Genomic DNA, 224,166 nt, shown 5'->3' with positions numbered 1-224,166 from the left:
ACACGTTGTAGTCGTACATGTTCCCGTACGGCTGCTGGTAAGCGTACCCGTCGCCCTGGGGCGCCCCCACTCCCACCCCCACGGCCTCTGCCGCGGGTGCCGGTGCCGGGCCGCCCTGTTGTACGAACAGCGGCAGGCGCAGTTCGCCGGTGTCCATGATCGCGTTGTTCTGGGAGCGGTGCAGGCGGGAGTAGGCGCCGCCGCGGGCGAGGAGTTCGTCGTGGCGGCCGGTCTCGACGATACGGCCGCCGTCGACGACGAGGATGCGGTCGGCGTCGGGGGCGAGGTTGAGGTCGTGGGTGATCATGATGGTCGTCCGGCCGGTCATCAGGCGGCGCAGCGGTTTGACGACCCGGCGTGCGGCCATCGCGTCCAGGCCGGTGGTCGGTTCGTCGAGGACGAGGACGGGGGCGTCGCGCAGGATCGCGCGGGCGATGGCCAGGCGCTGGAGCTGGCCGCCGGACAGCCGGGCCGAGTTGGGGTCGATCCTGGTGTCGTAGCCGTCGGGGAGCCGGACGATGAAGTCGTGCGCGTCGGCGGCCTTCGCGGCGTCCTCGATGGCCTGGTCGCTGGCGCCGGGGCGGCCGCAGGCGATGTTGGCGCGGACGGTGTCATGCAGGACGAGCGTCTCCTGGGGCAGCAGGGTGACGTACTCGCGCAGGCGGGCCAGCGGGAAGTCGCGGAGGGGGACGCCGTCGAGGAGGACCTCGCCGCTGTCGGGGTCGTAGAAGCGCAGCAGCATCTTGGAGACGGTGGACTTGCCGGCGCCGCTGGGCCCGGTGATGATCACGAGTTCGCCGGGGCTGACGGCGAAGGAGAGGCCCTCCAGGGCGGTCTTGTCGGCGCCGGGGTAGCGGAAGCCGACCTCGCGGACCTCGATGGCGCCGTCGGGGCGGCCGGAGTCGGTGCCGCGGCGGGGGTCGGTGACCGAGGGCCGCACGTCGAGGATCTCGATCAGCCGTTCCGCGCCCGCCGTGGCGGCGGTGATGGTGAGGCCGAGCTGGGCGAGGCCGCGCACCGGCGGGTAGAGGTAGCCGAGGAAGGCGGAGAAGGCGAGGAGCTGGCCGAGGGTCATGCGGCCGGTGGAGATCTCCCAGGCGCCGATGCCGATCACCGCGAGGACGCAGACGGTCTCGATGACCGCGACGAGCTGTTCGTAGGCCTCGTTCAGGCGGGTGGAGCGGACGGAGGCGCGGAACCAGGCGCCGGCCTCCTCGTTCAGCCGGCGGCGTTCGGCGTCGCGGCGGTCGTACGCCTGGGTGAGCACGATGTTGCCGAGGGACTCCTCGACGACGGAGGTGATCGCGCCGTCGGCGACCCGGCCCTCCCGGGACACGTCCTTGATGGAGCTGGAGAAGCGGCGGGCGGCCAGCCAGAACAGGGGGGCGAGGACGAAGGTGGCGGCGGCCAGGTCCCAGCGCAGCCAGAAGGCGGCGGCCGCGTAGAAGACCGCGCTGAACAGGGCGGACGCGGCCCCGACGAGTCCGGAGACGACCATGGTCTCGATGGCGTCGACGTCGCTGGTCAGGCGGGAGAGCAGGTCGCCCTGGCGGTGGCGCTGGAAGAAGTGCGGGGGCAGCTGCTGGACGTGGTCGAAGACGTGTTCGCGCAGCCGCATGACGAAGCGTTCGGTGGTCCAGGCGGCGAGGGAGTTGCCGGCGTACGTGACGATCGCGCCGACGATCGCGATCGCCAGCCATTTCCCGGCCGGGCTCCAGAAGGCGCTCAGCGAGCCCTTCTGCAGGGCGTGGTCGGTGAGGTCGCTGAAGAGCAGGATGGCCTCGGTCTCGGCGAGCGCGGCGATCACCGTGCACACCCAGACGATCATCAGCCACTTGCGCAGGCCCGCGGTCAGCGGCCAGAAGCGGCGGAACGCGACACGGGCCGGGATGGTGGGCGTGTACTCGTCGTCGTCCTCGTCCCCGTCCTCGTATTCCGAGTCGTCGACTTCGTACTCGTATTCTGCGCCCTCGCTCTCCTTCGCACGCATTTCACACCACCTCCACCGTCCGACGCGGAATTACTTGAATTGCAGGAGCGAAAAAGGACCGACGGCGAACCGTCGGTCCTTTTTACGGCTGACTCAGCTGTCCTGGCCGGGGATCGGCTTCGGAGCCGGCTTCGGAGCCTTCTTCTTGGGCTTCGGCGGCGGCGGGGGCAGCTGCTTCTTGGGCTTGGGGGGCAGCGGGGCGAGCTTCTTGAGGCTCATTCCGACTCCTTGAGAGTTCGAAGTGCAAGTGGTGCGGGATGGTACGAGAATTCTCTTGGGCAACGTACGGGGATTTCGGATCGTCATCCTCGGCAATCCCCGCCGCCCGACACCGATGAACTTACACGGCCCAAATCCCAAGGGACGGCAAAGTCGGCTTGCGAACGGCAAACAGGTGCTGTGAGTACCTGGGTAACAGCTGTATAACGACCCTGAAGCTGAGAGTTCTCTTATGAACCTGAGAGCCAGCTTATGAAGCGGGGCGGCCGAACCCCCGGACAGGCGTCAGCGGCGGGCCATGTACACGTCGAACGCCTTGTGGAGCAGCCTGTTGAGCGGAAAGTCCCACTCGCCGAGGTACTCCACGGCCTCGCCGCCGGCCCCCACCTTGAAGCGGAGCAGCCCCAGCAGGTGGTTGGACTCCTCCAGGGTGTCGGTGATGCCCCGGAAGTCGTAGACGGCGGCGCCGAGTTCATGGGCGTCGCACATCATCCGCCACTGCATGGCGTTGTTGGGCTGGACCTCGCGTCTGCGGACGGTGGAGGCGCCGTAGGAGTACCAGACGTGCTCGCCGACGGTGAGCATGGTCGCGGCGGCGAGGACCTCGCCCTCGTGGTGGGCGAGGTAGAGGCGCATCCGGTCGGGGTGTTCGGCGGTCAGCGCGGTCCACATGCGCTGGAAGTAGGAGAGGGGGCGCGCGATGAAGCGGTCGCGCTCGGCGGTCTCGGTGTACAGCGCGTAGAAGGCGGGCAGGTCCTCGTACCCGCCCCGCACCACCTTCACCCCCGCCTTCTCCGCCTTCTTCACATTGCGCCGCCACTGCTGGTTGAGCCCGCGCTGGATCGCGTCCAGCGACCGCCCGGCGAACGGCACCTGGAACACGTACCGGGGCTGACCGGCCGCGAACCCCTCCTCCCCGCCCGGCTCCGCCTGCCGCCACCCCATCCGGCGCAGCCGGTCCGCGAGCTCCAGGGCACGGGGCTCCTGCGAGGTGGGCTCGGCGTCCCGCAGCCGCCGGGCGGCGGGATCGGCGATCGCCGCCTTCACCGCCTCCGCGCTCCATCGTCGTACGACGATGGGCGGCCCCATCTTCACGGTGAACGCCCCCCGCCCCTTCAGATACGCCAGCAGCGGATCCAGCCACCGCTCCAGTTCCGCGTCCCCCCAGTCGATGACGGGCCCCTCCGGCAGATACGCGAGATACCGCCGCACCCTCGGCAGCGCCCGCAGCAGCACCAGCCCGGCCCCCACCATCCGCCCCTCCCCGTCGAACCACCCCAGACTCTCCGCCGTCCAGTCGGGCTTCACCTCGCCCCAGGACGGCAGCTGCATATGGCTGGCGGAGGGCCGGGACCCGACGAAGGCGAGGTGCTCGGCGCGGGAGACGGGCTGGAGGCGGAGAGTTGCTGTCATCAGAGGAAGCTCCTGGACAGGTCGGCGATCGGTGTCGGCACTCGCATCAAGGACAACAGACGCGAACCCGGTCGGATTCGATCCCACGCAGGTGGGCCGGGGCGTGTCGGAACCGGTCCGGGAAGGGCTGAGCGGAGCCGCCGCCGGGCCAGGCCGGCACGGTCAGCTCGGGCCGGCGCGTACGCCAGTGGGCTGCGAGGGGGTACACCCGCCACCGGCCGCGTTTCTTGTTCAAGTTCCTGTGCGAGGGGCGATCTCCCCCTACTGGCTGGGCCTGCACGAGGTCGTCGTCACGGGACCGGTGCGCGGCACTCCTTCGTGGCCCATGCCCAGGAGGCGCGCTCGGGCGCTATCGCGCGCTGAAGAGGGCCAGGGCCTCGGAGTCCGAGGCGCGGGCCCGGAGGAAGTAGTCGGCCCATTCCTCGATGCCGGGGTAGGAGCACGCGGCCACGAGGCGGGCGGTGGCCGTAGGGATGTCGTACGGGGTGACGCGCAGGTCGGTGCCGGGGCCGAGGAGGCACCAGTGGGCGCCGGGGCGGCCGTAGGGCATGCCCACGCTGCCGGGGTTGACGACGAGGCGGCCGTGGGCGAGGCGGGTGTAGGGCATGTGGGTGTGGCCGCAGACGACCGTGCCGATCCCGGGGTCGACCTCGGCGAAGACCTCGGCCCAGCGCTCCGGTGGCGAGTCGACCAGGACGATCTCCTCGTCGTCGCGGGGAGTGGCGTGGCAGAACAGGACCCGGCCGAGGCCCCGGACGGTGAGCGTCGCGGTCTTCGGGAGCCCGGCCAGGAAGTCGACCTGGTCCACCCTGAGGGCGTGCGCCGCGAACGGGCCGATCGGGTCCGGGATGTCGGCGCGCTCACCCCTGCGGTACTCGACCAGCTCCCGGTCCGCGTTCCCCGACAGCCACAGCACCCGGTCGCCCAGCGCCCGCAACACGTCGACCACCTCGGCCGGTTGCGGGCCCGCGGTGATGTCGCCGGTGAGGACGACACGGTCGGCACGGGACACGTCCGGTTCCGCCAGCACCGCCTCCAACGCCGGCAGCACACCGTGGATGTCGGAGAGGACAGCCACCCGGCCGACCTCGGGTTCGGGTTCGACCTCGGGTACGGGTTCGACCTCGGGTACGGGTTCGACCTCGGCTTCGGTTTCGGGTTCGGCGCCGCTCATTCGGCCTCACCGTCCAGTGCCTCCGCCAGCACCTCCGCCAGGTGTCTCCCCCGCACGCCGGCCAGCTGTTCCAGCTGGGTCCGGCAGGAGAAGCCGTCGGCCAGGACCAGCGTGCCCGGGTCCGCGTCCCGGACCGCGGGGAGGAGCTGTTCCTCCGCGCACGCCCGCGACACCTCGAAGTGGCCTTTTTCGAAGCCGAAGTTGCCGGCCAGGCCGCAGCAGCCGCCGGTCAGGTCGCCGGTGAGGCCCGCGGCCTCGCGGAGGCGGCGGTCGGGGGCGTCGCCCAGGACCGCGTGCTGGTGGCAGTGGGTCTGGCCGGTCACCGGCCGGTCCAGGCGGGGCGGCCGCCAGTCCGGGGCCAGCCGTTCCAGGGCCTCCGCGAACGTGACCACCAGACCCGCCAGACGGGCGGCACGGGGATCGTCCGGGAGGAGCTCCGGCAGGTCGGTGCGGAGGGCGGCGGCACAGCTGGGCTCCAGGACCACGAGCAGAGAGACGACGGGGTCGTCCGTGTCATCCGGGTCGTCGTCCGGGTCGTCCACGTCCGGCAACTCGTCCGGCAAGTCGTCCGGCAAGTCGTCCGGCGCCGGCAGGAACGGCTCCAGCAGGAACGGTTCCAGCAGGTCGAGCGTGTCGCGCAGCACCGCGCGGGCGCGGTCCAGCTGGCCCGTGGAGAGGTACGTCAGTCCGCAGCAGGCGCGGGTCCGGCGGGAGCGCCAGGGGTTCATGCTGACGCCCCGCAGCTCGCCCTCCTCGGAGAGGTGCACCTGCCACCGTCGGTCGGGCAGCTCGGTGACGCTCACCCCGGCCGCCTCCAGCACCCGGACCGCCGCCCGGCCCACGGACGGCGACAGGTACTCGGTGAAGGTGTCCGGCCAGAGGAAGACCCGCCGCGTCGGGATGTCCGGCCGGCGTCCGGCCCGCAGGTCCGCCATCCACCCCCGCACCCGCTCGCGCTGCCGTCTCCGCTGCCACCGGCCGAACGTCTCCGTCGCCAGCCGGGGGATCGTCCGCTCCGGCGCGATCCCGCCCAGGCGTCGGGCGAGCGCCGCCAACGGCCTTACCGAGGCGAGGGCGTTGACCAGCCGCGCCGTGCGGGTGCGCTCGACCAGGCGCAGCCACTGCGGCAGCCGGCCCATGCTGTAGTGGGCGGCGGGGCGGCGGCGGTCCGCGTAGTGGTGGTGCAGGAACTCCGCCTTGTACGTCGCCATGTCCACCCCGACCGGGCAGTCCGAGCGGCAGCCCTTGCAGGACAGGCAGAGGTCGAGGGCGTCCCTGACCTCCGTCGAGCGCCAGCCGTCCGTCACCAGGTCGCCCGCCAGCATCTCGTGCAGCAGCCGGGCCCGGCCGCGGGTCGAGTGCTCCTCCTCGCCGGTCGCCCGGAACGACGGGCACATGACGGACGGCCCGGAGACCGACGTCGTACGGCATTTGGCGACGCCCACGCAGCGCCGTACGGCCGCGGCGAAGTCGCCGCCGTCGGACGGGTAGCCGAAGGCCACGTCGACCGGTTCGCGGGGGAGGACGGCGAAGCGGAGGTTCGTGTCGAGGGGGGCGGGTCTGACCAGCATCCCCGGGTTGAGGAGGTCGTCGGGGTCCCACACCCCCTTCGCCCGCTCGAACAGCGCGACCGTCTCCGCGCCGTACATCGCCGGGAGCAGTTCCGCCCGCGCCTGGCCGTCACCGTGCTCGCCGGAGAGCGAACCGCCGTGGGCGACGACCAGGGCGGCCAGCTCCTCCGAGAAGCGGCGGAAGCGGGCCACGCCCGCCCCGGTGAGCAGGTCGAAGTCGATCCGGACGTGGATGCAGCCGTCGCCGAAGTGGCCGTACGGGGTGCCGCGCAGGCCGTGCGCCGACAGCAGGCCTCTGAAGTCCCGCAGATACGCGCCGAGTCGGGCCGGCGGCACCGCGCAGTCCTCCCAGCCGGGCCAGGCCTCGCTGCCGTCCGGCATCCGGGTGGCCGTGCCGGAGGCGTCCTCGCGGATGCGCCAGAGCGCGCGCTGCCCGGCCGGGTCGGTCACGACCAGCGCGTCGACGGTGTCGGCCGCCGCGGTGATCGCCTCGGCACGCGCGCGTGCCTCCGCCGCCGTCTCCCCGCCCGTCTCGACGAACAGCCACGCGCCGCCGCGCGGCAGCCCGGCCGAGGACGGCACCAGGTCGGCGGCCATGCCCTCCACCGTCAGCGGGCCGAAGGGCAGCAGGCCGGCCGCGGCCTCCGCCGCCGCGCCCTCGTCGCCGTATCCCAGCACCGCCAGCGCACGCGCGCGCGGGGACTCTACGAGCCGGACCACCGCCTCCGTGAGGATCCCCAGGGTGCCCTCGCTGCCGCAGAAGGAGCGGGCCACGTCGGCGCCCTTCTCGGGCAGCAGGGCGTCCAGCGCGTAGCCGGAGATACGGCGGGGCAGGTCGGGGAAGCCCGTGCGCAGCCGCGCCAAGTCGCCTTCCACCAGGGCCCGCAGGCCGTCCGGCGCCCCCGCCCAGCCCTGCCCGAGCCGCAGCCGCTGCCCGCGCGCGGTGAGCACGGAGAGCTCGCGCACGCTGTCCGCCGTCGTACCCCAGGCCACGCTGTGCGAGCCGCAGGAGTTGTTGCCGATCATCCCGCCGAGCGTGCAGCGGCTGTGGGTGGCGGGGTCGGGGCCGAAGCGCAGTCTGTGCGGGGCGGCGGCCTCCTGGAGGCGGTCCAGGACCAGGCCCGGCTGGACGACGGCCGTACGGGTGGCCGGGTCGAGGTCGAGCACGCGGTTCATATGGCGGGTGAAGTCCAGCACCACGCCGGTGCCCGTCGCCTGACCGGCGATCGACGTGCCGCCGCCGCGCGCGACCACCGGCACACCGTGCGCCCGGCAGACCTGGAGTACGGCCGCCACGTCGTCCGCGTCCCGGGGGGCCACCACCCCCAGCGGGACCCGCCGGTAGTTGGACGCGTCCATCGTGACCAGCGCCCGCGACGTGACGTCGAACCCCACCTCGCCCCGGACCGCCCCGCGCAGCTCCGCCTCGACATCCACCATGCCTCCCAGTCTGCCCGCCACCACTGACAGTGACGAGGGGTCCCGCCCCGAACCGCCACCGACGCGGCCCTCCTCCGCATGGCGGGCCGTATGACGGGCCGCGCGATGGGTCGTATGACGGACCGCATGACGGGCCGCGTGACGGGCCGCATGACGGACCGCGCGACGGACCGCATGACGGGCCGCAGGACGGGCCGCAGGACAGCGCACGGCACCCGACGCGCGTCGGGGACGGCTCGGGGCGGCCTGGGACAGCCTGGGACGGCTCGGGACAGCTCCCTTCGGGGGATTCCCGCTGGTCGCCGTCTGCCGTCGACCGGCCCGGCACCGGCCGCGGGCGGCCCGCGCACGACCGGTGCCACCCCTCCTCCCACCCCGCCTCCCACCCCCTCTCCCGCCGCCTCTCCCACCGCCCCCGCGCCCGTCTCACCCGACGGACTACATTTCGACCACGTTTCCCCCACCGGTACGCTCCCCCCGTGGCTGACATCGAGATCCCCGCTGACATCAAGCCCGCCGACGGACGCTTCGGCGCTGGCCCCTCCAAGGTGCGGACGGAGGCGCTGGAGGCGCTCGCCGCGACCGGAACGTCTCTGATGGGCACCTCCCACCGCCAGGCCCCCGTCAAGAACCTGGTCGGCCAGGTCCGCGAGGGCATCAGCTCGCTGTTCTCCCTCCCGGACGGCTACGAGGTCATCCTCGGCAACGGCGGCTCCACCGCCTTCTGGGACGTCGCCACCCACGGTCTGATCGACGGCAAGTCGCAGCACCTGAACTTCGGTGAGTTCTCGTCCAAGTTCGCCAAGGCGGCCAAGCTCGCCCCCTGGCTGGCCGAGCCCACCGTCATCGCCTCCGACCCGGGCACCCACCCGGAGCCGCAGGCCGAGGCCGGCGTCGACGTCTACGCGTTCACCCACAACGAGACCTCGACCGGTGTCGCCATGCCGATCAAGCGGGTCGCGGGCGCCGACGAGGGCGCGCTCGTCCTCGTGGACGCCACCTCCGGCGCCGGCGGCCTCCCGGTGGACATCGCCGAGACCGACGTCTACTACTTCGCCCCGCAGAAGTCCTTCGCCTCCGACGGCGGCCTGTGGATCGGCGTCTTCTCCCCGGCCGCGATCGAGCGCGCGGAGCGCGTCCACGCGTCCGGCCGGCACATCCCGGAGTTCTTCTCGCTGCCCACGGCGATCGACAACTCCCGCAAGAACCAGACGTACAACACCCCGGCTCTCGCCACCCTCTTCCTGCTCAACCAGCAGCTGGAGTGGCTCAACGGCCAGGGCGGCCTCGCCTTCTCCACCGGCCGCACCAAGGACTCCTCGACCCGCCTGTACACCTGGGCGGAGGAGTCCAAGTACGCCACCCCGTTCGTCTCGGACCCGGCCAAGCGCTCCCAGGTCATCGGCACCGTCGACTTCGCCGACGAGATCGACGCGGCCGCCGTCGCCAAGGTGCTGCGCGCCAACGGCATCGTCGACACCGAGCCCTACCGCAAGCTCGGCCGCAACCAGCTCCGGGTCGCCATGTTCCCGGCGATCGACCCGGCGGACGTCGAGGCGCTGACGAAGTGCATCGACTACGTGATCGAGAAGCTCTGACGGCGCGCCGTCTCCCGCCAGAAGCAACTCCCGTAAAAAGCTGTTGGTTTACGCGCCGGGCATGAGCCGGGCAAAACCATCCGCGGATCATTGAGTCTCCTTCGTCGCACACCGGACACTGTGTGCCCCGTGCGACGAAGGAGATCCACGCCTCCATGAACAGACCCATACCGGGTACCCGCAGGATCACCTGGAAGGACGGCGTCTTCCGGGTACGCCGCCCGCAGTCCGGCAAGCAGACCGTGGGCGTCAGCCTCCTGGACGCCCCCGAGCCGCGCCGTCTGCACGGGATCAAGCCGGTGCGGGTGCGGGGCTGAGCACCGAGCGCGACGAGGGGCGCCCGGTGGTGGCCACCGGGCGCCCCTGTCTCAGGCAGCGGAACAGCTCACGCTCGGCACCGCCCCGCCGCCCGGCGCGCCCCCGAACCCGAAGCTCACCGAACCGCCCGCCGGGACCGTCCCGTTGTGCGCCGCGTTGACCGCGGTGACCGTCCCGCCGCTCTGGGTGTACGACGCGTTCCACATGTTCGTGACCTGCTGCGGCCCGCTCCACGTCCAGGTCACCGTCCACGAACCGATCGCCGTGGAACCGGTGTTGGTGACCGTGACGTCGGCGTTGAAGCCGCTCCCCCAGTCACTGCTGACGGCGTACGAGGCCGAGCAGGAGGCCGTCGAACCGCCACCGCCACCGCCCCCACCTCCGCCCCCGCCCGTGCCGGTGCTCGGGAACAGCGGCGCCTTCACGCTCGCCAGATACCCGTCCTTCACCGTGTCCACGGTCACCCAGTCGTCCTTCAGGATCCCGCCCGTGTCACCGGAGTTGGGGTTCCACGACCAGAAGGTCCACTGGAAGGAGTCGGCGCCGTACGTCGAGGTCGGCCGGAGGTAACTGACCAGTGCGGCCAGCCACTTCTGGTCCACGGTCGAGGCGAGCGTCGTACCGAACTCGCCCACCCACACCGGGGCGATGTTCTGCTTGAAGATGTAGCCCCAGTACGCGTCCCAGACCCCCGGCATGTTGGCCGGGAAGGTCGGATCGCTGAACCAGCTCTGCTGGGCCACGCTGGTCGCGTAGTCGTGGGCCGAGTACACCACCCGGTTCGCCACCGACAGCTGCACCGGGTACTGGGCCACGCCCATCAGGTTGCCGCCCCACCAGCCGGAGACGCCGTTGAACGTCTGCACGCCCTCGACGAAGACCAGCAGGTCCGGGTTGACGGACAGGACGGCGTTCCCGGCCCGCTGGGCGGCCAGCCGCCAGTCGACCGTCGTGTCGCCGCAGCCCCAACAGGCGGGATCGTGGGGCTCGTTGTGGAGGTCGATGCCGATGACGGTCGGATCGGCCGCGTACCGCGACGCCAGGGCCTTGAGGTCGGCGATCCAGGTCGACTCGGGGACGGACGAGGTGTACCAGAGCGCCGACTGGCCGCCGGCGTCCGGGCGGTGCCGGTCGAGGATGACCCGGAGGCCGTCCTGACCGGCGTAGGCCACGATCCTGTCCATCACCTGCAGCGAGTTCAGCCCCTGCAGGTCGGCGTTCTTGCCGTTGCTGAAGTCGATGCTGTTGGGGACGGTGGTGGACTTGAGGATGTCGTCGCTGTAGGGCAACCGGATGGTGTTGTAGCCCAGCGACCTCATCTGGTCGATCATGCTCTTGTAGTCGCGCGACCAGAGGCCGTGCACCACGTAGTTGGCGGTCTCGAAGCCGAACCAGTTGATCCCGGCGATCCGGACCGGCTGCCCGGCCGCGTCCAGGATCTGCCGTCCGCTGGTGTGCCAGTAGCCGGCGCCCGGGGCGGTCGCCGCGTGCGCGGAGCCCGTCGCACCGGCGAGGGGCAGCAGGAGCGCGGCGGCGGCAGCACACAGCGCTCTGCGCAGGGTGCGTAAGCGGAACATGTGCCTGTTCCTCTCGGGAGGTTGGCGCGGTCCCGGAACACATGGGAGCGCTCCCACGCACCGCGCACCTCCCAGGAAACTGACACACCATCATCACGTCAAGACGTACGACGGCCCGGTCCGCCCCGCGCCGGGGCGGACGGTCAGCCGAGCACGGCGGTGATGCCGCTGATCACGCCGGTGGAGGTGACGACGACGGTGACCGTGAGGGGCTGGACCCGACGGGGCGCCCCGGTGGGCGGGACCAGCAGGAAGGTCGGCTTGACGTTGAGTGTCGTGGTCGCCGCCGCCGAGAAGGGGGCGTTGTTCCGCTGGGCGCCGACGAGGTAGTAGGTCGCGTGGCTGGTGAGACCGGTGCTGGTGGTGTCGTCCAGGCTGCTGATGATCTGGGCGGTGCCGCCGCCGGCCGCGCCGGGCAGGGTGATGACGGAGATGTCGAGGGTGCCCTTGACGTGGACCGACTCGGTGGGGCCGGCGATGTCGCCTTCGAACGGCCGGCTGACCGAGCTGAACTGCGGGAGAGCGGCGGCGGCCGCGGTGCGGGCCGTCCGGGCGGGCTCGGCCGCGGCGGCGGTGCCGGCGGTCGCGGGGACGGTCAGGCCCAGGGCGGCCGTGAGCAGGCCGGCCTTCCTGGCCAGGCGGAGGGCGGTGCGGGACATGGGTGCTTCCATTCCGTGAGGCGGGACCCGGTTCCTGTTGCCGCCCCCGTCCCGCGGGACGCTTCCCAGCCTGCGGTCACCGCCGTGCCACCGCCCCGCCGGTGAGCCGGACGGGTGACGCCCGGCCCCGGCCCGGTGCCGCTCAGTGCCGGCGGGCGGACGGGCGCCGCAGCCGCCGCAGCCCGAGGAAGGCGAGCACGACGGCGCCGACGGCGACGGCGCCGCCGACCTTGACCTGACCGGTCGCCGTACCGCCGCCGTCGCCGGCCGCGGCCGAACTCCCGCCGCCGGACGACGACTTGGCGGAGCCGCCCCCCGGCACGTCCTCCGCCTGCACCGGGCTGTCGGAGCCCTCGCTGCCGTACATCAGCCTGGTCCCGTCGGCGGAGTAGCTGATCGACTCGCCCTGCTTCTGCAGCGGCACGTCGAGCCGGCCCTCGCGCTTGATGGCGCCGCCGTTCCAGTCGTAGTAGATCCCGCCGAAATAGCCGCGCACGGCGAGCTGCTCGCCGTCCGGCGAGAAGGCCGCGTCGGTGGCCCAGAGGTCGACGGTGGCGACCGGCTTGAAGATGTTCGTCCCCGAGGAGGAGAGCGTGGCCGGGCCCTCGTACAGGTGCCCGCCGTCCTCCTTCTTGTCGATGATGTACACGCGGCCGGTCTTGGGGTGGACGATCAGCGACTCGGCGTTGCGGGCGCCGTTGGAGTACTTGACGACGTACTGCGTGGCCCGGACGGTCTGGTCGACGAGCTTCTTCGGCTCGGGCAGCTTGTAGATCCACACGTACGGCCAGCTGCCGTCGAGGTTGTCGCCGATGTCGCCGACGTAGATCTGGTTGTCGGGGCCGATGGAGATGGCCTCGACGTCCCGGGGCTTTCCGATCCCGCTGAGGGTGACGGTGGCGACGGTCTTCCCGGTCGCGCTGTCGATGGCGTAGATGTACGGCCCGTCGTCGCTGTCGTTGTGCGTCCAGTAGATGCCGGGGTGCAGATGGGAGGCGGCGAGACCGCTGGACTCGGTGATGCGCGGGTCCTTGATCGTGAACCCCTGGTCACCGGTGCCGTCCGCCGCGGCGGCGGAGGCGGCGGGTGTCAGGGCGAGGGCACCCGTGAGCAGGAGCCCGGCGAGAAGGGCGGGCGGTCGTCGGCGCATGGGTCCAAGCCTGCCATCCCGCCCTGTGTTCCACGGCGGGGGCCGCGGCGGACGGCGTACGTGGTGGGCCTCACATCGCACCGCTCCCCTCTGATCGTCCATCATGAGCGGATGCTCAGGTTCATGCCCGTCGGGGACTCGATGACGATCGGCAGCACGGGCGAGCACACATGGCGGTACCGCATGTGGCAGCACCTGTGCGCGACGTACGGCGGCCCGTTCACCCTGGTCGGCCCGCGCGAGACGCTCTACGACAAGCTCGCCGAGGCGCCCGTCTCGTACGCCTACGCCGACCCCGACTTCCCGCGCGCCCACCTGGCCGGCTGGGGCGAGGGCTGGCTGCACATGGCGCCGCTGATCGGGGAGGCGGTGCGCGCCGGCCGGGCCGACGTGCTGCTGGTCTCGCTCGGCCTGATCGACCTGGGCTTCTACACGAACGCGGAGCAGACGGCGGAGAACGTACGGTCCTTCGTCGCGGCGGCCCGGGAGGCCAACGCGCGGATCGGCATCGTCGTGCTGCCGGTGATCCCGAACGTCCGGGCCCTGACGGACGCGCCGTTCGCGCGGCAGGTGGCCCTCTTCAACGAGTTGCTGGCGAAGGCGGTGGCCGACCTGGACGAGCCCCGCTCACCGCTCCTGCTGGCCTCGCCCCCGGAGTCGTACGACATCGACACGGACACCTACGACGGCACGCACCCCAACGCGAGCGGGGAGCACCGGATCGCGGAGGCGTTCGCGGAGGCGATGTGGCAGGGGTGGGACGTCGGGCAGCCGTACGAGGCGGGAACGGACTGACCGATTTCCGCCGTTGCCCGGTCACTGTGCGTATCGTTGAACCGCGCGGCCGTACTCGTGCGGAGGGCGGCCGGGGAGGAGCGCCAGGATGACCGTCCTCGAAGACAGGATCGCGATGGCCGAGAGCGACGACGAGATCACGCTGGACGAGATGTTCGAGCGGATCGAGAAGATGCCCGCCCCCGAGGGATACAAGGTCGAGATCGTCGAGGGGACCGTCTTCATGTCGCCGCAGCGGGACACCCACTGGGAGATCATCGCGGACATCTTCGAGCAGTTGCGGACCAAGTACCCACGGAAGCGGGTCAAGTCCGACGTCCGTATCGACTACCCGGGACACCTCAACGGGTTCGCGACGGACGTGACGTTGGTGGCCGAAGGCGCCGCCAAGACCGAGAAGGGGCTCTGGCTCCACCAGGACGTCGAGTTCGTCGCCGAGGTCATCTCCAAGGGCACCGCGGCCAACGACTACGGCGCGAAGAAGACCGCGTACGCCAAGGCCGAGGTCCCCGTCTACCTGATCGCCGACCCCTACCAGCGCCGCTGCCACGTCTTCACCCACCCCAAGGGAGACGACTACGCGACCGAGACCCGGGTGGACTTCGGCACCGACGTCGACCTGACCGGCACGGTCGTCGACCTCGTTCTCAAGACCGACGAGTTCCCGGCCGACTAGCTAGTCCTGGGCGTCGTAACGCTCGCGGGCCTCGTGGACCTCTTCGATGTGGGTCTCCGCCCAGTGCTTCACCGAGGCCATCAGCTCCGAGAGGCTGCGGCCGAGCGCGGTGAGTTCGTAGTCGACGCGGACCGGCACGGACGGGGTCACCGTGCGGCTGACCAGGCCGTCGCGCTCCAGTGAACGCAGCGTCTGCGTCAGCATCTTGGGGCTCACGCCCGCCATGGTGCGGGAGATGTCGCTGTAGCGGCGGGGGCCCGGCACGAGGGCGGCCAGGGTCAGGCAGGCCCACTTCTCGCTGATACGGCCGACCAGTTGGTGGGTGGGGCAGGCCTTGATGAACGCGTCGTACTCGACGCGGGCCTGTTCGCGCCGCTGGGCCGCGGTCGTGGTCGCCATGGCTCACCTCCTGGGTAGGTACGCACTTACGGGTAACTACTTCCCGATGGATAGTAGCTCTTCCTAGGGTTGTCGGCAGCTGAGGAGATACCTGAGCAGAAGCCGATATCCAGGAGTTTTCTGACATGCGTGCTGCAGTGGTGAGGTCGTTCGGCGGGCCCGAGGCCGTGGAGGTCGTGGAGACCGGGGTGCCCGAGCCGGGCGGGCGGCAGGTGCGGATCAAGGTGGCGGCGGCCGCGCTGAACCCGGTGGACGCCGGGGTGCGGTCCGGGGTGTTCGGAGCGGAGGGGCAGCAGGCCGGGCTGGGCTGGGACGTCGCCGGGACGGTGGACGCGGTGGGCGCCGGGAGCGACTGGGCGGTGGGCGACGAGGTGGTCGCCCTGGTGGCCGGCTTCGGCAGGCCGCTGGGCGCGCACGCCGAGTACGTCGTCGTGGACGCGGACGCGGTGGCAGCGGCCCCGAAGTCCGTCGACGCGGTGGCCGCCGCCACCCTCCCCCTGAACGCCCTGACCGCCGCCCAGGCCCTGGACCTGCTGGAACTGAAGCCCGGCCAGTCACTGCTGGTCACCGGCGCGGCCGGGGCGGTCGGCGGATACGCCGTGCAGCTCGCCGCCCGTCAGGGGATCACCGTGACCGGGCTGGCCCGCGCGGAGGACGAGGAGCTCGTACGGTCCCTGGGGGCCGCCTCCTTCAGCAGCGGTGCCGTCGCGGCCGGGAGCGTCGACGGGGTGCTGGACGCGGCGCTGCTCGGCGCGGCGGCCCTGGACTGGCTGCGGGACGGGGGCGTCTTCGTCAGCGCGATCCCGGGCGCGGCGCCGGAGCCGGTGCGCGGGGTGCGGACGGTGTCCGTGTCGGTGAGCGCGGACGGCGCACGGCTGGCGGAGCTGTCCGGCCTGGTGGACGAGGGTGTCCTGACCCTCCGGGTGGCCGGCACGTACCCCCTGGCGGAGGCCGCGAAGGCACACGCCCGGCTCGCCGAGGGCGGGGTGCGGGGACGGCTGGTGCTGGTGCCGTAGCGCCCGCCCCCGCCGGCCGACCGGCACAGGTCCTTGCCTAGAGCGCACTCCACGCCGTTGGCTGGGTGACCATGAAGTACACGCAGCTCGGACGTACCGGACTCAAGGTCAGCCGACTCGTCCTCGGCACCATGAACTTCGGCCCCCAGACCGACGAGGCCGACAGCCACGCGATCATGGACGCGGCGCTGGACGCCGGCATCAACTTCTTCGACACCGCCAACGTCTACGGCTGGGGCGAGAACAAGGGCCGTACCGAAAGCATCATCGGCACCTGGTTCGCCAAGTCCCCCGCCCACCGCGACAAGGTCGTGCTCGCCACCAAGGTGTACGGCAACATGGCGGGCGACGGCGACGCCTGGCCCAACCACGACAAGCTGTCGGCCCTCAACATCCGGCGGGCCGTGGACGCCAGCCTGAAGCGGCTGCAGACCGACTACATCGACGTCTACCAGTTCCACCACGTCGACCGGCGGACTCCCTTCGAGGAGATCTGGCAGGCGATCGACGTGCTGGTGCAGCAGGGGAAGATCCTCTACGTCGGATCCTCGAACTTCCCCGGCTACAAGATCGCCCAGGCCAACGAGATCGCCGCCCGCCGGGGCGGGACCATCGGCCTGGTCAGCGAGCAGTGCCTCTACAACCTCGCCGAGCGGCGCGCCGAGATGGAGGTCGTCCCGGCCGCCCAGGAGTACGGCCTCGGGGTCATCCCCTGGTCGCCGCTGCACGGCGGGCTGCTGGGCGGTGTGATCAAGAAGGAGGTGGAAGGCGGACGCCGGGCCGGTGGCCGGGCCGCCGACGCCCTCGCCAACACCACCATCCGGGCCCAGATCCAGGCCTACGAGGACCTGCTCGACAAGCACGGCGTGGAACCCGGCGAGGCCGCCCTGGCCTGGCTGCTCACCCGCCCCGGCGTCACCGGGCCGATCGTCGGCCCGCGCACCGCCGAGCAGCTGGACTCGGCCCTGCGAGCGGTCGACCTCGACCTCAACGAGGAACTCCTGGCCGGCCTCGACGAGATCTTCCCGGGCCCTGGCCCGTCCCCGGAGGCCTTCGCCTGGTAGCCGACGTCAGGGGCAGCGCCCCGTAGGGGGCGCGGGGCCGTATCGATGTGCGGCTCCGCCGCGTGGGCGCGACCAGCCACCCGCGGCGGAGCCGAAACCCGACCGCAGTTTCTCCCCGCCGCCCTCACCTCATCGCGGAGGCCACCGCGACCACCACGAACAACAACACCAGCACACCGGCCATGATCCGGTTCCGAGTCTTCGGGTCCACGCAACGAGCCTAACCGGCCGCCCCGAGCCCCCAGCGGCCGACCACCTCGTACCGCGGCTGCTCCCCCGGCACCCCCGACGTCGGCAGATTGCTCCGCACCAGCGCCAGCTCCCCCACCGTCCAGGTCCGGCTCGCGAACTCCGCGAGCAGCGCGGTGTACGGCCGTACGTCCACCGCGTCCCGGCTGCGGGCCACCGTCAGGTGGGCCTTGTAGCGGCGGTGCTCCCCCATCGGCAGGCCCGCCTTCCGGGCCGCCGCCTCCGCGCGGTCGGCCAGCAGCCGCAGGGTCTCCAGGTCGCCGCGGGCGCCCGCCCACAGGGCCCTGCCGTGCCCGAACTGTCCGCCGCCCGCGACGGCCAGCGGGAAGGGGGCGGTGCGGTGGGCGGCACGGGCCAGCCGCTCCGAGAGGTCCGGTACGGCCTCGTCCTCGACCTCGCCGTAGAACGCGAGGGTGTAGTGCCAGCCGGGGCGGCCGGTCCAGCGCAGCGCGTCCGCGCCCGGCAGCTTCCGCAACTCGGCCACGCGCCCGGCGAGTTCGGCGGCCACGTCCGCGGGGGGCAGCACGGCGGCGAAGATTCTCATGCCGACCACCCTGCCATCATGGGGAGATGCGGATCACCATCAGAGAAGGCGGGCCCGACGACATACCCGTGATGCTCGGCATGCTCGACAGCTGTGTCGAGTGGCTGGTGGGGCAAGGGCGGACCGAGCAGTGGGGGACGGCACCCCTGTCGGCGAACGCGAAGACCGTGGAGTCGGTCGTCCGGTACATGGACGAGGGCGTGGCCTACATCGCCGAGGCGGACGGGGTGCCGGCGGCCACGCTGACCCTCACGGACGCCCCCGGCGCCTATCTGGCCCAGCTGCCGCCGCCCGGCGAGCCCGAGCGGTACATCCACTGGCTGGCCTCCGACCGCCGGTTCCGGGGGCACGGCGTCGGCAGCGCCCTGCTGGCGCACGCGGCCGAGGAGACCCGGCGGGCCGGGGTCGCGCTGCTGCGGGTGGACTGCTACGCGGGCGCCGACGGAAAGCTCGTCCGCTACTACGAGAGCAACGGCTTCACCCGAACCGACACCTACACCGCCCCCGGCGACTGGCCGGGGCAGGTGCTGGCCCGGCGGCTCTAGGCCCCCGGGCCTGCGCGGGTCAGGCCGCCGGGGCGAGCTGTTCCTGGGTCTCTCTCGGTACGAACCGCACGCGTGGGTGGCCGCGGTGCCAGCCGACCGAGACCCGCAGGTTGCCGACGCGGGCCAGGACCAGGCCGATGCCGATCGCGGCCACCGCGGCGATCGCGCCGCCGACGGCGAGGCCCGCCCGGACGCCGTACGCGTCCGTGATCCAGCCGGCGATGGGCGCGCCGATCGGCGAGCCGCCCATGAACACCATCATGTAGAGGGACATCACCCGGCCGCGCATGGCCGGGTCGGTGCCCATCTGGACGGTGGTGTTGCCGGTGACGTTGACGGTCATGCCGAACATGCCGATCGGCACCATGAGCAGGGCGAACAGCCAGAGGGACGGCGCGGTGGCGGCCACCACCTCCAGGGCTCCGAAGGCGACGGCCGCCGCGATCATCACCCGCATCCTCGCCGTGCCGCGTCTGGCCGCGAGCAGGGCGCCGACCAGGGAGCCGACGGCCATCAGCGTGTTGAAGGCGCTGTAGGAGCCGGCGCCCGCGTGGAAGACGTCGTCGGCGAAGGCGGAGAGGTAGACCGGGAAGTTGAAGCCGAAGGTGCCGACGAACCCGATCAGGACGATGGTCCAGATGAGGTCGGGGCGGCCGGAGACGTAGCGCAGGCCCTCCCGCAGCTGGCCCTTGCCGCGCGGGGAGCGCTCGACGACGTGCAGGTCGCGCGGGCGCATCAGCAGCAGGCCGACGATGGGGGCGACGAAGGACAGGCCGTTGAAGAGGAACGCCCAGCCGGTGCCGACACCGGTGATCATCAGGCCGGCGACGGCGGGGCCGACCAGGCGGGCGGACTGGAAGTTCGCGGAGTTCAGGCTGACCGCGTTCTGCAGCTGGTCCGGGCCGACCATCTCGGAGACGAAGGACTGGCGGGCCGGGTTGTCGACGACCGTGGCGAGGCCGACGGCGAAGGCGGCGAGGTAGACGTGCCAGACCTGGACGTGTCCGGAGAGGGTCAGCAGGGCGAGCGCGATGCCGGTGAGGGCCATCGCGGTCTGGGTGACCAGGAGGGCGCGCCGCTTGTTCAGCCGGTCGACGAGGACACCGCCGTAGAGGCCGAAGAGCAGCATCGGCAGGAACTGCAGGGCGGTGGTGACGCCGACGGCGGTCGCGGAGCCGGTGAGGCTGAGGACGAGCCAGTCCTGGGCGATGCGCTGCATCCAGGTGCCGATGTTCGAGACGACCTGGCCCGCGAAGAACAGGCGGTAGTTCCTGACCTTCAGCGAGCTGAACATCGACGACTTGCGGGCGGGGGTAGTAGGGGCGGTCGGTGCGGGGGCGGAAGGTGCTCCGGGTCCCGTACTCAAAGTGGGTTCGCCTCCTCGGTAGAACGGCTTACAGATGTGCGAGCTTCTCCAGCACGGGGGCGGCGGCGCGGAGTTTCGCCCACTCGTCCTCGTCGAGACCGTCGACCAGGCCGGCCAGGAACGCGTTGCGCTTGCGGCGGCTCTCCTCGAGCATCGCCTCGGCCTGCTCGGTCTTGGTGACGACCTTCTGGCGCCGGTCCTCCGGGTGCGGCTCCAGCCGGACCAGGCCCTTGGCCTCCAGCAGCGCCACGATGCGGGTCATCGAGGGCGGCTGGACGTGCTCCTTGCGGGCCAGCTCACCGGGGGTGGCCTGGCCGCAGTTGGAGAGGGTGCCCAGCACCGACATCTCGGTGGGGCTCAGTGACTCGTCGACCCGCTGGTGCTTGAGCCGTCGCGAGAGTCGCATCACGGCGGAGCGGAGGGAGTTCACGGCGGCCGCGTCGTCGCCATGGGTAAGGTCCGGCATGTTCTTTAGAGTAACTCATTACCCTACCTAAAGACCACCCGGGGCACGCCATGTGCCCGTGACCTCGGCCACTGAACCCCATCCTCACTCGTACGAGTGAGTCAATTCCGGAAAGTGACGCACGGAGCGGGCGGATGTGGCGCCCTCGTATCCATGGGGACCAGTGTGCTCAGCCTGCGGATAGACAAAGAGCTGCTCGACCGGCTCCGGCACCATGCGGCGAAAAGGGGAATGAGCGTCCAGGACTACGTGGTCAGCACGCTCGTCCGCACCGACTTCGACGAGCGGTTCTCGGCCGCCGTCGAGGAGACGGAGAGGTTCTACGGAGTCACCTGACGGCCGCCGGAACTTCCCTGCCGGGGCGCGAGCCCCAGGGCACGGCGATCTGGCCCACCCCGGACGCGAGCGTCTTCCACAAGAGCGGCTTCGTCTCCTGAGCGGGGCCCGCCGGCCTCACCCGGCCGGCGCGCACCCCGCGCGGGTCACGTGAGGCCGAGGGCCGGCATCAGGTAGTAGAAGGCGAACACCGCCGAGACGACGTACATCGCGACCGGGATCTCCTTCGCCCGGCCCGCGGCCAGCCTCAGCACCACGAAGGTGAGGAAGCCCATGCCGATGCCGTTCGTGATCGAGTAGGTGAACGGCATCATCACCATGGTCACGAAGGCGGGGATCGCGAGGGTGTAGTCGGCCCAGTCGATCTCCTTGATCGAACCGGCCAGGATCAGGAAGCCGACCGCGAGCAGCGCGGGGGTGGCCGCCTGGGACGGGACCATCGTGGCGACCGGGGTGAGGAACAGCGCGACGGCGAAGAGCGCACCGGTGACGACGTTGGCGAAGCCGGTGCGCGCGCCCTCGCCGACACCGGCCGTGGACTCCACGAAGCAGGTGGTGGCCGAGGAGGAGCTGGCACCCCCGGCGGCGACCGCGACACCGTCGATGAACAGGACCTTGTTGATGCCCGGCATGTAGCCCTGGGCGTCGGTCAGCTTGGCCTCGTCGCTGACGCCCATGATCGTGCCCATGGCGTCGAAGAAGCAGGACAGCAGGACGGTGAAGACGAAGAGGATGCCGGTCAGCAGGCCGACCTTGTCGAAGCCGCCGAAGAGGCTGACCTTGCCGAGGAGGCCGAAGTCCGGCGTGGCGACCGGGTTGCCGGGCCACTTCGGGACGGTCAGGCCCCAGGACGTCACATGGGCGACGGCGTTGATGATCAGCGCGAGCACGGTCATCGCGACGATCGAGATCAGGATCGCGCCGGAGACCTTGCGGACGATCAGCGCCAGCGTCAGCAGCGAGCCGAGCACGAAGACCAGGACCGGCCAGCCGTTGAGGTGACCGTCGGCGCCCAGCTGGAGCGGGACGGTGGTCTGGGCGGCGTCCGGGATCCGGCTGACGAAGCCGGAGTCCACCAGGCCGATCAGCATGATGAACAGGCCGATACCGATCGAGATCGCCTTGCGCAGGCTGTAGGGCACCGCGTTCATCACGCGCTCGCGCAGCCCGCTGGCGACCAGCAGCATCACGATGAAGCCGGCCAGCACCACCATGCCCATGGCGTCCGGCCAGGACATCCGGGGCGCGAGCTGGAGCGCGACGACGGAGTTCACGCCGAGACCGGCGGCGAGCGCGATCGGGACGTTGCCGATGACACCCATGAGCAGGGTCGTGAAGGCGGCGGTGATGACGGTGGCCGTGACCAGCTGACCGTGGTCGAGCTGGTGACCGTACATGTCCTTCGCGCTGCCGAGGATGATCGGGTTCAGCACGATGATGTACGCCATCGCAAAGAAGGTGGCGAAGCCGCCGCGCACCTCGCGGGCGAGGGTGCTGCCCCGCTCGGAGATCTTGAAGTAACGGTCGAGCGCGCCGTACGCGGGGGTCGCACCCGGCTGTTCGGGAGCGGGCGCCTGAGTGGAAGCCGGGGTTGACATTGGAGGTTCCTACGAGCAGAAGTGGCCAGACACAAACGGTTTCAGTATGAACGTATGATGACTAGATCGCTATCTCCGCGCGTAGAACGACCGGGTGCGTAAGCTGAGCCCATGGCGAAGTGGACCCCCAAGCACGAGGCACCGGAACCCCTGGAGGGCCCCGTGGTGCCGACCATCATCGGCGGCACGATCGTCTGGTTCGCCCTCTTCCTGGTCCAGCTGCCCTTCTACGGCTGGTACGCCGACCACGGCCACACCTGGTGGGTATGGACCTGCCTGGCCGGCGGGGGTCTGGGCCTGATCGGCGTCTGGTACGTGCGGAAGCGGGACGCGGCGATCAAAAGGGCGGCCGCGGTCAGCACTCCGTAGGGGCTCGGCACCGCACTCGTACAACTACCGCACGACTTCGGTCCTCCCCAGGTCGGATCTTTGACGCACTCCGCATGTGAACGCTCAAATCCGCACGTACCGTCGAAGACATGCAGCACATCGACGCGGGCGCCGAGCTCGACCCTGTGCATCCCGTACCCCTGCCGGCACCGGTCAGGACGACCGGCCTGACCTCGGCCGAAGTCGCGCAGCGCATCTCGCGCGGCCAGGTCAACGACGTACCGGTGCGCAGCAGCCGCTCGTTCGGCGAGATCGTGCGCGCGAACGTCTTCACCCGGTTCAACGCGATCATCGGCGTGCTGTGGCTGATCATGCTGTTCGTGGCGCCGATCCAGGACAGCCTGTTCGGCTTCGTGATCCTCGCCAACACGGGCATCGGCATCGTGCAGGAGTGGCGGGCCAAGAAGACCCTGGACTCGCTCGCGGTGATCGGCGAGGCACGGCCGACCGTCCGCCGGGACGGGGCCGCCGTGGAAGTGAGCACGAACGAGATCGTGCTCGACGACCTGATCGAGATCGGCCCCGGCGACAAGATCGTCGTGGACGGGGTGTGCGCCGAGGCCGACGGTCTGGAGATCGACGAGTCGCTGCTCACCGGTGAGGCCGACCCGGTCGTCAAACGCCCCGGCGACCAGGTGATGTCCGGGAGCTTCGTGGTGGCCGGCGGCGGCGCGTTCGCCGCGACCAAGGTCGGCCGGGAGGCCTACGCGGCCCAGCTCGCCGAGGAGGCGTCCCGCTTCACGCTGGTCCACTCCGAGCTGCGCACCGGTATCTCGACCATCCTCAAGTACGTGACCTGGATGATGGTCCCGGCCGCGATCGGCCTGGTCGTCACCCAGCTCGTCGTCAAGAACAACGGCTTCAAGGACGCCGTGGCCCGCACGGTCGGCGGCATCGTCCCGATGGTCCCCGAGGGCCTGGTGCTCCTCACCTCCGTCGCCTTCGCGATCGGCGTGATCCGGCTGGGCCGCCAGCAGTGCCTGGTCCAGGAGCTGCCCGCGATCGAGGGCCTCGCCCGCGTCGACACCGTCTGCCTCGACAAGACCGGCACGCTCACCGAGGGCGGCATGGACGTCATGGAGCTGCGGGCGCTGAACGGGGTCGACGAGACGTACATACGCAAGGTGCTGGGCTCGCTCGGCGAGTCCGACCCGCGCCCCAACGCCTCCCTCCAGGCGATCATCGACGCGTATCCCGACAGCGAGGACTGGCGGTGCGTGGAGTCGCTGCCCTTCTCCTCCGCCCGCAAGTACAGCGGGGCGACCTTCAGCGAGGGCGACGGGGAGCTGAGCACCTGGCTGCTGGGCGCGCCGGACGTGCTCCTCGGCGCCGACGACCCCGCGTTGGCCGAAACCGTACGCCTCAACGAGGAGGGGCTGCGGGTGCTGCTGCTCGCCCGCGCCGCCCGCGACCTCGACCACGGGAAGGTGGCGGAGGGCGCCCGCCCGACCGCCCTGGTGGTCCTGGAGCAGCGGCTGCGCCCCGACGCGGCCGACACCCTCGGCTACTTCGCCGACCAGGACGTCCGGGCGAAGGTCATCTCCGGCGACAACGCGGTGTCGGTGGGTGCCGTGGCGGCCAAGCTGGGCCTGAGCGGTACGACGGTGGACGCGCGCCGGCTGCCCGCCGAACCGGACGAGCTGGCCGCGGCGCTCGACGAGGGCACCGTCTTCGGACGGGTCACCCCGCAGCAGAAGCGGGACATGGTGGGGGCTTTGCAGTCGCGCGGGCACACGGTCGCGATGACCGGGGACGGCGTGAACGACGTGCTCGCCCTCAAGGACGCCGACATCGGGGTCTCGATGGGCTCGGGCTCGGAGGCGACCCGGGCGGTGGCCCAGATCGTCCTGCTCAACAACAGCTTCGCGACGCTGCCCTCGGTGGTGGCCGAGGGGCGGCGGGTGATCGGGAACATCACCCGGGTGGCGACGCTGTTCCTGGTCAAGACCGTCTACTCGGTGCTGCTGGCGGTGCTGGTGGTCTGCTGGCAGGTGGAGTACCCGTTCCTGCCCCGGCACCTGACCCTGCTGTCCACCCTGACCATCGGCATCCCGGCCTTCTTCCTGGCCCTGGCCCCCAACAAGGAACGGGCCCGACCGCACTTCGTACGCCGGGTGATGCGGTACTCGATCCCGGGCGGGGTGGTGGCCGGGGTCGCGACCTTCGTGACGTACCTGATCGCGCGCCACTACTACACGGGCACCGGATCCCTGGACGCCGAGACGAGCGCGGCCACGCTGACCCTGTTCCTGATCTCGATGTGGGTACTGGCGATCATCGCCCGGCCCTACACCTGGTGGCGCGTGGCCCTGGTGGCCTCGATGGGCATCGCCTTCGTGTTCGTACTCGTCGTACCGGCCCTGCAGAACTTCTTCGCGCTGAAGCTGGTGGGGGTGGTGATGCCGTGGACGGCGGTGGGGGTGGCCGTGGTGGCGTCGGCGGTGCTGGAGGTGTCGTGGAAATGGGTGGAGCGGAGATTTCCGGATTGATGCGGTAGCGGGAACCGCGCGGGCCCGGTGGGGGCTGGTCGCGCAGTTCCCCGCGCCCCTGGCGGGGCGCTTGACTACTGCACGTCGACGTAGTCGCCCGTGGCGCTGACCGCCGGGGTGGTGGAGGTGCCGGCGAAGGAGTAGCGGTAGTAGCCGTCCACCGTCGCCTTGGTGGTCGTCTTCAGGGCGCCCGTGGAGGAGGACTTGATGGTCTTCAGCGTGGTGTAGGTGCTGGAGCCCTTCTTGCGGAACTGGAGCTTGACCGACTGGTTGGCGTAGCCGGAGTACTTCTTGGCGTCCCAGTTGGCGCGGGTCAGGGAACCGGTGACCGTGATGGTCTTGCCCTTCTTGACCGGCTCGGGGGTGGCGTTCACGGTCAGCTTGGAGAGGCGCTGGACCGAGACCTTGCCGAGGTTGTCGGTGAAGGTGGGCTCGTCGTCGCTCTCGGCGAAGGCGATGCCGCCCGACTGCCAGGTGCCGGCGATGCTGTTGACCATGTCGGCGCGGCTGGCGCTGAGGGTGGCCTTGCAGCTCTGGACGGTCGACGAGGTGTCCGTGCAGGTCGGCTCGGCGGAGGGGGCGACGCCGTACTCGGACGACTTGATCGTCGTACCGTGGTAGATGACCGGGACCGCGTAGTAGTCGCTGGTCTTCACGTCGGCGGCGTGCGTCACCTTGTAGGTGATCGTGAACTTCACGGAGCCCGTGGCGGGCACGACGATGGCCTTGCCACCGTTGACCTTCATGTTCGAGAAGGTGACGTCCAGCGAGGTGCTGCCGGCGGCGTGCGCGGCCGGCGCGACGAACGCGGAGAGGGCCAGGGCGCCGGACACGGCGGCCACAGTGGCACGAATGCGCATGGATTCCCCAGGTGGAGAAGGGTGGGCGTAAGGCCCAAGTGATCTAGGGAGTCTGTTGACTCAGATGATCAGATCCACGAGGGGCGGACAAGGTTGTACGACTGAGACGTAATCCGGCCGGAATCTTTTTCTTCACGACCGGACTACGTCTCCTTGGGACTGCGGCCGGGCTACTTCACGCCGACGTAGTCACCCGTCGCGTTGACCGCCGGGGTGGTGGAGGTGCCCACGAAGGAGAAGCGGTAGTAGCCGTCCGCCGTCGCCTTGGTGGTCGTCTTCAGGGTGCCGGTCGAGGACGACTTGATGCCCTTGACGTTGGTGTAGGTGGTGGTGCCCTTCTTGCGGAACTGCAGCCGCACCGACTGGCCGGCATAGCCGTGGTACTTGCCGTCGTCCCAGCTGGCCCGGGACAGCTTGCCGGTGACCGTGAGGGTCTTGCCCTTCTTCACCGGTTCGGGGGCGGCGTTCACCGTCAGCTTCGACATCCGCTGCAGCCTGGTGGTGGCCAGGTTGTCCTGCTCGGCGTAGCCGATCTTGCTCCAGTCGTCGCCGGTCGGGTCCTGGCCGTTCAGCGCGATCGCGAAGCCGAACGCCTTCCAGGTGGTGGCGTCGGAGTTGGAGAGCTCCTCGTCCGCGTAGACGTCGACGGTGCCCTTGCAGCTCGCGGTGGTGGCCGAGGTGTCCGTGCAGGTCGGCCAGTCGATGCCGAACAGCTCGTTCGCCGGCTCGTCGATCGAGCCGCGGTAGATCTCGACGTCCATCAGGAAGTCGTCCGCGTAGATGTCGACGTCGGCGCCGTGCGTCACCGTGTAGGTGACCGGGACCGTGCTGTGGGTGGTGGTGCCGGCGACGATCGGCTTGCCCTTGTTGACCTTCACGTCGGAGAAGGTCAGGTCCAGCGGGTAGGGGTCACCGGCGTCGTCCGCGGTCGTCGCGGTGTACGCCGACCCGCCGACGGTGCCCTGGTGCGCCTGGGCGAGCTTCGCCAGGGCGGAGGGGGTGTACGAGGAGCCGCCGGCGGCCTGTGCGGCCGGCACGGCGAGGGCGGAGAGAGCCAGGGCGCCGGAGACGGCGGCCACGGTGGCGCGAGTGCGCATGAGCTTCCTCGGGGAGAAAAGGGGTGGGTGAGGGCCGGAGGACTACTTGACGTCGATGAGGTCGCCGGTGGAACTGACCGTGCCCGTGGTGCCGTTGCCCGCGAAGGAGAAGCGGTAGTAGCCGTCCGCGGTCGCCTTGGTCGTCGTCTTCAGGGCGCCCGTCGACGTGCCCTTGATCGTCTTCAGGGTGGTGTAGGTGCTGGAGTTCTTCTTGCGGAACTGCAGCTTCACCGACTGGCTGCCGTAGCCGGAGTACTTCAGGGACTCCCAGTTGGCGCGGGTCAGGTTGCCGGTGACCGTGATGGTCTTGCCCTTCTTCACCGGCTCCGGGGTGGCGTTGGCGGTCAGCTTGGCGGCGCGCTGGAACTTGAAGGAGGCCGCCTTGTCCGCGGTGATGAAGTCGTCGTCGTTGGCGTCGATCCAGGTGCTGACGTACCAGGTGCCGGCGTTGGCGTTGCTCAGGAAGTCGACCTTCGGGTCGATCTTCACGGTGCCGGTGCACGTCGAGGTGGTGGAACTCACCGCCGTGCAGGTCGGCTTGGAGGCGCCGTAGTAGCCGTAGTCCGGCCCCTCCAGCGAAATGTACGCGGCGTCCGCGATGCCGGAGTCGTCCTTGGCCGTCACGCTGACCTTGACGGTCACCGCGCCGGAGGTGCCCACGACCACCTTGTTGTCGCCGTCGACGACGACCTTGGTGATCGTGGTGTCCCCGTACCCGCCGTCCGCCTGGGCGGCGGGAACGGCGAGGGCACAGAGGGCCAGGGCGCCCGTGACGGAGGCCCCGATGGCTCGTATACGCATGAATTCCCCACGTTGGCTGGTCCAGCTGATCCAGGAGCCTCGTGACCGGGGTCACGTGACTCGTGTGATCAGACTTCGGCCACGGAGGGACGGTTGTACGAATTCTGGAACTTGTGTTCTTCCTGTGAAACTCAGTCGAACCAGCGGTCCCGTGCCAGCTCCTCCGTCCGGGACGGGTCCTCCAGCAGCGCGGCCACCTCGAAACGGCGTGGCCACTGTCCGGCCGCCCAGGCGAGGCCGGCGGCGACGCCCTCCAGGGTGGCGGCGTGCAGGACGCCGTCGCCCGTGAGGCGCCAGTCGATCTCGACGCCGTCGACGACCAGTTCCTCGTGCTCGACGTAGGTCCCGGGGGTGCGCGGGCCGAGCAGCACCCGGACCGGCTCGGGGACGTCGTGCTCCGTGCCCTCCGAGTCGACCGAGCCGGTCACCGACTCGCTGAGCCGCCGCACCTGGAACAGCTCGGCCAGCTCGGCCGCGCGGGCCGGCCGTACCGGCAGCAGCGGCACACCGGAGGTGAAGGGCAGCAGGTCGGGCGAGTCGACGACGACCGCGTCGGCCGCGTCCACCACCTCGACCCGGCCGTCGATCACCGCCCGCACCTCGTCCGGCAGGGTCACCTGCTCGGGGTCCAGGTCCGCCAGCGCCCCGTAGAGGGCGTGCAGCTGGGCGCCGGTGACCGGGCGGTCCGGGTCGGCGAGGCGGTCGAGAAGCTCGGCGGCGCCGCCGGGCTCGTCGAGGAGGGCGGCCACCGAGGTCCGTACGCCGAGCGCCCGCAGCACCTGCTCGTCCTCGAAGCCGGTCGCGTCGGCCTCCTCGTAGAGACCGCGCAGCAGCGGGTCGCCGCCGGCGGCCAGCAGACCGGCCGGGCGGCGGCCGTCGAGCACCGGGTGGCCGCGCAGCCACCAGGCCGTGTACGGCCGTACGACCTCGTGGGTGCCGTCGGGCAGCAGGATCCGGACCGGCTGGGTGAGGGCGTCGCGGAGCGGGGGCTGGGCGAGCAGGGCGAGGGCCTCGGGCCAGTGGTCCTCGTCGACGAGGTCGAGGTCGCGGACGGCGATCAGCTCGGTGGCGACCGGCGGGACGGGGGTGTCCGGGAAGCGGTCGAGGATGTCCTCGCACCAGACGTCGACGGCGTCAAGCAGGCCGGCGTCGTCGGGTTCGGCGAAGTCGCCCTCGCGGGGCTCCAGTTCGTCCGGGTCGAGGACGACGTCCGTGGCGCGGACGAGGGCGAAGTTCGCCAGCACCCCGCAGGCGGCCAGCGGCTGTTCGCCCCACTTGCGCGCCAGCTCGGCGTCCACGGCGGCCAGTTCGTCCTCCCGGATCACCCGGGCGAACGCGCTGCCGGGGAAGACGAGTTCACCGGCCGGGGCGGTCTCGCCGTCCTCGTCGGGCAGGGCCAGCGCGCCCAGCCACGGCTCGTCACCGGGCTCCAGAGCGGCGTCCCGGACCAGCGCCAGCACGGTGTCCGCCAGTTCCTCGGCGTCCGGGGCGTCCTCCTCCCAGTTCAGGGAGCCCTCGTCGTCGAGCGACGCCGCCACGGCGGCCCGCACCTGCGGGGTGGTCAGGACCGCGCGGGGGCTCGCGGGCAGCGCGCCGAGCTTCTCCAGGAGGGGGTGGGCGGCGTCCTGGTGGGCCACCTTGAGGCCGAGCCGGGCGAGGACCTCGGGGTCGATGGCGGCCGAGTCGGCGGTGGGGAGCAGCACCTGACGGGGTCCGATGGTGGTCCGGCCGTCGGCGAGGGGCACCGGCAGACCCGACAGCCGCTCCGGGTCGACGCCCGCGAGGCTGTCGTAGAGCCGCCACCACCAGTCCGGGTCCTTCTCCAGGCCGGCGAGACGGTCGACGGCGTCGGCGAGCGGGAGCCGGGCGACGCCCAGCGTGCGCAGCTCGACCCGGCGCTCCAGACCGGCGGGCAGCAGGGTGGGCAGCACCTCGGCGAGGACCCGGACCGTGTCGGCGCCCGCCCCCTCCACGATCTCCGCGTCCCGCGGCCGCAGCGCCTCGGGAAGGTCGGAGTCGTCCGAGGTGTCCACGGCGGGCGGCAGGAAGGCGGTGCGGGGCAGCCGCTCCAGGATCGCCTGGCGCAGCGTCCCGTCCAGCTCGCCCTTGCCGAGCGGACCGGGCACCAGATGGATGATCCCCTCCCCCACCGGCCGCCAGTCGGCGAGGAGTTCGGCGTACGCGTCGGCCGCGCGCCGCACCAGGAAGTCGGTGAGCGGGCCGGGGGCGGTGTGCCGGCGGGTGGTGTCGAGGGGGAAGGAGGCGATGAGCAGGGCGGGCACGCCGAGGGGCTCGTCGCTGGGCGTGGGGGCGTGCACGACGGCGGCGGTGCGCGGGCGGTCCGGGGCGCCCTCGGCGTCGGTGGGCACGGCCCAGGTCAGCGACCAGTGCGGACGCAGCCGCTCCTCGACCGGACGGTCGGCGAGCAGGTCGGCGGTGAGCGGCCCGTGCGCGGAGACGGTACGCCAGCGGGTCGTGCCCCGCTGCGAGTCCTCTACGACGGTGAGGGCGCCGTCGGCGCGGCGGCGCAGGGTGCGGGTGGCGTCGGCCGTCTCGATCACGACCTCCGCCAGCCCCGGCAGGGCGAGCAGGAGCGCGTCGTCGACGGCGCCCAGGAGGCGCTCGGCGAGATCGGTGGCGGCGGTGTCCCGCAGCGGCAGGATCACGACCGTGTCGTACGGGTCCGGGGCGGTGCCCTCGGCGGCGAACGGGAGCCGGAGCAGCGGCACATGGCCGTCCCGGCGGCGGATCTCGTCGCCGAGCCCCGAGCTGCTCAGGGCGGTCTCCTCGGCCAGCTCCCGGGCCTCGGCGAGCGACCAGCGCACCCCGCCGTGCCGTCCCACGACGGCCGGCTCGTCGGTCACCGCGAGCACGGCGGCGAAGCCGACGCCGAACCGCCCGACGGAGCCGGTGTCGCCCTCCTCCCGCTTCGCGGAGGCGCGCAGGGTGGAGAGGGACTCGACGCCGATCGCGTCCAGCGGGGCACCGGTGTTGGCGGCGAACAGGACGCCGTCGCGGAGAGTGAGCCGGAACCGTCCGGGCACACCGGCCCGTGCCGCCGCGTCCGCCGCGTTCTGCGCGAGTTCCACGACGAGCCGGTCCCGGTATCCGCCGAGGACCAGGTCCTCCTCGGCGTTGGCGTCCTCACGGAAACGAGCGGGGCTGGTGGCCCAGGCGTCGAGGACACCGCGCCGCAGACGGGCGGTCCCGAACGGGTCGGCACCCTCGGCGGCGGGCCGCACGAACTTGCTCACGTTGTCTCTCCTCGTCGACGTGAGCACGAAGGTACCGCGCGCCGCGACACCCCTCGCCCACCCGCCCGTCCGACTCGGTCGGCGTGGAACCCGACGCCGTCCCGGGCCGAAGTCCCGAGCCGGTTGCCGGGCGGGGGCCCTGCAGTACCTTGGGGCGCGGAATCGGGCTCTGTCGGCGCGTTGGTGGCTGGGTGGCGCGTCTCCTCGACATGCCCGACGGAGACATCAGTGCCGTACCGCTCCCTGCTGCGGGTGGCAGGCGTGGGCTTCTTCCCCCTGGGGTTCCTGGCCCGCCTCCCGTACGCCTCCGCAGCCCTCGCCACCCTCGTCCTGCTCCAGTCCTCCACCCACGGCTATGCCTTCGCGGGCCTCGCGAGCGCCGCGCAGAGCGTCGCGACCGCCGTGGGCGGCCCGGCCGTCGGCGCGCTCGCCGACCGGCACAGCCATCGCCGCGTCGGCACCCTCGCCGTGCTCGCCAACATCGCTGCCTGGACAGCCCTGTTGGCCGCGAGCCACGGCGGCCGGGCGGCCATGCTCGGCGCCGCCGCCCTCGTCGGCCTGACCCAGCCCCAGGTGGGCCCGCTGGTCCGCGTGCGCTGGTCCCGGCTGGTCCGCGAACCCCGGCTGCTCAGCGCCGCCCTGTCCTACGAGGCCGCCGCCGACGAGCTGAGCTTCGTGGCGGGCCCGGCCCTGGTCGGCGCCCTCACGGCGGTCTCCGCCCAGGCCCCGGCGGTGACGGCCGTACTCCTGCTGGCGGCGGCCACCCTGCCCTTCGCCCTGCACCACGCCGACACCGGCCCGGCGGCCCGGCCCGAGGAACGGCGGTCGCCGCTGCCCCTGGGCCCGCTGACGGTCGTGTTCCTGGCGATGGCGGCGATGGGCACGGTCTTCGGCGCGGTGCAGACGGCGGTCACGGTGTACGCCCGCACGATCGGCGAACCGGGCGCCGCGGGGCTCGTCTACGCCGAGTTCGGCATCGGCAGCGCGCTGGCCGGCGCGGCCTGCGCCTGGCTGCCGCGCCGGTTCGGTCTCCGCGCGCGGTACGTCACCTTCGCCGCGGCGCTCTTCGCCGGGATGCTGGTGCTGTCCGCGGGCGCCCGCCTGGTCCCGCTGCCCGTCGCCGTACCGGTGGCGAGCCTCACCGTGGCGCCGTACATGATCACGCTCTATGCCCTGACCGAGCGCCTGGCCCCGCCGGACCGGGCCACGACGGCCATGACCGTCCTGTGCGCCGGCGGCCCCCTGGGCGCCGCCGTCGGCCAGGCCGTCTCCGGCGCCCTCGCCGCGCCCTACGGCACGGAGGGCGCCCTCCTGACCGCGCTCACCGCGGCGGCCGGAGCGCTTCTGCTGGCGCTGGCGGCCGGGGCCGGACCGCGCCAGGTGTGACGCCCCCGGGTGTTCCCCCGGCGGATCGCGTGCCGGTCTCACGGGCCGTCAATTCCGACGGCCCGTGGGCCGGACCGCGCACCACCCTGCGGGCTCCGCGCACCACCCTGCGGGCTGCGGGCTCCGCGCACCACCCTGCGGGCTGCGGGCTGCGGGCTGCGGGCTGCGGGCTCCGGGCTCCGGGCTCCGGGCTCCGGGCTAGGAGTGTCCCAGCTCCGCCGTCTCCTCGTCGGAGGCTGCCGGGACCGAGCCGGAGTCGGAGGCCGGGCGGAGGGGGAAGGGGTCGACTCGGGTCTCGTCGACGACCGGCGGGGCCGGCTGCGGGGGCTTCGGCATGACCGCGGCCTCCGAGTGGCCGCCGCAGCCGTAGGAGAGCGAGACGACCCGGCCGTCGGCCGGCGAGAACTCGTTGGCGCAGACGCCGAAGGCCTGGCCGAGGGAGCCGCCGATGGGGCTCAGGAAGCCGCAGCTGACGCAGGTCGCGGGGGCCGCCTGGGCCATCGGGGTCTTGGACCCGAAGGACTCCTCCCAGCGGTCGGCCGCGGTGTGCAGGCCGTAGCGGGACAGGACCCGGGCCCGGCGCATGCCGAGTTCCTCGGCGACCGAGGCGATCGTGCCCCGGGACGGGACGGTCGGCAGATGCGCGGGCGTGCCCGCGGTGACCTCGGCGTCCTCCGCCTCCGCCAGCTCCTCCATCTCCGCCGAGACCGGGGAGTTCGGCTCCGGCTCGTCCTCGCCGGAGTAGCCGGGCTCCAGCCGGAGGTCCTCGGCCTCGGTGGGGAGCAGGTCGCCCGGGCCCATGTCGCCGGGGCGCAGCCGCTCGCTCCACGGCACCCACTCGGGGGCGAGGAGGGCGTCGGGGCCGGGGAGGAGGACCACCTCGTCCAGGGTGACGACCTTGGCGCGGGAGGCGCGGGCCACGGTCACCCCCCAGCGCCAGCCCCGGTAGCCGAGTTCCTTGCACTCGAAGAAGTGCGTGACGACGCGATCGCCTTCCGCGACCGCTCCGGTGTGCTCCCCGACCACGCCGGGCGCGGCTGCCTCCTCGGCGGCGGCACGGGCGAGGTCGACCGCCTCGGCGCACAGACGGTCGGGGGTGCGGCTTCGCGTTGTCGCTGCGCTCACAGGTATCGCTTCTCTCCTACGCCGTCTCACGAGTGCGGCTGCCTCCGGCGGTGGGGCGGACGGAGCGGACCTGTGGGCCGCATCGACGTCCGCGTCCGATCGCACTCGGGCGCACCTCTGCCATCCATTGTGCGTTATGGCTGAGATACGCACGCTACCCCGTCGCCGGTGGTGGGGGACAGTCCGGCGCGGTGCCTGGGCGGCGGCCGGTGCCGACAAAGGGGGGTGCCAGGACGGGTTGCGGGGTCGGTGCGGGTGCGTGGGGGTTGCTCGCGCAGTTCCCCGCGCCCCTACGGGCGCTCCGGATCACGGGGTGCTTCGGACTCGCTTGGCCACAAAGTGCACTAGGGAGTGGACTCTCAGGGCACTATGAACGACGTGGCAACCGCGAGGTCCCCCCAACGCGCCGTCGGGGTCGGTAGCGGTGCGGGCCGGGTGCGCGGTGCCGTCCGCTCGGTCGGGCGTGCCCTGCACTTCCCGGTGACGGGTACCGCCCGGGGTATCAGGAAGGCGACGCACGCGCACGGCGCCGGTGAGTCCGGGCTCGGGAAGCTGATCGAGCTGCACGCGGTGAACGGCGCGGGTGATGTCATGATCACCGTCGCGCTCGCCTCCACCGTGTTCTTCTCCGTGCCCACCGACGAGGCCCGCGGCCGGGTCGCGCTCTACCTCGCCATCACCATGGCGCCCTTCACCGTCCTCGCGCCCGTCATCGGCCCCCTCCTCGACCGCCTCCCGCACGGCCGCCGGGCCGCGATGGCGGGTTCGATGCTCGCGCGGGCGCTGCTCGCGCTGGTGATCTCGGGGGCGGTGGCCAGCGGGAGTCTGGAGCTGTATCCGGCCGCCCTCGGGGTGCTGGTCGCGTCGAAGGCGTACGGGGTGGTGCGCAGTGCGGTCGTGCCCCGGCTGCTGCCGCCCCGGTTCTCGCTGGTGAAGGCCAATTCCCGGGTCACCCTCGCCGGACTCCTCGCCACCGGCGTGGCCGCCCCGGTGGGGGCCGGGCTGCACGCCATCGGGGATCCGTGGCCGCTCTACGGCGCCTTCGTGATCTTCGTGGCGGGAACCTTCCTCTCCTTCACGCTCCCCCCGAAGGTCGACTCGGCCAAGGGCGAGGACGTGGCGCTGCTCGCCGCCGACGAGGAGCATCTGCACGGCCCGCTGCGGAAGGACCGGGACGACCAGAGGGAGGCGAAGGACGCCAGGCGGCCGGGGCTGCGGACCGTGGGGCCCGCCGTCACGCACGCCCTCGGCGCCAACGCGGCCCTGCGCTGCCTCTCCGGCTTCCTGATCTTCTTCCTGGCGTTCCTGCTCCGCGAGCACCCGCTGACCGGCGAGAGCGCGGCGGTGTCGCTGGGGATCGTGGGGGTCGCGGCGGGCGTGGGCAACGCGCTCGGTACGGCGGTGGGGGCCTGGCTGCGCTCCCGGGCCCCGGAGATCATCATCGTGGCGGCGGTGGCCCTGGTGCTGGGCACCGCGGTGGTCGCGGCCCTGTTCTTCGGCGCCCTCCTGGTGGCCGTGCTGGCCGCGGTGGCCGGTTTCGGGCAGGCGCTGGCCAAGCTGTCCCTGGACGCGCTGATCCAGCGGGACGTGCCGGAGCTGGTGCGCACCTCGGCGTTCGCACGCTCGGAGACGCTGCTCCAGGTGGCCTGGGTGTTCGGCGGCGCGGTGGGCATCGTCATGCCGCTGAACGGCACCCTGGGCCTGGTGGTGGCCGCCGTGATCGTGGCGGCCGGCTGGCTGACCACCCTGCGCGGCCTGCTGAACTCGGCCCGGCACGGCACCCACCCCCGACCGCGAGTGGCGTAACGAACCGGGCACGCCGTACCCCACATGGGGAGACGGCCGGGACCTCCCGATAGCCTTCGGCCATGACCACGCTGCACTCCCGCTCGCGACGCCGCCGCGTCGTCGCCGCCGCCGGCGCCGTTTCCGCCGGACTGCTCGTCCTGTCGGCCTGTGACAAGCCCTCCCCGATCGCCACGATCACGGTCGGTACGAACTCGGTCAACTCCGAGGCCACCTGCTACAACGACGGCAAGGCCCTGGACACGGCCTCCCTCACCAAGTGCCTCAAGGACACCGGGATCAAGTCCATCAAGGTGGACCCGGACGACACCGTCCGGTTCGGCGTCGACCCGAAGATCGCGGACAACGGCTGGACGATCCTGATGAACGGTCAGGCGCTCACCGACTCCAGCACCAAGACCTACCGCACCATCCCGGGCAGCGTGTTCTTCAACGCCCAGTACGGCGCCTCCGGCAACTCGACGCTCGTCTCCATCAAGGAGGGCGACAAGTCGGTGCTGGGCCTGTGGTCCTTCAAGCTCAAGAAGGACGCCTGACCACGTCCGCCGTACGCGTCCTCGTAGCCACTGCGGTCCCGGCCGAACGGGACGCGGTGGCGCGGGCGTTCGGCAGCGCGGCGGAGGTGTCCCTGCCGGCGGCGACCCTGCTGCGCACCCCCGGGGGCCACGACCTCCTCGCCGCCGGGGTCGGCCCGGCCCGCGCCGCGGCCGGCACCGCGACCGCGCTCACGGCCGCCGCCCTCGGCGGCCGCCCCTACACGCTGGTCGTCTCCGCCGGGATCGCCGGCGGTTTCGCGCCGGGGGCGCCGGTGGGCTCGCTGGTCGTCGCCGACGAGATCACCGCGGCCGATCTGGGCGCCGAGACGGCCGACGGTTTCGTGCCGGTCACCGAACTCGGCTTCGGGACCGTCAGCCACCGTCCACCGAATTCGCTCGTACGAGCGATCGCCGAAGCCGTCGGTGCTCACCCCGGAGGGGTACTCACCGTCTCCACGGTGACCGGCACCGCCGCCCGCGCGGCCGAACTGCGCGCCCGGCACCCGCACGCCCTCGCCGAGGCCATGGAGGGCTTCGGGGTCGCCGAGGCGGCCGCCGCGCACGGCGTGCCCGCCGTGGAGATCCGCGCGGTCTCCAACCCCGTCGGCCCCCGCGACCGCGCCGCCTGGCGCATCGGCGACGCGCTGGCCGCCCTCACCGAGGCCTTCGGGAAGCTCGCGCCCGTCCTGGAGAGTTGGAACCCACATGACCAGTGACCCGTTGCGCATCGCGTACTCGCCCTGCCCCAACGACACCTTCGTCTTCGACGCCCTCGCCCACGGCCGCGTCCCGGGCGCGCCCGCGCTCGACGTGACCTTCGCCGACATCGACATCACCAACGGCATGGCCGAGCGCGGCGAGTCCGACGTGCTGAAGGTGTCGTACGCCGTGCTGCCCTACGTCCTCGACGAGTACGCCCTGCTGCCCTGCGGGGGCGCGCTGGGCCGGGGCTGCGGGCCGCTGGTGCTGACGCGGGAGGCGGGGGCCGACCTCACCGGCCGTACCGTCGCCGTACCGAGCGAGAAGTCGACCGCGTACCTGCTCTTCCGCCTGTGGGCGGCGGACACGCTGACGGACGGCGGCGTCGGCGAGATCGTGGTCATGCCCTTCCACGAGATCATGCCCGCCGTGCGGGACGGGAAGGTCGACGCGGGGCTGGTCATCCACGAGGCGCGCTTCACGTACCAGAACTACGGCCTGCACAAGCTCGCCGACATGGGCGAGCACTGGGAGAGCACGACCGGCCTGCCGATCCCGCTGGGCGCGATCATCGCGAAGCGCTCGCTGGGCGCCGGGACGCTGACCCGGCTCGCCGACGCGATCCGCACCTCCGTCCACGCGGCCTGGGACGATCCCGAGGCGTCCCGCCCCTACGTCATGGCGCACGCCCAGGAGATGGACCCGGCCGTCGCCGACCAGCACATCGGGCTCTACGTCAACGAGTTCACCTCGGAACTCGGCGAGGACGGATACGCGGCGGTCCGCGGACTGCTCACGCGCGCGGCGGCCGAGGGACTCGTCCCGCCCCTCGGCCCGCACGCACTCGATTTCCCGTAAAAGGAGTTACGGGACTTACCCGCTTACGAGACGCGTATGTCTCTTACGCGGCTCCCGCGCGGCTACACGTCCAGCTGGTCCGCGACCGCCCGCAGCAGCCCGGCGATCTTCGCGCCGGCCGCCTTGTCCGGGTAACGGCCGCGCTCCAGCATCGGCGTGATGTTTTCGAGCAGGGTCGTCAGGTCCTGCACGATGGAGGCCAGCTCGTCCGGCTTCTTGCGCTGGGCGGCGGCGACCGACGGAGTGGGGTCGAGAAGGACCACCGACAGGGCCTGGTCACCGCGTTGACCGGCGACGACGCCGAACTCCACGCGCTGGCCCGGCTTGAGTGCGTCGACCCCGTCGGGGAGAACCGAGGAATGGACGAAGACGTCACCGCCGTCGTCGCGGGAGAGAAAGCCGAAGCCCTTCTCACTGTTGAACCACTTGACCTTGCCGGTAGGCACGTCTGTCCTCGTCCTCGTATCTCGTCGGAAACTGCTCGGTAAACTTCTGAATGCAACAGCTCTGGAACGGCCCTTGATAGCACTCGGGCGGGTCGACCATGACCCGCCGGTACCAAGGCTAATGGTCTTCGGGCGCGTGACAAGACGTCGCCCGGTTGTTCCTTCGGGCAGGGAACTACCCTGGTCGAGTGCGTGACAAAACCCAAGCGAATTCCGCCGGGCCCGGTGACCGACTGATCCGCGCCGGTGCCGTGGTCTTCTTCATCGGTACGGTGGCCACACTCGTCACCGTGATACCGCTGTTCCTCGGTGCGAAGCCTTTTCCGACCTACATGTACCTGCTGAGCATGCTCATGGGCGTCGGCTTCCTGATCGCGGGCGCCGGAGTGCTCCAGTCCGTGGCAGCGGGGCGCCGTCAGGCGCGGGAGGTGTCCTCGCGGTAGCGGGTGAGCCAGGCGGGCAGCTCGGTGAGGTCACCGAGCACCACGTCGGCACCGGCGGCGCGCAGTTCCTCCGCGGCACACGGCCCGGTGGCCACGGCCACCGACAGGGCCCCCGCCTTGCGCGCCCCGCGCACGTCCCCGACGTGGTCGCCGACGTACACCCCCGCGCCGTGCTCGCGCAGCGCCTCGGCCTTCTGCTCGGCCCACAGGTTCCCGACCACCGCGTCCGGGACGATGCCGAGGTGGCTGAGGTGCAGCTTCGCGTTGGGCTCGTACTTCGCCGTGACGACCACGGTCTTCCCGCCCGCCTCCCGCACGGCGGCGATCGCCTCCCGCGCCCCCGCCATCGCGGGCGTCGCCGTGATCGCGATCTCCGGATACATGGCCCGATACAGATCACTCACCTCCGCGATCCGCTCCGCCGGGAACCAGTGCACCAACTCCTCGGCGAGCGGCGGCCCCAGCCGCGTCACCGCCAGATCCGCGTCGATAAACGTCCCGGTCCGCTCGGCGAGCGCCCGGTATGTGGCATGGATACCCGGCCGGGAGTCGATGAGCGTCATATCGAGATCAAAACCGACGGCGAAGGCACGAGGACTCATATGGCCCATTGTGCCGGTCCCTGCGGGGCAACAACCGGGGTGGGGGGCGCTTGCAGCAAGCGCTCACTGACAGCGCCCCGAAGGGGCGCGGGGCCCCGTCGACATGCGGCTCCGCCGCGTGGGCGCGACCAGCCACCGGACGGCCGCCCCCGCGCCACTCCGTCAGGGTGCGCGAAGCGCCCCGTAAGGGGCGCGGGGAACTGCGCGGCCAGCCCCCACCGGCCCGCAGCCGCCGGACAGCGGACCGCCGCTCCCCCTACCGCGTCCTCTGTGACCGCCACACCAGGAACAGGGCCGAGGCCACCGCGGCCCCCCGCACCACCCACGGCCACGTCTCCGCCACCGCGCCGCTCATGTGGCCCTCGGCGATCGGGGCGCCCCAGCGCCCGGCGCTGCGGCCCCAGAGCCAGACCAGTCCGGCCGTCACGGACAGCCCGGGTACCCACATCACCGCCAGCTTGGTCTCCGCCGGGGTCAGCCGCCGCGAGCCGTAGGCGATCAGCCAGCCGAGGAGCAGCGCGAACCAGTTGCCGAGCACCGCGCCCGCGACCAGCGCGGCCGCGGCGAGCAGCAGCAGCGGGTTGCTCCAGCCCACGGCGGCGCGGGGCAGGACGCGGAGCCGACGGCGCTGCCCCTCGGTGCCGGCCTCGGCCTCCGGCGCCTTCGCGGCCGCTTCCTCCGGCGCCCCGTCGGCGCCCGCCTCCGGCTCCTCCTTGCGCGGGCGCGGCTTCCTGAGCATCTCGGGGATCTCGACGCCCCCCACGAACCCCGGCACCCCGTCGGCGTCCCCGAACGGGCTGCTGTCCACCCGCCACCAGTCGGGCGGCCCGGATCCGTCGTCCGTCCCGGCGGGCCGGGGGCGCGGTACGACGCGGCGTGGGTCCTCCGCCGGATCGGCCGGCCCGGCCCGCCCGTCCGGTGCCGTGTCCCGCTGGACGGGGACCGCGGCCGCCGGCGGCGCGGCGGCGGCCTCAGCCGTGCCCCCGGCGGCCTCCACGACCTCGTCGGGCGTGCCCAGCCGGTCCAGGATGCGCCGTACCGCGGCGGGACTGTCGACGGTCGTCTTCGCCCGGTGCCGGTCGATCTCGTTGCGCAGCCCGGAGACAAGGCGCATCCGGTCGCCGGAGGACAACTGGCGCTGGTGCGCGATGTCCCCGACCCGGCTCAGATACTCGTAGACGACCTGATCGCTCTCGATACCCACGAAGTCCCCTCCGGGGCGGGTGCGTTGCGTTGGCGTTGGATACCCCGTCGTGACGACGGTAGCGCAGGCCACGGCTCACGTCGGCCGGCACACCAGCGGGTAACGCGTCTCCGAGCAGGGCCGGTTGCCGTACTCGCGCAGGATGTCCTTGCCGCCCTGGTCGGTGAGGTAGCGCAGGAAGGCCGCGGCGATGGACCCGGCGGGCGGTTCGCCGAACGTGTAGGCGTACTCGGTCTGCCAGTACGGGTACGTTCCGTGCTCGACGCCTTCGAGGCTGGGCGGCATGCCGTCGATGTCCAGTTTGACGAGGTCGGCGGAGGTGACCCCGGCCGCCTCGCTGTAGCCGAGGGCGCCGCTCTGGCGGGCCACGGTGTCCAGCATGGTGTCGGTGCTGTCGACCTCGCAGACGCCGGCCCGGGTGGGGACCAGGGACGCGCAGTCGCCGCTGCCGGACGCGGGCACCGGCCTGCCCGCGAGGACGCGCTTCTCCAGGGCGCCCCGGGTGCCGGAGTCGGAGTAGCGGTTGATCAGGTGGATGGGGAGCTTGGCGCCGCCGACCACCGACCAGTCGGTGATCTTCCGGGCGTAGATGTCGCGGATCTGCCCGAGGGTGAGGTTGCCGACGTGCGCGTCCTTGTTCACGACGAGGGTGAACAGGGAGTAGACCACCGGCCGCGGCAGGTCCTGGGCGTGGCCCTCGCCGGCCGGGCCGTCGGTGAAGGTGATGTGGTCGCCGAGTCCGTCGTTGCCGGAGATCCGGGCGTCGTCGCCCGCCTTCTCCAGGGTGGTCAGGCCCACCCCGCTGCCCCGGAAGGTGCCGTCGTCGACGGGGATGCTCGCCCCCTTGGCCGAGCACAGCTGGGTGTACTTCCGCGCGGCCTTCGTCACCGCGGGGGCGAAGGCCGTGGAGCCCGACAGGTGCAGGGTGCCGCCGACGCAGTCCAGCGGGGCGGGCTTGGCGGGCCAGAAGAGGGTGAGGCTCGCCTGGAGGAGGACGGCCACGGCGAGCAGGCTCATGAAGAGCTTCGCCGGCCGGGAGGCGAAGGTGTGGCTCTCGGTGTGAGCGGGCTTGAGCCGGGTGAACCAGCGGACCCAGGCGAAGGACCGGTTGTTGTCCCCGATCAGGTCGGCCCGGAACTCCGGTTCCAGGAAGCGGGAGTGCGGGATCCCGGACTGGCGTTCGAGCACTGCCAGCACCTTGTAGTGGGCACCGCGGTTCAGCGTGACCTTGGGCAGCTGGAGGACGCTGGAACCGTTCTCCTCGCTGATCCCGAAGCCGTTGCTCTCGGCGTCGCCGTCGGTGGCGGTGAAGAAGGTGAGCAGCGAGGACGGGTTGAGTTCGGTCACCGCCATGCCGACCACCCGGCGGTCCTTGAAGACGACCCGGATACCGGTCTGGCTGTTGCGGGGAGCCAGGTAGTTCTCGGGCTCGATCGGCCGCCAGCCGGCGTTCTCGATCCGGATCAGGACGAACGACGGCTCCGTCAGCGGCGTGCCGTCGTCGTGGGTGGCGGCCAGTACGTCGGCGCCCGGCGCGTGGGCGACGTCCGTGGCGAGCGTGTCCATCTGGAGGCGGTAGCCGAGCCGCTTGCGGCGGATGACCACGAACTCCCACACGAACGCCAGCACGGGGATCGCGACGCTGAGCATCGCGACGACATTGTTGAAGTCGAGCTCGGAACCGAACAGTCTCACGGCCGCATCCCCCGAATCCCCTTGGCTCCTCGCGCAGTCGACCTGGCACGGGTGGTCAGGGAGCCCAGGGTGACGAGTGGTTGCCGAGCGTTGCCACAGTTGCCGCGATCCTCCCGACGAAGTTCATGTGGTGGCCATCTACGAAACGTCCCGTTCTCCGGGTCGCTGTCCTCTCCACAGAACGGCCGGGGACCTTTGATCCCGGTCCCCGCCCCGCACCCGCTACCGTGGGTCGGATGAGCAACCCGGCCACCCCGCCGCGTTCCCTCGCGGAGGCGCTTCGCGCCAGGGACGACGCTTCCCTGGCCGTACTGCTGCGCGCCCGCCCCGACCTCATCACCCCCGTCCCCACCGACCTCACCCAGCTGGCCACCCGGGCCGGCACCCGGGCCTCGGTGCTGCGCGCCCTGGAGCGCCTGGACCGGTTCGCCCTGCAGACGGCGGAGGCGCTGGCGGTGGCCGGCGACCCGGCGTCGTACCGGGAGCTGCTGGGGCTGATGGCCGGCGACGACGGGGACCCGGCGGTCGTCGCGGCCCTGCCGCGCGCGCTGGGCGCGCTCCGGAACCAGGCGCTGGTGTGGGGGGACGACGACCGGCTGCGGCTGGTGCGGACCGCGCGGGAGGTGCTCGCGCCGTCCCCGCAGTACCCGTCGCCGACCGGTCTCGGCCCGACCGTGCGGGAGGCGACCTCGGGCATGTCGCCGGGCCGGATCCAGGAGATCGTCGCCGACGCCGGGCTGCCCTCGACGCATGACCCGGTGTCCGCCGTGGACGCGCTCACCAAGCTGTTCGGGCACCGGAAGAAGATGGCCGGACTGCTCGCCACCGCGCCCGCCGAGTCCCGGGAGGTCCTGGGCCGGCTGGTCTGGGGGCCGCCGTACGGCCAGGTCACCCCGGAACCGGCCGCCCATCTGCGCTGGCTCCTGGACCGCGGCCTGCTGCTGCCCACCGCGCCCGGCACGGTCGTGCTGCCCCGCGAGGTCGCCCTGCATCTGCGCGGGGGCCGCGCCCACCGCGAGCCGGAGCCGGTGCCGCCCGCCGTGGAGGCGGCGGCCACCCACCGTCCACAGGTTGTGGACGCGACGGCGGCCGGGCAGGCGTACACCGCGCTGGCGACCGTCGAGGAGCTGCTGAAGGACTGGGACGAGGGCGGCCCGGCCGTGCTCCGGGCCGGCGGGCTCAGCGTCCGGGACCTGAAGCGGACCGCCGTCGCCCTGGACGTGCCCGAGCCGATCGCCGCCTTCTGGGTGGAGCTGGCCTACGCGGCCGGGCTGCTCGCCTCCGACGGCGAGGCCGACGAACGCTACGCGGCCACCCCCGCCTACGACGAGTGGCTGGACCGCCCGCCGGGCGAACGCTGGGCCCAGCTGGCGTCGGCCTGGCTCACCGCGACCCGCACCTGCGGCCTGGTCGGCGGCCGGGACGCCAAGGACCGCGCCCTCTCGGCGCTCGGCCCGGGCCTGGACCGCTCGGCCGCGCCGGAGGTACGACACCGGGTGCTGACCCTCCTCGCCGCGCTCCCGGAGGGCACCGCCCCGGCCGCCGAGTCGGTACTGGCCCGGCTGCGCTGGGAACGCCCACTGCGCGGCCCGCAGCAGCGCGACGACGACCTGCGCAGCCGGCTGGCCCGCTGGACCCTGACCGAGGCCGAACTGCTCGGCGTGACGGGCCGCGGGGCGCTGTCGGCCCACGGCCACACCCTGCTCGGCGCACCCCCGGCGGAGAAGGGGCCCGCGAAGGGGCAGGAGAAGGCCCGGGAGAAGGCGCAGGGTCAGGAGCCCTCGGGTCCCGGTCCCGGTCTCGGTCCCGGGGACAAGCTGCCCGTGCATCACCACCATCCCGACCATCCCGCCGCCGTCCTCGAACCCCTCTCCCCGCCCGAGCAGGCCGTCGCCGCCGCGGCCGCCGGCCGGCTGCTCGCCCCGCTGCTCCCCGAACCCCTGGACCACGTGCTGCTCCAGGCGGACCTGACGGCGGTCGCCCCGGGCCCGCTGCGCCGCCCGCTCGCCGACGCGCTGGGCGTCCTGGCCGACGTCGAGTCGAAGGGCGGCGCGACGGTCTACCGCTTCACGCCCGCCTCGGTCCGCCGCGCCCTGGACGCCGGCCGTACCGCGACCGACCTGCACGCCTTCCTCACCACTCACTCCCGCACGCCGGTCCCGCAGCCGCTCGCCTACCTGATCGACGACGTGGCCCGCAGGCACGGCCATCTGCGGGTGGGCGCGGCCTCGGCGTACGTCCGCTGCGACGACGACACGGTCCTCAACGAGATCATGGCCGACAAGCGCGCCGCCGCCCTGCGCCTGCGCCGCCTCGCCCCGACGGTGCTGGCCACCCAGGCCGACCCGGCCACCCTCCTGGAGGGCCTGCGCGCGATGGGCTACGCGCCCGCCGCCGAGTCCGCCGAGGGCGATGTCCTGATCACCCGCGCGCACGCCCACCGCACCCCGCCGCGCACCGCCCCCGAGCCGGTCCCGGACGGCCCGCCGACCCCGGACACCACTCTCCTGGCGGCGGCGATCCGCGCGATCCGCGCCGGCGACCTGGCCGCCACCACCCCACGCAAGCCGGCCGGCACCGCCGCCCGGGGCGGCGAACTCCCCCGCACCACCGCTGCCGAGACCCTCGCCACCATGCAGGCCGCCGTCCTCACCGGCGACACCCTCTGGATCGGCTACGTCAACGCCGAGGGCACCGCCAGCCAGCGCGTCATCGCCCCCATCCGCGTCGAGGGCGGCTTCGTCACGGCCTACGACCACACCGCCGACGAGGTACGCACCTACCCCCTGCACCGGGTGACAGGAGTGGCGGAACTCGCGGAGGACTGACCGGTTCTGCGGTTCGGCAGCGCCCCGAAAGGGGCGCGGGAAACTGCGCGACCAGCCACGGCGGCGCCGCAGACGAAAGACGGCACATCGCGAAACATCTCGGCGCTTCCAGCGGAGCGCTTGGCGCCCGGGGCAACCAGTTGATCATGTTGCAGGGCTCGCACACGCGTGCGTCACTGGCCTAGAAACAGCCAATACATCCCTTTTTGGGAGGACTTGGAATGGTTGACCTTTCCACTTCACGGGGTTCCACGGTCGCCGTCTGGTCGGATTTCTGCGCCATCGCACCCAGCCCGGAACTGCGCGGCCGGATGCTCCAGGAACTGGAGCGGCTGCGCGGCGAATCGGACGTGGCGAGCCTGCTCCGGCCCGGCGGCAACCCCCGGAAGTTCGGCTACGGCGACGGCACCATCATCCCGGCCGGCGAATTCCCCCCGGGCACACCGCACGAGGCGATCCGCACCGCGGCCGCCCACCGCGCCCCGCTGACCGGCGCGATACGGGTCGTCGTCGTCCTCGCGGACTTCGCGGACAAGCCGATGACCGAGAGCAACGAGCACTTCGAGAAGCTGTTCTTCTCGGTCGGCGAACTCCCCAACGGCAGCGTCCGCGACTACTACCGGGAGGTGACGCACGGCCTGGTCGACATCGTCGGCGAGGTCATCGGCCCGGTCCGGATGCCGCAGAAGCTGTCCTGGTACGCCAACAACAACTACGGCATCGGCAAGCCGTCGGGTGAGGCCCGCGCGCAGATCCTGGCCCGGGACGCCGCCGTCGGCGCCGACCCGCTCGTCAACTACGCGCCGTACGACAACGACGGCAACGGCTTCGTGGACGCCTTCATCGTCGTGCACTCCGGCCAGGGCGGCGAGGCCACCGGCCACCGCGGGGACCTCTGGTCCCACAAGTGGGTCCTGCCGAGCGCGTACAACGCCGACGGCGCCCGGATCTACGGCTACCTCACCATCCCCGAGGACGCCAGGATCGGCGTCTGCGCCCACGAGTTGGGCCATCTGCTGTTCGGCTTCCCCGACCTGTACGACGTCGACGGGTCGTCCGAGGGGGTCGGCAACTGGTGCCTGATGGGCGCCGGTTCGTGGGGTGGCGGCGGTGACGTCCCGACGCATCCCTCCGCGTGGTGCAAGGTCCAGCAGGGCTGGGCCAGGGCGGTCAACGTCACCAGCGACGGGATGCTCTCCGTCCCCGACGTCAAGAACGGCTTCGAGGCGTTCCGGATGTGGACCGACGGCCTGCCCGGCAAGGAGTACTTCCTGGTCGAGAACCGCCAGCAGACCGGGTACGACCGTTCGCTGCCCGCCCCCGGCATGCTGATCTGGCACATCGACGAGGCCCGGCCGGACAACACGGACGAGGACCACTACATGGTGGGCCTGGTCCAGGCGGACGACCAGCGCGACCTGGAATCGGCCGTCAACCGCGGCGACGGCGGCGACACCTACCCCGGGAGTACGGGCAACAGCTCGTTCACCGCGGCGAGCAAGCCCGCCTCGCACTCGTACGCCGGCGCGCCGACCGGGATCTCCGTCACGGACATCTCGGCGCCCTCCGCCACGATGACCGCCATGGTGTCGGTCTCGACGGCCGGTGCCGTACGCGCGCCCGCCCCCGCCATGGCCCGCCGGGACACCGAGGACGTGCCCGGACTGGTCCAGACGATCCACGACCTCCAGGACCGGCTGGCCGCCCTGGAGCAGGCCGTGGTGCCCTGGGCCGGCGCCGAGGCCTACCTGGAGCAGGCCGCGCTGCGGCCCGAGCTCAGGGGCGCGACGGGCGGCCCGGACCCGCTCCTCAAGGCCGGCAACGGACACGGCGGGCACGGCGGCCACGGCGGGCACCGGCACGAGGGCCCGCACCACCGGTGACCGCCGGCCATGGCGCAGGTCGTCGAGAACCGCACCGACCTGACCGCACGGCTGGTCGGCACCGCACCCCATCCGCGGCTGGCGGGCTGGGACCGCGCGGAGGTGGACGTGCTCGCCGCTGAGCCGGTGGCCGGCTACGCCGACCTGCTGTCGGGCGAGGTCGGACAGCGCCTGCCGCTCGCCGTGCCCAGCGCGCTCCTGGCGGACGTGGCCCCCGGATCCACCCTCCACGTCCGGGCCCGGCTGGCCGCCCCCGGCGAGGCGATGACCGAGAAGAGCCCCACTCCGGGCACCTTCACCGTCGAACCGCCGGGGTGATCCACCGCACCTCCCGCCGCATCTCCCGGGGGACCGGCCGACCACGGCCGGTCCCCCTCCGGCCGTCTCCTGCCTCCCGCGACCTCGCCCCTCGCCCCTAGCAGTCGCGCACCGGTGCGTCCGCCGGCAGGCCGAAGTGGGCGCGGGCCGCGGTCCGCAGGCCGGCGGACTCCATCGGCCGGTCGATACGGGACTCGGCGTAGGGACTGAAGTGGTCCTCGTTCCATTCGGCGTAGCCCGCGCCGTCCGGCGCCTCCGCCTCGGAGACGACACGGAAGCCGCCGTCCGCCGTGTCCCGCCGCAGCCGCACCACCTGGGCGATCTGCGCGCCGCTGCACTCCACCAGGGCACCGTCCCGCACCCCGTACTCCAGGCACAGGGTGTCGACGCCGGCGTGCACCTGCCCCCCGCTCTCCAGCAGGTCCAGGGCCTCCGCCCGGCAGAACCAGCGCGATTTGAGCGCGGGCACGGTCTCCCCGTACCCGGTTCCGGCGGCCTGGGTCACGAGCCGGGCCTCGATCGCGGGACGCACCTCGGCCCAGAGACCGGCGTCCACGGCACTCGACCCGCGTGCCCAGGCCCCGGCCGTCACCAGCACCGCCACCGCCCCGGCGCCGGTCACCCAGATGCGTACGGACGTCACCGCACCCCTCCTCACCGGACCACGCGCACTGCGCGGCCTCCCCCGGACATGACACCCGAAACGGGCTCAGGGTTGCACCGGACGATCAGGAGCCTGTCGAAGCCGGTCACCGGCGGTGCACGTTCCATCGAGCGCCGCCGGTGATCGCTCGCACATGAGGCACACTGGAACTTTGGCCCGTGACGATGGCCGCCACGGCGATGGCCGCACGGGCCGAAGGGAAAGGGTGCCGCGCGTGAATGGTCCTCTGATCGTCCAGTCCGACAAGACGCTGCTCCTGGAAGTCGACCACGAGCGGGCCGACGAGTGCCGTCGGGCGATCGCGCCCTTCGCCGAGCTGGAGCGGGCGCCGGAGCACATCCACACCTACCGGGTGACCCCGCTGGGCCTGTGGAACGCGCGGGCGGCCGGACACGACGCCGAGCAGGTCGTGGACGCGCTGGTGGAGTACAGCCGCTATCCGGTGCCGCACGCGCTGCTGGTGGACATCGCCGAGACGATGGACCGCTACGGCCGGCTGACGCTCAGCAAGCACCCGGCGCACGGGCTGGTGCTGACCACCACCGACCGTCCGGTGCTGGAGGAGATCCTGCGCTCCAAGCGGGTCACCCCGCTGGTCGGCGCCCGGATCGACCCCGACACCGTCGCCGTGCACCCCTCCGAGCGCGGGCAGATCAAGCAGACCCTGCTGAAGCTGGGCTGGCCCGCCGAGGACCTCGCCGGGTACGTGGACGGCGAGGCGCACCCGATCGAGCTCGCCGAGGACGGCTGGGCGCTGCGGCCGTACCAGAAGCAGGCCGTGGAGAACTTCTGGCACGGCGGGAGCGGTGTCGTGGTCCTGCCCTGCGGGGCCGGCAAGACCCTGGTCGGGGCCGGGTCCATGGCGCAGGCCAAGTCGACCACCCTGATCCTCGTCACCAACACCGTCTCCGCGCGGCAGTGGAAGCACGAGCTGGTGAAGCGAACCAGCCTCACCGAGGACGAGATCGGCGAGTACAGCGGGACCCGGAAGGAGATCCGGCCCGTCACCATCGCCACCTACCAGGTGCTCACCACCCGGCGGAAGGGCGTCTACCCGCATCTCGAACTCTTCGACTCCCGGGACTGGGGTCTGATCGTCTACGACGAGGTGCATCTGCTGCCGGCTCCTGTCTTCAAGTTCACCGCCGATCTGCAGGCGCGCCGGCGGCTGGGGCTGACGGCCACCCTCGTGCGCGAGGACGGCCGGGAATCGGACGTGTTCTCCCTCATCGGGCCCAAGCGCTTCGACGCTCCCTGGAAGGAGATCGAGGCGCAGGGCTACATCGCGCCCGCCGACTGTGTCGAGGTGCGGGTGAACCTCACGGACTCCGAGCGGCTGGCGTACGCCACCGCCGAGACCGAGGAGAAGTACCGCTTCTGTGCGACCACCGCGACCAAGCGGAAGGTCACGGAGGCGCTCGTGAAGCGCTTCGCGGGCCAGCAGATCCTGGTCATCGGCCAGTACATCGACCAGCTCGACGAACTGGGCGAGCACCTGAACGCCCCCGTCATCAAGGGCGAGACCTCCAACGCCCAGCGCGAGAAGCTCTTCGACGCCTTCCGCGAGGGCGAGATCAGCGTGCTGGTCGTGTCGAAGGTCGCCAACTTCTCCATCGACCTGCCGGAGGCGACGGTCGCCATCCAGGTCTCCGGCACCTTCGGCTCCCGCCAGGAGGAGGCCCAGCGGCTGGGCCGCGTCCTGCGCCCGAAGGCCGACGGCCACCAGGCCCACTTCTACTCCGTCGTCGCCCGCGACACGATCGACCAGGACTTCGCCGCCCACCGTCAGCGCTTCCTGGCGGAGCAGGGCTACGCCTACCGGATCATGGACGCCGACGAGATCCTGGCGGACGGCTGAGCACCGCCGTCGCGCAAGGTGCGGCCGTGCCGTCGTAGGGCGAGGGCCGCACCCGCCAGCAGCGCCAGCCCGAGCAGCGGGTACGGCGACGCGAGCGGCTGCTGCCACCACGGGAAGTGGAGGTCCCGGTCGCCCGCGTGGGGCAGCAGCCACATGGTGCGGGCGGTGAAGAGGGCCGCGGTGGTGAGGGCGAGGTACGGCCGGCCGGCCGCCAGGAGCACCGCGAGCAGGGGCACGCACCACACCCAGTGGTGGGACCAGCTGATCGGGCAGACCAGCAGGGCCGTGAACGCGGTGAGCGGGATGCCCCAGCGGTCCCCGTCCCCATGGCGGGCGCGGGTCGCCAGCCACAGGCCCGCCGCCGCCAGCCCGGCCGCCGGGAGCACCCAGGCCGGTCCCGGGGTCTCCGTGCCCGACGCCCTGGCGATCAGCCCCTGGAGCGACTGGTTGTCGACGATCCACGCCTTGCCGACCCGGTCCGTCTCGAACAGGCGCCGGGTCCAGAAGTCCGCGGTGGCCGAGGGGAGCAGAAGGGCCCCGAGCAGGGCCGTGCCCAGGAAGGACGCCGTCGCGACGCCTGCCTCCTTTCTGCGTGCGGTGAGGAAGAGATAGGCGATGAAGATCGCCGGGGTGAGTTTGACGCCCGCCGCGATCCCCAGGGCCAGCCCCTTGGCGCGGGCGCCGGGCGGGCGGGTGAGGTCCCAGAGGACCAGGCAGGCGACCGCGAGGTTGATCTGGCCGAAGAGGAGCGTCTGGAAGACGGGCTCCAGCCAGAGGGCGAGGGCGGTGGCCGCGCACAGCGCCGGGAGGGGCAGCGGGCGCCCGGCCAGGCGGGCGGAGAGGGCGACGAGCCGGGCGAGCAGGAGCGCGTTGCCCGCGAGGAACGCCACCTTCAGGGCCGGGACGGGGATCCAGGTCATCGGGACGAACAGGACCGCCGCGAAGGGCGGATACGTCGCCGGCAGCCGCCACTCGGTGACCGTGAAGCCGTACAGATCACCACCGTGGACCACGGCCTCGCCCTCGGCCCGGTAGACCAGCAGGTCGGCCATCGGGGCGTGCAGGAGGAGGCAGAGGGCGGCGAAGGAGAGGAGAGAGACCGCCAGGAGGGAGAGGGACAGCAGGAGGGGGATGGAGGGTAAGAGGGGGGATGAGGATGACGTCACCGTCCGCTTCGGCACGGAGGCGACCCTATGCCGTTACTTGTGGCGTATGCCCGCTTCCTCGCCGTACTCGCCGAGAAGGACGACGCTGACCGCCGCGCCCACGAAGACCTTGACGGCACGCAGGGCGTCGCCCAGACGGTGGTGGGGGACTCCGTCCACGGCTGTGGCACCGGGGGGACGGCTGGGGGCTGGTGTGATGGTTGCTGCGCTCATGCCTCAATAGTGGAACTTCGGGCATACCGACGGCATCGGTCCACGGGTCCAATTTCCGGTATCCACCCGTCCACCCTCGGATGGACCCCCGCCCCTACCTCCGACCGGCCTCCAGGGTGACGCTCCCCCTAGGGGACTCCCCGTGGACCCCAGTGGCCCCCCGTGGACTCCCGTGGACTCCCCGGGCGCTCCGGCGGGACACGGCGCGCGGCGGACCCGGCGGCCGGCCGGGGGAAAATCCATTGGCCTCCCCCACCCCCGCCTCACTAGAATCTCCGCTCTTGCCCGCCTCCGTACCCGGAGTGCCGCCGGCCGGACGGAAACCGGTCGGCTGATCGCCACCCGTGCGCCATCCACACCACAGCGCCGTCCACCCGCAGGCCTTCGGAGGCACCCCCTTGTCCACGCCCGCCCACGACCAGCCGACGGACGTACCCGACGCACCCGACGTACCCGCACCCGCCGACCCCCTCTCCCGCGAGCGCACCCACCTGGCCTCCTCCCGGTCCGCCCTGCGCGCCATGCGCGAGGACGTCGAGTCGCTGGACATCCGCGACGTCACCGCGAACTGGGTCAACGCCGAGGTGCTGGCCCGCCAGATCGAGGAGCGCATCAAGGCGCTGGCCGACCTGAGCGACACGCCCCTCTTCTTCGGCCGCCTCGACTACCTGCACGCCCCCGGCGCCGACCAGGCCGAGGGCGCGTACGGGGAGCGTTTCTACATCGGGCGCCGGCACGTCCACGACCACGACGGCGATCCGATGGTCATCGACTGGCGGGCGCCGGTCTCGCAGCCGTTCTACCGGGCGTCCAAGAAGGACCCGATGGACATCGCGCTGCGCCGCCGCTTCGGATACACCCGCGGCGACATCACGGCGTACGAGGACGAGCACCTGTCCGACCCGGCGGAGGCGGCCCGCACCAGCAAGCTGCTCCAGCAGGAGATCGAGCGGCCGCGTGTCGGCCCGATGCGTGACATCGTCGCGACCATCCAGCCCGAGCAGGACGAGATCGTGCGCAGCGGGCTGGGCGGCACCGTCTGCGTCCAGGGCGGCCCGGGGACCGGGAAGACGGCCGTCGGCCTGCACCGGGTGGCCTACCTCCTGTACGCCCACCGGGAGCGGCTGGCCCGCACGGGCACCCTCGTCATCGGCCCGAACCGCTCCTTCCTGCACTACATCGAGCAGGTACTCCCGGCCCTGGGCGAGCTGACCGTGCAGCAGGCGACGGTGGACGACCTGGTGGCGCGCGGCGTGGACATCCGGGGCACCGACGACGCGCCCGCCGCGGTCATCAAGGGCGACGCGCGGATGGCGGAGGTCCTGCATCGGGCCGTCCAGGCGCATGTCACCCTGCCCACCGAGCCGGTCGTGGTGGTCCGCGGCTCCCGGCGCTGGCGGGTCCCGGCGTACGAACTGCAGGACATCGTCCGCGAGTTGCTGGACCGGGGCATCCGGTACGGCGCCGCGCGCGAGGCCCTGCCGCAGCGCATCGCGCACGCCGTGCTGGTCCAGATGGAACGGTCGGGAGAGGCCCCCGACGACCGGGTGCAGGACTCGGTGGCGCGCAACGCGGCGGTGAAGGCGGCCGTGAAGCAGGTCTGGCCGCCGGTCGACCCGGCGAAGCTCGTGCTGCGGCTGCTCACGGACGCGGACTTCCTCGCGGAGCACGCCGCCGGGATCCTCGACGAGGAGGAGCAGAAGACGATCGTCTGGGCGAAGCCGGTGCGGTCGGTGAAGGCGGCCAGGTGGTCGGCGGCGGACGCCGTGCTGATCGACGAGACGACGGACCTCGTCCAGCGCACCCACTCCCTCGGCCATGTGGTCCTGGACGAGGCGCAGGACCTGTCCCCCATGCAGTACCGCGCGGTCGGCCGCCGCTGCACCACCGGCTCGGCGACCGTCCTCGGCGACCTGGCGCAGGGCACCACGCCCTGGGCGACCAGGAGTTGGGACGAGGCCCTGTCCCACCTCGGCAAGTCGGACGGCGTGATCGAGGAACTGACGGCCGGTTTCCGCGTCCCGACCGACGTCATCACCTACGCCTCCCGCCTCCTCCCCCACATCGCGCCCGGCCTCACCCCGGTCGCCTCGGTCCGTGAGAACCCCGGTTTCTTCGCCCTCCGTCCCGTCACGGAGACCGCGGAAGTGGTCGCGGCGTGCGAGGAGTTGCTCCGCAACGAGGGCTCGACGGGCCTGATCGCGGCGGACGCCCGCGTCCCGGCGCTCGCCGAGGCACTCACCGCGGCCGGCATCGGCTTCCTGGCCCCCGGCGAGGAGACCACGGCCGACACCCGCCTCACCCTGGTCCCGGCGTCGCTGGCCAAGGGCCTGGAGTACGACTACGTGGTCCTCGACGAGCCCCAAGCCGTCGTCGACGGCGAACCGGACGAGCGCACGGGCCTGCGCCGCCTGTATGTGGCCCTGACCCGGGCCGTGTCCGGCCTGATCGTCACCCATACGGCCCCGCTGCCGCCGCAGCTGGCCTGACCCTCGGACAGCGGGCGTCCAGGCCGGTGTGGGTGAGCGGGGGCCGAGCACGCCCGCGCGGCGGAGCCGCACATCAATGCCGCCCCGTGCCCCCAGGCAGGTCCAGCGTGCGGCGCCACTCCCGTACCGCCGCCTCCGACACCGGCCCGGCCCAGCCCCCCGGCCGGGCCGCGCCGCCGATGTGGAAGGCGTCGATGCCGACCGCCCGCAGCTCGGGCACGTGGCCGAGTCGGAGCCCTCCGCCGACCAGGAGCGTCTGTCCGTATCCCGGCTCGCCGCAGCGCCTGGCCTCGGCCAGCAGGGTGGGCAGTCCCGCGTCCACGCCCTCGGCGGCACCGGCCGTGAGGTAGGTGTCCAGGCCCGGCAGGTCGGCGAGCTCCTTGCGCAGCGCGTCCCGGTCGGCGGCCCGGTCGATCGCGCGGTGGAAGGTCCAGCGGCAGCCGTCCACCGCGGCCACCACGCGCTCCACCGCGTCCAGGTCCACCCCGCCCCCCGCGTCGAGGAACCCGAGCACGAACTGGTCGGCACCCGCGCCCCGCAGCTCCCCGGCCACCCCCGCCAGCCGGTCGACGTCGCCCGCCGCGAACCCGTCGGCCAGTCGCAGCATCACGCGCAGGTCGATGTCGACGGCGGCCCGGATCGCGGTGAAGGTCCGGGGCGACGGGGTCAGCCCGTCGGCCGCCATGTCGGTGACCAGTTCGAGGCGGTCCGCGCCTCCGGCCTGGGCGGCGACCGCGTCCCCGGCGTCGAGGGCGATCACCTCCAGGACTGCACGCGTGCTCATAGGGCCCCTTCCATGGTGTTCCCCGTGTACCCCGGGCACGGCAGGCCGACGCCCACCCGACCTCAGGAGGTCTAGTCCAATCCAGGGTACGCGGGAACCACCGGCCCCCGCGAGACCGCCCCGGCCCCGCGACCGGCCCCACCCGCACAGTTCCAGCCGCCCCGCCCGCACCTTCGCCGGGATCGGCCGCCACCTCACCGCGCGCGGGACAATGACCCCATGGCCGACCTCGACGCCCTGCGCTCCCGCTGGCTCACCGCCTTCCTGATGTCCCGGGCGGACGACTCCTGCGCGGTCTCCCCGCACCGGTACGCCGACGAGCTGCTCCGCCGCTGGCAGGAGCCCCAGCGCCGCTACCACACGGTGGCCCACCTCACGGCGGTACTCGACCACATCGACGTACTGGAGGAGTACGCGGACGACCCGGCCCTGGTCCGGCTCGCCGCGTGGTTCCACGACGCGGTGTACCTGCCGGACCGGTCGACGAACGAGGAGCGCTCGGCCCGCCTCGCCGAACGCGCCCTCGCCGACACCGGGATCTCCGCGGCGGACGTCGCCGAGGTCGCGCGCCTCGTGCGGCTCACCGTCACCCACGACCCGGCCCCCGGCGACCGCAACGGCGAGGTGCTCTGCGACGCCGACCTCGCGATCCTCGCCGCCCCGCCCTCCGCGTACGCCGCCTACACCGCCGCCGTCCGCGAGGAGTACCACTTCGTCCCCAACGACGCCTTCCGCGAGGGCCGTTCCGCGATCCTGCGCCAACTGCTCGACCTGCCGCAGCTGTTCAGGACGCCCCACGGCCGGACCGAGTGGGAGCCGACCGCCCGCTACAACCTCGCGGCGGAGCTGGAAATGCTGTCGACCGCGGAGGATCCGGCGTCCTAGGGTGCCGCCCATGGCTGACATGGGCGGGGACCAGGTGGAAGAGGCCGTCGCGGGCTGCACGGCGGCCCTGCGGACGGCGGTGGACCGGAACTGGGCAGAGGTGCGGGCGGGGCGGCTGGACTGGAACTGCCACGAGACGGCGGTCCATGTCGCCGACGACCTCGTCGCCTACGCGGCGAATCTGGCCGGACGCGCCCAGGACGCGTACGTCCCCTTCGAGCTCAGGCTCGACGACGGCACCGACAACTCCGGTCTGCTGCACGTCATCGAGACCACCGGCGCCCTGCTCGCCGCGACCGTCCGCACCACCCCCCGCGAGGTCCGCGCCTTCCACCCGTACCCCTTCCGCAGCGCCGACCGGGTGGGCTTCGCCGCGATGGGCATCGCCGAAGTACTGCTCCACACCCACGACATGGCCACCGGCCTGGGCCTCCCCTACCGGCCCGCCGAGCAGCTCGCCGAGTCCGTCCTCGGCTGGCTGTTCCCGCACGTCCAGCCGGGCCCCGCCGCCTGGCCGACCCTGCTGTGGGCCACCGGCCGCGGCGAACTGCCCGGCCGCGCCCCGGTCACCGACTGGCGCTGGTACAACAACCTCGTCCTGCCCGCCGAACGCCTCGACCTCGTCGGCATCCGCCCCGCCGCCGCCCGCGACCTGCGGCTCGGCGGCGACGGCGGCTTCGACTGGATCGACGGCGGCCCCTACGAGGGCACCCGGGACGCCGCCGGCTTCCTGCTCAAGGCATACGAAGGGGGCGTGCACCGGCCGGAGTTCGGCGTCTTCGCCCTGGTCCGCCGGGAGGACGGCCGGGCGATCGGCGGCCTCGGCTTCCACTCCGCCCCGGACGGGGAGGGCCGCGTGGAGATCGGCTACGACCTGACCGAGGCCGCCCGCGGCCACGGCTACGCGACGGAGGCGCTGCGCACCCTCGCCGACTGGGCCCTGGCCCGCGACGACGTCCGCTCCCTCTTCGCCACCGTCGACACCGCCAACACGCCCTCCCAGGCGGTCGTCACCCGCGCCGGCTTCACCAAGGTGAGCGAGGACGAGGCGGGGCTGGCCTTCGAACTCCGGGCGGGCTAGCCAGGGTCACCGGGGACGCACCGTCACCGGGGCGCGTCGCTCTTGCGCCGGCGCAGCCCGGCACCGTGCAGCAGCCGCACCACCTCACGGCTGCTGACCTCCACCGCCCCGGCCGCGACCGCGTCCCCGTAACGGTGCGACGGGAGGTCGTAGTGGTCGCGTTCGAAGGCGCGGCGCGGGACGGCCAGCGCCTCGGCGAAGCCGTGCAGTTCGGCGTACGACACGTCGCTGACCAGGTGGGACCACATCCGGCCGTGGCCCGGCCAGTTCGGTGGGTCGATGTACACCGTCACGAGGAGGACATCCCGCCGGTGGCCCCGCTCAGGGCGCCGACCGAGGCGACCTTGACGCCCGCCTTGTGGCACACCCAATGCGGGTCGGGGCCGAGTTCCGGTTCGACGTCCAGCGCGTGCGGGTCGCCGGAGCCGCACACCGGGCACAGCGGCCAGCGGCCGTACCGCTCCAGCAGCGCGTCCTGCACGTCCTGCGCCACCAGCCCCGCCACGTACTCCGCGCCCTCCGGCCACTGCTCGACCCACCAGCGCCGCTGTACGACGGCGTCCTCGACCAGTGAGACCACGTCCGCCTCGGCGACCTCGCCCGCGACCAGATCGGCGAGCACGAGGGCGCGGGCTGCGTGCAACGCCTGTTCCAAGGGGCTTACGGGGTGCATGCTCCCATTGTGCGCGGTCTTGACCGGCCGACCGAAACGAAAATATCTTTCAAGGGTGACCGAGGACGTGAAGGAAATTTTCAGCACCCGCGGCAGCAGTGGTGGCAGCGGTGGTGCTCCGCCGGCTCCCGCCGCCCTCGCGGCCAAGGTGCGCACCCTCGCCCCCTCCATGACCCGCTCCATGCAGCGCGTCGCCGAGGCCGTCGCGGGCGACCCGGCCGGCTGCGCCGCCCTCACGGTCACCGGCCTCGCGGAACTCACCGGCACCAGCGAGGCGACCGTCGTCCGCACCGCCCGGCTGCTCGGCTACCCCGGCTACCGCGACCTGCGGCTCGCCCTCGCCGGGCTCGCCGCGCAGCAGCAGTCGGGGCGGGCGCCCGCGATCACCACCGACATCGCCGTCGACGACCCGATCGCCGACGTCGTCGCGAAACTCGCCTACGACGAACAGCAGACCCTCGCGGACACCGCCGCCGGTCTCGACACGGCGCAGCTGGGGGCCGCGGTGGGGGCGCTCGCCGGAGCGCGGCGGACGGACGTGTACGGCATCGGGGCGTCCGGGCTGGTCGCCCAGGACCTCACGCAGAAGCTGCTGCGGATAGGGCTGATCGCGCACGCGCACAGCGATCCGCATCTCGCGGTGACGAACGCGGTGCAGTTGCGGGCCGGGGACGTGGCGATAGCCATCACGCACTCCGGGTCGACCGGGGATGTCATAGAGCCGTTGCGGGTGGCCTTCGAGCGGGGGGCGACGACCGTCGCGATCACCGGGCGGCCGAATTCGTCGGTGACGCAGTACGCGGATCACGTGCTGACGACGTCCACATCGCGGGAGAGCGAGCTGCGGCCCGCGGCGATGTCCTCGCGGACCAGTCAGTTGCTGGTCGTGGACTGTCTGTTCGTGGGGGTGGCGCAGCGGACGTACGAGGCGGCGGCTCCCGCGTTGGCGGCGTCCTACGAGGCGTTGGCTCATCGGCACCGGAGTTCGCCCCGATAGACCGTAGGGGGGTGCACTCCACCGAGTCAGAAAGAGCCGTTTCCGAATGACTACCGAACGACACTCGCTCCGCACCGAGCTCGAAACGCTCACCACCGAAGCGTTCCGGCCCGAACTCGCCGAGATCGACACGCTCGCCACTCTCGACATCGCCCGTCTCATGAACGGCGAGGACGCCGGAGTGGCCGCCGCGGTCGCTCTCCGCCTTCCCGAGATCTCCGCCGCCATCGACGGCATCGCCGCCCGGATGGCCCAGGGCGGCCGGCTGGTGTACGCCGGGGCGGGCACCGCGGGGCGGCTCGGGGTGCTCGACGCCTCCGAGTGTCCGCCCACCTTCAACACCGGGCCGGGTCAGGTCGTCGGGGTGATCGCGGGCGGGCCGGAGGCGATGGTCACGTCGGTGGAAGGGGCCGAGGACTCCGCGGAACTGGCCCGGAAGGACCTGGACGCGCTCGGCGTCGGACCGGGCGACTCGGTGGTCGGCATCTCGGCGTCCGGCCGGACCCCCTACGCCATCGGCGCCGTGGCGCACGCCCGCGCCCTCGGTGCCCTGACCGTCGGTCTGTCCTGCAACGAGGGCAGCGCGCTCGCGGCCGCCGCCGAGCACGGTATCGAGGTGGTCGTCGGCCCCGAGCTGCTCACCGGCTCCACCCGGCTCAAGGCCGGTACCGCCCAGAAGCTCGTCCTCAACATGCTGTCGACGATCACGATGATCCGGCTCGGCAAGACGTACGGGAACCTGATGGTCGACGTCCGCGCCTCGAACGCCAAGCTGCGGGCCCGTTCCCGGCGGATCGTCGCCCTCGCCACGGGCGCCTCGGACGAGGAGATCGAGGAGGCCCTCGGCGCCACCGGCGGCGAGGTGAAGAACGCCATCCTGGTGATCCTCGCCGGTGTCGACGGGCCCTTGGCCGCCCGCCTTCTGGAGGAGTCCGGCGGCCGGCTGCGCGCGGCGCTCACCACGGCGGGCGGCTGACCCGCACGCTCGGGGGGTGCAGAGATCGCCGTACGACACCGCCACCGCGCTGCTGCCGCTCGTCGGCGGGCCCGCGAACGTCACCTCCGTCGCCCACTGCATGACCCGGCTGCGGCTGAGCGTCGCCGACCGGGAGCGGGTCGACACGGAGGCGGTGCGGGCGGTGCCCGGGGTGCTGGGGCTGGTGGCCGACGGAGACACCCTCCAGGTGGTGATCGGGCCGGGCGCGGTGGTGGCAGTGACCGCCGAGTTCGAAACACTCCTCGGCACGGCCGGGACTACCCACCGCGCACCGGGCCAGCCCGCTCCGGGCGGCCCCCGGTCTGCCGACAGCGCGGGGCTCGCCGTGCGTGGTGCCGAGCTGAAGGCGGCCCGTGCGCGGCGCAACGCGACCCCCCTCAAGACGGCGCTCCGCCGGATCGCCGACGTCTTCGTCCCGCTCATCCCGGCCCTGATCGGCTGCGGGGTGCTCGCCGGGTTCAACGGGCTCCTGGTGAACGCCGGCTGGCTGCCCTGGCTCACCCCCGCCCTCGCCGCCATCGCCTCCGGCTTCATGGCGCTGATCAGCGTCTTCGTCGGCTACAACACGGCGAAGGTGTTCGGCGGGACACCGGTGCTGGGCGGTGCGGTCGCGGCGATCGTCGTCTATCCGGGCGTGGCGAAGGTGACGGCCTTCGGGGTCGCCCTCTCCCCCGGCCAGGGCGGCGTGCTGGGCGCGCTGGCGGCGGCGCTGCTCGCCGTCGGCGTCGAACGGTGGTGCCGCGGCCGGGTCCCGGACGCCCTCGACGTCCTGCTCACCCCCACCGTCACCGTCCTGGTCGCCGGACTGGCCACCCTCTACGGCCTCATGTACGCCGCCGGCGTCGTCTCCACCGCCATCGGCACCGCCGCGAACTGGCTGCTCGCCACCACCGGCCCGCTCGCCGGCCTGGTCCTCGGCGGCCTCTTCCTCCCCCTCGTCATGCTGGGCCTGCACCAGGCCCTGATCCCCATCCACACCACCCTCATCCAGCAGCAGGGCTACACCGTGCTGCTCCCCCTCCTCGCCATGGCGGGCGCGGGCCAGGTCGGCGCCGCCCTCGCCGTCTACGCCCGCCTCCGCGACGACACGTCGATCCGTACGACGATCAGATCGGCGCTCCCCGCGGGCCTGCTGGGCGTCGGCGAGCCGCTCATCTACGGCGTCTCGCTCCCGCTCGGCCGCCCCTTCCTCACCGCCTGCGCGGGCGGGGCGGCCGGCGGGGCCTTCGTCGGGTTCTTCGCGGTGCTCGGCGACCGGGTGGGCGCGACGGCGATCGGGCCCTCGGGGTGGGCCCTGTTCCCGCTCCTCACGGGAAACAGGGGCCCGGCCCTCGCGGCGGCGGTCTACGCGGGCGGCCTGCTGACCGGCTACGCCGTCGGCTTCCTGGCCACCTACGTCAGCTTCGACGGCGGCGTGCCGAGCGACCCGTCACCTCGCCGATCCGGCTGACGGAACTCCGCGAGACCGTCATCTCCTGCTGACCCCATTGGCCCGCCGCACCTGCGCGCGCAGCACCTCGTCCGGGGGCGCCGGTTCCAGCGACTCCGGCGGACAGTCCCACTCCCGCCCACCGTCCACGGGCCGCACCTGCACACTGCCGCCGACATGCCCCCTCACCTCCCCGATCCGCCCGTCCCGCCGGTCCGTCACATACGTCCCGAGTGGCGGCCGTTCCCCCCGGACCACCGAGGCCAGCCGCTCCGCGACCCTGACATTGCACCGCCCCAGCTCCACCAGGGCGAAGGGCTCGTCACCCACCCCGGTCACCGGATCGACGCCGAGCGACGGCAGTACGACACCGGCACCCCTCAGAGCCGTCCGCAACGACTCCACGACTTCTTCGGTCGGCCGCACCCGCTCCCACCTCCACGCTGAGTTCCCGATTCACCACACAGCGTGTCCGTGACGCTTCTAACCTGGCTAGATACGACATCCCAACAACACCGTCTGTTGGACAGGGGCGTGCACATGGCAGGGCCGAAGGATCTGGACCCGTCGTCGTCCCCGCGCGCATTGCTGGGGGCGGAATTACGGCACGCGCGGGAGCGGAAGGGGCTGAGCCAAGCCGAATTGGGCCAGCTGGTGTTTGTAAGCGGGTCGTACATCGGGCAACTGGAGGCGGGGACGCGGCGGATGCAGCCGGATCACTCGCGGTTGCTGGATGAAGTCCTGGAGACGAACGGCTTCTTCATGCGGAACTGCAAGGCGGCGGCCAAGTCGAAGTACGAGGCGTACTTCGCCGACGTGGCGGAGACAGAGGCCCAAGCGACGGCGATCAGGCAATACGCACCGCTCCTGATCCCCGGGCTGCTGCAAACACCCGCATACGCCTGGGCCGTCAACCGCGCATACGACCCGACGGCTCCGGAGGAGACCATCGCGGAATGGACGGAAGGCCGCATCGAGCGGACCCGCCTGCTCGATCACCCGACAAAGCCGATGTTGTGGGCCGTGCTCGACGAAGCGGCGCTGCTCCGGGAGACCGGCGGCCGGGCAGTGATGGCGGAAGCCCTGCGCCACATCGCCGGCTTGTCTCGCCGCAACCGGGCCATCGTGCAGGTATTGCCGCTCAGCTCCGGCGCCCACGCCGCCATGGGCGGCGCCCTCAAGCTGATGGAGTTCGAGGACGCCCCGCAACTGGCCTACCTCGAATCAGTGCGCACAGGGCAGATGGAGGACAACCCGGCCACTGTCACCCAACTGAGGTTTCTGTTTGACCTCCTTGTCGCCTCCGCACTCTCGCAGGAGAAGTCCCTGGCTCTGATCCAGGGGTTGGCGGAGGATTACGCCCATGAGGAACATCCCTGACTACGACCTGAGCTGGCGCAAGTCGACGTACAGCGGTGGCGGCGACAACTGCCTGGAAGTCTCCGACAACCACCCCGCCGCCCTCATCCCCGTCCGCGACTCCAAGACGGCCCCCTCCGGCCCGAAGCTCACGTTCCGGCCGGAGGCCTGGTCGGCCTTCGTGCGGGGCATCAAGAACTGACGCCCGAGGCTCAAGCCCCCAGCCCTAGCGTGCCCGCATAACGAACAGAACAGCCCCCGTCAGGCGCTAGCAACACCTGCGGGGGCTTGACCAACGAGATCGGTTACGAGGCTCGATCCCATGGCTGACAGCCAGCCTAGTGCTGCCCTCCCGTCCACGCACGCCGCCCCGCACCCCATGGCCAGCCCCGCCACACCACGCACGACTTCGCTCATCTCCCGCCCCGCGAAGCCGCCGTCGCCGCGTACGTCGACCGCCTCCCCGACGGCGCCGACATCTCCGTGAAGACGCTGGCCAAACACCTCCCGTACGGGCAGTGCGCCCTCCGCACCGCCCTCAACAGGCTCCAGCAGGCGGGGCACTTGAGGCGGGGCCGGGAACATCTCGCCGGGACGGGCAGCCCGCGCTGGATCACCCGTTCGTGGTGGTCCAGCAGCGCACACGCCGATGACTGGTGGGCGACGTACCGGAACCGGAGCAGTCACCGCACCCCACCCGCTCACGGGCCCACATCCTGCTGGCCGCCCTCGGCCGTACCGCCCCGGCCCTCTCCCTCTCCCAGACCGACTGCGCGGCGCTGGCCCCGCTACTGGCGGAGTGGCCCCTCCTCCGTAAACGCCTCACCGACAAAATCCCGCCGGAGCCGGTACGACCGCCCGCCCGGCCTCCGCTGCGGATCCTGGAGTGCGCGAAGTGCGGCGTCCCGGGCCGCCCGGAGGCCCTGCCGGGCGGCCTCTGCGGCGCGTGCCGGGGCGAGCGCGCCCCCGGCAGCCCCAGCACGCCCCTGTCACCTTCCGAGGTCCGGTCCCGTGTCTCGGAGATCCGTGGCGCGATGAACGAACGACGAGAAAGGACACCCGCATGACGGCTCCTACGTTCCGACGACGCCACCCCAAGGCACGATGGAGGGGAGGAGGCGACGCCATGACCCCTGAGACCGGAGAACGCCCGCAGATGTCCGTCGAGGACTTCGAGGAACTCGTCCGCAGGGCTCCGAAGGAGCTGCGGAACCGGCTGGAGTTCCTCGGCGGCCGCCTGTGCGTGCGACACGGCCCGCTCGACGTCGAGGAGTTCGAGGAACTGGCCGCCGCCGCCCCCGAGACGGTCCGGCTTGAGTACGTCGATGGAAAGGTAGTCGTCAAAGCCATGCCGGACGGCAATCACCGGGAGATCTTCATCTGGTTGCAGGAGCAGTGCATGCAGCATCGTCCTGACCTCCGGGTCTATGGCGAGTCCGGCGTCAAGGCCGAGGCGTACCGGAAGGGTCGCGCCCGCACGGACGGAGCCGTCGCCCGCAAGGGCCACTTCAAGGGACACGGCGAGTGGTCGGCGTCGGAGGGCATCCTCATGGCCGTGGAGATCACCTCTCACGACCGCGACACCGACCGACGAGACCGCATCGACAAGCCCGTCGGCTACGCGGCCGTCGACATCCCCGTGTACCTGCTCATCGACCGCGACAACGACACCGTCGTCGTCTACAGCGAGCCCAAGGACGGCCGCTACCAGCAGATCGCCTCCCACCCCTGGGGAACTCCGGTCGAACTCCCCGACCCCCTCGCCTTCACCTTGGACACCGAAGAGCTCAAGGACTACGCCGACTGAGCTCGCCGCCGCGCTGTCAGCGCCGCGTGCGACCCTGGTCGGCATGAACCACTCCCAGCTGACCGCCCTGGGCCGTGCCCTTCGTCTGCTCGGCGAGCACGGGGAGGCCCTGTCGGCGACGACACCCGACGCCAAGCTGCACGAGGTGAAGGACGACCTGCGGCGCGCCCTGGACCTGCTGGAGGAGAGCGTCAGCGCGGCCGCGCCCACCACCCGCTGCGCCGAGCACCCGCAGGGGCCGGTGGACGAGAGCGCCCCTGACCTGTGCCTGCTCTGCGAGACGCGGCGGCGGGCGGCACGGCGGTCGGAGTTCGGGAGCGGGCCGCGGCCGGTGCGGGAGGAGGCCGCCGGGCCCGCCATGTCCCGGTACGGGGTGCGGGCCGACCGGCCGCAGCCCCAGCAGCGCTGGCTGCCCGAGGCGTGGAACGGGCGGGAGTGGGAGCTGTGCGGCACCCCCCGCCGCGACCGGCGCGAGGCCGAGCTGTACATCGCGGCCCAGCGGCGCGGATCCCGGCCGGCGATGGCCTACCGGCTGGTGCACGAGTTCACCGACTACGAGGTGCTCCGGGTCTGGGGCACCCCCGTGCAGGTGGACATCGAGCCCCTCGGCAACCTGTAGCGGCCGGCCTCTCCCTACCCGAGCGGCATTCCCTGACTAGAGTCAGAGAATGGATGCTACAGAGATCGAGCAGGTGCGGCGGTTCAACCGCACCGTCACTGAGCGCGTGGGCGTGCTCCACGACCGCTATCTGGGCCGCGACCGGCCGATCGGCGAGGCCCGGCTGCTCTGGGAGATCGGCGGGCAGGGCCAGGACGTACGGCAGCTGCGCGAGCGGCTCGGACTCGACTCCGGGTACGTCAGCCGGCTCCTGCGTTCCCTGGAGGGCGCGGGTCTGGTGACCGTGGAGCCGCAGCCCCAGGACCGCCGGGTCCGCACCGTGCGGCTCACGGAGAAGGGGCAGGCGGAGCGCGAGCTGCTCGACGAGAGCAGCGACGAGCTGGCCGCCTCCCTCCTCGAACCGCTCAACGCCGGCCAGCGCGCCCGGCTGGTCGCGGCCATGGCCGAGGTCGACCGGCTGCTGACCGCCGGGACGGTCGCCCTGGACGTCGTCGACCCCGACCACCCCGACGCCCGGCACTGCCTCCTCGCCTACTTCGCCGAGCTGCAGGAACTCTTCGACACCGGCTTCGATCCCGCGCGCAGCCTGCTGCCCGACGCGGGCGAACTCCGCCCGCCGCACGGCCTGTTCCTGGTCGCCCGGCTGCACGGCGAGCCCATCGGCTGTGCCGGTGTGAAGCTGCCGGCCGGGGCTCCCGCCGAGATCAAGCGCATGTGGGTGGCGCCCCGGGCCCGCCGCCTCGGCCTCGCCCGCCGCTTCCTGACCGAACTGGAGGCACAGGCCGCCCGGCACGGCTACGACACCCTGCGCCTGGACACCAACAAGACCCTCGACGGCGCGATCACCCTCTACCACTCCTTCGGCTTCCAGGAGGTCCCCGCCTTCAACGACGAGCCCTACGCCCACCACTGGTTCGAGAAGCGGATCAGCCGGGCGGCAGCGACGGCGTGACCCGCCCTCACCCGCCGGTCGGCCAGCGCTCCGGGTCCCTGCCCAGCAGCCGCAGCGCCTCCTCCAGCGGACCGGCCCCCGCGGGCACCTCCCGCACGGGAGCGAAGGCGAAGCCCGGCCCCCGCCGCGCCGGATCGGCCGGGACCAGGCGGGCGACGGCGAGCGCCGCGTCGAGGGTGTCGCCCGGCAGTTCCACCGGCACGCCGAGGGTGGCGGCGACGTCCCAGGCGTGCACCACGTAGTCGATGAAGTGGAAGCCGATCGCCATCCCGCCGGGAAAGCTCCCGCCCAGCTCCGGCAGCGCGAACCTCCGCCCGTCCGCGCCCGGTTCGGCGAACGCGCCGAGCACCTCCGCCGCGGCCTCCCGGTGCACCCGCGCCGGCTCGCCCATGTCCTCCGGCTCCCGCCAGCGGGTGACGTCCTCCCCCGCGCCCCGCGCCGCGGCCGCGAAGCCACGGTGCTGGGCCGCCATGTGCGCCACGAGCCGGCGCAGGGTCCACCCCGCGCACGGCGTGTCCCGCTCCCAGTCCGCGCCGCCCGCCAGATCCACCACCCGCACCGCCTCGCGCACGGCGATCCGGTCCAGCCCGACGATGTCCGCTCCTGTGACAGTCATGGACCGAGCCTAAGACTGTGCGAACGGTCGTGCTAGTTGTTTCGGGTGATCCGGCTCGGCCCAATGCGCGCTGCCCTCAGTGGACTTGAGGCACCCGGAGAGGATCGACCGCCGCCGTCCGCAGGCGGGCCGCGATCCCGATACGGGCCCGCCGGTACGCGGTCTCCTCGCCGTGCAGCACCGCGACCCCGTTGGCCGTCTCCATCAACGCCACGAGTTCGAAGGCGAGCTGGGGCACATCGGCGTCGGCGCGCAGCTCCCCCGCCTCCCGCGCCTCGGCGAGGGTCCGCTCCATGTACGCCGACCAGTCGCGCTGGGCCCGGACCACGGCGTCGTGCACCGGTCCCGAGCGGGCGTCGAACTCGGCGATGACCTCGTAGAAGAAACAGCCGCCGGGAAAGACCCGTCCCCGCGAGTATTCGAGCCATCCCTCGCACAGCCGCCACACCCGCGCGATGCCCGCGGGGTCCGCCACCACCGGGCGGATCACCCGCTCGGTGAAGATGCGTCCCGCCTCCCGCACGGTGGCGAGCTGCAGCTCCTCCTTGGACCCGAAGAGCGCGAACACCCCGCTCTTGCTGAGCCCCAGCTCCGTCGCCAGCCGTCCGACGGACAGCGCCTCCAGCCCTTCCACGGACGCGATCCCGACGGTCCGGTCCAGTACCGCCCGCCGTGTTCTGTTCCCCCGTTCGACGCGCCCGTCCGGCCGGGGCGTTGATATGTCCTTGTCCGTCACGCGGCGAACAGTACCAACGCCCTCCGGACCCGGCCGGTCAGCCGAGCAACGGCGACGGCGTGAACTCGTACCCCTCCCAGAGCTGCCGGGTCTTCTCCTCCGGGTACGCGGTCACGGCCGGGTGCGTGTCCAGGACCTGGGTGGAGCGGGCCTCGGGGTCGTACGCCGGCCAGCCCGGGTCGCCGGTGGTCGCGAAGGAGGTCCACACGGTACGGAAGCGGCTGGACAGGGCCTCGGCCTCGGGGGTGACACCGGCGCCCGCAAAGAGGAGGTTGGCGAGGTCCGCCTCGAACGTACCGAAGAGCAGCGGGATGTCCAGGCCGTGGCAGGCGCCCAGGATGCCGCCGTTGCCGGGGGCGCCCCAGGTCAGTTCGTAGAGGTGGGCCCGGCCGCCGCCCGCGGTCTGCGCCTCCGCCAGGCGCAGCGACGGCATGGCGAACAGCCAGTCGGTCTGCACCCGTTCGTACAGCTCGGTCGGCGACGCCTCGGGGAAGGCCGCGCGGTAGGCCCGCTCCCCCGCCTCGCCGCCCGGTGCGAACAGGCGCAGTGCGCCGGTCGCCTGCTCCTCCGTGATCTTGCCGTACATCTCGCCGAGGACCAGGAACAGGCGGTACTCGTCGCGGTTGTGGCCCACGAGGAGCTCCACGTCCCGGGCGGAGCCGGAGGCCAGCGCCTGCCAGGGGGCGGTGGGCAGGACGTCCCCGTCGACCACCGGGGAGAACGGGGTGACCGTGGGCGCGATCCGGCCCCAGCGGTCCAGGTGCTGGAGCATCTTGGCGCTGAGCGCCTGCCCGGCGTCCGGCAGCCGGCGCGGGTCCGTCGCCGCGAGGTCGGCCACCGTGGGGCGCAGGCCGGCCTCGGCCGCGAGGGCCCTGCCGATGTCCTCGGCCAGGTCCAGGGAGAAGAACGTGCCCGGGACGCTCTGGGCGATCGCCCGCCGGAACAGGCCCCGCGCCCTCGGCATCGCCAGCAGGGAGGCGACCGAGCCGCCGCCCGCGGATTCGCCGAACACCGTGACCCGGTCGGGGTCGCCGCCGAACGCCGTGACGTTCTCCCGCACCCACTCCAGCGCCGCCACCTGGTCCAGCAGGCCGCGGTTGGCGGGCGCCCCCTCGATCTGGGCGAAACCCTCCATGCCGACGCGGTAGTTGAGGGTGACCACGACCACGTCGCCGTCCCGCGCGATGCGCTGGGCGTCGTAGCCGGGGCTGCCGGAGTGGCCCAGCTTGTACGCGCCGCCGTAGATCCACACCATCACCGGGCGGCGGGCGGCCGGGTCCGGGTCGGGTGTCCACACGTTGACCGTCAGCCAGTCGTCGCCCTCGGGGGCGTCCAGTACACCCGTGCGTCCCTGGATGCCCAGGTCCTGCGGGGGCGGCGGTCCGAAGGCGTACGCGTCCCGCGTGCCGTCCCATGCCGTCGCCGGGCGGGGCGCCGCGAACCTCAGCTGTCCCACCGGGGGTTCGGCGAACGGTATGCCCCGGAAGACCGCGAGGCCGTTCTCCCGCAGGCCGCGTACGGGGCCGGTGGCCGTCCGTACGACGGGGCCTTCGGCCCGGGGAGCCGACGTCACGGGGTTGCTGGTCGTCATGGTCGCTCGCCTTCTGGTCAGCGGCTCCAGTCCGTCGGCCGCGGGTCGTATGTGGTTGCTCGCGCAGTTCCTCCCCCAGCCGAAGGCTGGGGGGTACCCCCCAGCGCCCCTGACGGGGCGCTTCAGCAGGGGCGTTCCGAAAAGTCGGGGCCGGTTACTCGTGGAACGGGTGGGGGTGGACGGAAGTGCCGGGCGGCCCTCACCCGATGGGGTGAAAGCCGCCCGGCGGTTCGCCAACTGCCCGGTTACGCCTCCGCGCCGACCGGCTCGACCTCGCGGTCGTCGTCCGTCGTGGCCGCCGCGGCCGTCTTCTGGCGCGGGATGAACGTGGCGACGAGGAAGGCGAGGAGCGCGGCTCCGGCGCCGATGGCCATGACGACCTTGAAGCCGTTCTCCGAGGCCAGGGCGTGGCCGCCGAAGTCCGTGGTCATCTGGGACAGGATGACGCCGGCGATGGCGCTGGCGAAGCTGGTGCCGAGGGAGCGCATCAGGGTGTTGAGGCTGTTGGCCGCGGCCGTCTCCGACGGGTCCACGGCACCCATGATCAGGGCGGGCAGGGCGCCGTAGGTGAAGCCGACGCCGGCGCCGATGATGCAGGAGACCAGGATGAGGTGCCAGACCTCGGACATCAGGACGATGTTCAGGGCGTAGCCGGCGGAGACGATCAGCGCGCCGATCATCAGGGTGACCTTGGGGCCCTTGGCCTGGGTGAGCTTGGCGGAGGCGGCGGACATGGCCATCATGACCAGGCCCTGGGGGGCGAGGACGAGGCCGACGGTGAGCATGGACTTGCCGAGGCCGTAGCCGGTCTGCTCGGGCAGCTGGAGCAGCTGCGGCAGGACCAGGGACATCGCGAACATCGAGAAGCCGAGGGCGATCGAGGCGAGGTTGGTGAAGAGGACCTGCGGCTTGGCGGTCGTGCGGAGGTCGACCAGCGGCTGCCTGGAGCGCATCTCCCAGAAGCCCCAGGCGAGCAGGATCACGACGGCGGCGGTGCCCAGGCCGAGGGTGGTGCCGGAGGTCCAGCCCCAGGTGGCGCCCTTGGAGACGGCGAGCAGCAGTGCGACAAGACCGGCGGACAGGCCGAGCGCTCCGGCGAGGTCGAAGCGGCCGCCGGTGCGGACCTTGGACTCGGGCACGATGAGGAGGACCAGCGCGAAGGCGACGGCGCCGAGGGCGGCCGAGGTCCAGAACAGGATGTGCCAGTCCCACTTGTCGGCGATGAAGGCCGCGGAGGGCAGTCCGAGGGCGCCGCCGACGCCGAGCGAGGCGCTCATCAGGGCGGTGGAGCCGGCCAGCCGGTCGGCGGGCAGGGCGTCCCGCATGATGCTGATGCCGAGCGGGACGACGGCGGCCGCGAGGCCCTGCAGCGTACGGCCGATGATCATCGGGACCAGGGAGTCGGCGAGGGCGCAGACGACCGAGCCGGCGACCAGGAGCACGATGCTGGTCAGGAGCATGCGCCGCTTGCCGATCATGTCGCCGAGGCGGCCGACGACCGGGGTGGCCACCGCGGCGGCCAGCAGGGTCGCGGTGACGGCCCAGGCGGTGTCCGAGGCCGAGGCGTGCAGCAGGGTGGGCAGCTCCGGGACGATCGGGATGACCAGGGTCTGCATCAGCGAGACGACGATCCCGGCCAGGGCCAGCACCGCCACCACGGCGTTCGGCCGCGGCGGGGCGGATGTTCCCGCCGCGGCGGGTCGGGTGAGGGCGTCGGACATGGGGGCGGGCCTCCATCGGACGGGCTCGATGAGCGGAGTCTTTGACTGCTTGACTTAAGCAACCTTAAGTCGATTGATTGAGTTAAGCAAGTTAATTCCAGAAGAACTGCGCTGACCTGCGACAACATGGCTGCTCGGCAGCGGATGAGCGGCTACGACCCCTCAGCCGTGCTCGGCGACGAACGCCCGCGCCCGCTCCTCGTCGATCTCGTAGACCGTCTCGTGCGCCCGCGGATCCCGCGCGTGGAAGGTGTGGAACATCGGGCTCGCCGGGCCGTCCAGCTCCACCAGCGAGGCCGACGCCCCGCGCACCGCCCGCTCGCCCCCGGCCGCCACGGTCAGGTCGATCCGGTTGACGACCCCCGGCGTCACCCACACCGGCACCGACTCCAGCAGGCCGAAGAGCTGGAGGTGGTAGTGGCCGGTGAGGATCACCCGTACGTCGCTCCCCCGGATCACCGCCGCGAGGTCGCCGGGGTCACGGAGCCCGAAGGCCTGCTGGGTCGCCGAGAGGTCGAGCGCGACGGGCGGATGATGGAGGGCGAGGACCGTGCCCCGCTCGGCCGGGGCGCGCAGCACCTCGCGCAGCCACTCCAACTGGGCCCGGCCCAGGCGGCCGTAGACCTTCCCCGGCACGAGCGAGTCCAGGGTGACGAAACGCCGGCCACCGACCGTGCTGACGGCGGCCCGCTCCGGCGCGTCGAAGGACGACTCCGCGCGGTCGGTGCCGTCGGCCGCCAGGTGCCCGCTGCCCAGCACCTTCGCGAACGCCTCGCGCTCGTCGTGGTTGCCGGTGGTGCAGAGGACGGGGACGTTCCTGGCCTGCGCGTACCCGCCGATCAGGGTGCGCAGGGTGGTGTACGCCTCCACCGCGCCGTCGTCGGCGAGGTCACCGGTGACGACGACCGCGTCGAGGCCCCGCAGATGCCGGAGTTCGTCGAGCATCAGGCGCAGGGACGCGGTGGCGTTGACGCCGCGCCTGTTGGGGGCGTCGGTGCGGTCCAGGTGGGTGTCGGAGAGATGCAGGATCCTCATCTCCCGCAGCCTAGAGGCCGGACGCGGTGGTGGTCAGCGGGCCGGGCGCCACATCGTGGTCACGGTCCGGCCGCCCGGCGTGACGATCTCGCCCCGCGGGACGAAGCCCACGCTCTCGTAACGGCGGTCGTTGGCGGGGTTGGTGGACTCCAGGTACGCGTTCGCGCCGATGGCGTCGAGCCGGGCCAGCGTGTCGGACAGGAGCGCCATGCCGAGCCCCTTGCCCCGGTGGTCGGCGTGGGTGCCGAGGATGGTCAGATGGAAGAAGGGCTCCTCCGGATGCGCGGCTCCGAAGCCCGCCTCCGTCTCCTCGACGGCCCGCGCCACCTCCGCCCCGGCGACCTTCTCCATCACCTCGCCCCGCCCCCGCTCCTCCTCCTCGGTCAACTCGACACCCCCCGGCGGAATCCACACGGCCACCGCCTCCACGCCCGGCGTCACGAACGTCCACGGATACCGCAGCGCGCCCCGGGCGTACACCCGCCACAACTCCCCCATCTGCCGGACCCGCCGCCCCTCGTCCGGAAAGACCGGCCCCCACACCGGGTCCTGAAGAAAAGCACTGGTCAACGTGGACACGACGGCATCGAGATCGGCGGGGGTGGCCGGGCGGGAGGAGTGGCTCATGCGGATGACCGTAGCGGCGGGAGCAGCCCTCCAGACCGTCACAAGCCAATAACGAAGTTCACGACAGCAAGCTCACAGCCTATACGTCCGACTTGGGGCACTTCACTCTCCCACCGCCCCGTTTGATCAACAGTCAGGACATTGCTTCAGCACAGCATTCACAGCATTTGGATCGACGACTTTCAGCCAGGTCAAGAGCGAGGAAAGCACCCAGCTGGCTCTTTGAACATTTCATGACCATTCCTGGCACAAGTCTCCACAGGTTCCTGACATTCGATCACGTCGCCCCGTCATGCAAGGGGCTTCATGGTGATCTCAGGGAGTTCTGGATGAGACTCAAGGGGAGACGACTCTTCCCAGCCTCAAAGGCGCGTGCGAGATCCTCGCACGCTTTGCTGAGGCGTACGGCGATAACCGTTGCCGTCGTACTGGCGACGGAAGCCGGGCTGGTGTCACTGGAATCGGGCCAGGCCTTCGCGACCGCGACCTCCGACGCGGCGGAGGCCACGACCGCCTCCGACACCAAGTCGGCTGCCTCGTCGGCCGATTCGGTCGCGGCGGCGCTGCTGATGGCCCGTCTTCAGGACCGGAAGATCGAGGTGACGTCCGAGCGGACGGCCGACTCGACGACGTACGCGCTGCCCAGCGGTGAACTGCAGACCTCCACCTATGCCGGGCCGATCCGGCAGAAGATCGACGGCGTCTGGCGGGACATCGACACCAGCCTGTCCGACACCGGTTCCTCTCTGGAGCCGGACGTGGCGGCCGCCGACATCGCCGTCTCCGACGGCGGCGACACCGATCTCGCGTCGGTGACCAAGGGTGGCACGTCCTTCGGGCTCGGCTGGGAGTCGAAGCTGCCGACCCCGACCGTGAAGGACGACACCGCCTCCTACGACCTCGGCGCCGACCAGACCCTCAAGGTCACCGCCCTCGCCCAGGGCTTCAGCGAGGACATCGAGCTGGACTCCGCGCCCGACGGTGCACCGGAGTACCGCATCCCGCTCCAGCTCGACGGCCTGAAGCTCTCGGTCGCCGACTCCGGGCACCTGCTCCTCAAGGACACCGACGGCAAGCTCGTCGCCGAGGCGCCCGCGCCGATGATGTGGGACTCCTCCAAGGACGACGCCTCCGGCGAGTCCAAGCACCGGGCGAGCGTGGCCACGAAGGTGGAGACGGCCGACGACGGCTCCCAGACCCTGGTCCTGAGCCCGGACGCGGACTACTTCACGCAGGACCTGACCTACCCGGTCACCGTCGACCCCACCTCCACGCTGGCCGTCACCACGGACACTTGGGTGCAGACCCCCGACTACACCGACTCCCAGGTCTCCTCGACCGAGCTGAAGTCGGGCACGTACGACGCGGGCACGGATGTGGCGCGCTCGTACCTGAAGTTCGACGTGTCGGCGTTCAAGGGCAAGCACATCACCGACACCAACCTGGCCCTGTACTCGTACTACTCCTCGACCTGCGCCACCTCCGGGTCGGGCACCGTCGTGCGCCGGGTGACGGCGGACTGGGACTCGTCCTCGGTCACCTGGTCCACCAAGCCGGCCGGCACCACCACCGGCCAGGTGATCAACACCGCCGCGCTCGGCTACAGCAGCTCCTGCCCGGCCGGCACGATGAACTTCGACATCGACGACATCGTGCAGGCCTGGGCCGACGGCACCGCCAACTACGGCCTGATGATCCGGGGTGTGACCGAGACCGACTCGACGACCTGGCGCAGGTTCCGGTCGGCGAACTACGCCTCCGGTGACAACTCCGTCGAGCCGCACCTGACGGTGACGTACAACTCCTACCCGTCCGTGCCGAGTTCGGCGGCGATCTCGCCCTCGCAGGTCAACGCGTACAACGGCAAGCGGTACGTGACCTCCCTGACGCCCACCCTGTCGGCCAAGGTCACCGACCCCGACGGATCGGGCACCAAGGGCCAGTTCGAGATCACCGCCGACCCGGCGTACGCGGACACCACGTACTCCTACACCGGCACCTCCTCCTCGGTGTCCTCCGGCTCGACCGCGAAGCTGACGATCCCGTCCGCCTCCGCCTTCCCGGCCGGCACCCACCTGCGCTACCGGGTACGCGCCTACGACGGCACCGACTACGGCTCCTGGTCCGGCTACACCACCTTCGTGATGAACACCGGCCTGCCCGCCGCCCCGACCGTCACCTGCGCCACGTACGAGCAGAACGGCTGGACGGCCAAGGCCGACTCCGCCGACACCTGCACCATCGACACCTCCTCCTCCGACGGCGCCGGCTACTACTGGGGCCTGGACGACAGCAGCCTGCCGAACAAGAAGCTCGACACCACCGACGGCAACGGCGGCGACGCGGCCACCGTCTCCGTCGACCCGGACAACGGCTGGCACACGCTGTACGCCCGTAGCGTCGACTCCGGCGGAAACCTTTCTTCAGCCACCACCGCCTACTCCTTCGGCGTCGGCGCGGACGGCGCCGCGATCCTCTCACCGCAGGATGGTGACACCACGGCCCGCCGCCTCACCCTGTCCGCGAAGGGACTCAGCTCCTACACCGGGGTGACCTGGCAGTACCGGCGCGGCGAGACCGACACCTGGCACACCGTGCCCGTCGGCGATGTCACCGCCTCCGGTGACGCCGTCTCGGCCTGGCCGGTCGCCGTCACCGGCGGCACCGCCACCAAGCTGGTCTGGAACACCGTCTCCACGCTCTCCGAGGACGGCGTGCTCCAACTGCGCGCCGCCTTCACCGACGGCACCACCACCGGCCACTCCCAGACCGTCGAGGTCACCCTCGACCGGGACGCGGGCACCGCACCGACCGCCGAGGTCGGACCCGGCACCCTGAACGAGCTCACCGGCAACTACACCCTGTCGGACACGGACGCCGCCGCCTTCGACGCGTCGGTGACCCGCACGTACTCCTCGCGTGCCAACGGCACCGACACGGAAGGCCAGGCCCAGATCTTCGGACCCGGCTGGACCTCCTCGGTCACCGGCGAGACAAGCGACTACACCCAGATCCGCAAGACCTCCGACACCTCGGTGGAGCTGCTGAACGCGGACGGCGCCGCCACCGCCTTCACCGCTGCCTCCGGCGGCGGCTGGCAGCCCGAGACCGGTGCCGAGAGCCTGACGCTGACCGGCACGCTGTCCGGCTCGACGTTCACGCTGACCGACACGGCCGCGAACACGACGGTGTTCACCAAGGCGGCGGCCGCGGCCACCACGTGGACCCTGTCCTCGTCGGCCACGGCGGTGGACGACTCCACCGTCACCACCGTCTCCGAGACCGTCACCTCCGGCGGCGAGACTCTCGCCCGCCCGAAGTACGTGATCTCCCCGACCGGCGCGGTCAAGGCCGCGACCTGCCAGGCGGACCCGTCCACCAAGGGCTGCCGGGTCCTGGAGTTCGTCTACGCCGACACCACGACCGCGACCGACTCCGTCCTCGGCGAGTACGCCGGACAGGTCAAGGCAGTCAAGCTGTGGGCCACCGCCCCCGGTGACTCCGCCGCCACCGCCGAGACCCTCGCCACCTACGCCTACGGCGCCTCCGGCCGGCTGCGCCAGGCGTGGGACCCGCGGATCAGCCCGGCGCTGAAGACCGAGTACACCTACGACTCCGACGGCCGCGTCACCACTCTCACCGAACCGGGTGAGCTGCCCTGGACCTTCGCCTACGACCAGGCCGGCTCGGCCCTGACCGCGGGTGCCGGAATGCTGCTCAGCGCCTCCCGTCCGGCCCTGGCCGAGGGCAGCACGAGCACCACGTCGGGCACGGCGACCACCACCGTGGTCTACGACGTCCCGCTGTCCGGCAGCACCGCCCCGTACCAGATGGACGCCGGCACCCTCGCCACCTGGGCCCAGGACGAGGCTCCCACCGACGCCACCGCGGTCTTCCCGGCCGACAGCGTTCCCGCCTCCCACACCGGCAGCGACCTGGCCGCCTCCGCGTACGACCGGGCGACCGTCACGTACATCGACGCCAACGGCGAGGAGACCGACGCCGCCAAGCCGGGCGGCTCGATCACCACGACCGGGTACGACGAGTTCGGCAACACCACCTTCGAACTCACCGCCGCCAACCGGGAGCTGGCGCTGGGCACGGCGGACGGCGCGGACACCGAACTGGCCGAGCTCGGCCTGACCGGCCTGTCCACGGCCGACCGCGCCCGGCAGCTCGCCACGGTCTCGGCATACTCGGCCGACGGGCAGCGGATCACCGACAAGTACGGCCCGCTGCACCTGGTCACCCTCACCGAGGAGACGACCGGCTCCACCGCGGACGCCACCCTGGCCGCCGGCACGGTGGTCCCGGCCCGCGCCCACACCGCGTCCACCTACGACGAGAACCGTCCCTCCGACGCCACGGTCTCCGGCCTGCTCACCGGCACGGTGACCGGTGCCGCGATTCCCGGTCGCGCCGCCGACGCCGACACCGAGGCGGTCACCACCACCTACGACTGGTCCACCGGCCAGGAGAAGTCCACCTCGGGCGGTGACACCACGAACCTGGTCACGACGTACGACGACAACGGCCGGATCGCCACCACCCGCACCGGCGGATCCTCCGGCTCGGACGCGGACACGCTGTCGTACACCTACTACAGCGCGGACGCTGTCGGCACCTGCTCCTCCGTGGCGTGGGCCGGGATGCTGTGCAGGACCGCACCCGCAGCCGCGATCACCGGCGGTGGTGACAACCCGGCCGAGGCCGTCACCACCACCTACACCTACGACCGCTGGGGCCAGATCGCCACCAAGGCGGAGACCGCGAACGGGGTGACCCGCACCACCACCAACACCGTGGACGCGGCGGGCCGGCCGACCAGGAGCGCCCTGACCGGAGGCACCGGCACGGACACCCCGGCGACGACGTTCACCTACGACGAGGACAACGGCCGGGTCTCGACCCAGTCCTCCAACGGCCAGACCATCGCCTACGGCTACGACGACCTGGCCCGCCAGATCTCGTACGCCGACGGCGCGGGCAACACCACCACCACGGCCTACGACATCCTCGACCGGACGGTGAAGACCACCGACTCGGCACCGTCGACGGTGACCTACGCCTACGGGACGGCCGGAAACCTCAAGACCCTGACCGACTCGGTCGCGGGCACCTTCACCGGCACGTACGACGCCGACGGGACCCTGGCCTCGGAATCGCTGCCCGGCGGCTACACCCTGACCGTCGCCACCGACCCGGCCGGCCAGGAGACCGACCGCGAGTACACCACCGCGGACGGCACCACAGTCGCCTCCGACACCGCCGGTCACGCGGTCACCGGCCTCGAAACCGGCCACACCCAGACCGACGGCACGACCACCCAGACCGACTACACCTATGACACCGTCGGCCGCCTCACCCGGGCCGCCGACACCACCGCCACCGGCTGCACCACCCGCGCCTACACCTTCGACGCCAGCAGCAACCGCACGGCGCTGACCACGAGCTCGGACGACTGCGACAGCAGCACCTCCGACACCACCACGACCGCCACCTCGTACACCTACGACTCGGCCGACCGGCTGGTGAACAGCGGCTACGCCTACGACGCCTTCGGCCGCACCACCACCAGCGGGGACACCACCCTGGCGTACTACACCAACGACCTGGTCGCCTCGGAGACCGTCGGTACGAGTCGCAACGTCTGGGATCTGGACGCCGCCGGACGGCTCGCCGTCCAGAAGACCCAGGTCCAGGCGACCGACGGCACCTGGAGCGACAGCGGCACGACGGTCGACCACTACGGCTGCGGCTGCGACAGCCCCAGCTGGGCTCGGACCGGTGACACCGTCACGCGCAACGTCGAGGACCTGTCGGGCACGCTGGCGGCCACCACCAGCGCCGACGGGGACACGGTCCTGCAGCTGTCCGACATCCATGGCGACATCACCGTCCAGCAGCCGTTGGACACCTCTGTCGCCAGCACGGTCCAGCACTACGACGAGTACGGCAACGTGCTCGACGGCACGGCCGTCACCGCCGGGTACGGCTCCCTCGGGGCCTACGTGCGCGCGACGGAGGCGCTGGGCGGCCTCACCCTGATGGGCAGCCGGCTGTACGACCCGGCGACGGGCCGTTTCCTCCAGGTGGATCCCGTCCTCGACGGGTCCCCCAACCACTATGGCTACCCGTCCGACCCGGTCGGCGGATACGACCTGGACGGTCAGTCCTGGTGGAGCACCACGGTGCACATCGCCAAGTGCGCCAAGGCCCTGATCGAGACGATCGTCCCATGGCTCTTCCCGTGGGCCCGGCTCGTGAAGCTCCGGAGGGACATCCGTGAACTCGGCGGCATCTACCAGTTCGCCAAGCTGCTCGTGAAGACGACCAGCTGGCGTCTCCTGCGCCGCTACCTGGCCGGTCACGGTGTCCGGCTGCTGTTCACGATCGTCGGAATCTCGGACATCCAGGACAACTGTCACTTCTAGTAGGCACTCGGCATCCGGCGCCCGCACCCACCAGGCCGCTCCCGACGGCGGCCGAGGGGTGCGGGCGCCCTGCCGGACAACCGCCGGGCGCTCATGCATAGAGTCGGTCCGGCACACGAACTGTGGAGGTACGGCATGCCGGTCACGTTCTTCGTGTCGCTGTCCCTGATCGTCGGCAGGAGCTGGTACCTGTCGCGGCAGATCAAAGTCGCGGCGCCCCTGCTCGACCCGCAAACCCCGGCGGGGCGCGCACTCGTGCACCGGCTGCGGCGGTTTCCGTATGCGTGGAACGCCGCCCTCACGGGCGGCGCCTTCGCCGCTCTGGGATGGCTCGTCCTGGACCGCACGCTAAATTCGGTGACGGACTGCGCCACCGCCCTGACGGAGATATGCGTGGGAGCCCTCGCCTACGACGCCGGGGTCTATCTCTTCTGGCGCAGACTGCGTACGGCGACGCTCGCGCGGGCGGGCCTGTACGCGGTGCTGGCCGCTCTCGCCTTCGCCGAAGGCGCCTGGCGTTGACGGCCGGACCGACCGCGACGAACGGCCTGCTCAAGCAGTTGCGGATCTCGTTCCTGATCACTCTCGGAGCGACCGTCTTCGGGCAGGCGAGCGACCTCCTGGTCGCCCTGTGGTCCGGCGACTTCCTGGGCACGCTGCTGGACGGGGCCGGCATGGCGGCCGTCCTGTGCGCCTTCGTGGCCCTGGTGCACACCGCGGTCTACACCGCCGCGCACCTCGGACGGCCCGAGGGGAAGCAGGTCCGCGGGGCCGCGACCGGGCTGCTGATCATGCTCGCGGTCGACGCGCTCTACACCCAGCCGCTGTGGCGCAGGGCGCTCGACGACCCCGGGACGCCGTTCCGGCTGGCGTGCGCCCTGATCGCCCTGATTCCTGCGCTCACCTGCCTGGTGTCCTGGGCGCGGGCGCGCCGGCGCCGGCGGGAGCCGGGCGTCGCGTGGAGCCGGGCCCTGTTCTTCGGGCTCGTGTCCCTGCCGCTCCAGGCAGTGGTGGCCCTGGTCTTCCTCGCGGTGGTCTGAGCAATTACCGGACGGCCGGGACGCAGGTCGTCCCGGCCGTCCCGGCCGTCCTGCGCAACCGTGCGGTCGCTCAGCTCAGGGTCTTCAGCGCCGCCGCGTCGTACGGCTTCAGCTCGGACGTGCGGCCGGCCAGGACCTTCGCCGCCCACTCGGGGTCCTGGAGGAGGGCGCGGCCGATGGCGACCATGTCGTACTCGTCGCGCTCCAGGCTGTCGAGGAGGTCGTCGATGCCCTTGACCGGGGAGCCCTCGCCCATGAAGCCCTTGATGAAGTCGCCGTCGAGGCCGACCGAGCCGACGGTGATGGTGGGCTTGCCGGTGAGCTTCTTGGTCCAGCCGGCCAGGTTGAGGTCGGAGCCCTCGAACTCGGGGAGCCAGTAGCGGCGGGTGGAGGCGTGGAAGGCGTCGACGCCGGCGGCGGCCAGCGGGGTCAGGATCGCCTCCAGCTCCTCGGGGGTCTCGGCGAGACGGGCGTCGTAGTTGTCGGACTTCCACTGCGAGTAGCGGAAGAGGACCGGGAACTCCGGGGACACCGAATCGCGTACGGCCGCCACGATCTCGGCCGCGAACTTCGTGCGGGCGACCGGGTCGCCGCCGTACGCGTCGGTACGGCGGTTGGTGCCCGCCCACAGGAACTGGTCGAGGAGGTAGCCGTGGGCGCCGTGCAGCTCGACGCCGTCGAAGCCGATGCGCTCGGCGTCGGCCGCGGCCTCGGCGAAGGCGCGGATGACGTCGTCCAGGTCCTGCGCGGTCATCGCCCTGCCCTCGCCCTCGGTGCCGTCCAGGCGGATGCCGGAGGGACCGACGGCGGGGGCGTCCGCGAACGGCGGCTGGCCCTGCTTGCGGACCATGCCGATGTGCCACAGCTGCGGGACGATCGTGCCGCCGGCCGCGTGCACGCCCTCGGCGACCTTCGCCCAGCCCGCCAGCTGCTCCTCGCCGTGGAACCGCGGGATGCGGCTGCTCTGCCCGGCCGAGTCGTGACCGACGTACGTCCCCTCGGTGACGATCAGACCGACACCGGCGGCGGCCCGGCGGGAGTAGTACGAGACCACGTCCTCACCGGGGACACCGCCGGGGCTGAACTGGCGGGTCATCGGCGCCATCACGATCCGGTTGGGGACCGTGAGCCCGTTGAGGGCGATGGGACGGGAGAGGATCTCGGCCGCGCGGGAGGCGGGGGGCGTGGTGACGGTCACGTGGGGGGCTCCTCGTGAGTAGGTCGTATACCTGAGTCGTATACCAGTCGGTATGTGCACACGCATTGAGTGCACCTCCGTCCACAACGACCTGCCCGGACGTAAGCATTCCCGGCACCCGCCCGGATGCCGTGTGACCCGGGACACGGACCCGCGGCCGGTACGGCTAGCCGACGAGCAGATCCCGCTTCAGCGCGCGGAGTTCCTTCGCGTCGATGCCGAGCCCCTTGTCCAGGTAGGCGCCGAAGGTGCCGTACTTGTCGTGGACCTCCTGGAAGCCGGAGTTCAGGTACTCGGCGCGGACGTCCAGGAGCGGCTTGTAGACCTTCGCCTGGGCCGGGGTCATCGCGGCGAGCGTGGCCGCGTTGGCCGCCGCGCGGTAGGTGTTGCTGGCGAGGTAGTCCGTCATCACCGTGGCGCGGGGCACGCCGAGCGCGGTGAGCAGGGCGGCGCTGGACCAGCCGGTGCGGTCCTTGCCGGCGGTGCAGTGGTAGACGAGCCCGTGCTGGTCCTCGTCGGCCACGCCCGCGAAGACCGAGGTGTACGCGGCCTGCGCGGTGGCGCCGCTGACCATGTACTTCTCGCCGTCCACCATCATCTGGACGGCGGCTTCCTCGGTGGTCGGCATGGTGGTGGTCATGGAGGACCCGGCCAGCACGTCGGCGACGTGGTATGTCACATACGACGGCACGACGTCCGGCGCCGAGGTCCGCTCCGACTCGGTCCGCAGGTCGTAGTCGGCGCGGATGCCCAGCCGCCCGAGCTTGGCGACGTCGGCGGCGGTGAGCTTGTTCAGGGCGTCGGAGCGGTAGATCTCGCCCATCTTCACCCAGTGACCGTCGGCGGTCCGGTAACCGCCCGCGTCACGGAAGTTGACCGTGCCGTCGAGCTTGACGAGCCGGTCGGCGAGGTGCAGCGAGCCGCCGCGCTCGGGCACGAGGTCGAACCACTGCCGGTCGGCGGCGGGCAGCCCCTTCACGGTGACGTCACCAGTGGCACCGCCGCGCGCGACCACGTGCCCGTCGGCCCGGACGGCGACCGAGCGCACCCCGGGCGCGGTCCAGACGACGTGGTACGAGCCGTCGTCGTTCGCGGTCACGGTCGCGGCCGTGAAGGGGATGCGGTGGGACGAGTGCGAGTGGCCGGCGGCGGGGGCGGCGACGGCGGCCGGCGCGGTCAGGGCGAGGACCACGGCGGCGAGCAGGGAGGGCTTCATGAGCGTCATGGGACGGATGCTGTGTGCACGTACCGTCCGGGAGGTGAACGACGGATGACTGACAGCATGTGCATGGATGGCAGTTTGTGCCACACCACTCCCCCGACCGGCGCGAACACCCTCCACCGCGGCCGGCAAAAACGCCCGAGGGCGGCACCCCCTGTCGTGAACAGGGGGTGCCGCCCTCGGAAAGGACGAGCCGATCCGTGCCGGATCAGAAGTCCATGTCACCGCCCGGCATGCCGCCCGGAGCGGCCGCGGCGGCCTTCTCCGGCTTGTCGGCGATGACGGCCTCGGTGGTGAGGAACAGCGCGGCGATGGAGGCGGCGTTCTGCAGGGCAGAGCGGGTCACCTTCGCCGGGTCGATGATGCCCTCGGCGATCATGTCGACGTACTCGCCGGTCGCGGCGTTCAGGCCGTGGCCGACGGGCAGGTTGCGCACCTTCTCGACGATGACGCCACCCTCGAGACCACCGTTGACGGCGATCTGCTTGAGCGGGGCCTCCAGCGCGAGCTTCACGGCGTTGGCGCCGGTCAGCTCGTCACCCTCCAGGTCCAGCTTCTCGAAGACCGAGGAGGCCTGGATGAGGGCCACGCCACCACCGGCGACGATGCCCTCCTCGACGGCCGCCTTCGCGTTGCGGACGGCGTCCTCGATGCGGTGCTTGCGCTCCTTGAGCTCGACCTCGGTCGCGGCACCGGCCTTGATGACGGCGACGCCACCGGCGAGCTTGGCCAGGCGCTCCTGGAGCTTCTCGCGGTCGTAGTCCGAGTCGGACTGCTCGATCTCGGCGCGGATCTGGTTGACCCGGCCCTGCACCTGCTCGGAGGAGCCGGCGCCGTCGACGATGGTGGTCTCGTCCTTGGTGATGACCACCTTGCGGGCCTTGCCCAGCAGGTCGAGGGTGGTGTTCTCCAGCTTGAGGCCGACCTCCTCGGAGATCACCTCGCCGCCGGTGAGGATGGCGATGTCGTTCAGCATCGCCTTGCGGCGGTCGCCGAAGCCCGGGGCCTTGACGGCGACGGACTTGAAGGTGCCGCGGATCTTGTTGACGACCAGGGTCGACAGGGCCTCGCCCTCGACGTCCTCGGCGATGATCAGCAGCGGCTTGCCCGACTGCATGACCTTCTCCAGGAGCGGGAGCAGGTCCTTGACGGAGCCGATCTTCGAGTTGGCGATCAGGATGTACGGGTCGTCCAGGGACGCCTCCATACGCTCCATGTCGGTGGCGAAGTACGCCGAGATGTAGCCCTTGTCGAAGCGCATACCCTCGGTGAGCTCCAGCTCCAGACCGAAGGTCTGGGACTCCTCGACGGTGATGACGCCTTCCTTGCCGACCTTGTCCATGGCCTCGGCGATGAGCTCGCCGATCTGGGTGTCGGCGGCGGAGATGGAGGCCGTCGAAGCGATCTGCTCCTTGGTCTCGACATCCTTCGCCTGCTCAAGGAGGGCACCGGAGACGGCCTCGACGGCCTTCTCGATACCGCGCTTGAGGGCCATCGGGTTGGCGCCGGCGGCTACGTTGCGCAGGCCTTCCTTGACCAGGGCCTGGGCGAGCACGGTCGCGGTGGTCGTACCGTCACCGGCGACGTCGTCCGTCTTCTTGGCGACTTCCTTGACCAGCTCGGCGCCGATCTTCTCGTACGGGTCCTCGAGCTCGATCTCCTTGGCGATGGAGACACCATCGTTGGTGATCGTGGGGGCGCCCCACTTCTTCTCGAGGACGACGTTGCGGCCCTTGGGGCCGAGCGTCACCTTGACGGCGTCCGCGAGCTGGTTCATGCCGCGCTCGAGGCCGCGCCGCGCCTCCTCGTCGAACGCGATGATCTTGGCCATGTGAAGTGGTCCCTCCAGGACTGGGGGTGAGTCTTCAGGACCGCGCCCGCGCCCGCGACGGACGGCTCGCCGACCCGTGGGTTCCTTGCCCCACCCGGCCTGCGGGCCTCACCGACCCGGTCCTTCTTTGTCACTCTCACCTTCAGAGTGCTAACGCCAATGATTAGCACTCGGGGTAGGCGAGTGCAAGCGCCTCCCGGGGATCGGGCGTGCGCGGCCGGGCATGCCGAAGGGCCCGTGCCCCGGGAGGCACGAGCCCTTCGAAGATGTACAGAAGAACGTCGCTGTCAGTCGGCGCGTGCTTCAGCTGGTCGCCAGCCGGACCATGTCCGCCTGCGGCCCCTTCTGGCCCTGCGAGATCTCGAAATCGACTCGCTGACCCTCTTCCAGGGTGCGGTACCCGTCCATCTGGATCGCGCTGTAGTGGACGAAAACATCCGCACCACCGTCGACCGCGATGAAGCCGTACCCCTTCTCCGCGTTGAACCACTTGACGGTGCCCTGAGCCATGCCTAACTCCCCTATTACTGGCCCTTGCACAGATCCACACTTCGCGGATCCGGGTCAGACCTCACCCCCCAATGGTTGGGGGCGTGCGCCGGAACGCGTCGACCGCGGCTGAATGTATCTGTCCAACTGCCGTCTGCAACAGGTCAATCGGACGAGAATTCTGGACGGGAAGGGTCCGGAATGTAGCGAGAATTCGGCCGAATTCAGGGCAAGTCGGGCCCCAGATAAGCCGCAAAAGCCGCAAAGAACCCGCACACTTTGGCTACTTCTTGCCGGGCTCGCGGTATCGAATACGGGGCTCCCGACCTGGAGATCAGGACCGCGTTCCCCAACTGTACCGCGCTCAACCACACAGAATTGCCCCCTCCGCTTCTCTCACGGAGGGGGCAATCAGATGAACACTCGGTGATGGGTATTACCGAAGGTAATGTTCGGTCATACGGCCATCAGGTCAGCAGGTCAGCCAGGTCGGCGGGGTCGTTCAGCCGCCCGCGACGGCCGGGATGATGGAGACGCCGGCCCCGTCCGGGGTGGCGGTCTCCAGGCCCTGCTCGAAGCGCACGTCGTCGTCATTGACGTACACATTGACGAACCGGCGCAGCTTGCCCTGGTCGTCGAGAACGCGGGCGGAGATTCCCGTGTGGTTCTTCTCCAGGTCGGTGATGACCTCGCCGAGGGTGGCACCTTCGGCACTGACTTCGGCCTGGCCACCGGTGTAGGTGCGCAGGATGGTGGGGATGCGAACAGTGACGCTCACGGCTTTAAACCTCCGGTCAGGGCAGCGCCCTATTTCTCGGGGACTCAGGCGAGCCCGGCCTCGTGGAAAGACTCGAGATTCGGGCGAATGGTCGCGGTAAGACCCGTACCCGCCACCGCGTCGAGCGTCTTCAATCCATCACCGGTGTTGAGTACAACGACCGACTTCGAGGGATCGATGAGCCCATTCTCAATGAGCTTCTTGGTGACTCCAACCGTCACTCCGCCGGCGGTCTCCGCGAAGATGCCCTCGGTCCGCGCGAGCAGCTTGATCGCGTCGACGACCTGCTCGTCGGTGACGTCCTCCACCGCACCACCCGTGCGCCGGGCGATGTCGAGGACGTAGGGACCGTCGGCCGGGTTGCCGATGGCGAGGGACTTGGCGATGGTGTTCGGCTTCTGCGGCCGGACCACGTCGTGGCCGCCCTTGAAGGCCACCGAGACCGGCGAGCAGCCCTCGGCCTGCGCACCGAAGATCTTGTACGGCTTGTCCTCGACCAGCCCGAGCTTGATCAGCTCCTGCAGCCCCTTGTCGACCTTGGTGAGCTGCGAGCCGGAGGCGATCGGGATGACCAGCTGGTCCGGCAGCTGCCAGCCGAGCTGCTCGCAGATCTCGTACGCCAGGGTCTTCGACCCCTCCGCGTAGTAAGGCCGCAGGTTGACGTTGACGAAGCCCCAGCCCTCGCCGGCCGGGTCGCCGATCAGCTCGGAGCAGAAACGGTTCACGTCGTCGTAGTTGCCCTCGATGCCGACCAGCTCGCCGCCGTAGATCGCGGCCATGACGATCTTGCCCTGCTCCAGGTCGTGCGGGATGAACACGCAGGAGCGGAAGCCGGCCCGGGCGGCGGCGGCGCCGACCGCGCCGGCCAGGTTGCCGGTGGAGGAGCAGGAGAGCGTGGTGTAGCCGAAGGCACGGGCGGCCTCGACGGCCTGGGCGACGACGCGGTCCTTGAAGGAGTGCGTCGGGTTGCCGGAGTCGTCCTTCACGTACAGGCCGCCGGTGACGCCCAGCTCCTTGGCCAGGTTGTCGGCCTGCACGAGCTTGGTCCAGCCGGGGTTGATGTTGGGCTTGGTCGCCACGTCGGCCGGTACCGGCAGCAGCGGGGCGTAACGCCAGATGTTCGCGGGTCCCGCCTCGATCTGCTTCCGCAGCTCCTCGGCGTCGTACGCCGAGTAGTCGTACGCGATCTCGAGCGGGCCGAAACACTCCTCGCAGGCGAACACCGGGCCGAGCGGCACCCGGTGACCGCACTCGCGGCAGGACAGCGCCGTGGCGGGGCCCAGGTCGACGGTCTTCGGGGAATCGGTTGCAACAGTCTGCGCAGCCATCTGAGGCGAGGCCCTTTCTCCTCATCTTCCTCACGACGCATCTCGCCGTGAGACGGATTTGGCACCTTCCCTAGCCGGGAGCCACGCCTTGGAAGACGAGTGCCGACTGGAGGGTTGCCGGGGCTTCATCGGGCCGTATCCCTCTGCCCCTCTGGATGAGCTGTATTCGGTTGTCAACGCACGGTGACCGCAGGACATGCGATGGTCATCGGCGTTGTTCAAGACTGTAACCGAAGGCCAGGACAGTTGAGATAGTCGTCCGTACCGCGAGATGGATCACACCGCGCTGTGTGATCGTGACAGTGAGGAGCCGCTGACTGTGCTGGAAGAAGTCGAGCGCTGGCTGGCCACCCGCTCCTGGTCCCTGAACGACCGTCCACTGCACCGGATACTCGCCGCCAAGCAGCGGACGGGTCAGTCGGTCTCCGTCGTGCTGCCCGCGCTCAACGAGGAGGAGACCGTCGGTGACATCGTCGCGGTCATCCGCCACGACCTGATGCAGCAGGCGCCGCTGGTCGACGAGATCGTCGTCGTCGACTCCGGCTCCACCGACCGCACCGCGGAGGTGGCCGCCGCGGCCGGCGCCCGGGTCGTCCACCGCGACACGATCCTCCCCCGCATCCCCGCCGTCCCCGGCAAGGGCGAGGTCCTCTGGCGCTCCCTGCTGGTCACCACCGGGGACATCGTCTGCTTCATCGACGCGGACCTGAGGGACTTCTCCTCCGACTTCGTCTCCGGGATCGTCGGCCCGCTGCTGACCGACCCCGGGGTGGACCTGGTCAAGGCGATGTACGACCGCCCGCTCGCCGGCGCGGCCGGGCAGGGCGGCCGGGTCACCGAGCTGATGGCCCGCCCGCTGCTGAACATGCACTGGCCGCAGCTGGCCGGGTTCGTGCAGCCGCTGGGCGGCGAGTACGCGGCCCGCCGCTCGCTCCTGGAACAGCTCCCCTTCCCGGTCGGATACGGCGTGGAGCTGGGCATGCTGGTCGACGCCCTGCACCTGGTCGGCCTGGACGCCCTCGCCCAGGTGGACGTGGGGGTCCGCAAACACCGCCACCAGGACGGCCAGGCCCTCGGCCGGATGTCCGCCGCGATCTACCGCACCGCCCAGCTGCGGCTGGCCCGCGGCCACCTGATCCGCCCGTCCCTGACCCAGTTCGAACGGGGCGAGGACGGCTTCGAGCCACGCACGTACTCCGTGGACACGGAGGAACGGCCGCCGATGGCGGAGATCGCGGAGTACGCCGAACGCAAAGTGGCGTGACTTCGACGGGTTCGACGCGCGTTCCGTATACGGCCGCTGGTCGGGCGTAGCCGTACGTTTGAGCGTTTACGGGCCGGGCTAGGTTGAGGCTTATGGCTTCCCCCATGGCTTCCACCGGCGGTGCTGAGGTGCTGGTCGCGTCCAACCGCGGCCCGGTTTCGTACGAGGTACGCCCCGACGGCGCGGACGGCGCGCTGCATGCCAAGCGGGGCGGCGGCGGGCTGGTCTCCGGCCTGTCGGCGATCGGCCCGGACGCGAACGCCGTGTGGGTGTGCGCGGCGCTGAGCGACGGTGACCGCGAGGCGGTGCGGCGGGCCGACGGCGGCCGGCTGCCGGTGGCGGACACCGGGGGCCAGCAGGTCCGGATGCTCGACATCGACGCGGAGGTGTTCTCCGACGCGTACAACGGCATCGCCAACTCGGTGCTGTGGTTCGTCCACCACATGCTCTACCAGACCCCGCTGGAGCCGGTCTTCGACGCGGAGTTCCGGCGCCAGTGGGCGTCGTACCAGGCCTACAACCGGGCGTTCGCCGAGGCACTGGCCCAGGAGGCGGGCGAGGGCGCCGCGGTCGTCATCCAGGACTACCACCTGGCGCTGGCCCCGCGGATGCTGCGCCGCCTGCGCCCCGACCTCCGAATCGGCCATTTCTCCCACACCCCCTGGGCGCCGCCGGACTACTTCCGGCTCCTCCCCGACGACATCGCCGCCGAGTTGCTGAGCGGGATCCTCGGCGCCGACCACGCGGCGTTCCTCACCCGGCGGTGGGCGGACGCGTTCGTCGACTGCTGCCACGCCGTACTGGGCCCGGGGATCCCCTCCTCCGGCGACACCCGGATCGGGGTGCACGGGCTCGGCGCCGACGCGGACTTCCTGCGGAAGCGGTCGCACGAGCCGGACGTCGAGGAGCGGATGGCCGCCCTGCGGGAGGAGATCGGCGACGGCCGCAGGACCATCGTCCGGGTCGACCGTACGGAGCTCTCGAAGAACATCGTGCGCGGACTGCTGGCCTACCGGCAGCTGCTCGACGACCACCCCGAGTGGCGGGAGCGGGTGGTGCATGTCGCGTTCGCGTATCCGTCCCGGCAGGACCTCGCGGTGTACCGCGACTACACGGCCGAGGTGCGACGAGTCGCGGATGAGATCAACTCGCTGTACGGGACGGCGGGTTGGACGCCGGTGGTGCTGCATGTGAAGGACGACTTCGCCCGCTCCCTGGCGGCGTACCGGCTGGCCGACGTCGCCCTGGTGAACCCGATCCGCGACGGCATGAACCTCGTCGCGAAAGAGATCCCCGTGGTGTCGGACGAGGGGTGCGTGCTGGTGCTCTCGCGGGAGGCGGGGGCGTACGAGGAGCTGGGCGAGGACGCGGTGGTCGTGAACCCGTACGACATCGGGGGGACGGCCGCAGCGTTGGCGCTGGCGCTGGGCATGCCGGTGGAGGAGCGGGCGGAGACGTGCAAGCGGCTCGCTGCTGCGGCTACGGCGTTGCCTCCTGCGGCGTGGTTTCTTGAGCAGTTGGAGGCGTTGGGAGGGTGAGTTCGTAGTTCGTCGGCTGCGGGTCGGTGGGGGCTGGTCGCGCAGTTCCCCGCGCCCCTGCGGGGCGCTGGGCTTACGGGGCGCTGTATGCGACCGTCTGGCCCAGTAGCCGTACTACTCCCTCCGGGCCGTCCACGACCACGTCCGCTCGGTCCGCCAGTTCGGTGACCTCCTCGCTGCCGCTGCAGACCAGGACGCCGGGGACGCCGTCCTCCCGCAGCTTCTCGACGGCGGCGAAGGCGGGGATGTCGCCGAGGTCGTCGCCGGCGTAGAGGACCGATTCGGCGCCGATCTCCCTCGCGTACTCGCGCAGGGCCACGCCCTTGTCCATGCCCGGGGGGCGGAGTTCCAGGACCAGGCGGCCCGGTTCGACGATCAGGGCGTGGCGGGTGGCCAGGTCGGTCAGGGGGGCGCGCAGGGAGTCGAAGGTGGCCTGCGGGTCGTCGGCCCGGCGGGTGTGGACCGCGACGGCGAAGCCCTTCTCCTCGATCCAGGTGCCGTGGGCGGCGCCGACCCGGTCCAGGAGGGCGGGGAGTTCGGCGCGGGCGGCGGCGATGCCGGGGTGGGGCGGCGGCGCGGTGATCTCGCCGGTGGCCGCTTCCCAGCGTTCGGCGCCGTAGTGACCGAGGACGACGAGGTGTTCCAGACCGGGCACGCCCGCGAAGCCGCCGTAGCGGACGGCCACCTCGGCCGGCCGACCGGTGATCACGGCGACCGCGGCCACCTTCGGCGCGAGCGCGGCCAGCACCGGCACGGCGTCCGGGTGGGCCCGCGCCTGCTCGGGATCGGCGACGATGGGGGCCAGGGTTCCGTCGAAGTCGAGGCCGATCAGCGCGGTGCGCGGCTGCGCCAGAAGGGCGGCGAGGCCTTCACGGCCGGCCGGGGTGCGAGGCGCCGGAAGGGGTTCCGTGATGTGGGTTCCCATGCAGCCGACAGTATCCGAGCAGCGCCCCGTCAGGGGCGCGGGACTGCGTCCATTTGCGGCTCCGCCGCGTGGGCGCGACCAGCCCCCACCGGCCCGCAGGCCGAGCACCGCCGCCCCTCAGCGCTCCCCCCGCCGAGCCTCCCGCACCCTCCGGAGCCGGTTCACCGTCACCGGGTCGTGGGCCAGCGCCCGCTCGTCGTCGAGGAGGGCGTTGAGGAGCTGGTAGTAGCGGACGGGAGCCAGGTCGAGTTCCTCGCGTATCGCCCGCTCCTTCGCGCCGGCGCCGGTGAAGCCCCGCCGTTCCAGGGCGAGGATCGCCTGCTCGCGCGCGTCCAGTTCTTGCCGGTCCATGCCGAGAACGGTAACGCTCAGCCCGTGCTCGTACGGCTGTCGGCCAGCGACGCCTCCGCCTGGAGGCGGGTGAGGACGGTCGTCGGGTTGCCCGTCGAGGTGACCGCGGTGCCTATCTGCTTCTTGATGTCGGCGCTGATGGCGGCCCAGGACGTCTTGCCCGCCGGGTACAGCTGGGAGGTCGGGAGCTGTTCGAGGAAGGGGCGCAGCTGCTTGTCCTGCGGCTGCGTGGAGTCGGTCATCGCCTGGGACGCGGACGTGGTGACGGGCAGCAGGCCGTACTCGCGGGAGAAGGAGAGGACGTTCTTCTCGCTGTAGACGTAGTTGAGGAAGTCACCGACCTGGTCGGCGTGGCCGTTCTGCTTGAAGGCCGCCATCCAGTCGGCGACGCCCATGGAGGCGGTGCTGGTGGACTGCCCGGCCCGGGCGGGCATCGCGACGGTGCCGAACTTCACGCCCTTCTTCTCGGCCTGCTTGATGAGCGTGGGGTGGCCGTTGATCATGCCGACCTGGCCGTCGGCGAAGGCGGCGAACGCCGTCGCGCGGTTCAGCTTGCCGGGCGCCGTCGGGCCGGTCAGGCCCTTGCCGACCAGTTCGTCCTTGAGCCAGGTGAGGGTGTCGATGTTCTGCGTGGAGTTGATCGTGTACGTGCCGGAGTCGTCGGTGTAGCCGCTGCCGCCGCTGAGCAGCCACTGCATGGTCTCCGCCTGGGCCTCCTCGGGGCCGAGCGGCAGCGCGTACGGGTACTTCACACCGTTCGCCTCCAGCGCCTTCGCGTCGGCCGCGAGCTCGGTCCAGGTGGTGGGCGGGGTGGTGATGCCGGCCTCGGAGAAGAGCGTCTTGTTGTAGAAGAGGACGCGCGTGGAGGCGGCGAAGGGGATGCCGTACTGGGCGTGGTTCCACTGGCCCGCCTCGGCGAGCTGGGACGGGAAGTCGGCCTGGACCGGGATGGAGAGCAGGTCACCGGCCTCGTACAGCTTGCCGGCGGCCGCGTAGTCGGCGTACGAGCCGATCTGCGCCAGGTCGGGGGCCTTGTCGGCGGCGACCATGGCCTTGACCTTGCGGTCGACGTCGTTCCACGAGTAGACGCTGACGTCGATCTTCACGCCGGAGTGCTGGGCCTCGTACGCCCTGGCCAGCTTGTCCCAGTACTTCTGGGAGCTGTTGGCGGCGGAGTCGCCGTAGTCGGCCGCGACCAGTCTGAGGGTGACGTCCGAAGAACCCGTCGCCCCACAGCCACCGAGAACCGCCGTCATGCCCATGGTGGACACCACCGCGATCATTCCTGCCCTACGCCGCCGCACCCGCACTACCTCTGTCTAACTGTCTCGCCGTTCAATATGTGGACCCATAAGGTCTACACCACGTAAGTGGACTAGACCTCTTGCGGGTCGGCGGGCCACACTGTTCCCGTGAGACATGTCATCGCCCTGGACGTGGGCGGCACCGGAATGAAGGCCGCGCTGGTCGGCCCGGACGGCGAGCTGCTCCACCAGGACCGCCGGGCGACCGGCCGCGAACGCGGCCCGGACGCGGTCGTCGCCGCCATCCTCGACTTCGCCGCCGAGCTGCGGTCCTACGGCGAACAGCACCTCGGCGAGCCACCCGCCGCCGCGGGGGTCGCGGTACCGGGCATCGTCGACGAGCGGGCCGGCGTCGCCGTCTACGCCGCCAACCTCGGCTGGCGCGACGTCCCGCTGCGCGCCCTTCTCGCCGACCGCCTCTCCATCCCGGTCGCCCTCGGCCACGACGTGCGCACCGGCGGCCTGGCCGAGGGCCGGCTCGGCGCGGGCCGGGGAGCGGACCGCTTCTTCTTCGTCGCCCTCGGCACCGGCATCGCGGGCGGCTTCGGCCTGGACGGCCGGGTGGAGTCGGGCGCGCACGGCTTCGCGGGCGAGATCGGCCACATCGTCGTACGACCGCAGGGCGCGCCCTGTCCGTGCGGTCAGCGCGGCTGCCTGGAGCGGTACGCGTCGGCCGCCGCGGTGAGCGAGGCGTGGGCGAAGGCCTGCGGTGACCCCGACGCGGACGCGGCGGACTGCGCGAAGGCCGTCACGTCCGGCGACCCGAACGCCGTCCGGGTGTGGGGGGAGGCCGTGGCCGCCCTCGCCGACGGCCTGGTCACGGCCGTCACCCTCCTCGACCCCCGCGTCCTCATCATCGGCGGCGGCCTGGCGGAGGCGGGGGACGTGCTGTTCGAGCCGGTCCGGGACGCGGTGCGTGCCCGGGTCACCTTCCAGAAACTCCCGGCCATCGTCCCGGCCGAACTGGGAGACACGGCGGGCTGTTTGGGCGCGGGCCTGCTCGCCCAGGACTTGTTGACTACGACCACTACCGCGGAGGTAACCCCCTGATGGCTGCCAACGAGCGCGAGGACACCGCCCCGTCAGGGGCGCGGGGCAGTGCTCAATCTGCGGCTGCCGCCGCGTGGGCGCGAGCAACCACTACGCACCCGCAGCCGGGGTCAAACGGTCTGGTCCTCTCCGGAGCCCGCACAGTGCTCCCCACAGGCGTGGTCGACAAGGGCCGCGTAGTCGTCGACGGCACGAAAATCACCGCCGACGCCCCCAAGAACGCCCAGGTCGTCGACGTCACCGGCCACTGGCTCCTGCCCGGCTTCGTGGACATCCACAACCACGGCGGCGGCGGAGCCTCCTTCAGCTCCGGCACCGCGGAGCAGATCCTCACCGGCGTCCACACCCACCGCCTGCACGGCACGACCACCCTCGTCGCCTCCACCGTCACCGACGACATGGACGTCCTCGCCCGCCAGGCCGGTCTCCTCTCCGAACTGGCCGAGCAGGGCGAGATCGCCGGTGTCCACTTCGAGGGCCCGTTCATCTCCCCGTGCCGCAAGGGCGCCCACTCCGAGGCGCTGCTGCGCGACCCGGACCCGGCGGAGGTCCGCAAGCTGATCGACGCGGCGCGCGGCCACGCGAAGATGGTCACGCTGGCCACCGAACTCCCGGGCGGCATCGAGTCGGTACGACTCCTCGCCGAGCACGGTGTGATCGCCGCCGTCGGCCACACGGACGCGACGTACGAGCAGACGGTGGAGGCGATCGACGCCGGCGCCACGGTCGCCACGCACCTCTTCAACGCGATGCCGGCGCTGGGCCACCGCACGCCCGGCCCGATCGCCGCGCTCCTGGAGGACGAGCGGGTGACGGTCGAGCTGATCAACGACGGCACGCATCTCCACCCGGCCGCACTCCAACTCGCCTTCCACCACGCCGGTCCGGACCGCGTCGCGTTCATCACGGACGCGATGGACGCGGCCGGCGGCGGTGACGGCCGCTACCTGCTGGGCCCGTTGGAGGTCGAGGTCACGGACGGGGTCGCCCGGCTGGTGGAGGGCGGTTCGATCGCGGGGTCGACGCTGACGCTGGACCGCGCGCTGCGGCGGGCGGTGACCGTCGACCGGCTGCCCGTCGAGCACGCCGTCGCCGCGCTGTCCGCCAACCCGGCCCGGCTGCTGGGCCTGTACGACCGCGTCGGCTCCCTGGAACCCGGCAAGGACGCCGACCTGCTGCTCCTGGACGCGGACTTCACGCTGAAGGGCGTGATGCGCAAGGGCGCGTGGGTGGTCGTACCGGAACTGCCCGAACTGGCGCAACTGACCGAACTGGCGTGACTGCCTGAACTTCCCCGATATGCACTCCCCTTGAGAGACGGCGACCCTAGGCCGGTCGCCGTCTCTTTGGCATGATCGAGCCCCCCAGTTGATGGCACGGGCATATGCGAGGGAGGACGCCCGGTGATCCTCACCGTCACGCTGAACACCGCTCTGGACATCACGTACCGGGTCGGCGCCCTGCGCCCGCACGCCTCGCACCGGGTCTCGGCGGTGGCCGAACGGCCGGGTGGCAAGGGCGTGAACGTGGCCCGGGTACTGGCCGCGCTCGGCCACGGGACGACGGTGACCGGGTTCGCGGGCGGGGCCACGGGGTGGGCGGTGCGGGAGCGGCTGGCCGGGACGGCGGGGGTGGTGGACGCGCTGCTGCCGGTGGCCGGGGCGACCCGGCGCACGATCGCCGTCGTGGACGAACGGACGGGTGACACGACCCAGTTGAACGAGCCGGGGCCGCAGATAGCGCCCGCCGAGTGGGGCGCCTTCCTCGACCACTACGAGGAGCTGCTGTCGGACGCCTCGGCGGTGGCGCTGTGCGGGAGTCTGCCGCCGGGGGTGCCGGTGGGGGCGTACGCGGGGTTGATAAAGACGGCCCGTTCCGCGGGCGTCCCCGTCCTCCTCGACACCAGCGGGGAGCCACTGCGCCGCGGTGTCGCCGCCCGCCCCGACCTGGTCAAGCCGAACACCGAAGAACTCGCCGAACTCACCGGCTCCCACGACCCGTCCCGCGCCACCCAGGACGCCCGCCGGCGCGGCGCCCGCGCCGTCGTCGCCTCCCTCGGCCCACAGGGCCTGCTGGCACTCACCCCGGACGGCCGCTGGCACGCGACCCCACCCGCCGTCGAACACGGCAACCCCACCGGCGCCGGCGACTCCGCCGTCGCCGGCCTCCTCTCCGGCCTCGTCGAACAACTCCCCTGGCCCACCCGCCTGACCCGCGCGGTCGCCCTCTCAGCAGCGACCGTACGAGCCCCGGCGGCGGGCGAGTTCGACCACGCGGCCTACGAGAAGCTGCTGGGACAGATCACGGTGACGGGTGACACCACCGCGGCACGAGGGGCCGGTCCGTGATCCGTGGGGCTACTTGGTGACCTGCCCCTGCTTCACCCACATCTGGTCCAGCAGGACGTCGCAGCTGTCGCCGCTCTGGCAGGAGAGGGAGATCGTGTTGGTGCCCTTGGTGAGGGTCGGCCAGGAGTAGGTGGTCGTCCAGGCCTTGGTCGGGTCGTCCTGGTGCGTGTAGTTCTTCAGACCCATCTTGCTGCCGAACGCCTTGCCGTTGATGGTGAGCGTCATGCTCTGGTCCTTGATCGCGCTGTAGTGCGCGAAAACGGTGTAGGTGCCGTCCGACGGGATGCCGTTGACCGTCCAGGTGACGCCGGCGCCGGTCTGGTTGAGGTTCGTGACGTAGATGCCGCCGTCGGCCGTAGCGCCCTTGACGTCCGAGGCCAGGCTTGCGCCGCCGTCCAGGCGGAGGGTCTTCGCGTCCACCGGCGCGATGTCGCCCGAGGCCGATGCGGAGCTGGTGCTCGACGCGGACGGGGAGGCGCTCGTCGACTGGGTCGGGGACGTGGAGACGTCGCTGCTCGCCTTGTTGTCGTCGCCGTTGCCGTTCATCATGGCGACGCTGATGCCGATGACGACGGCGGCGACGACGGCGATGGCGCCGATGAGGAGGCCCTTGGTGTTGGGGCCCCGGCCGCGGCCGGGGTTCGGGGGGGCCTGGCGGGTGGTGGGGGCGCCGCCCGGGAAGGTCTCCGGGGCCTGGTAGGCCGCGGACGGCGGCTGGCCGTAGCCGCCGGGCTGCTGCTGGGGGATGGTCTGGCCGCCGTACTGCGCCTGCGGTGCCTGCTGCTGGCCGCCGTACGTGCGCTCGCCGACGGGTCGCACTCTGCTGACGGCGTTCGGGTAGCCGTAACCACCGGAGCCGGACGGCGGCTGGGCCCCTCGGGCCTGACCGTCGGCGTACAGGTAGCCGAACGGGTCGTCGTCCTCGGGCGTGCTCGCGCCGTTGTCGCCGGGCGTCATCCCTTGGTACTCCTCAACAGGTGCGGGCGGATGCGGTACAGGTATTGAATGTCGAGCCTACCCGGTCCGGCTGAGCCAAACAGGTGACTCGGACCGCATCAGCGCGATGACCTGCGGGTCATCCGGCACGGCGGTGCGCTTTGGGACGAGATCGTTTCTCTACGTACATCCGCTCGTCGGCGGACTTGAGGACTTCGTCCGCCGTCATGCCGCAGTGCGCCCATCCGATGCCGAAGCTGGCGCCCACCCGGACCGCCCGGCCCTCGGCGCGGATCGGCTGGATGATCTCGTTGCGCAGGCGTACGGCGAGGTCCTGGGCGTCGGCCTTGCCGAGCCCGTCGGCGAGGATGACGAACTCGTCGCCGCCGAGGCGGGCCACGGTGTCGCCGTCCCGGACGCCCCGGGTGAGCCTGCGGGCCACCTCGATGAGGACCGCGTCGCCCGCGTTGTGCCCGAACCGGTCGTTGATCGACTTGAAGCCGTCGAGGTCGCAGAAGAGCACCGCGAGCCCCTTGGCGCCGTCGTCGCGGCCCTCCTCGGGGGCGACGGTGTGCACGTGGTGGTCGTAGCCGCCGTCGTACGACTGTGTCACGCCGGCGAAGTCGAAGCCGTGGCCGTTGGCGTCGTAGGCGGGGTGGCCGTAGGCCGCGTCCAGGGACTCCAGGGCGCCGGCGTCGGCGCGCCGGCAGAGCCGGGAGGAGAGGCGGGAGCGGAGCTCGGCGGAGTTCGGCAGGCCGGTGAGGGAGTCGTGGGAGGCGCGGTGGGCGAGCTGGAGCTCGCGGCGCTTGCGTTCCTCTATGTCCTCGACGTGGGTGAGGAGGAAGCGGGGGCCGTCGGCCGCGTCGGCGACCACGCTGTTGCGGAGCGAGACCCAGACGTAGGTGCCGTCCCGGCGGCCGAGGCGGAGCTCGGCGCGGCCGCCCTCCGCCGAGGTGCGGAGCAGGGTGCCGATGTCCTCGGGGTGGACCAGGTCGGAGAAGGAGTAGCGGCGCATCGCGGAGGCGGGGCGGCCCAGCAGCCGGCACAGGGCGTCGTTGGTGCGCAGTATTCGGCCGTGCTGGTCGCCGCCCATCTCGGCTATCGCCATGCCGGAGGGGGCGTACTCGAAGGCCTGCCGGAAGGACTCCTCGCTGGCGCGCAGGGCCTGCTGCTCGCGCTCCAGCCTGACCAGTGCCCGCTGCATATTCGCACGTAGACGCGCGTTGCTGATCGCGATCGCGGCCTGGAAGGCGTACATCTGCAGGGCCTCGCGGCCCCAGGCGCCGGGGTGCCGGCCGTTGCGCGGGCGGTCGACGGAGATCACGCCGAGCAGTTCGCCGCAGGCACTGCCGGATATCCCGGGCGTGTACATCGGGGCGAAGAGCCGGTCGGAGGGGTGCCACTCGTCCTCGAAGCGCGGCGCCGGGCCGTCCGTGTACCACTGCGGGACGTCGTCGTCGTCGAGGACCCAGCCCTCGGTGTGCGGTATGAAGACGAGGTCGCCCCACTGCTCGCCCATGCCCAGCCGCCGGTCCCAGGACTCGCGGGAGCCGACCCGGCCGGTGATCAGGGCCTCGGCGGCGGAGTTCCCGGCGAAGGCGGCGACCACGAGGTCGCCCTCGGCGGGGCGTACGAGGTTGATGCAGGCCATCTCGTAGTTGAGGGCGGTGATGACGCCGTCGGCGACGGTCTGCAGTGTGTCCGCCAGGCTGCGGGCCGTGTTCATGTCGGCCATGACCTGGTGCAGCTGTCGCAGGGACGCAAGACGGACGTAGGGCTCCGACTCGGTCTCCATGCTCGCCCTCCCCCCGAGACCTCGCAGTGAATCAAGGGTCTGCTTCGGCGCTACTTTTCCCCGCCACTGAATCACAGCGCGCTGCCCACTCGGTACACAGGGTCAACAATTAATGCCCCTTGTGACTCAAGTCACAGGAGAACGTGAACAATTGAGTGGAGTTTCTGCGTTTTCCCTGTGCGTTTACTGAACACAACCTTTGGGTGCGTGCACACATGATGCACGTTACGACCCTTCACCCGCCCTTGGTCCTAGGACCCGGCTCGGGCCGATGGCCGATGCGGTCGCGCCGGGTCCGAGATTAGCGTTTCGGGCGTGCTGAAGACTCCCTCCCCCACCGCCGCCGAACCCACCGGGCATGCTGTGGGGGTGAGCAACGATGCGTTCAAGGCCGCCATGTCCCGGCTGGCCGCGGGCGTGGTCCTGGTGACCGCGCAGGAGCCGCCGCTCGACCCCGGCGACCCGCTGGCGCCGGCCGGCGAGAACGTCGGCATGACGGCCACCGCGTTCCTCTCGGTGTCGCTCGACCCCCCGTTGGTGCTGGTCAGCCTGCGTACGGGGGCCCGTATGGACGACCTCCTGGACGAACAGCCGCTGTGGGCGGTCTCCGTGCTCACCGAGAGCCAGCGGCACATCGCGGGCCGCTTCTCGATGAAGGGCCGCATCAGCGACCGCCTGCTCTTCGAGGACATCCCGTACGTCCGCGGCGAGGTCACCGGCGCCCCGCTGGTCGGCGGCGCCCTCGCGACCCTGGAGTGCCGCACCGAACAGCGGGTCACGGCCGGCGACCACACCCTCGTCATCGGACGCGTCCTCACCGCCGAACTCCCGAGCGCGGAAGGCGGTCCGCTGATGTATTTCCGGGGTCGCTACCGGCAGTTGGGCTGAGCCGAGAAGACCGCGCGGTCGGTTTATTAAATTCCGCGCACGGCCGCCTTTTCCGAACGGCGAATTCCCTAACCGAGATCCGGGCCGAAGTCGGTGCCGGTGCCGCGGTCGATGTCGGTGTCGATGTCGATGTCGAGTTCGGCGACTCGCGCCGGGTCGGTCACGATGTCCAGCACGGCGATGCGGTCGCGAACGACCGTGAAGGCGAGGGTCCGCTCCGGACGGCCGTCGGCGAGGACGACGATCCCGGGCACGCCGTTGATCAGCGCCGGCACGCCGGGGCCGACGAGACGCGCGAACCGGGTCGCGCCGGTGGCGACCGCGGCGGCGCCCGTGGTCACCCCGACCTCGGTGCGGGCCACCACGTCGGGGTCGAGCACCCGCAGCAGCCCGTCGAAGTCACCGGCCCGCGCGGCGGCCAGAAAGGCGTCGACGAGTTCGCGCTGCCGGGCCAGGTCGGCGTCCGGGGCGCCGTGCGGGCCGCGCACCCGGCGCCGGGCCCGGCTGGCCAGCTGACGGGCGGCGGCGGGGTTGCGACCGAGAATCCCCGCGACCTCCTCGAAGGGCACCGCGAACAGGTCGTGCAGCACGAACGCGAGCCGCTCGGCGGGGGTGAGGGTGTCCAGGACGACCAGCAGGGCGACCCCGACCGTGTCGGCGAGCAGGGCGTCCTGTTCCGGGTCGGCGGCGGGGCCGGGGAGTTCCACCGGGCCGCCGCCGGCCTCCAGGGACTCCTCCGCGCGCGACTTCCGGGACCGCAGCATGTCCAGGCAGACCCGGCCCACGACGGTGGTGAGCCAGCCGCCCAGGTTCTCCACCCGTCCGCTGTCGGCCCGGCTCAGCCGGAACCACGCCTCCTGCACCGCGTCGTCGGCCTCGGCGACCGACCCGAGCATGCGGTGCGCGACGGCACGCAGCCGGGGGCGGTGCGCCTCGAAACGCTCGGCGAGGAAGTCGTCGTCAGTGCTCATGGCGGTACCACCCGTGGCCGTAGTCCGTCCGCCGCTCGGCGGCCTTCACCGGACTGACGGATGAGGTGACCCGGATGTGACGGGGGGCGGCCACTAGGACCAGTCGCGGCCGGTCCGCCCCCGCTTGGTCTCCGACCGCTGCTTCTTCTCCCGCAGCCGGCGTTCGTTGATCCCGCGCGGGATGCGGGTCGGCGTGCGCGGCTTGGGCGGGGGCGCGGTGGCCTCCGCGAGGAGCGCGGCGAGGCGTACGGCGGCGGTCTCGCGGTTGCGCCACTGCGACCGGTGCTCGGACGACCGTACGACGACCACGCCGTCGACGAGCCGCCCGGCCAGCCGTGCCAGCGCCCGCTCCTTCCACACCGGGGGCAGCGCCTCGGTGGCGGCCAGGTCGAAGCGCAGCTCCACCTGCGAGTCACTGGTGTTGACGTGCTGTCCGCCCGGCCCGGACGACCGCGAGAAACGCCAGTTGAGCTCGGCCTCGGGGAGCGAGACGGAGCCGCGGATGACATAGGGACCGGACATGGCTCCATGGTCGCGCGGCTGACCGGCACACGTCACGCGAATATCGTTCATCACCCGTTTGGTAAAGAAAGTAAAGCGAGGTGGAACCTTCGGTACCCCTCGTGGCGTTCATACGGGTAGCTGTAGCTTCGAGCCCGTACGCCGCACGGCAGTACGCACACAAGGGAAAGGACTCCCCGACCATGGCTGTAAGCCTGTCCAAGGGTGGCAACGTCTCGCTCACCAAGGAGGCTCCGGGCCTGACCGCCGTCACCGTGGGCCTCGGCTGGGACGTCCGCACCACCACCGGCACGGACTTCGACCTGGATGCCTCCGCCATCGCGGTCAACCCGCAGGGCAAGGTCTACTCCGACGCCCACTTCGTCTTCTTCAACAACAAGCAGACCCCGGACCAGACCATCGTCCACACGGGCGACAACCGCACCGGCGAGGGCGCGGGCGACGACGAGGCGATCAACGTCAACCTGGCGGGCCTCCCCGCCGACATCGACAAGATCGTCTTCCCGGTCTCGATCTACGACGCGGAGACCCGCTCGCAGAACTTCGGCCAGGTCCGCAACGCCTACATCCGCATCGTCAACCAGGCCGGCGGCGCCGAGATCGCCCGCTACGACCTCTCCGAGGACGCCGCGACCGAGACCGCCATGGTCTTCGGCGAGCTGTACCGCAACGGCGCCGAGTGGAAGTTCCGCGCGGTCGGCCAGGGTTACGCCTCCGGCCTCGTCGGCATCGCCCAGGACTTCGGCGTCAACGTCTGACGAACGTTGCGTGGGAGCCTCCGGCGCCGCCGGGGCTCCCACGCCGGTCAGTCCCCGACCACGTACGGCACGAAGGCCGCCCAGGCGGAGGTGCCGAGGGCGAGTCGGGGGCCGGGGCCTGTGCGGTACTTGGAGTCGCGGATGTGGATGGTGGTGGGGGTGGGGGCTATTTCGAGGCAGGATTCGCCGTTGGTGCCGCCGCTGTAGCTGCTCTTGAACCAGGCCAGGGCGACTTCTACGCAGCTGTCGCCGTCGGGGCCGTCGCTGTAGCTGCTCTTGAACCACGCCAAGTCGGAGGGATCTCCGGCAGAGGTCTTGCGGATCATGTCTCTCCCAGCAGTTGCTCGATGAAAGCCAGCGACTCTCGTGGCGTGAGCGCCTGAGCCCGGATGGTGCCATAGCGCAGCTCAAGGATCCGTAGCTCTTTCGGATCGGAGGTCAGGCGACCGCTGTACGCACCGTCGGAGCGACCCACTGCCGAGCCATCCGGGAACTTCAGCACCTCGATCTTTCCGCTCAGCCCTGGGTGGGCTTCGGCATTCGTCGGCATCACCTGGAGGGTGACGTTCCGCAACTGGCCCACCTCCAGCAGACGTTCGAGTTGCCGTCGCCAAACCATTGTGCCTCCGACCGGCCGACGCAGCGTCGCCTCCTCCTGGACGAAGCTGAGCGCTGGTGCAGGCGAGCGGTCGAAGATGGACGCTCGGGCCATACGGGCAGCTACCCGCCGCTCCGCCTCCTCCGGCGAATAAGCCGGTTGCCACGCCTCAAACAATGCCCGCGCGTGCTCAGGCGTCTGCAACAAACCGTGCAGACTGAGCCCGACATACACCCCGATCTCCACCGCCTGCCCCTCCAACTTGGCAAGCTCCCGCACCTTTTTCGGATACCGGACCCGCTTCACGTCCTCCCAGGTCGCCGAGATCAGCCCACCCGCGCCGAGGACCTCGTCCGCCCTGTTCAGGTACTCCTGTCGGGGAATCCGCTTGCCGCCCTCGATCTTGTAGACCATGTCCTCCCCGTAGCCGACCGCCACCCCGAACTCGGCGGCGCGCATCCCCACCGCTTCCCGGCGCAGCTTCAGCTGGCGGCCGACCGTGGCGATGACCGCGACGCCCCAGTCGTCGTCCGGGTCGACCTCCCAGCCCGGCTCGGCCACCTCGCCGTCCACGCTCATCCCGTACACCTCTTTCCCGACAGCCAAGACAGCACTGGACAAGCGCCGGACAGTCACCGTACGTAAGGCCTCCGTCACTGTTCACGGTACGCACGCGCGGCCACGCTGAGTGATGTGAACGACGAAATCTCCACCCCCGTCCGCAACATGAGCCTGCGGTTCTCGTCCACGCCGAGGGGCGCCCGGCTGGCCCGGCTGCTGGCCACCGAACAACTGCGTGCCTGGGAACTGCCGTTGGACCCGGCGAGGCAGATCGTGGCGGAGCTGGCGGCGAACGCGGCGACGCACGGCCGGGTGCCGGGGCGCGACTTCGGCCTCACGCTCTACGTCGTAGGGCACACGCTGCGGATCGAGGTCACGGACACGCGTGGTGACCGTCCGCCGCACGCCCAGTCCCCGGCGCCGGACGCGGAGTCGGGCCGGGGCCTGGTCCTCGTGGAGGCGCTCGCCGACAAGTGGGGCGTGGCGCCGGGGCTGTCACCGCGCAAGGCGGTGTGGGCCGAGATCGACGTGTCGCCGTAGGCCGGACAGGCGCTGGGGGTCAGTGGACGTCCACGAAGTCCTGCGCCGAGCGGCTGGCGAAGTGGGTGTTGTTGCCCGCGTAGTCGATCACCCAGGTGCCGTCCTTCGTCGCCTTCGGCTTGGCGGTGAAGTGGCCGGTGCTGTTGGTGGTCACCGTGGTCACGGTCTTCCAGGTGGTGGTTCCGGTCGCCCGGAACAGGACGGCGACCCGCTGACCGCCGTACGCCTTCCAGGCCGTGGTGTTGTGCTGCAGGAGCCCCTTCACGGTGAGGGTCTTCCCCTTGGTCACCGGCTGCGGGGTGATCTTCAGGGAGGTGACCCGGCTGGCGGTCCGGGACTGCTTGAGCGCGCTGGTGACCTGGTCCTGGTAGGTCGTGGAGGCACGGTGGTGCGCCCGGTACCAGCCGGAGGTGCGGTTGGCGGCGCCGCTCGTGAACGAGCCGTCGGCCGCGGCCTTGCCGGTGGCCACCCGGGTCCATCCGGTGCGTCCGTTCGCCGAGTACTCCAGGTCCACGGCCTCGCCGGCGAGGCCGGGCGAACGGCTCTCGGTCGCCGCCAGCTTGCCACTGGCCGTGACCTTGTGGTCGGCGCCCAGTGCGGCCTTGAAGCCCGTGATCGACAGGGGCATCCGCACCTGCTGGGTGGCGTCGCCCCAGGAGTTGGTGAAGTAGGGGGCCTCCGCGGCCGAGGCGATGGAGAAGGTGCCCGGACGGCTGACGGTGAGCTGCACGCTGTACGAGCCGTCGGCGCCGGTCACCACGCTGCCGGAGAAGGCGGGAGTGGAGCCCCCGTCGCTGTAGGTCACCTGGAGCGTGCGGCCCGCCAGGGGGTGCACGATGTACGGGCTGACCTGCTCGGTCCAGGTCGCCTTGCCGGACAGGGTGACCGTGGCGCCGGAGTCCACCGGGGAGGCCGAGGTCTTGGCGTCGAGCCTGACGGCGCCGTCGATCCGGCCGAGGCCGGGCGCCAGTTTGCAGAACGCGGTGCCCGAGACGTGCGCCGCCGCATCGGTGCCCGGGTTGCCGGTCACCGTGATCCAGGCGCCGCCCGCCACGGTGATCGGCTGGCTGAAACTGCCGTCGGCGGCCAGCTGGGCGTCCACCGCGTTCGGGTCCTGCTCGGTCTCGTCGAGCCAGCGCACGGTCGCGAGGCCGGTGTACGGCTGGAGTTGGCCGGTGTAGGGATCGCGGCCGAGCACCTTGCCGGAGACGGTCACCGTGCGGTGGTCGGCGTCGGACGCGGCCAGGTCGGTGTGGGCCGCCTGGACGACCGGCTGGACGGTGTAGTCCACGTCGCCGCGCAGCATCGTGGACAGACCCGGGGATTTGATGATCGGTGCCTCGACGTACGCGCTCCAGGTGCCGTAGGCGTCGAGGTGGATCGGCCCGTCGGTCTGCCAGGTGTTCGCGGTACCCGTGGGCACCCAGCTGACCGGCACGGTCCACGAGCCGACGTGCAGCTCGGTCGGCAGGCTGTTCACGCTGGTGTCCAGCTTCAGCACGACCACGCCACGCTGGTTCGGCAGGCTGTGGAGGGCGTCCTTCTGCGGGGTGGAGTCGTCGGTCGAGGAACAGGCGGGCAATGTCACGGCCGCCGCGGACGGGGCCGCGACCGTCGCCGCGGCCGCGGTGAGGAGCGCGGCCGTGAGGGCCGCGGTCAGGTTCCTCGGTACCGAAGTCTTCGTCATATGAACGATCATGACCACCGATCGGTCAAATAACCTGATTCCGCAGGGGAGTTGTGGCGAACATGTGACCTGGAAACGGTCGCCTGGCCTAGGCCGTGTCTGGCAATCGTTCGCGAGAGGGTTGACGGAGCCAAAGGACGAGTGAGGCGATGTGGAGTCCGGCCCGGTAGCGGGTTGCCAGCTTGTCGAAGGGTCGAAGGCCGGTGGTCTGCCGCCGTTTCTGCCGCGGCGCCGGCGATTGGCCCTTGCCGGGGGTGAGGACGACAGCCAGCGGCAGGCCCCGGCCGTCGCAGGCGAGGTGGACTTTGGTGGTCAGCCCGCCGCGGGAGCGGCCCAGCGCCTGGTCGGCCGCCGGGCGTGCTGAACCCTCCACCCCGCCGTTCGCGCCCGCCGCCTTTTCCGGGCACCGGCCGCGTGCTGGTGGGAGCGGTTGATGGTGGAGTCCACCGACACGGTCCATTCCACCGCTCCGACGGAGTCGTCCCGCGCCTGAATCTGCTGCAGGAGGCGGGCCCAGGTCCCGTCCCGCTCCCAACGGGCGAACCGCTCATGAACCGTCTGCCACGGCCCGTACCGTTCCGGCGGGTCACGCCAGGGAGCACCTGTTCGCAACCGCCATAACACGCCGTTGGTTACCTGCCGGTGGTCACGCCACGGACGGCCGGGTCCATCGGCAGCCGGCAACAGGGGCTTCAGCGCCTCCCGTGCAGGGTCCGTCAGCTCGCCGCGTCCTGTCACCGGATCGTTCACGAACTGGCCCTCATGCAGCCGTGGGCGTCTGCGTCCTGGCTTGGCGCACCCCGCGCAGGGCGCCGGACCAGGCGATCACCTGGTCGAGCATGTCGCCTACGGCGGTGTCGAGGCCCTCCTGGGGGACGAAGGTGCCGGTGTGGAACGAGGGGTGTGTCGAGATGGTGGGCTGGGCGCGGACCGTGGCCACCTGGAGTTCGGCGAGGACGAGCCGCAGCGCCTCGGCGGCCCGGGCCCCGGCGACCCAGCCGCCGTAGCTGATGATCCCGGCGGCCTTGTCGTTCCACTCCCGGTAGACGTAGTCCAGGGCGTTCTTCAGGGCTCCGGGGTAGGAGTGGTTGTACTCGGGGACGAGGAACACGTAGCCGTCGAAGCTGTCGATGAGTGAGCCCCAGGCGCGGGTGTGGTCGTGCTGGTACTGCTGGAAGTTCGGGTTGCCGGGCTCGTCGAGGTTGCCGAGGCCGTGGTCGGCGAGGTCGATGAGTTCGTAGTCGGCTCCACCGTGGGCACGGGCGGCCTCCAGTGCCCAGGCGGCGATCTGGTCGCCGCGGCGACCGGGGCGGGTGCTTCCGAGGATGAGTGCGATGCGAAGCGGCATGGTCTTCCTTCCCAGAGAGTTGTCACGTCAACTCTAGATCGAGGGGAGTTGAAGTGACAACTCTGCTGGTCGCGGTATCCTCGGCGGCATGACGGAGACTCGATCGCTGGAACCCGAGGAGTGGAAGTTCTGGGATACCTGGATGCGCGCACAGCGTCTGCTCACCAGGGAGCTGGAGCGTGGTCTACAGCGCGACTGCGATGTCTCGAAGGCCGAGTTCAGCGTGCTGGTGACGCTGTGGCAAGCTGCCGGCCGCGAGATGCGTGTCGGCGAGCTCTCCGAGTCGCTCGACTGGGACAAGAGCCGCGTCTCACATCAGCTGACGCGCATGGAAAAACGCGGCTTCGTCAAGCGCACCCAATACGCGGCCGATGGTCGCCGCGCGGGGATCGGGCTGACCGCCGAGGGTCGCCGCGCCGCCCAGAATGCCGTGCTTGTGCACGGCGGCAACATCCGCCGCCACTTTCTCGACTCACTGACCCCCGAGCAGGCATCAGTCATCCGGGCATGGAGCGAGCAAGCAGTCGATCGCCTCGACCGGCATGGCAGCGACGCTGCCGGCGACGGCGCGTCCTAGACCGCGTCTCGCACCGCCCTCACAGAACCCGCAGATACGGCCCTGGGCATTGCCAGACAGGCCCTAGGCCGGGGCCACCGGGCACGGGCCGACGTCACCGTCGCCCGGAAACGCGGACTCCGGTCGCGAGGGACGTCACCACCAAAGGAACGACGGGGAGAAAGAACCCTGCCAAGCCCCACCCCTCCCGCCCGTCGCGCAGCGTCACTCCCGCGAGTGAATATGCCCAAGTCAGCTGGATTTGGGGAGGGTTGCGTGCCCTACGCTCGGCGCAACAACCGCAGAAAGACTTCGGCCCCCGCCGGGACGGCAATCCCAGTGCGAGGGCCTGACCACCCAGGAAGTGAACGCCTTCCCGATGGATACCGAAAACCCTAGCGCGCCCTCGTGCGCCCAGCCCCGTGTTGCCGCCAAGAAGCACCCGAACCGGGGGTCCGGCGGCGGGCTCATTCACGAACACACCCGCCACACCTCGCACTTCACCGTCGTCGGCAACGACCTGGCCCAGCACCCCGACCTGTCGGGGCTCGCGATCGGCATCGGCACACACATCCAGTCGCTTCCGGCCGGCGCCAAGGTCGACATCAAGACGCTGGCGGAGCGCCTGAAGGAGGGCCGGACCCGTATCGCTGCCGCGCTGCGGGAACTTGAGGCGGTCGGCTACCTGCGCCGCGAACACGTACGGCTGCCCGACGGCCGCATCATCACCCGCACGGTCTTCTGCAACCGACCCGGCCACAGCGGCCGCGCCCGTCAGCCCGAGACTGCGACCGCAGCCGCAGCACGACCGAAGCCGCCGCAGAAGCCCGCCCGAAAGGCCGCCCTCCCGCCCGTACCGCAGCCCTCGTGTGCCGCGCCCGCGCTGCTCCATCAATCCCTCGACCTGCTCGTACGCCTCCGCCGCCACGACTCCCGCCTCCTGCTCTCGGCCACGGACACCGAGCACCTGGCCCCCGGAGTCGCCGCCTGGCTGGAACGGGACGTCAGCGCAGCCGCCGTAGCCCGCGCCCTGACCGCCGACCTGCCACCCGAGGACCTACGCCGCCCCGCCGCCCTGCTCGCCCACCGGCTGACGGACCGGCTCCCCCCACCACCGCCGTTCCGCACCCCGGCACCACAACCGCCCGTAGCGATCCGAGTACACAACTGCGACAGCTGCGACCGCGGCTTCCGATCGCCCGCCCCCGGACTCTGCCGCGACTGCCGAACCGATCCCCCTGGAGGCCGCCTAGCATGAAAGCGACGATCCTTGCCCCTGGGCACAGACGAGGAGCGAGCGCCATGAGCACTCAGGCCGACCACGGGAACGAGCTGATTCCCCGTCCCGAACTGACTCCTGACGCCCTGCGTACCGCTCTTGCCATCGTCGCTCCTGACCGCCTGGACGAAATGCAGGCGACGAAGGACGAGGCTTTTGCCGAGGCTGTCGAGTGGCAGTCGTTCAGCCCGGTGCAGAGCTGGGTCCTGATGTGGGCCAGGAATATCGAGATCGCCCGCCGACCGGAGCTCTCAGCCAGCTACGCAAACGCGGAGAGCAACCTGGAGCACGAGGATCCGGCCGTCGCCCGGGAAGCCCTTCGCGAGTTGAGCACGGTCCTGGACGAGGCGCTGAGGGCTGTTCGCGAGTGAGCTGGAAATGGGAGTACGCCTTCGGAGCCGAAGCAGCCGCTCGCACCGTTCCCCGGGACTTCCTCACCGCTGTGGAACGCAGGGCCGACGAACTGGTCAGGGCCGCTGAAGCTCTTCATGTCCACGGTCGCGCCCACGAGGGGGTCGATCCAGGCGGGGGCGATATCAGAGTCCCCGGCGGCATGTTCAGGTACCAGGTCGTCGTGCGCAGCGAGCGGGTCTACGTCGTGCAGATCACGTACCTGGGCCTTTGAGCCGTCCGCACATACCAGCCCGGTCTCGGCCGCAGTTGCCGAACCGAACGACAGGGAGTGTCATGACCACCGTCGGCGACAACACCGGGCGAACGGGCTCCCCGAGGTACCGGGCCCTGCGGGACCTTGTGCAGTCCACGGACGACACCGTCCCGGGAAAATTCGAGATCACCCGAGAAGGCATCGTCCACGACCTGGTCTCGCCCAACGGTCCTCACGAACTGACACGGTCCCGCCTCCGCAAGCGTCTGGAAGCGCTGATGCCGGAAGAGATCGTGGCCCATACAGGGGAACCCGACGTCGAGGACGAGCCCGAAGGGATCATGCGCCGCCCGGATGTCATGGTGATCAGCGAGGCGGAAATGGAGGGAGATGGCTCCTTCGACCCCCGCACCGGCAGCGGCGCCGTTCTCACCGGCATCCACCCCACCCCCGACGGCCCGCGCTACGCCACCCGCAAGGACTTCGTCTACGGCGAGGACGTCACCATCGGGGAGTGGACCATCGCGACGGACGGCCTGCCCCGTTACGCGGCCGCCGACCGCTGACAGGCCCCGCACCCCGCCGAGACGGGGCCGCTACCGGACGTCGACGAAGTCGGTGGCGGACTTGCGGCTTCCGGTGCTGCCGTCGCCGTAGAACACCCAGCGCCAGTCGCCGTCCACCGAGGCGGTCACCGTGGCCTTGAGGGCGCCGCCGGTGGTGGAGGTGATCTTCTTGACGGTGGTGAAGGCGCTGCTGCCCTTCTTGCGGAACTGCAGGCTGACTTCGCGGCCCGCGTAGCCGCCGTAGGCGTGCGTGCTCCAGTTCGCGCGAGTGAGCTTCCCGGTCACGGTGATCTTCTTGCCCTTGGTGACCGGCTCCGGCGAGGCGTCGACGGTCAGCTTGGCGTTGCGCTTCACGTGGGCCGTGGCGGCGGTGAGGTCCTCGTCGAAGCTCCCGTCCGCCCTGACCGCGATGCCCACCGTCTTCCAGACGGTGGCGTCGGCGTTGACCAGGTCGGTCTTCGCGACGACGTTGGTGGTCATCTCGCAGTGCTCGGTGGTGCCGGTGCTGTTCTTCTCGCAGTACGGACCCTCGCCGCTGTACCCGAGATCCCTCTCACCGGCGCCGCCGTACGGGCCGCGGTAGATCCCCACCCACTGGTCGGAGAGCTTCACGGAGTGCTTGATGGTGTACGTGATCGGCACGACCACCGTGCCCGTGGTGCCGACGACGACCGGCTTGCCGTTGTTCACCACGACGTTCGAGAAGGTGATGTCGCTCTCCGCCGCGTGAGCGGCAGGGGTGGACAGTGCCGCGAAGGGCAGGGCCAGCAGGGCCGCGAGAAGGGGGCGTCCGCGCACGTCAGGCCAGCTTTCCGGCCTGGGCGGTGACCAGGTCGGCGGGGAAGGTGAAGTCCTTGCCGGAGATCGCGGAGGCCCCGTTGACCACCGTGAACTGGGCGAGGGTGGCGCCGGACCGGAACATGACGACCTTCCAGGGGACGTCGGTGCCCTCGGCCGGGATGGTCACGGTGTAGGCGACCGCCTCGTCGCCGGCCTTCGGTGCCGTGTCGGCGGCGACCTTCGTCGCCTTCTGCGTCTCGCCCTGAAGGGTCAGCTGGAAGCCGCCCGTGCAGGCGGCGACGGTCTTGAGCGCGGCGGAGGCCGCCTCAGCGTCGGCGTAGGAGGCGAGGGTGACCATGCCCGTGTCGAAGTCCAGGGCCTTCTCCGAGGACGCGCCCGCGGCCGGCTTCCCGGTCACCCGCCGGTACGCGGTCGCGGTGGGCTCCCCCACGGCGGCACCGGCCACGGCCCGCCCCAGCGGGGCACACTCCGCCCCGGTCACCTTCGCCTGCTCGACGGCGGCGGCCTCGGCGTCACCGGGCGTGCTCACCACGTACCCGGTCAGGTCCGCCTTCTCCAGGGCCGCCTCGTCCAACTCGGCGGCGGTCAGCGGCTTGACGCCGGAGGCGGCGGTGGAGCCCTTCGTCGCAGAGGACGTGGCGTCGAGGACGGCGTCATCGACCTCGGAGTCGCCACAGCCGCTCAGCACGGTCACGGACAGCAGCGCGGAGGCCGCCAGGGTCAGGGCGGAGGAACGGGAGTTGCGTATGCCGGATCTGTTCACGATGTGCTGTGTTCGCTTTCTCTGTGTCTCTGCTTGCACTGAAGATGACTGACAACCCGCCAGCCAAGTCTGTTCACGCCAAGCCGCCCTACGACAGCTTGGCCAATTGGGCGTCGACGACGGCGTCCGGCACGGAGAAGTCCTTCAGGGCGCTGCCCTCCGGCACGGCGGTGAGGTAGCCGACCGTGGCGCCCTTGCGGAACACCACAGCCTTCACCGGCGCCTTCACGCCGTCCCGCTCGACCACCGCACCCCATGCCATCGCCTGGTCGGCGCCTTCCGGGGCGAGTTCCGGCACCAGCCGGCTGTAGGTACGCCGCTCATCGTCGACGGCTGCCGTGAATCCGTCTGCGCACTCGTCGATGGCCGCGGCGAGGACGTCCAACGCGGACTGCGCGGACTTACCCTCGTCGTACTCCGCGAGCACGACCGTCACGACCGCGCGCCCATTGGATACCCGCCGGACCACCGTGGACGTCGGGTTGCCCACCACTGTGGTGGACAGGACATGACCCGCCGGAGCACAGACGTCCCGCGACGCCTTCACCTCTCGTCGACCTGCCGCCTCGGCAGCGGGTACTGCTGTCACCACGAAACCCTCGACCTGCTGCCCTGCGAGCGCTGCCTTTGTCAGCCGGCCGCTCACAGCCATGGCGCTTGCCTGTGGCGGTGGCTTTACATTCAGGCCATCGGCAACACCACCGCTCGCCGCATCGCAGCCCGTCAACAGAAGAGAAACCAGTGTTGCCATCGGAATTCTCCGCGCCGCACTCAACAGCCCGCTCCTTCGGAAAGTGCAGTGCCCGAAACGATCAACACGCGCCCGAGCGTCAACCGACCCAGCAGTAGATGTCCTCGCCTGCACGTCGTTCCTGGCGGGCCATCCCGGCAAGTCTTTGAAGAATCTCCGAGGCAACAGCCAAGTCAATCTGCCAACCCTGGTCATCTTTCTCCTGGACCCACCACTCAGCGACTTCCGCTACTCGGGATTCCGACTCAGCGGAAAGAGCCCCTACAAGGGCATCGGACAACAGGAGTACGACGGCACCCTCGTCTTCCTCAGCGACAACCTCAGGGAAGTCCTCCTCGACAAGTTCATCGAACCTCCGTCCGGTGAACTGCGACTCCCAGTCAAGGAGAGCTTCCTCGGCGTCGAAATTCCCATACGTGAGGGAAGAAAGCGACGGATCAGGTCCGGCACTCAGCGCGGCGACGGCATCGACTCTTTCCGCAACGAAGAACTTCACCACACTACTCATGCTTCACCTTTTTCTCTCACCAAGAGTCATTGCCAGAGGATTCCCACGCCTGGGCCGTACGTGGGGCCATAGTCGAAAGCATGCTGCCCCCACATGCGTTGAGTCGTGAGATCGTACCAACCAACACCTGGGACACTCGTTCCCGTGTTCACCCAGTCCGGCCCGGGCATTCCTCCGGGCGTGGAGAAGAGTTCACTGAGCGCCGTGTCATTCTCCGCCAGTTCTTTCACTCGCTTGTCAAGGATGTTGCCCTTGATGGTGTTCGCGCGGCTGGGCCGCTTACCGATTCTCACCAGGTCCTTGGCCGAGTATCCGATCGTGCCCGCATCCCATTCGGACAGTGCCTGGTTGGTGTGTTCCAGAAGTCGGGACGCCAAGGCGTCGGGTGCCTCGATGTCTTTGCCCTCCATGTCGACGACCCTGGCTCCGCAGTTGTGGACGAGGAGCGACGTCCCGCCCGCCAGCACGTAGTACGTGTGCAGGTCGCTGACCGTGAGGTTGTGGACGGTGGCGTGGTGGGTGGTCCAGCGGGCGATGGCGGTGATCTGGACGTAGGTGCCGGCGCTGGTGCGCAGCAGTTCGCCCGGCTTCAGGGACTTGGCGTCGATCCACTCGTGGAGTTCCGGGACCCAGAAGGGGTGTCCGTCGGTGGCGGTCACCTGGGCGGTCTTGCCGCCGCCGAGGGCGATCGTGACCTTGACCAGGTGTTTGACGCCCTCGCCCACGATCTCCGCGGTGACCGTCTCGACGGCGGTCTCGCCGGTGTCGGGGTCGGTCGCCAGGACCTTGTCGCCGTTCTTGACCTGCTCGATCGGCTTGGTCGTGCCGTCGGCCATCAGGACGCGGGTGCCGGGCACGAAGCTGTTGGCCTCGGACGTGGAGCACGTGCCGCCGCCCCCGGACGACTCCTCCTTCGCCCGGGCCTGCCGTGGCTTCGGCTCCGCCTTCTTCGCCGCGGCCCGTTCCGCCTTCTGGGCTCTGTTTCCGACCTTCTGCGCCGCCTTCTTGGCCTGCCGGGTCGCTGCTTCCTTGGCCTTCTTGCGGATCTGGGCGGCGAGGGCGGCGGCGCGCTTCTTGGCCTCCTTGGCCTTGCGGGCCAGCTCCCGTGCCTTGCGGGCGAGTTCGATGATCTTGCGGGCCTTCTCGCGGGCCTTCATCCAGGCGCCGATCGCCTTGGCGATGCGGCCGACGGCCTTGGCCACCATGGGGGCCTTGAGGATCTTGCCCCAGGGCAGGGCCCCGGCCAGCATCATGCCGCAGGCCCACAGGTCGCCCCGGGAAAAGCAGCCGACCACGTCGTCCCAGCCGACGAGGCCCTTGAGCAGGGCCCAGCCGGAGGAGAGGATCACGTCGGTGAGGGAGCGGTTCAGCTGGGCCTTGGCCCATGCCTCGACCGACGCCGACGGGCCGCCGTACCCCTCGTTGCCGCCCTCCGACGCCAAACCCGACGGGTCGGCGAAGGTCACCGGGTTGTTCTCGCAGTAGACGTAGCCGTTCATCTGGACCGGGTCGGCCAGGTCCAGTACCGGGTCGGGGGAGATGAAACGGCCGGTGGCGGGGTCGTACTCCCGCGCGCCCAGGTGGACCAGGCCGCCCGAGGCGTCCTCGTCGCCGCCCACATAGCTCTGGTGCGAACGCCAGGTCGTCGACTCCGAGCGTTCGACGCCGAAAGGGTCCGTCTTGGAGAACTTGACCTTGTTGCCGGACGCCAGCGTCACGTTCGCGTACGCCGTGCCGTTCTGGTCGGTCACCTGCACGGACAGCTCCGACGCGCCCGAGCCCGTCGCGTGCCGCATCACCGTCGGCGCGCCGGCCTGGGAGTAGTAGCGCTCGGTGTACGCCGGGCCGCCCGCCGCGGTCACCGCGATCGTCGACTCACCCAGGTAGAGGACCCGTTCGGTACCCGAGACCGCCATCAGACGCTGACCGTCACCGCCGTAGACGTACTCCGTCTTCGTGTCCGGCACCCAGGACTGCGCCGCCGTGCTGTTGCAGGTGTAGAGCTGGAGGTCGGTGCCGTCCGTGGAGTTGGAGCTCGGCACGTCCAGGCACTTGCCGGACGAGACGTACTTCAACGCCCCCGAGGACGTGGCCGTCCACTGCTGGGCCGTCGCGCCCGTGCAGTCGGCCAGGACCACCGCCGTGCCGTTCGTGGTCCCGCCGGCCGACGGGACCACGCACTTGCCGAGGATCTTCAGCGCACCCGTCGACGGGTCCGCCGAGGACGCCGAGTCGATGCGCAGCTGCTGCGCCTTCGTGCCGTTGCACGTCCACAGTTGCAGCGCCGTGCCGGCCGTCGTCGTACCGCCCGACAGGTCCAGGCACTTGTCCGCCAGGCCCAGCCAGGCGCCCGAGCCGTTCTCGCCGAAGCCGGTCACCGACTCGACCTGGCCGTCCCAGGTCCAGGTCAGGGCCTGTTCCGAGCCGTCGTACGTGCGGGTGAGCGTGTTGCCCGCGTCGTCGTACGTCAGGTCCGTCGCCTTGGTGACCCGGGCGCCCGAGTCCGCCTTGTACGTGGACGACATGCCGGTCAGGGTGTGCGGCTGGGTGCCGTCCGACGCGCCGTACTCGTAGTCGGTCGTGGCGTCCTTCGTCGTGTCCAGGCCGGGGTCGTGCTCGGTCAGCTTCTTGCGGTTGCCGAGTGCGTCGTACGTGTACGACTGCCAGTAACCGGCGTTCGCCGACGTCACGTTGGTCGTGCCGTCCGAGTAGGAGGCGGCGGCCGTGGTCTTGCCGGTCGCCGTGCAGGCCGACGGCGCGGTCCAGGCCTCCGTCAGCTGGCCCAGCGCGTCGTAGGTGAAGCACTGCAGGTCGGTCGCCGAGTTCGCGGTGTCGGCGATGGACGTGACGTTGCCGGCGGGGTCGTAGGTGTAGGCGCGGGAGTTGACCCGGTGGCCGGTCACCCCGGTCGTGTCGCTGGTCGACTCGCGGTCCACGACGCTTCTGGTCAGCTCGCCCGTCGCCTCGTCGAAGAGGTTCGTGGTCCAGACCCGGTTCGGCTGCTCGCCGCTGACCGTGCGCAGGACCTGGCCGTACGGGGAGTACGTGGTCTGGGCCGTGTACCACTCCTCGCCCGACGTCGAGACCGGCAGGCCGTCCTCGTTGTAGCGGGTGACCAGGTGCTCGGCCGGGAAGGTGCCGACGGAGGGGAGGTTCACCGCCTGGAGGAGGCCCGACTCCGTGTACTCGAAGCTGTAGGCGTACTCCGCTTCCAGGCCGGAGGACATCGCGACCGACTCGGGGATGGTGATCTTCTGGCCGGTCGGCTGGTAGTCGGCCGTGTAACCGGTGACCGAGGTCGTGTACGCCTGGCCGTCGGTGTAGCGGGTCTGGGAGGTGGGCAGGCCCACGCCGCCGACGAGGGTGTCGTACACCGTCTTCGTCAGCAGCTCGCCCGTCGCGGAGTCGAGGCGCTGCTCGGTCGGGCGGGAGAGCGCGTCGTAGGCCGTGTGGACCGCCGCGTTCTCGTCGGTGACCAGCTCGGGGCGGTCCAGGACGTCGTACGTCGTGGTGGTCGTGCCGGCGTCCGGGTCGACCGACTGGGTCTCGCGGCCCCGGGCGTCGTACTCCCAGCTCCAGACGTTGCCCTCGGAGTCCTCGGCCTCGACGCGGTCGCCGCGCTCGTCGTAGTGGTACGTCGTCGAGCGGTACGCGGCCCGCAGCGCGTCCGTGAAGGTGTCGACGCGGACCGTGCGGCCGAGCGCGTCCGACCAGGTGCGCTGGGCCGCGCCGCCCGAGGGTTCGATCACCGTGGAGTAGTCGTAGCCGTACTCGTAGCGGGTCGCCTTCGCGGGCTTCTCGACGCCGCCCAGGTACGGGGTCTCGGTGAGGGTGCGGCCCAGGCCGTCGTAGGAGTAGAGGGTGGCGTTGGGGACCTGGGAGTCCGAGTCGAGTTCGAAGAGGGTGGTGGAGGGGCTGCCGGTGTCGTAGTACGCGTTGTTGGTCTGCGCGATGGTGCCGTTGGCGCTGTAGAGGACGTCCGTGATCAGGCGTCCGCCGCCGACCGCCGGGTCCTGCTTCTGGCGTTCGCGGCCGAGGCCGTCGTAGATGACGGTGGAGGTGTCGTAGTCGCCCGCGTCGGTGAGGGCCTCGGTGGTGACCGAGACCGGCTCGCCGACCGTGGTGTCGTAGGTGAACTTCGCCGACGGGGACTTCGAGGTGGCGCGGGCGGGTCCCCAGGCCTGGGTGGCGCGGCCGAGCGCGTCGTAGGTGTAGGTCGTCGTACGGCCGTTGACGTCGCTGTCGGTGAGGGCGACCCCGCGGCCGGGTTCCAGGACGGTGGTCTCGCTCTGGTTCAGCGCGTTCGTCGTGGTGATCTCGTAGACCTGGCCCTTGTCCGGGACGTAGGTCGTGGTGTCCCAGGTGTCCTCGTCGTCGGCGATGGCCTGGGCGTTCCTGGTGGACTCGGTGCGGCCGTACGCGTCGTAGGTGACCTCGCCGTCCTTGACCCAGCCGCCGCCGGTGCCGGTGATCGCCCAGGTGGTGGTGGCGGCGCCGGTGGTGGGCGTGTCGCCGTAGGCGCCGTCGTCGTAGGCGACCCGGGAGCCGTCGATCCAGTCGGCGGCGGTGGCCGTGTCGGCCTCGGCGCAGGTGCCGGCGGTGGTGAGGGACTGCTTGGGCAGGCCGATCAGCCAGGCTCCGGTGTTGTGGACGTACGACATCACCGTGCAGGTCTCGTCGCCCGACTCGCCGGTGTCGCCCTGGGACTCGACCCGGGTGAGCAGGCCGTAGGTGTCCTCGTAGGTGTTGACCGTCTTCAGCGTCCGCCAGGTACGGGAGTCGTCACCGCTGGTGCCTGAGGAGCGGGTGACGGAGATGCTGTGGTCGTCCTGGACGCGGTAGGCCTTCAGCGACGGGATGCCACCGGAACGGGTGCGGGTGGCCAGGAGCGTGGACGTCGGGTAGTCGACGTCCCGGGTCAGCAGGTCGCCGTCCTTCCCGGTGTACGTCAGCGTCTCGGCGACGCGGCCGGCGTACTGCTCCTTGTCGGTGCTGATCGTCGCGCCCGTGGAGTCGGTGACCGTGACCGAGCGGGTCGTGCCGTCGGGCAGCGGGTCGCCGTGCATGCCGCGGAAGTAGCGGGTCTCGGTCATGCCCCGCGCGGTGGACACGTACGGGACGGAGGAGTCGGCGCCGGTGTAGGTGCGGACCCGGGCGTAGCCGCGCCACTGGTCGTAGGTGCGGGTCTTCTTCTTGCTGAACTCCGCCTGGTTCAGGGCCCAGGCGGTGCCGCCGAGGTAGTCGTACTCGGTGGTGACCGGGTCGACTCCGGTGAGGGCGGGCAGTTCCTGGACGGTGTCGACGACGTACTTGTAGAACCAGTCGATCGACTCCACGTCCGGGTCCGGATTCCAGTACGCCGGGAAGCAGAGTCCGGTGTTCTCCTCCGGCTTCGGGAACGAGCCGTCGACCTTGCAGTCGTCCGAGGGGTCCTGGTAGCTGACGACGGTCTCGCCGCCGTACTCGCTGACGATCCGGGCGACCCGCAGCCGGTCGAACGCCGGGTTCGGGTCGCTCGCGCTCTTCTTGACCCGGTTGGGCATCGGGAGGCTGTTGGCCCGGAACTGCACGGGGTTGAGGGCGATCGCCTCGCCGTCCGTGCCGTAGCCGGTACGGGTGATCGAGGCCAGCCACAGGGCCGCGCCCTCGTCGGTGAGGTCGGCCGGCAGCGACTGCTGGAGGGTCCAGCTGTCCACCCTGGACAGGGCGGTCGAGCCGCGGGTGCGCTGCGTCCACGTCGTCACCTGGGCCAGCCGTTTGCGCGACCAGAAGGTGGGGACGGGGACGTAGCACTCCTCGCCCTTGGCGCAGTACAGGTCGGCCGGGGTGTCGTACCAGATGCGGTTCTTGTCGAAGTCGCCGGAGGTGAAGTTCTCCTCGGTGCACGCGCTCTCGTTGAAGCAGCGCTCGTCGACGTCGAAGGTGACCCTGGAGATAGGGGCGGCGAAGGGGTCGTCGTCGCGGAGGCCGTACTCGATCTTCCTCAGGTAGCCGCCGCGGTCGTAGCGGGCGGTTCCCTTGAAGGTCGTGTCGTCGGCGTAGTAGTTGGTCTCCTTGTCCCACCACAGGGTCATGGCGTTGCCGTCGACGTCGACGACGTAGTCCAGGTTCCAGCGCCAGGCCTGGTCGCAGAAGGAGCCCTTGAAGTCGCCCGCCTTGTAGCAGGGTTCGTCCTTCTGGTTGCCGGCGACGGGCGCGGTGAGGACGGAGTCGGTGACCGGGTCGCCGCTCTGCCACCCGGGCAGCTCGTGCCGGCCGAAGTAGTACTGGGTGCCGTCGCGGGTGGTGACGCGCCAGTACTCGCCGTCGGCGTCGCCGTTGTCCAGCCCGGGGTCCTTGATCAGCTCGACCCGGGAGCCGTCACCGCTCGCGCTGACCCACTGGTCGCCCACTGGGTCCGCGCCGTCGGGCAGCACGAGTTCGGTGGTGGTGCCGCCCAGTGTGAGGGTGGCGTTGTACGAGCCCCAGCACAGGTCGCTGGTCTTGTCCTTGTTGTTGCCGTCCGTCATGTCGTCACGGCAGGCGGTGTACGTGCGGGTGATGGAGCCCGCGTTGTACTCCCAGCCGTCGCCTATCCAGGAGGGCTGGTTGTTGGTGGCGGAGGTACGGCCGTCCACCGCCTGGGAGTTGTAGCCGAAGGACACGTTGGGCGACGGGCCGCCCGGCACGGACGGGGTCCCCAGGGTGTACGAGTACGTGAACGCGCCGGAGTTGCCGCCCGCCGACCAGGAGCCCGCGCTGACCAGCGGGGTCGCCGAGAAGTCGCCCTTGGAGCCGCTGCCGGAGTCGGTGGCGAGGAGGACGGAGGCGCCCTGAGAGGCGGCTGCCGCGGTGACCACCGAGCCGGCACCGGCGCCGGTGTTCCCGCGGTACACCGCGTCGGTGACCGCGCCCCGGCCGGTCGCGGCAGCCGTGGACACGGTGTCGGCCGTGGACACGGTGTCGGCCGTGGACACGGTGTCGGCCGTGGCCGCCGTGGCGGTGCCGCCTGCCGCGAGGGACTCGACGTCCACGGTGGCGGTGATGGTCCGCCGGTAGACCGGGTTGCTGTCGGTGCCGGTCTGCTCCACGACGTTGTCGGTGGTGACCTCGGACGGCTCCGCGCAGCCGTCGGTGTCCGGGGTTTCCAGGAAGCACGCCGGGAACTGCACGAAGGACAGGCGGTCGGCCCAGTTGGCGCCGTACAGCTCGGAGAAGTCGCTGTAGTCGAGGGCGACGACGGCGTCGCCGGTGGCGTCGGCGGGCGGGGTGACGGTGAGGGCGACGCCCTCGACCGCGGTGTCCGCCAGCTCGTCCTGGCCGGCCAGGGTGACCTTCCACTCGCCCTCCAGGGCGGCGGCCTCGGCGGCGGTGGCGTCCTCGGGGGCGCCCACCTCGACGGGGAGTTCGGTGGTGTCGTCGGCCAGGGGCACCAGGTCACCGGGGGCCAGGTCGGTGAGGTCCTGGGTCACCGTGCCGCCTTCGGGGGCGGTGACCTGGCTCGGGTCGTACTCGTCGGGCTGCAGGGGATCGGCGGTCGTCAGATCGGCCAGTTCGCCGCCGTTCTCGCCCTCGGCCTGCTCGGCGTCGGGCAGGTCGACCAGTTCGACGCCGGCGCGGTCGTCGTCGGGCGGTGGCACCGCGTAGGCCGCGGGTGACACGCCCAGGACGAGGGCCACGAACACCGCGGCGATCACCGAGCGACGTACCCACGGCCGCCGTACCGGCACCCGTCTGCGCATCATGACGCCAACCCCCCATTTCAACCCCCAATTAACCTGCAGTTAACCGAGAGCCCCACCCAGAAATGACGGCCAATTATTGGAGTACGAGTAAAGCGCAAGTCAATGGCACCCCAAGGGAAGTGAATTAGATCACGAGTAATTTACCCTTCAATCGGTGCCAGTAAGGACGAAATGGGCAGGTGACAGCGGTGTCAAATCGCCACGAAAAGCGCCACAGGAGATGCACAGAATTACCGCCACCACCTTTCCCTATGGCGCCCGGCGGCTTCTTGGGGTCATGCTCTGGCGGAATTCACAGGGGGAGGGGATCAACACCGTGAATCGCCGTGCATTCAGACCGTCCTGGAAAGGCTCCTCGGCGGCGGGCCTCGCGGTGTGCGTCGCCGCCGCGCTCGGGATCGGGCTGCTCGCGCCGGACCGGAACGGTGGCCCGGGAACCGGTGCGGGCAACCGGGCGGAGGAGCGGACCGGTGCCTCGGAGCCGCTGGACGAGGAGCGGGCGCAGGAGAAGGCCGTCGCCTCCGGACGGCGCGTCGAGGTCGAGACACTGCGTGACGAGACCTCCACCACGTACGCCAGGCCCGACGGCAGCTTCGAACTCGTCTCGTACGGGGCCCCGGTACGGGCGAAGGTCGACGGCGAGTGGCGGACCGTCGACACCAGGCTGCGGAAGACGGCCAGCGGTTGGGCGCCGAGGGCCACGACGGATCCGGTGGTGTTCTCCGCGGGCTCGGCCGACGGCGACGGCACCTCCGCCGGCGCCTCCGTCCACAGCGCCGTCTACACCGTCACCGAGAACGGCGGCGCCCTCCAGGCCGCCGACGGCGACACGACGTACACCGACCTGGCCACCCTCACCAGCGACGGCCACCAGGTCACCCTGAGCTGGCCGGGCGAGCTGCCCGAACCGGTGGTCAGCGGCGCGAGCGCGCTGTACCGGGACGTGTTCCCGGACGTCGACCTGATGCTGACCGCCCAGACCGGCGGCTTCAGCCATGTGCTGATCGTGCACACCGCCGAGGCCGCGGCCGACCCGGCTCTGACGACTCTCCGTTACGGGCTGTCCTCCCCCGACCTGTACTTCCGGCTGGACCCGGACACCAAGGTCGTCACCGGCCGGACGGCCAAGGGCGAGGAACTCGTCGTCAGCCCCACCCCCTATATGTGGGACTCCGCCGGCACCCCGGCCGTCACCGAGGGCGACGATCCCGAGCCCGCCGAACCGTCCGAGGACCCGGCACCGTCGTACTCGGAGGAACCGGGCGCGGAGATGAGCGACGAGCCGGAGGCGCCGGGGCTGGACACGGTGGGGCCGACGCCCACGGCGGAACCCGAGGAGACCGGGCCCGCCGCCGGGGAGACGGCCACCGACGGCCCGTCACCGGCCGCGTACCGGGGAAGCCGCGGAAGTGCCGTCGTCCCGGCCGCCCTCACCGACGAGGAGGTCTGGTCCCTCCCCGGTCTCGCCGGGCCCGACCCGGGCACCCATGTCGCCGTCGTGGACGCCGAGTTGAGCGAGTCAGGGACCACATCCACCACTCTCTCCGTCGTCCCCGACCAGGATCTGCTGACCGACGCGGACACCGTCTACCCGGTCTTCGTCGACCCGACGATCCACGGCCACACCTACAACTGGACCACGGCCTACGACCGTTACCCGACGTCCAGCTTCTTCGACGGCGCCAACTACAACACCGGCACCACCGAGGCGCGCGTCGGCTACGAGGCCACCACCTGGGGCACCTCCCGGTCCTTCTTCCGGCTCGGCTGGTCCGCCGACATCGAGGACGCCACCGTCTCCTCGGCCACCATCAGCCTGCGCGAGACCTACGCCTGGTCCTGCCAGTCCCGCGAGATGCAGGTGTGGCACACCGCCAGCATCTCCTCCAAGACCACCTGGAACAACCAGCCCTCGTGGCTGGACGAGATCGGCCGCAAGTCCTTCGCCCACGGCTACAACTCCTCCTGCCCCGACGCCTACGTCGGCTACGACGCCGAGGAGATCGCCCAGGACGCGGCGGACGGCGGCTGGCACTCGCTCACCCTCGGTCTGCGGGCGAGCGACGAGGACTCGGCCTACCCGTGGAAGAAGTTCGTCGCCGAAGGCCAGAGCGCGCCCAAACTGACCATCGTCTTCAACCGCAAACCCGCCGCCCCGACCGCGCTCGACCAGACGCCCGGCGGCATCGGCTGTGACCGCACCACGCCGGCCCAGCACATCGGCAAGCGCAACCTGGTGCTGTCGGCGAAGTCCTCCGACCCGGACGACACCAGCACCCAGCAGAACCTGAAGTACCTGCACTTCCAGCTGTGGCGCAGCGACGACACCGACACCAAGCTCGTCGACGAGAGGGTCACCGTCGACAGCTCCGGCAAGGCCTCCGTCACCGTGCCCAAGTCGACGTTCGCCAACGGCAAGATCTACCGATGGCACGTCCGGGCGATCGACGCGAGCGGGGCCGGCTCGGCCTGGTCGCCGACCCAGAGCCCCGGATACTGCCACTTCCTCTACGACAGCGACTTCCCCAACGAACCGGTCGTCAGCTCCACCGACTTCCCGGCCGCGGACGACGACGGCACCGTCTGGTCGGAGGTGAGGTTCGGCACGGCGGGCGCGTTCACGATCGCCCCCGACGAGGACACCGACGTCACCCGGTTCGAGTGGTCCTTCAACACGCCGACGTACGCGGGCGGCAAGGACGTGGCGGCCGGTGCCTCGGTGACCGTGTCGCTCAAGCCGCACTTCGCCGGGCCCAACGTGTTCTACGTGCGGGCCGTGGACAGCAGCGGCAACGTCTCGCCCGGCACGAAGTACTTCTTCTACGTCACCCCGCGCGACACCGCCGACCAGCCCGGCGACGTCACCGGCGACACCTATCCGGACCTGTTCGCCATCACCTCCGACGGTGACCTGCGCATGTACCCGGGCAGCTCCGTCGGCGACCTGTCCAACGGTCTCGACGCGGCCCACCGGAAGGGGAAGCTGCTCGCCGGCACCTCGGCGTACGGCGGGTACTGGAAGGGTGCGGACGGCACGCCCGCGCTGATCGCCCACGACCAGGACGTCCAGCCCGGCGACGGCATCAACGACCTGTTCGCCCGGATGCCCGACGGGAAGCTGTACGTGTACCCCGGTGACGGGTACGGCAGCGTCGACATCACGCAGCGGGTGGCGGTGCTGCTGCCCTCGAACGCCCCGGACCCGGCCACCGTCACCCAGATGATCGCCGGTGACCTGAACATGGACGACCGTCCCGACCTGTTCCTGCGCACCGAGGGCGGCGGATTCTGGATCCTCACCGGCTACACCGGCTCCAGCTTCTCCACCGCCACCCGGGTCGCCGCCACCACCTGGGCCGGACGCGACCTGGTCTCGGTCGGCGACCACAACGGCGACGGCGCCCCCGACCTGCTGTTCCGCTCCCAGTCCTCGGACCGGCTGGTGCTGCGCTACGGCGTGGCGGACGCGGCGGGCGGTTCCACCGTCGCCTCCTTCGCCACCGCGGCGGGCTCCCTGACCGGCGCGGACACCGTGTACGCCGAAGGCTGGAGCGAGACGACCACGCCCGTCACCTTCATCCGGGGCACCCCGGACGTCGACGGCGACGGCATCCCGGACATCTGGGCCCTCGCCGCGGACGGGAGCATCCAGCTGTACGCGGGTGGCAGGTCCGCCCTCGGTACGGCCACGACCGTCGAGGCGGCGAGCCTGGAATGGGGGACCAACAAGCTCGCCTTCGGCTGAGGCCGGGAAGCGCCGGGAAGCGGCGGGACGGGACTGGCCGGGGCGGATAGGTTGCGGGCATGATCCTCGCCCCGGTTCCGCTCGGCCCCGACCGTGACATCCCGGCGCCGGTGCTCACCGAACTCACCGCGCTGTATGCGTCCCAGCACGAGTTCCACGCCCTGAGCGGCGAGTTTCCGGACCCGGACGACATCCGGCCGGAGCAGGTGGCCGCCGCGCTGGCCGACGAGTTGGCGGACGAGGACGTGGAGGTGCTGCTGGCGCGGGCCGAGGGGCGGCTGGTCGGGGTGGTCGTCACGCTGGCGCGGCATCCCGATCCGGCCGACCCGGATCCGTGGATCGGGCTGCTGATGGTGGACGCGGGGGCGCAGCGGCGGGGGTACGGGCGGCGGATCGCCGAGGGCGTCGAGGAGCGGTTCCGGGCGGCGGGGCGGGACGCCGTACGGCTGGCCGTGCTGGAGGACAACCCGAAGGGGCTCGCCTTCTGGACGGCCCTCGGGTACACGGTGATCGGGCATCGCCCGGACCGGCAGCTCGGGCGGCCGTGTGCCGTACTGCGCAAGGCGCTGGGCGCGGCCTAGGGCCCGGCCTAGGGTGTGGCCGGTTTGCCGTCGCCGTACAGCCAGTCCTTCCAGACGGCGGAGAAGTCCTTGCCCGGGGCCTTCCTCTCCACGTATGCCGTGAACTCGGCGGTGTCGGCGTTGGCGTGGCGGTGGGTGGCGGCCCAGCCCTGGATGATGTCGTAGAAGCGGTCGTCGCCGACGGTCCGGCGGATCTTCTGCAGGACCATCGCGCCGCGGTCGTACACCGGCCGCTCCGAGATGTATGCGGCGCTCGGCGGTTTCGCCGGGGCGAAGCCCCAGAGGGTGGAGTCGTCGGTGGGGGTGGCGTAGAGCTTGTCGAAGGTCTGCTGGGCGGTCGGGCCGCCGTGGTCCTCGTCCCAGAGCCACTCGGCGTAGGTCGCGAAGCCCTCGTTGAGCCACATGTCCCGCCAGGTGCGCGGGGTGACGGAGTCGCCGTACCACTGGTGGGCGAGTTCGTGGACGAGGGTCGCGGTGTCCGGGGCGCCGGGGAAGACGGGCCGGGTCTGGGTCTCCAGGGCGTATCCGGCGTCCTCCGGGCGGTCGACGATCACGCCGGTGGAGGAGAAGGGGTAGGGGCCGAAGTTGTACTGCTCCCAGTCCATGATCTCGGGGAGCTTCGCGAGGACCCGTCGACTGGCCGCGGCCTGCGTCGGGTCGACGGCGGTGTACACCGGCAGGCCGTCGGAGAGGGTGGACCGGGTGATCGTGTAGTGGCCGACGGCGACCGTGGCCAGGTAGCTCGCCATCGGCTCGGCGCTGTGCCAGACGAAGGCCGTACGGTCGCCCTTGGTCGTCTCGCTCTTCAACTCGCCGTTGGATACGGCCTGGAGGCCCTTCGGGACGGTGACCGTGATGTCGTACGACGCCTTGTCGGAGGGGTGGTCGTTGCCGGGGAACCAGGCCATGGAGCCGACCGGCTCGCCGAGGGCCAGCGCTCCGTCGGCGGTGCGCAGCCAGCCCTCCTCGGAGCCGTCGGGGTCGGTGATCTTCTCCGGGCGGCCCGAGTAGCGGACGGTGGTGGCGAAGGTCTCGCCCGCCTTCAGGTCGTCGTGCGGGCGGATCGTCAGTTCCTGGCCGGCCCGGTTCCAGCGGGCCCGGCTGCCCTCGACGGTGACTTCGTCGACCCGCAGCCCCTTCAGGTCGAGGTCGAAGGCGGACAGCGCCCGGGTGGCGCGGGCGGTGATCACGGCGGTGCCGGTGAGGTCGCGGGTGTCCGGGTCGTAGGCGAGGGTGAGGGCGTAGTGATCGACGTCGTAGCCGCCGTTGCCCGCCTTCGGGAAGTAGGGGTCGCGCAGGCCCGCGCCGCCGGGGGTGCCGTGGACCCCGCCGCCGCAGCCGGCCAGCGCGACGGTGAGCAGGAGGGTGAGCAGGAGGGTGAGCAGGGCGGACGGGAGCGGGAGCGGGGATCGGGGCACACAGGCGATCGTAGGACGCCCGTGACACCATCGGCATGTGCTCGACATCGGCTACGCCCTCTCCAACCGCTTCCCGGACCCGCCCCAGGCCGACTACCGGCGCGTGGACGTCCGCGCGCTGCGCCACGACCTGTTCTGCGGGGACGTCTATCTCGCCGACACCAAGGCGGACCGGGAACTGTCCACAGCCTGGGGATGGGTGCCGGTGCTCGACTTCGCGTGGGCGCTGTGCGACATCGTGGAGCGGCTGGACCGGGACCCGGCGGGCTCGCGGGCCGCCCGGCCCCAGCACGCGGAACTGGACTTCACCGAGTCCACCGACCGCATGCTCTTCGAGCGCCGCTTCGGCTGGGTGGACATCGAGGCGGACTGGATGCCGGCCGAGGAGCCGCCGCTCAGCTTCTCCCACAGCGAACTGCGCCGGGAGGCCCGGGACTTCCTGCACGACCTGATCGCCGATCTGGTCGACCTGCACGAGGACCTGGCCGACAACCCGGCGATCTGGACCCTCCAGGCCCGCTTCCCACGGGTGTCCTGACCGCTCCGGGCGGCTGAACGACCGCCGGGTGTACGGGAGTTGGCGGCCCGTCGAGGCGGGGGTGACAAGTGCCGCCGGAGGCGACGGAAGGCGTACGGTCCGTTCGGGCCGTGCATACGTTGACTCCGTGCGGACCGAGCGACAGTCAGGCGACGGCGGGAAAGACACCTCTTCCGGGTCCTCCCGGGCAGCGGTCACCGCCAGGCCCACCGGATCCAACGGACCCGCCGGACCGGCCGAGCACGCACTGCTCACCCTCCAGGGGAAGGCGGGGAACACCGCCACCACGCTGGCACTGCAGGGCGGCAGGAGCAGCGCCGTCACCCGGCAGCCGGCGGGCCGCGACGGCGCCGAACCCGGGCTCGTCCTGCCGCCGTACCTCATGGACTTCCAGGCCGCCGGGCTGTCCACGGCCTACGGGCTGACCGGGCACGAGTTCGTGGGGAACGCGGTGGCCGCCGTCGTGGGCCACCGCGACGGCACGGTGGCCGCCCTCGCCGCCGACCTGGCCGGCCGCCCCGAGGCGTACTACGGGCAGGGCCGCGCCTTCGCGGTGCAGGGCAAGGACGGCAAGGAGTGGTACGACGTCACGGTCACCGTCACCCGCGCCCCCGACGACCGGCCGCCCGTCTTCCACCCCAAGGACCTGCTGGCCGACGCCGGGCCGGACCCGGACGGAGCGCCGCTCGCCCCGGTCGACGAGGCCGAGGGCAAGGACACCAAGGTCGACGTCCAGCACAACAGCGCCGCCACCGTGGCGACCACCGCGAGCGGGGGGTCCAGCAAGGGCGCGGGCGGGATGGCCTTCGGGCTCGCGCCCGTCGTACCGGGGCTGTGGCTGGGCGGCGCCGCCCTGGTGAACGCGCAGCCCTGGCAGTCCTCGCGGGAGTCGCGCAGCCAGCGGAACGTGGCCGAACCGCGCGTGCTGCGCAGCGACAAGGGCTCGGTCGAGGCACCGCGCAAGGTGCGCTACGGCGTACGGGTCAAGAAGCAGGGCGCGCAGCACGCGGGCCGGCCCGCGCAGACCTTCCACGGCTCGGGCACCCTCACCCAGCGCGTGCCCACCGAGCACCTCGTCCCGGCCGGCACCGGGACGCCCGCCGCCCCGCGGGCGGTCGGCGCGGACACCGCCCGGCGGGTCTCGCTCGCCGACTCCATGGCCCCGGTCGCGGTGACCGACACCGCCGCCCCGCACCAGGGCGGCGGAGGGCTCTTCGACGCGGTCGCCTCGGTCCTGCACCCCTCGCTCACCGCCCCCGGGGCGCCCGGCCGCGCCCGGCTCTACGAGGCGACCGCCACCGCGACCGTCCTGGAGGACCTGCCCCGGCTGCTGCGCGACGGCGTGACCGGCGAGGACCTGGCGTCCAAGGACGGCGGCAGCGTGGGCAGTTACCGCCTGCACGCCGTGATCACCGGCATGTCCCCCGCCTGGGGCACCGGCGGGACCCAGCTGCGCACCCATCAGCAGACCCAGCACACGGTCACCGAGAGCGCGGGCAAGGGGCGCGCCCTCACCGGCGGTCTGGGCCCGGCCATCGGCGTCGGGGCGGCCGGCAGCGCCGCCGTGGTGCGGGGTACGGCCATGCCGGTCGCGGCGGCCCGCAAGGCACGGTTCACCGTGGCCGAGCAGACCGTCTCCAGCCGGCAGGGCGCGGAGGTGCGCGGCGACAAGGTGCTCTACCTCGCGACCGTCGACCTCACCGCGGAGGGCACGGGGCCGCGCTCGGCCCAGATGGTCCTGCGCCCCGGGACCCGGGTCGCCCGGCACTCGATGCGGGTGTGGATGAGCCTGCGTGCCGACGAGGCCGGGTCGCTCGGGCTGCCGCTGCCGCCCGGCACCGAGGCCGGGGAGTTCATCGAGAAACCGAAGCGGACCGACGAGAACGGCGCCGAGACCGACGTCGAACGGCACCTCCCGTTCGGCGCCATGGGGTCCAGCGTCACCCTCAGCCAGCTGGACACCGGGCCCATGGTGCGGGCCGTGCGGCAGCTGTTCGCGACCGATCCCCGGCTGGCCGGCTATCTGCCCGACTTCGGTACGGAGCCGGGCACCACGCCCCCGTCCAAGGAGGAGGCCGCCCTCCGGCGGCACAACCACCGGGAGCTGATGGCCGCCCTGTCGGAGACCAACCTGCGGGTCAACAAGGACCAGCTCACCTCGACCGGCATCCGGGTGCGGCTGCGCCGCAAGACCACCCTGCACGCGCACGACGTGCAGCTCCGGGTCCGGGGGCAGCTCCGCGAGACCGGCTACCTCGGCGACACCGACAACTGGCTGGTGCGCAGCCACGCCGGGGTCACCGGCAACACCCAGAGCGGGCGCAGCAGTTCCCGCTCGATCGGCGGGCTGGTGCTCGGCCAGGCCAGGATCATCCCCGGCGCCCTCACCGGCTCGGCCCGCTACGAACGGCACCGCTCCGGCACCCGCCGCAACCAGGCGGGCCCCACCACCCGCACGGACGTCCTCACCAACGGCTCCGACAAGGCCGCCGCCTTCGGGGCCGCCCTGCGCCTGGACGTCGACGTCACCATGACCTCCCGGCAGCGCAAGCTCGGCCGCGCCCTCACCCCCGGCTCCCCCGGCCAGGACGCCCCGGAGGCCACCCCGCTGGCCGGTCTGCACCTGGACGAGCAGGACGTACGGCTGGTCACCCCGGCCGAGTTCACCCTCGACGAGGAGGGCAAGCGGCGGCAGGACGCCGTGCGCGGCCGACGGCGGGCGCAGGCCCCGCGCCCCGAGCACGCGGTCACCGCCGAGGGCATCGGCGACCTGGCCACGCTGGTGCCCCGGCCGTCCGTCGGGCAGCCGCTGCGGGACTGGCAGCTGGTGGAGACCGTCGGAGACGGCCAGGCCGTCCGCGACCTCGCCTTCCAGCTGCTGTCCAAGGCCGCCGCCCGCAACAAGGGGGTACGGGAGGATCCCGCGCTGGCGGCGGAGGGGCTCGCGCCGCGCCTCGCGATCGAGGAGCGGTTCGGGCCGCAGGCCATCACGGCCGCGCTGCGGCAGGCCGCGTCCTCCGGGTGGGTGGTGAAGAACCTGCGGTATCCGCGCCGGCTCGCCGCGCTGAACGGGGCCGTGGGCACCCGGCTCACCCTGACCAACCCGAAGTTCCTGCACCGGGGCGCGGGACCCGGCACCGAGACCTTCGTGCTCGGCGGCCACCAGGCGGCCGGCCAGGAGGGGCAGGGCACCACCAGCACCTGGCAGTTCGGCGCCACCGGCTCCGAGAACGACGCCGAGTGGCGGCTCGGCCAGGGCCTCTCCGGGAGCCGCACCACCAGCGCGGGCGACACCCGGTCCGCGGCCCTGTCCGGCACGGTCGAGCGCAACGCCCACACCCCGAAGAAGGCACCGCTCCACCTCGTCCAGTGCGACCTCCTCGTCACCATGGTCGCCGAGGTCAAGGTCACCGGCGGCGGCCCCTACGTGACAACCGCCGCCCGCACCCTCCCGGCCGAGGCCGCCGTCTGGCTCACCGAGGCGCAGTTGCCGGCGGCGATCCGCAGACAGCTGAACCTCGACCCGGAACCGGCACTGATGACCCCGCCCGCCTCCCGACCGGGACAGCGACCGGCCGAGGGCTCCCGGACGGGCGCGGAACGCGAGCGCCGGGAGAAGGGGCGCGCCGTGGACACGGCCGGGAGCCGCGCCGCGGATACGGCCGGGAAGCGTGCCACCGACATCGGCGGGTCGCGCACCACCCGGCCCGCCGAGGGCTCCCGAGCCGGTGCCGAGCGGGAGGCCCGGGAGAAGGGGCGCGCCACGGTCGCCCCCGGCTCCCGTACCGCCGACACCCCCGGTTCCTCCACCTCCGCCCCGCCCCGCACCGGCCCCTCCTTCGGCCGGGGCCTGCCGCTCGGGTTCGGCATGGTCGAGAACGTGCCGAACTTCGTGCCGCTGCTGGCGCGGCTGCGGACCCGGCTCGTGGAGAGCGGGCAGCAGGGCCTGGCCGAGGACCTGCTGCCCCGGCAGCAGCTGGCCGACCGCAACGACAACGTGCAGCGGCTGCTGCGGGTCCTGGACCGCGACGGCAGTGCCGGGCTGCTGTCCGGTGCGATGGACGGCGGGGTCACCGTCGAGCTGTTCGACGGCCGCAGAACCCCGTACTGGGCGGTGTTCAAGGTCAACCGCCTGGGCGACGGCGGCTACGACGGTGCCGCGGACGACGGCCGGGACATGGAGTACATCACCGCGGCCGTGGCCCAGCAGGCCGCCGCCCACGACGAGGGCGTGACGACCGGCGTGGAGGGCATCTTCGCGGGCTCCGGCAAACCGGAGGGCGGCGCCGGGCAGCTGAAGAGCACCGGCGGCGCGGCGGGACTCGGCGTCGGCTCCGGCAGCTCACGGCGCTCCGGCACGGCCGGCCGCGGTCAGCTCGGCATGAAGACGGTCGCCGAGGCGAAGACCGCGCCCTCGTCGAAGATGCGCGTGCCGATCGAGGCGACCCTCGAACTGCACCGCGGCGACCGCCGGCTGGCGGTGGCCTCACTGGGCCGCCAGGCGCTGACCCACCGTGTCCTGGACAAGGACCTGGCCGCCCTCGGCCGGGTGACCGCGCCGCGCCCCGCACCGGTGGGTCCGGCCCCCGGCCCGCAGGGCGGACGCCCGGCCGCGCTCGGCGCCTGGCGCTCCGGTGGCGTGCGGCTGCCGATGGAGGCGCAGGTCAACGGCTTCCAAGGGGCCCCGCAGATACGGGAGCTGGTCAACTCCGCGGTCCGCGAGGCGGGCGGCGGCGACCGCTTCCGGGCCAAGGGCCAGGCCGCCGCCTACACCCTGCACGAGGCCGTCTCCACCGAGTGGCTGATCGCGGCGCTGCCGCTGCTGACCTCCGCCGGGGCGGAGCTGCCGCCGGTGCACGCCACCGGGGTGGAGGGCCAGGACCTGCGGGCGTCCCTGCACGGGCGGCTGCGGGACGGGCGGGTACTCGGCGTCGGCGACAAGATGACCTTCGAGACGGTGGGGCAGAGCCACCTGGACGCGCCCCGGCCCACCCAGACGGACGGCCTCAGCTCCGCCGACCACGGCAGGTCGGCACGCGGACTGGCGGGCGCGGGGCTGCTCAACGCCGACGAGTTCCGCCTCAACCAGATGATGGGCAACGCGGGGGGCGCGGGCGGCGGCGCGGGCCTCGCGGCGAACGCCTCCGGCTCGATGCCGCTGCACAAGCCCAAGTTCTCGTCGGTGCTGGTGCAGTTCACGCTGGACGTGCGGGTGGTGGCCAGTGTGAGCGCCCGCGTGCGGTCGGGGCGGACCGGTACGGCCGTACGCGAACTGACGCTGCCCCGGCCGGTGGTGATCCGGATGCCGGAGCCGGTGGTGCGCCGGATGCTCGGCGCTCAGCCGACGTTGCTGCGGGATCCGGATGACCAGTTGGGCTTGAGGAGGACGGTGGCGCCCCCGCCGCAGGCCTGAGTGGTTCGGCCGGTTCGCGGCTGCGGGCCGGTGGGGGCTGGTCGCGCAGTTCCCCGCGCCCCTAAAGGGGCGTCAACTAAAGGGGCGTCGACCTCACCCCTCCACGCGGATCCCCAGCTGTCCCGCCAGCACCGGTGCCAGATCCAGCAGTTGGGACATGCTGATCACCGCCCCGGCCAGTCGCTCCACCCCTGTCGCGATGCCCAGTTCCGCCGCGCCGCGCAGGTCGACGTCCTTCATCGTCACCCCGTTGAAGTCCGCGTCCTTCAGGGTGCAGTCGGTGAACTCCACCCGCTCCAGGACGGCGCCGCCGAAGTCCGGCTCGACCAGGACGCAGCTCTCGAAGACGACGTCTCTGAGCCTGGCCTTGCGCAGGTTCAGGTAGTCGATCTTGCCGCCGCGGATCACCACGCGCTCCAGGACGGAGCCGTGCAGTTGGGTGCCGCCTAGGCGGGCGTCGATCAGCTCGACGTCGCGGAGGGTCGCCTCGGCCAGGTTCGTGCCGACGCCTCTTATGCCGGTGAGGACCGTGTCCAGCACGCGGGCGTGGCGCAGTCCCGTCTCGTCGAAGGCGCAGCCCGTCAGCGCGCAGTCCATGAAGCGGGCGCCCGCGGCGTCCTGGCCGACGAAGTCCGCGTCCCGGAACTCCAGCCCGTCGTAGTCCCCGTCCGGCTCCAGCTCGCCGTCGCTCCACGGCTCCAGCGGGGGCAGCCGCACCTCCGGCCGCCGCGCGCCCTTCACCCTGCCACCGCCGGCCCCACCGGCCGCTGTCCTCGCCATGCCCCCATCTTGCCGCCCCCCACTGACAATCACCGTGACCTGCGACGACGCCCCGCGACCCCGGTGCCATGTCACATTCCGCCCGCCTCGATCCGTCGTATCAGCGAGGAAGGCACGTCCACCGCGGCCGCCCTTGACCTCAAGCGCGCTTGAGGCCGAAGAGTCGACCCGTCAGATCGGCCGGCAACTGGTCCGTCCAGCGGCTGGTTCGTCCAGTACCGGGGGGAGTCCCTGTGCACGCCATCGTTCTGCACGCCTTCGGGCCTGCCGAGAACCTCGTCCATGAGGAGACCGAGGACCCGGTACCGGGTCCGGGGCAGGTGCGGATCGCGGTCGCCGCGGCCGGTGTCCATCTGCTCGACACCGCGCTGCGGGCGGGTCACCAGGGCCCGGCGCCCCGCCCGGCCGTGCTGCCGACGGTCCCCGGCCGCGAGGTCGCCGGGGTCGTCGAGTCGCTCGGCGACGGCGTCGACGGGCTGTGGCTCGGCCGGCGCGTGGTCGCCCATCTCGGCTTCGCGCCGGGCGGCTATGCCGAACTCGCGGTCACCGAGGTCGAAAGGCTGCACGAGGTCCCGGCGAACCTCGGCTTCCCCGAGGCCGTCGCCATGATCGGGACCGGCCGTACGGCCCTCGGCATCCTGCAGTTCGTGGCGCCGGGGCCGGAGTCGGTGGTCCTCGTCCCGGCCGCCGCCGGCGGTGTCGGCACCCTGCTCGTGCAGTACGCGAAGCACGCGGGCGCGACCGTGATCGGCCTCGCGGGCGGCCCCGAGAAGGTCGAGCGCGTCCGGGCCGACGGTGCCGACCTCGCCCTCGACTACACCGACCCCGGCTGGCCGGACCGGGTCCGCGAGCGCTTCGCCGCCGTCACCGTCGTCCTCGACGGGGTCGGCGGCGAGGTCGCCCGGGAGGCCGTGGGCCTGCTCGGCGACGGCGGCCGGCACCTCGTCTTCGGCTGGTCGGCGGAGGGGATCGGCGACGGCCGGGGCCACTTCGTCGACGGGCTCTCGGAGCGCGTCCTCGGCCCCGCGATGCTCCGCCGGACCGGCGGCCCCGACCCGCTGCGCACCCTCGAACTCCGCGCCCTCGCCGAGGCCGCCCACGGCCGGCTGCGGCCCGCCGTGACGCGCTTCCCGCTGGCGGAGGCGGCAACCGCACACCGCGCCCTGGAGACCAGGGCGACGATCGGAAAGGTGGTACTGGAACCGTGACCAGGAACAGCACACCCCAGGATGCGACCCGTCCTGATTCGTGGTCTTCTGACCGAATGAGCAGCGCCCGAACGGGTGAATCGCCCACCGGCCAGGCCGATCCCCACCGCTGGTGGGGCCTGGTGGTCATCGCGCTCGCCCAGCTGATGGTCGTCCTCGACGCGACGATCGTGAACATCGCCCTCCCCTCCGCACAGCGCGACCTGGGGATGTCCGACGGGAACCGGCAGTGGGTGATCACCGCCTACACGCTGGCCTTCGGCGGGCTGCTCCTGCTGGGCGGCCGGATCGCCGACCTGGTCGGCCGCAAGCGCACCTTCGTCATCGGGCTGGTCGGCTTCGCCGCCGCCTCCGCGCTCGGCGGTGCCGCCCAGAGCCAGGGGATGCTCTTCGGCGCCCGCGCCCTCCAGGGCGTCTTCGCCGCCGTCCTCGCCCCCTCGGCGCTCAGCCTGCTGACGACGACCTTCACCGACCCCCGGGAACGCGGCAAGGCCTTCGGCATCTACGGCGCCCTCGCGGGCAGCGGCTCGGCGATCGGGTTCATCGTCGGCGGGCTGCTCACCGAGTACCTGGACTGGCGCTGGTGCCTGTACGTCAACGTGCCCATCGCGGTCCTCGCCGTCTTCGGCGCCTCCGCCCTGCTGCGCGACCGCCCGGGCACCGGCGGCGCCCGGCTCGACGTCCCCGGTGCGCTGTTCGGCTGCGGCGGGCTCGTCGCGATCGTCTACGGCTTCAGCGAGGCGCAGCCGCGCGGCTGGTCCGACCCGCTGGTGCTGGGCCTCTTCGCGGCCGGTGCCCTACTCCTCGCCACCTTCGTCCGGTGGCAGAACCGGGCGCCCAGCCCCCTGCTGCCCCTGCACATCGTGAAGGAACGCAACCGCGCGGGCAGCTTCCTGACGATGGCGCTCGCCACCGTCGCCATGTTCGGGCTGTTCCTCTTCCTGACCTACTACCTGCAGATCATCCTCGGCTACTCCCCGGTCAGGGCGGGCCTCGGCTTCCTCCCCCTCACCCTGGCGATCATCGTCGGCTCCACCCAGATATCGGCGCGCCTGCTGCACCGCGTCGCCCCGCGCCTGCTGATGGTCCCCGGCCTGCTCCTCGCCACCTGCGGCCTGCTGCTCCTGACCCGGATCACGGTCTCCTCCTCCTACCCCACCGAGATCCTGCCCGCCCTGCTGCTGATGGGCCTCGGCATGGGCCTGACCTTCATGCCGGTCTTCGCCACCGCCACCTCCGGCGTCGCCGCGCAGGACTCCGGCGTCACCTCCGCCACCGTCAACACCTCGCAGCAGGTGGGCGGTTCCATCGGTACGGCCCTGCTCAACACGATCGCCACCAGCAGCAGCGCCACCTACCTCGCCGCCCACCTCCACAACCCCGCGCAGAAGGCCGCCGTCGTCCCGGAGTCCGTCGTGCACGGCTACACGGTCGCCATCTGGTGGGCGGCCGGCGTGATGCTGCTGGCCGCCGCCGTCGCGGGCCTGCTCGTGACGACCAAGCCGCCCAAGCACGACGTCCCGGCCGACACCCCGGTCCCGGAACCGGTCGCCTGAGACCGACGACCAGCAGACCGACCCCAGGAGCGGGCGTCCGGAATCCCGGGCATCCGGGCGATCCGCTCCTCCGGTATGCCAATCGGTATGTCAATCACCCATACGACGTCACGGCCGTGCATGAATCGCCTCATGGCAAAATTCCGGGGCCTCGGCGGCAGGGTGTGGGCGTACGTCCGCAGCGCCCCCGGCACGTACATCTGGCTGGCGATCCTCTTCGTGACGACCGTCGCGCTGCACTACATGTCGCCGGAGTTCGAGCAGCAGTTCCTGCGGCAGCGGTCCACCAACCTCCGTGAGCTGTCGGACAACCCGGTGCGGGTGCTGGTCGCGAGCGCGATGTGGATCGAGGGCGGGCACTGGGTGCCGTACGCCTTTCTCTACACCGTCTTCCACGCACCGGCGGAACGCTGGCTGGGGACGGTGCGCTGGCTGGCGGTGTGCGTGACCGCGCACGTGCTGGCCACCCTGATCAGCGAGGGCGCGCTGCTCAAGGGCATCCACGACGGCATCGCCCCGCACTCGGCGGTCAACACCCTGGACATCGGGGTGAGTTACGCGCTGGCCGGGGTGATCGGGGTGCTCACCTACCGGATCGCGAGGCCCTGGCGGTACGCGTACGCCGTCGTCGTGCTGCTGGTCTACGGCCTGCCGCTGACCGAGTCGCCGACCTTCACCGACCTGGGACATTTCGTCGCCGCGCTGATCGGTCTCGCCTGCTGTCCGCTGGCCAGGGGGCGCGGAAAAGCATGGAATCCGAAGGAGACACTGGCCGCTCTCAAGGGTTAACGTCCGGCCATGAGCAGTTCGGCAAGCAGGGTCGTCAACGGCGGCATCTCCTTCTGGTACGCGAACGACGGCCTCCCGGCGGTGCGGGAACCGCTCGCCGGTGACACGTCGGCGGACGTGGTGATCGTGGGCGGCGGCTACACCGGCCTGTGGACCGCGTACTACCTGAAGAAGGCCGCCCCCTCCCTCCGGGTCACCGTCCTGGAGCAGAAGTTCTGCGGCTACGGCGCCTCCGGGCGCAACGGCGGCTGGCTCTACAACGGCATCGCCGGCCGCGACCGGTACGCCGCGCTGCACGGCCAGGAGGCCGCCGTACGCCTGCAGAAGGCCATGAACGAGACCGTCGACGAGGTCGTGGCGGTCGCCGCGGCCGAGGGCATCGACGCCGACCTGCACAAGGGCGGGGTCCTCGAAGTGGCCACCACCCCGGCGCAGCTGGCCCGCCTGAAGGCCTTCCACGCGCACGAGCTGTCGTACGGCGAGAAGGACCGCGAGCTGTACGGCGCCGGGGAGACCCGGGAGCGGATCCGGGTCGCCGACGCCGTCGGCTCGACCTGGACCCCGCACGGCGCCCGGCTGCACCCGGTGAAGCTGGTGAAGGGCCTGGCCGCGGCCGCGGAGGCGCTCGGCGTGGACATCCACGAGTCCACCCCGGTGACCGAGATCCGCCCCCAGCACGCGGTCACCCCCTACGGCACGGTCCGCGCCCCGTACATCCTGCGCTGCACCGAGGGCTTCACCGCGAACCTCAGGGGCCAGAAGCGCACCTGGCTGCCGATGAACTCCTCGATGATCGCCACCGAGCCGCTGACGGAGCAGCAGTGGGAGTCGGTGGGCTGGAACGGCCTGGAGACCCTCGGCGACATGGCGCACGCCTACATGTACGCCCAGCGCACGGCCGACGGGCGGATCGCGCTCGGCGGGCGCGGGGTGCCGTACCGCTTCGGATCCCGCACCGACAACGACGGCCGGACCCAGCAGACGACGATCGAGGCCCTGCACGACATCCTCGTCCGCTTCTTCCCGTCCCTGGCCGGGGTCGCGGTCGAGCACGCCTGGTCCGGGGTGCTCGGGGTGCCCCGCGACTGGTGCGCGACCGTCACCCTGGACCGCTCGACGGGCCTCGGCTGGGCGGGCGGCTACGTCGGCTCCGGCGTCGCCACCACCAACCTCGCCGCCCGCACCCTCCGCGACCTCGTCCAGCTCGACTCCGGCCAGGCCGGCCGCACCGACCTCACCGAGCTGCCCTGGGTGAACCACAAGGTCCGCAAGTGGGAGCCCGAACCCTTCCGCTGGCTCGGCGTCCAGACCATGTACGCCACCTACCGCGCCGCCGACCAACACGAACGCCTCCACCCGAGCACCGAGTCCTCCCGCCTGGCCCGCATCGCGGACCGGGTGGCGGGCCGGCACTAGGCAGTCCAGGGACGCGGCGAAGGGCGAACCCCTTCACTCCTCCACCGGAGGGAAGCTCCGAGACGAGCAGCGCTCAGCGAGGCGTCGGTGCCGGGCCGGTCGTCGCGCGTTCGACCAGGTGGGGCGTGAGGACGGTCTCGTGCGGGGGGCCGCCCTCGATGAGGTCCAGGGCCGCGGTCACCGCGGCGTCCGCCATGGCGGCCGCGTCCTGGGAGACGGTGGTCATCTGCACGTGCGGCATCTTCGCCAGCCGCGAGTCGTCGTAGCCGACCACGGAGATCTCCGTGGGGACCTTGCGGCCCCGGTGGGCGAGAACGTCCAGGACGCCGGTGGCCGTACGGTCGTTGAAGGCGATGACGGCGGTGGGCGGCGGCACCGGACGGTCCAGCAGGTGACGCATGCCCTCCGCCCCGGCCTCCTCGGTCAGACCGCCCGCGAGCACGTCGGCCGAGTCGGCCAGCCCGTGGTCCGCCATGCCCTGGAGGAAGCCGAGCCGCCGGTCGGAGCTGCCCGGGGCGCCGGCCCCGTCGATGTGCGCGATCCGCCGGTGGCCGAGGCCGACGAGGTGGTCGACCGCGAGTCCGATGCCCACCGTGTCGTCACCGCGGACGGACCCCACGCTCGCCAGCGCGCTGCGGCGGGCGACGAGCAGGGTCGGCAACCGGCGGGCCAGGCGTTCGAGTTCCTCGTCGGACAGCCGGCTGCCCAGCAGGACGGCGGCCTCGCAGCGCTCGCGGAGCAGGGCGTCGACCGCGGTGGACTCCGCACGGCTGGGGGCCACCGCGCTGATCACCGCCTCGTAGCCGTGCCGGGCCGCGGCGGCGTAGAGATGCTCGACGAGGTCGCCGTGGAAGGGCTGCTGGAGCTCGAAGACGACGCCGAGCACCCGGGAGCTGGACCGCCGCAGCTTCTGGGCGCGGTGGTCGGGGACGTATCCCAGCTCGTCGGCGATCCGCAGCACGCGCCGCCGGGTCTCGTCACTGGCCCCCGGGACACCCCGGATCACGATCGAGACCAGGGCGGTGGACATACCGGCGGCCCTGGCCACGTCCGCCATGGTCGGACGGCCTTTCCGCTCGGAGCCGACGGCGGAGTCGATTGCGGAATCGGTTGCGGAGGCGGTTGCGGAGGCGGTTGCGGAATCGGCGGTGGAGGCGGCGGTGGCGTCGGTGGCGGCGGCCCGCGCGGGGGGCGGCTGTTCGGCGCCGTCGCGGGTGTCGTCGTCCGGCTTCGTCACGTCGCCACTCTCCCACCAGGTCGAATGCGGCTCGGCCGCCGGGCCCGACGGCGGCCTCGGGCCGAGCATATCGACCCCTTGACCGATTTCCCGGTGCGCGCCTACCTTCCGGACTAGAACGTACTAGTTACACGATCGCCGAGGTGACCGCATGACCCCGACCACATCCGGCCCGTCCCCCTTCGTCCTCGCCGCCAGCGCCGAAATGCTCTACCGGGACCGGCCGTTCACCGAGCGCGTGACCCGGATCGCCGAGCGCGGCTTCCAGGTGGAGATCTGGGACTGGTCGGCCAAGGACCTGGGCGCCCTGTCCGCCACCGGCGCGACCTTCTCCTCCATGACCGGCTACCTCACCGGCGATCTCACCGACCCCGACGGCATCGAGGCGCTGCTCTCCTCGGCCCGCGCCTCCCTGGAAGCGGCGGCGAGGATCGACTGTCCGCGCCTGAACCTGCACGGCACCGGCCTCGACGGCAAGGGCCTCCCCGTCCGCCCCGTCGAGGCCGTCACGCCCGGCATGTGGCTCACGGCGGCCGACACCCTGCGGCGCGTCGCGGAGCTGGGCGAGGCGGCGGGCCGGGTCTTCACCCTGGAGAACCTGAACCTGGCCGTGGACCACCCGGGCACCCCCTTCGCCCGCGCCGCCGACACCCTGGCCCTCGTCCGCGCCGTGGACAGCCCGTACCTGCGGATGAACCTGGACCTCTACCACGCCCAGATCGGCGAGGGGAACCTGGTGGAACTCTGCCGCCGGGCACTGCCGTACATCGGTGAGATCCAGGTCGCCGACGTCCCCGGACGCTGCGAACCGGGCACCGGCGAGATCCACTACCCGGCCGTCGCCCGCGCCCTCCACGCCCTCGGCTACACCGGCGTCATCGGCCTCGAAGGCTGGGCCCGCGACGACTCCGACGCGGCCCTGGACGCCTTCCGTGCCGCCTTCACCCCCACCTCGGTATTGACATAAGTATGTCATGACATACGCTTCTCGGAGTGAACCGCCCGGGTCATGAAGGGAAACCAGCGTGATGTCGTTCGAAGTGCTCACCATCGGCCGCGTCGGAGTGGACGTGTACCCGCTCCAGACCGGCGTGGGGCTGGCCGAGGTCGACTCGTTCGGCAAGTACCTGGGCGGGAGCCCGACCAACGTCGCGGTCGCGGCGGCCCGGTACGGCCGTTCCACGGCCGTGATCACGAAGACGGGCCGGGACCCCTTCGGCGACTTCGTCCGCAAGGCCCTCGACGGCTACGGCGTGGACGCGCGGTTCGTCGGTACGTCGGACATCGCGCCGACCCCGGTGACGTTCTGCGAGATCTTCCCGCCGGACGACTTCCCGCTGTACTTCTACCGCCTGCCGAAGGCCCCGGACCTGGACATCCACCTGGAGGAACTGGACCTGCGGGCCGTCCGGGACGCCGGGATCTTCTGGGTCACCGGCACCGGACTGAGCGAGGAGCCCAGCCGCTCCGCCACGCTCGCAGCCCTGGCCCACCGGGCGAAGTCCGGCACGACGGTCTTCGACCTCGACTGGCGCCCGATGTTCTGGGCGGACCCGGCCGAGGCCCGCGCGTACTACGCCGAGGCCCTCCGGCACACCACCGTGGCCGTCGGCAACCTCGACGAGTGCGAGGTCGCCACCGGCGAACGCGAACCGTACGCGGCGGCGCGGGCGCTCCTCGCGGCGGGCGTGGAGCTGGCCGTGGTGAAGCAGGGCCCGAAGGGCGTCCTGGCCATGGACCGGGACGGGACGGCGTCCGAGATCCCGCCCGTGCCGGTGGAGGTCGTCAACGGCCTGGGCGCCGGCGACGCCTTCGGCGGCGCCCTCTGCCACGGCCTGCTGTCCGGCTGGGACACCCGGCGCACCGTCTCCTTCGCGAACGCGGCCGGCGCCATCGTCGCGAGCCGGCTGTCCTGCTCCGACGCGATGCCCACCGAGGCCGAGGTCAACGCCAAGCTCGACGAGGTGCCCAGTGCTGTCTGAGAACCTGAGCCGCATCGTGGACGCCCGGGTCAACGACCCCGGCGCCGTCGCGGCGGCCGCCGAACGGCGCGTGAAGGCCACCTCGCTCCTCGGCGAGCACGGCAAGGCGATGATCATCGCCGCCGACCATCCGGCCCGCGGCGCCAACGGCGTCGGCGGCGACCCGAACGCCATGGCCGACCGCTTCGAACTCCTCGACCGCCTGTGCACCGCCCTGGAACGCCCGGGCGTCACCGGCGTCCTCGGCACCGCCGACATCCTGGAGGACCTCCTCCTGCTCGGCGTCCTCGACGGCAAGTCCGTCTTCGGCTCCATGAACCGCGGCGGCCTGGCGGGCTCCGTCTTCGAGATCGACGACCGGTTCACCGGGTACGACGCCGAGACCATCGCCGACCTCGGCTTCGACGGCGGCAAGATGCTCACCCGCATCGCACTGTCCGACCCGGCGACCCCCTCGGTCCTGGAGAACACCGCGCGTGCCGTGAACGAGCTCAACGACCGGCGCCTGATCGCCATGGTCGAGCCGTTCCTGTCCGAGTGGCAGGACGGCAGGATCCGCAACGACCTGTCGACCGACGCCGTGATCAAGTCGATCAGCATCGCGTCGGGCCTGGGCCGGCGGACCGCCTACACCTGGCTGAAGCTGCCGGTCGTCGAGAACATGGAACGCGTCCTTTCGGCCTCGACGCTGCCCGCGCTGCTGCTCGGCGGCGAGGTCAGGGACGCCGAGGCCGCGTTCGCCTCCTGGGGCAGGGCGCTGAAGCAGCCGACCGCGCAGGGCCTGGTCGTCGGCCGCTCCCTGCTCTACCCGGCGGGCGGCGACGTCGCCGGCGCCGTCGACAAGGCGGTGAGCCTGCTGTGAGCGACAACGCCAAGTACCACCTGCCGAAGGGGACTTCGGCGGACGGCCCGTACGACGTCCGGATCACTCCGGAGTCGGCGGGCTGGGGATACTCCGGCCTCAGGATCCTGACCCTGGCGCCGGGCGGCACGCACACCCTGTCCACCGGGGACTCCGAGTTCCTGGTACTGCCGCTGACGGGCTCCTGCACCGTCACCACGGACGGCAGCACCTTCGAACTCACCGGCCGGACGGGCGTGTTCGCCTCCGCCACCGACTTCGCGTACCTGCCGCGCGCGTCGCAGGCCCTCATCAGCAGCGCGGCCGGCGGCCGGTTCGCGCTGCCCTCCGCCCGTACCGGGCAGGGAGGTCACTCGGCCCGGTACGGGCGCAAGGAGGACGTACCCGTCGAACTGCGCGGCGCCGGAGCGTGCTCGCGGCAGGTCAACAACTACTGCCTGCCCGGCACCTTCGACGCCGAGCAGCTGCTGGTGTGCGAGGTGCTGACCCCCGGCGGCAACTGGTCCTCGTATCCGCCGCACAAGCACGACGAGGCCCGGCCCGGCCAGGAGTCGGAACTGGAGGAGATCTACTACTTCGAGATCTCCGGCGGCGACGGCGCCTTCGGCTACCAGCGGGTCTACGGCACCCCGGACCGCCCGATCGACGTGCTCGCCGAGGTCCGCTCCGGCGACACCGTGCTCATCCCGCACGGCTGGCACGGCCCGTCGATCGCCGCTCCCGGCTACGACCTCTACTACCTCAACGTCATGGCGGGACCGGGACAGGACCGCGCCTGGCTGATCTGCGACGACCCCGCCCACGGCTGGGTGCGCGGCACCTGGGACTCCCAGGACGTGGACGACCGGCTGCCCTTCGGAGAAGACCGATGAACACCGTACGACTGACCACCGCCCAGGCCCTGGTCCGCTTCCTGGCCGCCCAGTACAGCGAGCGCGACGGCCAGGAACAGCGCCTGATCCCCGGCGTCTGGGGCATCTTCGGCCACGGCAACGTCGCCGGCCTCGGCCAGGCCCTCCTCCAGGCCGCGGTGACGAAGGAAGCGGACCTGCCGTACTACCTGGCCCGCAACGAACAGGGCATGGTCCACGCCTCCGTCGCCTACGCCAAGATGCGCGACCGCCTCGCCACCTTCGCCTGCACGGCCTCGACCGGCCCCGGCTCCACGAACATGATCACGGGCGCGGCCCTGGCGACCACCAACCGCCTCCCCGTCCTCCTGCTCCCCTCCGACATGTTCGCCACCCGCGCCGCCGACCCGGTCCTCCAGCAGCTGGAGGACACCCGCGGCGGCGACGTCACCGTCAACGACGCCTTCCGCGCCGTATCCAAGTACTTCGACCGCGTCCAGCGCCCCGAACAGCTCATCCCCGCCGCCCTCGCGGCCATGCGGGTCCTCACCGACCCGGTCGAGACCGGCGCCGTCACCCTCGCCCTCCCCCAGGACGTGCAGGCCGAGGCCTACGACTGGCCGGTCTCCTTCTTCCGCCGCCGGGTCTGGCACGTGGGCCGCCCGGTCCCCGAACCGGCCGCCGTCGAGCGGGCGGTGGCGCTCCTGCGCACGGCGAAGAAACCGCTGATCGTGGCCGGTGGCGGCGCCGTGTACTCCGGTGCCGAGACCGCGCTGCGCGCCTTCGCCGAGGCCACCGGCATCCCGGTCGCCGACACCCACGCCGGCAAGGGCGCGGTGCCCTGGGACCACCCCTACGCGGTCGGCGGCATCGGCTCCACGGGCTCGTACGCGGCGAACGAACTGGCCCGCGAGGCAGACGTCGTCATCGGCATCGGCACCCGCTACTCGGACTTCACCACCGCCAGCCACACCGTCTTCGGCAACCCCGACGTCACGTTCGTCAACCTCAACGTGGCCCGCCTGGACGCCGTCAAGCACGCGGCGGAGCCCCTGGTCGCGGACGCCCGCCTCGGCATCCAGGCCCTCGCCGGAGCCCTGGACGGCTGGGAGGTGGAGGAGTCCTACCGGCGCCGCACCCGTGAACTGATCGCCCGCACACGGGAGATCGAGGACGCCTGCTTCACCGTCGGCCACGGCCCGCTCCCGGCCCAGACCGAGATCCTCGGCGCGCTGAACGACGTCCTCGACGACCGCGCGGTGGTCATCAACGCGGCCGGTTCCATGCCCGGAGACCTCCAGCAGCTGTGGCGGGCCCGCGACCCGAAGGCCTACCACGTGGAGTACGCCTACTCCTGCATGGGCTACGAGGTCGCCGCGGGCGTCGGCGCGAAGATGGCCGACCCGTCGCGTGAGGTCGTCGTGCTGGTCGGCGACGGCTCGTACCTGATGATGGCCCAGGAGATCGTCACCATGGTCTCCGAAGGCCTGAAGGTCATCATCGTCCTGGTCCAGAACCACGGCTTCGCCTCCATCGGCGCCCTCTCCGAGTCCCTCGGCTCCCAGCGGTTCGGCACCAAGTACCGCTACCGCAACGGCGACTCGGGCCGGCTCGACGGCGACGTCCTCCCCGTCGACCTCGCCGCCAACGCCTCCTCCCTGGGCGCGGACGTCCTGCACGCCACCACCGTCGAGGAGTTCCGCTCCGCGATGGACAAGGCGAAGGCCGCCACCCGCACCACCGTCGTGCACGTCGAGACCGACCTCTACGGCCCCAACCCGCCGGGCCACGCCTGGTGGGACGTCCCCGTCAGCGAGGTCTCCGCCCTCGACACCACCCGGGCCGCCTACGACACCTACACCGCCCGCAAGCAGACCCAGCGCCACTACCTGTAAGGAACCCCCGCTGTGAACACCATCCCGCACTGGATCAACGGCGCCGAGGTCACCACCGAGACCACCGCCCCCGTCTACAACCCCGCCACCGGCGCCGAGCAGGCCCGCCTCGCCCTCGGCGGCGCCCCCGAGGTCGACGCGGCGGTCGCCGCGGCCTCCGCCGCCTTCGAGACCTGGCAGGACTCCTCCCTCTCCCAGCGCACCCAGGTCATGTTCGCCTTCCGCCAGCTGCTGGTCGACCACGAGGAGGAACTCGCCCGGATCATCTCGGCCGAGCACGGCAAGACCGTCGACGACGCCCGCGGCGAGATCACCCGCGGCCGCGAGGTCGTCGAGTACGTCTGCGGCCTCGGCGACGTGCTCAAGGGCTCCTTCTCCGACCAGGTCTCCCGCGGCGTCGACGTCCACAACTTCCGCCAGCCCCTCGGCGTGGTCGCGGGCATCACCCCCTTCAACTTCCCGGCGATGGTCCCCCTGTGGATGCACCCCGTCGCCATCGCCACCGGCAACACGTTCATCCTCAAGCCGTCCGAGCGCGACCCCTCCGCCGCGAACTTCGTCGCCGGCCTCTACCGCAAGGCGGGCCTGCCCGACGGCGTCTTCAACGTCGTCCACGGCGGCAAGGACGCGGTCGACGCGCTCCTCACCCACCCCGGCGTCGAAGCCGTCTCCTTCGTCGGCTCCACCCCCATCGCCAAGTACGTGCACGAGCAGGCCACCGCCCACGGCAAGCGCGTCCAGGCCCTCGGCGGCGCCAAGAACCACGCCGTCGTCCTCCCCGACGCCGACCTCGAATTCGCCGCCAACCACCTCACCGCCGGCGCCTACGGCTCCGCCGGCGAACGCTGCATGGCCGTCTCGGTCGCCGTCGCGGTCGGCGACGCCGCCGACTCACTGGTCGAGATCCTCACGCGCAAGGCGAACGAGGTGAAGGTCGGCCCCGGCGACGCCCCCGGCACCGAGATGGGCCCCCTGGTCACCAAGGCCGCGCAGGAACGCGTCGAGAACGCCGTCGGTGTCGCCGCCACCCAGGGCGCCACCGTCATCGTCGACGGCCGAGGCCTCAAGCTCGACGACCCCACCTACGCCGACGGCTTCTTCACCGGCCCCTCCCTCCTCGACCACGTCACCCCCGACATGGACGCCTACCAGGAGGAACTCTTCGGCCCGGTCCTCGCCATCGTCCGCACCGACACCCTCGACCAGGCCATCGACCTCATCAACGCCAACCCCTACGGCAACGGCACCGCCCTCTTCACCGCCTCCGGCGAAGCCGCCCGCCGCTTCCAGCGCCGCATCAAGGTCGGCATGATCGGCATCAACGTCCCCGTCCCCGTCCCCATGTCCTACTACTCCTTCGGCGGCTGGAAGGACTCCCTCATCGGCGACCACCCCATCCACGGCCCCGAAGGCATCCGCTTCTACACCCGCCCCAAGGTCATCACCACCCGCTGGCCCGAGCCCAAGCAGCAACTCACCGCCGGCTTCGACTTCCCCACCTCCAACTGACCCCCACGCACAACAAAAGGCCAGGTCACAACCCACGTGACCTGGCCTCGCCAGAGCCCCCTGTCGGATTCGAACCGACGACCTACGCATTACAAGTGCGTTGCTCTGGCCAGCTGAGCTAAGGAGGCGTGCACACGCGCGGTGGCGATGCGCGAGTGCAGTGTACCCACGTCGCGGAGGGGGCCTGTCGAAAATTTCCGCGAAGTTCACAGGGCTCCAGGTACTGACATACGGGGTGAACGCCAGGTACCGTCCAGAGCCAGTTCACTCTCGTGGACTACACCACCACCTTCCTACAACGGATCGTCCGGCACGTTCCTGCCGGTAGAAGGGGGCCTCTGAGCCATGGCCACTGTCACGTTCGACAAGGCGACCCGGATCTACCCGGGTTCCACCAAGCCCGCCGTCGACGGCCTCGACATCGCGATCGAGGACGGCGAGTTCCTCGTTCTGGTCGGCCCGTCGGGTTGCGGCAAGTCCACCTCGCTCCGGATGCTCGCGGGGCTCGAGGACGTCAACGGCGGTTCCATCCGCATCGGTGACCGCGACGTCACGCACCTGCCGCCCAAGGACCGGGACATCGCCATGGTGTTCCAGAACTACGCGCTGTACCCGCACATGACCGTCGCCGACAACATGGGCTTCGCGCTCAAGATCGCCGGCGTCAACAAGGCGGAGATCCGGCAGAAGGTCGAGGAGGCCGCGAAGATCCTCGACCTGACCGAGTACCTGGACCGCAAGCCGAAGGCCCTCTCCGGTGGTCAGCGTCAGCGTGTCGCGATGGGCCGTGCCATCGTCCGTGAGCCGCAGGTCTTCCTCATGGACGAGCCGCTGTCCAACCTGGACGCCAAGCTCCGCGTCTCCACCCGTACGCAGATCGCGTCGCTGCAGCGCCGTCTCGGCATCACCACCGTCTACGTCACCCACGACCAGGTCGAGGCCATGACGATGGGCGACCGGGTCGCGGTCCTCAAGGACGGTCTGCTCCAGCAGGTCGACTCGCCGCGGAACATGTACGACCGCCCGGCCAACCTCTTCGTCGCCGGCTTCATCGGCTCCCCCGCCATGAACCTGGTCGAGGTCCCGATCACCGACGGCGGCGTGAAGTTCGGCAACAGCGTGGTCCCGGTGAACCGCGAGGCGCTGCAGGCCGCCGCCGACAAGGGCGACCGCACGGTCACCGTCGGTGTCCGCCCCGAGCACTTCGACATCGTCGAGCACAACGGCGAGGCCGCCGCCTCCCTCTCCAAGGACACCGAGGACGCCCCGGCGGGCCTCGCGGTCTCCGTGAACGTCGTCGAGGAGCTCGGCGCCGACGGCTACGTCTACGGCAGCGCCAAGGTCGGCGACGACCTCAAGGACCTGGTCGTCCGCGTCAGCGGCCGCGCGGTCCCGGAGAAGGGCGCCACGCTGCACGTCGTGCCGCGGCCGGGCGAGACCCACGTGTTCTCCACGTCCACGGGTGAGCGTCTCTCCGACTGAGTGCGCGTCACAGCGACAAACCTCTGACCAGGGTGAATCTGCCCAGGTTGACGACGAAGGCCCCGCAGCCTGCTGCGGGGCCTTTCGGTTGCCCCGATTTACCCCGGCAAGCGGGTGGTTTTCGAGCAGCGTGCGTCAACCCCGTACCCGAAACACGGCACTTCCCCATCCCCCGAACCGGTGACTAAATGTCGCCAAATCATTACCGCACGCTACCCTCACACGCGTGAAGCACTCCACCACCCCTCAGACGCGACGCGGCCACCGGGGCGGCCCTGCCCGCCGGATCGGCCGCACTCTCGCCCTCGTCCTGCCCGTCGTCCTGGTGCTCTCCGGGACCCTCGCCGTCACCCGAGTCAACTGGACGGGAAGCCCGCGGGACTCGGTGCTCACCGCGACCGACGTGACCGACGCGCACGTCTCCTCCAAGGCCGTCGCCCAGGCCCCGCAGGACGTGCTGCGCGACCAGCTGATGAGCGAGCTCCAGGACAGGAACCCGGGCCAGGTCCTCACCCACCTCCAGCAGGCGGTCAACGGCCACCCGTCGCTCGCCCGGCACTGCACGTCCATCGCCCGCGCCCTGGGCCGGGCCGCGGTGCGCATCTACGGCGCCTCGCGCGCCCAGTCGTACGCCCGCCCGGTCTGCGACACCTCCTTCGCGTCCGGCGTGCTGGCGGCGCACAGCTGAACGCCGGCCGGTAAGCAGGTAACGGGTCCTTAAGGGCCCTCTTACGGCAGGGGAACTGCCCCGGGGCGCCGCGTACAGTTCGGGCATGACTCATCCGAACGCCGCGCTGCGCCCCACCCAAGCCGTGGTCCTGGCCGGTGGCCAGGGCTCACGGCTTCGTCCGTACACCGACGACCGGCCCAAGCCGATGGTCGAGATTCCGGGCACGGGCACGCCGATCATCGGCCACCAGCTGCGCTGGCTCGCCGAGGAGGGCGTCACGGACGTGGTGGTCTCCTGCGGCCATCTCGCCGATGTCCTGCAGAAGTGGCTGGCCTCGGCCGACCTGCCGCTCTCCGTCACGACGGTGGTCGAGAGCGAGCCGCTGGGCCGGGGCGGCGGCCTCAAGTACGCGGCCGCGCATCTGCCCCACCCCGACCGGCCCTGGTACGCCACGAACGGCGACATCTGGACCCGGTTCTCGCTGCGCGACATGGCCGACTTCCACACGGAGCGGGACGCGGTGGCCACGCTGGCGCTCGCCCGGCCGCGGATTCCCTGGGGCGCGGTGAAGACGGACGGCTTCGGCCACATCACGGACTTCATCGAGGCACCGCCGTCGACGTTCGAGATCAACGCCGGTGTGTACGTCTTCTCGCCCGCGTTCGCCGGGATGCTGCCGGAGCGGGGCGACCACGAGCGGACGACGTTCCCGCACCTCGCGCGGAGCCGGCAGCTGGCCGGGTTCCCGATCCCGCAGGGGGCGTACTGGCGGGCCATCGACACGGCGAAGGATCTGACGGAGGCGGCGAAGGAATTGGCGGCGCTGGGGCGGTGACGGCCGTGGTCGGCCGCGGGTGAGTGGGGGCTGGTCGCGCCCGCGCGGCGGAGCCGCATATCGATACAGCCCCGCGCCCCTTTCGGGGCGCGTTTGAGGCCCCGCACCTGAAAAGGTGCGGGGCCTCAAGGTCGTACGACCCGATCGCTAGCCCAGCAAGCCGCCCACCAGGCCCGGCTGGCCCGAGGAGGAGGAGCCGCCGCCGGTGCTGGTGCCGGTGCCGCTGCCGGTTCCGGTGCCGCCCGTGGAGGAGGTGCCGCCGGTGGCGGTGCCGCCGGATGTCGGGCCGGCCGTGGTGGGGGCCGGGGCCGTGTGCTGGGGCGGGGCCTGGCCCGTGGTGCCCTGGGTCTGGCTGGGGGTCGTGGTGGTGGCGCCGCTGGTCGTGCGGTCGGCGCCCGGGGTCGTCGCCGCCCCGGAGGGGCTCGCGCCGGCCGTGGCGCCCCCGGAGGGCGACGTGGAGGCCGACGGGGTCTGCTGCTGACGCTGTGCCGTCTCGCCGGGGAGCGGGGAGCCGGGGAGGTTGTTGCGGGGCGCCTCGCCGGGGCCGGGGACGACCACGCGGCTGGAGTCGCGGACCGCGCCGCCCAGGAGGGAGCCGATGAGCAGGGTCAGACCGATGGTGATGGCCGTGACCAGGGCACCGCGGCGCAGCACGTAGGCGCGCAGGTCCCAGATGTCGGAGTGCGGGCCCAGGCGTCGCCAGGCGCTGCCCGCCAGCCGGCCGTCGATGGAGTAGACGGGGGCGCCGGCGATGATCAGCGGCGACCAGGCGGCGAGGTAGATGATGTCCGGGGCGTCGTACGCGGGGACCGTCTTCCAGCTGACGGTGACGATGAGCGCGGCGGAGAGCAGCGCGCCGACGACCGCGGCGACCCGCTGCCAGCAGCCGAGGACGGTCAGCACGCCGACGATCACCTGGAAGAAGGCGATGACGAGGCCGGAGCCGACCGGGTGCTGGAGGGCGAACTGGCGCAGCGGTTCGGCGACCTCCCAGGGGTGCAGCGTGTTGAGCCAGGTGACCATGGAGCCGCGCTTGCCGCCGTCGAAGTAGACGGGGTCGCACAGCTTGCCCATGCCGGCGTAGATGGAGATGAAGCCGAGGAAGATCCGCAGCGGGAGCAGGACCACGCCGAGGTTCATCCGGCGGCCGGGGTAGTAGGCGTGCCGGGCCGGATCGCCTTCCCCGTGCCGTCGGGTGGACCGCGGCTCGTCGAGGTCCTCCAGGTCGTCGAAGTCCTCGTACCGGTCGTCGGCGTAGCCCGGTCCGGCGTAGGCCGACCCGTCGTAGGCCGACCCGTCGTAGCCCGGTCCGGCGTAGGCCGGTTCGTCGTAGGCGCTGCCGACCGTCCGCATGTGCGGGAGGAGCCGGGTCTCGCCCGAGGCGGGGTCGCGGGGGTGGCCGACCAGCGGGGTCTCGACGGTCTGGTCGAGGTCGGCGTATCCGTCGTCGACGCGCGGGATGACCTGGGTCGCGCCGGCCGGTTCGGCGGGTTCCTCGACGTGCCGGACGCTGCCGCCCCGGACGGCCTGGAGCAGCCGGTGGGCGCCGGTGTCGTCGGGCGCGGACTTGCCGCTCCAGACGACCGGGCGGCGACGGCCGGGCGCCGCCCCCGCTCTGCCCGCCGTGCCGACGGCCGGGAACCGCGCGGTGTCCTCGGTGGCGCTCAAGTGCCCTGCGACCCGGGAGGATTGGGTACGCCGTGTCGATACGCCCAGCTGCACGCGGAAGCTCGCGTGGTTGACGATGACCTGCGCCGGATCGCTCGGCACCTTCACCATGCTCAGCGCGGGAGCGTCCTCGGGACCGGAGGCGAATCCGGAGCGGAATCCCGACGAGCGGTCCCCCGTGGGTGTGCGGGGTGTTCTGGTGTCCACACTCATCTAACCGAGTGACGTGGAGTTAGGACACTGCTTTGACCGCCCGGATGTGTCCGGACCCCGTCAAGGATGTCCTGGACGCCGGAATTACCCCGCACGGGTGAGGTCGCGGACGTCTGTTCAGCTCCGGCGGCGCGCCGCCTCATACAGCACGATCCCCGCCGCCACACCCGCGTTCAGCGACTCGGCACCACCCGGCATCGGGATCCGGACCCGGTAGTCGCAGGACCCCTCTTGACCGCCGCTCTCGCACGCTACGCGGCTTCGAACAGCTGCGCCGGCCTCCGACCGGCGAGCTCCGCCTGCCCACCCGCCATCAGTCCCGTCGACGCGCCGCCTCATACAGCACGATCCCCGCCGCCACACCGGCGTTCAGCGACTCGGCACCGCCCGGCATCGGGATCCGGACCCGGTAGTCGCAGGTCTCGCCGACCAGGCGGGACAGGCCCTTGCCCTCGCTGCCGACGACGATGACGACGGGGCCGCCGAGCGCCTCCAGGTCGCCGATCTCGTGCTCGCCGTCCGCGGCGAGGCCGACGATCACGATGCCGGCCTTCTTGTACGCCTCCAGGGCGCGGGTGAGGTTCGTGGCGCGGGCGACGGGCGTGCGGGCCGCCGTACCGGCCGACGTCTTCCAGGCACCGGCGGTCATACCGGCGGCGCGCCGCTCGGGGACGACCACACCGTGGCCGCCGAAGGCGGAGACGGAGCGGACGACGGCGCCGAGGTTGCGCGGGTCGGTGACGCCGTCGAGGGCGACGATGAGGGGGTCCTCGCCCTCGTCGGCGGCCGCCTCGGCCAGGTCCTCGGGGTGCGCGTACTCGTACGGCGGGACCTGGAGGACCAGACCCTGGTGGTTGAGGCCGTTGGTCATCCGGTCCAGCTCGGGGCGCGGGGCCTCCATGAGGTTGATGCCACCGCGCTCGGCGGCGAGCTGCAGGGCCTCGCGGACGCGCTCGTCGTTGTCGATGAACTGCTGGACGTAGAGGGTCGAGGCGGGAACGCCCTCGCGCAGCGCCTCGACGACCGGGTTACGGCCGACGACCATCTCGGACGTGCCCCTGCCGCCCCGGCCGCGCGCCACCGGACGGCGCTGGACCTGCTTGGACTTGGCGTTGGCGATGCGGTTCTTCTTGTGTCCCTTGCGCATCTCGGCGGGCGGGGTCGGACCCTTGCCCTCCAGGCCCCGGCGCCGCTGGCCGCCACTGCCGATCTGCGCGCCCTTCTTGCCGGACATGCGGCGGTTGTTGGCTGCCATGGGTTACCCGTCTCCGTGAGCTGTCTTCGTAAGTCTTCGTACGTACGTCTTATGCAGTGTGCCGCCCGGGGGGCCGGGCGGCACAGTTGATCTTCAGATCGAGGGGGCTAGGACTTGAGGGTCCAGCGCGGGCCCGAGGGACTGTCCTCGATGGCGAGGCCGGACTGGTTGAGCTGGTCGCGGATGGCGTCGGCGGTCGCCCAGTCCTTGCGGCCGCGGGCGGATTCGCGCTGGTCGAGGACGAGCCGTACGAGGGCGTCGACGACCCCGTGCAGGTCGTCGCCCTTCTCGGTGCCGCCGGCCCAGTGCGGGTCGAGCGGGTCGAAGCCGAGCACGCCGAGCATGGCGCGGACCTCGGCGAGGCGGGCGACGGCCGCCTCCTTGTCGTCGGCGGCCAGTGCGCTGTTGCCCTGGCGGACCGTGGTGTGCACGACGGCGAGCGCCTGCGGGACGCCCAGGTCGTCGTCCATCGCCTCGGCGAAGGCGGGTGGGACCTCGGGCGAGGGCTCGACGGCTCCCCCGGCCAGCTCCACCACGCGCTGCACGAAGCCCTCGATGCGCGCGAACGCCGACTCGGCCTCGCGCAGCGACTCCTCGCTGTACTCGATCATCGAGCGGTAGTGCGGGGTGCCCAGGTAGTAGCGCAGCACGATCGGGCGCCAGCGCTTGACCATCTCGGAGACGAGGACCGAGTTCCCGAGGGACTTCGACATCTTCTCGCCGCTCATGGTGACCCAGGCGTTGTGCACCCAGTACTGGGCGAAGTCGTCGCCGTACGCCTTGGCCTGGGCGATCTCGTTCTCGTGGTGCGGGAAGATCAGGTCGAGGCCGCCGCCGTGGATGTCGAAGGCCTCGCCGAGGTACTTGTGGGCCATCGCCGAGCACTCCAGGTGCCAGCCGGGCCGGCCGCGGCCCCACGGCGTCTCCCAGCTGGGCTCGCCCGGTTTCACGGCCTTCCACAGCGCGAAGTCCCGCTGGTCCCGCTTGCCGGTCTCGCCCTCGCCCTCGGGCTGGCGGAGGTTCTCCAGCTCCTGGTTGGAGAGCTGGAGGTACTCCGGGTAGGAGCGCACGTCGAAGTAGACGTTGCCGTCGGCCTCGTAGGCGTGCCCGCGCTCGATCAGCCCGCGCATCATCTCGATCATCTCCGGTACGTGCCCGGTCGCGCGGGGCTCGTACGTCGGCGGGAGGCAGCCGAGCGCGGCGTAGCCGTCGTTGAACGCGCGCTCGTTCTCGTAGCCGATCGCCCACCAGGGGCGGCCCTGGTCGGCGGACTTGGCGATGATCTTGTCGTCGATGTCCGTGACGTTCCGGATGAACGTCACGGCGTAGCCGCGGTATTCGAACCAGCGGCGCATGATGTCGAAGTTCAGGCCGGACCGGATGTGCCCGATGTGGGGCGCCGCCTGCACGGTGGCACCACAGAGGTAGATCGAGACACAGCCCGCGGCGAGCGGGGCGAAGTCACGGATCTGCCGGGCGTTGGTGTCGTACAGGCGAATAGTCACGGCACCTAGGGTAGTGGGCGGAGGGTGGTGCGTGGCACCGGCGTGTGGAGCGCCGTTTCCGGGTGCGCGTGCGCCGTGGCTTGTCGCGCCCCGCGGCGGAGCCGCTGATCGATACAGCCCCGCGCCCCTGACGGGGCGCGTCCACTCACCCTGCTTGAACGACCAACGCCGTCGCCACCGCCATAAGGCCTTCGCCCCTGCCCGGGAACCCCAGACCGTCCGTGGTGGCCCCCGAAACGGAGACCGGAGCGCCCGCCGCGTCCGAGAGGATCTTCTCGGCCTCGTCGCGCCGCTTGCCGATCTTCGGGCGGGGTCCTACGACCTGTACGGCGACGTTCCCGATGGTGAAACCGGCGGCGCGGACGATGCGGGCGGCTTCCGTCAGCAGGGTCACCCCGGACGCGCCCGACCACTCGGGGCGACCGGTGCCGAAGTGCTGCCCCAGGTCACCGAGGCCCGCCGCCGAGAACAGCGCGTTGCAGGCCGCGTGGGCGACGACGTCCGCGTCGGAGTGGCCGGCGAGCCCCGGCCCCTGCCCCTCCCACTTCAGGCCGGCGCACCACAGCTCCCGGCCCTCCTCGAAGGCGTGGATGTCGGTGCCGATGCCGACACGCGGGAGCAGTGGCAGGTCAGAAGCCATCGTTGAGCCTCCTGCGGGCCAGGACCGCCTCCGCGAGGACCAGGTCCAGGGGGCGGGTGACCTTGAAGGCCTCCTCGTGGCCGGGGACGACCACGACCCGTTCGCCGAGCTGCTCGACCATGCTGGCGTCGTCGGTGACGTTGTCGGTGACCGTCTCGTGGGCGCGGACCAGCGTCGTACGGTCGAATCCCTGGGGCGTCTGCACGGCGCGCAGCCGGGACCGCTGCGGGGTGGCGAGGACCGGCTCGGGGTCGCCCGGCACCGCCGCCGGCTCGACCTCCTTGACCGTGTCGGCGAGCGGGAGGGCCGGGACCACGGCCGGGGCGCCGTCGCGGACCGCCTGGATCACCGCGTCGACCGTGTCGACGGGGACGAGGGGGCGGGCGGCGTCGTGGACCAGGACGATGCCGTACTCCGGGGGCAGCGCGTCCAGCCCGAGCCTGACCGACTCCTGGCGGGAGTCGCCGCCGGGGACGACGAGGAAGTCGGTGCGGTCGGGGAGCGCGTGCGCGTCGAGCAGGGACTTGACCTCGGGCGCGCCGTCGGGCGGGGCCACGACCACGACCAGGGAGACGGCGCGGGAGGCGGCCAGGGCGCGCACGGCGTGGATGAGCATGGGCGTGCCGTTCAGCGCGCGTAGCGCTTTGGGGGCGCCCGGACCGAGCCGTACGCCCCGGCCGGCGGCGGGAATCACGGCTGCCGTGCGCAGTTCCGGACGCGAAGGACGCGAATCGTCAGACATCGGTTCCTGTCAGGTTTGTGTGCGGGGCTGGCGTGGGTATGGCCTGGGAAGTGCCGGGCGCGACGCCTTGACCGGACCCTTCCGTGACACTGGTCGAGCCAGCAGCCCGGGCCCGGCACGCCTAGTATCGGGGGTTCCCGCGGGGGCGGGTTTCCGAATGAGCGGGTCCAGAGCGGGTTCCGGACACGGACATGCCGCAGCGCCCGGCGACATGTGGAGTGTCATCGGGCACCGCGGCATTTCGGTGTGCGGCGTTTCAGCGTGCCGAGCCGGATCGCGTCAGGACGCGAGGACCTCGTCGAGCAGGGCCTCGGCCTTGTCCTCGTTGGTGTTCTCCGCGAGGGCGAGCTCGCTCACCAGGATCTGGCGGGCCTTGGCGAGCATGCGCTTCTCACCGGCGGAGAGTCCACGCTCGCGCTCACGACGCCACAGGTCACGTACGACTTCCGCGACCTTGATGACATCGCCGGAGGCGAGCTTCTCCAGGTTTGCCTTGTATCGACGGGACCAGTTCGTGGGCTCCTCGGCGTACGGCGCGCGCAGCACCTCGAAGACCCGGTCCAGCCCGTCCTGACCGACCACATCACGCACGCCGACGAACTCCGCATTGTCCGCTGGCACACGTACCGTCAGGTCACCCTGGGCGACCTTCAGCACCAAGTAGGTCTTGTCCACGCCTTTGATCTGGCGAGTTTCGATAGCCTCGATCAGCGCGGCCCCGTGATGGGGATAGACCACGGTGTCGCCAACCTTGAACGTCATGTGACAGGTACCCCTTCCGTGGCTATCCAGGGTAACACGGAAACCGGCGGTTCTGAATGGCGTTTTCGCAGGTCAGGGCATATCTCGGGGCTTGACAACAGCAACAGGAACGTGCTTCGCGGGCCGTCCGGAAGCAGGTATTCGCAGGTCGGAGCGGCTCTCCGGGCAGGGTGAAACGAGCACGTTACACACATCCAGACGCCCGCCCAAGCGGCTTAACGTCCCGATATGTCTGCTTCCAGGCGTGCGACTTCCGCTACTCCGTTCGGTTGCGGGAGCCGGATCCGAGACGTTTCCGGAATTGATCACAGGCGTCCGACCGAGTGGTACGTGATCCATTTCCCCGGCGGTCGCGCATTCCTTCACGGAAATTTTGCGCGCGGTCTTGCGAACGAGTTATGTGAATGCCTGACGAGCGCCCCGCAAAGTGACCGACGGGTCACTTGTGGCCCCTCGGGGTACCCCCTGCCGGAGGGAAGCGAGGGGCTTGGGGAGGGTCGGGTGCGGCCGCGCGGGAACGGCTCGGTAACCTAAGGCCGCTGACAGACACTTAGGGCGGCTTTATAAGCGGAGCCGCCCGTGCGTTCAAGGAGTTGCCGCCGCCGTGAGCAGCAGCCTTCGACGCGGCGCCCTCGCCGCCTCCGCCCTCGCCTTCGCCGTCGCCTCCCTCGCCGCCTGCGGTGCCGGCAACAACTCCCAGACGCTGGAGATCAAGCCGGACAACGCGGCCACGAGCGTCGGCACCATCAAGGTCCAGAACGCGATCGTGATCACCCAGCCCGACCTCACGTCGACCGGCCCGGCCGTGGTCTCCGCGACCATCTTCAACACGGGCACCGAGCCGGAGACGCTCCAGTCGATCGTCGTCGCCGGCACCAACAAGACCGCCGAGCTGCACGCCACCAAGACGCAGCCGCTGACCATCCCGGCCGGCGGCCGGCTGATCCTCGGCGGCAAGGACAACGCGTCCGCCGTACTGCCCGGCAGCCGTGAGGCGATCCAGGACGGCAACGCCCAGAAGATCACGTTCACCTTCAGCAAGACGGGCGACGTGAGCCTGCGCGCGTTCGTCGTGCCGGCCGAGAGCTACTTCACGGGCTGGGGCCCGAGCGCGGTGCCGTCGCCCTCGGCCTCCGCCTCGGTCAGCCCGGCCGCCGGCGCCACGGCGAGCGAGAGCGCCAAGACCGGCAAGAAGGACAAGGAGTCCGCCTCGGCCACCCCCAGCGACTCCGCCTCGGAGTCGGCGAACGCGGGCTGAGCAGCGGCCGTACGGTCCGCAGACACACGAGAAGGGCGGTACCCCCCGGTGGGGGCCGCCCTTCGTCGTACGGTCGCCGTAATGGCAGGTCAGCGGTTTACGGCTCGAACTTGTACCCGAGACCGCGGACCGTCACCAGGTAGCGCGGCGCGCCCGGGTCCGGCTCGATCTTGGCGCGCAGGCGCTTGACGTGAACGTCGAGGGTCTTGGTGTCGCCGACGTAGTCGGCGCCCCAGACCCGGTCGATGAGCTGCATGCGGGTGAGGACGCGGCCCGCGTTGCGCAGCAGCATCTCCAGCAGGTCGAACTCCTTGAGGGGGAGGTCGACCTTGGAGCCGGAGACCGTCACCACGTGGCGGTCGACGTCCATGCGGACCGGGCCCGCCTCCAGGGCGGCCGGGGTGACCTCCTCGGGCTCGCCGCGGCGGCGCAGGACGGCCCGGATACGGGCGACCAGCTCGCGGGAGGAGAAGGGCTTGGTGACGTAGTCGTCGGCTCCTATTTCGAGCCCGACAACCTTGTCGATCTCGCTGTCCTTGGCCGTCACCATGATGACGGGGACGTTGGAGCGGCCGCGCAGCTGGCGGCAGACCTCGGTGCCCGGCAGGCCGGGCAGCATCAGGTCGAGGAGGACGAGGTCGGCGCCGTTGCGCTCGAACTCGTCGAGTCCGTCGGGGCCCGTGGCCGCCACAGCGACCTCGAAGCCCTCCTTGCGGAGCATGTACGACAGGGCGTCGGAGAAGGACTCCTCGTCCTCGACGACAAGCACTCGGGTCACGGAAGGACCTCCGGGGCGGGAAGCGGTTCGTACGGGGATGACTCGTTGGTACCGGCCTCGTCGTCGAGGTCGGGGTCGGGGTGCTGCGACGCGCGGTCGCGGGCCACGCCCGCCTCCGGCAGCCTCAGGGTGAACGTGGAGCCCTGGTTCTCGGCGCTCCACACCGTGACCTCCCCGCCGTGCGAGGCGACCACGTGCTTGACGATGGCGAGGCCGAGACCGGTGCCACCGGTGGCCCGCGAGCGGGCCGGGTCGACGCGGTAGAAGCGCTCGAAGATGCGCTCCTTGTCCTTGTCGGTGATGCCGATGCCCTGGTCGGTCACGGCGAGTTCGATCATGTCGCCGCCGTTCGCGCTGACCCGGCGGGCGGCTATCCCGACCCGGGTGCGGGCCGGTGAGTAGTTCACGGCGTTCTCGACCAGGTTGCCGAGGGCGGCGGCGAGCTGGCCGCGGTTGCCCCAGACATGCAGGTCGGCGGTGCCGCCGGCGGCCATGGTGATCTGCTTGGTGCCGGCCTGGTGGCGGCACCGGTCGATCGCCTCGGCGACGAGTTCGTCCACGCGGACGGGCTCGGCGTCCTCCAGCGGATCGTCGTTCTGCACTCTCGACAGATCGATGAGCTCCTGGACCAGGTTGGTCAGGCGCGTGGCCTCGATCTGCATGCGACCGGCGAAGCGCTGCACGGCCTCCGGATCGTCCGAGGCGTCCATGACGGCCTCGGAGAGCAGGGAGAGCGCGCCGACCGGGGTCTTCAGCTCATGGCTGACATTCGCCACGAAGTCCCGCCGCACCGCCTCGATACGGCGGGCCTCGGTGAGGTCCTCCACGAGGAGCAGCACGAGCCGGGAGCCGAGCGGCGCCACCCGGGCGGAGACGGCCAGGGCCTCGCCCCGTCCGGTCCCGCGCCTCGGCAGGTCCAGCTCGACCTGGCGTATCTCGCCGTCGCGCCGGGTGTCCCGGGCCATCCCGAGCATAGGCTCGATGGCGAGTTTGCCGCCGCGCACGAGTCCGAGGGCGTACGCCGCCGAGCTCGCCTTGACAACCGTGTCGCCCTCGTCGAGGACGACCGCGGAGGAGCGCAGCACGCTCAGTACGGTGTCCACGCCCGGGGGCAGTACGGGGTCGGTGTGCAGAGAAGTCCTGGTCGGTCGCTTCTGGTCGCGTTCGCTCCAGCGGAACGCCAGCATGGCGATGACACCGGTAAGCACCCCGGCGATCGCTGCCGCTGCGGCGACCGCCGCGTTCACGTCCATGCAAACAGGTTAAGCAGGGGGTACGACATCCCCACAGTCCGGAGGGTGTCAGCTCGAACACTCGTCGCCCAGAGTTCACCTTGGAGCCAGTATTGGTTCATTTGGGGTGGCAGAAACGGACGGACTGGGACCGGAACATGGGAGCGTGGGGTTCGCAGCTGGTTTCGGCCACGGGCCCCGGCCCCCGGAACCCCTGGAACACACGCACGAGAGGGAACCCTGATGCGGGACGCGTACCACGAGGAACTCGATTCGATCGGCGACAGCCTGGTCGACATGGCCCGTCTGGTCGGATCGGCGATCGGACGCGCCACGACGGCGATCCTCGACGGCGACCTGAAGCTGGCCGAGAGCGTCATCGAGGCCGACCAGAAGGTGGACGAGCTCCACCACGACCTGGAGGCGCGCGCGATAGCCCTGCTCGCCCGCCAGCAGCCGGTGGCGACGGACCTGCGGATCGTCGTCACCTCGCTCCGGATGTCCGCCGACCTGGAGCGCTCCGGCGACCTCGCCCAGCACGTGGCCAAGCAGGCCCGGCTGCGCTTCCCGGAGCACGTGATCCCGCGTGACCTGGAAGCCACCATCCTGGAGATGGGCCAGCTCGCGCAGCGCCTGATGGCGAAGGCCGCCGAGGTCATCGTCACCAAGGACGTCGACCTGGCGCTCCAGCTGGAGCAGGACGACGACGAGATGGACCTGCTGCACCGCGCGCTCTTCCAGCACCTGCTGGACGACCGCTGGCACCACGGCATCGAGACGGCCGTCGACGTGACGCTGCTCGGCCGCTACTACGAGCGGTACGCCGACCACGCGGTCGCCGTCGCCAAGCGCGTCGTCTTCCTGGTCACCGGCGAGCACGCGGACGAGCTGCAGCCCGACATCCAGCCGGTGACGGGCGCCGAGGGGGCGTAACCGCCCGGGCGGGCGGGGCTCGCGGGGTGCGGGGCGGGCGCGGGGCACCACCATGCGCCGCCGTGCGCTGTTGATGCGCCCAGTGAAACGGGCATGGAATGGGCAAAGGCACCACGCCCTGCATCCAGGGCACCTAGGGACCTCTAGGAGGGATCCATGGCCGAATCCCCCAGCACCACGCCCGACCCCACGCAGCAGCACGAGACCGACCAGCCCGCCGAGATCAAGAACCTTCTTGTCATCGGCGCCTGCGGGTGCGGCTCGGGCTGCGGCTGCGGCTGCCAGTCGGGCAGCCCCTGCCAGTGCGGCTGAGCGGACGTCTTCCAGCACGGCGAAGGGCCCCGGACTCCGGTCCGGGGCCCTTTCGCATGCCGGGCCGCGACAGCGGGCGCAGCATGGAGGGGAACGCAGGGGAGACGGACAAGGCGAAGGAGAGGTGACTGCCATGCCCCAGTACATGGACGTCCACAACGGGATGAAGGGCCTCACCGCCGAGCAGCTGAAAGCGGCCCACGACGCGGATCTCGCCGTCGAGAAGGAGGAGGGCGTGCACTTCGAACGGGCCTGGGCCGACCCCGCCTCGGGCAAGGTCTACTGCCTCTCCGAGGCCCCCTCGGCCGAGGCGGTCAAGCGCGTCCACGAACGCGCGGGCCACCCGGCCGACGAGATCCATCAGGTGCCGCTGTCGATCTGGTGAAGCCGCGCGAGCCAGTCGAGCAGGAGCCGGTTGACGTCGTCCGGCCGCTCCTGCTGGATCCAGTGCCCGCAGCCGTCCAGGAGGTGGGAGGAGACCAGGCCGGGAAGGGTGACCGGGTACGCCTCGACGGCGTCGGCCAGCCAGGTCGTCGAGGCGTCCAGGGTGCCGCCGGCGAACAGGGACGGCTGGGTGATCGGGGCACCGTCGTAGGCGGCGAGGTCCTCCCAGTCCCGGTCCATGTTCCGGTACCGGTTGAGCGCGCCGGTCAGTCCGGTGCGCTCGAACTCCCCGGCGTAGACGTCGAGATCCTCCTCGGCGAGCCAGGCGGGCAGCCGCCCGACGGGGAACCGCTCCCGCATCGTCGCCCCCGCACCGACGAAGTGCGGGTCGGGCGCCCCCGGCCCGGGCATCGTGTCACCGGACAGAGCGGCGTAGAACCCCCCGAGCCACCCCCGCACATCCGGCTCGATCTCGCCCTCCGCGCGCCCGGGCTCCTGGAAGTACGGCACGTAGAACTCCTCCGCCCCGCCCTCACCACGGCCGGCACCCCTCATCCCGGCGAACACCTCACTGGGCCGAGGACCGCCCCGCGGGGTGTACGGCACGCTCAGCAACCCGACCGCCCGGAACACCTCCGGCCTGAGCAGCGCGGAGTTCGCGGCGATCGCCGCACCCCAGTCGTGCCCGACGACCACGGCCGACTCCGCGCCCAGCGCCCGCACCACGAACGCGTTGTCCTCGACCAGCTCGACCATCCGGTACGCGTCGGTCCCGGCGGGCCTGAACGAACGCCCGTACCCCCGCACATCCACCGCGACCGCGCGATACCCCGCCGCCGCGAGCGCCGGCAGCTGGTACCGCCACGAGTACCAGCACTCGGGAAACCCGTGCACCAGCAACACGAGCGGCCCGGCCCCCTGCTCCACCAGATGAACCCGCCGCCCCTCCCCGACGACGACCCGATGCGTCCCCTCCACACCCCGCCGCACCCACATACGCCCTCCTCCGTCTCGCCCCGATCGGCTCACCACCGATCATCCGGAGAACCCCACCCGGCGTCCGAGCCCATTTGCCGATCCGGCAAACCCCGGACCAGACCGACACCCCCGTCCGCCTCCCGGCAAACCCTGTTGCCGCCGGCCCCGTCGATCGGGTTCGATCGTCGGCATGACCGAGGGCGCCACGCTCGACATCGCCGACGAGCACATCGTCGGCAACCGGATCCTCCGCGGGATCATGGCCATCCGTGCCCACCTGGGCTGCTCGCTCCACGAGGGGCTCGACATCTTCGTCGCGAGGTACACGGTGCTGCGGGAGGAACGGCCGGGTGACTTCACATGCGGGCATGCCGAGTACTGGGAGGGCTTCTACTCGTAGTCCGCGGTCGGTGTCCGCGGTCGGTGTCCCGGGCCGGGGTTCAGTCGCCCGAGTGGCCCCAGAAGAAGATCTCCCGGGGGTTGCCGGCGTCGTCGTGCAGCACCGCGCACCGTCCGATCCAGCGTGACCGGGGGAAGACGTCGAAGTCCTTGACGTGTGCGCGGGTCAGCTTGTCGACCCCCAGCAGCTCCTGCGCCTCCGCGGCCGTCACGGGCTCCACGGTGTTGTAGTCCGGGGTGTCGTCAGGTCCCAGGACGTGGAAGATGTCCAGGATCGAGTGCGTCCCGGTCTCCTGGACCAACTCGTCCTCCCACAGGGCCTCCAGGGACCGCGGCCGCAGTTCCCGCTCCTCCTCCGGGCGCCAGTCGCCACCGTTGACCCAGTAGTAGTCGCCGGCTTCGAAGACCTCCCACCTCAGCTGCCGCAGCGCGGCGTCCAGGTCCTCCTGGTACGGCACGTAGTACTCCCACCCCGAAGCCCCCACCGGTCCTCGCCCCTCTTCCCCTCTTGCGGTCCCTGCTCTCGGACCGGGGAAGCTAGCACCCGCCTCCGACATCCAGGCCCTTCGCTCGGGCAAGGCACGTCGTCAGGCACGTCGTCAGGCACGCCGCCAGACGCGTCGTCAGGCACATCGTCAGGCGCGTATCTCGGCCTCCGCGGCCCCCGTCGGCTGCGGGACCGGAGCCCGTCCGCCCGCGCGCAGCCCCCGCATGAGCACGCCGTACCCGAGCGCCGCCCCCGTGCCCAGCACCGCGCAGACCCCCCACAGCCACCGCGCGCCGAACCGGTCGATGACGACACCCGACATCAGCGGCGCGACGAGCGCGGCGGCGGACCAGGAGAGCGTGTACATCCCCTGGTAGCGCCCGCGCCCGTGGACGGGCGAGAGCCGTACCACCAGCCCGGTCTGGGTCGGCGCGTTGACGATCTCGGCGAGGGTCCACACGCACACGGTGAGCGCGAACACCCCGACCGACCCGGCGAAGGCGGTGAGCCCGAACCCGTACCCCGCGAGGAGGGACGAGACGACGAGCAGGGACCGCGGATCCCGGTGCTCGATGACCCGGGTGACGGGAATCTGCAGGACGACGATCAGCACCCCGTTGACGGCGATGGCCATGCCGTAGGCGGCGGGCGAGAACCCGGCCTCCCCCATCGCCACCGGCAGCCCGACCGACCCCTGCTGGAAGATCAGCGCGACCAGGAAGGACAGCCCGACGACGGCCATGTACCGCCCGTCGCGCAGCACGCTCCCGAGGCTGACCTCCCTCTCCCGCGCGGCTTCCTTGGCGGTGCGCTCCGGCCGCGACTCGGGCAGCTTGACGTAGACGAGGACCGCGCAGACGGCGGTCATCGCGGCCTCGATGAGGAACCCGGCACGGTAGCTGACCTCGGCGATGAACCCGGCGCCCATGGAGGAGACGGCGAAGCCGAGGTTTATGGCCCAGTAGTTGAGCGAGAACGCCCGCACCCGGTCCCGGGGCTTCACGATGTCGGCCATCATCGCCTGCACGGCCGGCCGGGAGGCGCTGGAGGCCATGCCGACGAGGAAGGCGACCGCGGCGATGGCGACGGGATCACGCACGAACCCGAGCAGCGCGACGGCCCCGGCGGTGGAGCCCTGGGCGATCAGCAGCGTCGGCCGCCGCCCGAGACGGTCCGCCATCACCCCGCCGCCCAGGGAGGACACCACCCCGCCCAGCCCGTGCAGGGAGGCGACCAGTCCGGCGTACGAGGCGCTGTACCCCCGGTCCAGCGTCAGGTACAGGGCCATGTACGTGGCGACGAAGGCGCCCAGCCGGTTGACGAGGGTGCTGGTCCACAGCCACCAGAACTCCCGGGGCAGACCGGAGACGGTCTCCCGGACGGCGCGCCGAAGGGCGACGGACGACATGGTTCCCCCAGGGCGAGACGAGGTGGGACAGCACAAGGCGTAAGAGGCGTAAGAGGTGCAAGGCCGCTACGGAAGTTACTTCTACGACGCTCGCCTGAGCCACTCAATTAACAAATGCAGTCAACTGTCCGCCCCCTGGGACGGCCCGCGGGCGCCCGCACCCTGCCCCGAATACGTGGATTACGCTCTGACCCATGGCCGACGCACCGTACAAGCTGATCCTCCTCCGCCACGGCGAGAGCGAATGGAACGCGAAGAACCTGTTCACCGGCTGGGTGGACGTCAACCTCAACGAGAAGGGCGAGAAGGAGGCAGTCCGCGGCGGTGAGCTCCTGAAGGACGCCGACCTGCTCCCCGACGTGGTTCACACGTCCCTCCAGAAGCGCGCGATCCGCACGGCGCAGCTCGCCCTCGAAGCCGCCGACCGCCACTGGATCCCGGTCCACCGCAGCTGGCGCCTGAACGAGCGCCACTACGGCGCGCTCCAGGGCAAGGACAAGGCGGCGACGCTGGCCGAGTTCGGCGAGGAGCAGTTCATGCTCTGGCGCCGCTCGTACGACACCCCGCCCCCGCCGCTGCCGGACGACTCCGAGTTCTCCCAGGCCGCCGACGCCCGCTACGCGACCATCCCCCCGGAGCTGCGCCCCCGCACGGAGTGCCTCAAGGACGTCGTCGTCCGCATGCTCCCCTACTGGTACGACGGCATCGTCCCCGACCTCCTGACCGGCCGCACGGTCCTCGTCGCCGCCCACGGCAACAGCCTCCGCGCCCTCGTCAAGCACCTCGACGGCATCTCCGACGCCGACATCGCCGGCCTCAACATCCCCACCGGCATCCCCCTCTACTACGAGCTCGACGCCGACTTCAACCCCGTCACCCCCGGCGGCCGCTACCTCGACCCCGACGCGGCCGCCGCAGCCATCGAGGCAGTCAAGAACCAGGGCAAGAAGAAGTAACGCGAGCCAGAAAAGCCCCCTGCCTGCGGTTTTCCCGCGCGCAGGGGGTTATTTGTTGCACCTGGGCCGTCGCTGGGCCGTGCAAGGAATCCGGGGCCGCTGTCAAGCCTCCCCATGAGCCTCAGTGGTGGGCTACGTGACCGGTATGCTGATGCCACCTCACCTAAACCTCCCTCGAACTCGATGTGGCGGCACGCGAGTTCCAGACTCCGGCCCGAGAAGCGGGTCGGTTGGAGGAGGAGGGAGGTGGTAGAGGTGAGTCTTGAGAAGGACAGGCCTCGCAAGTGGTCCGGTGCCGAGAAGTGGCAGGTCTCGCTTGCGGGGGTCGGCCTACTCGTGGCCATCGCTACTGGCGTGATGCAGTTCGCTCGATGAGCGAGTCACGCGCGAGTACGGTCGGGATCGGGCGCTGTACGCACAGCGAGCCCGGTCTGCTCTCACGCGACCGGGCTCGCTGACTGCACGAGGGCCTGGATCTGGTTGCCGCCGGATCCGGGTCCTCAGTCGTTCTGCACTCTGTATAGCTTCTGAGAAGCGATCTAGAGCTAAGTAGAGCTAACTAGAGCTATCTGCAATCTCTCACGCACTGCTAATTCAATCAACTTTGTGAGCCTACTCGTGCTCTAGATCTCTCGTCTCTACTTGAACATCCACCCCGAACTGTTCGCCAGTGACTACCGGGAACAGGTGTATCTCTGATCGTTGCGGTGTGGTCATCCCCGCCGATCGAAGACGGCAGTCACTGCCTTACGGGTGCGCTCCTGACTGGACGGCATGAGGTGCGTGTAGACGCGCAGCGTCAGACCTGGATCCGAGTGGCCGAGGTACTCGGCCAGAGCTTTGATGTTTTCCCCGGCGTCCAGCAGCAGCGACGCGTAGAAGTGCCGCAACGCATGCATGCCGTTCTCGCGCGACTCTGTGTACGCCCCGCCTGGCTCTCGCTCGGGGATCACGCCGGCCGAGGCCAGTGCCCGCTTCCACACCTCCTCGTTGAGCGATGTACGCCAGACGTGCCCGCCACGCGGCCCAGTGAAGATCAGCCGCTTGGTCACCGGAGGTCCGTCGGCCACCTTCCACGGCAAGGTGATCTCGACCGGCGGGAACCGCTTCATGTGCTCGCGCAGCGCATCGGCCACCGGCCCGGGGAGCGGCACATCCCGCAGCTTTCCGCCCTTCGGCGGAGCGAACACCGCCTTGCTCCGACTCAGCTTGAGCTGTTGGACCACGTGAAGCGTGTCCGAACCGAAGTCGATGGCGTCGACGGCGACCCCGAGGATCTCGCCTTGGCGGAGCCCGCAGCCCCCACCCAGGTCGACCATGGCTTGGAAGCGTTCGGGCATGCCGGCCTGGACGGCGAAGAGCCGTTCCGTTGTCCACGGGGCGACCCGCTTCGTGTCGACCGTGGGAGGCCGGACCGAGCGGGCTGCACACGGGTTGCGCGGAAGGTGCCCGTCGTCCACCGCCGCACTCAGCGCGGCACGAACGTTGGAGTAGATCGTCCGCGCGTACGAGCCCCGGACACCGTTCTCTTGGAGCTTCCGCACCCAGTCGCGGATGTGGGCGGGCTGAAAGGAACCGAGCGGACGCGATCCCAGATGCGGGAAGGCGTGCAGGCGGAGTTGCGACTCCATCGAGGCCTGTGTGGCCTGCGGAGATGAGGTGGAAGGTGTCGCGGCGGTAGACCTCGGCGCAGGCCTCGCAGCGGGTGGTGCGGCGGTTGTTGCAGCGGACGAGGAGTTGGCCGGCGGGCAGGTCGGTCGAGTCGAGGTGCTGGAGGATGCGGCCGATCTCGCCGGTTGTGGTGTCGACGTCGTACTCGGTGCGGTGGCCGTCGAGGCGGACGGGGTTGGTGCAGCCGCCGAGGCCGGAGAGTTGGCGGAGGATACCGGGCAGGGTGCCGCCCGAGGCGAGGTTGGTGAGTTCGTGGAGCGGTGGCGGGGTGGTGCGGGTGAAGATGGCTGGCTCCTTCTGGCTGGCTCGGTCAGGAGTGACGGGCCCCGGGGCGGCCGGATGCTTGGCGGTGTCGTGGCCGCCCCAGGGGTCGGGCAGAGAGGGATCAGCGCCGGTTGTGCTCGCGCAGCAGGGAGCGCAGGACCACGGCGGCGATGGCCACGGAGATGGCCGATACGGCGACGGCGGTCAGGAGCGCGGTCAGGACCACGCCACCGGTGAGCACGGCGACGACGGCGCCGGTGCTGACGGAGACGGCCGGGAGCGCGGAGCGCCGGGCGGGGGCCGGGTCGGTCGGGGTGTGGGTGTGCGCGGGCGGCGGGGTGGGGCTGTCGGGGTACTTGGGCAGGAACACGGTCAGACTCTCCTTATCTACTCGTCTAGGCATGTGAGCCGTTTATGACGGTCACGCCGGTACGCGTGCCGGATTCGATGGCGGGGGCCAGGAAGGTGTGGGAGAGCCAGAAGCCGAAGAGGGCGACCAGGACGACGATCCAGGTGCGGACGCCGAGGTACTTGACGGCCGCCCAGGCGAAGAAGCCGAGGACGACGACGAGCGGCAGGTTGAGGGTCACGGGGTGCGGGGTCCTTTCAGCGGACGGGGCAGCGGTGGGTACGGGCGGCGAGTTCGGCGGCGGCGCGGCTGTCGTAGTCGGCGGAGAAGCCGCAGCGCGGGGCGGTGCAGGCTGCGGTGTGCTTCTCGCGGCCCCGGTCGTCGTAGGCGGTGCCGACCTGGACGGGGCCGATGCGGGTGACGTTGCGGAAGCGGCGGTTGGCGGTCACGGGTCCTGGTTCTCCTTTCAGAGCTGGGCGGCGATGGCTTCGGCCATGGGAGCCGGGACGCCGAGGCGAGCGCGGAGAGTCGGCGTGTCGATGGGGTTGCCCGTGCGGGTGTGGTGCTCGGCCGCGACCTTGCGGGCGTGCGCGACGAGGGCGGCCGGGACCGGTGGACGCGGGGGTACTTGCTCTTCGACGGGTGGCTCGGGAGTCGGTTCGAGCTCTTGCTCCCGGTCGCCGTCAGTGATCTCTACGGCAACGGGCGCCTTTGGCGTCGTGTGGGCGAGGAGTGTGCCGCCGAGGAAGGCGACGGCTGGCCATCCGGCGACGAGGATCCGGAGCCAGGCCGGGACGTTGCCGAGGTCGAGGAGGCCGGCGGTGGCGACGTTTGCGCCGAGGGATGCGACGAGGGCGATGACGAACCAGCACCAGGCGGCGGCTTTCGTGGTGCCGGTGCGGAGTTGGCGCCAGGCGGCGACGAGCAGGAGGTCGACGGAGACGGGGTAGGCCCAGGCTTTCCATCCGTCCTGTCCGGCCGCTGAGGCGACGTCGTGGAGGTGGGCGAAGGACAGTGCGGCGGCGATGAGCGCCTGGACGAGCACCGCGTCGACGCGGGCCAGCTGGGCGCGCATGATGCGGCTCCTTCCGGTTTCGGGCATGGGAGGGGTAGGGACATGGCGCGGAGAGACGAGGGGTGGGTCAGTCGGTGACGGGGTGCGGCTGTACGACCGGGCCCGCGGGTGAGGTGAGTGGTCGTACCGGGACGTCGGGCCGGAAGGGCTTGAGGGCGGGGACGTCGGGGACCAGGTCGGCCGAGTCCTGGCAGATGGCCGCAGCGTCGGCGAGGGAGAGATGCGGGGTGCGGATGCGGGACCAGCCGCCGGAGGTGTCGCCCGCGACGGCGAGGCCGGGTGTTTCGGGGGCGATGGAGCAGGCGGCGTAGACGGCTTCGGGGGCGATGTCGCCGAGGGCCATCTTGGCGGAGGCTTCGTCGTTGACGCGGTGGCAGACGCGGCCGGTGAGCTGGGCGCGGAGCATGGTGGCGCCCTTGCCGAGTTCGGCGCCGAAGCGCTGGCCGCAGACTTCGAGGTAGATGCCGGCGGCGCGGCCGAGCTGGGCGAGGCGGATGAGCTGGGTGACCATCTCGTCGCGGCGGTCTTCGTCCTTGCGGGTGGCGGTGAGGAAGAGTTCGGCGACTTCGTCGATGAACAGGACGATGGGGGTGGGGCGTTGGGCGTCGGGCAGGCCCCAGATGTCGGAGGTGATCTCCTCGTCGGGGGTCTCGGGGGCGATGCCTTGGCGGGCCTTGATCAGGTCGTATCGGTCCTCCATTTCCTTGACCAGCACGGGCAGCAGCTCGGCGGCTTCGTCGGGGTCGGTGGCGAGGGCGGAGAGGCGGGCGGCGAAGGGCGCGAGTTCGACGCCCCGCTTGCAGTCGATTCCGACGAGCGCCACGCCGTCCTGCTGGGCGAGTCCGGAGATGAGGTGGCGCAGGTACATGGACTTGCCGGACAGGGTTGCGCCGAGGGTGAGTTGGTGGGGAACGGTGCGGTAGTCGCGGACGAAGGGCATGGCGTCCTCGCGCAGCGCCACCGGCACCTTCAGGAAGCCGCCACCGGCCTTGCGGGGCATCCGAACGCGGCGCAGGACGTCGTACCCGACGAGCCGCAGTTCCACGACGCCTGGCTTGACGGTGGTGACGTAGACGGCGTGAACTCCCCACGCGTGCCGCAGGCGTTCGGCCGAGGCGGCGACGTCGGCAGGTTCCTGCCCGGGAGCGAGCCGCAACCGGAGTCGTAACCCGGTCGAGGTGGGACGGAGGATGCCCCGACGGGGCGGAACCGGCCGGACCTCCCGTCGGGTGGTGGCCTTAACGGCGAGGACCCTGAGCCGGGAGGGCGCCACGGTCAGGCCGCAGGCTTCCATGACGGAGCCGTACGAGCTGAGCAGGCGGACCGTGGATATCGGGCCGCCGACTGCGGACCAGTAGAGGGCCGGGTGCTTGGCCCGGGTGTAGGCGGCCTCGCCACCGAGTGCGGCGAGGGGACCACCCACCTCCAGTAGTGTCGTCAGGTCGGACATCAGGCGGCAGCCCCGGCGCTGGCCGGGAAGGCGGCCGGGGTGACGGCGGCGGCCCGGTAGGCGATGCCGTGACGCTGCTGGCCGTTGAACACGGACTCCCACGGCCGGGCGACGAGCCCCGGCAGCGAGACGGGCGAGCCCAGGACAAGCCCCTCGGACACTCCGCCCTCGGGAACCGTGACCTTGATCAGAGCGGACTCCCCGTCCTCGATGTAGACGACGCCGATGGTCATCAGCGCCTCACCGCTCACAGCGTCCTTGGCGATCTCGCCGGTCTGGCGGTCACGGACCTTCGGCTCGGGGGCCTCGGTCAGCAGGATCGTGGCGGCGGTGGTCTCCACACGGATGGTGCGCACAGCACACTTCCTATCTACTCGTCTATACATGTAGCGATCTGTGAGCCCGATCTCCCGGGCTCATGACGATCACCCTGCCACACAACTTGCCCACTCGTCTATACGAGTAAGCATGTCGGGGTGTACGAGTTCAGAAGAACGACCACACGACCCAAGCGGGACGGCCGCGGAGGCTTCCCGAGGACCCCCATTGTCAGACCCTTCCGCCATGCTCTGCCCATGCTGATTGCGACGAACGTTCAGGGGCACGCGGTGAAGGACCCTTCTCAGCCGACGATAGGCACGATGCTCGCGAACCTGGGGCAGGGCGACCACCTGATCCTTGAGCGGCAGGACGAGGACCGCGAGGGCGACTGGTACATCCAAGTGCTGTTCCGCGACAACAACACCTACCAACTGGAGTACCGGGACGGCGTCCCCGCAGAGCACTACCAAACCCTGACCGCCTCCCAGGACAAGGCCCGTCAGGCCCTCCTCGACTGGGCAGCCGAGAAGCCGGACTGGCAGAGCGGCTTCACGTGGAACAACATCGGCGCCATGTTCGGCGCCCCGGCTGCTGAGGCCACGGATCAGCCCACTCCCTAGCACCGCACTCCCGCCCATCACGCGATCAGGTCGCGGGGAGCTGGTACGACAGCACGTAGGCATCCGCCGCCATGACCGTGTCGCAGACCTCCACAGCCCGCCCCTCGGTGTCGAAGGCGGTCCGGACCAGGTGGATCACAGGCACGCCGGCCGCGAGGTGGAGTGTCTTGACCTCGGAGGGCGAGGGCATCCGCGCGCGGATCTCTTCCTCGAAGTGGTCGAGGCGGTGGCCCAGCTCTTCGAGGCGGGCGTAGATGCCGCCGGGACCGGGGTTGGGTTCGGCGATCTGGGTGCCGCGGGCGATGTCGAGGGGGAGGTAGGAGGTGGCGAACTCCACCGGCCGCCCGTCCAGCAGATACCGGCGACGCCGGGCCAGTACGCGCCGTACGGAGCCGAGCCGGGTGGAGACGTCCTGACTGGCCTTCTCTTCCTTGACCTCAAGACTGTCGACCTGCGGGTGACTGCCGGCCGCGTCCGCCTCCACGATGAACGCGGACTTCCCCTGCTCTCGGTGCCGCCGGGCGAACCGGTCGGAGGCCAGGCGTCGCACGGGCGGCCGGGGCCGGACGAAGACGCCCTTGCCGTGCTCGGCGTGGACCAGGCCCTCACCGGTGAGGACGGAGAAGGAGTTGCGGACGGTCATCCGGGAGACCCCGTAATGCTCGACCAGCTCCGCCTCGGAGGGCAGTTTCTCGCCCTCGCGGAATCGCCCACGGTCGATCGCCTCGCGCAGCTGGTCGGCGATCTGCCGGAAGACCGCACGATCGCTCGTGGGGTCGAGATCTCCGAGGAGGCCCGAAGAAAGAGGACTCACTGTGTGTACTCCTTTAGGTATCTAGACGAGTGGGCGAGTGAAGTTGCTACGGTGGAGAGCCTAGCCATCCGGGAGGGCCGAGGAACATGAGCACAGAACGCCCGCACTCCGTGAGCGTCGCCGGGGTCGTCGTCGACGCCCAGGGCCGTGCCCTCCTGATCCAGCGCCGTGACAACGGCAAGTGGGAGCCGCCGGGCGGTGTCCTCGAACGCGAGGAGACCATCCCCGAGGCCCTGCAACGCGAAGTCCTCGAAGAGACCGGCATCAAGATCGCCCTTCCGGCGACCCTCACCGGCGTCTACAAGAACATGACGGGCCTGATCGTCTCCCTGGTCTTCCGCTGCGAGGCCGCCGACGGCACGCCCACGACCGGCGACGAGACCCGCGCCCTTCGCTGGGTCACCCGCGAAGAAGTCACCGACCTCGCCGACGAGGCATACGCGATCCGCGTCACCGACGCACTCGACGCGATGACCCCGCCGGCCGTCCGCGCCCACGACGGCGTGAAACTCGTCTAGCCCGAACCCGCTGCACATGGCGGCCTACCAGCACGAAGGGACTTGTATGCACGAGTATACGAGTCGAGTCCGAGTCTGGGGACTGACTTGCCCAGGATTTCCGGAAGAGGTCAGCCGGGCCCGCCGCTGGACGAGAGACATTCTGCGCGGATCGCCCCTGGCGGACGACGCGGCCCTGATCGTGAGCGAGCTGAGCACGAACGCACTCCTCCACACGAGCAGCGGCGGAGAATGCGGGAGCTTCCACCTGGCCCTGGCGGTGGCACCACAGGTCATCGCACTGTCGGTCACGGACGACGGCGGAGGAGGCGCCCCGAAGGTCGAGCACCAGGACCAGGACGCGGAGCACGGCCGGGGCCTGGGCATGGTCAGCGCTCTCGCGCACAGGGTCGTCGTCCAGGGTGCGGGCGGCGGCTACACGGTCACCGCGGAACTCTTCGTGAACGCCCGGCGGGGAGGCCACCCGTGCTGATGGACAAGCCCCGACGAGGCTTCTGGTGCGAGTGCTGGACCGAGGACCTCACCGACGGGATGCAGTGGCCGGCACTCCGGGCATCCTTCGACGCCTACTCCGCACCTCAGGCGGACAGATGGGTCGCCATCGCACTGCGCACCATCTCACCGGCACTCGACCCGGACGCCTCGGACGACGTCTGGGCCTGGCTCCACGACGGCCGCGCAGAAACCCGACGCGCCCTGCTGCGCTTAGAACCCTGCACAGTGTCAGTCACCCAGGCCAACACCCGCATCACATGGACGATCCGGCCGGTTATCTTCCTGCCCTTGGCCCACCGCCAAGACGTCGAACTCTCAGCCTGCGCATACACCTTCAAGCCCCACAGGCCCGAGTGAGTTACAACTTTCTCTACTGGTTCAAGGCGGCTCGCTCCGCTCCCCGCGCGCGGCCCGGCCCCCGGCCGGGCCTGCGCTCCTGTCTCCGCCCCACTCCAGCCCGGCCGGCGCCCGTGCCGCGCACTACAGCAATCAGCCGCTTGCTGTGAGAGAAGGGGTACGTCGTGGCTGGGGCGGTCGGCTCCACGGCTTTACGGAGCCACTTTGGCGCGAGCCTCGAAGATCATGGCCCCAACGTCGTGCTTTACCGGGCAGGTCCACAGACTGCCCGACGCGCCGGAAGCTTACGGGGCCATAATCACTCGCGCCAAAGCAGCGCCACCCCAAAGCCGCTCCACCGACCTGTAGTGTCACTTACCGACGCATTGCCTCTGCGATTGCCTCGACAATCGGAATCCAAACCTCACGCTTGTCCTCAAAGGTCTGGACACCCTCCCTTTTCTTGCCGGAAAATCGATTGGGCATCCACTGTTGCGTGAGGTGAATCATTGGCCCGTCGAGTGAGATAACACCTTGCTTCTGCAGCACGGAGATGACACGCCTGAATTCGTCTCCCTTGATGGACTGACGTCCCTCCAGTTTCTTGTCGAAGACCGCAGGAGTCCCCTTATGTCCATGGTTTCGGAGAAGGTTCATCATCATCTTGACGAAGCGGGTGGCGCGCTCGTTGGGCTCCACACTTGGAAGCTCCATCGACTTCTGATAAGGAAACCACGGGTATCCGATTCGACGACCTTCCGGAACCAGAACCTCAAAACTCTCTACGGGAGGGTCACCGGCTAGCTGTGCTTCGCACAGAAGATTACCCGTTAGCTCGAACGTGACGCTGGCACCCCCATCTTGGAGGGTACCCACTGTTCCGTTTGGGCGAAGGGAGATTTGAACACTGTCCCCCGACACGCGAAGATCTTTGCATCGAATGAAGCAGTCTGGACCAAAATTCGCAGAGCCAGAGTTAGGCCTTACCGTCACCACCCCAGGGAAAGTCAGGGAAAGCGAAGCCAATGGCCCCTTCAGGTCCACAACTCCTTCTTTGTCGAGCAGTACGTCGACGCGGACATTGTTACGACTGCCAGAGCTCTCCCATAGGGTAAGTTCCCCCCACATCTGCAGAACTTCTCTAGCGGACTCGGTTTCAGCAGTAGGTTCACCACCCGACACACTGACCGAAACCTCTACGTCATGCCGCTCAGATGCCATAAGCGACGCATGAAGTGCAGCAAATTGCCACTCATCCACCACAATATCATCCTCTTTTGCAGAAATGAACTCAAAGAGGAGCCCGGTAGAAAGCCCTACATCTTGCAGCCTTTCCCGCACTTCGATTCGGTCAAACCGCTCTGCGGCAATGTAGGCAGAGAAGACAGGGTTAGCCCATCGACTTTCACTGCGGAATGGGTGATCGTCAATGAATTCGCGAATCTTGCCCTTATACTCACCCTTTAGTGCATCAGGGCACCATGAAAGATCGGGGGCCTCGGCATTCAAGAGATAGTGGGCGAGCCAGTCAATTTGCTCGACAGGCGTGTACATCTTACTCGACGCCACGCCGAGCTGTTGGGCCAGTTTCTGAGTTTTCTCCTGTTCGCGCTTCAGGAGTTGTTCGATGATTTCTCCCAGCACTCGGATCCTCCTCTCGTTACCCATTTCGGGCAAGAACGAGTTCCGAATCTTCAGCAGATTGCCTTTTTGGAGAAGAAGCGCGACAGCGTAAAGGACGGGAGCATAGCCGATAAAGGAGTCTGCCTGACTTCCTTCGACGGCTCCGGAAAGAGCTTTGATCACCGTATCCCTGGCGTCAATGTAGGTCTCATTCTCTTTGGGCTGCGCCTCCCCAACATAGAGATCGATATACTTCGTGCGCTGATCCGAATCAAAATGAGAAATCTCGTACCAGTTGGCGCTACTCCCTGGAAAATTAGCCCAAATGTCTTCCAGTACTCGCTCGCGACCAAAAAGGACTAGCGAGTGGCTTTTCTCCGATGCCGCAAAGAGTGTCTGCACATATTCGTACCACGAGGCTCCTGAGACTCTCATGCGCGCCTCATCGAGTGCATCAACCAGAATGAACGACCCAGGCGTCTCAGTCAGCAAACTGAGGCCATCTGACTTTCCTGTGTAGTCACGCAACCGAGCCTGAAGCGCATCGCCACTGACAGCCATGTCCTCATTCAGCAGCCACAAGGGAACCTTCTTGAGTGCCGAAACTTGCTTAGCCAGACAAGACTTTCCTGTCGCACCCCGCGCCGAAATGAGCGTTATCAGCGGGGAATTGCTCGAATCCAGCACCTCTAGATTCGGAGGGACGAACGTAGCTTGAGGGCTTGAAACCCGGAAGGCTCTAGAACCTTGCCCGGTAAAATTACCCTCGGGCAGCACTTCAAGGAAATCGGCGAATGAAAATACGTTATTCATGCACTCCACCCCTCAGTTGGCAAGTAGGGAAAATACTAGCGGTCGGCCGAGCAGCGCGACGGAAGCAGGACTGGGTTCGCCCGTACCGCTTCAAGGCCGATGCGGCGTCCTTCCTGTTGTGCACCGAATGTGACTCGCTGTGGTGGTCTGGCGAGGCGGTCGCGTCCTGACAGGGCCTTTCCCGACGCTGTCGTCGCGGGACGGAGATGCTCCGTGGAGCGATCGTGTCTGGGGGCCGACATCATCGAGCCGATGCCCGACCTTCGGCGCCCAGCACACTGCACCACAACCGCACCAGATCGAGCGGGGAACAGCGGGGAATCACGGTGAAAGCAACCAGGGCCGATGAGACCGCGCTTCGTCCGTTCGCCCAGGTCAGCGCCCCAACCGCCCCCAAATGCCCGCAGCTTCCCAAGCTGATGGCTCAGGCGTCGTGGTTGCGGGTCGACCGTCGTGGCTTGCTCTGGTCGACGGCACCGGCAACGTGGTGGAGGCCGGTGGGGGTGCAGCGAGGCATACGCGCGCGTGATCAGTCGGCGTCCTCGCGTCGTGGCTGACTGTCGTCGGCTGGGGTAAGGACCAACCAGTGTCCAGCTCTGAGCAGACGTCATCGGTCACCCACCTGCGGCCGCCGCGTCAGACGTCTGCATCCTTGGCACCATGACGAACCCCGAAGGCCCGTACGTGAAGGTGCACTTCCGGCTGGAGATCGAAGACGACTGGCCTCCGGCATCAGTGGAGAATCTCTGGGCTGTCGACCAGGGCGACGGCACGGCACGGCTCGACAACATCCCCTGGTTCGTTCGCGGCATCGCCTGCGGGGACATCGTGGCAACCGAACCCGACGAGGAAGGCGTGCGGTGGGCCGGCGAGGTGGTCCGGCGATCGGAGAACTGCACCATCCGCCTCATCGTCCTCCGGGACGGCGGCTCTGGACCCGCACGGCAGAGCGTGATCAACGCGTTCCACAAACTCGGCGTCGACGGCGAGGGCATCGAAAGGTTCCGTATGGTCGCCCTGGACGTCCCACCCACCGCCGATCTCACCAAGGTCCAAAGGCTGCTCAAGCACGGGGTGACCAAGGAGTGGTGGCACATGGAAGAGGGCTGCATCACCGCGCAATGGCGGGCCGCTTCCCTCGACTGACGCCATTCAGCGCACCCACGGCTGGGCCGTCCCTGGGCCGTCCGAGGTCGCTCGACAGCGGCCAAGGACGACCAGCGACGACCACCAGGCGCACGAGCCAACCGCCCCTGAGCAGCGATAACACAGGTCACCAAGATCCCTGACAACACCCAGGGCAAGAAAGAGTAACTCGGCACCGTTAAGCCCCCCACCTCCGGTTTCCCTGCGAGTGGGGGGCTTTTCCACGAAGACACCGCGACCGCTGGTGCCAGGTCTGTCCGCCAGGTGGCTCTGCCCTTTTGACCACCCCAGCCCGATCGTTCGATGCGGATGGGCGACGTCGGCCCTTCCGAGGTTGACCGGGTGGGGTGGGCGTCAGGATCAGCCCAGATCTTGAGCGTTCAGGCCCTTGAGGTGCTGATGGGAAGGGTCCTCGTCCAGGTAGAGGACCTGGATGTCGATGCGCAGGTCTGCGCCGGGGTCAATGGTGTGTCCGCCGTCCGAGGGGGAGGCGAGCAGGACGCTCCCCTCGGTGCCGTCCTCGATGATTTCGCCCCAGAAGTTGTCGGTGAACTCCTTGGACAGTGAGGTTCCCTCCGGCAGGTCGCCGAAGCCGAGGGCCCATTTCTCGACCCGCGTGTCTGCGGCGCTGATCGTGAGCTTGTAGGAGTAGATCCACTTCTGGCTCTCCCAGTCCTGCCACTTGGCGAGGAATTCCTGCTGGATGGTCAGGTTCCCCTTGAAGGGGGCTGCCTTCGCCGACTGGGCCTGATCGTTCCAGGTGCCGTTCGGGCTCCCGGCCATGGCGATGCGTGTCAAGTCCGTGATGACGGTGCCGCGCTCTACCGGCAGTGTGTGCCCCTGCTGGTCGGCAGCCGAGAAGAGCGTGTTGTCTTCATCGGTGTTGTTGACGACGCTGCTCACCCCGTCGCCGCTGTGATCGAAGCCGTACTGGGAGAAGTCATTGACGTACACGCCCGACGGAATCGCCAGAATTTTGTCACCCTGCCCCGGGGTCTGACCGGCATTGAACCGGACCGCCCGATAGAGGCAGAAGCTTCCGTCGGGGCAAGCCTCAGCTCCCTGCCCATAGATCAGCTGCGGTTCGTTGGCGGCCACCATGTTCTCCTTCCGCATCCAGACGATGACGACTCGCTGGAAACCGTGAGTGATTCCTTGATCGCCATTAGTAATTCATCGGCAGGCTCGGATGTGTGATTTACGAGTGGTTGTTCGGGCGTGGCGTCCGGCATTGCTCCGATTCGGAGCTGTCTACGGTTCCCGCACTCGCGCAGAGCCGGTCATTGAGAACCGGCCCAGGCCCTGAAGCTGAGGGCTGTGCTTCCGTCTCGGTTTCCGTCTCATTCAGGTGGACGCCCCTGTACACAGACCGGCGTGCGCCTGCATCATCCGACGGCGAACCAACGGGAGGGGGACTGGACGAAGCGCGGCCGGGCCGAGCTGAAGAAGCGTGCGAGCAGGCGCCGTAGGAAGTGATCCGCGCGCGGTCCGAGACCTCTCGGCACCCAACTACCCCCGAAATGCCCCAGACCAGCCCGTGACGAACCCCGAGGGCCCGTACGTGAAGGTCCACTTGAGAGTCTGTGGGCGGTCGACCAGGGCGACGGCACCGCACGGCTCGACAACATCCCCTGGTTCGTTCGCGGCATCGCCTGCGGGGACGTCGTGGCCACCGAACCCGATGAGGAAGGGGTGCGGTGGGCCGGCGAGGTGGTCCAACGTTCGGAGAACGGCACCATCCGCCTCATCGTCCTCCGACACGGCGGTTCGGGAGCCGCACGGTTCCGCATGGTCGCCCTGGACGTCCCGCCCACCGCCGATCTCACCAAGGTCCAAAGGCTGCTCAAGCACGGGGTGACCAAGGAGTGGTGGCACAGGGAAGAGGGCTGCATCACCGCGCAGTGGCGGGCCGCCTCCCTCGACTGACGCCATTCAGCGCACCTGCGGCTGGGCCGTCTCTGGGCCGTCCGAGGTCGCTCGACAGCGGCCAAGGGCAACCAAGATCCCCGACAACACCCAGGGCAGGAAGAAATAATTATCCCTGTGCTGGGGGCGGTGGTGGTGGGCTGGCTTCGAGGCGCAGTTCCGAGTGGATCCGGGCCTGTGGTCTTGTCCGGGCTCGGTGGGCGAGGTCCTCGAAGTAGACCATCGCCTTGGTCGTCAGCTCGCGTTCTCGGTAGAAGTAGGGGGCCAGCACATCCCACATGTTCACGATGTTGGGCCCGTACGAGCCGATGATCAGCCGCGCCGCAGGGCCTCGTCGGGCAGGCTCCGGTATCCGGATTCCGGGGAGTGGTCCCGGGCCAGGTCCGAGCTGATGTACTCGATCGCGCGGGAGAACTCGGGCTGCCTGGTCTCTCGGAAGAGCTCCACCACGACGGGCAACACGTTTGAGTTGTTGGCGAGTCGAAGCTGCCGCGCGGATACGACTGCGGAGGTGGCGAGCGATATCACGGATATGGCCAGCGCCAACACGGTCGATGCCACAGAGAGGCTCATGGGTCGCAGGCTAGCCCCGTCCTCCGCTCACGAGTTGAGGGCATGACGTGGGCCGTGGCACCGAGGGAGCGGCGGCGGAGTGCTGTGTGGCACGATCTGCCGGGTGGAGTGGGTGACTCTCGTCGGGACGGGCCTCGGAGCGGTGCTCGGTGTCGGGGCGACGCTGGCCGGCGAGCAGTTGCGGTGGCGGCGATCCGTTCGGGACAGCAGGCTGCAGGACCGCCGGGACATGTACGTGGACTGTCTGGTCGCTCTCCGCCGGGCGCATGAGGCCATGCGGTTGGCCGCCGACGAGGACCACGTCGACCCGCAGACGAGGGCGGCCAGGATCCGGCAGGCCTTCCAGACGTCGGGGTGTGACGAAGCGCGTGAGCGGCTCATTCTCATGGCGGACGCCGAGGTATCGGACGCCATAGACGCTTCGTACCGCTCACTGCGCCGGGTCCGCGAAGCGCTGGCGTCCGGATGCACGGTGACTTCCGAGGAGTACCAGGCCGCCAGGCAGGCACACGGCGACGCGACCCGCGCGGCCCGCACGGTCCTCCGCCAGGACCTCACCGCCCTGGAGAGCTGACCGACTCCCGCACGGCCGCCCCGCCAGGCCGTCCCGTCCACAGGCTGCTCCCATGCCGCTGCCACTGATGCCGGGTCAGTCCGTCCCCGACCACGAGGTGTTCGCGGCGTTCGTCGCGCAGCTCAGCGAGGAGTACCGGCAGCGCGGGGACGAGGACGAGTGGGAGAACGCGACCTCGGGGCGGTTCCTCGAAGCGCTCAGTGCCTGGGTGGAGACCGGGCCCGGGTGGTACGAACGCCATGCGTGCGGTTCGGTGATCACCGCGTCGTGGGGGACGTCGTCGTCGCACACAGGCAGGAAGTGCTCGTCCGCCAATGGTCACGGCAGCAGCCCCTGCCCTCAGGGGAGGCAAGGGCAGGGGCTTTGCGTGCTGCTGGTGGTGCCGGGGTCAGTCCGTGCAGCCCGGGATCGGGTTCGGGACGCAGTTCGTGGGGATGTTGTGGGTGATGGTGGAGTCCGTGAGCGTGATCGGAACGTTCGTGCGGAGGCCGCCGGGCGCTGCCGTGGAGGCGTTGTTGCGGACGTAGCTGTGGTCGAGCGTGAGCAGACCGGAGTCGTTGAAGATGCCGCCGGCCTGGGTCGGGTTCGTGGTGGAGGTCCGGCCGTTCGCGCTGTTGCGGATGACCTTGCTGCCCTTGAGCTTGAGCACGCCGCTCGTCGTGGAGTTGTAGATGCCGCCTCCGTCGCCGCCCGGAGCCGCGACGACGTTGCCGCTGACCTCGGACTTGTCGAGCGTCAGGCCGGTCTCGTTCACGATCCCGCCGCCCGCGAAGCCGGTCGTGTTGTTCGCGATCTTGCTTTCGCTGATGTTCGTCGTTCCGCCGAAGTCGGCGAGACCGCCACCGCGGACGGTGGCCGTGTTGCGGCTGATGATGGTCGCGTGGATGGTGGCGGTGCCACCGTCCTGGTCGATGCCGCCGCCTTGGATCTGTGCGTGGTTGCGGCCGAACTCGGAGCCCTCCACGACCAGCGTGCCCTCGCTGAACAGCCCGCCGCCGACGGACGCGTTGTTGAACGCCACCCAGCTGCGCCGGATGACCGCCGTGCCGCTCGTGGCCACCGCGACACCGCCCCCGCTCACGCTGGCGGTGTTGTCGATCACGTCGACACCCGACAGCTTCAGCGCGCCCCCGCCGTCCACGAGGATGCCCCCGCCGTTGCCGGTGCCGGTGGTGGCGATGGTGGCGTTGCCGCCGCGGACGGTGAGGTCCTGCAGGCGGAGGTTGCCGCCGCTGAGGACATGGAAGATCCGGAACGCGGGGGTCGCGTTCCCGTCGCGGACGATCGTCGCGCCGTTGCCGCGGATCGTCAGCTCCTGGGAGATCGGCGGCAGGCCCTCACCGGTGCTGAAGGGGGTGGTCAGGTGGTAGGTGCAGTTACGGGCGAGGGACAAGGTCTCCCTCGGATCCGCGCCGACAATGGCGGCCGTCAGCGCGGCCGTGCTGCAGGAGACCGGTGTCGACGCGTCGTCGCCGGCAGCCGCCGGGCCCACCGACACGGACGTGAGAATCGCTGCCGCGGCCGCGGCCATGCTGGAGAGTCTGATGTATCGCATGACTCTGAGATGCGACATTCAAGAAGGGGTCGGTCAGATTAAATGACCCGATCACCCGGTCACGCCATGTGATTCCTTCGGTCGGCCCAGCCACCGCCGGAGTCTCACGGGACTTAGGAGTCCCATGGGTCTCACGGGTGCATCCGCGCCCCCTTGAGCACCTTGTCCACCGCGTTCCGCGGCCCGTAGACCGACAGCCCCACCACGTCCAGCTCCGCCGTGGGCACGGCCCGTACCGCCGCGCGGTTGTCGCGGTCGTTGCCGGTGGAGAACAGGTCCGCGGTGAAGAGGGCGCGGGGCAGGGCGCGGCTCAGGGCCCGGTCGTGGGCCGCCTTCAGCGTCTCCTTCGTGCCCTCGAAGACCAGTACCGGCTGCCGGAACATCGGCAGGTACGCCACCCCGTCCGCGTCCTCGTACGGCTCCCCGACCACCTCGGGGAGCGTGGCGCCGAGGCCGCTGACCAGGAACGCGGTGACGTTCAGCCGCTGCCAGGGCTCCAGGTCCGCGCGCAGCAGGACGGCGATCTTCGTGTCGAAACGGAGAGGTTCAGTGCTCATGGGACGAGACTGCCGAGCGTCGTACGACGCCGTCTTGTACGTTCTTTGCATGGCCGCCCGGCAGCCCGTCGCCCAGGAACTCCAAGGACTCCAGGAAGTCCAGGAAGCGCAGGAAGTCACCGCCTGGCGTCCGCGTGTCCCCGGTGTCACCGAGGTCTTCCACGCGCACTTCACCGAGTACGCCTATCCGATGCACGTGCATGACGCCTGGACGCTGCTCATCGTGGACGACGGCGCCGTACGCTACGACCTCGACCGGCACGAGCACGGCACCCCGGACGACACCGTGTCCCTGCTGCCCCCGCACGTCCCGCACAACGGCTCCCCGGCCACGGCGGCCGGCTTCCGCAAGCGGGTGGTCTATCTGGACGGGACGCTGCTCGGGGACGAGCTCATCGGCGCCGCCGTGGACGGGCCCGACCTGCGGGACCCGTTGCTGCGGCGCAGGGTCGGGCAGCTGCACTCCGCCCTCGCCCACCCCGGCGAGGAGCTGGCGGCGGAGAGCCGGCTCGCCCTGATCGGCGAGCGGCTGCGGGGCCTGCTCCGCCCCCGGCTCGTGGCCGAGCGGCCGGCCGACCCGGCCCTCGCCCGTGCCCTGCGCGAGCTGCTGGACGAGAGGGTCGCCGACGGGCTCGTCCTCGCGGAGGCCGCCCGGCTGCTGCACGCGCACCCCGCCCATCTGGTCCGGGCGTTCAGCGGCGCGTACGGCATCGCCCCGCACCAGTACCTGATGTCCCGCCGGGTCGGCCGGGCGCGCCGGCTGCTGCTCGACGGCGTGCCGCCCGGCGAGACGGCCACCGCCACCGGCTTCTACGACCAGGCGCACCTCACCCGGCACTTCAGGAAGCTGGTGGGGGTGACCCCGGGGCGCTATCGCGTGAGCAGCGCGCGGTACCTCACGTGACGTCGACGTAGTCGCCGGCGGAGGTCGCGCCGCCCGTGGTGGAGGTGGCGCCGAAGGTCCAGCGGTAGTAGCCGTCGGCGGACGCCTTGACCGTGGCCCGCAGGGCACCGGCGGAGTCCGCCCGCACGGTCTTCAGCGTGGTGTACGTGCCGCTGCCCTTCTTGCGGAACTGCAGCTTGGCCGCCTTGCCGCCGAAGCCGACGTACTTGTGCTTCACCCAGTCCGCGCGCGTGATCGCGCCCTTCACGGTGAGCGTCCCGCCCTTGGCCACCGGCTCGGGGGTGGCGTTGGCGGTGACCTTGGCGGCCCGCTGGACCTGCACGGTGCCGAGGCCGGTCAGGATCTCCTGGCTCTTCAGCCCGCTGCCCGACCAGATCTTCACGCCGGCCGCGATCTTCCAGGTCGTCGCGTCGTTGTCGGAGTCCAGCGTGGAGCGCGGCTCGATGGACAACTGGCCCCCGCAGTCGGCGGGCTGGGAGCCGTTGTCGCCGCAGCTCACACTGTCGAAGTAGATCCCGCCGTGCGCGGCGCCCTTGGCGGCCGTGGTGTCGTGGTAGAGGAACGGGAGCACCTGTGCGTCGGCGAGCTTGACGCCGGACGGCCAGGTCATCCGGAAGGTGAAGCCGGGCTTCACCGTCGCGCTGGTACCGACCACGACGGGCTTGCCGTTGTTCACGACCATCTTGGTCACCGTGATCCCGGTGTCGGCCGCCGCCGCGGACGGCACCGCGAACGCCCCCAGGGCCAGCGCCCCCACGAGCACCACTGCCGAGCCGGATGATCTGCCTGCGCGCATGCACACCTCTTCGAGAACGAGGAGAGAAGGTTGACCCCGGGTGATTCCCGGGGCTACGGCAGGCTAACAAGAACGGAGTTGGCGCTGCGCCGCGTACAGGTTCCGCGGCCGTACCGCGTCCCAGGTGCCGTACAGCTCCAGGCGGGAGTGCAGGTCACCGGTGAAGTCGGGTACGTCGGTCTGGTCGAAGTCGGTGACCGTGTTGAGGCCGACGGTCGCGGAGTACGGGGCGAGGCCGTCCAGCCTCATCAGGCCCGCGCGGCCGTTGGTGACCCGGACGTTCCAGTGGGTGAACCGGGCCCCGAACAGCGGCCCGGCGTTCGCGTCGCCGCCGTGCCGGCCGTTGTTGTCCACCGTGATGTCGGTGCGGACGTTCGCGAAGGGCAGACCGCGGTGCGAGTCGAAGGTGCCCATCCGCATGTCGCCGCGCGACCACACGTTGTACGACGACAGCCCCTCCACGTTGATGCCGTGGAGCTGGGTGTCGGACGGGGCCGGGACGGTGCGTTCCTCGATCGTGAAGTCCTCGATCAGGTTGTCGTGCGAGCCCTCGCGGCAGAAGTACGGGTGGTGTTCGCCCCGGCCGCCGACCCGGGTGCGGCGCAGGGTGCAGGCGGAGGCGGCGACCAGGCCGAAGCCGTTGTCGACGTTGCGGACCGTGACGTCGTCCACCCAGCAGTCGTAGGCGCACTGCAGGACGACCCCGTTGTAGCCCTTGTCGAGGAGGTGCGGGGACTGCGGGGTCTCCATGACGTCCAGGGTGAGGCCCTCGACGCCGGAGCCGGTGAGTTCACGGACGTGGGTGGTGAGCAGGGGGTTCCACTCGGGGCGCAGGTCGACCGGGAGCGGCCGCTCCAGCGTCACCCGCCGGCCGCGCACGGCCACGATCCGGACGGGCCATTCGTAGGGGACGTACGACAGCAGTTTGGTCTTGTCCTCCCAGTAGTACGACGCCGGGCCGGGGCCCCCGCCGGACATGTGCTGGAGGAGGGTGTGGGCGGGGTCGTCGGCGACGCGGAGCAGCACCAGGCGGCCGGGGCGCAGGCGGGCGGGGTCGGTGACGGTGACCGTACGGTCGCCCTGGCGGGCGGGCGCGAGAGGGGTCAACTCCTCCCATGCGTCGCGCTTGTTGCCGGTCCAGCCCTCGAACGGCCAGGCCTGCGCCCTGATCGCGGCCGTCAGCGAGTCCCAACGGGCCTTCGGCGCCAGCCAGATGAGGCCGCCCGCCCAGGACCACGCCGACTTGGTGCCGCCGTAGCGGGAGCCGTAGGGGCCGATCAGCTCTGTGAGGTTCTTCGTCGCGTACAGGGTCGTACGGCCGCTGCCGGCGCCGCGCAGCACCACGTTGTCGTAGCCGATCAGGATCAGGCCGTCGATCCGGAAGGTGCCGGGCGGGATGGTGACCGTGCCACCGCCGGCCCTGGCGGCAGCGGCGATGGCACGGTTGATCGCGGGGGCGCAGTCGGTGACGCCGTCGGCCACCGCGCCGTACGCGCGGACGTCTGCCACCACCGGGAGGCGGCGGATCCGGGCGGCTCCGGCCCGGCCGACGTACGGGATCTGCGGGTGGGTGAAGGGGGTGCGGGTGAACTCCCGCCACAGGGTGGGGACTTGGTTGTCGGAGGCGTGGGCCGTGCCACCGCCCGCCACTGCGGTCGCGGCCACCGCCGTGGCGCCGGCGAGCAGGGTCCGTCTGGTCATGCCGTGGTGAGCGGTACTCATTCCGTACGTCCTTCCATGCGAGTGAGTCATGGATGTGAACGACGTTCAGATCTGCGTCGAGCGTGAGCATGCCACGGCGGCGAAGTACTTCGAAAGAGTCGTGCAGAGGTCAGTCAGCAGAGCGTTCGATCAGATGGGTGAACGCGTCCAGATTCCGCGTCGGCTCGCCCCGGGCCACCCGCCACGCGTACTCCTTGCGGATCGCGGAGGCGAAGCCCAGCTCCAGGAGGGTGTTGAAGGCGCCGTCGGCCGCCTCCAGGACCTGGCCGAGCAGGCGGTCGAGATCGTCGGGGGTGACGGAGGCGAGCGGGAGCCTGGCGGTGACATAGACGTCACCGAGGCGGTCGACGGCGTAACTCACCCCGTACAGCTTGAGGTTGCGCTCCAGGAGCCAGCGGTGGACGGCCGGTTCGTTCTCGTCGGGGTGCCGGACGACGAAGGCGTTGAGGGAGAGCGAGTGCCGGCCGACGAGCAGCGAGACGGTCGTCTTCAGCTTGCGGGTGCCGGGGAGCTGCACGACGAAGTTGCCGGGCTCGGGGCTCTCCCACTCCAGTTCGGCGTCCTTCAGGACACCCTCGATGACCTGCGCGGCCTGCCGTTCCTGTGGAGCTTCACCCATGGAGCGAGCGTACGCGACGGCGGTGGGACTGGGTCGCGGCCAGGTAGACGTCGGCGGTGGCGGCGGCGGCCGTGTCCCAGCCGAAGCACTGGGCGTGCCGGGCGGCGGCACTGCCGAAACGGTCCGCCAGGGTCGCGTCGTCGGCGAAACGGCGCAGCACGCGCGCGTAGTCGGCGGGATCGTGGCCGCCCACCAGGAAGCCGGTCTCGCCGTCCCGCACGGCCACCGGCAGCCCGCCGACGGAGGCCGCGAGCACCGGCGTCCCCGCCGCCTGCGCCTCTATCGCCACCAGGCCGAAGGACTCGCTGTAGGAGGGCATGACGAGGACCGAGGCGGCACGGAACCAGTCCGCGAGCTGTTCCTGGCCCACGGGCGGACGGAACCGCACGACGTCCGCGATGCCGAGCCGCGCGGCCAGCTTCTGCAGCCCCTCCGGCTTGGCGAGGCCGCTGCCGCTGGGGCCGCCGACGATCGGTACGACGATCCGGGAGCGCAGTTCGGGGCGCTCGTCGAGGAGGACGGCGACGGCCCGGAGCAGGACGTCGGGGGCCTTCAGGGGCTGGATACGGCCCGCGAAGAGCGGGATCAGGGCGTCCTGGGGGAGGTCGAGGCGGGCCCGGGCGGCTTTTCGTCCGTCCGCCGGGCGGAACCGGTCGAGGTTCACGCCGGGGTGGACGACGGCGACCTTCGCGGGGTCGGCCGCGTAGTGCCGTACCAGCTCGTCGGCCTCTTCGGCGGTGTTCGCGATGAGCCGGTCGGCCGCCGAGACGATCTGGGTCTCGCCGATGACCCGGGCGGCGGGCTCGGGGGTGTCGCCGTCGGCCAGGTTGGCGTTCTTGACCTTGGCCATGGTGTGCATGGCGTGTACGAGGGGGACGCCCCAGCGCTGGGCGGCGAGCCAGCCGACGTGGCCGGAGAGCCAGTAGTGCGAGTGGACGAGGTCGTAGTGGCCGGGGCGGTGGCCGGCCCACGCCTGCATCACGCCGTGCGTGAAGGCGCACAGCTGGGCCGGGAGTTCCTCCTTGGCGAGGCCCTCGTACGGTCCCGCGTCTATGTGCCGGACGAGGACGCCGGGGGCGAGTTCGACGGTGCACGGGAGGCCGCCGGAGGTGGCCCGGGTGAAGATCTCGACCTCTATGTTGATCGCGGCGAGGCGCTGCGCGAGCTCCACGATGTAGACGTTCATGCCGCCGGCGTCGCCGGTGCCGGGCTGGTGGAGCGGTGAGGTGTGCACGGAGAGCATCGCGACGCGGCGGGGGCGGCGGGGCCGCAGGAGCCGGCCGGCAGCCGACGGGGAGCGGCGCACGAGCCTGCTGGCGTACTGGCTCACGTGGCGGTCCTCCTTTGTGCGGGCATGCCGTCGGGAGGGCATCGAGTGTCCTCCAGGGTGGAAACAGCGGAGGCACTGGTTCCCATTCCGGGGGTGGGTGATTTTGCCGGGACATTACCTTGGGTCGCTCAACCGTTCGAGGGTGGGATGCGTGGGGTGGCTTGGGGCCGAGGGTCGGGTGCGGGTGGGTGGGGGCTGAGCGCGCCCACGCGGCGGTAGCCGCATATCGACACAGCCCCGCGCCCCTTACGGGGCGCTTTACTCTCGTAGGCATGAATGCCCGCGCCGCTGCCCGCCCCGTGGGAACGGTGACGCGCGGGACCACCAACCCCAACCGGCTGCGTCGTATGGACCGCTGGATCGCCGCCACGCACGGGGCCGAGCTGCGCCGCGCGGAGGACCCCGTCGCGGTCGACCTCGGGTACGGGGCGTCACCCTGGACCGCCGTCGAACTCCTCGGCAGACTCCGTACCGTCGCGCCGCGTGCGCGGGTCGTCGGGGTGGAGATCGAGCCCGCGCGGGTCGCGGCGGCGAAGCCGTACGAGCGGGAGGGGCTCGACTTCCGGCACGGCGGGTTCGAGATCCCGGTCGCCGCGCGGCCGTTGCTCATCCGCGCGGCCAACGTGCTGCGGCAGTACGACGAGAGCGAGGTCGCCGCCGTCTGGGAGCGGCTGTGCGCGCGGCTGGCGCCGGGCGGGCTGCTGGTGGAGGGGACCTGTGACGAGATCGGACGGCGGCACGTGTGGGTCGCGCTCGGCGCGGAGGGGCCGCGGACGGTGACCTTCGCCACCCGGCTCGGCTCCCTGGAGCACCCCTCGGACCTGGCCGAACGGCTGCCGAAGGCGCTCATCCACCGCAATGTGCCGGGCGAGCCGGTGCACGCGTTCCTGCGGGACTTCGACCGCGCCTGGGCGGCGGCCGCGCCCTACGCGTCGTACGGCGCCCGGCAGCGGTGGATCCGGGCGGTGCGGGATCTGACGGCCGACTGGCCGGTGACGGACTCGCCGGCGCGCTGGCGGCAGGGGGAAGTGACGGTGGCGTGGGGGGCGTTGGCGCCGGCGGCCTGACGGGACCCCGGGGAGGGCGGGCCGGGGAACGATCTCGGTGAGTCGTACGTCACAAAGGCGGGGAGATCGTCATGTCCGGGGGGAAACCGGGGAGGAACCCACCTGCCGTTACCTCTGTCACTTTGCGACGCGGCGTGGCACGATCCTCCACGTATCGTAAGTTACTGACGGTTAATCAGTTTTGGGGGGTCGGGTCATGGGACCGGACAAGCACACCGTCCGGCCGGGTGGACGCGGGATCCTGGCGACGGCGGTGACGGTGGTCTGCGCGGTGACCGTACTGGCGGCACCCGGTACGGCGTTCGCGGCACCGAGCCCCTCCCCCTCCCCGAGCGCGTCGACCTCCTCGGGCGCATCGACCTCCCCGAGCCCCTCCGCTTCCCCGTCCGTGACTCTCCCGCCGGACAAGGACCTTGAGGCCGTGCGGGACAAACTGGACAGGCTCTACCATGACGCGGCCGTCGCCACCGACGCGTACAACGCGGCCGAGGAGGCCGCCGCGAAGCAGTCCGCCGAGATCGTCGAGCTGGCGAAGAAGATCGTCCAGGGGCAGCGGAAGCTGGACGGGCTGAAGGCGCGCGCGGGCCGGGCGGCCGCCGCCCAGTACCGCACCGGCGGACTGCCGGACACCGCCCAGCTGCTGCTGAGCGACAACCCCTCGCAGTTCCTGGACGGGGCCGGGCGGGTGCTCCAGGGCGAGCGGGCCACCAAGGGCCTGATCAGGGAACTGACCCAGACCCAGCAGGACTTGAAGCAGTACGCGGCGGACGCGGCCGACCAGTGGAACAAGCTGGAGACGGGCCGCAAGGCGAAGGCCGCCGCGAAGAAGAAGATCAAGCAGCGCATCGCCGCCGCCGAGAAGCTCGAGTCGACCCTGGAGAAGAAGCAGAAGGAGCGCCTCGCCGAGCTGGAGCGGGAGGCCGCCTACCAGGCACAGACCGCCTGGCTGGACACCGGGATACTCGACGAGATCCACACCAAGGCGTCCGCGGCGGGCAAGAAGGCGGTCGCGTTCGCCACCGCCCAGATCGGCAAGCCGTACGTGTGGGGCGCGGAGGGCCCGGACTCGTACGACTGCTCCGGACTGACCTCGCAGGCCTGGGCGAGCGCCGGGCAGCCGATCCCGCGCACCTCCGAGGAGCAGTGGAAGCAGCTCCGGCACATCGACGTGAAGGACATGCGCCCCGGCGACCTGATCATCTACTACGACGACGCCAGCCATGTGGCGCTGTACATCGGGGACGGCGCGATCATCCAAGCCCCGCGCCCGGGACGGACGGTGTCGATCGCCGGCGCCGGCTCGATGCCGATCCTCGGGGTGGTCCGGCCGGACGCCTGAGCGTTCCCCGTGCACGCTCCCTCGCGGACGACCCGTTTGACTGTGATATCCCTTTCGATATCCCTTTCGTGAGCTGCGCCATGTGACCCAGTGCACGCCAACATCCTTTGAAACCCGGGCGGCGCGTGACCTTCGTCATTCCCGCGGGGCGGCCCTCTTGCCCAACTGCGGTACGGCACGCGGCATATGCCAGAGGCCTGAGACAGGGCGACGTGGCTCACACCATTCCGTTGCGGTGGCCAGTACCGCTATGGTCCCCGTCTGGTGGGTCGAGGTCCCTCGCCCCGCCGTGCCCTCGGGGGGAGGGAAGGAACCCGACACGATGCCCGTACCCGTACCGCGGCAGAGAGCGATCCCGGCCGTGGAGAGTGGTCAGGCGCCGGCCGCCGCGCCCGCACAGGGCGGCGGCCCCCTCAAGGAAGAGGCCCACCGCACGGAAGCCGCCGTCGCCCACGCCGGCGGCACCACTCTCACCCTGCTGCTGATCGAGGACGATCCGGCCGGTTCTCCCGTCCTGCCCGAGTTGCGGGACGCGTCCGGCACCTCGATCCGCGTCCGCACCGCCCGCAACCTCACCGAGGCCGAGCGGCTGCTGACCGACGACGTCCACTGCATCCTGCTGGACCTGGCGCTCCCGGCGCCGGGCGGCCGGAACGAGGAGGACGAGCTCGCCGTGCTCAAGCACGTGCTCCAGATCGCCCCCCGGCACGCCGTGCTCGCGCTCACCACCTCCGGTGACGCCGAGCGCGGCACCGAGGCGGTGCGCGTCGGCGCGCAGGACTACCTCTTCCGGGACGAACTGGACGGACGGCTGCTGAGCCGCGCCATCCGGTACGCCGTCGAGCGCAAACGTTCCCTCACGGCCGAGCGCAAGCTCGCGGAGGGACGCGTGCGCGCCCAGGAGAACCGCCGCCTGGAACGCGGCCTGCTGCCCACGCCCCTGCTGGACGGCTCCTCGCTGCGCTTCGCCGCGCGCTACCGCCCCGGCCGCTCCCGCGCGCTGCTCGGCGGCGACTTCTACGACACCGTGCGCACACCCGACGGGACCGTGCACGCGATGATCGGCGACGTCTGCGGGCACGGCCCGGACGAGGCCGCGCTCGGCGTGGAGCTGCGGATCGCCTGGCGGGCGCTGACCCTGGCGGGGCTGTGCGGGGACGAGCTGCTCGGCACCCTGCAGGAGGTCCTTGAGCACGAGCGCTCCGACGAGGAGATCTTCGCGACGCTCTGCACGGTGGACATAGCGCCGGACGGGCGCCGGGCCGGGCTGTGCCTGGCCGGTCATCCCGCACCGCTGGTCGCCCGGCCCGGACGGCCGGCCGAGCTGCTGCCGTACGACAACAACGGGCCGGCGCTGGGGCTGCTGAAGGGGGCCCGCTGGCCGCGGATGCAGGTGGAGCTGGGCGCCGAGTGGAGCCTGATGCTCTACACCGACGGGCTGATCGAGGGCCGGGTGGGCTCGGGCGGCGAGCGGCTCGGTCAGGACGGGATGGTCGAGATGGTGCGGCGGCAGCTGGCCTCCGGGCTGACCGGGGAGGCGCTGCTGCGGGCGGCCGTGAACGAGGTGCGGCAGCTCAATGGGGGCGAGCTGACGGATGACGTGGCCGTGGTGCTGCTGGACCGGGGGTTGTGATCGGCCGCGTGCCGTAGGGTTCGGCCGCTCGCCGTGGGGGTTCGGCCGCGTGCCCGGCGTGCGGTTCGTCGTGGCTGGTCGCGCAGTTCCCCGCGCCCCTTCGGGGCGCGCCGACCGGGCGCGTCCCGGTGATCCGGTCAGCGGCCGCCGTTGTACGGGCCGTACGGGCCGTCGCTGCTGCTTCCGCGGCCGCGGCGGCCGAAGCCGCCGCCGGAGACCTGGCGGAGGGCAGGGCGGACGTCGACGAAGAAGACGATCGTGGCGACCAGGCCGGCGAGCTGGAGGAAGAGCATCGGGACCAGCAGGTTCACCACGACCGTGATGCCGAGGATGATCAGCCAGAAACCCTTGTTCTGCTTGCTGGCGGCCCGGTAGGCGTCGTCCCGGAAGAGCGCGGCCATCACCAGCGCCACCACGGCGAGGACCAGCATCGCGAGGTAGAGCAGCCCCAGGAAACTTGTGAAGCCCTGCATCAGCACAACGTCCACCACCCGATTCGGCTTGTTCCTACGCGGTCACCGTACCCGCTGGGGCCTTCCCGCTACACCGACAACGGGCCGGGCACCTCGGAAGTGCCCGGCCCGTGCGCGCTGCCACCCGTGCGGTTACTTGGCCGGCGGGGTGGTCTTCTTGGCCGGGGTGGCCTTGCGCGGGGCCGGGGCCTTCTTGGCGACCGGGGCCTTCTTCACCGCGACCGGCTTGGCCTCGGCGGCCTTCGGCTCGTCCGTCTTCTTCTCCTCGGCCTTGACCACGACCGGCTCGGGCTTGCCCTCGACGGCGATGGCCAGGTCCTCGATCTCGTCGGCGGCCTCGCCGCGCCAGGTCTTCACGGCCTGCTCGCCGTGCTCGGCGACCTTCTCGTAGGTCTCGCGGGCCTTGACGGCGTACTCGGCGGCCACGCCGACCTGGCGCAGCGCGAAGTCCTGGGCGGACTCGCCGAGCTTCTTGAGGTCACCGTCGAGGGAGACGATGAAGTCGTTGACCTTGGACTGGAGGCTGGCCTGCGCCTCCTTGGCCTTCACGCCGGCCTCCTTGGCACGGGCGGCGGCCTTCTCCTGGACGGCCTTCGGGTCGGTCTTGCGGACCGCCTCGATACGGGCCGGGGCCTCGGAGCGCAGCTGCTCGACCAGGCCGGGGACCTTCTTGGCCTGCTGAAGGGCCAGGTCGGCGGTGCCGGCGGCGAAGTAGAGCGGAGTCGGGTCGCTGAGGGTCTTGCGCAGGTCGTCGGTGATGGCCATGGTGATGGTCCTCCCGGATTCACGTTCGGCTGAGGGTTTTGTGGTCCGCGGCAGGGCGGCCGGCACGCTTGGCCGGCTCATCCGGCCGTCCGCCGTGGACCGGTCTCGCTGTCGGTCTCGCTCTTGCCTTCGCTGTCGGTGTCGTCGGCGTCGTCGCCCTTCACACCGACGGCGTCCGCGTCGTTCACGGTCTCCTCGCCCGATCCGAAGCCGTTCTCTTTCCGGAACGACTCGTAGATCTGGAGCAGCACCTGCTTCTGCCGCTCGTCGAGCGTGGGGTCGGCGAGGATGACCGCACGGGTCTCCACCTCGTTCAGATCCCGCTCGGCGTCGAGGATGCCGGCACGGACGTACAGCGTCTCGGCGGAGATCCGCAGGGCCTTGGCGACCTGCTGGAGCACCTCCGCGCTCGGCTTGCGCAGCCCGCGCTCGATCTGGCTCAGGTACGGGTTGGACACCCCGGCGGCATCGGCGAGCTGCCTGAGCGACAGCTGCGCGTTGCGCCGCTGTTCGCGCAGATACTCACCGAGATTGCCGACGTTGAGCGATGCCATGCCCCCACAGTGCCCCACCCTCGCTAACAATTGCAAGCACCTGCTTGCAAAAGTGTGTCGTGTCATACCCGGACGGCCGCAGCTGACCTGTCTCTGTGATGTCCGGCCATTTGGTGGGGTGCAAGGTGGCCTCCGCCTGCCTCGAGTACGGTGACTCGGCATGATCGAGTCCGAGATGGAGATCAGCGAGGATCTGGTCCGCGACCTGCTTCGGGAGCAGCATCCGGACCTCGCCGAGCTGCCCATCCGCGAGGTGGCGGGCGGCTGGGGCAACCAGATGTGGCGCCTCGGTGACGAGTTGGCCGTCCGGATGCAGCGGATGGACACGAGCCCCGATCTGCAGCTCAAGGAGCGCCGGTGGCTGCCGGCTCTGGCCGCGCGCCTGCCGCTGCCGATTCCTGTCCCCCTACGGGACGGTGCGCCGTCCGAGCGCTTCCCCAAGATCTGGACCGTCATGACGTGGGTCGAGGGCACGCCGCTGGACCACGGCTCGATCACTCGCGGCGACCACGCGGCCGAGACGCTGTCGGAGTTCCTCAGGGCGCTGCACGTGGAGGCGCCCGCCGACGCACCGACCGCTTCGGACTTCGGCGCTCACCCCAAGGACTGCACGGGCGGCTTCGAGCACTTCTTCCAGGACGTCGCCCCTGCCGACCTCGCCGACGAGATCCGTGACGTCTGGGGTGAAGCGGTGGCGGCCCCGGGATGGGAGGGCCCACCGGTGTGGGTGCACGGCGACCTGCATCCCGCGAACGTCGTCGTCGCGGACGGGACACTGGCGGGTGTCGTCGACTTCGGCGCGCTGGTCGCCGGCGACCCGGCGTGGGACCTCGCGGCCGCCTGGGTGCTACTCCCCGCGGGCGGCGCCTCACGGTTTTTCAACAGCTACGCGCAGGCGGACGAGGCAGCGGTGCGACGGGCGCGCGGACTGGCCGCGATGAGGAGCCTGTTCCTGATGGCGATGGGCCGAGCCGGAGATCGCGGCCTGCCCGGAGGCAAGCCGAACTGGGGGCCCGCAGGCCGGTCCGCACTGGATCGTGTCCTGAAGGGCCTTTGACGTCGGCATGGTGGGACCGCGGTCTGAGAATCTCGGCGACGGTGCTCGAAGTCGAGCGAGTTACGGATGCCGCCACGGCAGGACAGCTACCCGGCCTCGGCGTCGCGTGTGCGCTGGTAGTGGCGGCGGGCCTTCAGCCTGTTGCCACACACGGCCATCGAGCACCAGCGGGCGCTGTTGCCCTTGCTGCGGTCGAGCAGGAAGAGCCGGCACTCAGGGTTGGCGCAGGGGCGGAGCCTGCCGGGCATCGTCTCCCGCAGCGCACCCCAGGCCAGGACCGCCTCCGCCGCCAGCCGCCGCTCCACCGGAGCCTCCAGCTCCCAGGACACTCCCGCTTCCGAAGGCTGCGGGCTCAGCACGACGCCCTTCAGGAGCGGGGCGAGCGACTCGGCGGGCCGGCTGCCGCGCACCACGTCCTGCAGCACGTCACGCGCCCGCAGCAGCTGCCGCAGTTCCTCGCCGCCGCCACTGCCGCCATGGGCCCGCTGCCACACCGCGGCCGCCGCCGGATCCGCCAGCTCGTCCGTACCGACGCCGTCGACCACCGGCGTGCTGTTCAGCAGGTCCAGCAGCGTGTCGTGATGCCCTCGGTCGACCACCGTCATCACCGTCATCACCGTCCCTCCTAATCTCCATGGACAGTTTGACAGGTTAGAACCACCGTTGCTTGATCGCGGACGGGTCCGGTCATCACCGCTCCGCCAGCAGCGCATGGCAGGAGGACCAGGCCGGGTGGCTCAGCAGGGGGCGGAAGCGGGTGAGGAGGGTGAGGAGCTGGGGTCCCCACTGCTCACGGAAGGGCGGGGAGATCCGGGCGAGGTCGAGTTCGTTGGCGGCCGTCAGCTCGGCGAAGTCCCGGCGTTGCCGGGGCTCGGGGACGCGGGCGAGGCCGGTGAAGCGGTCGTGGACGGCGGCACCGGCGTCGGCGAACGCCGGGTAGGTCGCCTTCCGGTCGCACGAGGCGTGGAGGTACACGAGGGCCTCCGCCTCGGCGCCGATCACGGCCGTGAGTTCGGCGCGGCGGTCAGGTGCCGGGGAGAGCAGTGCGGTGGGGAAGCCGTCGGTGCCGTAGAACGCGTGGCAGAGGCCCGCGAGCCGGAGCGCGGGACGGGCGCCCCACCCGGCGAGCTGCTCCTCGACGCGCCGGAGGTGCGCGAGGAGCGTCCCGCCGGGATGCGCGATCCCGGCGGCACCGAGGTCCCGCAGGAGGGCGACGGCTTGGGCGGAGGCGGCGGGAAAGTCTGCAGGCGAGTCGGCAGGGAATTCGACAGGGAATTCGACAGGGAATTCGGGCATGGGCGGGTTCCTTCCGTCAACGGACGTCGGCGCCTGGTGGCCGCCCGTCAGCGATGAGCCGCCAGCCACTCCGTCAGCACCGCGAAGTCCGCGTCCGTCAGGCCGAACTCGTGGTCGACCCGGTGGAGCAGGGCGGGCTGGTGATGATGGGCGGCCACCCAGGCGCGGTCGGCCTCGGTGAGCTCGTCGTCGATCCAGACGAACGGCCGCTGCCCCGCCCACGCCGTCAGCGGCCGGGTCTTCCAGTGCAGCAGGGCGGGCGGCGCGTCCTCGTCCGGCCACTCCACGACGGGCAGCGGGGGCAGGCCCAGCCAGGGGGCGACGCAGGAGTTCGCGTCGTCCATCCAGGTGGTGGCCCAGACGAGGTCGCAGCGCAGGGCGGCGAGGCGGGGGCCGAGGGCGGGGTCGACGCGGCTGAGGAGGGGGGTCGAGGGGGCGGGGTGGGTCCCGTAGACCGGATAGGGGCGGTCGGCGGGGGCGCCGAAGGGGATGAGGGTGCCGTCGATGTCTAGGAAGAGGAGCATCGGGGGTCAGGATCGCAAGAGAGGGGTGGAAAGGGTAGTAGCGCGGCTGCGGGTGGGGTGTGGCACCGCCTCTCAGAAAGGCAACGGTCTCGCGTGCACCACGTCCAGCCGCGACACCGCCCTCGTCAGCACCACGTACAACCTGTGCAGCCCCCTCTCCTCCCCCTCCGCCACCGCCGCCGGTTCCACGGCCACCACGTGGTCGTATTCGAGGCCCTTGACCATGCTCGCCGGGATCACGGCGACCCGGGCGCCGAGTCGGGCCGGGTCGGCGGCGGTGATGCCCGCGGAGGCGAGGGCCTCGCGTACGGCGGCCGTCTCCGGGTCCGCCGCGATCACTCCGATCGAGCCCTCCCGGGCCAGGGCCTCCCGGACCGCGGTGACCGTCGTCGCGTGCACGTCGTCCGTAGGGCGCAGGTTCAGTTCCCCGTCTGTGCGGAACGACCTGGCTGGGGGAACGTCCGTGCCCAGCTGCCGCAACAGTCGGTTGGTGAGGTCGACGACCGCCGCCGGGACGCGGAAGCCGGTGGTGAGCGGGACGACGCGGGCGCCCGGCTTCCCCAGTTGGCGCAGGACCGTGTCCCAGCTCCGCGCCGACCACGGGGTGGTGGCCTGGGCCAGGTCGCCGAGGACGGTGAGTGAGCCGAAGGCGGCGCGGCGGGCGATGGCCCGGCACTCCATGGGAGACAGGTCCTGGGCCTCGTCGACGACGATGTGGCCGTAGCCCTCGGGGTGTTCGATCAGCCCCGCGACCTCGTCGAGGAGGACGAGGTCGGCGGTCGACCAGCGGGCGGACTTGTGGGAGCGGGGCGGGCGGGGCCAGGCCACGGCCCGCTGTTCGTCGTCGGTCAGGATCCCCTCGGCGGCCCGTGCCAGGGCCCCGCCGCCGCAGTCCGTGAGGAGTTCGGCCACCACCTCCTCCGGCCGTACCTTCGGCCAGACGGTGTCGAGGTAGGCGCTCATCGCCCGGGACCGTTCCAGCCGGCGGGTCCAGGCAGCGGGCTGCGGACCGGCCCGCCGTTCGGCCTGGAGCTGTACGGCCCGCATGGCCCGCCCCCGTACCCGCTCGCGGCCGACGGCGTACGGCGGCTCCTCGCGCCGTACCTCCTCGACGATCCGCGCCAGGACGGCGGCGCGCACCCGCCAGGTGTACGTGCCGTCGGAGAGCGACAGGCCGTCGATGCCGGCGGTCGACACATGGGCGTACAGCGCGCGGCGCAGGACCTCGGCCATCCGGGGGTCGTGCTTGAGCGCGGCGGCGCGGTCGGGGTCGGTGCCGGTGGCCGGGTGGCGGCCGATCTCGTCCCGGAGGGTGGTCTGCCGTACGCCGGTCTCGCCCAGGGCGGGCAGCACCTCGGAGATGTAGGAGAGGAAGGTGCGGTTGGGGCCGAGGATGAGGAGGCCGGAGCGGCGGATGCGCTGGGGGTGGGTGTAGAGGAGGTAGGCGGCGCGGTGCAGGCCGACGGCGGTCTTGCCGGTGCCCGGGGCGCCCTGGACGCAGACGGAGTCGGTGAGGCCGGCGCGGACCAGGTCGTCCTGGTCGGGCTGGATGGTGGCGGCGATGTCGCGCATGGGGCCGACGCGGGGCCGTTCGATCTCGTTCGTGAGCAGCGCCCCGGTCCCGGCCTCGCCCTTGCCCAGACGCTCGTCCTCCAGCCCCGTGAGGTCGGCGGAGTCGCCGCGGCTGCCGGGGGCCCAGCCGAACCGCCGTCGTACCGCCACGCCCTGCGGGTCGTCGGGTCCGGCCTGGTAGAAGGCGCGGGAGACGGGGGCCCGCCAGTCGACGACGAGGGGCGGGGCGGTCGGCTCCTCGCTGATCCGCAGCCGGCCGATGCGGTAGCTCTGCCCGGCGTGCTCCCCCGCCTCGAAGTCCAGCTTGCCGAAGAACAGCGGCCCCTCCGGCAGCTCGCGCATCTCCTTGGCCCGGCTGCGCAGCCGGTACCCGAGCACCTCGGCGTCGGCACCGGAGGCGGAGACGTCCTCACCGGTGACGACGTGCTCGACGGCGCCCTCGACCATGTGGGCGAGGGCGGCTCGGCAGAGGTCGTGGTAGGCGCGTTCGCGGTCGAGTTCCTGCTGCATGACTCCACCGTAAACGAATCACTTAACCGAGTCACATTCTTAACCCCATCTCACCGGGTCTCGGCCAAGGCCTCCGCCAGCCGCCCGAACGCCCGCTCCGCCGCCCGCACCGCGTCCTCCCGCACGTCCTCCACCCGTTCCCCGCCCGCGATCCGCCGCCAGTTGTCCCGCGCGAGGATCCGCTGTACGGCGATGATCTGGCCGGCCGCGAGCCGCGCGTCCAGGGTGCCGCCGAGCGCCTCGGCGAGTGCGGCCTCCGACCGCTCCAGGTAGGCGTACTGCCGGGCGACCAGGGTGGGGGTGCTGTTGAGCAGGGTGTGGAAGGCGAGCACCTGGGGGTGGTCGTTCAGCCCGGTGATCGGATCACTCCGCCGCAGCCCGTCGAGGAAGTGGTCCCGCACCACCGCGACCGGCGACTCGGCGCCCGCGACCAGCCGCGCCGCCTCCGTCTCGTGATCGGCGATCCGGTGCAGGACCAGGTCCTCCTTGGCCGGGAAGTACCGGAACAGCGTCGGCTTGGAGATCCGGGCCGCCGCGGCCACCTCGGCGACCGACACCGCGTCGAACCCCTTCGCCAGAAACAGCCGTACGGCGGTGTCCGACACGTCCTCGTACATCCGCCGCTTCTTGCGCTCACGCAGGCCCATCTCACCCATGGGGCGAGCCTACGCAGCGGGAGTCGGTCCGGGCGCGGGCTCCTGGCGCCAGTGCGGGCGCTTCGCGAGGAGCCACAGGTCGTCGAAGTGCTTGGTCCAGGTCGCCACGGCCGCCTCGGCCACGCCTTCCCGGGCCCATACGTTCAGGTCGGTGCGGTAGCCCTTGGGGTCGTAGTACTCGTCGCCCTGATGCAGTCGCATCCGCACGGAGAGGTCGTACAGACCGTGCAGCACCTGTTGCCGGTTGAAGATGCAGATCTTGTCACGCGGGATGCCTGGATAGAGGCGGTACTCACACTCGACGCGCACCCGGCCGGCGTCCGTTAGCCGTTCCGCGAGCTGGGCGAGTATGCCGTCGTACTCGCGGCACCGCTGTTCCATGCGCTTACGGAAATCGGGGTCGTCGACGGGCATGTCCCGCTCCCCCACCTTGGAGGGCACCAACGCCCGGACCGGGGCACGGACCGACGACGTCAGCTCCTTCACCTGGTCGTAGCGCACATAGCCGACGAAACTCAGCAGTGCGCTGCCGAGATAGACCTTGCCCAGCAACAGGACCCGGGTCACCACCGGCTCGACGCGCTTCTGAAAGCGCCTCAGCCGCGCTACTCCACCCTCATCCGCCGAACCACCGCTCCGCCCACGCCCCCTCCGCGCAGCCCTGTCCGGCCGGCACTACAGGATCGAGGGCGAACGGGTATTCGGAGCACTCATGTTCCTGCTAGGCCAGAGCGCGAGCAAGATGGGGGTTCACCGTGCCCCGGGCGGGCAGGCCCATGGAGCCTGTGGCCGCCGTCAGCGTCATGGCGTACGAGTCCACGGCCCGGCGGACGTTGGGCGCGTCCAGGCTCGCCCCGGTGACCAGTCGGTCCAGGTCGACGTAGGCGGAGCGGACGATCTCGATCCAGCGGTAGACCCGCCAGTCCTGCTGCCAGTCGTGGGTGAACCTGGGATCGAGTCCGCGCTCCCAACGGCGGAACATCCGATCGCGGATCTCCGGCCGGGTCGGGGTCAGGTGCATGTGCCGCACCAGGTCGTAGAGCGGGTCGCCGACCAGGGCCATCTCCCAGTCGATGATGGTGAGGGCGAGCCGGTCGTCGCGGCGGACCAGGTTCCAGGGGTTGAGGTCTCCGTGCAACAGGGCCGAGTCACGGCGGCTGACGCGGTGCCGGGCAAGGATCTGCCGCAGCCGGGCAGCCTCGGGGAGGCCCACGAAACGGGCCAGTTGCTGGGACTCCTTGGGAAGGCCCGCTACCAGGGCGACGAGTTGCTCGCTCAGCCAGTGGTAGAAGTCGGGCTCGCCGGAGGCGGGGTCCAACTGCGTGTGGTCGACCTCGGTGAGTGCCGCCAACTGGTCGACGAGCCCGTCGGCCTCCTGCGGGCGGAGACCGTGCACGGGGTGGTCGGGTTTACGGTCGCCGCCGCCCGGGCCCTCGTAGGTGTGGATGGCGAAGCGGTCCCGGGAATAGGCGAAGAGATAGCGGGAGTGGCTCTCCCCCAGCGCCAGGACGCGAGGCGCGGCCACGGCGGCTTCGGAGCGCTCGATCGCCCGCAGCACCGCGTGCTCGCTGAGATAGCTCCGCTCACGACGGCGCAGGTGCGGCACCTTGCGGCGGATCACCACGGGAAAGTCGATGCCCGGCACCCGGATCACCGAGTTGAGGTGCGCGGTGCCCTTGAACACCTGGCGGGCCGGTGCGGTTCCCTCCAGGAACAGGGCCGCACGCACCGCGGAGTGCGGGAAGGCAGGGTGCTCAGGAACCCGCCGGTCCGGCCGCCAATCCATGACGTCGGCGATCCGGCCGTGCCCGGCGGACCCGTAGGCCGGCGCGGAGGCTACCCAGCGGAACAGGACACGCTCGATCTCCCGGTCGCCCGGCACCGTGCGCAGCCGCAGCGGCTCGGCGCCCGCCTCCAGTGCGCGGCGGACGGCCACCGTCGCCGCCCGCAGATTCTGCTCGTCGAAGGACTCCGCCAGAGACTTGGCGGCCCGCATCACGTCCGGGTAGACGGACTGGGCCCGTTCGAAGTCCAGATAGTGGCGCAGATCCTTGTGCACCCCGTGGGTGGCGGCGGGCCGCACCGCCCGCATGGCGTCCACCCACGCATCGACCACCTCGTCCCACTGGTGGTCCGGGTACTGCATCCGGACCAGGTGGATGGCGAGGTCGTGCAGCGGGTCACCGAAGGTGGCCAGCTCCCAGTCCACGCAGGTGAGCAGCGGCCCACCGTCCGGCGAGGTGATCAGATTGTCGCGGTGCAGGTCCGCGTGGAGAAGGCTGTAGGGGCGCCGGGCCAGCGCGGGGACCCGCTCGGCGAAACGGAGCAGGGCGTCCTCCGGAATCCCCAGGGCGGCGAACAGCCAGCCGAAAGCGGGCCCGTTGGCCTGGCGGATCTGGAGGTCCGCCATCCGGGCCAGCGTCCGCAGGAAGCCCTGGCTGTCCGTGTGATTCCGCGGCCAGTCGGACGGCAGCGGCGGCAGCGAGCTACCGCGCACCTGGGTCATGCGGGCGAACAGGCCGACCAGATCCTCGAGCAGGACCGTGTCGACCGGCTTGCCGTTCTCACAGACGCTGGAGAGCGGGACCCCGTCCACAAAGCTGTGGATGGTGAAGCGATTCCCCTCGAAGAGGCACTCGGGCACATTGGGCAGCACGCCCTGGATCGCCCGCAGGATCCGCGCCTCGTTGTCCCAGGTCCGGATCACCACGGAGAGGGCGTCGGTCCTGCGCACCCGGACGGTCACGGCGGTACCGGATTCCCGGCCAAGCAACCGGGCCATCGGCTCCGTCAGGGGGAGGACGTAGTTCTGGTTGTGGAAGCCGCTGCTCGCCTGCCCCTGCTCCGCCGCATGTCCCAGAAACGCCTCGTACTCGTCGTCGAGCAAAGGCCTGCTGGTGTCTCTCCCGGTGGCGACAGGGGGGAAAGGCGGTGCACCCACTCATCACTCCGGGGCGGTACGCGCGCGACTTCGCGTGGATCGGGCAGGGAAACGGTATTGCCAGGTGACGCACGACACGAGTCGAGGGGCGGTGGAGTGACCCTGATGGGTGATGGGTCGCTCAGCAGTGCGGTCGCCCGTCGGTACGGTCGTCCGAGGCCGGCTCTTTAGCCATCCCTAGTACGCACGCGACCGAGCAGTTACTCAGACGACTTCGGACTCTAGCGCAACAGGGGCCCCTCCAGATCACAGGGCCGCTACGCCTGAGAGGCGAGTAGGTTCCAGACCGACTCGAACCACCGGGTCGCGTTGTCGACGAAGGCCGAGCCCGTCGAATCCGGATCCGCGTCCCGGACGTGGTGGGTGAGAGTCGCGCCCACGCCCAGCACGTCCACGGCCTCGACCTCGGTGCCGTCCTCCAGGATCACCGTGCGCGGGATCGGCTCGTAGAAGCCGTGCAGGACCTCGTCATGGTTGATGACGTAGAGCTTGAAGGTCGGCGTGAGTTCGGTGTGACGGATCTGCAGATCGATGTCCGACACCAGGTTCTCGGTACGGAGCTGGTCCAGGACCGTACGCAGGGAGCCGGTGTGGGTCCGGGTGATGGCCTGCAGACGCCGCGGCAGGCGCGGGTCGTCGGGGTCGAGCTTGTTCCGGGGGTACGGCATGGCGAGCGTCTCAGCCGGGAGGATCATGCGCAGGGTGATCCTCCGAGGCCTGATGATGCGGGCCCGGATCCGCTCCGCCTGGACCCGGACGTGCGCGTCCAGGCTCTCCGAGGTCAGGGTGGCGATGTCCAGGGCGACCTCCTTACGCTCGAATGCCTCGGCGATGAGCGGCCCCAGTGTCATCGGATGGCGGGAGCGGGTGGCCCGGGGCGTGGAGGACTGTATGCGCTGGCTCCGCAGCACCCGGGAGCCCTTGCCCTGCCGGGACTCGATCCAGCCCTCGGTGCGCAGTATGCGCAGCGCCTTCTGCACGGTGTCCCGGGACACCTCGAACTCCTGCGCGAGCGTCTCTTGCGACGGCAGGAAGGAGTTCAGTGGATAGGCACCGTCGGAGAGCCGGACCCGGAGCTCGTCCGAGACCCGCCGCACGGCGCCGCCGCCCTCGTTCGCCCGGTTGGTCACGTGCCGTACGTACCTCTTCGCGTCGCCTGGCAAACAACTTCCAGTCAGGCAAGCAGTCAGCCAACTACCCACGTTACTGGATCTAGTTGACCGGGCATCCCTGCCACGAGCAGTCAACCAATCAGTCAACTGGCCGACTTGATGGGTTGACTGGGCTTCGCGATACGAGGGGGGTGGAAAGCCATGACTGTCCACGTGCTCGGGGTCGGCGTGCAGATCGACGATCTCATTCAACTGGCCTTCTGGGTCACGGGTTTACTGGCGTCCCTGGCGGCCTGGGTGCGCAGGCGTCGGCGGCACAGGCGCGAAGTCCCGTCTAGTGCCGCAGTATCTCCAGAAGCGGCCGCAGGGACAGCACGACACAGTCCGCGCCGGCCTCGGTCAAAAGCTTGGCTTTCCGTTCGTTACGCGCGTAGCCCAGGAAGGGGACCCCGGCCGTCCGGGCCGCCTGGAGGTCCGTCGGCGAGTCGCCGATCATCAGGGCCGCGTCGGGGGCGGCGCCCATCGCCCTGAGGGCGCGGTTGAGGCAGTGCGGGTCGGGCTTGAGGTGGCGCAGGTCCCGGGTGCGGCCGTAGATGTGCGGGGCGAAGCAGGGGGTCAGGTCCCGGTCGTCGAGGTAGGCGCGGACCACGCGGGGCGAGTTGTTGGTGGTCACCGCCATGCGTACGCCGCGCGCCCGCCAGGTCTGGATGAGGATGTCCGCGTACGCCGTCGGCATCGCCGTCGACGTGGCCCGCAGTTCCTCCTTGGTGAGACGTTCCTCCAACTCCGCGACCAGGTCACTGCCAGGGTGCCGACGGTCCACCGCACGCAGCACGAGGTGCGGGTCGAGCGTGTTCCGCTCGGTGTCCGTGACCAGCCCGTGCAGGCCCCGGACCATCAGCCACTCCACCAGGTCGTCGGCGACGACCTCCGCCGAGTGGCCCGCGAACAGACGGCAGATCGGCCCGTCGAAGTCCCAGAGGACGACTCGGGCGTTGCTGATCAGTTCCGTGAGCTCTTCGATCGTGTTCTTGCTCTTGGCTGCCACCAGTTCAGTCTGCGTCGCATCAGAAGTCACTAGGAGAGTGTCAGGTCCGTGGTGATGGTTTCCCAGAGGGCGTCGAACCACTTCTGGGATTGCTCCACGAACGCGGCGTCCCGTGAGCCCGAGCGCTTCTCGAAGGAGAAGAGCAGAGATTCCGAGCCGACGGCGTCGTACATGTCGAGCATGCCGGCCTCCGTCTGCTCCTCGCGGCGCGTGACCATGTAGTAGGCGAAGAGGGCCTCGGTCTCGTTTAGCAGGTACAGCTTGACCGGCGGGGTGAACGGCAGTGCCCTGAAGGTCACGTTCACGTCGATCTGGTGGGTGGAGCGGAGGCCCTGGAGGTTGTACTGGAGGACCTGGCCCTGGGCGTTGCGCATGCCGAGCCAGCGGGTGTGGACGGTGTCGTCGTCGCCCTCGACCGCGGTGGGGAAGGCGAGGGGGATGTCGCGGCTGGGGAGCAGGACGCGGACGTCGACACGGTCGGGGCGGAGCCGGCCCTCGTGGATCATGCGGAGCGGCTCGGCGAGCGCCGGGAGCAGGCTCTGGGCGGTGAGGCAGGCCGCGTCGATACGGACGTGCGGGGAGGAGAACGCCTCGGTCATGCGGGGGCCGAGGCCGACCATCGTCGGCTGGGGCTCGTCGTGGGTCGGGCGCGGCGGCTCGGCGATGCGCGGCGGGCTGCCCCGGCTGACGCTGCTGAGCAGGCCGTCGTCCTGGAGCGCCCGTAGCGCCTGGCGTACGGCACCCCGCTCGACGCCGAACTCCTCGGCCAGCTCGGCCTGGGTGGGCAGACGGTCGCCCACCTTGAGGTCGCCCGTGCGGATGCGTTCCCGCAAGGTGTCGGCGATCTCCTGAGGTGTGCTGCCGGTGTTCACTGCCACGTTCTCCTGGGTCACGACCAAACGCTACAACTTTGATCCATCTAACGGGAGTTGTTTGAAGATTGGTTATAAGTAGTAGCCAACTGGGGACAACCTAAGCAGAGTTGGTTACCAACTTGATTGAGTTGGTGGAAGCTTTGCTTCCCGACGATGGGGGAACCGTCATGCCCGCCGCCCTCACTCTTCTCTCCGCCGTGTTCGTCCTCGGCTTCGAACAGATCGTCCAGTCGAAGTACGGTGCCACTGGCATTATCGGTCTGCTGTTGCTCACCGTGGGGATCAAGGCCAAGAGCCCGGCGCTCAGTTCCGCCGGCGCGATCCTGCTCGCCCTCCTGCTCACCAGCCCCGCGTGAGCATCCCTAGGCGTTCAGCTTCAGTTCCGAACTGATCGTCTCCCACAGGGCGTTGAACCACAGGTGGGACTGTTCGACGAACGTGGTGTCCCGCAGCCCCGCGCCCTGCTCGAAGGCGAAGAGCATCGACCGCGTGCCCTCGGCGTCGTACGTCTGCAGGTGCTCCTGGCCGATCTCCCGCTCATGGCGCCCGAGCGTGTAGTACGCGAACAGCGCCTCCACCCCGTTGAGCAGGTAGAGCTTGACCGGCGGGGTGAAAGGAAGGGCGCGGAAGGTGACGTGCACGTCGATGCCGTGCGTGGCGCGCAGCGCCAGCAGGTTGTGCCGCAGCACCTGGCCCTGCGCGTTGCGCTGGGCCAGCCAGCGGGTGTGCACCACGTCCTCCGCCGAGGCCTCCACCGCCGTCGGGAACGCGAGGTCGATGTTCCGGCTCGGCAGCAGCACCCGGACGTCGACCTTGGCCGGTTCCAGTCGCCCCGCGTGGATGAGCCGCAGCGGTTCGCCGATGGCGAGATTGAGCGAGACCGAGGTCAGGCAGAGCGCGTCGATCTCCACGTGCGGGGCCGCGAAAGCCGCCTCTATGCGGGGGGTCAGGGCCACCATGGTGGGCTGCGGCGGCGCCTCCGGCCCCACGGCAAGCCGCAACGGGCCCGGATCCGGGGCCACCGTCGCCGGAGCGCCCTTCGATATGTTGGTGAGCAGGTGCTCCGACTGCAGGATGCGCAGCGCCTGGCGCACGGCACCCCGCTCGACCCCGAACTCGTCGGCCAGCTTGGCCTGCGTGGGCATGCGCTGGCCCGGCCGCAGCACCCCGGATCTGATCCGGGTGCGCAGCGCGTCGGCCACCTCGCGATGGGACGCCTGAGGCCGCTGTGACCTCTTCCGCCCATTGGCGGCGGCGTGTTCCGGCTCCACGGACAAACAGTACAACTTCCCGCCATCTTTCGTCAGTTCACGGGAAGGTGGTTATGAGTCGCTTCCAAGCGGAGATAAGTACAGTGGAGTTGGTCGCCAACTCTCGCAACATGGTCAAACTTCCTCGGCGGTTGGCCGATCGGGTTCCCTTCCGGAGGGGAGCCGGGAGCCTGGTCAACCAGGACGGCCGTCGGGGCGCACGACCAGCACAGTCACAACTGAACACCGACAACCGAACATCGGCAGACCCGCACAGTCACAACTGCACGGCCACAACTGAACAGCTCGCTACGGATGAGCAGCACCGACAGCAACACATCTGAACATGGTGATTCAGGCACCCGTCGCCGGAAGGAAGGAGAACCTCAGAAGATGTCCGGGCACCACGGCCGCCCGGACGTGCGCAGCAGGGCGTCGGCCTCCCGGGCGGCGCCCACTCGCTCTTCCCGGACCCGTCCCAGCGCGTGCAACCGCGCCACGGACTGGTCCCCGAGCCAGACGCTCGCCAACTCGGCGATGTCGAGGGTGAGTTCCGGGGCGTCGGTGGTCGGGGTGCAGGACGCGCCTTCGGGGGAGGCGTCCAGCCGGAACCGGCCGCCGGCCAGCCCCTGCCGGTCCACCACCTCGAGGACCAGCGACCCCGCCGTGTCGTACGTGCGCGCCTCCAGGGCCCGTACGACGTCCAGGATCCGCACCCACAGCCAGTCCGCCTGGGTGGTGATCCGCGCGGCGCGCGGGTCGGGGAGGTAGTGCGGCAGCAGGTCGTCGGGCGACCGCCAGCCGCTCTTCACCGTGGTGATCCAGTCGACCGAGCACAGGTAGTGCCACAGGGCGCGCTCGGCGGCCGGGGTGGCCGCGAGCAGCCACTTCACGTCGGCCGTGTTGTATGGCTGCTTGTCGTGCCAGTTGTCGTCCGACACGTACGACACGAGCCCCTCGACCTCACCGGCCGCCGACCGGTACGCCGCGTAGAACGGCTCGGTCCACTCGGTGTCGAAGCGGACCGCGCCCGTGTTCGACTGCCACCACAGCTCGTTGCGGCTGACCGCGCCGGGCGTGCCGCGGCGCACCCGTTCGTGGAGTTCGGGGCCGAGCTTGCGGACGTCCTCGGCGTCGACGAGGTCGATCCGGGCGCCGCCCTCGGGGCGGGACCAGCGGGGGTCCAGGCCGGTGCGGGGGACCTCGACCGTCCACTCGGTCAGCGTGGTCGCCGGGCCGAAGCCGTAGCGGCCGTAGATCCGGTACTCGGCGGCGATCAGGGTCGCGACCGCGTCTCCGCGTTCCTTCGCCGCGGCGAGGTCCTGGCTCATCATGCGGGTGAGCAGGCCGCGGCGGCGGTGGGTGGGGCTGACCGTGACGTTGGAGATGGCGTCGGCGGGGAGGGTGGCGCCGCCCACCGCGGTCAGCTCCTGGTCGAAGGAGCGGAACGTTGCCACGCAGCGGGGGCCGTCGAAGGCGCCGAGGAGTCTGCCGGGGACGAATTGCCTGCGGCGGGTGTCGAGTTGGTCGGGCGTGAGCACGGGTTGGCGGAGGAAGCCGGTGGCCAGGGCTCGGTGCCAGTCCGCGAGCTCGGACTCGGTTATGGGGCGGACTTCGACGTCGTCGGTCATGACAGCACGGTATGTGTTCGACCGGGGCGGTACTGAATGAATTTTCGCCGCGGGTGGGTGGGGGTTGAGCGCGCCCACGCGGCGGAGCCGCACATCGATACAGCCCCGCGCCCCTAAATGACTAAAGACAGGGCGCTCAGCCTCACGTCAGTAGGTCGTCGACCTGGGCTTCGCCCTCCCTGTACCTGCGGGCGATCTCTCCGCTCGAATCGTCCGCCGTCCGCTGCAGGCGCTGCCTCCGACGGGACACCTCCTGCTCGTAGCGCACCAGGCGGCCCATCGCCGCCGTCAGCTCCGTGTCCGTGCGGGCCTCCAGGTCGGAGAGTTCGACCTCGGCGAGCATGTCGGCGGCGAGGCGGCCGTACTCCTCGTTGTGGGGGGTGCCGAGGGTGACGTGGCGGGCCGAGGAGCGGTGGCGGGCCGGGGCGTCGGTGAGGATCTCGGGGAGGCGGTCCACGACGGAGGCGGCGCCGGCCGGGGAGCGGCGGGCCAGTTCCGCGCGCAGGATGTCGATACGGCCCTGGAGCAGCCGTCGTACATAGCTGAGGTCGGCCTCGTCGCGCTGGGCGTCCCGGCGCAGGACGCGCAGTTCGGGCAGGCTCAGGCAGGTCAGATCGTGCTCCGGCGGCTCCGCGGGCAGCGGGATGCCCTCGCCGCGCGGTGCGGGCGGCCGGGGCAGGTGCTGCGCGGCCTGCGCGCTCTGCGTGCCCTGAGTCCTCAGTCGCCCGGTGCTCGGTGTGCTCATACGCCTCTACCGTCCCCTCGACCGGTGTGTGGAAGCATGGTGCCACCCCAACTGGCCGCAATGTGACCGAGTGCCCCCGAACGGCCGTAGATGTGGGGTTAAGGATCAATAATGGGTCCCCTGTGAGAGCCTCCGGAGCACCGGGCATGATGGTCCGCATGCGAGCGGTGGTACAGCGGGTGGACGGCGCGAGTGTCGTCGTGGACGGCGAGACGGTGGGCTCGATCGAGGGCGAGGGGCTGTGTGTGCTCGTGGGCGTGACCCATGAGGACACCAAGGAGAAGGCCGCCCAACTCGCCAGGAAACTCTGGTCGATCCGGATGCTGGCCGACGAGAGGTCGTGCAGTGACATCGACGCGCCGCTGCTCGTGATCAGCCAGTTCACGCTCTACGGCGACGCGCGCAAGGGGCGGCGGCCGACCTGGAACGCGGCGGCGCCCGGCGAGGTGGCCGAGCCGCTGGTGGAGGAGGTCGTGGCACAGCTGCGGTCGCTCGGGGCGACCGTGGCGACCGGGCGGTTCGGGGCGCAGATGCGGGTGTCGCTGACGAACGACGGGCCGTTCACCGTCCTGCTGGAGATGTGAGCAGCTCCCGGCAGTCGCGGGCCACGCCCGCCATGCCGAGCTCCTCGGCGGCGGCGAGGGCGGTGCGGGCAAGGTCATGGGCGGCGGCCCGGGCGGGTCGGGTGCGGGCGGTGCTCAGCCGGACGCGGGCCTCGTCCAGGCGGAGCCGGGCCATCTGCGCCGGGTAGCGCTGGACGAGCCGTACGGCCCGGCCGAGGTGCCCGAGGGCCGTCTCCGGCTCCCCCGCGAGCAGGGCGAGCAGGGCGCTGAAGCGGGCGGCGGGGCCCAGCAGCACGGTGGGCCAGCCGGCCAGGACCAGTTCGTCGCCGTGCGCGTCCAGGAGGGCGCGCAGCGGCGGGACGTACGCCGACAGCTCGGTACGGCGGTCGTCGGCGCGGGCCGCCAGCTCGGCGCAGACCTGGGCGAGGACCGCCGCGGTGGGCAGCGCCCAGCCGCTCGGCGGGAACCGGGTGAAGTCGTCGGCGTCGGCGGCGAACGCCCGCAGCTGGTCCAGCGCCTGCTCGTACCGCCCGGTCTCGCACAGGGCCAGGGCCAGGCCCGCCCGCCACACCGGGAAGTAGCCGCGGCGCTGGACGCCGGCCATCCGCGGGGAGGCGAACAGCTCGGGCAGGCGGCCCTGTTCGTACCGCAGCCAGAACTCCTGGCCGAGCACGGTCTGGCCGAGGGTGTCGGCGGGCATCGACAGCCCGGCCTCCATCGAGGCCGCCACCTTCCCGGCCTCCCCGAGGATCCACACCTCGGCGGCGGCGAACTCCCCGCGCCACACGCTCATCAGGGCGTCCAGGGTGTGCTGCTGCCAGTGCGCGAGCCGGCTGCGGTGCCGGGCGGCGTACTCGCGGTGCCGGCTGAGGGTCGCCTCGGCGGCGGGCACCCGGCCGGTGCGCAGCTGGTCGATGGCGAGGGCGACCAGCGCCTCGCCCTCGAAGTAGGCGGAGTGGGAGCGTACGGCGGTGTCGCGGAGCTCGGTGGAGAGGGCGAGCAGACCGCGGGCGGGCTCGAAGTCGTACAGCGCCCAGCGGGTCTCGGTCAGTACCTCGCAGCGCGCCTCGTCCCCGATGCCGCCGCCGCGCGGGCCGGGAATGGGGAAGCGGCGGCCGTGCTCGCGCAGCTCCGCGAGCGTCTGGCGGGCCAGCCGGGCGCCGGTGCGGGGTTCCGCGCCGGTCATCGCGGTGTCGTCGCCGATGGACATGGCGAGCTTCTTGGCGCGGTGGGCGGAGAGTTGCAGCCGCAGTTCCACCGCGCGCGGGTCCTCGCGGCCGGCCAGCGCGGCCAGGCAGGCGTCGATCCGGAAGAGCAGGTCGCGGTCGACCTGGCCGGGGTCCGACCAGCGGCGGGCGCTGCGGACGACGGCGTGGGCGCGGGCCAGTTCGTCGCTGCCCGCGGCCTCGTAGGCGGCCTGGTAGTGCTGTCCGGCCTCGTACATCTCGCCGAGGAGGTGGCGGGTGTCGCCGCGTCGGACGTGCTGGTCGAACTCGGCGCCGTAGCCGCTCGGGCGGGCGGCGGCCGGGGGCTGGACCGGGTGGTCGGCGCGCGGGCGGCGCCGGGCCGCGCGGGCGGGCCGCCCGGTCCCTGTACGCCCCGTACGCCCCGGGCTCTCCGGGTGCCCCGTGCTCTCGGTGCTCTCCGTCCGCTCCGTGCTCTCCGGGCGTCTCTCGTGCGGTTCGGGGGTGGGTGGCAGCAGGGCGAGCAGGGCGCCGTCGGCCCGCAGGGCGGCGTCGCAGCGCTCGGCCAGCAGCCGGCCGGGAGGGCGCAGGCCGTTCTCCACCCGGCTGAGGTAGCTCTTGCTGTAGTGGACCCGTCGGGCGAGTTCCGCGAGGGAGATCTCTGCGGCCTCCCGGCGGACGCGCAGCGCCTCGGCGAACTCCTCCTGCGGTGTCACGGCCCTCCCTGCGGGTCCCCTGCGGGCGGGCACGCCGCTCACCGGGTCGAACACGCGCACACCGTGTCCAATTGGTCGCCGCCCGTTGCCAATTATGGAGTGTCAACGGCATATCTCGCAGCGTCCTTCCCGGACTGGTCGAGACTGGGCGGCACCGGCTGGGACCGGCGCGGGTCGACCGGGGAACCGACTCACGCCGGCCCGGACCGACCGGCCCGCCCCCTCACTGTCGGCGGGGGCCAGGTGGGGGGCGGATGCCGGGGATCCGGTGGGGCAGGCGGGGGGAGCCGAATGCCTCGGGGGGATCCGGATGCGGGGGCCGGTCGAGGTGGCCCGGTGGAGCAGGTCGTCGGGCCCTAGGGCTCGACGATCACTTCCTGGGCCGCCGCCGTCCCTCCCGCGACCAGCCGGGCGTCGGCCGGGACGTTGCGCTTGACCAACGCGAGGGCCACCGGGCCGAGTTCGTAGTGCCGTACCGACGTCGTCACGAAGCCGATCTTGCGGCCGTCCTCGCCCTCGTCGGCGACCCGGATCTCCGTGCCGGCCGGCGGCAGGTGCACCTCGCTGCCGTCCAGGTGGAGGAAGACCAGGCGGCGCGGCGGCTTGCCGAGGTTCTGCACCCGGGCGACCGTCTCCTGGCCCCGGTAGCAGCCCTTCTGCAGGTGCACCGCGGTGCCGATCCAGCCCAGCTCGTGCGGGATGGTGCGGTGGTCGGTCTCGAAGCCGACGCGGGGCCGGTGCTGCTCGACACGGAGCGCCTCGTACGCGAGGAGGCCGGCCGCCGGGCCCGCCTTCGCGGCGTACGACTCCAGGTCGGCCCGGGGCAGGAAGAGATCACGGCCGTACGCCGTCTCGCGGACGACGGCGCCGTCCGGGACCTCGGCGATCGAGCCGGCGGGCAGGTGGACGACGGCGAAGTCGTCGGTGCGGTCGGCGACCTCCACCCGGTAGAAGAACTTCATCGACTCCAGGTAGGCGATCAGCGCCTCCTGGGTGCCGGGCTCGACGTGGGCCCAGACCGTCGTACCGTCGTCGACCAGGTACAGCGCGTGCTCGATGTGGCCGTGCGCGGAGAGGATCAGCGCCTCGGTGGCCTCGCCGACCGGCAGGTCGCTGACGTGCTGGGTGAGCAGCAGGTGCAGCCAGGCGAGACGGTCCTCGCCGGTGACGGCGACCACGCCCCGGTGGGACAGGTCGACGAAACCGGCGCCGTCGGCGAGGGCGCGCTGCTCGCGGAACAGGTCGCCGTAGTGGGCGGCGACACCTTCGTCCACGCCCTCGCCGGGGACGGCGCCGGGCAGGGACAGCAGAGGGCTCTTCATGTACGTAAGCCTACGACTCGGTAATTGAAGTCTGGACGGATGCGCCCCTGGTTCTCTTCACCGCGCAGTCCTTGCAGCGGCCGAAGATCGCGAAGTGCTTCATGTCCGTCTCGAAGCCGAACTCCCGCCGCAGCTTCGCGGTGAACTCGGCCGCCACCGCCACATCCGCCTCGATCACGTTCTCGCAGTCGCGGCAGACCAGGTGGATGTGGTGGTGCCGGTCGGCGAGGTGGTACGTCGGCGCTCCGTGCCCGAGGTGGGCATGGCTGACCAGCCCCAGCTCCTCCAGGAGCTCCAGGGTCCGGTAGACCGTCGAGATGTTGACCCCCGACGCGGTCTTGCGGACTTCGCCGAGAATGTCGTCGGGGGTCGCGTGCTCAAGGGTGTCCACGGCTTCGAGCACGAGTTGCCGCTGCGGCGTCAGCCGATAGCCGCGCTGCCTGAGGTCGCTCTTCCAGTCGGTGCTCACCACACCACAGAGTCTAGGACTACTTGAAGAAAGCGATCCCGTCGTCCGGCATGTCGTCGGGGAGGGCCTTGGCCCAGCGCTCGACGTCCTCCGGGGTGACGACCTTCTTCAGGTGGGCCGACATGTAGGGGCGCAGCTCGACCTCGGGGGTCTGCTTCTCGCCGACCCACATGAGGTCGCTCTTGACGTAGCCGTAGAGCCGCTTGCCGCCGCTGTACGGCGCGGAGGCGGCCGTCCGGGCCACGGCGTCCGTGACCAGGTCGATCTGCGGCTTCTGGTCGGCCATCTCGCCGTACCAGATCTCGATCACACCGTCGTCCCGGGTCATCGTGACCTCGACCCGGCGGTTGCCGTCGATGCGCCAGAAACCGTGCTCCGTCTCCAGCGGGCGGACCTTGTTCCCGTCCTTGTCCAGCACCCAGGTCTGGGAGTGGTACTCCAGGAAGTCCCGTCCGTCGTGGCTGAAGGTGGCCTCCTGGCCGAAGTTGCACTTCTCCGAGCCGGGGAAGTCGTGGACGCCCGCACCGGCCCAGTCGCCCAGCAGGAAGGCGAGCGGGACCAGGTCCTTGTGCAGGTCGGAGGGGATCTCGATCATGAGTGGTGGTTCCTAAGGAGTCAGCGCTGGCCCTGGTAAAGCTTCTTCACGGTCAGCCCGGCGAAGGCGAGGACGCCGACGCAGACCAGGACCAGCAGGGTTTCGAAGAAGATCTCCACGGGTGCTCCTTGAGCGAGGGTGGGCGTACACGTAAAAGAGCCGGGCCCCAGCTTACGCGGCCGGGGCCCGGGGCTCTTGGCGAGGTACACCCCTACGGAGTGCCCCGCGGGTTCAGGCGAGCAGTTCGGCCTGGAGGGTCACCGTCTGCTGGAAGGGAACGGCGAGGGCGCTGCCCTTCCGGGTCTGGATGATCACCGCGACGGTGTCGCCGGAGGCGAGGTAGGCCTGGCGGACCTGCTCGGCACCGTACGGCTTCGCCTCGCGGGTCGCGATCGTGTGCACGTCCGTCACCTCGGCCGCCCTCGGGAAGGCGTCGTCCCGCTCGTAGGCCTCGCCGCCGCGTACCCGGTAGAACGGCGCCTCGTTCCCGGTGAGCTCGTCGCCGAGCACGTGGTCCGCGACCGCCCCGGTGCTGAACTGGAGCAGGTAGACGCGGGTGTGCGTGCCGTCGGCGGTGGTCCAGCCGCGGGCCGCGATGTGCCGCAGGCCGTTGTCGGTGAGGTGCTGGTTCACGTCCTCGCGGTCCGGCGCGAGCGAGAACTCCTTGAGGAAGGTCTTCGTCGCCAGCCAGCCGTCCGTCCCCTTCAGCGAGGCGTCGGCGGTGGCGCCCCGCGGCGCGGGCAGCAGGAGTTTCCGCAGGTCGGCGTAGTGGCTGCCGGCCGGGTTGCGGGCGTCGTCGTTCGGGCCGGGGCTGCCGGAGGGCAGCGGGGGCCGGACCAGGACGGGGTAGTCCCAGCGGCCGTCGGCGTGCGTGGCGAGACCGGGTACGTCGGTACGGTCCAGCCGCGTGATGCCGTACGCCGTCCCGGACCCGACGACCGCGAAGACGGCCACGGCGGAGGCCCAGCGCAGCGCGCCCCGCAACCGCCGCCGGTCCTTCTTCGGCGGCTCGGGGTACGCGAGCGCCTGGGGTTCCGGCTGCGCCTCCGGGTGGAATTCCGACTGAGGCTCCGGGTGGAGTTCCAGCTGTGGCTTCGGGTGGAGTTCCGGCTGTGGCTGTGGCTGCGCCTCGGCCTCGGGGAGGTCGGTGGTGGACTCCGGCGGGTTCACTTCCATGGTCATACGGACGCCCCCGGCTCCTTGATGCGGTCGAGCTGTGCGCGGAGCATCTCGGCCGCGCCCTCCTTGTCGAGCGGCTTGGCCGCGGTGGCCGTGGCGGTGACCAGGACGTCGCCCACGTAGCCGGAGCAGAACATCATGTCGAGCTTCTCCTCCGAGTCGGCCGGCGGCAGGAAGCACGCGGTCGAGTCCTTGAAGCCCTCGATCTCCGGGCCCTTGCGGAACACCTTCAGCGCGTCGAAGAACTCCTTCTGCACGCCCGCGATGGACCGCACCGCCCGTGCGTTCCCCATCCGCGCCAGCACGAACTCCATCGTGAACTGGTCACCCGGCGTGCCGTTCGTGCTCACGTAGCTGCGCATCGCCATGCCCTTGACCGGGTTCCGGTCGATCTGCCGCTCCAGCTCCCGCCGCTGCGAACGCGGCAGGTCCTTGACCGACTCCTTGCGCAGCAGCGTCGCCTCCCGGCCGGACAGCGCCACGTCCGACCCGAACTCGGCCATGTCCGGGCCGCGCAGGTAGGTGTCGCCGTCGTACGGCAGCAGCATCCCCGGCAGCCCGGTGACCGCGGCCGCCTTCGCCCCCTTGGACGCCTTCGGCAGGCTCCAGGAAGGAGCCCCGGCATCCCGGTCGGCACCCCGCACGGTGACGACCGTGTAACCACCACCGGCCAGCACCGCGACGATCAGCACACCGGTGGCGGCGAGAGCCGCGATACGACGGCGGTTGCGGGGGCGCTTGGGGGCGGGGGCGGGGTCGAGGGGGGCCGGGTCGAGGGGGGCCGGGGCGGCGGCCGTCGGGTCGGTGGCCATCGCGTCGGTGGCCATCGCGTCGGTGGAGGCCGGGTCGGCGGGTGCCGAGTCGGCGGAGACCAGATCGGCGCGAGCCGGATCGGCGGAGACCAGATCGGCGCGAGCCGGATCGGCGGAGACCAGATCGGCGCGAGCCGGATCGGCGGCCTTCGGGTTCGCGGCCGTCGGCAAGGGCGCCGTCGGGCCTGCGGCCGTCGGCTCGGCAGCGGACGGCTTGATGAGAGACGGCTCGACGGCCGACGACTCGACAGCCAGCGGCTCTACGGTCGGCGACTCAGCAGCAGTCGGCTCAACGGCGGTCGCCTCGACGGCCGTCGGCTCAACGACCTTCGGCTCAACGGCGGTCGCCTCGACGGCCGTCGGCTCAACGGCCTTCGGCTCAACGACCTTCGGCTCAGCAGCCGTTGCCTCGACGGCCGTCGGCTCGGTGGTCGGCGCCTCGACGGCCGTCGGCTCGGTGGTCGGCGGCTCGGTGGTCGGCGGCTCGGGGCTCGTGGGGATTTGCGGGTTGTCGCTCACAGCTGCTCCATCTGCCGTTTCGCGAGGTCGAGCACCTTCGCCTTCGGGATCGGCTTCGTGTCGTAGATCCAGACCTGCATCTCGATGTCCCCGCGCCACGCGTGCGCCTCCGCCGTGTACAGGCTCACGCCGTAGGCGGTGTCGGGCTTGGTGTGGACGTACGCCATGCCGTCGCCCGTGCCGGGTATCGGCCAGCTCTCGGTGGTGAAGTCGTCCGTCGGCTGGGCGTAGTAGTAGCCGTCGTCCGCCGCGTCGGCGGCCTCGGTGCCGGTCTCCTCCTGGCGGAACTGGACCAGCCGGATCTCGACGTTGTACGTGCTGCCCTCACGCCAGTTGGTGACGGCGGCCCGGCGGAACTCGTTGTCCCCGGCCAGGCTGCGGAAGGCGCCCGCCGGGTACTTGAACGACTCCGCGTACTCGCCGAGGTCCATCCACCCGTCCTCGCCCGCCTCGACCAGCCCCTTGCGCGCCCCGCCCGGCTTCTTCAGCAGCAGCTTGCGCAGATCGCCGTCGACCTTGACCTCGCGGTCCTGGGCGGCCGACAGTGGCTCCGGAGCGGCGCCCTTCGCCTGCGCGACCGACGGCTGGGAGAGCGGCGGCAGCGCGGTGGGCTCACGGTCGGCCTGCACGAGGTAGCCGACACAGGTGCCGGCCACGACGCCCAGGACCGCGGCGGTGGCGATCAGGACACCGGCACGGCCCCGCTTCCGTTTCCGTTTTTCGGCAGGCGCTTCGAGCGGCGCTTCGAGCGGCGCTTCGGGTGGTGTCTCGGGCTGTCTCTCAGATGGTGTTTCCGGTGCGTCCAATTCGTCCCCCTTTGCGTACGGGAGCGCTGATTCCTTGATCAGCGCTGCACAGGAGACTCACGGAAAACTCGGTGAGTTGTACAAGGATTAATTACGATCAGGACACCGCGGCCAGCCACACGGTCACCCCGGCCGTCAGGAAAAGCACGACATTGAGGGCGATCCGCCGGTCCCCCATCCGCAGATGGACCCTGATCGCACCGGCCTGGAGCACGACGAACCCCACCGCGGCGGCCACGCCCGGCCAGGATGCGACACCGGTCAGACGCGGCAGCACCAGACCCACCGCGCCCAGCACCTCGACGGCCCCGATCGCCCGCACGGCCGGCATCGGGGTGTCCGCCACCCAGGCCATCATCGGCAGCAGCCGCTCCCTGCTCCGTACGACCTTCATCCCGCCTCCGTAGAGGTAGAAGAGCGCGAGCGGACCGGCCACGGCCCAGTACGCGGCGCTCATGAGCCGGCGGCCGGCTCGGTGGCGTAACGGCTCATGACCTCGGCGCTCGCCTGCGGGCTCGGCGGCCCGCCGGTGGCGAACAGGTCCCGCAGGTCCCGGAAGTACTGCACGTACAGGTCGGGCGTGAACGTGCTGAGCATGACGGCCGGTTCGCCGGTGACGTTGGCGAAGGTGTGCGGGGCGCCGGGCGGCACCATGACGAGGGTTCCGGCCGTGGCGTCGTACTCCTCGTCCCCGACGGTGAAGCGCACCGAGCCGGAGATGACGTAGAAGCCCTCGTCGTGCCGGGCGTGCCGGTGCTGCGGCGGGCCGGGGGTGTGCGGCGCGAGGACGGACTCGGCGAGGCCGAGGCGGTGGCCGGTGGTACGGCCGTCCTCCAGGACCCGCATCCGGGTGGTGCCGAGCATCAGCACCTCGCCGTCGCCGGGGCCGACGACGGATACCGCGGGATGGTCGTTGTTGTCGTGAGTCGTCATGCTCCGATTCCACGGCCGGGGTGGTCCGGCTGTCCAAGACCTGTTCCGCCGACCCGATACCCGATCGGTATCGTCGCTGCATGGAAAGGCTGGAACTGCGGACGCTGCGCTACTTCGTGGCGGTCGCCGAGGAACTCCACTTCGGCCGGGCCGCCGCACGGCTCCATATGAGCCAGCCCCCGCTGAGCCGTGCGATCAAGGCACTGGAGACCGAGACCGGCGCGCCGCTCTTCGAGCGGTCACCTGCAGGGGTCGCCCTGACCCCCGTCGGGGCCGTCCTCCTCGACGAGGCCCGCGCGCTCCTCGACCAGGCCGACCGGCTGCGCGTGCGGGTCGCGGCGGCGGCGGGGACCGCTGTCCTGACCGTCGGCCTCCTCGGCGACAGCGCGGATCCCGGCGTACGGCGCCTGGCCCGCGCGTACCGCGAACGCCACCCGGGCGTCGAGATCCGCATCCGCGAGACCGACCTGACGGACCCCACGTGCGGGTTGCACGCGGGTGGCGTCGACGTCGCTCTCACCCGCGCGCCGTTCGACGGAACAGGGCTGGTGGTCAGGGAGTTGCGGGCCGATCCGGTGGGCGCGCTGCTCCGGGCCGACGATCCGCTGGCCGGCCGGGAGAGCCTGCGGCTGGCCGACCTCGCCGACCGGCGGTGGTTCCGGTTCCCGGAGGGCACGGACCCGCTCTGGCAGTCGTACTGGAACGGCGGGGAGGCGCGGGAGGGGCCGGTCGTGCGGGCCGTCCAGGAGTGCCGGCAGGCGGTGCTCTGGAACGGCACGGTGGGCATGACCCTGACCGGCCACGACCCGGGAGACGGGCTCACGGTCGTACCGGTCACCGACATGGCCCCGAGCCGGGTGGTGGTGGCGTGGGCCGAGGGGGACGGGAATCCGTTGCTGCGGTCGTTCGTGCGGGTGGCGGTCGCCGCCTACGGCTGATCGGACGATCGGATACTCATGGTCCGGCCGCCGGGACCGGCCTGCTCGATCCGGAACGGCTCTGCGGGGAGGGGCAGTTGGGCGGCATGGAACGACAGACGGTTCCGGCCCGATCACGCCCGGCGAGGCCACGTGCCGGAGGCAGCTCGTAGGGGGATGCGGGGCGTCCAACGTGTCGTAGACGCCCTGTCCGTGGGCCCAGGTCTCCAGGTCTGCAGGTCTCCAACTGCCCGTGCCACTCATCGGGTTCCTGGAGCGGAGTGCGCAGCGCGGCTTCGGAGAGAAGCGCACGGTACCGCCGACACCGCTCCCGGAACCGCGAACCGCTGCCCGTGGAATGTGTGGAAACGGCGCCGCCAGACGGGGAAGAACCGGTCCTTCTCGGCGTGCCGACGCCGCCTCCCGGCCGTCCTCGTAGCAGCCTCGACCCGCAGAGTAGTCCAACTCTCGCATTTCGTATAGATGTTGGACAAAAGGAGCGAATGCCATGGAGCCCGGAACCCTGCTCTACGACACCGCAACCGACCAGGTCGGCGAGTACCAGGACCAGTCGGGGCCGTACACGATGCTGCGTCCCGTGGGGGGAGGGAGAGAGTGGCAGGCCCATCCGTCGACGCTGCGGCCCGCCACCGACAGAGAGCGGCTCAGTGCGGGCGTACGCGCGGCGAACGACCGTACCTGGGCCGTGCCGCCGGATCCCGAGGACCTCAGCCGACCGCCGTGGCCCGTGCCCGGCTGTGCCGAGTGCACGCATCTCGACGGCCGGCGGGAGACCGCCCGCGCCACCCACGACCACAGCGCGGCCACCGACGCGAACGCGCTGCTGCGCCGGCACCGGCGGGCGGAGCACCCGTGACCCGCCGTGGCCTCCGGTAAGTGCCGTACGTGATCGCGCGGGACGCGGGTGCCGCACCCGAGTACGCGGCGCGGTGCGGTGCGTGTCGGGGGCGGCGCACTCACGCCGGCGCGGAGCCCTCGCCCGGCGGCCGGCGGATCAGGTGCAGACAGACGACCGAGGCGACGAAGGTCCGCCGTTCGGAGGCGTCCAGGCGGGGCGTCATCTCGACGTCGTACTGCTGCAGCCCGATCCATGAGTCGACGGTGCTCACCGTGACCCGGCCGAGGATCTCCGGCGGGGGGCCGCCGCTTCCCGGGTCGGTCTCCGTGAGGTGCCATTCGACGGACGCCGGGTTCAGCCGCGTGAGGAGGAGTTGGCGACCTGGTTCCGTCCGGAGGCTCAGCTGCAGGGACTTGATGAGTCCACGGGCACCGGCGGCGCCGATCTCCCGGTCCGCTCCGTCGGTGAAGCGGAACCGCACCGGCCCGAACTGCTGGAACGGCCCGATCCAGGAACGCTTCTCGATGCGGACGACGACCTCGCCGGACGTTCTCGCGAGGACGAAGTGCGTGTGGTCGATGTCCGTGACCTCGGCGAGCGGGGTTCCCTCCACGGTGGACACCGCCAGGGCGGGGCCCCGGTACGTGCGCCACTTCGAACGCTTAGGCTGCCCCACCACGACGGCTTCCGGCGCGAACAGATCGGGTTCCGTCATCGGTCGCCCCTCCCCACCCCGGCTTCCCCTCGACCGGGTACGTCCACTGTGGCCGAGAACCCCTCGGATCCCCACCCCTCGGGAGCACATCGACGCCCGCACCGCGTTCCGCAGTACGTCGTCAACAGCGTCGCCGCGGGCAGCGGCGGCCGGCTCCCCGCCAACGCCGGCGGGGCCGCCCACGCGGTCTGGCTCCGGGAGGCCGTCGGATGCCGACCGGACGCGGCGGGGCCCGGTCGGTGGTTAGGCTTCCGGCATGGCGAAGAAGCTCGTGATCAAGGTGACGGCGGGGGTGGACGCTCCCGAGCGGTGCTCGCAGGCGTTCACGGTGGCGGCGGTGGCCGTGGCCAGCGGCGTCGAGGTGTCGATGTGGCTGACCGGCGAGTCCGCGTGGTTCGCGCTGCCGGGCCGCGCCGCCGACTTCGAACTGCCGCATGCCGCCCCGCTCCCCGACCTGGTCGACTCGATCCTGGCGGGCGGCACGCTCACCCTCTGCACACAGTGCGCGGCCCGCCGGGACATCACGGAGAAGGACGTCATCGAGGGCGTACGGATCGCGGGCGCGCAGGTCTTCGTGCAGGAGGCGATGGCGGACGGGGCGCAGGCGCTCGTGTACTAGCGGCGCCGGAGAGAGCCTGGGGCGAGGTCTGGGGCGAGGTCTGGGGCGAGGTCTGGGACAGCGCCTAGGACCTCGGCCGCTTCTTGCCGTCCAGCTCGTCCCACCACTCGTCCGACTGGGGATCGCCGGACGGGTCGTCCCACCAGCGGTCGTCGGGACCGCGGCGGTTCGCGACCATCGCGGCGACCGGGGGGATGACCATGGCCACCACGCACATCCCCACGGCGGCGGGGACGGACCAGATGCGTACGACACTCCACGCCAGGACGAAGAGACCGATGCAGATCCCCATCATGACGAAGTAGACGCGACGGCGACGGGCCAGCATGCATCCAGGGTAGGTCGGCGGCGGGCGTTGGGCGCGGCCCCGGAAGCGGCGAAGGGCCGCGCCTCCGTGTGTGGCACGGGGGCGCGGCCCTTGCGGGTGTGCTGCTCTGTGCTCAGACCGCGATCGCGACCTCGGCCAGGCCGCCCTGCTGGGCGACGACCGTGCGGTCGGCGGTGGCGCCGGGGACGAGGGCGCGGACGGTCCAGGTGCCCTCGGCCGCGTAGAAGCGGAACTGTCCGGTGGCGGAGGTGGGGACCTCCGCGGTGAACTCGCCGGTCGAGTCGAGCAGGCGGACGTAGCCGACCACGGGCTCGCCGTCCTTCGTCACCTGACCCTGGATCGTGGTCTCACCGGGCTTGATCGTCGAGGGGTCCGGGCCGCCGGCCTTCGCTCCACACATGTCGTACTCCTGAGGATGGGGTCCTGAAAGGTCGGTCTGAGGTCCTGCTGGGTCCTGCTGGGTCCTGCTGGGTCCTGCTGGGTCTTGCTTGGTCCTGCCGGGGGTCTTACTTGTTGGCGCCGAGCTCGATCGGGACGCCGACGAGGCTGCCGTACTCGGTCCAGGAGCCGTCGTAGTTCTTGACGTTCTCGACACCGAGCAGCTCGTGCAGGACGAACCAGGTCAGGGCCGAGCGCTCGCCGATGCGGCAGTAGGCGATGGTGTCCTTGGCGAGGTCGACCTGCTCCTCGGCGTAGAGCTCCTTGAGCTCGTCGTCCGACTTGAAGGTGCCGTCGTCGTTGGCGTTCTTCGACCACGGGATGTTGCGGGCCGAGGGCACGTGGCCGGGGCGCTGGGACTGCTCCTGCGGCAGGTGGGCCGGGGCGAGCAGCTTGCCGGAGAACTCGTCGGGGGAACGGACGTCGACGAGGTTCTGCGCGCCGATGGCCGCCACGACGTCGTCGCGGAAGGCGCGGATCGCGGTGTTCTGCGGCTTGGCGGTGTAGGTGGTCTCGGTGCGGTCCGGGACCTCCTCGACCAGCTCGCGGGCGTCCAGCTCCCACTTCTTGCGGCCGCCGTCGAGGAGCTTGACGTTCTCGTGGCCGTAGAGCTTGAAGTACCAGTAGGCGTACGACGCGAACCAGTTGTTGTTGCCGCCGTAGAGGATCACCAGCGTGTCGTTGGCGATGCCCTTCGCCGACAGGAGCTTCTCGAAGCCCTCCTGGTCGATGAAGTCGCGGCGGACCGGGTCCTGCAGGTCCTTGGTCCAGTCGATGCGGATCGCGTTCTTGATGTGGTTCTTCTCGTAGGCGGACGTGTCCTCGTCCACCTCCACGATCGCGATCTCGGGGTTGTCCAGGTTGTCCTGGACCCACTCGGCATCGACGAGGACGTCGCTGCGGCTCATGCTCTTTCTCCTCCGGGGCAGTTGCGGCGGGGCGTGCGAGTGCGGGTGGGTGCGCGCGTCGGCGCGCACGGATGCCCTCGGCGAAGGAGGGCAGGGGGGATGCGGAGGCGGCACGGCCTCCGCCGTCAGAAGGGGCGACAGAGCATGGCGGCGACGCGGCACAGGTCGACTGCCCGCCGCTTCGTGAGGTCCGCCTGTCGCTTCATGGCCTCGATCGTAGGGACGGATAACCGGGCATGTCACCGGCATGTCGCATGTTGAGACGCGATCGTCCGTATTGTGGGACGGGGTGCGGGCCCGGGGCATCGTTCCGGGACGGGCGGGCGTCTGTATGCGTCGTCACATCTACGGTACGGACGCCGCCGTCTCGCCTGATGGACGGCGGGGGCCGCCCCGGCGGGTCGCCGCCGTGGCGCTTTCTACCCGGCCAGCTTGACGTTCGAACCCTTCACCGCGATCTCCACACCGTCCTTCACGGCCTCCACGGTGTCCAGCTGGACGCCGCCGGGGAGCTGGTCGATCGCCTGCTGGAAGTCGGAGGCCTGGCGGAAGCGGTCCTCGACGAGGCTGACGCCGGCGAGCTTGGGGAGGCTGTCGGCGTGCACCTGCACGGTGTTGTCCTTGACGGTGACCGTGCTGAGGACGGGGACCTTCTGGTGGGTGTTCACGCCCGGGACGGTGACGTCGAGGGTGACCTTGATCTTGCCGTTGCCGCCGTCGGCGAGACCGACGACCTGGCCGGTGAAGCCGAGGCCGAGGTCGGTGGGCGCGGTCTTGGCGTTCTTGAGCAGCTCGTCGTAGGAGATGAGCGCGGTGCCGGTGGCGGTCCGCGCGGTGGCGGAGCTGTAGTCGCCGGTGAAGGTGACGCCCTTCATGTCGGCGTGCAGGTCGTCGATGCGGATGGTCTTGCCGGCGGTGCCGGTGGCCGCGTCGTAGTCCTTGATGCCGACCTCGACGTCGTCGAGGGTGCCGTCGGCCACCTGGGTGAGGAACGGGAAGCCCTTGATGGAGACGTCGGGGGTGCTCGCGAGGCCCTCCGTCGTCTTCAGCTTGTCGGCGGCCTGGCCTTCGGCGAAGTACACGGCGACACGGTCGACGACCACGAAGAGAACGCCGAGCACGACGACGGTGATCAGGAGTATTCGCAGGGCGCGCATGTGGTGGGGTCCCCCGGGTCGGCATCTGACGGCATCTGCAGGTCGGTCCCGCCACGCTAACCCTGCGGGGGCGGGCCGACGGGGGATTGTCGACCAGCTGTGACAGTGCGAGGGGGAGCCGGCCGTGGTTTTCGGCTGCCGGCCGGTGGGGGCTGGTCGCGCCCACGCGGCGGCAGCCGCATATCAGATACAGCCCCGCGCCCCTTAGGTCGGCTGCCGGGCCCGGCGTTCAAAGGGCCCGAGCCCCCGCGCTCCTGGGCGTCGGCCGCCCGGCCCACGTTCGAAGGCCGCGCCCGTTCCATTCCAGCGCCGCCCACCCCCCTCGGCCTCGCCTCTCCACTGACCGAGTCGGGTGGGTGGGAAAGGTCAGTGGAGGATCCAGACCGCCGGTGCCGCGGCTGTCAGGGGTAGGGCCACGCCTGCGGTGAAGTGGACGAACCTTGACGGGTAGTCGTAGCTGGCGACGCGGTGGCCGACGAGGGCGCAGGCCGCGGCCGCGACGCCGGTCAGCGCGCCCTTCGTACCGAGGTCGGTCATACCGCCCACCGCGATGCCGGCGCCGGTGGCGGCCAGCAGGGAGACGATCACCGATGCCGGGGTGGGCAGGGGCAGGGCCCTCGCCAGGACGGCCACCGCGACCGCGGCGGCGCCGACGGACACGGCGTCGGGGTCGGCGCCCAGGTAACCCGTCGCGATGATCGCCAGCGCGGAGGAGGCGACCGTGGCCATCAGGCCGGACATACGGGTGTCCGGGTCCGCGTGGGAGCGGAGCTGGAGGACCAGGGTGAGCAGGACCCAGATGCCCAGCGGGCCGAGGATCGCCGCCGGGGCCTGGTCACGGCCCGCGACGAGGACCGCCACGTCCGCCGTCAGCCCGCCCAGGAAGGCGAGGGCGATGCCCTGGCGGGCCGGCCACATGCCGTTCAGCCGGAACCAGCCCGCGGCCGTCACGGCCTGGAGGACCACCAGGGGGACGACCAGGGCGTACGAGGAGAGAGGCGCCGTCGCCGCCAGCAGCACGCCCAGCAGGGCGGTGAGCAGGGCCGGCTGCATGCCGGGCTCGATGATCGGCGAGCGGCCCTCCAGGCGGGCCCGCTGGGCGTCGGTGATGCGCGCGTTGCCGGCGAGGGTCGCGGGGCCGTAGCTCCCGCCCTCGCTCTCGGGCCCGCCGGGCGCCGGGGCGGGGGCGGGGGCGGGGGCGGCAGCGGATGCCGGGGCGGGTGCGGCGAACGCCGGCTGCTGCGCCGGTGCGGCGTACGTGTGCTGCGGCAGGTACGCGGTCTCGGCGGCCGACGCCGACGCCGGTGCCTGCGGCTGTGCCTGTCCCTGTGCCTGTCCCTGTGCCTGTCCCTGTGCGGCCTGCACCGGCGCGTGGGTCTGGGTCTCCCAGGTCTGCCCCTGCCACTGCTGGGTGGCGTACTGCTGCTCCTCGTACCCCCACTGCTGCTGGGGCTGCTGAGGCTGTGGCTGCTGCTGGTACGGGTCGTAGCCCTCGTACGGCTGGTTGGTCATCGCTCTCGCTCACCCTCCTGCGAACGGCGGGAGCACCTCGACCGTGCCGCCCTCGGCCAGCCGTACCGTCTCATGCGCGCGCGTCCCGACGGGGTCACCGTCGACGAGGAAGGAGCATCGCCGCAGGACGTGCGCCAGTTCCCCGGGGTGTCGCGCGCGTACCGCGTCCAGTGCCTCGGCGAGGGTGTCCGCGTCGTACGGCTCCTCGGCGACGCCGGCCGCGGCCTTCGCGGCGGCCCAGTAGCGCACCGTGACCTTGGGCATGCGGTTCCTCAGGAGACTCGGAAGTTCATCAGTCGGCTGTGTACGGGGTCAGGCTAGCCCGCCCTGGACGCCGCCCAGTCGCCGATCCTGGCCAGCAGCGCATCGTCGGCCGCGTGCTCCGCGTGGCCCATGCCCGGCTCCAGCCAGAGTTCGGCGGCCCCACCTGCGGCGTCGGCCAGCATCTTCGGGTGGTCGACCGGGAAGTAGCCGTCGCTGTCGCCGTGCACGATGAGCAGCGGGGTGGGGGCGATCTTCGGCACCGCCTCCACCGGGGACAGCGGCACCGGGTTCCAGTCGCGGTAGTGGATACGGGTGTGGAAGCCGTAGCGGCCGACCAGCCGGCCCTCGGGCCGGGTGACCAGCCAGTGGACGCGGCGCATGGGGGCGGTGCCCCGGTAGTACCAGCGGGCGGGCGAGGAGACGGAGACGACCGCGTCGACCCCGGCGTGCAGCGCCGCGTGCCGCAGGACCACCGAGCCGCCCATGGAGAAGCCGATGGTCACCACGCGCGGGTGCCCTAGGTCGCGCGCCCAGCGCACCGCCGCCGCCAGGTCGAGGACCTCGCGGTCGCCGACGGTGGTGCGGCCGCCGGAGCGGCCGTGGCCCCGGAAGGAGAAGCTGACCACGGGGGCGTAATCCGTCAGCGCGGCGACCACCCGTCGTACGTGTGGCCGGTCCACGTCTCCGGTGAAACCGTGGGCCATGACGAACACCAGGTCACGGGAAGGTGGCGGGGAGCCGTCGTATACGACGGAGGCCGGATCGTATACGGAATCGACGGAAACCCCGTCGGCGGTGCGCAGAAACGTCCGGATAGGGGCGTATCTGCTTGTCTCAGAGTGCGGACGAACGATGGAACGTGCCACATGACCTGCCGGACCCATGCTCATGTGGGCTATTCTGCTGGGCAGAGGACTCGGGCAGCGCCGCCACCGGGTCCTTTTGTGCTTTCGGAAGCTCTGTATACGAAGCGGGAAACTCCAGGTGACCGGGGATGACCGTGGACGTGCGGAGGCTCGGGAGCGCAGCGCAGTGTCATTGCACACAGTCCTCGCAGGGACCGAGGAGGAACCAGACGTATGAGTTCTCTGCTGCTCCTGACCAACGCCCTCCAGCCGTCGACGGAGGTGCTGC

The 224,166-nt window shown here is 71.0% G+C and carries 211 protein-coding genes, 1 tRNA gene, 4 pseudogenes and 1 riboswitch (2 of these 217 running past the window's edge); of the genes and pseudogenes, 89 read left to right on the top strand and 127 right to left on the bottom strand.

The features are described from left to right. The 5 genes from ACGFZS_RS39070 to ACGFZS_RS39050 form a co-directional block, all read right to left on the bottom strand. Window positions 1-1,990, bottom strand: the 5' portion of a protein-coding gene (locus ACGFZS_RS39070) for an ABC transporter ATP-binding protein (RefSeq protein WP_393799090.1). 134 nt of this gene lie to the left of the window's left edge; only the first 1,990 of its 2,124 coding nucleotides appear in the window; it begins with the start codon at window positions 1,988-1,990; its stop codon lies beyond the left edge, outside the window. A 93-nt stretch (window positions 1,991-2,083) separates the two neighbouring features. After that, window positions 2,084-2,209 (bottom strand): hypothetical protein, encoded by a 126-nt coding sequence (locus tag ACGFZS_RS39065; protein WP_393799089.1) that lies wholly within the window; start codon window positions 2,207-2,209, stop codon window positions 2,084-2,086. 285 nt (window positions 2,210-2,494) lie between these two features. Then, entirely contained in the window at window positions 2,495-3,622 is a 1,128-nt protein-coding gene (locus ACGFZS_RS39060; protein ID WP_393799088.1) for a lipid II:glycine glycyltransferase FemX, read from the bottom strand. Window positions 3,623-3,971: 349 nt separating this feature from the next. Then, window positions 3,972-4,796: a metallophosphoesterase family protein gene (locus ACGFZS_RS39055; RefSeq protein ID WP_393799087.1), complete on the bottom strand. Its 825-nt coding sequence runs from the start codon at window positions 4,794-4,796 to the stop codon at window positions 3,972-3,974. After that, window positions 4,793-7,807 (bottom strand): FAD-binding and (Fe-S)-binding domain-containing protein, encoded by a 3,015-nt coding sequence (locus ACGFZS_RS39050; protein ID WP_393799086.1) that lies wholly within the window; start codon window positions 7,805-7,807, stop codon window positions 4,793-4,795. Before ACGFZS_RS39050 ends, ACGFZS_RS39055 begins: the two co-directional genes overlap by 4 nt. Before the next feature lie 479 nt (window positions 7,808-8,286). On the opposite strand from ACGFZS_RS39050, the gene serC reads away from it, so the two are divergent. Both serC and ACGFZS_RS39040 read left to right on the top strand, forming a co-directional pair. Beyond that, the gene (gene serC, locus ACGFZS_RS39045) at window positions 8,287-9,405 is read left to right on the top strand and encodes a phosphoserine transaminase (protein ID WP_393799085.1); all 1,119 of its coding nucleotides are present in this window, start codon (window positions 8,287-8,289) and stop codon (window positions 9,403-9,405) included. Window positions 9,406-9,560: 155 nt separating this feature from the next. After that, complete coding sequence (locus tag ACGFZS_RS39040) at window positions 9,561-9,722, top strand: hypothetical protein (RefSeq protein ID WP_393799084.1); 162 nt, start codon at window positions 9,561-9,563, stop codon at window positions 9,720-9,722. A gap of 51 nt (window positions 9,723-9,773) precedes the next feature. Here ACGFZS_RS39040 and ACGFZS_RS39035 read toward each other — a convergent pair whose 3' ends face one another. From ACGFZS_RS39035 to ACGFZS_RS39025, 3 genes are all read right to left on the bottom strand, one after another. Continuing rightward, entirely contained in the window at window positions 9,774-11,300 is a 1,527-nt protein-coding gene (locus ACGFZS_RS39035; RefSeq protein ID WP_393799083.1) for a cellulase family glycosylhydrolase, read from the bottom strand. A gap of 143 nt (window positions 11,301-11,443) precedes the next feature. Further along, window positions 11,444-11,959 (bottom strand): hypothetical protein, encoded by a 516-nt coding sequence (locus ACGFZS_RS39030; RefSeq protein WP_393799082.1) that lies wholly within the window; start codon window positions 11,957-11,959, stop codon window positions 11,444-11,446. Window positions 11,960-12,101: 142 nt separating this feature from the next. Further along, a complete protein-coding gene (locus ACGFZS_RS39025) occupies window positions 12,102-13,109 on the bottom strand; it encodes a WD40 repeat domain-containing protein (protein ID WP_393799081.1) in 1,008 nt (335 codons plus the stop codon). Between the two features lie 111 nt (window positions 13,110-13,220). On the opposite strand from ACGFZS_RS39025, the gene ACGFZS_RS39020 reads away from it, so the two are divergent. Together ACGFZS_RS39020 and ACGFZS_RS39015 are read left to right on the top strand one after the other, a co-directional pair. Further along, on the top strand, window positions 13,221-13,904 hold the full coding sequence (locus tag ACGFZS_RS39020) for an SGNH/GDSL hydrolase family protein (RefSeq protein ID WP_393799080.1): 684 nt from the start codon (window positions 13,221-13,223) through the stop codon (window positions 13,902-13,904). Between the two features lie 88 nt (window positions 13,905-13,992). Continuing rightward, window positions 13,993-14,580, top strand: a complete 588-nt coding sequence (locus tag ACGFZS_RS39015; RefSeq protein ID WP_393799079.1) for a Uma2 family endonuclease — start codon at window positions 13,993-13,995, stop codon at window positions 14,578-14,580. Here the strand turns inward: ACGFZS_RS39015 and ACGFZS_RS39010 are convergent, their stop codons facing one another. Beyond that, a complete protein-coding gene (locus ACGFZS_RS39010) occupies window positions 14,581-14,979 on the bottom strand; it encodes a winged helix-turn-helix transcriptional regulator (RefSeq protein WP_393663307.1) in 399 nt (132 codons plus the stop codon). Window positions 14,980-15,104: 125 nt separating this feature from the next. Between ACGFZS_RS39010 and ACGFZS_RS39005 the strand changes: the two genes are divergently transcribed. Both ACGFZS_RS39005 and ACGFZS_RS39000 read left to right on the top strand, forming a co-directional pair. Beyond that, window positions 15,105-15,995: an NADP-dependent oxidoreductase gene (locus tag ACGFZS_RS39005; protein ID WP_393799078.1), complete on the top strand. Its 891-nt coding sequence runs from the start codon at window positions 15,105-15,107 to the stop codon at window positions 15,993-15,995. A gap of 71 nt (window positions 15,996-16,066) precedes the next feature. Then, entirely contained in the window at window positions 16,067-17,059 is a 993-nt protein-coding gene (locus ACGFZS_RS39000) for an aldo/keto reductase (RefSeq protein WP_393799077.1), read from the top strand. A gap of 220 nt (window positions 17,060-17,279) precedes the next feature. On the opposite strand, the gene thpR is transcribed toward ACGFZS_RS39000, so the two are convergent. Then, a complete protein-coding gene (gene thpR, locus ACGFZS_RS38995) occupies window positions 17,280-17,852 on the bottom strand; it encodes an RNA 2',3'-cyclic phosphodiesterase (protein WP_393799076.1) in 573 nt (190 codons plus the stop codon). 26 nt (window positions 17,853-17,878) lie between these two features. Between thpR and ACGFZS_RS38990 the strand changes: the two genes are divergently transcribed. Continuing rightward, window positions 17,879-18,397, top strand: coding sequence for a GNAT family N-acetyltransferase (locus tag ACGFZS_RS38990; protein WP_393799075.1), 519 nt, complete (start codon window positions 17,879-17,881; stop codon window positions 18,395-18,397). Between the two features lie 19 nt (window positions 18,398-18,416). Here ACGFZS_RS38990 and ACGFZS_RS38985 read toward each other — a convergent pair whose 3' ends face one another. Next, a complete protein-coding gene (locus ACGFZS_RS38985) occupies window positions 18,417-19,763 on the bottom strand; it encodes an MFS transporter (RefSeq protein ID WP_393799074.1) in 1,347 nt (448 codons plus the stop codon). 28 nt (window positions 19,764-19,791) lie between these two features. Further along, entirely contained in the window at window positions 19,792-20,229 is a 438-nt protein-coding gene (locus ACGFZS_RS38980) for a MarR family transcriptional regulator (protein WP_351702944.1), read from the bottom strand. A 153-nt stretch (window positions 20,230-20,382) separates the two neighbouring features. Here ACGFZS_RS38980 and ACGFZS_RS38975 point away from each other — a divergent pair, with 153 nt between their 5' ends. Then, complete coding sequence (locus ACGFZS_RS38975; protein WP_359207342.1) at window positions 20,383-20,565, top strand: ribbon-helix-helix protein, CopG family; 183 nt, start codon at window positions 20,383-20,385, stop codon at window positions 20,563-20,565. 146 nt (window positions 20,566-20,711) lie between these two features. Here the strand turns inward: ACGFZS_RS38975 and ACGFZS_RS38970 are convergent, their stop codons facing one another. After that, window positions 20,712-22,163: an NCS2 family permease gene (locus ACGFZS_RS38970; protein WP_359207348.1), complete on the bottom strand. Its 1,452-nt coding sequence runs from the start codon at window positions 22,161-22,163 to the stop codon at window positions 20,712-20,714. A gap of 111 nt (window positions 22,164-22,274) precedes the next feature. Here ACGFZS_RS38970 and ACGFZS_RS38965 point away from each other — a divergent pair, with 111 nt between their 5' ends. Then, window positions 22,275-22,532 (top strand): DUF2530 domain-containing protein, encoded by a 258-nt coding sequence (locus ACGFZS_RS38965; RefSeq protein WP_393799073.1) that lies wholly within the window; start codon window positions 22,275-22,277, stop codon window positions 22,530-22,532. Between the two features lie 110 nt (window positions 22,533-22,642). Next, window positions 22,643-25,042 carry an HAD-IC family P-type ATPase gene (locus ACGFZS_RS38960; protein ID WP_393799072.1) on the top strand — a complete coding sequence of 800 codons (2,400 nt, stop codon included), beginning with the start codon at window positions 22,643-22,645 and terminating at the stop codon, window positions 25,040-25,042. Window positions 25,043-25,116: 74 nt separating this feature from the next. Here the strand turns inward: ACGFZS_RS38960 and ACGFZS_RS38955 are convergent, their stop codons facing one another. The 4 genes from ACGFZS_RS38955 to ACGFZS_RS38940 all read right to left on the bottom strand — a co-directional run bounded on the left by ACGFZS_RS38955 (window position 25,117) and on the right by ACGFZS_RS38940 (window position 31,054). Then, a complete protein-coding gene (locus tag ACGFZS_RS38955; RefSeq protein WP_393799071.1) occupies window positions 25,117-25,902 on the bottom strand; it encodes a hypothetical protein in 786 nt (261 codons plus the stop codon). A 170-nt stretch (window positions 25,903-26,072) separates the two neighbouring features. Beyond that, window positions 26,073-26,999 carry a hypothetical protein gene (locus tag ACGFZS_RS38950; protein WP_393799070.1) on the bottom strand — a complete coding sequence of 309 codons (927 nt, stop codon included), beginning with the start codon at window positions 26,997-26,999 and terminating at the stop codon, window positions 26,073-26,075. 42 nt (window positions 27,000-27,041) lie between these two features. Further along, window positions 27,042-27,800, bottom strand: coding sequence for a calcium-binding protein (locus tag ACGFZS_RS38945; RefSeq protein WP_393799069.1), 759 nt, complete (start codon window positions 27,798-27,800; stop codon window positions 27,042-27,044). A gap of 131 nt (window positions 27,801-27,931) precedes the next feature. After that, a complete protein-coding gene (locus ACGFZS_RS38940; protein ID WP_393799068.1) occupies window positions 27,932-31,054 on the bottom strand; it encodes a sacsin N-terminal ATP-binding-like domain-containing protein in 3,123 nt (1,040 codons plus the stop codon). 228 nt (window positions 31,055-31,282) lie between these two features. Between ACGFZS_RS38940 and ACGFZS_RS38935 the strand changes: the two genes are divergently transcribed. Then, window positions 31,283-32,440, top strand: a complete 1,158-nt coding sequence (locus tag ACGFZS_RS38935) for an MFS transporter (protein ID WP_393799067.1) — start codon at window positions 31,283-31,285, stop codon at window positions 32,438-32,440. 198 nt (window positions 32,441-32,638) lie between these two features. Here the strand turns inward: ACGFZS_RS38935 and ACGFZS_RS38930 are convergent, their stop codons facing one another. Beyond that, window positions 32,639-33,565 (bottom strand): DUF3027 domain-containing protein, encoded by a 927-nt coding sequence (locus ACGFZS_RS38930; protein WP_393799066.1) that lies wholly within the window; start codon window positions 33,563-33,565, stop codon window positions 32,639-32,641. 378 nt (window positions 33,566-33,943) lie between these two features. Between ACGFZS_RS38930 and ACGFZS_RS38925 the strand changes: the two genes are divergently transcribed. The 4 genes from ACGFZS_RS38925 to ACGFZS_RS38910 all read left to right on the top strand — a co-directional run bounded on the left by ACGFZS_RS38925 (window position 33,944) and on the right by ACGFZS_RS38910 (window position 37,464). Continuing rightward, window positions 33,944-35,371: an MFS transporter gene (locus ACGFZS_RS38925; RefSeq protein WP_393799065.1), complete on the top strand. Its 1,428-nt coding sequence runs from the start codon at window positions 33,944-33,946 to the stop codon at window positions 35,369-35,371. Between the two features lie 62 nt (window positions 35,372-35,433). After that, a complete protein-coding gene (locus ACGFZS_RS38920) occupies window positions 35,434-35,907 on the top strand; it encodes a DUF2771 domain-containing protein (RefSeq protein WP_355708990.1) in 474 nt (157 codons plus the stop codon). Beyond that, entirely contained in the window at window positions 35,877-36,623 is a 747-nt protein-coding gene (locus ACGFZS_RS38915; RefSeq protein ID WP_393799064.1) for a futalosine hydrolase, read from the top strand. Before ACGFZS_RS38920 ends, ACGFZS_RS38915 begins: the two co-directional genes overlap by 31 nt. Continuing rightward, window positions 36,613-37,464, top strand: a complete 852-nt coding sequence (locus ACGFZS_RS38910; protein ID WP_393799063.1) for a 1,4-dihydroxy-6-naphthoate synthase — start codon at window positions 36,613-36,615, stop codon at window positions 37,462-37,464. The genes ACGFZS_RS38915 and ACGFZS_RS38910 overlap by 11 nt, the downstream gene beginning before the upstream one ends. 62 nt (window positions 37,465-37,526) lie before the next feature. Here ACGFZS_RS38910 and ACGFZS_RS38905 read toward each other — a convergent pair whose 3' ends face one another. Next, entirely contained in the window at window positions 37,527-37,910 is a 384-nt protein-coding gene (locus tag ACGFZS_RS38905; RefSeq protein WP_093501504.1) for a cold-shock protein, read from the bottom strand. Between the two features lie 188 nt (window positions 37,911-38,098). Between ACGFZS_RS38905 and ACGFZS_RS38900 the strand changes: the two genes are divergently transcribed. Then, window positions 38,099-38,353, top strand: a complete 255-nt coding sequence (locus ACGFZS_RS38900) for a hypothetical protein (RefSeq protein ID WP_359207378.1) — start codon at window positions 38,099-38,101, stop codon at window positions 38,351-38,353. Here the strand turns inward: ACGFZS_RS38900 and ACGFZS_RS38895 are convergent. The 3 genes from ACGFZS_RS38895 to ACGFZS_RS38885 form a co-directional block, all read right to left on the bottom strand. Next, window positions 38,326-38,955: an HAD family hydrolase gene (locus ACGFZS_RS38895; RefSeq protein WP_365688403.1), complete on the bottom strand. Its 630-nt coding sequence runs from the start codon at window positions 38,953-38,955 to the stop codon at window positions 38,326-38,328. The genes ACGFZS_RS38900 and ACGFZS_RS38895 overlap by 28 nt on opposite strands. Window positions 38,956-39,211: 256 nt before the next feature. Then, on the bottom strand, window positions 39,212-40,159 hold the full coding sequence (locus tag ACGFZS_RS38890) for a hypothetical protein (protein WP_393799062.1): 948 nt from the start codon (window positions 40,157-40,159) through the stop codon (window positions 39,212-39,214). Window positions 40,160-40,234: 75 nt separating this feature from the next. After that, window positions 40,235-41,854: a substrate-binding domain-containing protein gene (locus tag ACGFZS_RS38885; RefSeq protein ID WP_393799061.1), complete on the bottom strand. Its 1,620-nt coding sequence runs from the start codon at window positions 41,852-41,854 to the stop codon at window positions 40,235-40,237. Between the two features lie 236 nt (window positions 41,855-42,090). Between ACGFZS_RS38885 and ACGFZS_RS38880 the strand changes: the two genes are divergently transcribed. The 3 genes from ACGFZS_RS38880 to ACGFZS_RS38870 all read left to right on the top strand — a co-directional run bounded on the left by ACGFZS_RS38880 (window position 42,091) and on the right by ACGFZS_RS38870 (window position 46,883). After that, window positions 42,091-44,682: a helicase-associated domain-containing protein gene (locus ACGFZS_RS38880; RefSeq protein ID WP_393799060.1), complete on the top strand. Its 2,592-nt coding sequence runs from the start codon at window positions 42,091-42,093 to the stop codon at window positions 44,680-44,682. Between the two features lie 221 nt (window positions 44,683-44,903). Further along, window positions 44,904-46,565: a M6 family metalloprotease domain-containing protein gene (locus ACGFZS_RS38875; RefSeq protein WP_393799059.1), complete on the top strand. Its 1,662-nt coding sequence runs from the start codon at window positions 44,904-44,906 to the stop codon at window positions 46,563-46,565. A 9-nt stretch (window positions 46,566-46,574) separates the two neighbouring features. Next, entirely contained in the window at window positions 46,575-46,883 is a 309-nt protein-coding gene (locus ACGFZS_RS38870; RefSeq protein WP_393799058.1) for a hypothetical protein, read from the top strand. Window positions 46,884-46,980: 97 nt separating this feature from the next. On the opposite strand, the gene ACGFZS_RS38865 is transcribed toward ACGFZS_RS38870, so the two are convergent. After that, complete coding sequence (locus ACGFZS_RS38865) at window positions 46,981-47,526, bottom strand: hypothetical protein (protein ID WP_393799057.1); 546 nt, start codon at window positions 47,524-47,526, stop codon at window positions 46,981-46,983. A 235-nt stretch (window positions 47,527-47,761) separates the two neighbouring features. Here ACGFZS_RS38865 and ACGFZS_RS38860 point away from each other — a divergent pair, with 235 nt between their 5' ends. Next, the gene (locus ACGFZS_RS38860; RefSeq protein WP_365688388.1) at window positions 47,762-49,405 is read left to right on the top strand and encodes a DNA repair helicase XPB; all 1,644 of its coding nucleotides are present in this window, start codon (window positions 47,762-47,764) and stop codon (window positions 49,403-49,405) included. On the opposite strand, the gene ACGFZS_RS38855 is transcribed toward ACGFZS_RS38860, so the two are convergent. Together ACGFZS_RS38855 and ACGFZS_RS38850 are read right to left on the bottom strand one after the other, a co-directional pair. Beyond that, complete coding sequence (locus ACGFZS_RS38855; RefSeq protein WP_393799056.1) at window positions 49,363-50,586, bottom strand: glycosyltransferase 87 family protein; 1,224 nt, start codon at window positions 50,584-50,586, stop codon at window positions 49,363-49,365. The two genes, ACGFZS_RS38860 and ACGFZS_RS38855, sit on opposite strands and share 43 nt — an antisense overlap. Before the next feature lie 18 nt (window positions 50,587-50,604). Then, window positions 50,605-50,784 carry a hypothetical protein gene (locus ACGFZS_RS38850; protein ID WP_355709013.1) on the bottom strand — a complete coding sequence of 60 codons (180 nt, stop codon included), beginning with the start codon at window positions 50,782-50,784 and terminating at the stop codon, window positions 50,605-50,607. Between the two features lie 398 nt (window positions 50,785-51,182). Here ACGFZS_RS38850 and ACGFZS_RS38845 point away from each other — a divergent pair, with 398 nt between their 5' ends. Further along, the gene (locus tag ACGFZS_RS38845) at window positions 51,183-53,273 is read left to right on the top strand and encodes a HelD family protein (protein WP_393799055.1); all 2,091 of its coding nucleotides are present in this window, start codon (window positions 51,183-51,185) and stop codon (window positions 53,271-53,273) included. 73 nt (window positions 53,274-53,346) lie between these two features. Here ACGFZS_RS38845 and ACGFZS_RS38840 read toward each other — a convergent pair whose 3' ends face one another. Then, window positions 53,347-54,057 carry a copper homeostasis protein CutC gene (locus tag ACGFZS_RS38840; RefSeq protein WP_393799054.1) on the bottom strand — a complete coding sequence of 237 codons (711 nt, stop codon included), beginning with the start codon at window positions 54,055-54,057 and terminating at the stop codon, window positions 53,347-53,349. 219 nt (window positions 54,058-54,276) lie between these two features. On the opposite strand from ACGFZS_RS38840, the gene ACGFZS_RS38835 reads away from it, so the two are divergent. Together ACGFZS_RS38835 and ACGFZS_RS38830 are read left to right on the top strand one after the other, a co-directional pair. Further along, a complete protein-coding gene (locus ACGFZS_RS38835) occupies window positions 54,277-54,942 on the top strand; it encodes a hypothetical protein (protein ID WP_393799053.1) in 666 nt (221 codons plus the stop codon). A 10-nt stretch (window positions 54,943-54,952) separates the two neighbouring features. Next, on the top strand, window positions 54,953-56,023 hold the full coding sequence (locus ACGFZS_RS38830; protein WP_393799052.1) for a GNAT family N-acetyltransferase: 1,071 nt from the start codon (window positions 54,953-54,955) through the stop codon (window positions 56,021-56,023). Window positions 56,024-56,046: 23 nt separating this feature from the next. Here ACGFZS_RS38830 and ACGFZS_RS38825 read toward each other — a convergent pair whose 3' ends face one another. After that, window positions 56,047-56,316 carry a DUF4031 domain-containing protein gene (locus tag ACGFZS_RS38825; protein WP_393799051.1) on the bottom strand — a complete coding sequence of 90 codons (270 nt, stop codon included), beginning with the start codon at window positions 56,314-56,316 and terminating at the stop codon, window positions 56,047-56,049. Then, a complete protein-coding gene (locus ACGFZS_RS38820; protein ID WP_393544003.1) occupies window positions 56,313-56,696 on the bottom strand; it encodes a hypothetical protein in 384 nt (127 codons plus the stop codon). Before ACGFZS_RS38820 ends, ACGFZS_RS38825 begins: the two co-directional genes overlap by 4 nt. Window positions 56,697-56,751: 55 nt before the next feature. Between ACGFZS_RS38820 and ACGFZS_RS38815 the strand changes: the two genes are divergently transcribed. Genes ACGFZS_RS38815 through ACGFZS_RS38805 form a run of 3 tightly spaced genes read left to right on the top strand, consistent with a single transcriptional unit; the run spans window position 56,752 to window position 60,140 of the window. After that, window positions 56,752-57,693 (top strand): MurR/RpiR family transcriptional regulator, encoded by a 942-nt coding sequence (locus ACGFZS_RS38815; RefSeq protein ID WP_393799050.1) that lies wholly within the window; start codon window positions 56,752-56,754, stop codon window positions 57,691-57,693. 46 nt (window positions 57,694-57,739) lie between these two features. Then, window positions 57,740-58,669 carry an N-acetylmuramic acid 6-phosphate etherase gene (gene murQ, locus ACGFZS_RS38810; protein WP_393799049.1) on the top strand — a complete coding sequence of 310 codons (930 nt, stop codon included), beginning with the start codon at window positions 57,740-57,742 and terminating at the stop codon, window positions 58,667-58,669. 16 nt (window positions 58,670-58,685) lie between these two features. Then, window positions 58,686-60,140 carry a PTS transporter subunit EIIC gene (locus tag ACGFZS_RS38805; RefSeq protein WP_393799048.1) on the top strand — a complete coding sequence of 485 codons (1,455 nt, stop codon included), beginning with the start codon at window positions 58,686-58,688 and terminating at the stop codon, window positions 60,138-60,140. Between the two features lie 18 nt (window positions 60,141-60,158). Here the strand turns inward: ACGFZS_RS38805 and ACGFZS_RS38800 are convergent, their stop codons facing one another. Further along, window positions 60,159-60,545, bottom strand: coding sequence for a hypothetical protein (locus ACGFZS_RS38800; protein WP_393799047.1), 387 nt, complete (start codon window positions 60,543-60,545; stop codon window positions 60,159-60,161). A gap of 114 nt (window positions 60,546-60,659) precedes the next feature. Here ACGFZS_RS38800 and ACGFZS_RS38795 point away from each other — a divergent pair, with 114 nt between their 5' ends. The 6 genes from ACGFZS_RS38795 to ACGFZS_RS38770 all read left to right on the top strand — a co-directional run bounded on the left by ACGFZS_RS38795 (window position 60,660) and on the right by ACGFZS_RS38770 (window position 64,856). Then, window positions 60,660-61,499, top strand: coding sequence for a helix-turn-helix domain-containing protein (locus tag ACGFZS_RS38795; RefSeq protein ID WP_393799046.1), 840 nt, complete (start codon window positions 60,660-60,662; stop codon window positions 61,497-61,499). Continuing rightward, on the top strand, window positions 61,483-61,680 hold the full coding sequence (locus ACGFZS_RS38790; RefSeq protein ID WP_393799045.1) for a DUF397 domain-containing protein: 198 nt from the start codon (window positions 61,483-61,485) through the stop codon (window positions 61,678-61,680). The genes ACGFZS_RS38795 and ACGFZS_RS38790 overlap by 17 nt, the downstream gene beginning before the upstream one ends. Window positions 61,681-62,134: 454 nt before the next feature. Next, window positions 62,135-62,545: a hypothetical protein gene (locus ACGFZS_RS38785; RefSeq protein ID WP_393799044.1), complete on the top strand. Its 411-nt coding sequence runs from the start codon at window positions 62,135-62,137 to the stop codon at window positions 62,543-62,545. A gap of 59 nt (window positions 62,546-62,604) precedes the next feature. Continuing rightward, window positions 62,605-63,285: a Uma2 family endonuclease gene (locus tag ACGFZS_RS38780; protein ID WP_393665973.1), complete on the top strand. Its 681-nt coding sequence runs from the start codon at window positions 62,605-62,607 to the stop codon at window positions 63,283-63,285. Between the two features lie 43 nt (window positions 63,286-63,328). Then, window positions 63,329-63,904: a hypothetical protein gene (locus ACGFZS_RS38775; RefSeq protein ID WP_355709046.1), complete on the top strand. Its 576-nt coding sequence runs from the start codon at window positions 63,329-63,331 to the stop codon at window positions 63,902-63,904. Window positions 63,905-63,953: 49 nt separating this feature from the next. Beyond that, on the top strand, window positions 63,954-64,856 hold the full coding sequence (locus ACGFZS_RS38770) for a GNAT family N-acetyltransferase (RefSeq protein WP_393799043.1): 903 nt from the start codon (window positions 63,954-63,956) through the stop codon (window positions 64,854-64,856). 7 nt (window positions 64,857-64,863) lie between these two features. Here ACGFZS_RS38770 and ACGFZS_RS38765 read toward each other — a convergent pair whose 3' ends face one another. From ACGFZS_RS38765 to ACGFZS_RS38740, 6 genes are all read right to left on the bottom strand, one after another. Continuing rightward, complete coding sequence (locus ACGFZS_RS38765; RefSeq protein ID WP_393799042.1) at window positions 64,864-65,472, bottom strand: TIGR03086 family metal-binding protein; 609 nt, start codon at window positions 65,470-65,472, stop codon at window positions 64,864-64,866. Window positions 65,473-65,548: 76 nt separating this feature from the next. Beyond that, window positions 65,549-66,193: a TetR/AcrR family transcriptional regulator gene (locus ACGFZS_RS38760; RefSeq protein WP_393799133.1), complete on the bottom strand. Its 645-nt coding sequence runs from the start codon at window positions 66,191-66,193 to the stop codon at window positions 65,549-65,551. A 52-nt stretch (window positions 66,194-66,245) separates the two neighbouring features. Next, complete coding sequence (locus ACGFZS_RS38755) at window positions 66,246-67,799, bottom strand: carboxylesterase/lipase family protein (protein WP_393799041.1); 1,554 nt, start codon at window positions 67,797-67,799, stop codon at window positions 66,246-66,248. 245 nt (window positions 67,800-68,044) lie between these two features. Continuing rightward, complete coding sequence (locus ACGFZS_RS38750) at window positions 68,045-69,520, bottom strand: MFS transporter (protein ID WP_393799040.1); 1,476 nt, start codon at window positions 69,518-69,520, stop codon at window positions 68,045-68,047. Between the two features lie 162 nt (window positions 69,521-69,682). Further along, complete coding sequence (locus ACGFZS_RS38745; RefSeq protein WP_393799039.1) at window positions 69,683-70,555, bottom strand: metallophosphoesterase family protein; 873 nt, start codon at window positions 70,553-70,555, stop codon at window positions 69,683-69,685. Window positions 70,556-70,588: 33 nt separating this feature from the next. Continuing rightward, window positions 70,589-71,182: a GNAT family N-acetyltransferase gene (locus ACGFZS_RS38740; protein WP_393799038.1), complete on the bottom strand. Its 594-nt coding sequence runs from the start codon at window positions 71,180-71,182 to the stop codon at window positions 70,589-70,591. A gap of 449 nt (window positions 71,183-71,631) precedes the next feature. Here ACGFZS_RS38740 and ACGFZS_RS38735 point away from each other — a divergent pair, with 449 nt between their 5' ends. The 3 genes from ACGFZS_RS38735 (at window position 71,632) to ACGFZS_RS38725 (ending at window position 78,656) form a co-directional block, all read left to right on the top strand. Continuing rightward, window positions 71,632-77,616 carry a DNRLRE domain-containing protein gene (locus tag ACGFZS_RS38735; RefSeq protein ID WP_393799037.1) on the top strand — a complete coding sequence of 1,995 codons (5,985 nt, stop codon included), beginning with the start codon at window positions 71,632-71,634 and terminating at the stop codon, window positions 77,614-77,616. 135 nt (window positions 77,617-77,751) lie between these two features. Continuing rightward, entirely contained in the window at window positions 77,752-78,138 is a 387-nt protein-coding gene (locus ACGFZS_RS38730) for a hypothetical protein (RefSeq protein WP_393799036.1), read from the top strand. Then, the gene (locus ACGFZS_RS38725) at window positions 78,135-78,656 is read left to right on the top strand and encodes a hypothetical protein (RefSeq protein ID WP_393799035.1); all 522 of its coding nucleotides are present in this window, start codon (window positions 78,135-78,137) and stop codon (window positions 78,654-78,656) included. The genes ACGFZS_RS38730 and ACGFZS_RS38725 overlap by 4 nt, the downstream gene beginning before the upstream one ends. Before the next feature lie 70 nt (window positions 78,657-78,726). On the opposite strand, the gene ACGFZS_RS38720 is transcribed toward ACGFZS_RS38725, so the two are convergent. The 6 genes from ACGFZS_RS38720 to thrC form a co-directional block, all read right to left on the bottom strand. Beyond that, window positions 78,727-79,854 carry an NADH:flavin oxidoreductase gene (locus ACGFZS_RS38720; RefSeq protein ID WP_393799034.1) on the bottom strand — a complete coding sequence of 376 codons (1,128 nt, stop codon included), beginning with the start codon at window positions 79,852-79,854 and terminating at the stop codon, window positions 78,727-78,729. Window positions 79,855-80,020: 166 nt separating this feature from the next. Then, the gene (locus ACGFZS_RS38715) at window positions 80,021-81,079 is read right to left on the bottom strand and encodes a tyrosine-protein phosphatase (protein ID WP_393799033.1); all 1,059 of its coding nucleotides are present in this window, start codon (window positions 81,077-81,079) and stop codon (window positions 80,021-80,023) included. 205 nt (window positions 81,080-81,284) lie between these two features. Beyond that, window positions 81,285-82,907 (bottom strand): chaperonin GroEL, encoded by a 1,623-nt coding sequence (gene groL, locus ACGFZS_RS38710; RefSeq protein ID WP_393799032.1) that lies wholly within the window; start codon window positions 82,905-82,907, stop codon window positions 81,285-81,287. A gap of 303 nt (window positions 82,908-83,210) precedes the next feature. Further along, entirely contained in the window at window positions 83,211-83,417 is a 207-nt protein-coding gene (locus ACGFZS_RS38705) for a cold-shock protein (protein WP_019057200.1), read from the bottom strand. Between the two features lie 481 nt (window positions 83,418-83,898). Continuing rightward, entirely contained in the window at window positions 83,899-84,174 is a 276-nt protein-coding gene (locus tag ACGFZS_RS38700; RefSeq protein ID WP_359207480.1) for a MoaD/ThiS family protein, read from the bottom strand. Between the two features lie 44 nt (window positions 84,175-84,218). Continuing rightward, window positions 84,219-85,502, bottom strand: coding sequence for a threonine synthase (gene thrC / locus ACGFZS_RS38695; protein WP_393543967.1), 1,284 nt, complete (start codon window positions 85,500-85,502; stop codon window positions 84,219-84,221). An 18-nt stretch (window positions 85,503-85,520) separates the two neighbouring features. Further along, a riboswitch (SAM riboswitch) is annotated at window positions 85,521-85,664 on the bottom strand. Window positions 85,665-85,821: 157 nt separating this feature from the next. Here thrC and ACGFZS_RS38690 point away from each other — a divergent pair. Then, window positions 85,822-86,766 carry a glucosyl-3-phosphoglycerate synthase gene (locus ACGFZS_RS38690; protein ID WP_365688329.1) on the top strand — a complete coding sequence of 315 codons (945 nt, stop codon included), beginning with the start codon at window positions 85,822-85,824 and terminating at the stop codon, window positions 86,764-86,766. Between the two features lie 104 nt (window positions 86,767-86,870). Then, window positions 86,871-88,304 carry a trehalose-6-phosphate synthase gene (locus ACGFZS_RS38685; protein WP_393799031.1) on the top strand — a complete coding sequence of 478 codons (1,434 nt, stop codon included), beginning with the start codon at window positions 86,871-86,873 and terminating at the stop codon, window positions 88,302-88,304. Between the two features lie 73 nt (window positions 88,305-88,377). Here the strand turns inward: ACGFZS_RS38685 and otsB are convergent, their stop codons facing one another. The 3 genes from otsB to ACGFZS_RS38670 all read right to left on the bottom strand — a co-directional run bounded on the left by otsB (window position 88,378) and on the right by ACGFZS_RS38670 (window position 90,863). Beyond that, window positions 88,378-89,229, bottom strand: coding sequence for a trehalose-phosphatase (gene otsB / locus ACGFZS_RS38680; RefSeq protein ID WP_393799030.1), 852 nt, complete (start codon window positions 89,227-89,229; stop codon window positions 88,378-88,380). Window positions 89,230-89,346: 117 nt separating this feature from the next. After that, entirely contained in the window at window positions 89,347-89,580 is a 234-nt protein-coding gene (locus tag ACGFZS_RS38675) for a DUF3263 domain-containing protein (protein WP_393799029.1), read from the bottom strand. Between the two features lie 17 nt (window positions 89,581-89,597). Continuing rightward, a complete protein-coding gene (locus tag ACGFZS_RS38670; protein ID WP_393799028.1) occupies window positions 89,598-90,863 on the bottom strand; it encodes an extracellular solute-binding protein in 1,266 nt (421 codons plus the stop codon). Window positions 90,864-90,992: 129 nt separating this feature from the next. Between ACGFZS_RS38670 and ACGFZS_RS38665 the strand changes: the two genes are divergently transcribed. The 3 genes from ACGFZS_RS38665 (at window position 90,993) to ACGFZS_RS38655 (ending at window position 94,282) form a co-directional block, all read left to right on the top strand. After that, window positions 90,993-91,934 (top strand): ROK family protein, encoded by a 942-nt coding sequence (locus ACGFZS_RS38665; RefSeq protein ID WP_393799027.1) that lies wholly within the window; start codon window positions 90,993-90,995, stop codon window positions 91,932-91,934. Then, window positions 91,934-93,214, top strand: a complete 1,281-nt coding sequence (gene nagA, locus ACGFZS_RS38660; protein WP_393799026.1) for an N-acetylglucosamine-6-phosphate deacetylase — start codon at window positions 91,934-91,936, stop codon at window positions 93,212-93,214. Before ACGFZS_RS38665 ends, nagA begins: the two co-directional genes overlap by 1 nt. Before the next feature lie 123 nt (window positions 93,215-93,337). After that, window positions 93,338-94,282 (top strand): 1-phosphofructokinase family hexose kinase, encoded by a 945-nt coding sequence (locus ACGFZS_RS38655; RefSeq protein WP_393799025.1) that lies wholly within the window; start codon window positions 93,338-93,340, stop codon window positions 94,280-94,282. A gap of 9 nt (window positions 94,283-94,291) precedes the next feature. Here the strand turns inward: ACGFZS_RS38655 and ACGFZS_RS38650 are convergent, their stop codons facing one another. Continuing rightward, window positions 94,292-95,239, bottom strand: a complete 948-nt coding sequence (locus ACGFZS_RS38650) for a carbohydrate-binding protein (RefSeq protein ID WP_393799024.1) — start codon at window positions 95,237-95,239, stop codon at window positions 94,292-94,294. Between the two features lie 118 nt (window positions 95,240-95,357). Next, a complete protein-coding gene (gene cdgB / locus ACGFZS_RS38645; protein ID WP_393799023.1) occupies window positions 95,358-97,013 on the bottom strand; it encodes a diguanylate cyclase CdgB in 1,656 nt (551 codons plus the stop codon). Between the two features lie 369 nt (window positions 97,014-97,382). On the opposite strand from cdgB, the gene ACGFZS_RS38640 reads away from it, so the two are divergent. Next, the gene (locus tag ACGFZS_RS38640) at window positions 97,383-97,901 is read left to right on the top strand and encodes a flavin reductase family protein (RefSeq protein WP_393799022.1); all 519 of its coding nucleotides are present in this window, start codon (window positions 97,383-97,385) and stop codon (window positions 97,899-97,901) included. 68 nt (window positions 97,902-97,969) lie between these two features. On the opposite strand, the gene ACGFZS_RS38635 is transcribed toward ACGFZS_RS38640, so the two are convergent. Beyond that, a complete protein-coding gene (locus tag ACGFZS_RS38635; RefSeq protein WP_393799021.1) occupies window positions 97,970-98,872 on the bottom strand; it encodes a sigma-70 family RNA polymerase sigma factor in 903 nt (300 codons plus the stop codon). Between the two features lie 93 nt (window positions 98,873-98,965). Next, window positions 98,966-99,394: an alternative ribosome rescue aminoacyl-tRNA hydrolase ArfB gene (gene arfB, locus ACGFZS_RS38630; RefSeq protein WP_359207518.1), complete on the bottom strand. Its 429-nt coding sequence runs from the start codon at window positions 99,392-99,394 to the stop codon at window positions 98,966-98,968. 182 nt (window positions 99,395-99,576) lie between these two features. On the opposite strand from arfB, the gene ACGFZS_RS38625 reads away from it, so the two are divergent. After that, window positions 99,577-100,152 carry a TerD family protein gene (locus ACGFZS_RS38625; protein WP_393799020.1) on the top strand — a complete coding sequence of 192 codons (576 nt, stop codon included), beginning with the start codon at window positions 99,577-99,579 and terminating at the stop codon, window positions 100,150-100,152. A gap of 47 nt (window positions 100,153-100,199) precedes the next feature. Here ACGFZS_RS38625 and ACGFZS_RS38620 read toward each other — a convergent pair whose 3' ends face one another. Beyond that, window positions 100,200-100,478 carry a DUF397 domain-containing protein gene (locus ACGFZS_RS38620; RefSeq protein WP_393799019.1) on the bottom strand — a complete coding sequence of 93 codons (279 nt, stop codon included), beginning with the start codon at window positions 100,476-100,478 and terminating at the stop codon, window positions 100,200-100,202. After that, complete coding sequence (locus tag ACGFZS_RS38615) at window positions 100,475-101,329, bottom strand: helix-turn-helix domain-containing protein (protein ID WP_393799018.1); 855 nt, start codon at window positions 101,327-101,329, stop codon at window positions 100,475-100,477. The genes ACGFZS_RS38620 and ACGFZS_RS38615 overlap by 4 nt, the downstream gene beginning before the upstream one ends. Window positions 101,330-101,476: 147 nt before the next feature. Between ACGFZS_RS38615 and ACGFZS_RS38610 the strand changes: the two genes are divergently transcribed. Beyond that, window positions 101,477-101,851: an ATP-binding protein gene (locus ACGFZS_RS38610; RefSeq protein WP_393799132.1), complete on the top strand. Its 375-nt coding sequence runs from the start codon at window positions 101,477-101,479 to the stop codon at window positions 101,849-101,851. A gap of 19 nt (window positions 101,852-101,870) precedes the next feature. Here the strand turns inward: ACGFZS_RS38610 and ACGFZS_RS38605 are convergent, their stop codons facing one another. From ACGFZS_RS38605 to ACGFZS_RS38595, 3 genes and pseudogenes are all read right to left on the bottom strand, one after another. Further along, window positions 101,871-103,538 (bottom strand): hypothetical protein, encoded by a 1,668-nt coding sequence (locus ACGFZS_RS38605; RefSeq protein ID WP_393799017.1) that lies wholly within the window; start codon window positions 103,536-103,538, stop codon window positions 101,871-101,873. Window positions 103,539-103,626: 88 nt separating this feature from the next. Further along, window positions 103,627-104,276, bottom strand: a pseudogene (locus ACGFZS_RS38600) (IS5 family transposase). 22 nt (window positions 104,277-104,298) lie between these two features. After that, on the bottom strand, window positions 104,299-104,886 hold the full coding sequence (locus ACGFZS_RS38595; protein ID WP_393799016.1) for an NADPH-dependent FMN reductase: 588 nt from the start codon (window positions 104,884-104,886) through the stop codon (window positions 104,299-104,301). A gap of 88 nt (window positions 104,887-104,974) precedes the next feature. Here ACGFZS_RS38595 and ACGFZS_RS38590 point away from each other — a divergent pair, with 88 nt between their 5' ends. From ACGFZS_RS38590 to ACGFZS_RS38570, 5 genes are all read left to right on the top strand, one after another. Then, entirely contained in the window at window positions 104,975-105,463 is a 489-nt protein-coding gene (locus ACGFZS_RS38590) for a MarR family transcriptional regulator (protein ID WP_365688301.1), read from the top strand. Window positions 105,464-105,821: 358 nt separating this feature from the next. Then, window positions 105,822-106,700 carry a helix-turn-helix domain-containing protein gene (locus tag ACGFZS_RS38585; protein ID WP_393799015.1) on the top strand — a complete coding sequence of 293 codons (879 nt, stop codon included), beginning with the start codon at window positions 105,822-105,824 and terminating at the stop codon, window positions 106,698-106,700. A gap of 44 nt (window positions 106,701-106,744) precedes the next feature. Beyond that, window positions 106,745-107,092, top strand: coding sequence for a hypothetical protein (locus ACGFZS_RS38580; protein ID WP_393799014.1), 348 nt, complete (start codon window positions 106,745-106,747; stop codon window positions 107,090-107,092). Beyond that, window positions 107,089-107,346 (top strand): hypothetical protein, encoded by a 258-nt coding sequence (locus tag ACGFZS_RS38575; protein ID WP_393799013.1) that lies wholly within the window; start codon window positions 107,089-107,091, stop codon window positions 107,344-107,346. The genes ACGFZS_RS38580 and ACGFZS_RS38575 overlap by 4 nt, the downstream gene beginning before the upstream one ends. A 62-nt stretch (window positions 107,347-107,408) precedes the next feature. Beyond that, a complete protein-coding gene (locus tag ACGFZS_RS38570) occupies window positions 107,409-107,894 on the top strand; it encodes a Uma2 family endonuclease (RefSeq protein ID WP_393799012.1) in 486 nt (161 codons plus the stop codon). Between the two features lie 30 nt (window positions 107,895-107,924). Here ACGFZS_RS38570 and ACGFZS_RS38565 read toward each other — a convergent pair whose 3' ends face one another. From ACGFZS_RS38565 to ACGFZS_RS38545, 5 genes are all read right to left on the bottom strand, one after another. Continuing rightward, window positions 107,925-108,692 carry a hypothetical protein gene (locus ACGFZS_RS38565; RefSeq protein ID WP_393799011.1) on the bottom strand — a complete coding sequence of 256 codons (768 nt, stop codon included), beginning with the start codon at window positions 108,690-108,692 and terminating at the stop codon, window positions 107,925-107,927. Window position 108,693: 1 nt separating this feature from the next. Continuing rightward, on the bottom strand, window positions 108,694-109,458 hold the full coding sequence (locus ACGFZS_RS38560) for a hypothetical protein (RefSeq protein ID WP_393799010.1): 765 nt from the start codon (window positions 109,456-109,458) through the stop codon (window positions 108,694-108,696). A gap of 88 nt (window positions 109,459-109,546) precedes the next feature. Next, window positions 109,547-110,209 carry a hypothetical protein gene (locus tag ACGFZS_RS38555; RefSeq protein ID WP_393799009.1) on the bottom strand — a complete coding sequence of 221 codons (663 nt, stop codon included), beginning with the start codon at window positions 110,207-110,209 and terminating at the stop codon, window positions 109,547-109,549. A 79-nt stretch (window positions 110,210-110,288) separates the two neighbouring features. Continuing rightward, window positions 110,289-110,717 (bottom strand): hypothetical protein, encoded by a 429-nt coding sequence (locus tag ACGFZS_RS38550; RefSeq protein WP_393799008.1) that lies wholly within the window; start codon window positions 110,715-110,717, stop codon window positions 110,289-110,291. A 26-nt stretch (window positions 110,718-110,743) separates the two neighbouring features. After that, window positions 110,744-118,441, bottom strand: coding sequence for a ricin-type beta-trefoil lectin domain protein (locus ACGFZS_RS38545; protein ID WP_393799007.1), 7,698 nt, complete (start codon window positions 118,439-118,441; stop codon window positions 110,744-110,746). Window positions 118,442-118,757: 316 nt separating this feature from the next. Here ACGFZS_RS38545 and ACGFZS_RS38540 point away from each other — a divergent pair, with 316 nt between their 5' ends. Together ACGFZS_RS38540 and ACGFZS_RS38535 are read left to right on the top strand one after the other, a co-directional pair. Further along, window positions 118,758-122,186: a DNRLRE domain-containing protein gene (locus tag ACGFZS_RS38540; protein ID WP_393799006.1), complete on the top strand. Its 3,429-nt coding sequence runs from the start codon at window positions 118,758-118,760 to the stop codon at window positions 122,184-122,186. Between the two features lie 59 nt (window positions 122,187-122,245). Then, a complete protein-coding gene (locus tag ACGFZS_RS38535; RefSeq protein ID WP_393799005.1) occupies window positions 122,246-122,767 on the top strand; it encodes a GNAT family N-acetyltransferase in 522 nt (173 codons plus the stop codon). Window positions 122,768-122,775: 8 nt separating this feature from the next. On the opposite strand, the gene ACGFZS_RS38530 is transcribed toward ACGFZS_RS38535, so the two are convergent. After that, on the bottom strand, window positions 122,776-124,185 hold the full coding sequence (locus tag ACGFZS_RS38530; RefSeq protein WP_393799004.1) for a M1 family metallopeptidase: 1,410 nt from the start codon (window positions 124,183-124,185) through the stop codon (window positions 122,776-122,778). Between the two features lie 37 nt (window positions 124,186-124,222). Here ACGFZS_RS38530 and ACGFZS_RS38525 point away from each other — a divergent pair, with 37 nt between their 5' ends. After that, window positions 124,223-124,723, top strand: coding sequence for a hypothetical protein (locus ACGFZS_RS38525; protein ID WP_355709103.1), 501 nt, complete (start codon window positions 124,223-124,225; stop codon window positions 124,721-124,723). Between the two features lie 127 nt (window positions 124,724-124,850). Continuing rightward, on the top strand, window positions 124,851-130,136 hold the full coding sequence (locus ACGFZS_RS38520) for a hypothetical protein (protein WP_393799003.1): 5,286 nt from the start codon (window positions 124,851-124,853) through the stop codon (window positions 130,134-130,136). A gap of 93 nt (window positions 130,137-130,229) precedes the next feature. On the opposite strand, the gene ACGFZS_RS38515 is transcribed toward ACGFZS_RS38520, so the two are convergent. Beyond that, entirely contained in the window at window positions 130,230-130,916 is a 687-nt protein-coding gene (locus tag ACGFZS_RS38515; protein ID WP_393799002.1) for a pentapeptide repeat-containing protein, read from the bottom strand. A gap of 233 nt (window positions 130,917-131,149) precedes the next feature. Here ACGFZS_RS38515 and ACGFZS_RS38510 point away from each other — a divergent pair, with 233 nt between their 5' ends. The 4 genes from ACGFZS_RS38510 to ACGFZS_RS38495 all read left to right on the top strand — a co-directional run bounded on the left by ACGFZS_RS38510 (window position 131,150) and on the right by ACGFZS_RS38495 (window position 135,885). After that, a complete protein-coding gene (locus tag ACGFZS_RS38510; RefSeq protein WP_393799001.1) occupies window positions 131,150-132,124 on the top strand; it encodes a zinc-binding dehydrogenase in 975 nt (324 codons plus the stop codon). A 56-nt stretch (window positions 132,125-132,180) separates the two neighbouring features. After that, complete coding sequence (locus ACGFZS_RS38505) at window positions 132,181-133,680, top strand: MFS transporter (protein ID WP_393799000.1); 1,500 nt, start codon at window positions 132,181-132,183, stop codon at window positions 133,678-133,680. A gap of 132 nt (window positions 133,681-133,812) precedes the next feature. Next, a complete protein-coding gene (locus tag ACGFZS_RS38500; protein WP_393798999.1) occupies window positions 133,813-134,469 on the top strand; it encodes a rhomboid-like protein in 657 nt (218 codons plus the stop codon). Window positions 134,470-134,478: 9 nt separating this feature from the next. Beyond that, the gene (locus ACGFZS_RS38495) at window positions 134,479-135,885 is read left to right on the top strand and encodes an NAD(P)/FAD-dependent oxidoreductase (protein ID WP_393798998.1); all 1,407 of its coding nucleotides are present in this window, start codon (window positions 134,479-134,481) and stop codon (window positions 135,883-135,885) included. 73 nt (window positions 135,886-135,958) lie between these two features. Here the strand turns inward: ACGFZS_RS38495 and ACGFZS_RS38490 are convergent, their stop codons facing one another. Continuing rightward, window positions 135,959-137,122: a LacI family DNA-binding transcriptional regulator gene (locus tag ACGFZS_RS38490; RefSeq protein ID WP_393798997.1), complete on the bottom strand. Its 1,164-nt coding sequence runs from the start codon at window positions 137,120-137,122 to the stop codon at window positions 135,959-135,961. A gap of 151 nt (window positions 137,123-137,273) precedes the next feature. On the opposite strand from ACGFZS_RS38490, the gene ACGFZS_RS38485 reads away from it, so the two are divergent. From ACGFZS_RS38485 to ACGFZS_RS38460, 6 genes are all read left to right on the top strand, one after another. Continuing rightward, a complete protein-coding gene (locus ACGFZS_RS38485; protein ID WP_393798996.1) occupies window positions 137,274-138,089 on the top strand; it encodes a TIM barrel protein in 816 nt (271 codons plus the stop codon). Window positions 138,090-138,150: 61 nt separating this feature from the next. Then, window positions 138,151-139,104, top strand: a complete 954-nt coding sequence (gene iolC / locus ACGFZS_RS38480; protein ID WP_393798995.1) for a 5-dehydro-2-deoxygluconokinase — start codon at window positions 138,151-138,153, stop codon at window positions 139,102-139,104. After that, window positions 139,094-139,966, top strand: coding sequence for an aldolase (locus ACGFZS_RS38475; RefSeq protein WP_393798994.1), 873 nt, complete (start codon window positions 139,094-139,096; stop codon window positions 139,964-139,966). The genes iolC and ACGFZS_RS38475 overlap by 11 nt, the downstream gene beginning before the upstream one ends. Beyond that, on the top strand, window positions 139,963-140,838 hold the full coding sequence (gene iolB, locus ACGFZS_RS38470) for a 5-deoxy-glucuronate isomerase (RefSeq protein ID WP_393798993.1): 876 nt from the start codon (window positions 139,963-139,965) through the stop codon (window positions 140,836-140,838). The genes ACGFZS_RS38475 and iolB overlap by 4 nt, the downstream gene beginning before the upstream one ends. Beyond that, window positions 140,835-142,712 (top strand): 3D-(3,5/4)-trihydroxycyclohexane-1,2-dione acylhydrolase (decyclizing), encoded by a 1,878-nt coding sequence (gene iolD, locus ACGFZS_RS38465; RefSeq protein ID WP_393798992.1) that lies wholly within the window; start codon window positions 140,835-140,837, stop codon window positions 142,710-142,712. Before iolB ends, iolD begins: the two co-directional genes overlap by 4 nt. A gap of 12 nt (window positions 142,713-142,724) precedes the next feature. Beyond that, a complete protein-coding gene (locus ACGFZS_RS38460; protein WP_393798991.1) occupies window positions 142,725-144,221 on the top strand; it encodes a CoA-acylating methylmalonate-semialdehyde dehydrogenase in 1,497 nt (498 codons plus the stop codon). A 54-nt stretch (window positions 144,222-144,275) separates the two neighbouring features. Here the strand turns inward: ACGFZS_RS38460 and ACGFZS_RS38455 are convergent. Beyond that, a tRNA-Thr gene (locus ACGFZS_RS38455) sits at window positions 144,276-144,349 on the bottom strand. A 217-nt stretch (window positions 144,350-144,566) separates the two neighbouring features. On the opposite strand from ACGFZS_RS38455, the gene ACGFZS_RS38450 reads away from it, so the two are divergent. The 3 genes from ACGFZS_RS38450 (at window position 144,567) to ACGFZS_RS38440 (ending at window position 147,208) form a co-directional block, all read left to right on the top strand. Continuing rightward, a complete protein-coding gene (locus tag ACGFZS_RS38450) occupies window positions 144,567-145,703 on the top strand; it encodes a sn-glycerol-3-phosphate ABC transporter ATP-binding protein UgpC (RefSeq protein ID WP_355725814.1) in 1,137 nt (378 codons plus the stop codon). Between the two features lie 226 nt (window positions 145,704-145,929). Continuing rightward, window positions 145,930-146,391 (top strand): hypothetical protein, encoded by a 462-nt coding sequence (locus ACGFZS_RS38445; RefSeq protein WP_393798990.1) that lies wholly within the window; start codon window positions 145,930-145,932, stop codon window positions 146,389-146,391. An 85-nt stretch (window positions 146,392-146,476) separates the two neighbouring features. Then, the gene (locus ACGFZS_RS38440; RefSeq protein WP_393798989.1) at window positions 146,477-147,208 is read left to right on the top strand and encodes an NDP-sugar synthase; all 732 of its coding nucleotides are present in this window, start codon (window positions 146,477-146,479) and stop codon (window positions 147,206-147,208) included. Window positions 147,209-147,355: 147 nt separating this feature from the next. Here the strand turns inward: ACGFZS_RS38440 and ACGFZS_RS38435 are convergent, their stop codons facing one another. The 7 genes and pseudogenes from ACGFZS_RS38435 to ACGFZS_RS38405 form a co-directional block, all read right to left on the bottom strand. Beyond that, window positions 147,356-149,089 (bottom strand): DoxX family protein, encoded by a 1,734-nt coding sequence (locus ACGFZS_RS38435; protein WP_393798988.1) that lies wholly within the window; start codon window positions 149,087-149,089, stop codon window positions 147,356-147,358. 117 nt (window positions 149,090-149,206) lie between these two features. Then, a pseudogene (locus tag ACGFZS_RS38430) lies at window positions 149,207-149,311 on the bottom strand (TrmH family RNA methyltransferase); the annotation flags it as partial. Window positions 149,312-149,402: 91 nt separating this feature from the next. Then, on the bottom strand, window positions 149,403-150,344 hold the full coding sequence (gene rlmB / locus ACGFZS_RS38425) for a 23S rRNA (guanosine(2251)-2'-O)-methyltransferase RlmB (protein WP_393798987.1): 942 nt from the start codon (window positions 150,342-150,344) through the stop codon (window positions 149,403-149,405). A gap of 107 nt (window positions 150,345-150,451) precedes the next feature. Next, the gene (cysS, locus tag ACGFZS_RS38420) at window positions 150,452-151,849 is read right to left on the bottom strand and encodes a cysteine--tRNA ligase (RefSeq protein WP_393798986.1); all 1,398 of its coding nucleotides are present in this window, start codon (window positions 151,847-151,849) and stop codon (window positions 150,452-150,454) included. Between the two features lie 145 nt (window positions 151,850-151,994). After that, complete coding sequence (ispF, locus tag ACGFZS_RS38415; protein ID WP_393798985.1) at window positions 151,995-152,489, bottom strand: 2-C-methyl-D-erythritol 2,4-cyclodiphosphate synthase; 495 nt, start codon at window positions 152,487-152,489, stop codon at window positions 151,995-151,997. Continuing rightward, window positions 152,479-153,231, bottom strand: a complete 753-nt coding sequence (gene ispD, locus ACGFZS_RS38410; RefSeq protein ID WP_393665401.1) for a 2-C-methyl-D-erythritol 4-phosphate cytidylyltransferase — start codon at window positions 153,229-153,231, stop codon at window positions 152,479-152,481. Before ispD ends, ispF begins: the two co-directional genes overlap by 11 nt. A gap of 279 nt (window positions 153,232-153,510) precedes the next feature. Then, on the bottom strand, window positions 153,511-153,993 hold the full coding sequence (locus ACGFZS_RS38405) for a CarD family transcriptional regulator (RefSeq protein ID WP_003953493.1): 483 nt from the start codon (window positions 153,991-153,993) through the stop codon (window positions 153,511-153,513). A 604-nt stretch (window positions 153,994-154,597) separates the two neighbouring features. Between ACGFZS_RS38405 and ACGFZS_RS38400 the strand changes: the two genes are divergently transcribed. Continuing rightward, on the top strand, window positions 154,598-155,251 hold the full coding sequence (locus tag ACGFZS_RS38400; RefSeq protein WP_393798984.1) for a DUF461 domain-containing protein: 654 nt from the start codon (window positions 154,598-154,600) through the stop codon (window positions 155,249-155,251). A gap of 97 nt (window positions 155,252-155,348) precedes the next feature. Here ACGFZS_RS38400 and ACGFZS_RS38395 read toward each other — a convergent pair whose 3' ends face one another. Together ACGFZS_RS38395 and ACGFZS_RS38390 are read right to left on the bottom strand one after the other, a co-directional pair. After that, entirely contained in the window at window positions 155,349-156,029 is a 681-nt protein-coding gene (locus tag ACGFZS_RS38395; RefSeq protein WP_010358452.1) for a response regulator transcription factor, read from the bottom strand. Further along, window positions 156,026-157,282 carry a sensor histidine kinase gene (locus tag ACGFZS_RS38390; RefSeq protein ID WP_393665405.1) on the bottom strand — a complete coding sequence of 419 codons (1,257 nt, stop codon included), beginning with the start codon at window positions 157,280-157,282 and terminating at the stop codon, window positions 156,026-156,028. Before ACGFZS_RS38390 ends, ACGFZS_RS38395 begins: the two co-directional genes overlap by 4 nt. A 222-nt stretch (window positions 157,283-157,504) precedes the next feature. On the opposite strand from ACGFZS_RS38390, the gene phoU reads away from it, so the two are divergent. The 3 genes from phoU (at window position 157,505) to ACGFZS_RS38375 (ending at window position 158,891) form a co-directional block, all read left to right on the top strand. Next, a complete protein-coding gene (gene phoU, locus ACGFZS_RS38385; protein ID WP_393665407.1) occupies window positions 157,505-158,194 on the top strand; it encodes a phosphate signaling complex protein PhoU in 690 nt (229 codons plus the stop codon). Window positions 158,195-158,350: 156 nt separating this feature from the next. Beyond that, a complete protein-coding gene (locus tag ACGFZS_RS38380; protein WP_177233040.1) occupies window positions 158,351-158,506 on the top strand; it encodes a hypothetical protein in 156 nt (51 codons plus the stop codon). Between the two features lie 133 nt (window positions 158,507-158,639). Continuing rightward, window positions 158,640-158,891 (top strand): SCO4226 family nickel-binding protein, encoded by a 252-nt coding sequence (locus tag ACGFZS_RS38375; RefSeq protein WP_393665410.1) that lies wholly within the window; start codon window positions 158,640-158,642, stop codon window positions 158,889-158,891. On the opposite strand, the gene ACGFZS_RS38370 is transcribed toward ACGFZS_RS38375, so the two are convergent. Continuing rightward, a complete protein-coding gene (locus ACGFZS_RS38370; protein WP_393798983.1) occupies window positions 158,867-159,886 on the bottom strand; it encodes an alpha/beta fold hydrolase in 1,020 nt (339 codons plus the stop codon). The two genes, ACGFZS_RS38375 and ACGFZS_RS38370, sit on opposite strands and share 25 nt — an antisense overlap. Before the next feature lie 172 nt (window positions 159,887-160,058). Between ACGFZS_RS38370 and ACGFZS_RS38365 the strand changes: the two genes are divergently transcribed. Then, window positions 160,059-160,268, top strand: a complete 210-nt coding sequence (locus ACGFZS_RS38365) for a hypothetical protein (protein WP_393798982.1) — start codon at window positions 160,059-160,061, stop codon at window positions 160,266-160,268. Window positions 160,269-160,308: 40 nt separating this feature from the next. Here the strand turns inward: ACGFZS_RS38365 and ACGFZS_RS38360 are convergent, their stop codons facing one another. Beyond that, entirely contained in the window at window positions 160,309-160,725 is a 417-nt protein-coding gene (locus ACGFZS_RS38360) for a hypothetical protein (RefSeq protein WP_393798981.1), read from the bottom strand. A 177-nt stretch (window positions 160,726-160,902) separates the two neighbouring features. Then, a complete protein-coding gene (locus ACGFZS_RS38355) occupies window positions 160,903-162,162 on the bottom strand; it encodes an MDR family MFS transporter (protein ID WP_393798980.1) in 1,260 nt (419 codons plus the stop codon). A gap of 194 nt (window positions 162,163-162,356) precedes the next feature. Between ACGFZS_RS38355 and ACGFZS_RS38350 the strand changes: the two genes are divergently transcribed. Then, window positions 162,357-163,118 carry a phosphoglyceromutase gene (locus ACGFZS_RS38350; protein ID WP_355725767.1) on the top strand — a complete coding sequence of 254 codons (762 nt, stop codon included), beginning with the start codon at window positions 162,357-162,359 and terminating at the stop codon, window positions 163,116-163,118. A gap of 713 nt (window positions 163,119-163,831) precedes the next feature. Here ACGFZS_RS38350 and ACGFZS_RS38345 read toward each other — a convergent pair. From ACGFZS_RS38345 to ACGFZS_RS38310, 8 genes and pseudogenes are all read right to left on the bottom strand, one after another. Beyond that, window positions 163,832-164,761 (bottom strand): annotated as a pseudogene (locus tag ACGFZS_RS38345) (tyrosine-type recombinase/integrase); the annotation flags it as partial. Further along, window positions 164,730-165,011: pseudogene (locus ACGFZS_RS38340) on the bottom strand (replication initiator); the annotation flags it as partial. The pseudogenes ACGFZS_RS38345 and ACGFZS_RS38340, both read right to left, overlap by 32 nt. Before the next feature lie 163 nt (window positions 165,012-165,174). Continuing rightward, on the bottom strand, window positions 165,175-165,423 hold the full coding sequence (locus ACGFZS_RS38335) for a SpdD protein (protein WP_359207629.1): 249 nt from the start codon (window positions 165,421-165,423) through the stop codon (window positions 165,175-165,177). A gap of 25 nt (window positions 165,424-165,448) precedes the next feature. After that, window positions 165,449-165,643 (bottom strand): hypothetical protein, encoded by a 195-nt coding sequence (locus ACGFZS_RS38330; RefSeq protein ID WP_089100245.1) that lies wholly within the window; start codon window positions 165,641-165,643, stop codon window positions 165,449-165,451. A 16-nt stretch (window positions 165,644-165,659) separates the two neighbouring features. Continuing rightward, the gene (locus tag ACGFZS_RS38325; protein ID WP_123975881.1) at window positions 165,660-165,851 is read right to left on the bottom strand and encodes a mobile element transfer protein; all 192 of its coding nucleotides are present in this window, start codon (window positions 165,849-165,851) and stop codon (window positions 165,660-165,662) included. Window positions 165,852-165,868: 17 nt separating this feature from the next. Continuing rightward, window positions 165,869-166,477, bottom strand: coding sequence for a DUF2637 domain-containing protein (locus ACGFZS_RS38320; protein ID WP_393798979.1), 609 nt, complete (start codon window positions 166,475-166,477; stop codon window positions 165,869-165,871). Window positions 166,478-166,544: 67 nt separating this feature from the next. Further along, the gene (locus ACGFZS_RS38315; RefSeq protein WP_393798978.1) at window positions 166,545-167,927 is read right to left on the bottom strand and encodes an FtsK/SpoIIIE domain-containing protein; all 1,383 of its coding nucleotides are present in this window, start codon (window positions 167,925-167,927) and stop codon (window positions 166,545-166,547) included. Then, a complete protein-coding gene (locus ACGFZS_RS38310) occupies window positions 167,927-168,283 on the bottom strand; it encodes a hypothetical protein (protein ID WP_390979132.1) in 357 nt (118 codons plus the stop codon). The genes ACGFZS_RS38315 and ACGFZS_RS38310 overlap by 1 nt, the downstream gene beginning before the upstream one ends. Window positions 168,284-168,568: 285 nt before the next feature. Between ACGFZS_RS38310 and ACGFZS_RS38305 the strand changes: the two genes are divergently transcribed. After that, on the top strand, window positions 168,569-168,868 hold the full coding sequence (locus ACGFZS_RS38305) for a hypothetical protein (protein ID WP_393798977.1): 300 nt from the start codon (window positions 168,569-168,571) through the stop codon (window positions 168,866-168,868). Window positions 168,869-168,893: 25 nt separating this feature from the next. Here ACGFZS_RS38305 and ACGFZS_RS38300 read toward each other — a convergent pair whose 3' ends face one another. Further along, window positions 168,894-169,682: a GntR family transcriptional regulator gene (locus ACGFZS_RS38300; RefSeq protein WP_351317021.1), complete on the bottom strand. Its 789-nt coding sequence runs from the start codon at window positions 169,680-169,682 to the stop codon at window positions 168,894-168,896. A gap of 86 nt (window positions 169,683-169,768) precedes the next feature. On the opposite strand from ACGFZS_RS38300, the gene ACGFZS_RS38295 reads away from it, so the two are divergent. The 3 genes from ACGFZS_RS38295 to ACGFZS_RS38285 are packed head-to-tail and all read left to right on the top strand — an operon-like array spanning window position 169,769 to window position 171,052. After that, on the top strand, window positions 169,769-170,200 hold the full coding sequence (locus ACGFZS_RS38295) for an NUDIX hydrolase (RefSeq protein WP_359207647.1): 432 nt from the start codon (window positions 169,769-169,771) through the stop codon (window positions 170,198-170,200). Window positions 170,201-170,246: 46 nt separating this feature from the next. Next, entirely contained in the window at window positions 170,247-170,672 is a 426-nt protein-coding gene (locus tag ACGFZS_RS38290; protein ID WP_393798976.1) for an ATP-binding protein, read from the top strand. Further along, window positions 170,666-171,052 (top strand): hypothetical protein, encoded by a 387-nt coding sequence (locus ACGFZS_RS38285; protein ID WP_393798975.1) that lies wholly within the window; start codon window positions 170,666-170,668, stop codon window positions 171,050-171,052. The genes ACGFZS_RS38290 and ACGFZS_RS38285 overlap by 7 nt, the downstream gene beginning before the upstream one ends. Before the next feature lie 354 nt (window positions 171,053-171,406). On the opposite strand, the gene ACGFZS_RS38280 is transcribed toward ACGFZS_RS38285, so the two are convergent. Next, window positions 171,407-173,467 (bottom strand): hypothetical protein, encoded by a 2,061-nt coding sequence (locus ACGFZS_RS38280; protein ID WP_393798974.1) that lies wholly within the window; start codon window positions 173,465-173,467, stop codon window positions 171,407-171,409. Between the two features lie 660 nt (window positions 173,468-174,127). Here ACGFZS_RS38280 and ACGFZS_RS38275 point away from each other — a divergent pair. Continuing rightward, entirely contained in the window at window positions 174,128-174,613 is a 486-nt protein-coding gene (locus ACGFZS_RS38275; RefSeq protein WP_393798973.1) for a DUF4265 domain-containing protein, read from the top strand. 360 nt (window positions 174,614-174,973) lie between these two features. Here the strand turns inward: ACGFZS_RS38275 and ACGFZS_RS38270 are convergent, their stop codons facing one another. After that, on the bottom strand, window positions 174,974-175,711 hold the full coding sequence (locus ACGFZS_RS38270; protein ID WP_393798972.1) for a peptidase inhibitor family I36 protein: 738 nt from the start codon (window positions 175,709-175,711) through the stop codon (window positions 174,974-174,976). A gap of 483 nt (window positions 175,712-176,194) precedes the next feature. Between ACGFZS_RS38270 and ACGFZS_RS38265 the strand changes: the two genes are divergently transcribed. Next, window positions 176,195-176,539, top strand: coding sequence for a DUF4265 domain-containing protein (locus tag ACGFZS_RS38265; RefSeq protein ID WP_393799131.1), 345 nt, complete (start codon window positions 176,195-176,197; stop codon window positions 176,537-176,539). Window positions 176,540-176,648: 109 nt separating this feature from the next. Here ACGFZS_RS38265 and ACGFZS_RS38260 read toward each other — a convergent pair whose 3' ends face one another. Together ACGFZS_RS38260 and ACGFZS_RS38255 are read right to left on the bottom strand one after the other, a co-directional pair. Next, a complete protein-coding gene (locus ACGFZS_RS38260; protein ID WP_393798971.1) occupies window positions 176,649-176,819 on the bottom strand; it encodes a hypothetical protein in 171 nt (56 codons plus the stop codon). Between the two features lie 32 nt (window positions 176,820-176,851). Then, window positions 176,852-177,112 carry a hypothetical protein gene (locus ACGFZS_RS38255; RefSeq protein WP_393798970.1) on the bottom strand — a complete coding sequence of 87 codons (261 nt, stop codon included), beginning with the start codon at window positions 177,110-177,112 and terminating at the stop codon, window positions 176,852-176,854. Window positions 177,113-177,215: 103 nt separating this feature from the next. Here ACGFZS_RS38255 and ACGFZS_RS38250 point away from each other — a divergent pair, with 103 nt between their 5' ends. After that, a complete protein-coding gene (locus ACGFZS_RS38250) occupies window positions 177,216-177,686 on the top strand; it encodes a hypothetical protein (protein ID WP_393798969.1) in 471 nt (156 codons plus the stop codon). A gap of 388 nt (window positions 177,687-178,074) precedes the next feature. On the opposite strand, the gene ACGFZS_RS38245 is transcribed toward ACGFZS_RS38250, so the two are convergent. Beyond that, window positions 178,075-179,241 (bottom strand): hypothetical protein, encoded by a 1,167-nt coding sequence (locus ACGFZS_RS38245; RefSeq protein WP_393798968.1) that lies wholly within the window; start codon window positions 179,239-179,241, stop codon window positions 178,075-178,077. A gap of 131 nt (window positions 179,242-179,372) precedes the next feature. Continuing rightward, on the bottom strand, window positions 179,373-179,849 hold the full coding sequence (locus tag ACGFZS_RS38240) for a DUF2000 family protein (protein WP_393798967.1): 477 nt from the start codon (window positions 179,847-179,849) through the stop codon (window positions 179,373-179,375). Here ACGFZS_RS38240 and ACGFZS_RS38235 point away from each other — a divergent pair. Continuing rightward, on the top strand, window positions 179,848-180,702 hold the full coding sequence (locus ACGFZS_RS38235) for an AraC family transcriptional regulator (protein ID WP_393798966.1): 855 nt from the start codon (window positions 179,848-179,850) through the stop codon (window positions 180,700-180,702). The two genes, ACGFZS_RS38240 and ACGFZS_RS38235, sit on opposite strands and share 2 nt — an antisense overlap. Here ACGFZS_RS38235 and ACGFZS_RS38230 read toward each other — a convergent pair. The 4 genes from ACGFZS_RS38230 to mshA all read right to left on the bottom strand — a co-directional run bounded on the left by ACGFZS_RS38230 (window position 180,695) and on the right by mshA (window position 185,169). After that, window positions 180,695-181,498 carry a hypothetical protein gene (locus ACGFZS_RS38230; protein WP_393798965.1) on the bottom strand — a complete coding sequence of 268 codons (804 nt, stop codon included), beginning with the start codon at window positions 181,496-181,498 and terminating at the stop codon, window positions 180,695-180,697. The two genes, ACGFZS_RS38235 and ACGFZS_RS38230, sit on opposite strands and share 8 nt — an antisense overlap. 63 nt (window positions 181,499-181,561) lie before the next feature. Then, entirely contained in the window at window positions 181,562-183,220 is a 1,659-nt protein-coding gene (locus tag ACGFZS_RS38225; protein ID WP_393798964.1) for a glycosyl hydrolase family 28-related protein, read from the bottom strand. Window positions 183,221-183,329: 109 nt separating this feature from the next. Further along, the gene (locus ACGFZS_RS38220; RefSeq protein ID WP_393798963.1) at window positions 183,330-183,839 is read right to left on the bottom strand and encodes a YbjN domain-containing protein; all 510 of its coding nucleotides are present in this window, start codon (window positions 183,837-183,839) and stop codon (window positions 183,330-183,332) included. Then, window positions 183,832-185,169, bottom strand: a complete 1,338-nt coding sequence (mshA, locus tag ACGFZS_RS38215; RefSeq protein ID WP_393665491.1) for a D-inositol-3-phosphate glycosyltransferase — start codon at window positions 185,167-185,169, stop codon at window positions 183,832-183,834. Before mshA ends, ACGFZS_RS38220 begins: the two co-directional genes overlap by 8 nt. 272 nt (window positions 185,170-185,441) lie before the next feature. Between mshA and ACGFZS_RS38210 the strand changes: the two genes are divergently transcribed. The 3 genes from ACGFZS_RS38210 to ACGFZS_RS38200 all read left to right on the top strand — a co-directional run bounded on the left by ACGFZS_RS38210 (window position 185,442) and on the right by ACGFZS_RS38200 (window position 189,208). Further along, the gene (locus tag ACGFZS_RS38210) at window positions 185,442-186,236 is read left to right on the top strand and encodes a class I SAM-dependent methyltransferase (RefSeq protein ID WP_393798962.1); all 795 of its coding nucleotides are present in this window, start codon (window positions 185,442-185,444) and stop codon (window positions 186,234-186,236) included. A 196-nt stretch (window positions 186,237-186,432) separates the two neighbouring features. Beyond that, complete coding sequence (locus ACGFZS_RS38205) at window positions 186,433-187,575, top strand: C40 family peptidase (protein WP_393798961.1); 1,143 nt, start codon at window positions 186,433-186,435, stop codon at window positions 187,573-187,575. A gap of 322 nt (window positions 187,576-187,897) precedes the next feature. Beyond that, on the top strand, window positions 187,898-189,208 hold the full coding sequence (locus ACGFZS_RS38200; RefSeq protein ID WP_393798960.1) for a PP2C family protein-serine/threonine phosphatase: 1,311 nt from the start codon (window positions 187,898-187,900) through the stop codon (window positions 189,206-189,208). A gap of 137 nt (window positions 189,209-189,345) precedes the next feature. On the opposite strand, the gene ACGFZS_RS38195 is transcribed toward ACGFZS_RS38200, so the two are convergent. The 3 genes from ACGFZS_RS38195 to ACGFZS_RS38185 form a co-directional block, all read right to left on the bottom strand. After that, window positions 189,346-189,681 (bottom strand): DUF2516 family protein, encoded by a 336-nt coding sequence (locus tag ACGFZS_RS38195; protein WP_393665499.1) that lies wholly within the window; start codon window positions 189,679-189,681, stop codon window positions 189,346-189,348. A gap of 132 nt (window positions 189,682-189,813) precedes the next feature. Next, window positions 189,814-190,446: a hypothetical protein gene (locus ACGFZS_RS38190; RefSeq protein WP_393798959.1), complete on the bottom strand. Its 633-nt coding sequence runs from the start codon at window positions 190,444-190,446 to the stop codon at window positions 189,814-189,816. Window positions 190,447-190,523: 77 nt separating this feature from the next. Then, entirely contained in the window at window positions 190,524-191,000 is a 477-nt protein-coding gene (locus ACGFZS_RS38185; protein WP_393665504.1) for a helix-turn-helix domain-containing protein, read from the bottom strand. 160 nt (window positions 191,001-191,160) lie between these two features. Here ACGFZS_RS38185 and ACGFZS_RS38180 point away from each other — a divergent pair, with 160 nt between their 5' ends. After that, window positions 191,161-192,057 carry an aminoglycoside phosphotransferase family protein gene (locus ACGFZS_RS38180; protein WP_393798958.1) on the top strand — a complete coding sequence of 299 codons (897 nt, stop codon included), beginning with the start codon at window positions 191,161-191,163 and terminating at the stop codon, window positions 192,055-192,057. A gap of 86 nt (window positions 192,058-192,143) precedes the next feature. On the opposite strand, the gene ACGFZS_RS38175 is transcribed toward ACGFZS_RS38180, so the two are convergent. The 10 genes from ACGFZS_RS38175 to ACGFZS_RS38130 form a co-directional block, all read right to left on the bottom strand. After that, window positions 192,144-192,671, bottom strand: a complete 528-nt coding sequence (locus ACGFZS_RS38175) for a CGNR zinc finger domain-containing protein (RefSeq protein ID WP_393798957.1) — start codon at window positions 192,669-192,671, stop codon at window positions 192,144-192,146. A 76-nt stretch (window positions 192,672-192,747) separates the two neighbouring features. After that, window positions 192,748-193,353 (bottom strand): DUF6817 domain-containing protein, encoded by a 606-nt coding sequence (locus ACGFZS_RS38170; RefSeq protein ID WP_393798956.1) that lies wholly within the window; start codon window positions 193,351-193,353, stop codon window positions 192,748-192,750. Between the two features lie 47 nt (window positions 193,354-193,400). Next, window positions 193,401-193,877 carry an HAD domain-containing protein gene (locus ACGFZS_RS38165; RefSeq protein WP_393798955.1) on the bottom strand — a complete coding sequence of 159 codons (477 nt, stop codon included), beginning with the start codon at window positions 193,875-193,877 and terminating at the stop codon, window positions 193,401-193,403. 72 nt (window positions 193,878-193,949) lie between these two features. Next, a complete protein-coding gene (locus tag ACGFZS_RS38160; RefSeq protein WP_393798954.1) occupies window positions 193,950-195,959 on the bottom strand; it encodes a HelD family protein in 2,010 nt (669 codons plus the stop codon). Window positions 195,960-196,009: 50 nt separating this feature from the next. After that, window positions 196,010-196,615, bottom strand: a complete 606-nt coding sequence (locus tag ACGFZS_RS38155) for a TetR/AcrR family transcriptional regulator (protein ID WP_393798953.1) — start codon at window positions 196,613-196,615, stop codon at window positions 196,010-196,012. 9 nt (window positions 196,616-196,624) lie between these two features. Then, a complete protein-coding gene (locus ACGFZS_RS38150) occupies window positions 196,625-197,185 on the bottom strand; it encodes a hypothetical protein (protein ID WP_393798952.1) in 561 nt (186 codons plus the stop codon). 151 nt (window positions 197,186-197,336) lie between these two features. After that, on the bottom strand, window positions 197,337-199,556 hold the full coding sequence (locus ACGFZS_RS38145; protein WP_393798951.1) for a phosphotransferase family protein: 2,220 nt from the start codon (window positions 199,554-199,556) through the stop codon (window positions 197,337-197,339). Between the two features lie 257 nt (window positions 199,557-199,813). Then, complete coding sequence (locus tag ACGFZS_RS38140; protein WP_393798950.1) at window positions 199,814-200,686, bottom strand: winged helix-turn-helix domain-containing protein; 873 nt, start codon at window positions 200,684-200,686, stop codon at window positions 199,814-199,816. Between the two features lie 316 nt (window positions 200,687-201,002). Continuing rightward, window positions 201,003-201,716: an HAD family hydrolase gene (locus tag ACGFZS_RS38135; protein WP_393798949.1), complete on the bottom strand. Its 714-nt coding sequence runs from the start codon at window positions 201,714-201,716 to the stop codon at window positions 201,003-201,005. A gap of 29 nt (window positions 201,717-201,745) precedes the next feature. Then, window positions 201,746-202,615 (bottom strand): FadR/GntR family transcriptional regulator, encoded by an 870-nt coding sequence (locus ACGFZS_RS38130; RefSeq protein ID WP_393798948.1) that lies wholly within the window; start codon window positions 202,613-202,615, stop codon window positions 201,746-201,748. Window positions 202,616-202,758: 143 nt separating this feature from the next. Between ACGFZS_RS38130 and ACGFZS_RS38125 the strand changes: the two genes are divergently transcribed. Continuing rightward, window positions 202,759-202,947, top strand: a complete 189-nt coding sequence (locus ACGFZS_RS38125) for a hypothetical protein (protein ID WP_355722543.1) — start codon at window positions 202,759-202,761, stop codon at window positions 202,945-202,947. Window positions 202,948-202,953: 6 nt separating this feature from the next. Here ACGFZS_RS38125 and ACGFZS_RS38120 read toward each other — a convergent pair whose 3' ends face one another. The 3 genes from ACGFZS_RS38120 to ACGFZS_RS38110 all read right to left on the bottom strand — a co-directional run bounded on the left by ACGFZS_RS38120 (window position 202,954) and on the right by ACGFZS_RS38110 (window position 206,217). After that, window positions 202,954-203,868: a winged helix-turn-helix domain-containing protein gene (locus ACGFZS_RS38120; protein WP_393798947.1), complete on the bottom strand. Its 915-nt coding sequence runs from the start codon at window positions 203,866-203,868 to the stop codon at window positions 202,954-202,956. 359 nt (window positions 203,869-204,227) lie between these two features. Further along, entirely contained in the window at window positions 204,228-205,472 is a 1,245-nt protein-coding gene (locus tag ACGFZS_RS38115) for a GNAT family N-acetyltransferase (RefSeq protein ID WP_393798946.1), read from the bottom strand. Between the two features lie 142 nt (window positions 205,473-205,614). Next, the gene (locus ACGFZS_RS38110) at window positions 205,615-206,217 is read right to left on the bottom strand and encodes an aerial mycelium formation protein (RefSeq protein WP_365695156.1); all 603 of its coding nucleotides are present in this window, start codon (window positions 206,215-206,217) and stop codon (window positions 205,615-205,617) included. A gap of 158 nt (window positions 206,218-206,375) precedes the next feature. Here ACGFZS_RS38110 and dtd point away from each other — a divergent pair, with 158 nt between their 5' ends. Continuing rightward, complete coding sequence (gene dtd / locus ACGFZS_RS38105; RefSeq protein WP_365695155.1) at window positions 206,376-206,801, top strand: D-aminoacyl-tRNA deacylase; 426 nt, start codon at window positions 206,376-206,378, stop codon at window positions 206,799-206,801. On the opposite strand, the gene ACGFZS_RS38100 is transcribed toward dtd, so the two are convergent. The 9 genes from ACGFZS_RS38100 to ACGFZS_RS38060 all read right to left on the bottom strand — a co-directional run bounded on the left by ACGFZS_RS38100 (window position 206,779) and on the right by ACGFZS_RS38060 (window position 215,315). Next, window positions 206,779-208,680, bottom strand: coding sequence for a helix-turn-helix domain-containing protein (locus ACGFZS_RS38100; RefSeq protein WP_393798945.1), 1,902 nt, complete (start codon window positions 208,678-208,680; stop codon window positions 206,779-206,781). The genes dtd and ACGFZS_RS38100 overlap by 23 nt on opposite strands. A 356-nt stretch (window positions 208,681-209,036) precedes the next feature. Continuing rightward, entirely contained in the window at window positions 209,037-210,002 is a 966-nt protein-coding gene (locus ACGFZS_RS38095) for a YgfZ/GcvT domain-containing protein (RefSeq protein ID WP_393798944.1), read from the bottom strand. 10 nt (window positions 210,003-210,012) lie between these two features. Continuing rightward, window positions 210,013-210,474 carry a Fur family transcriptional regulator gene (locus ACGFZS_RS38090; RefSeq protein ID WP_365695152.1) on the bottom strand — a complete coding sequence of 154 codons (462 nt, stop codon included), beginning with the start codon at window positions 210,472-210,474 and terminating at the stop codon, window positions 210,013-210,015. 16 nt (window positions 210,475-210,490) lie between these two features. After that, window positions 210,491-211,066 (bottom strand): FABP family protein, encoded by a 576-nt coding sequence (locus ACGFZS_RS38085; protein ID WP_365695151.1) that lies wholly within the window; start codon window positions 211,064-211,066, stop codon window positions 210,491-210,493. A 231-nt stretch (window positions 211,067-211,297) separates the two neighbouring features. Further along, window positions 211,298-212,248, bottom strand: a complete 951-nt coding sequence (locus ACGFZS_RS38080) for a hypothetical protein (protein WP_393798943.1) — start codon at window positions 212,246-212,248, stop codon at window positions 211,298-211,300. Next, complete coding sequence (locus ACGFZS_RS38075; protein WP_393798942.1) at window positions 212,245-213,576, bottom strand: hypothetical protein; 1,332 nt, start codon at window positions 213,574-213,576, stop codon at window positions 212,245-212,247. The genes ACGFZS_RS38080 and ACGFZS_RS38075 overlap by 4 nt, the downstream gene beginning before the upstream one ends. Further along, window positions 213,573-214,232: a hypothetical protein gene (locus ACGFZS_RS38070; protein WP_393798941.1), complete on the bottom strand. Its 660-nt coding sequence runs from the start codon at window positions 214,230-214,232 to the stop codon at window positions 213,573-213,575. Before ACGFZS_RS38070 ends, ACGFZS_RS38075 begins: the two co-directional genes overlap by 4 nt. A 247-nt stretch (window positions 214,233-214,479) precedes the next feature. Then, a complete protein-coding gene (locus ACGFZS_RS38065) occupies window positions 214,480-214,839 on the bottom strand; it encodes a DoxX family protein (RefSeq protein WP_393798940.1) in 360 nt (119 codons plus the stop codon). After that, the gene (locus tag ACGFZS_RS38060) at window positions 214,836-215,315 is read right to left on the bottom strand and encodes a cupin domain-containing protein (protein ID WP_393798939.1); all 480 of its coding nucleotides are present in this window, start codon (window positions 215,313-215,315) and stop codon (window positions 214,836-214,838) included. The genes ACGFZS_RS38065 and ACGFZS_RS38060 overlap by 4 nt, the downstream gene beginning before the upstream one ends. 89 nt (window positions 215,316-215,404) lie before the next feature. Between ACGFZS_RS38060 and ACGFZS_RS38055 the strand changes: the two genes are divergently transcribed. Further along, complete coding sequence (locus ACGFZS_RS38055; protein ID WP_393799130.1) at window positions 215,405-216,253, top strand: LysR substrate-binding domain-containing protein; 849 nt, start codon at window positions 215,405-215,407, stop codon at window positions 216,251-216,253. 487 nt (window positions 216,254-216,740) lie between these two features. After that, window positions 216,741-217,109, top strand: a complete 369-nt coding sequence (locus tag ACGFZS_RS38050) for a hypothetical protein (protein ID WP_393798938.1) — start codon at window positions 216,741-216,743, stop codon at window positions 217,107-217,109. A 100-nt stretch (window positions 217,110-217,209) separates the two neighbouring features. Here the strand turns inward: ACGFZS_RS38050 and ACGFZS_RS38045 are convergent, their stop codons facing one another. Then, window positions 217,210-217,806, bottom strand: coding sequence for a hypothetical protein (locus tag ACGFZS_RS38045; RefSeq protein WP_393798937.1), 597 nt, complete (start codon window positions 217,804-217,806; stop codon window positions 217,210-217,212). A 256-nt stretch (window positions 217,807-218,062) separates the two neighbouring features. On the opposite strand from ACGFZS_RS38045, the gene ACGFZS_RS38040 reads away from it, so the two are divergent. Then, window positions 218,063-218,425 carry a DsrE family protein gene (locus tag ACGFZS_RS38040; protein ID WP_393798936.1) on the top strand — a complete coding sequence of 121 codons (363 nt, stop codon included), beginning with the start codon at window positions 218,063-218,065 and terminating at the stop codon, window positions 218,423-218,425. Window positions 218,426-218,489: 64 nt separating this feature from the next. Here ACGFZS_RS38040 and ACGFZS_RS38035 read toward each other — a convergent pair whose 3' ends face one another. The 8 genes from ACGFZS_RS38035 to ACGFZS_RS38000 all read right to left on the bottom strand — a co-directional run bounded on the left by ACGFZS_RS38035 (window position 218,490) and on the right by ACGFZS_RS38000 (window position 223,922). Continuing rightward, entirely contained in the window at window positions 218,490-218,753 is a 264-nt protein-coding gene (locus tag ACGFZS_RS38035; RefSeq protein WP_365695139.1) for a DUF3099 domain-containing protein, read from the bottom strand. A 112-nt stretch (window positions 218,754-218,865) separates the two neighbouring features. Further along, window positions 218,866-219,153, bottom strand: coding sequence for a DUF1416 domain-containing protein (locus ACGFZS_RS38030; protein WP_093501297.1), 288 nt, complete (start codon window positions 219,151-219,153; stop codon window positions 218,866-218,868). A gap of 106 nt (window positions 219,154-219,259) precedes the next feature. Further along, window positions 219,260-220,099: a sulfurtransferase gene (locus tag ACGFZS_RS38025; RefSeq protein ID WP_365695138.1), complete on the bottom strand. Its 840-nt coding sequence runs from the start codon at window positions 220,097-220,099 to the stop codon at window positions 219,260-219,262. Window positions 220,100-220,224: 125 nt separating this feature from the next. Further along, complete coding sequence (locus ACGFZS_RS38020) at window positions 220,225-220,305, bottom strand: Ms5788A family Cys-rich leader peptide (RefSeq protein WP_350751515.1); 81 nt, start codon at window positions 220,303-220,305, stop codon at window positions 220,225-220,227. A 213-nt stretch (window positions 220,306-220,518) separates the two neighbouring features. Then, window positions 220,519-221,256 carry a DUF2993 domain-containing protein gene (locus ACGFZS_RS38015; protein ID WP_365695137.1) on the bottom strand — a complete coding sequence of 246 codons (738 nt, stop codon included), beginning with the start codon at window positions 221,254-221,256 and terminating at the stop codon, window positions 220,519-220,521. A gap of 366 nt (window positions 221,257-221,622) precedes the next feature. Continuing rightward, on the bottom strand, window positions 221,623-222,768 hold the full coding sequence (locus ACGFZS_RS38010; protein ID WP_393798935.1) for a hypothetical protein: 1,146 nt from the start codon (window positions 222,766-222,768) through the stop codon (window positions 221,623-221,625). Window positions 222,769-222,777: 9 nt separating this feature from the next. Further along, window positions 222,778-223,032, bottom strand: coding sequence for a MoaD/ThiS family protein (locus ACGFZS_RS38005; protein ID WP_355722613.1), 255 nt, complete (start codon window positions 223,030-223,032; stop codon window positions 222,778-222,780). Window positions 223,033-223,085: 53 nt separating this feature from the next. Continuing rightward, window positions 223,086-223,922, bottom strand: a complete 837-nt coding sequence (locus tag ACGFZS_RS38000) for an alpha/beta hydrolase (protein WP_393798934.1) — start codon at window positions 223,920-223,922, stop codon at window positions 223,086-223,088. 189 nt (window positions 223,923-224,111) lie between these two features. Between ACGFZS_RS38000 and ACGFZS_RS37995 the strand changes: the two genes are divergently transcribed. Further along, window positions 224,112-224,166, top strand: partial view of a response regulator transcription factor gene (locus ACGFZS_RS37995; RefSeq protein ID WP_393798933.1) — the 5' portion only. It continues 734 nt past the right edge of the window; only the first 55 of its 789 coding nucleotides appear in the window; the start codon lies at window positions 224,112-224,114; its stop codon lies off the right edge, out of view.

Source organism: Streptomyces sp. NPDC048288 (genome assembly GCF_043201555.1).
Classification (GTDB): domain Bacteria; phylum Actinomycetota; class Actinomycetes; order Streptomycetales; family Streptomycetaceae; genus Streptomyces.
This window is presented reverse-complemented; position numbering and strand designations above follow the sequence as displayed.

Bases quoted from the DNA above. Each gene is read 5' to 3' on its own strand.
- ACGFZS_RS39065 (WP_393799089.1), bottom strand. From the start codon at position 2,209: ATGAGCCTCAAGAAGCTCGCCCCGCTGCCCCCCAAGCCCAAGAAGCAG.
- ACGFZS_RS39060 (WP_393799088.1), bottom strand. From the start codon at position 3,622: ATGACAGCAACTCTCCGCCTCCAGCCCGTCTCCCGCGCCGAGCACCTC.
- ACGFZS_RS39055 (WP_393799087.1), bottom strand. From the start codon at position 4,796: ATGAGCGGCGCCGAACCCGAAACCGAAGCCGAGGTCGAACCCGTACCC.
- ACGFZS_RS39050 (WP_393799086.1), bottom strand. From the start codon at position 7,807: ATGGTGGATGTCGAGGCGGAGCTGCGCGGGGCGGTCCGGGGCGAGGTG.
- ACGFZS_RS39040 (WP_393799084.1), top strand. From the start codon at position 9,561: ATGAACAGACCCATACCGGGTACCCGCAGGATCACCTGGAAGGACGGC.
- ACGFZS_RS39035 (WP_393799083.1), bottom strand. From the start codon at position 11,300: ATGTTCCGCTTACGCACCCTGCGCAGAGCGCTGTGTGCTGCCGCCGCC.
- ACGFZS_RS39030 (WP_393799082.1), bottom strand. From the start codon at position 11,959: ATGTCCCGCACCGCCCTCCGCCTGGCCAGGAAGGCCGGCCTGCTCACG.
- ACGFZS_RS39025 (WP_393799081.1), bottom strand. From the start codon at position 13,109: ATGCGCCGACGACCGCCCGCCCTTCTCGCCGGGCTCCTGCTCACGGGT.
- ACGFZS_RS39020 (WP_393799080.1), top strand. From the start codon at position 13,221: ATGCTCAGGTTCATGCCCGTCGGGGACTCGATGACGATCGGCAGCACG.
- ACGFZS_RS39015 (WP_393799079.1), top strand. From the start codon at position 13,993: ATGACCGTCCTCGAAGACAGGATCGCGATGGCCGAGAGCGACGACGAG.
- ACGFZS_RS39010 (WP_393663307.1), bottom strand. From the start codon at position 14,979: ATGGCGACCACGACCGCGGCCCAGCGGCGCGAACAGGCCCGCGTCGAG.
- ACGFZS_RS39005 (WP_393799078.1), top strand. From the start codon at position 15,105: ATGCGTGCTGCAGTGGTGAGGTCGTTCGGCGGGCCCGAGGCCGTGGAG.
- ACGFZS_RS39000 (WP_393799077.1), top strand. From the start codon at position 16,067: ATGAAGTACACGCAGCTCGGACGTACCGGACTCAAGGTCAGCCGACTC.
- thpR (WP_393799076.1), bottom strand. From the start codon at position 17,852: ATGAGAATCTTCGCCGCCGTGCTGCCCCCCGCGGACGTGGCCGCCGAA.
- ACGFZS_RS38990 (WP_393799075.1), top strand. From the start codon at position 17,879: ATGCGGATCACCATCAGAGAAGGCGGGCCCGACGACATACCCGTGATG.
- ACGFZS_RS38980 (WP_351702944.1), bottom strand. From the start codon at position 20,229: ATGCCGGACCTTACCCATGGCGACGACGCGGCCGCCGTGAACTCCCTC.
- ACGFZS_RS38975 (WP_359207342.1), top strand. From the start codon at position 20,383: ATGGGGACCAGTGTGCTCAGCCTGCGGATAGACAAAGAGCTGCTCGAC.
- ACGFZS_RS38970 (WP_359207348.1), bottom strand. From the start codon at position 22,163: ATGTCAACCCCGGCTTCCACTCAGGCGCCCGCTCCCGAACAGCCGGGT.
- ACGFZS_RS38965 (WP_393799073.1), top strand. From the start codon at position 22,275: ATGGCGAAGTGGACCCCCAAGCACGAGGCACCGGAACCCCTGGAGGGC.
- ACGFZS_RS38960 (WP_393799072.1), top strand. From the start codon at position 22,643: ATGCAGCACATCGACGCGGGCGCCGAGCTCGACCCTGTGCATCCCGTA.
- ACGFZS_RS38955 (WP_393799071.1), bottom strand. From the start codon at position 25,902: ATGCGCATTCGTGCCACTGTGGCCGCCGTGTCCGGCGCCCTGGCCCTC.
- ACGFZS_RS38950 (WP_393799070.1), bottom strand. From the start codon at position 26,999: ATGCGCACTCGCGCCACCGTGGCCGCCGTCTCCGGCGCCCTGGCTCTC.
- ACGFZS_RS38945 (WP_393799069.1), bottom strand. From the start codon at position 27,800: ATGCGTATACGAGCCATCGGGGCCTCCGTCACGGGCGCCCTGGCCCTC.
- ACGFZS_RS38920 (WP_355708990.1), top strand. From the start codon at position 35,434: ATGACCACGCTGCACTCCCGCTCGCGACGCCGCCGCGTCGTCGCCGCC.
- ACGFZS_RS38910 (WP_393799063.1), top strand. From the start codon at position 36,613: ATGACCAGTGACCCGTTGCGCATCGCGTACTCGCCCTGCCCCAACGAC.
- ACGFZS_RS38895 (WP_365688403.1), bottom strand. From the start codon at position 38,955: ATGAGTCCTCGTGCCTTCGCCGTCGGTTTTGATCTCGATATGACGCTC.
- ACGFZS_RS38880 (WP_393799060.1), top strand. From the start codon at position 42,091: ATGAGCAACCCGGCCACCCCGCCGCGTTCCCTCGCGGAGGCGCTTCGC.
- ACGFZS_RS38875 (WP_393799059.1), top strand. From the start codon at position 44,904: ATGGTTGACCTTTCCACTTCACGGGGTTCCACGGTCGCCGTCTGGTCG.
- ACGFZS_RS38870 (WP_393799058.1), top strand. From the start codon at position 46,575: ATGGCGCAGGTCGTCGAGAACCGCACCGACCTGACCGCACGGCTGGTC.
- ACGFZS_RS38850 (WP_355709013.1), bottom strand. From the start codon at position 50,784: ATGAGCGCAGCAACCATCACACCAGCCCCCAGCCGTCCCCCCGGTGCC.
- ACGFZS_RS38840 (WP_393799054.1), bottom strand. From the start codon at position 54,057: ATGAGCACGCGTGCAGTCCTGGAGGTGATCGCCCTCGACGCCGGGGAC.
- ACGFZS_RS38835 (WP_393799053.1), top strand. From the start codon at position 54,277: ATGGCCGACCTCGACGCCCTGCGCTCCCGCTGGCTCACCGCCTTCCTG.
- ACGFZS_RS38830 (WP_393799052.1), top strand. From the start codon at position 54,953: ATGGCTGACATGGGCGGGGACCAGGTGGAAGAGGCCGTCGCGGGCTGC.
- ACGFZS_RS38820 (WP_393544003.1), bottom strand. From the start codon at position 56,696: ATGCACCCCGTAAGCCCCTTGGAACAGGCGTTGCACGCAGCCCGCGCC.
- murQ (WP_393799049.1), top strand. From the start codon at position 57,740: ATGACTACCGAACGACACTCGCTCCGCACCGAGCTCGAAACGCTCACC.
- ACGFZS_RS38795 (WP_393799046.1), top strand. From the start codon at position 60,660: ATGGCAGGGCCGAAGGATCTGGACCCGTCGTCGTCCCCGCGCGCATTG.
- ACGFZS_RS38790 (WP_393799045.1), top strand. From the start codon at position 61,483: ATGAGGAACATCCCTGACTACGACCTGAGCTGGCGCAAGTCGACGTAC.
- ACGFZS_RS38780 (WP_393665973.1), top strand. From the start codon at position 62,605: ATGACCCCTGAGACCGGAGAACGCCCGCAGATGTCCGTCGAGGACTTC.
- ACGFZS_RS38775 (WP_355709046.1), top strand. From the start codon at position 63,329: ATGAACCACTCCCAGCTGACCGCCCTGGGCCGTGCCCTTCGTCTGCTC.
- ACGFZS_RS38770 (WP_393799043.1), top strand. From the start codon at position 63,954: ATGGATGCTACAGAGATCGAGCAGGTGCGGCGGTTCAACCGCACCGTC.
- ACGFZS_RS38765 (WP_393799042.1), bottom strand. From the start codon at position 65,472: ATGACTGTCACAGGAGCGGACATCGTCGGGCTGGACCGGATCGCCGTG.
- ACGFZS_RS38755 (WP_393799041.1), bottom strand. From the start codon at position 67,799: ATGACGACCAGCAACCCCGTGACGTCGGCTCCCCGGGCCGAAGGCCCC.
- ACGFZS_RS38750 (WP_393799040.1), bottom strand. From the start codon at position 69,520: ATGTCCGACGCCCTCACCCGACCCGCCGCGGCGGGAACATCCGCCCCG.
- ACGFZS_RS38745 (WP_393799039.1), bottom strand. From the start codon at position 70,555: ATGAGGATCCTGCATCTCTCCGACACCCACCTGGACCGCACCGACGCC.
- ACGFZS_RS38740 (WP_393799038.1), bottom strand. From the start codon at position 71,182: ATGAGCCACTCCTCCCGCCCGGCCACCCCCGCCGATCTCGATGCCGTC.
- ACGFZS_RS38730 (WP_393799036.1), top strand. From the start codon at position 77,752: ATGCCGGTCACGTTCTTCGTGTCGCTGTCCCTGATCGTCGGCAGGAGC.
- ACGFZS_RS38715 (WP_393799033.1), bottom strand. From the start codon at position 81,079: ATGACGCTCATGAAGCCCTCCCTGCTCGCCGCCGTGGTCCTCGCCCTG.
- groL (WP_393799032.1), bottom strand. From the start codon at position 82,907: ATGGCCAAGATCATCGCGTTCGACGAGGAGGCGCGGCGCGGCCTCGAG.
- ACGFZS_RS38705 (WP_019057200.1), bottom strand. From the start codon at position 83,417: ATGGCTCAGGGCACCGTCAAGTGGTTCAACGCGGAGAAGGGGTACGGC.
- thrC (WP_393543967.1), bottom strand. From the start codon at position 85,502: ATGGCTGCGCAGACTGTTGCAACCGATTCCCCGAAGACCGTCGACCTG.
- ACGFZS_RS38685 (WP_393799031.1), top strand. From the start codon at position 86,871: ATGGCTTCCACCGGCGGTGCTGAGGTGCTGGTCGCGTCCAACCGCGGC.
- otsB (WP_393799030.1), bottom strand. From the start codon at position 89,229: ATGGGAACCCACATCACGGAACCCCTTCCGGCGCCTCGCACCCCGGCC.
- ACGFZS_RS38675 (WP_393799029.1), bottom strand. From the start codon at position 89,580: ATGGACCGGCAAGAACTGGACGCGCGCGAGCAGGCGATCCTCGCCCTG.
- ACGFZS_RS38670 (WP_393799028.1), bottom strand. From the start codon at position 90,863: ATGATCGCGGTGGTGTCCACCATGGGCATGACGGCGGTTCTCGGTGGC.
- nagA (WP_393799026.1), top strand. From the start codon at position 91,934: ATGGCTGCCAACGAGCGCGAGGACACCGCCCCGTCAGGGGCGCGGGGC.
- ACGFZS_RS38650 (WP_393799024.1), bottom strand. From the start codon at position 95,239: ATGACGCCCGGCGACAACGGCGCGAGCACGCCCGAGGACGACGACCCG.
- cdgB (WP_393799023.1), bottom strand. From the start codon at position 97,013: ATGGAGACCGAGTCGGAGCCCTACGTCCGTCTTGCGTCCCTGCGACAG.
- ACGFZS_RS38635 (WP_393799021.1), bottom strand. From the start codon at position 98,872: ATGAGCACTGACGACGACTTCCTCGCCGAGCGTTTCGAGGCGCACCGC.
- arfB (WP_359207518.1), bottom strand. From the start codon at position 99,394: ATGTCCGGTCCCTATGTCATCCGCGGCTCCGTCTCGCTCCCCGAGGCC.
- ACGFZS_RS38625 (WP_393799020.1), top strand. From the start codon at position 99,577: ATGGCTGTAAGCCTGTCCAAGGGTGGCAACGTCTCGCTCACCAAGGAG.
- ACGFZS_RS38620 (WP_393799019.1), bottom strand. From the start codon at position 100,478: ATGATCCGCAAGACCTCTGCCGGAGATCCCTCCGACTTGGCGTGGTTC.
- ACGFZS_RS38615 (WP_393799018.1), bottom strand. From the start codon at position 101,329: ATGAGCGTGGACGGCGAGGTGGCCGAGCCGGGCTGGGAGGTCGACCCG.
- ACGFZS_RS38610 (WP_393799132.1), top strand. From the start codon at position 101,477: ATGAGCCTGCGGTTCTCGTCCACGCCGAGGGGCGCCCGGCTGGCCCGG.
- ACGFZS_RS38605 (WP_393799017.1), bottom strand. From the start codon at position 103,538: ATGACGAAGACTTCGGTACCGAGGAACCTGACCGCGGCCCTCACGGCC.
- ACGFZS_RS38595 (WP_393799016.1), bottom strand. From the start codon at position 104,886: ATGCCGCTTCGCATCGCACTCATCCTCGGAAGCACCCGCCCCGGTCGC.
- ACGFZS_RS38590 (WP_365688301.1), top strand. From the start codon at position 104,975: ATGACGGAGACTCGATCGCTGGAACCCGAGGAGTGGAAGTTCTGGGAT.
- ACGFZS_RS38585 (WP_393799015.1), top strand. From the start codon at position 105,822: ATGGATACCGAAAACCCTAGCGCGCCCTCGTGCGCCCAGCCCCGTGTT.
- ACGFZS_RS38580 (WP_393799014.1), top strand. From the start codon at position 106,745: ATGAGCACTCAGGCCGACCACGGGAACGAGCTGATTCCCCGTCCCGAA.
- ACGFZS_RS38570 (WP_393799012.1), top strand. From the start codon at position 107,409: ATGACCACCGTCGGCGACAACACCGGGCGAACGGGCTCCCCGAGGTAC.
- ACGFZS_RS38555 (WP_393799009.1), bottom strand. From the start codon at position 110,209: ATGGCAACACTGGTTTCTCTTCTGTTGACGGGCTGCGATGCGGCGAGC.
- ACGFZS_RS38550 (WP_393799008.1), bottom strand. From the start codon at position 110,717: ATGAGTAGTGTGGTGAAGTTCTTCGTTGCGGAAAGAGTCGATGCCGTC.
- ACGFZS_RS38545 (WP_393799007.1), bottom strand. From the start codon at position 118,441: ATGATGCGCAGACGGGTGCCGGTACGGCGGCCGTGGGTACGTCGCTCG.
- ACGFZS_RS38535 (WP_393799005.1), top strand. From the start codon at position 122,246: ATGATCCTCGCCCCGGTTCCGCTCGGCCCCGACCGTGACATCCCGGCG.
- ACGFZS_RS38515 (WP_393799002.1), bottom strand. From the start codon at position 130,916: ATGGCGAGGACAGCGGCCGGTGGGGCCGGCGGTGGCAGGGTGAAGGGC.
- ACGFZS_RS38505 (WP_393799000.1), top strand. From the start codon at position 132,181: ATGAGCAGCGCCCGAACGGGTGAATCGCCCACCGGCCAGGCCGATCCC.
- ACGFZS_RS38500 (WP_393798999.1), top strand. From the start codon at position 133,813: ATGGCAAAATTCCGGGGCCTCGGCGGCAGGGTGTGGGCGTACGTCCGC.
- ACGFZS_RS38495 (WP_393798998.1), top strand. From the start codon at position 134,479: ATGAGCAGTTCGGCAAGCAGGGTCGTCAACGGCGGCATCTCCTTCTGG.
- ACGFZS_RS38485 (WP_393798996.1), top strand. From the start codon at position 137,274: ATGACCCCGACCACATCCGGCCCGTCCCCCTTCGTCCTCGCCGCCAGC.
- iolC (WP_393798995.1), top strand. From the start codon at position 138,151: ATGTCGTTCGAAGTGCTCACCATCGGCCGCGTCGGAGTGGACGTGTAC.
- iolD (WP_393798992.1), top strand. From the start codon at position 140,835: ATGAACACCGTACGACTGACCACCGCCCAGGCCCTGGTCCGCTTCCTG.
- ACGFZS_RS38450 (WP_355725814.1), top strand. From the start codon at position 144,567: ATGGCCACTGTCACGTTCGACAAGGCGACCCGGATCTACCCGGGTTCC.
- ACGFZS_RS38440 (WP_393798989.1), top strand. From the start codon at position 146,477: ATGACTCATCCGAACGCCGCGCTGCGCCCCACCCAAGCCGTGGTCCTG.
- ACGFZS_RS38435 (WP_393798988.1), bottom strand. From the start codon at position 149,089: ATGAGTGTGGACACCAGAACACCCCGCACACCCACGGGGGACCGCTCG.
- rlmB (WP_393798987.1), bottom strand. From the start codon at position 150,344: ATGGCAGCCAACAACCGCCGCATGTCCGGCAAGAAGGGCGCGCAGATC.
- ispF (WP_393798985.1), bottom strand. From the start codon at position 152,489: ATGGCTTCTGACCTGCCACTGCTCCCGCGTGTCGGCATCGGCACCGAC.
- ispD (WP_393665401.1), bottom strand. From the start codon at position 153,231: ATGTCTGACGATTCGCGTCCTTCGCGTCCGGAACTGCGCACGGCAGCC.
- ACGFZS_RS38405 (WP_003953493.1), bottom strand. From the start codon at position 153,993: ATGACGTTCAAGGTTGGCGACACCGTGGTCTATCCCCATCACGGGGCC.
- ACGFZS_RS38390 (WP_393665405.1), bottom strand. From the start codon at position 157,282: ATGGACGTGAACGCGGCGGTCGCCGCAGCGGCAGCGATCGCCGGGGTG.
- phoU (WP_393665407.1), top strand. From the start codon at position 157,505: ATGCGGGACGCGTACCACGAGGAACTCGATTCGATCGGCGACAGCCTG.
- ACGFZS_RS38380 (WP_177233040.1), top strand. From the start codon at position 158,351: ATGGCCGAATCCCCCAGCACCACGCCCGACCCCACGCAGCAGCACGAG.
- ACGFZS_RS38375 (WP_393665410.1), top strand. From the start codon at position 158,640: ATGCCCCAGTACATGGACGTCCACAACGGGATGAAGGGCCTCACCGCC.
- ACGFZS_RS38370 (WP_393798983.1), bottom strand. From the start codon at position 159,886: ATGTGGGTGCGGCGGGGTGTGGAGGGGACGCATCGGGTCGTCGTCGGG.
- ACGFZS_RS38365 (WP_393798982.1), top strand. From the start codon at position 160,059: ATGACCGAGGGCGCCACGCTCGACATCGCCGACGAGCACATCGTCGGC.
- ACGFZS_RS38355 (WP_393798980.1), bottom strand. From the start codon at position 162,162: ATGTCGTCCGTCGCCCTTCGGCGCGCCGTCCGGGAGACCGTCTCCGGT.
- ACGFZS_RS38350 (WP_355725767.1), top strand. From the start codon at position 162,357: ATGGCCGACGCACCGTACAAGCTGATCCTCCTCCGCCACGGCGAGAGC.
- ACGFZS_RS38320 (WP_393798979.1), bottom strand. From the start codon at position 166,477: ATGCGCGCCCAGCTGGCCCGCGTCGACGCGGTGCTCGTCCAGGCGCTC.
- ACGFZS_RS38315 (WP_393798978.1), bottom strand. From the start codon at position 167,927: ATGTCCGACCTGACGACACTACTGGAGGTGGGTGGTCCCCTCGCCGCA.
- ACGFZS_RS38305 (WP_393798977.1), top strand. From the start codon at position 168,569: ATGCTCGCGAACCTGGGGCAGGGCGACCACCTGATCCTTGAGCGGCAG.
- ACGFZS_RS38295 (WP_359207647.1), top strand. From the start codon at position 169,769: ATGAGCACAGAACGCCCGCACTCCGTGAGCGTCGCCGGGGTCGTCGTC.
- ACGFZS_RS38290 (WP_393798976.1), top strand. From the start codon at position 170,247: ATGCACGAGTATACGAGTCGAGTCCGAGTCTGGGGACTGACTTGCCCA.
- ACGFZS_RS38280 (WP_393798974.1), bottom strand. From the start codon at position 173,467: ATGAATAACGTATTTTCATTCGCCGATTTCCTTGAAGTGCTGCCCGAG.
- ACGFZS_RS38275 (WP_393798973.1), top strand. From the start codon at position 174,128: ATGACGAACCCCGAAGGCCCGTACGTGAAGGTGCACTTCCGGCTGGAG.
- ACGFZS_RS38260 (WP_393798971.1), bottom strand. From the start codon at position 176,819: ATGTGGGATGTGCTGGCCCCCTACTTCTACCGAGAACGCGAGCTGACG.
- ACGFZS_RS38255 (WP_393798970.1), bottom strand. From the start codon at position 177,112: ATGAGCCTCTCTGTGGCATCGACCGTGTTGGCGCTGGCCATATCCGTG.
- ACGFZS_RS38245 (WP_393798968.1), bottom strand. From the start codon at position 179,241: ATGCGATACATCAGACTCTCCAGCATGGCCGCGGCCGCGGCAGCGATT.
- ACGFZS_RS38235 (WP_393798966.1), top strand. From the start codon at position 179,848: ATGGCCGCCCGGCAGCCCGTCGCCCAGGAACTCCAAGGACTCCAGGAA.
- ACGFZS_RS38240 (WP_393798967.1), bottom strand. From the start codon at position 179,849: ATGCAAAGAACGTACAAGACGGCGTCGTACGACGCTCGGCAGTCTCGT.
- ACGFZS_RS38230 (WP_393798965.1), bottom strand. From the start codon at position 181,498: ATGCGCGCAGGCAGATCATCCGGCTCGGCAGTGGTGCTCGTGGGGGCG.
- ACGFZS_RS38225 (WP_393798964.1), bottom strand. From the start codon at position 183,220: ATGAGTACCGCTCACCACGGCATGACCAGACGGACCCTGCTCGCCGGC.
- ACGFZS_RS38220 (WP_393798963.1), bottom strand. From the start codon at position 183,839: ATGGGTGAAGCTCCACAGGAACGGCAGGCCGCGCAGGTCATCGAGGGT.
- ACGFZS_RS38210 (WP_393798962.1), top strand. From the start codon at position 185,442: ATGAATGCCCGCGCCGCTGCCCGCCCCGTGGGAACGGTGACGCGCGGG.
- ACGFZS_RS38205 (WP_393798961.1), top strand. From the start codon at position 186,433: ATGGGACCGGACAAGCACACCGTCCGGCCGGGTGGACGCGGGATCCTG.
- ACGFZS_RS38200 (WP_393798960.1), top strand. From the start codon at position 187,898: ATGCCCGTACCCGTACCGCGGCAGAGAGCGATCCCGGCCGTGGAGAGT.
- ACGFZS_RS38195 (WP_393665499.1), bottom strand. From the start codon at position 189,681: ATGCAGGGCTTCACAAGTTTCCTGGGGCTGCTCTACCTCGCGATGCTG.
- ACGFZS_RS38190 (WP_393798959.1), bottom strand. From the start codon at position 190,446: ATGGCCATCACCGACGACCTGCGCAAGACCCTCAGCGACCCGACTCCG.
- ACGFZS_RS38185 (WP_393665504.1), bottom strand. From the start codon at position 191,000: ATGGCATCGCTCAACGTCGGCAATCTCGGTGAGTATCTGCGCGAACAG.
- ACGFZS_RS38180 (WP_393798958.1), top strand. From the start codon at position 191,161: ATGATCGAGTCCGAGATGGAGATCAGCGAGGATCTGGTCCGCGACCTG.
- ACGFZS_RS38175 (WP_393798957.1), bottom strand. From the start codon at position 192,671: ATGACGGTGATGACGGTGGTCGACCGAGGGCATCACGACACGCTGCTG.
- ACGFZS_RS38170 (WP_393798956.1), bottom strand. From the start codon at position 193,353: ATGCCCGAATTCCCTGTCGAATTCCCTGTCGAATTCCCTGCCGACTCG.
- ACGFZS_RS38165 (WP_393798955.1), bottom strand. From the start codon at position 193,877: ATGCTCCTCTTCCTAGACATCGACGGCACCCTCATCCCCTTCGGCGCC.
- ACGFZS_RS38160 (WP_393798954.1), bottom strand. From the start codon at position 195,959: ATGCAGCAGGAACTCGACCGCGAACGCGCCTACCACGACCTCTGCCGA.
- ACGFZS_RS38155 (WP_393798953.1), bottom strand. From the start codon at position 196,615: ATGGGTGAGATGGGCCTGCGTGAGCGCAAGAAGCGGCGGATGTACGAG.
- ACGFZS_RS38125 (WP_355722543.1), top strand. From the start codon at position 202,759: ATGCCCGCCGCCCTCACTCTTCTCTCCGCCGTGTTCGTCCTCGGCTTC.
- ACGFZS_RS38115 (WP_393798946.1), bottom strand. From the start codon at position 205,472: ATGACCGACGACGTCGAAGTCCGCCCCATAACCGAGTCCGAGCTCGCG.
- ACGFZS_RS38110 (WP_365695156.1), bottom strand. From the start codon at position 206,217: ATGAGCACACCGAGCACCGGGCGACTGAGGACTCAGGGCACGCAGAGC.
- dtd (WP_365695155.1), top strand. From the start codon at position 206,376: ATGCGAGCGGTGGTACAGCGGGTGGACGGCGCGAGTGTCGTCGTGGAC.
- ACGFZS_RS38095 (WP_393798944.1), bottom strand. From the start codon at position 210,002: ATGAAGAGCCCTCTGCTGTCCCTGCCCGGCGCCGTCCCCGGCGAGGGC.
- ACGFZS_RS38085 (WP_365695151.1), bottom strand. From the start codon at position 211,066: ATGATCGAGATCCCCTCCGACCTGCACAAGGACCTGGTCCCGCTCGCC.
- ACGFZS_RS38080 (WP_393798943.1), bottom strand. From the start codon at position 212,248: ATGACCATGGAAGTGAACCCGCCGGAGTCCACCACCGACCTCCCCGAG.
- ACGFZS_RS38065 (WP_393798940.1), bottom strand. From the start codon at position 214,839: ATGAGCGCCGCGTACTGGGCCGTGGCCGGTCCGCTCGCGCTCTTCTAC.
- ACGFZS_RS38060 (WP_393798939.1), bottom strand. From the start codon at position 215,315: ATGACGACTCACGACAACAACGACCATCCCGCGGTATCCGTCGTCGGC.
- ACGFZS_RS38050 (WP_393798938.1), top strand. From the start codon at position 216,741: ATGGAGCCCGGAACCCTGCTCTACGACACCGCAACCGACCAGGTCGGC.
- ACGFZS_RS38045 (WP_393798937.1), bottom strand. From the start codon at position 217,806: ATGACGGAACCCGATCTGTTCGCGCCGGAAGCCGTCGTGGTGGGGCAG.
- ACGFZS_RS38040 (WP_393798936.1), top strand. From the start codon at position 218,063: ATGGCGAAGAAGCTCGTGATCAAGGTGACGGCGGGGGTGGACGCTCCC.
- ACGFZS_RS38035 (WP_365695139.1), bottom strand. From the start codon at position 218,753: ATGCTGGCCCGTCGCCGTCGCGTCTACTTCGTCATGATGGGGATCTGC.
- ACGFZS_RS38030 (WP_093501297.1), bottom strand. From the start codon at position 219,153: ATGTGTGGAGCGAAGGCCGGCGGCCCGGACCCCTCGACGATCAAGCCC.
- ACGFZS_RS38025 (WP_365695138.1), bottom strand. From the start codon at position 220,099: ATGAGCCGCAGCGACGTCCTCGTCGATGCCGAGTGGGTCCAGGACAAC.
- ACGFZS_RS38020 (WP_350751515.1), bottom strand. From the start codon at position 220,305: ATGAAGCGACAGGCGGACCTCACGAAGCGGCGGGCAGTCGACCTGTGC.
- ACGFZS_RS38015 (WP_365695137.1), bottom strand. From the start codon at position 221,256: ATGCGCGCCCTGCGAATACTCCTGATCACCGTCGTCGTGCTCGGCGTT.
- ACGFZS_RS38010 (WP_393798935.1), bottom strand. From the start codon at position 222,768: ATGACCAACCAGCCGTACGAGGGCTACGACCCGTACCAGCAGCAGCCA.
- ACGFZS_RS38005 (WP_355722613.1), bottom strand. From the start codon at position 223,032: ATGCCCAAGGTCACGGTGCGCTACTGGGCCGCCGCGAAGGCCGCGGCC.
- ACGFZS_RS38000 (WP_393798934.1), bottom strand. From the start codon at position 223,922: ATGAGCATGGGTCCGGCAGGTCATGTGGCACGTTCCATCGTTCGTCCG.